This window comes from Streptomyces sp. Root1304 (assembly GCF_001426405.1).
Lineage (GTDB): Bacteria > Actinomycetota > Actinomycetes > Streptomycetales > Streptomycetaceae > Streptomyces.
This window is the reverse complement of sequence record NZ_LMEP01000024.1, coordinates 1-227,323: the sequence shown is the minus strand read 5'-3', so window position 1 is coordinate 227,323 and position 227,323 is coordinate 1. Positions and strand designations below refer to the sequence as shown.

The following is a 227,323-nucleotide window of genomic DNA, read 5'->3' as shown; positions in this document are numbered from 1 at the left end:
AAGGTGGCCGCCGCGGGCAGCGAACTGATCGGCGGCCCCTACGGGCGCCGGGCGGCGTTCGGCACCGGGCAGCTGACCCCGGTGCGGGTGATCGCCCTCGTGGCCATCGGCATGTTCGCCCTCGGGATGGTGCAGAAGCTGCCCTGCTACAACTGGGCGTGGTTCGAGGGCATCACCTCCCAGTACACCCACGCCTGTTACTCGGACATCCCGCACCTCTACGAGGGGCGCGGCTTCGCGGCGGGCCTCGTCCCGTACTTCGACCGGCTGGGCGGCGACATACCGTTCCTGGAGTACCCCGTCCTCACCGGCCTCTTCATGGAGGTCGCGGCCTGGCTGACGCCGGGCGGCGGGGCCATGCGGGAGCAGGAGCAGGCGTTCTGGCTGGCCAACGCGGGCATGCTGATGGTCTGCGCGGCCGTTCTCGCGGTCTGTGTGGCCCGTACGCACCGCCTGCGCCCCTGGGACGGTCTGCTCGTCGCCCTGGCGCCCTCGATCGCGCTCACGGCCACGATCAACTGGGACCTGCTGGCCGTCGCGCTGACCGCCGCCGCCGTCCTGATGTGGTCGAGGGAACGGCCGCTGGCCTTCGGTGTCCTGCTCGGCCTTGCCACCGCCGCCAAGTTCTACCCGATACTGCTCCTCTGTCCGCTGCTGATGCTCTGCTGGCGGGCCGGGAAGTGGCGGGAGTTCGGGACCGCGGTGCTCGGCGCGGCCGGTGCGTGGCTGGTGGTCAACCTGCCCGTGATGCTGATGGCCCCCGAGGGCTGGAAGCAGTTCTACCTCTTCAGCCGGGACCGGAACGTCGACTTCGGCTCGGTCTGGCTGCTGATCAGCCAGCGGACGGGCGACGCGATCCCGCCGGACCGGGCCAACCTGTACGCGCTGCTGCTGATGCTGGTGGCCGTGGCGGGCCTCGCCTACCTGACGTTCACGGCGCCCCGCCGGCCCCGCTTCGTCCAGCTGGCCTTCCTGATCGTCGCCGCGTTCGTGCTGACCAACAAGGTCTACTCACCGCAGTACGTCCTGTGGCTGGTGCCGCTGGCGGTGCTCGCCCGGCCGCGCTGGCGCGACTTCCTGGTCTGGCAGACCTGCGAGGTCATGTACTTCGTGGGCGTCTGGATGTACCTGGCGTTCACGAACAGCGGCGCCACCAAGCAGGGCCTGCCGGTGGACGGCTACCAGTTCGCGATCGTCCTGCACCTGCTCGGCACGCTGTACCTGTGCGTGATGGTCGTACGCGACATCCTGACGCCCGAGACGGACCCGGTCCGGCAGGACGGCGCCGACGACCCCTCCGGGGGCGTCCTGGACGGCGCGGAGGACGTGTTCGTCGCGGGCAGGGCCGCCCATCCGGCCCGGCACGCGGCGCCCGGCGCGGACGAGGGCCTGCTGGTGGAATGGGGAACCCCCGGGGAACAGCGCCCCCGGGGGTGAGCGGAACCGGCCGGCTCAGCGCTCGACGAGCCGGTCGAACTGCGTCGTGGTGTGGCGCAGATGCGCCACGAGCTCGTCGCCGACCCGCGGCTCCTGGGCGTCGGCCGGCACGAACAGGATCGACACCTGCATGTGCGGCGGCTCGGCGAACCAGCGCTGCTTCCCGGCCCAGACGAACGGCGACAGGTTCCGGTTGACGGTGGCGAGCCCCGCCCGTGCGACGCCCTTGGCGCGCGGCATGACGCCGTGCATCGCCTTGGGGGCCTCCAGGCCCACGCCGTGCGAGGTGCCGCCGGCGACGACGACCAGCCAGCCGTCCGAGGCCGCCTTCTGCTGGCGGTAGCCGAAGCGGTCGCCCTTGGCGACCCGGGTCACGTCGAGGACCGCGCCCCGGTACTCGGTCGCCTCGTGGTCGCCCAGCCACAGCCGGGTGCCGATCCGGGCGCGGAAGCGGGTCTGCGGGAACTGCTGCTGCAGCCGGGCCTGCTCCTGGGCCCGCAGGTGGCTCACGAACATGGTGTGGAGCGGCAGCCGGGCGGCCCGCAGCCGGTCCATCCAGGCGATGACCTCCTCGACGGCGTCCGTGCCGTCCGGGCGGTCCAGCGGGAGGTGCAGGGCGAAGCCCTCCAGGCGGACGTCCTCGATGGCGGCGTGGAGCTGCTGGAGCTCCTCCTCGCGGACGCCGTGCCGCTTCATCGAGCTCATGCACTCGATGACGACCCGGGCGCCCACCAGGGCGTGGACGCCGTCCACCGACGACACGGAGCGGATGACCCGGTCGGGCAGCGGAACCGGTTCCTCACCCCGTCGGAAGGGGGTGAGGACCAGCAGGTCGCCGCCGAACCAGTCCTTGATCCGCGCGGCCTCGTACGTGGTGCCCACGGCGAGCATGTCGGCGCCGAACCGCGCCGCCTCGTCCGCGAGGCGTTCGTGGCCGAAGCCGTAACCGTTGCCCTTGCAGACCGGGATCACACCGGGGAACTGGTCGATGACGGTCTTCTGGTGCGCGCGCCAGCGAGCGGTGTCGACGTAGAGGGAGAGCGCCATGGCCGGCCCGGAACCTTTCTGATGGCAGCGGTATGTCAAAGGTATGTACGAGACTACGGAAACGTCAGCGGTACGCCACGAATCGGCGGCGCGACGTCGGGGATCAGCGGCGCGACATGTAGATGTCGAGCGCCTTGTGCAGCAACTTGTTCAGCGGGAAGTCCCACTCGCCGACGTACTCGACGGCCTCGCCGCCCGTGCCCACCTTGAACTGGATGAGTCCGAAGAGGTGGTCGGTCTCGTCGAGCGAGTCGGAGATGCCGCGCAGGTCGTAGACGGTCGCGCCCATCGCGTACGCGTCGCGCAGCATCCGCCACTGCATCGCGTTCGAGGGCCGGACCTCACGGCCGATGTTGTCGGAGGCGCCGTAGGAGTACCAGACGTGCCCGCCGACGACGAGCATCGTCGCCGCGGAGAGGTTCACCCCGTTGTGGCGGGCGAAGTACAGCCGCATGCGGTTGGGGTCCTCGGAGTTGAGGACGGTCCACATGCGCTGGAAGTACGAGAGCGGGCGGGGCCGGAAGTGGTCGCGGACGGCCGTGATCTCGTACAGCCGCTGCCACTCCGCCAGGTCCTCGTAGCCGCCCTGGACGACCTCGACACCGGCCTTCTCGGCCTTCTTGATGTTGCGGCGCCACAGCTGGTTGAAGCCCTTGAGGACATCGTCGAGCGAACGGTTCGCCAGCGGCACCTGGAAGACGTAGCGGGGCTGGACGTCACCGAAGCCGGCGCCGCCGTCCTCGGCCTGCTGCCAGCCCATCTTCCGCAGCCGGTCGGCCACTTCGAAGGCACGCGGCTCGATGTGGGTGGCCTCGACGTCCTTGAGGCGCTTGACGTCCGGGTCCTGGATGCCCGACTTGATGGCGGCCGAGTCCCAGCGGCGGATGACGACCGGCGGGCCCATCTTCACGGAGAAGGCGCCCTGCTGCTTGAGGTGCGCCAGCATCGGCTGCAGCCAGTCGTCGAGGTTGGGCGCGTGCCAGTTGATGACCGGGCCCTCGGGCAGGTAGGCCAGGTAGCGCTTGATCTTCGGGAGCTGGCGGTAGAGCACCAGACCGACACCGACGAGCTCGCCGGTCTTGTCGAACCAGCCGAGGTTCTCCGAGCGCCACTCCGTCTTCACATCAGCCCACGCCGGGACCTGGCAGTGGCTCGCTGCGGGCTGGCTCTGGATGAAACCCAGATGCTGCTCGCGGCTGATGGTCCTCAGGGTCAGGCTCATGCGGGGCGCTCCTCGGCAGGTGTGTCCCCATCGGTCAGGGGCTCCGGCTCTCGCGCCGAAGCCTACTGTGACCGGGGAGCGCCCCGAATGGGCACGTACGCCCTGACGTGCCGCCCGGCTCAGCTGATGACGCCGCCGAAGAGCCCGCCGTGCGCCATGCCGAGGTAGAAGCCGAACGCGGAGGCGCCGAGTCCGAGGATCAGCAGGAAGCGCTCGCGTGTCGTCACGGAGATGAACTGTCCGTAGGCGCCGGTCAGGATGCCGATGAGACCCGTCCAGGAACTCAGCAGGTGCAGGTTGTGGAACTGCGCGGTGACGAAGGCGATCACACCGAGGAGCAGTGTCACTCCGACCAGGGCGTCCTGGAGGGGGTGCGGTTTGCCGTCGGTGGCGAAGAGGGAGTGGCCGGGGTCGGGTCGCATTGCCTGTGCCATGGGGCACCTCCTGGCGTAGCTGCCGGAAGGCGGCGCATCCTGGCGCCGCCGACATCCGTTGTGTACAGATTGCGTCCCCTCACCGGTGAATTTCAACCGCAGGGCGATGTGCAGGTACTCTGTACGGTCTGCACCGGTGTCTGCCCTGGTCCGTACTGGATCCCGGCGGTGACCCTCGTTCTCCGAGGGGGACTGTCCGCGACGGCGGATACCGTTGCTCACGCATCACGACCCTCCTGCCACGGAACGACCGTGGCCGCTGAGTCCAAAGGAGGTGGGTTCCACATGCGTCACTACGAAGTGATGGTCATCCTCGACCCCGATCTCGAGGAGCGCGCTGTCTCCCCGCTGATCGAGAACTTCCTCTCCGTCGTCCGTGAGGGCAACGGAAAGGTCGAGAAGGTCGACACCTGGGGCCGTCGTCGTCTGGCCTACGAGATCAAGAAGAAGCCCGAGGGCATCTACTCGGTCATCGACCTGCAGGCCGAGCCTGCGGTCGTCAAGGAGCTCGACCGACAGCTCAACCTGAACGAGTCGGTCCTCCGGACCAAGGTCCTCCGTCCCGAGACCCACTGAGCTTCTAGCTCAGTGGTCATCGGGTCCGAGTAGCAGCAAAGCAGCCAGAAGCAATCCCGCCGAGAGGTACCCCCATGGCAGGCGAGACCGTCATCACGGTCGTCGGCAATCTTGTCGACGACCCCGAGCTGCGCTTCACCCCGTCCGGTGCGGCGGTCGCGAAGTTCCGTATCGCGTCCACCCCCCGCACCTTCGACCGTCAGACCAATGAGTGGAAGGACGGCGAAAGCCTCTTCCTCACCTGCTCGGTCTGGCGTCAGGCGGCGGAGAACGTCGCCGAGTCGCTTCAGCGAGGCATGCGCGTCGTCGTGCAGGGCCGGCTGAAGCAGCGGTCCTACGAGGACCGTGAGGGCGTCAAGCGCACGGTCTACGAGCTGGACGTCGAGGAAGTCGGCCCCAGCCTCAAGAACGCCACGGCCAAGGTCACCAAGACCACCGGTCGAGGCGGCCAGGGCGGTTACGGCGGCGGTGGCGGCGGCGGCCAGCAGGCCGGCGGCGGCGGTGGCAGCTGGGGTGGAAACTCCGGCGGTGGCCAGCAGGGTGGTGGCGGTGCTCCCGCCGACGACCCGTGGGCGACCGGCGGTTCCTCCTCCTCCGGCGGCGGCCAGCAGCAGGGCGGCGGAGGCGGCTGGGGTGGAAACTCCGGCGGCGGCTACTCGGACGAGCCCCCCTTCTAGGGCGTAAGCCCTCGAAGCAGCTCGTTTCCCACTTCTTGATCACACAGGAGAAACACCATGGCGAAGCCGCCTGTGCGCAAGCCTAAGAAGAAGGTCTGCGCGTTCTGCAAGGACAAGACCGTCTACGTGGACTACAAGGACACGAACATGCTGCGGAAGTTCATTTCCGACCGCGGCAAGATCCGTGCCCGCCGCGTGACCGGCAACTGCACGCAGCACCAGCGTGACGTCGCCACGGCCGTCAAGAACAGCCGTGAGATGGCGCTGCTGCCCTACACGTCCACCGCGCGATAAGGAAAGGGTGACCGACGAATGAAGATCATCCTGACCCACGAGGTTTCTGGCCTCGGTGCCGCTGGCGACGTCGTCGACGTCAAGGACGGCTACGCTCGCAACTACCTGGTCCCGCGTGGTTTCGCGATCCGCTGGACCAAGGGTGGCGAGAAGGACGTGGCGCAGATCCGCCGCGCCCGCAAGATCCACGAGATCGCGACCATCGAGCAGGCCAACGAGATCAAGGCCCAGCTCGAGGGCACGAAGGTCCGCCTGGCCGTTCGCTCCGGCGACGCCGGCCGTCTCTTCGGCTCCGTGACCCCGGCCGACATCGCCTCGGCGATCAAGTCCGCGGGTGGCCCCGACGTCGACAAGCGTCGCGTCGAGCTCGGTTCGCCGATCAAGACCCTGGGCTCGCACCAGGTCTCCGTGCGTCTGCACGCCGACGTGGCCGCGAAGCTCGGCGTCGAGATCGTCGCCGCGTAACGCTGCCCCTGGCAGTCTGCGCTCAGCAGTGAGGAAGGGCCGCACCCCTCGGGGTGCGGCCCTTCCGCTGTTTCACGGGTCTTCGTTTCACGTGAAACGGGCGTTTCACGTGAAACATTCAGCGGCTGGCGCCCGTGACGATCCAGCGGCCCGAGCGGGAGCGCAGCCAGAGAGTGGCCATCCGGACCGTCATCATCAGCGTCATCGCCCACCAGAGCGCGGTCAGCCCGCCGCCGAGCACCGGGACCAGGAGGGCGACCGGGGCGAAGACGGCCAGGGTCAGCAGCATCGCCCAGGCCAGGTACGGGCCGTCGCCCGCGCCCATCAGAACGCCGTCGAGGACGAAGACGACCCCGGAGATCGGCTGCGAGACCGCGACCACGAGCAGGGCCGGGAGCAGGGTGTCCTGGACGGTGGTGTCGCCGGTGAAGAGCGGGACGAACAGGGGACGGGCGAGGATGAGCAGAGCGCCGAGCACCACTCCCGAGACCACGCCCCACTGGACCATGCGGCGGCAGACCTGGCGTGCGCCGTCGGCGTCGTCCGCGCCGAGGTAGCGGCCGATGATGGCCTGGCCCGCGATGGCGATGGCGTCGAGGGCGAAGGCCATCAGGCTCCACAGGGACAGGATGATCTGGTGGGCGGCGACCTCCGCGTCGCCCATCCGGGCCGCGACCGCCGTGGCGATCATCAGGACCGCGCGGAGCGAGAGCGTACGGACGAGGAGCGGGACACCGGCCTGCGCGGAGGCCCGGATGCCGGCGATGTCGGGGCGGAGCGAGGCGCCGTGGCGCCGGGCGCCGCGGACGACCACGACGAGGTAGACGACGGCCATGCCGTACTGGGCGATGACCGTGCCCCAGGCGGATCCGGCGATGCCGAGCCCCGCTCCGTAGACGAGTCCGATGTTGAGGGCGCCGTTGGCCGCGAAGCCGGCGATGGCCACGTAGAGCGGTGTACGGGTGTTCTGGAGGCCGCGCAGGACACCGGTGGCGGCCAGGACCACCAGCATCGCGGGGATGCCGAGGCTGGAGATCCGGAGGTAGGTGACCGCATACGGCGAAGCCGTGTCGGAGGCTCCGAAGAGGTCGACCAGCCAGGGCGAGCTGGGCAGGGTCAGGGCGACGACGGCGGCACCGAGGAGGAGCGCGAGCCAGATGCCGTCCATGCCCTGGCGGATGGCCGCGGGGAGATCGCCCGCGCCGACGCGCCGGGAGACGGCTGCGGTGGTGGCGTAGGCGAGGAAGACGAAGACGCTGACGGCGGTGGAGAGCAGCGCGGCGGCGATGGCCAGACCCGCGAGTTGCGGTGTGCCGAGGTGGCCGACGATGGCACTGTCGACCATGAGGAAGAGCGGCTCGGCGACGAGAGCCCCGAACGCCGGCAGGGCGAGGGAGACGATCTCTCGGTCGTGCTGTCGGCGAGTGGCCTTGGAGGTCGCGGGGGCCTGGGTCATGGGGTCAATCTAATCTTCCACAGGTAAGAGATGCAATGCGCAAGGAGTCCTTACTTTTGAGGGCTGGGGGGCTTCGGGTGTGGGCCGTTTGTTCTGATCTTGATCCGGGGGGAAAAGTTTTTCTCCCCCACAGCCCGTGTATGGGAAAAGTGCAGGTCAGGCCGGTGGGGGCGAGGGGCTTATGAGTTTGTCCACATGCGTGTCCCCCGCTCCGTGCACAGGTTCCGGCGAGTTCTCCACAGCATTGGGGCCTTCACCCACAGGGCCTGTGGATAACCAGATTGGCTGACGCCCCTCGCGGGCCTACCGTGGACCGGCGCCCGACGCGCCAGAAGCGGTCGCGAAGCCACTCGTCGATCAAGGCGTGGCGTAAGAAAGAGTGGCACGGCGAGGTCCGCTGAGCGGACGGGAAGAGGTGCTTGGTGAGCGTTCCCGAGCCGATGGACGACCCCTGGGCGGACGGCGGACCCAGCGACCGGCTGCCCACTCGTACCCGAGGTGAAGGGCGCGGCCGGGGCCGCGGGCGCGACGACCAGCACGAGCGGGGCGGCGACGGCCCCTGGGACGGGGGGCTCTCCGGCTTCGAACGGGTCCCTCCGCAGGACCTGGACGCCGAGCAGTCCGTCCTCGGCGGCATGCTGCTCTCCAAGGACGCCATCGCCGACGTCGTGGAGATCATCAAGGGCAACGACTTCTACAAGCCCGCGCACGAGACCGTCTACGCCGCGATCCTCGACCTCTACGCCAAGGGCGAGCCGGCCGACCCGATCACGGTCGGCGCCGAACTCACCAAGCGCGGCGAGATCACCCGTGTCGGCGGTGCCTCGTACCTCCACACCCTGGTCCAGTCGGTGCCGACCGCGGCCAACGCCTCGTACTACGCGGAGATCGTCCACGAGCGGGCCGTCCTGCGGCGGCTCGTGGAGGCCGGCACCAAGATCACGCAGATGGGATACGCGGCCGACGGAGACGTCGACGAGATCGTGAACTCGGCGCAGGCCGAGATCTACGCGGTCACCGAGCAGCGCACCACCGAGGACTATCTGCCGCTCGGCGACATCATGGAGGGGGCGCTCGACGAGATCGAGGCGATCGGCTCCCGCAGCGGCGAGATGACCGGTGTGCCCACGGGCTTCACCGACCTCGACTCCCTGACCAACGGCCTCCACCCCGGTCAGATGATCATCATCGCGGCCCGACCCGCCATGGGTAAGTCGACGCTGGCCCTGGACTTCGCCCGGGCTGCGTCCATCAAGCACAACCTGCCCAGCGTCATCTTCTCCCTCGAAATGGGCCGCAACGAGATCGCGATGCGTCTGCTCTCGGCCGAGGCGAGGGTCGCGCTGCACCACATGCGCTCCGGCACGATGACGGACGAGGACTGGACCCGCCTCGCCCGCCGGATGCCGGACGTCTCCCAGGCCCCGCTGTACATCGACGACTCCCCGAACCTGTCGATGATGGAGATCCGCGCGAAGTGCCGCCGGCTCAAGCAGCGCAACGGCCTCAAGCTCGTGATCATCGACTATCTGCAGCTGATGCAGTCGGGCGGCTCGAAGCGGCAGGAGAGCCGCCAGCAAGAGGTCTCCGACATGTCGCGAAACCTGAAGCTCCTCGCCAAGGAGCTGGAACTGCCGGTCATCGCGCTCTCCCAGCTGAACCGTGGCCCCGAACAGCGCACCGACAAGAAGCCGATGGTCTCCGACCTGCGTGAGTCCGGCTCGATCGAGCAGGACGCCGACATGGTCATCCTGCTGCACCGCGAGGACGCCTACGAGAAGGAGTCACCCCGCGCGGGCGAGGCCGACATCATCGTGGGCAAGCACCGAAACGGCCCGACGGCCACGATCACGGTGGCCTTCCAGGGCCACTACTCCCGCTTCGTGGACATGGCCCAGACCTGACGGATCGCATTTTCCTGCTCCGGCGAGCGCGGTTCCTCAGTCCTGGGCGGGGACATCCAGGGCGGTCCCGTACAGGCGCGAGACCTGGAGCAGGATGGTCACGCGCCGGTCAGGCAGCGGCTGCTCGCCAGGGGCCGCCTCGTCGGCCGGATCCGCGATCTTCGCCTCTCCCTCCGCCACGGCGAACGACCAGATGTCCGGGCCGGTGACATGCAGTGAGGCGTGCGGGTCGCGGCGCAACTGGCGGACCTTGAGGCGGTCGGCGGTGGAGGAGACCCTCAGCACGCGCTCCTCGGCGTTCCAGTCGTAGAGGACGGTCGACAGGTGCGGGTGGCCGGTGCTCCTGACGCTCGCGAGCACGCCGAACTGCTGCTGGCTCAACAGCTGGGAGAGCTCCTGGTCGGTGAGCACTCGGGGGGCCGGGCCGTCGTTCCGGGTGGTGCCGGCGGTGGTCTCAGCGGCGGTGTGCTCGCTCATGTCGGTCAGCCTCTCAGTGGATGGGGGCAGGTGAGACAGCTGCGGCGTTGATGTCGAGCTGACTCAGCGGATGCGGGCGAGGCGCGCGATGGCACGGAGCCGAATGCGGCAAACGTGCGGTTTCTCCTGCCAGTTGCCGCAACAAGGGAGACCGTAACAGATAGTTTTGTTGCAGACGATCTGATTCGGCTTCATTCAAGGGCAGGAGGCCTGGGCCTCGCGCGGCGAGGCTGCCCTACAGTGCGAGAGGCCGCCGGAAGGCGCTCAGCGCCTTGTCTCGTACCTGGTCAGGACCACGCCGCCGGCGAGCTGCCGCGTCTCCAGCAGGTTCAGGTTCACCCAGTTGTCCAGGGCGGTGAAGAACGGCGTGCCGCCGCCCACCAGGACCGGATGGGTGGCGATCACGTATTCGTCGATCAGCCCGGCGCGCATGGCCGCTCCGGCGAGCGTGGCGCCGCCGATGGTCATGGGGCCGCCGTCCTCGGCCTTGAGCCGGGTGATCTCGGTGATCGCGTCGCCGGTGAACAGGCGGGCGTTCCAGTCGACCTCGTCGATCGTGGAGGAGAACACCACCTTCGGCGTGTCCCGCCAGTTCCGCGCGAACTCGATCTCCGCCGGGGTGGCGGTGGGCTGCTGGTCGCCCGTCGGCCAGTAGGAGCTCATCGTCTCCCAGAGCTTGCGCCCGTACAGGGACAGACCACTCGCCTGCTCGTGGCCGAGCCACCACAGGAACAGTTCGTCGCTCGGCGGTCCGCTCCAGTCGATGTCGTCACCGGCGGCGGCGATGTAGCCGTCCAGGGTCAGGTTCATGCCGTAGATCAGTTTCCGCATGGGCCGGCCTTCCGTCCGTGGGGGTCCGGAGTGAAGACCAGCGCGGCGCGGGAATCTCATCGGTGCGCGATCCGGGCTCGCCCGTGGTCCTCGGGTTCAGCGTGGTGCACCCGGCCGACACGGGCAAGCCGCCTGATCTCGCCCTCGCCGGGTTCTGCGGGAAGTTTCGGGTGGGGGATCGCGTTGGATGTGGTTCATGACTGCATCTTTTGAAGCGCTGTTGCCGGGTACCGAGCGGGCGTTGGCCCATCGGGTCGCCGTTGCTCAGGCCGAGGGCCGGGCGCCTTCCTTCGTGGGGGCGGTGGTTCGCGACGGGGCGCTGGTGTGGAGCGGGTCGCGCAGTTGTGTGGACGGGCACGCGCCCGATGCCGACACGCAGTTCAGGATCGGGTCCATCACCAAGGTGTTCACCGCCGTGCTGGTGATGCGGCTGCGGGACGAGGGACTGGTCGGGCTGGACGATCCGCTGGAGCGGCACCTCAAGGACACGGGCGTCGGTGAGGTGACGATCGCCCAACTCCTCGGCCACAGCGGTGGTCTCCCGGCGGAGACGCCCGGTGCGTGGTGGGAGCGGTCCTCCGCCGAGCTGCGGCCGGAGCTCTCCGACGTGCTGGGGGAGCGTCCCTTCCAGCGGACGCCGGGACGGCGCCATCACTACTCCAACCCCGGTTACACGCTGCTCGGTTCGTTGATCGAGGCCGTGCGCGGGGTGTCCTGGGAGGAGGCGCTGCGGAGCGAGATCCTGGAGCCGCTGGGGATGGGCCGGACGACGGCGCAGCCGGTCGCCCCGCACGCCGGCGGCTGGGCGGTGCACCCCTGGGCCGATGTGATGCTTCCCGAGCCCTCGGAGGACCTGGGGCTGATGGCCCCGGCGGGGCAGCTCTGGTCGACGGCGGCGGATCTCGGGCGCTTCGCCGCCTTCCTCGCGGCGGGTGACGAGCGGGTGCTCGCCCCGGCTTCCGTCGAGGAGATGCGGGCTCCGGCGGCCCCGGCCGGCGAAGGCGACTGGGAGGGGAGCTACGGCCTCGGCCTCCAGCTGGTGCGCAGGGACGGCCGGACCCTGATCGGTCACACCGGCTCGCTCCCGGGCTTCGTCGCCGCCCTGTGGGTGAGCGTGGAGGACGGCCTGTCCGCCGTCGCCCTCTCCAATGCCACCTCGGGGCCGCTGACGGGGACGGTGGCCGCCGATCTCCTGGGGATCGTGGCGGAGGCCGAGCCGAGGTTCCCGGAGCCCTGGCGGCCGCTTCCCGAGGCCGAGGTCGACGAAGAGCTGTTGTCCCTGGCGGGGCCCTGGTACTGGGGCACGTACGCCTACGGGCTCAAGATCGGTCCCGAGCGGAGCGTGGTGCTGGAACCCCTGCGGGGCGCCGGGCGACGGGCGCGCTTCCGGGCGCTGCCCGAGGGCGGCTGGGTCGGGCTGAACGGCTACTACGAGGGGGAGACGCTCCGGGCCGTACGGCGTGCCGACGGCGGCGTGAGCCATCTCGACCTGGGCTCGTTCGTCTTCACGCGGGAACCGTACGCACCGGCGGACGCCGTTCCGGGTGGGGTGGACGAGGCCGGCTGGCGCGGGCTCTGACCTGCCGGGTGGGTGTTTCACGTGAAACACCCACCCCCCCAGGGTGGTGTCTCAGAGGCTCTTCTTGAAGCCCACGTGGGAGGCCTCGAAGCCGAGGCGCTCGTAGAAGCGGTGGGCGTCCGTGCGGCTGGCGTCCGAGGTCAGCTGGACGAGCCGGCATCCCTGGCGTCCGGATTCCTCGACGGCCCACTCGATCAGCTGGGTTCCGAGGCCGCTGCCGCGCTCGTCGGCGTGAATGCGGACGCCCTCGATGATCGAGCGGGTGGCGCCCCGGCGGGAGAGGCCCGGGATCACGGTCAGCTGGAGGGTGCCGACGACCCGGCTCGCGCGGACGGCCACGACGAGGTGCTGGTGCGGGTCGTTCGCGAGGCGCTCGAAGGCCGTGAGGTAGGGCGCGAGGTCGTCCGGGGACTCGCGCTGCGCGCCCAGGGGGTCGTCGGCGAGCATCGCGACGATGGGGGCGAGGTCCTCCGCGGTGGCGGGGCGTATCTCGAGATCGCTCATGTCCCGCAGCGTACGCGCAGGTGGCGGTGGTGCGGCGGGCTCGCGCGTGGCGCTTCAACCCTTGTGCGGGCGTCACACGGTGAGGGTCTCGCCCTCCAGGACCTGGACCAGCGGTGCCAGCTCGGGGTTCCGCGCGGCCTCGTTCAGGGCTTCGCGCAGCGCGCCGTCGTTGGTCGGGCGGGCCTCGGCCAGGAGCTTCATGCCGGCCTCGGTGACATCGGTGTAGATGCCGCGCCGGTCGGTGGCGCAGAGGTACCGGGTGAGCAGGCCCCGGTCTTCGAGCCGGGTGACGAGCCGGGTGGTGGCGCTCTGGCTGAGCACGACCGCGTCCGCGACCTGCTTCATCTGGAGGTGGCCGCCCGGTCCGCTGTGCTGGCGGCTGAGGACGTCGAGGAGCGAGTACTCCCGCACGCTCAGACCGTGCCCGGTCTCCAGGGCGCGTTCGAGGTGCGACTCGATCCTGCCGTGTAGCAGGCTGAGGGCGCACCAGCGCTGGGAGAGCGCGGTGAGTGCGGGGTCCGTCGCGGTCATGGTCTCTCCTCGGTCTCCCGTCGGCGCCGGAGTGGCTTCCTGGCCCAGGATAGACGATCCGACGCAATAATGCGCGTCTGCAAGTAACTGGGTCAGCCGGCCGCGACCGTCAGCGGTGCGAAGCGGCGGGTCCAGTCGCCCGGGAGATCGGGGAGGGAGCGGACCATCACGGCGTTGAAGAAGATCGAGTCGACCCCGTTCTCCTTCAGCCAGCGCAGCAGCTCCGTGTGGCGCACGTCGATGTCCGTACGGAGCGGCCGGTCGGTCGCGGCCGCCAGTGAGGCGACCAGGGCCTGGGCGGTGGCCGGGTCGCGGGCGATCAGGGGCCCGATGACATGGGTGTCCATGTTCGGCCAGGCCGCTGCGAAGCCGGTGATCTCGCCGTTCTCCTCCGCGACCCGCAGGTGGTCGGCGAACGCGGGAAGCCGGGTGATGACATGCGTGCGGTCGCGGCCGAAGACCTCGTGGTCCAGGCGCAGGATCGCCTGGAGGTCCTCCGCCGTCGCCGCGCGGACCGGAATCGCAGGGGCGGGCGTGGCGAAGGTGAAACGGCCCCGCACCATCTCGGCCTGGCCGACCTGGGTGAAACCGAGCTGCTCGTAGAGCGGCTGCCCGTTCGGTGTGGCGTGCAGGGTGAGGGGGGTGTCACCGGTTTCCGCGAGGACGTGCTGCATGAGCCGACGTCCCACCCCCTGGCGTGCGTAGCGTTCGGCGACGAGCACCATGCCGATCGCCGCGAGGCCGGGGCCGTACGAGGTGACGACGCAGGCGGCGGCCAGTCCGGGACCGTCCGGGTCGTCGATGCCGTACCCGGTGCCCGCGGTGAGCAACAGTCCCCATTTGTGCTCCTCGCGCAGCCAGCCCCGGTTCTCGGAGAGGTCGGAGCAGGCGAGGAGGTCGTCCCCGGTGAGGTGTCGGATGGGGAGGTGCACGAGCGCGGAGGGGGAAGTCGGCATGGCTGCAGGCTGTCCGATGCGGTGATCGTCCGTCCACCTCTTTTACCGGATCTGGCCGATACCCGAGGGGGCGTTGATTCCACCCCGTGGCATGGGGACGATGTTTCACGTGAAACGGCGAACGCGGCGACTCCATCTCTTCGACCTCGACGGCACCCTGATCCGAGGGTCGGCGGCCGCCGTGGAGATCTCCCGGCAGCTGGGCCTGGTCGATGAGATCGCCGCGCTGGAGGAGGGTTTCCTCCGTGGGCTCACCCCGGACGAGTTCGCCGTCCGGGCACGCGCGCTCTGGGTGGAGCTCACCGTGGAGCAGGTCGCGGCGGCCTTCGACGGGGCGCCCTGGCTGACCGGCATCCGTGAGGTCTGGGCCGACATCCGGGAGCGGGGCGACCGCTGTGCGGTCATCTCCCTCTCGCCCGACTTCTTCGTCGAGCGGCTGCTGGCCTGGGGTGCGGACGCGGCGCACGGCTCGGCTTGGCCGGCCGTCCCCTTCACCGAGGAGATCCACCGCCCCTCCATCCTCGACGCGAAGGCGAAGGTGCGGATCGCGCGTCGGCTCTGCGCGGAGTACGGGGTCGCCCCGGCCGACTGTGTCGCGTACGGGGACTCGATGTCCGACGCGGAGCTCTTCGCGATCGTGCCGGAGACCGTGGCCGTGAACGCGGACCACCATCTCGCCGGGCTGTCCCTCCACAGCTACACCGGAGGAGATCTGCGCGAGGCCTACGCCCTGGTCCAAAACCGCGCAGCTTAACCAGAATCCCCGCCCTTTGGCCCGAGAACGCCGCTTTCCGTCCGAAGCGGGGAATCGAGGCCGCATGCTGCGACCACGGAAGCCGGCCAGCGCGAGGGCGAGGCACATGATGGATGCTCCGACCACCACGAGGGCAGCGGAGCCCGCCGACGGACGCGAGCCCGGGGCGACGGACAGGTACGAGGCAGGGGTGCCGGGCGGGCGGACGGCCCCGGCGGACGGGCCGCGCTCACCCGAGGACACCAACGAGCCCCGGATACCCGGGGCAGCACCCGCCGTCGCCGGGGGAGCAACCGCCACGGTCGGCGCGGCCCCCGCCGTCTCCGGCACCGCGCCCGCCGCCAACGGCGCCGCCCCCGCCCCCATCGCCGTGTCCGCCACCACTGCCGGACCGTCCGCCGATGCCGTGCTCGTCCTGCGGACCCTGGAGGAGATCGCGCCGGTCGCCGACCGGGTGACCTCGTACTTCTACGCCCTGCTCTTCCTCCGGAACCCCGAGCTGCGCGACATGTTCCCGGCCGCCATGGACACCCAGCGGGACCGGCTCCTGAAGGCCCTCCTGACGGCGGCGGAGCATCTGGACGACACCCCGGTGCTCACCGCGTACCTGGAGAACCTCGGCCGGGGGCACCGTAAGTACGGCACGCGGTCCGCCCATTACCCGGCCGTCGGCGAGGCCCTCATCGGGGCGCTCGTCCGGTACGCGACGACGAGCTGGGACCAGGAGACGGAGGCGGCCTGGGTCCGGACGTACACGACGATCTCGCAGATCATGATCGACGCGGCGGCGGAGGACGAGCGCTCGGCGCCCGCCTGGTGGCACGCCGAGGTCGTCTCCCACGACCTGCGCACCCCCGACGTCGCTGTCGTCACGCTCCGACCCGACCAGCCGTACCCCTTCCTCGCGGGGCAGTACACGACGCTGGAGACCCCGTGGTGGCCGCGGATCTGGCGGCACTACTCCTTCGCCTCGGCGCCCCGGCCCGACGGGCTGCTCTCCCTCCACGTGAAGGCGGTGCCGGCCGGCTGGGTGTCCAACGCGCTGGTCCACCGGGCCCGCCCCGGGGACGTGCTGCGGCTCGGCCCGCCGGCCGGTTCCATGACGGTCGACCACGCCACGGACACCGGACTGCTCTGCGTGGGCGGCGGGACCGGGATAGCGCCGATCAAGGCCCTGGTGGAGGACGTCGCCGAGCACGGGGACCGGCGCCCCGTCGATGTGTTCTACGGGGCGCGCAGCGGCCACGACCTCTACGACATGGACACGATGCTGCGGCTGCAGAAGACCTTCCCGTGGCTCTCGGTCCACCCGGTCACCGAGGAGCAGGGGCGGCTTCCGGAGGCCGTCTGCAGCCTGGGCCCCTGGGACGAACGCGACGCCTATCTGTCGGGGCCGCTCGGTATGGTCCGCCGCGGAGTGGACGCGCTGCGGGGAGCGGGGGTCCCCGCGGAGCGCATCCGGCACGACTTCCTCGCGGAGCTCACGCCCGCCGATCAGCCCAGGTCGGGGGCGTGCATCGCCCGGACGCCCTCGATGTTGCCGTCGAGGTAGTGGCGCAGCGAGAGGGGGACGAGGTGCACGGCCGCGATGCCGACCCGGCTGAACGGGACCCGGACGATCTCGTACTCGCCGACCGGTTCCTCCATCTCGGGGCCGTGGCGCAGCGAGGTGTCCATGGAGTCGAGCCGGCACACGAAGAAGTGCTGGACCTTCACTCCGGAGACCCCGCCGTCGACGATGTGCTCGACGGTGTCGACGAAGCAGGGGACCACATCGGTGATCTTGGCGCCGAGTTCCTCGTGCACCTCGCGGTGCAGGGCCTCGACGACGGTGGTGTCGGAGGGTTCCACGCCGCCGCCGGGCGTGAGCCAGTAGGGATCCATCCCCGGCTTGGTGCGTTTGATGAGGACGAGGTCGTCGCCGTCGAGGAGGATGGCGCGTGCGGTGCGCTTGATCACGGGCCGTTCGTTCATGGGAAGAAAATGGCCCGTTCGGGGTGTCCTGAAACTCACCAGTCCCCGGCGGCCCGCAGCAGGCGCTCATGAGCGCTCGCGAGGAGCGAGAGGGCGAGCGTCCCGGTCCGTACGACCAGGAAGTAGGTCCGCAGCGGGGGGACCGGGGGATCGAGCAGCGCCACGAGCCGCCCCTGTGCCAGGGCTTCCTCGCAGAGGTAGCGGGGCAGTACGGCGAGCCCGGCGCCCGAGGCGGCGGAGTCGCGTACGGCGCGCAGGTCGGGGGCGATGACGGTGGCGGACACCGCCGGTTTCGTCTCGAAGACGCTCGCCCAGTAGCGGGCGACGAACGGCAGCGACTCGTGCACCTCGACCACCGGAAGCTGTTCGAGGACCACGGCGCCCCGGTGGAGGAGCACGTCGGGGGTGAGCCGGGCCGCCCAGCGGGGGGCGGCGACCAGGACGTACTCCTCGTCGCAGAGCGGGGTGGCTACGAGCAGGCCGCCGCGCGGGCGGGCGGTGGCGACGGCCAGGTCGTGGTGGCCGGCGGCGAGACCGTCGAGGATCTCCTCCGTGTTCCTGAGGAAGGACGTCCGTACGGCGAGACCCTGGTCGACGAGCGGGGTCAGGGCGGGCAGCACGCGGAGCGCGGTGAACTCCGGGGGCCCGGCGACATGGAGGGTGCGGACACCGCTCTCCCCGTCGAGGCCGGTGTCGGCGATCTCGACGAGGGCGTCCAGGTGGGGAGCGGCGCGATGGGCCAGCTCGTCGCCGACGGTGGTCGGCGTGACCCCACGGGCCTGTCTGAGGAAGAGCGGGCGCCCGAGCTGCCGTTCCAGGGTCCTGATCTGGCTGGTGACGGCCGGCTGGGAGAGCCCGAGGAGCGCGGCGGCTCGGGTGAAGGAGCCGGCCCGGTGCACCGTGACGAACGTGCGCAGCAGGGCCAGATCCATGTCCGCCCCCTCCCGGCCGTGCGGCCGTTCGACTCAGGCGGTCGGCTGACTGCGCCTCAGGACCGTCCAACTATAAATAAGTCGATAGGTCTCTGTCGCTACCGTGATTGGACACTGACGCACAGTCAACTAGCCTTGGCCAGGCGGTCTCCGCGCGTGGAAACGAGGGCGTTCCGAGCCACGAGGGGGGAGGCTCGGAGCGCCCCGCTCCGCGCGCCCGACCGGCGGCGGGGCGCCGTCTCAGACGACTCCCCCGGCCTCGTCGAGCGCCCGCAGCACATCGCTGATCAGGTCCTCCGGGTCCTCGGCGCCGACCGAGAAGCGGATGAAGCCCTCCGCGACCGCGTCCCCGCCCCAGCGCCCGCGCCGCTCCGCCGTGGAGCGCACACCGCCGAAACTGGTGGCGTCGTCCACGAGCCGCAGCGCGTCCAGGAACCGCTCCGCCCGCTCACGGCCGGCCAGTTCGAAGGAGACCACCGGGCCGAAGCGCCGCATCTGCCGGACGGCCACCGCGTGCGAGGGGTCGTCGGGCAGCCCCGGGTAGCGCAGCCCGGTCACGTCCGCGCGCGCGGCGAGCGTCCGCGCGAGCGCGAGCGCCGTGGAGCACTGCCGGTCGATCCGCAGCTGGAGCGTGGCGAGCGAGCGGTGGGCGAGCCAGGCCTCCATGGGCCCGGGGATGGCGCCGACGACCTTGCGCCACCGCCGTACCTCCGCCGCGCGCTCGGGATCGCGGCAGCTGACGTGACCGAGCAGGACGTCCCCGTGCCCGGTCATGCCCTTGGTGTCGCTGGCGACGGAGAAGTCCGCGCCCAGCTCCAGCGGCCGCTGCCCGAGCGGGGTGGCGAGGGTGTTGTCGACGGCCACGAGCGCCCCCGCGGCACGGGTTTCGGCCACCATCCTGCGGATGTCGCAGACGTCGAGTCCGGGATTGGACGGGGTCTCGATCCAGAGCAGCTTGGCCCCGGCGAGCACGGCGAGCTGCCCGTCGCCGCCGGTCGGCGCGGTGCGGACCTCGATGCCGTACGCCCGCAGCTGCTCGTGGAGCAGCGGCAGGGCCTGGTAGCCGTCGGTGGGCAGCACCACCGCGTCGCCCGCCTTCAGCTGGGAGAAGAGGACGGCGGAGATCGCGGCCATGCCGGAGGCGAAGACCAGCGTCTCGACGCCCTGCTCCCCCGGCGCCTCCAGCTCGCCGATCGCCCGCTCCAGGTGGGTCCAGGTGGGGTTCTCGTCGCGGCCGTAGGTGTACGGCCCGGTCGGCTCGCCCGGCAGGTGGAAGTGGGCGGCGAAGACCGGCCCCGGCAGGGTCGGCTCGTACTTCACCGGCTCGGGAAGCCCTGCCCGCACGGCGCGGGTGCCGTCGCCGATGTCCATGTCGCTCACGGTGTCCGATCCTCCAGTTCCAGGCGTACGGCCGCGAGCAGTCCTCCGCTCGACGCCTCCACCATCTCAAGACACTCCTCGTACTCCTCACGGCCCCCGGAGTACGGGTCGGGGACGTCGAGCGCGTCCCCGGCGGCCGGGTCGTAGGAGCGCAGCAGCCGTACCCGGGCCGCCTCCTCGGGCGTGCGGGCGAGCCGGTGGAGCTCCCGCAGGTGCCCTTCGTCCAGCGCGATCACCAAGTCGATGGCCGGGAACCAGGAGGCCCGGAACCGACGGGCGGTGTGTGCGGAGGCGTAGCCGTTCTCCTCGAGTACGGAGACCGTGCGCGGGTTGGCGTCTTCGCCCTCGCACCGGACTCCGGTGCCGGCGCTCTCGACCACCACCAGCCCGCCGAGGCCGGCCTCTTCCACATGTCTGCGGAAGACGTGCTCGGCCATCGGCGAGCGGCAGGTGTTGCCGGTGCAGACGAAGCAGACGCGGTAGGTCATGGGCCGCACTCAGTCACCGTCGGGGAGCACGACGTTCAGCGCCCACGAGACGACGGAGATGATCAGGCCGCCGAGGACGGCGGTCCAGAAGCCCTCCACGTGGAAGCTGAGGTCGAACTGCTCGGCCAGCCACGAGGTGAGCAGCAGCATCAGGGCGTTGACCACCAGGGTGATCAGGCCGAGGGTCAGAATGAAGAGAGGAAGCGTCAGGAGCTTGACGACCGGCTTGACCAGGAAGTTCACGAGCCCGAAGACCAGGGCGACGAGAATGAGGGTCAGGGCCTTCTTGCCGGTGCTCTCACCGGTCAGGGTGATGTCCTCGAGCAGCCAGATGGCGACTCCGAGGGCGCCCGCGTTGGCGAGCGTCTTGACTACGAAATTCATCATGTGTCTGATCGTGGCAGACATGATCGGGCCGAGGGCAGGGGCTGACAGGCGATGAAGGCATTCCGACTGGACGAACTGGAGGCGGAGCGTGCCGCGAACCAGGGCGCGTATCTCCAGTTCCTGCGGGAGCGGAACATGTCGGTGGGCCTGTACGCGCTGGACGCCGGGGAGCTCGACCCGCAGCAGCCGCACGGCCAGGACGAGGTGTACTTCGTGGTGAGCGGCCGGGCGGCGATCACGGTGGGGACGGAGACGACCCAGGTGGCGCGGGGCAGCGTGGTCTATGTGCCGGCCGGGGTGGAGCACCGGTTCCACCACATCAGCGAGGACCTGCGGGTGATGGTGGTCTTCTCGCCGGCGGAGGCGTGAGGCTCCGGAGAGGTCTCCGGAACCCGATGCCCTGAGGGGGCCCCTGAGGTCCGGTGCCCGGGGAGTCCCGGACCCCTTAGGGGTCGGATCAGGGGAGAGCGGGGGCCGCAGGGCCCCCGTGGGTCACGTACGGACCCTAGCCTTGGAGGTGTTCGGCGCGGAGTGCGTGGAACAGATCTTCGAGAGCGAGGTAGGACGATGGCCGTGCAGCAGATTCTCGCGGGGATGCCCTGGTGGGTGAAGTGGGTCGCCATACCGGCCCTCGCCCTGCTCGTCTTCGGTGGACTGATCACCAGTGTCCTGACCGTCGTGGTCGGGCTGCTCTTCAAGGTGCTGCTGTTCGTGGCCCTCGTCGCCGGACTGGTGTACGTCGTACGGAAGTTCAGCTCCTCCGGTCGCTCGCGAGAGGACTGGTAGCACAAGCTACTGATCGGTATGAAGCCGACGGAGGGTATTAGCCCGGCCGGGGGAACGCGCAGGTCGAATCAGAGCATGGGCCCAGGGGCTGCCACTAGAGTGGAATCTCTCCGCCGTGTTGGGGACTACAGGCGTAGACCTCCCTACTGACCAGCGGTTTCCCAGGCCCGGCGGGCGCGCGGGGGCGGCCCCCGCGGGCGGGTGCGATGCACCCGTCGTCACGCCTGGGGGTGACCTTTGGCCACGGCTACGCAGACAGCTGCGCCTACCCTGATCGGCTCGGTGCAGCGTGCGCTGAGACTTCTGGAGGCCGTGTCCTCCCATCCGGAAGGCGCCCCGGCCAAACAGCTCGCCCGTGAGACGGGCCTTCCGCTGCCCACCACGTACCACCTGCTCCGCACCCTGACGCACGAGGGCTATCTGCGCCGTGAGAAGGGCGTGTTCGTGCTGGGTGAGGCCGCCGTCCGACTGGCCGGCGGCGAGGCTGTGCAGAATCGTCGCATCAAGATCGAAGACTCCCTTGCCCGCTGGCGGGACGAGATCGGTGTGCCGGTGTACTTCGCCCTCTACCGCGAGGGCGAGATCGAACTCGTCGCCGTCGCGGACACCCCTTCCGCCCCCGCAGTGGAGGAATGGGCCGACTTCCGCGAGACCGGGCACGCCCACGCGATCGGGCAATGTCTGTTGAGTCAACTCGATCTGAAATCTCGTCAAGACCACCTCGACCGTCATCCGGTCGAAGCCATCACCCCGTATACGGTGCGTAACCGCCGCGTCCTTTTGGATCGTTTGGCCGGTTTGGGGCGAATGGAGCCTTTGGTGGAGCGCCAGGAATATGCGCTCGGCACGGTCTGTGCCGCCATCCCCATCACCGCGGGCTCCGCGGCGGCCGCAATGGCGATTTCCCTCCCTCTCCACCAGGAAGAACGGTTGCTCCCAGCAGTCGAGCGGCTACGTACGGAGATCGGAAGGCTCTTCAGCTCGCTCGCGTTCTCTATCAGTATCTGAAAAATCACTCCTTGTGATCTGCTAGCGCTTACAGCACGATTGCGTCAAGAGGGCCACGGGGGATCATTCCTGGCCGTTTCGGTCACAGCTTTCAGCAGCTGTGTTTACACAACTGCTTCATCTACTGCGGGGTACATGATGCGAGAGTCGGTTCAGGCCGAGGTCCTGATGAGCTTCCTCGTCTCCGAGGAGCTCTCCTTCAAGATTCCGGTCGAGCTGCGCTACGAGACCGGTGATCCCTACGCGGTGCGGATGACCTTCCACCTCCCCGGAGACGCGCCTGTGACCTGGGCGTTCGGTAGGGAACTGCTGCTCGACGGGATCAACGGGCCCAGCGGGGACGGCGATGTGCACATCGCCCCGACGGAGCCCGAGGGGCTCTCGGACGTCTCCATCAGGCTCCAGGTCGGTGGCGACCGCGCCCTGTTCCGGGCCAGCGCGCCGCCGCTCGTCGCGTTCCTCGACCGAACGGACAAGCTCGTTCCGCTCGGTCAGGAACGGACACTCGGCGACTTCGAGGACAACCTGGAGGCCGCGCTGGGCCGGATTCTGGCCGAGGAGAACGCCGGGCCGGCCGCCTGATCCGGCGGCCCCTCCCGGCCGTCCGCCCCGGCCCGGACCGTCACTTGGCGCGACGTCGCCGTCCACCCCGTACCCCGGCAGGCTTACGGACCTCCGGCCGACCGCCCGTTCCCCCACGGCCGCCCTCTCCCGGACCGGCCCCGGGAGCCGTCCGGTCGGCGGAGACGACCAGGGCCGCGAGCGCCGTGGTGACCGGTACGGACGCGACCAGACCGATCGACCCGACGAGCGTCCGGACGATCTCCTCGGCGACCAGCTCGCTGTTGGCCACCGTCCCCGTACTGCTCTGCGCGATCGAGAACAGCAGCAGCAGCGGGAGGGCGGCACCCGCGTACGCCAGCACGAGCGTGTTCACGACCGAGGCGATGTGGTCGCGGCCGATCCGGATCCCGGCCCGGTACAGCGCGCGCGGCCCCATGGCCGGATCGGCCTGGTGCAGTTCCCAGACCGCCGAGGTCTGGGTGACCGTCACGTCGTCGAGCACGCCGAGCGAACCGATGATGATGCCGGCCAGCAGCAGACCGGACATGTCGATGTCCGGGTACAGCCCGTGGATCAGACCGGTGTAGTCGTCGGTGTTGCCGGTGAGCGAGGCCCAGCCGATGAAGAGCGAGCCGAGCAGACCGATGAGCAGCAGGGAGATCAGCGTCCCGAGCACCGCGACCGAGGTGCGGGCCGACAGGCCGTGGCACATGTAGAGCGCGATCAGCATGATCGCGCTCGACCCGACCACCGCCACGACCAGCGGATTCGATCCCTCCAGGATCGCCGGCAGGATGAAGAACGTCAGGATCAGGAAGCTCACGACGAGCGCGACGAGCGCCATCACGCCCCGCATCCGGCCGACGAGCACCACCGCGAGGGCGAAGATGCCGGCGAGGATCGCCATCGGGACCTTGCGGTTCACGTCCGTGACCGAGTACTGCAGGTCGCGGGGGGCGTCGGGGGCGTACGCCACGACCACGCCCTGTCCCTCGTGCAGTTGGCGCGTCGCGTCGGGCTGGATGATCTCGGTGAACTGCCGCCCCTTCTCCGGGCCGGTGGTGACCTCGATCGTCGCCTTCTTGCACTGACCCTGCTGGGCGTTGACCGCCTCGCGCCCCTCCGGGGTCGAGGTGTCCCCGGTGGGCGGGACCTGCCCGGCGTTCACGGCCGCGCAGTCGACCTGCTGCACGGAGACGACCTCGCCCTGCTGCGTCTGCCGGTCGAAGCCGACCCCGGTGCGTTCGTGCGCCGGGGCGCCGCCGGGCCACAGGACGACGAGGCCGACCACGACGGCCGTCGCGAACGGGATCAGGATCGCGGCGATGACCCTGCGCAGATGACGGGAGACGGGGGCGGCGGGGCCGTGGCTGTGGCTGTGGCCGTGCCCGTGGGAGGAGCCGCCGCCGTGCCCGCCACCAGCGCCGGGACCATGGCCCCCGCCGTGGCCGGGACCGGGGTCCTGACCGTGGTGGTGGCCGTGGGGCTCGGGAGTCTGTCGGGGGAGAGTCACCGGCCGATCATCGCAAGAACGTCGGGGGCCCACTGTTCAGCACGCCAGGGATGCCGCTAGCGTGGTGGCACCTTTGCACACGCGGGAGCTCGGAGCACCGGGCTGAGAGGGCGCTGATCACCGTACGCGCGTACTGGACGTACGTACGGGAGGAGGCTGCGCCGACCGCCGAACCTGTTACCGGGTAATGCCGGCGTAGGGAGATCGGTCTCATGACCATTCAGGATGCACGCACGCCTGCCTCCGACCAGAACCGGGCCGACGAGCGGGAGCGCACGCCGGGCTGGCACAAGGGGTACGTCCAGGGCTCGCGCCCGGACCTCCGGGTGCCGGTCCGTCAGGTGCACCTCACCAACGGCAAGGACGTCACGCTGTACGACACGTCCGGCCCGTACACCGACCCCACGGTCGACACCGACGTCCGTCGGGGCCTTCCGCCGCTGCGCGAGAACTGGATCATCGCGCGCGGCGACACCGAGGAGTACGCGGGCCGCCCGGCCCGCCCCGAGGACGACGGCATCAAGCACACCTCGCCGCGCGGCGGCGGGCTGAAGAACCTCGACGCGGTCTTCCCCGGGCGCCCGCGCCTGCCGCGCCGGGGCCGCGACGGACAGGCCGTGACGCAGCTCGCGTACGCCCGCCGGGGCGAGATCACCCCGGAGATGGAGTACGTGGCGATCCGGGAGAACGTCTCCCCCGAGGTCGTACGGGAGGAGATCGCGGCCGGCCGTGCCGTGCTCCCGGCGAACGTCAACCACCCGGAGATCGAGCCGATGATCATCGGCAAGCGGTTCCTGGTGAAGGTCAACGCCAACATCGGCAACTCCGCCGTCACCTCCTCCATCGAGGAGGAGGTGGAGAAGATGACCTGGGCGACCAAGTGGGGCGCCGACACGGTCATGGACCTGTCCACCGGCCGCAACATCCACACCACCCGCGAGTGGGTCCTGCGCAACTCCCCCGTCCCGATCGGCACCGTGCCGCTCTACCAGGCCCTGGAGAAGGTCGACGGCCGCGCCGAGGACCTGACCTGGGAGATCTACAAGGACACGGTCATCGAGCAGGCCGAGCAGGGCGTGGACTACATGACCGTGCACGCCGGCGTACTCCTGCCGTACGTGCCGCTCACCGCGCGCCGCAAGACCGGCATCGTCTCGCGCGGCGGCTCGATCATGGCCGCCTGGTGCCTCGCGCACCACAAGGAGAACTTCCTCTACACGAACTTCGAGGAGCTCTGCGAGATCCTGGCGGCGTACGACGTCACGTACTCGCTCGGCGACGGCCTGCGGCCCGGCTCGATCGCGGACGCCAACGACGAGGCGCAGTTCGCGGAGCTGCGCACGCTCGGCGAGCTCAACACGATCGCCAAGCGCCACAACGTCCAGACGATGATCGAGGGCCCCGGGCACGTCCCGATGCACAAGATCAAGGAGAACATCGACCTCCAGCAGGAGATCTGCGAGGAGGCGCCGTTCTACACGCTCGGCCCGCTGACGACCGACGTGGCGCCCGCGTACGACCACATCACCTCGGGCATCGGTGCGGCGATGATCGCCTGGTGGGGCACGGCGATGCTCTGCTACGTCACGCCCAAGGAGCACCTGGGCCTGCCGAACAAGGACGACGTGAAGACCGGCGTCATCACGTACAAGATCGCGGCGCACGCGGCGGACCTCGCGAAGGGGCACCCGGGCGCGCAGGAGTGGGACGACGCGCTGTCGGACGCGCGGTTCGAGTTCCGCTGGGAGGACCAGTTCAACCTGGCCCTCGACCCGGACACGGCCCGCGAGTTCCACGACGAGACGCTGCCGGCGGAGCCCGCGAAGACCGCGCACTTCTGTTCCATGTGCGGGCCGAAGTTCTGCTCGATGAAGATCAGCCGGAGCATCACCGAGCAGTTCGGCGGCGACGACCCGCTGGCCGGCGAGGACGAGGCCCGGGCGGGGATGCTGGCCAAGTCGGCCGAGTTCGCCGCGCAGGGGAACCGGCTCTACCTGCCGCTGGCGGACTGATCCCCTGACGTCCCGGGTCCCCCGGAACACGCTCCGGGGGACCCGGGACGAGTGATCGAGGTCGCGGTCTGACAGAACGTGAAGAGTCCCCCGCGGAAGCTGTACGTGACAGTAGCCTTCTGATCGATGCTCGATCGTTCCTTGCGCATCTGTCATCGGGGGTCCCTTTGTCCACGTCACCGCGTCCGCAGGGTGTTCCACCCACCGAGGCCACGCCTGGTCTCCTCCTGGCCAACGGCCGTTACGAGCTCATCGAGCCGTTGGGCGCCGGCGGGTTCGGCCGGGTCTGGAGAGCCCGCGACCAGGGGCTGAACGTCGACGTCGCCATCAAGGAGGTGTACGTCCCCTCGGGCAGTACGTCCGAGGAGACCGTCGAGCGCGTGGAGCGCGCCGCATGGGAGGCCCGCCACGCCGCACAGCTGCGTGATCACCCGAACATCGTCACCGTGCACGACGTCGTGGTGGAACGCGGTGTGCCGTGGACGGTGATGCAGTACGTTGTGGGCCGCTCGCTGGCCGACGAGATCCGCCTGAACGGCGCGGTGTCACGGGAGCTGGGCGAGAAGGTGGCGCTGGCGATGCTGGCGGCGCTCGAGGCCTGCCGCGACGCCGACATCGTCCATCGTGATGTGAAGCCCGCCAACATCCTGCTCGCCGAGGACGGCACGGTGATGCTGACCGACTTCGGCATCGCCAAGCAGTTCGGCCAGTCGCCCATGACGGCCCAGGACATGGTCATCGGCTCGCTGGAGTACATGGCGCCGGAGCGGGCACGCGGCCACGCCGCGACACCGGCCTCGGATCTCTTCTCGCTCGGGGTGACGCTGTACCACGCGGTCGAGGGGGTCTCACCGTTCGACCGCGGCTCCGGCATGGCGAGCCTGTCGGCGGTGCTGCTCGACACACTGCCCAAGCCGTCGAAGGCCGACGGGCGGCTCGCAGCAGTCATCGAGAGCTTCACCGAGAAGGCCCCGGGCGACCGGATGAGCGCGTATCGCGCGGCGGCCGTATTGCGGGGGCAGGGGGAGGCGGAGAAGCCGACACCGCCGATGCCTAAGCCGACGCCGACGCCACCGAAGCCGGTGGTGAAGGCACCGAGGCCCGCTACGGCCAGGGTGCCCTCCAAGCCCGAGGCGAAGACCGGGAGCGACGGCTGGGAACTCTTCAAGGGGCTTGCCGGGCTGGCGGTGGTGGTGGGTCTCATCTTCAACCAGCCGATCTGGAACTACGTCCACGACCACTTCCTCGACACTGCCCCTTACTCCATCGAGAACATCAGGCAGGGGCAGTGCTTCTGGGACACGAAGGCACCAAATCCTATGGAGTGTGACGGGGAGCTGCCGGCCGACGCGACGCTGTGGCAGGTCCTACGGCGGTTCGACGACCCTGCTGCCACCTGCTCTCCCTCCACTGTCCCCGGCTGGCCGGCCTCCACCGGATGGGACGGGTATCACTGGCAGGTCAGACCCGCCGATTCCTCCTTCACCCTGTGTGCCGAAAAGAAGGGCGTCTAGCCGATCGCGTCCGGGGGTGCCGCGGCGGCGAGGGCGTCGCGGAGGAAGGGGAGGATGCCGCGTTCCAGGAGGGCGTGGCGCCAGGCCTCGCGTGCGCGGGTGAGTTCGACGTCGAGGGGCAGGGCCTCGGCGGGTGCGTTGCGCAGGGCGGTCACGAGGAGGCCGGCTCCCGCGGAGAGCAGGCCGGCGGCGGCGAGGGCGGCGAAGACGAGGCCGGCCGTCAGCAGGGTCTCGCCGAACCTCACGGTGGGGGTGAGGGCGTGCAGGACCGCGCCGGCGAGGAGGAGCACCACGGCCGTCGTGCCCGCGAGGACGGGCACCATGACGGTGACGATCGCGACGACCCCGGCACCGGCGGTGGTGGCCGTGCCCGTGGGTATTCGGGGTGCGGCGGGGGCTCGCCGCTGCTCGCGGACCTTCACGAAGTGGTCGTACTCGCTTGCCGCGGCGGCCGTGACCAGCGCTGTCGCGTTGAGCGTCATGGCGCGCAGTTGGGCGACGGTGAGCCGGGTTCCGACTCCGTCGAGATCCGGACGTGCGTGGGCGGTGCTCAGTGCGTCGTCGAGGACGCGCTCGTATTCGGCGCGGTCCTCGGTCAGCAGGTGCGGAGCCACGTTCATGTGCATCCCCCGATGCTCCGTAGGCGCGGATCAGCCGTGGCGAAACGGTCGGTCGAGCGGAAACGGAGGAGAGCCTGCTACGGATGGACCCGATGGTATTGCGGCGATGCCACAGGCTGACAGAGTGTTTCCGGAATTCGACTTCCCCGGATGCGCAGGGTGATGCGTCAGCCGTCCAGGGGGAGTTGGACGACCAGTAGCTTTCCGGCCATGGTCACGCCGCCGTCCATGGCGATGGCGAGCCCGTCGGCGTACACGTGCGGGCCGTCGACGACCGGTCCCGAGCTGTCCTCGCCGTCCTCCGTGCCGACCTGGCCGAGGAGGTACGGGATCGGGCTGTGGCCGTGCACGATCCGATGGCCGCCGTAGGTGGAGAGCAGCTCCTGAACGGCCTGCGGGCCGCCCTCGTCGCGGAAGGCGAAGCGCTTGGTGAACTTCCGGAAGACGTCCCAGACCTCGTCGGCGTCGTTCCGGTTGAGGATCTCGTGGACCGTGTCGTTGACGTCCTCGATGGTCTGGCCGTATTCGAGGTACGCGGTGGTGTCGGAGTGGAGGAGGAGGTGGTCGTCCTCGCTCACCACGGCGTCGAGCCGGGACATCCACTGGAGGTGGACGTCCTGGAGCCGGTCCATGTCGTGCTTCTGGCCGCCGTTGAGCAGCCAGGCGGCCTGGAAGGTGGCGGTGCCCGCGCCGGAGTTCACCGGGGTGTCGCCGAAGCGCTTGGCGCCGATGAGCAGGAGCTCGTGGTTGCCCATGAGGGCCTTGCAGTAGCCGCCGGCGGCGGCCGCCTCGGCGGAGAGGCGCATGACCAGGTCGATGACGCCGATGCCGTCGGGGCCGCGGTCGGTGAAGTCGCCGAGGAACCAGAGGCGGGCGTTCCCGGCGGACCAGTTGCCGTTCTCGTCGATGAGGCCCTGGGCGTGCAGGGCGGCGACGAGTTCGTCGAGGTAGCCGTGGACGTCGCCGACGACGAAGAGCGGGCCGGGTCCCTCGCCGTTCCCGGGGGCGGGCTCGGCGGCGGGGGCGGGCTCGGGGGTGACCGGGACCTGCACGGTGTCGCCGCGGTTGATGATCGGGAGGTCGCGCTCCGTGGGGGTGTACCCCTCCGGGAGGCCGCCGTCCGGGAAGGCGTTGCCGGGGTGACCGGTGGCGACGGAGACGATGGAGGAACCGGACGCGGGCGTGGTGCGGCGCCCGAGGAGCAGGGTCGGCTCGGCGGGCAGGGGCGCGGTGGGCGCGGGCGCGGCTGCGGGAGCCGGTGCGGGCGTGGCCGCGGAGACCGGAGCCGGTGCGGTCGCGGGGGCCGGAACCGGTGCGGGCGCGGTCGCCGGCGCGGGTTCGGCTGCGGGAGCGGGCGCCGGGGGGCTCGCCGGTGCCGGTGAGGCCGCCGGGGGGCTCGCCATCGCGTACGCCGCGGCGGGGTGCGACCGCGTCGGCCGCGGGGCGTGCTCGGGCTGCGGCGGGTGTTCGGTGGGTGGGGTCTCGGCCGGTGGCGGGACCGGCAGGGGTTCCGTACTCGTCGGATCGGTGGCGTGGCCCTGTACGGGCACACGGGCGTACGGCGGTACACGGAAGTCACGCAATGTCGCCGTGCGCGCCACGGGCTCCTGCCCGGCCCCCTGAGTCATGGACCCCTCCACCACCGTCGCGATGCCCTGCACATCGCGGACCGGCCTGGTGGGGGTGGTCCGCGATGTCGTGCGCCCATCATAGGAATGAGGGTCGTCCTGTGTGACGCACCAGGGGTGGTGAATCCGGGTCCACTCCGGGTTCACCGGTTGTTTCGCCCGAATTGAGAAGGTCCAGTCCAGGGTTGGGGCCGGTGTGCCGGCCGGTTTCGCCGTCCCGGCCCACGGGCAGGGGCGGGACGGCGGTGGGGTGACGACCCGTCGGAGAGTTCAGTCCTTCGAGGGTTGGCGCGGCGGACTGACCGTCGTTCGGGGTGAACGGCGCTGCGAGGAGGTGCGGACGATGAGTTCGGTCGGTATCACCTGCTCGACCGGTCCGTCGGTGTCGATCCCCTCGATGGCGTCGATGAGGAGCTGGACGACGGCCGTGCCGATCCGGCGCGGTTTGAGCGAGAGCGTCGTGATGGGCGGTTCGGTGGTGGCGTAGACGGTCGACTCGCTGCAGCACACCAGCAGCAGGTCGTCCGGGACGCGGAGTCCGTAGCGGCGCGCGGCCGCGAGGAGGTCGGTTCCGTTGGGGTCGAAGAGGCCGTACACGGCGTCGGGCCGGTCCGGTCGGGCGAGCAGCCGGTCGGCCGCGACGGCGCCCGCGCACGGGTCGTGCGCCGGGTAGGCCTCGTAGACGGGGTCCTGGCCCACCCGTGCGCACCAGTTCAGGTACGCGGTGGTGGACAGGCGGGTGTACGTGTCGGTGGTGGTTCCGGTGAGGAGGCCGATGCGGCGGGCGCCGGCGTCGGCGAGGTGGTCGAGCAGATCGAGGACGGCGGCTTCGTGGTCGTTGTCGACCCAGGCGGTGACCGGGAGGGTGCCGGCGGGGCGTCCGTCGGAGACGACGGGCAGGCCCTGGCGGACCAGTTCGGTGACGACCGGGTCGTGGTCGGAGGGGTCGATGACGACGGTGCCGTCGAGGGCGACGTTCGACCAGACGTCATGTCGGGAGGTGGCGGGGAGGATGACCAGGGCGTAGCCCCGGGCGAGTGCGGCCGATGTGGCGGCTCTGGCCATCTCCGCGAAGTACGCGAATTCGGTGAAGGTGAAAGGTTCATCCCCGTACGTGGTCACGGTCAGGCCGATGAGCCCCGACTTGCCTGTGCGGAGCGTGCGGGCCGCCGCGGAGGGGCGATAGCCCAGCCGGTCGGCGACTTCGCGGACGTGACGCCGGGTGGCGTCGGGGAGTCGGCCCTTGCCGTTGAGCGCGTCGGAGACAGTCGTGATGGAGACCCCGGCGGCGGCGGCCACGTCCCGGATGCCTGCCCGGCCCTGCCGGCTTCCCCGGGTCTGTGCCCGGCTCACCTGGTGCTTCCCTGCTGCTGTCATGGCGAGCCGATAGTAGGGCGATGAGGGGCGGTTGGGCCGGTCGCATATGCAGGCATTGACAGGCACGTTTCTGCATGATCGAAAACTAGTAAGAGGCGCTAAATCCAAGGTAGTTAGGGTCATTACCGTGGGTTCCGTGGTCGTCGAACGGCATAGGCCTGGCGAGGGGGCGAGGTCTCGAAGAGGTCTCAACTCACCTCTACGGGGGATGCGCGCCACGGCGCCCGCCACCGGCGCGTGCCACCCAACCGCGCGCCCCCCTGCTCCGGAGGATGAGCGGCGCCGTGTCCACAGCGTGTCCCTCCTGTTGTCCACAGCCCATTCGCAGCAGAGGCGAATCCTCTTAAGGTGAGGAGCATTGGCGGTACGGACGGTCGAGGAGGCCACACTGTGAGCGAGACCAGCGGGACGAGCACGGGCAGCCCGAAGCTGCGCGCCGAGCTGGACGGCGTCCCCACCTACAAGCCGGGCAGGCCGGCGGCCTCGGGCGGCCCGGTGGCCTTCAAGCTGTCCTCCAACGAGAACCCCTACCCGCCGCTGCCGGGGGTCATGGAGAGCACGCTGGCCGCCGCCGCGAACTTCAACCGGTACCCGGACATGGCCTGCACGGGGCTCACCGAGGAGCTGGCCGACCGCTTCGGCGTGCCCGTCTCGCACATCGCGACCGGCACCGGTTCCGTCGGCGTCGCCCAGTCGCTCCTCCAGGCGACCTCGGGCCCGGGTGACGAGGTCATCTACGCCTGGCGCTCCTTCGAGGCGTACCCGATCATCACGCAGATCAGCGGTGCCACCTCGGTGCAGGTGCCGCTGACCGACGGCGAGGTGCACGACCTCGACGCGATGGCCGCGGCGATCACCGACCGGACCCGGCTGATCTTCGTCTGCAACCCCAACAACCCCACGGGCACCGCGGTGCGTCGGGCCGAGCTGGAGCGCTTCCTCGACCGCGTGCCCTCCGATGTTCTGGTGGTCATCGACGAGGCGTACCGCGAGTTCGTCCGCGATACCGAGATCCCGGACGGCATCGAGCTCTACCGCGACCGGCCGAACGTCGCCGTGCTGCGCACCTTCTCCAAGGCGTACGGCCTGGCCGGCCTGCGGGTCGGCTTCGCGGTCGCCCACGAGCCGGTGGCGGCGGCGCTGCGCAAGACGGCGGTGCCGTTCGGCGTGAGCCAGCTGGCGCAGGACGCGGCGGTGGCCTCGCTGCGTTCCGAGGACGAGCTGCTCGGGCGGGTCGGCTCCCTGGTGGCCGAGCGCGAGCGGGTCCACGCGGGGCTGGTGGCCCAGGGCTGGACCGTGCCGGACACCCAGGCCAACTTCGTCTGGCTGCGGCTGGGCGAGCGGACCATGGACTTCGCGGCGGAGTGCGAGCGCCATGGCGTGGTGGTGCGGCCGTTCGCGGGCGAGGGCGTGCGCGTCACGATCGGCGAGACCGAGGCGAACGACCTGTTCCTGAAGGCGGCGGAAGGCTTCCGCGAGGAGGGCTGACCGCCCCGGCGGGCGGCCGACGGCCCGCCCCGACAGAATCCCGACCCCCGCGAGCGTCCCGCTCGTGGGGGTCGCTGTGTGTGCGGGTCCAAGGGGGAGGGGACCCTTCTAGGGGGAGGGGACCCCCCCTAGAAGATACGGATTTCGTATGAGCCATAATGCTTGTGAATGTGAACGCGTTCACAAGCGTGTCCTGGTTGCTCCCTTAATGTGTGGGATCAGCAGGGCAAACTGCCGATGTGACCACGGCGATGTAAGGAGAAAACGACGTGGACCTCGCTCTGGCGCCAGAGACCCTGGCGCGCTGGCAGTTCGGCATCACCACCGTCTACCACTTCCTCTTCGTCCCCCTGACGATCTCCCTCGCCGCGCTCACCGCCGGACTGCAGACCGCCTGGGTGCGGACGGAGAAGGAGAAGTACCTCAGGGCGACGAAGTTCTGGGGCAAGCTCTTCCTGATCAACATCGCCATGGGTGTCGTCACCGGCATCGTCCAGGAGTTCCAGTTCGGCATGAACTGGTCCGACTACTCCCGGTTCGTGGGTGACATCTTCGGGGCGCCGCTCGCCTTCGAGGCGCTCATCGCCTTCTTCTTCGAGTCGACCTTCATCGGTCTGTGGATCTTCGGCTGGGACAAGCTCCCGAAGCGGATCCACCTCGCCTGCATCTGGATGGTGTCGATCGGCACCGTCCTCTCCGCGTACTTCATCCTCGCGGCCAACTCCTGGATGCAGCACCCGGTCGGCTACCGGATCAACGAGGAGCGCGGCCGGGCCGAGCTCACCGACTTCTGGCACGTGCTCACCCAGAACACCGCCCTCACCCAGTTCTTCCACACCATGACGGCGGCCTTCCTGGTCGGCGGCGCGTTCATGGTCGGCATCTCCGCCTTCCACCTGGCACGCAAGAAGCACATCCCGGTGATGCGGACCTCGCTGCGGCTCGGCCTCATCACCCTGATCATCGCGGGACTCGGCACCGCCATCAGCGGTGACCTGCTCGGCAAGGTCATGTTCAAGCAGCAGCCCATGAAGATGGCCGCCGCCGAGGCGCTCTGGGACGGCGAGGCGCCCGCACCCTTCTCGGTGTTCGCGTACGGCGACGTCGAGAAGGGCCACAACACGGTCGCCATCGAGATCCCCGGCCTGCTCTCCTTCCTCGCCAACGACGACTTCACCTCGTACGTCCCGGGCATCAACGACGTCAACAAGGCCGAGCAGGAGAAGTTCGGGCCCGGCGACTACCGGCCCAACATCCCCGTCGCGTACTGGGGATTCCGCTGGATGATCGGCTTCGGCATGGCCTCGCTGGGCATCGGTGTGCTCGGCCTCTGGCTGACCCGCAAGAAGTTCATGCTGGCCCCCGGGATGCGGACCGGTGAGGACGAGGTGCCGAACCTGGTCCTGTTCAAGCGGAAGGCACTCAGCCCCCGCCTGGGCAAGTGGTACTGGATCGTCGCCCTCTGGACCATGGCGTTCCCGCTCATCGCCAACTCCTGGGGCTGGATCTTCACCGAGATGGGCCGTCAGCCCTGGGTCGTCTACGGCGTGCTGCGCACCCGGGACGCGGTCTCCCCCGGTGTCTCCCAGGGCGAGGTGCTCACCTCGATGATCGTCTTCACCTCGCTCTACGCGATCCTCGCCGTGATCGAGGTCAAGCTCCTCGTGAAGTACGTCAAGGCGGGCCCGCCGGAGCTCACCGAGGACGACCTCAACCCGCCCACCAAGATCGGCGGGGACTCTCGTGACCCCGACCGCCCCATGGCCTTCTCGTACTGAGGCTCAGGAGATCGAGGCATGGAACTCCACGACGTCTGGTTCGTACTCATCGCCGTCCTCTGGATCGGCTACTTCTTCCTGGAGGGATTCGACTTCGGGGTCGGCATCCTGACCAAGCTGCTCGCCCGCGACCGGGCCGAGAAGCGGGTCCTCATCAACACCATCGGGCCCGTCTGGGACGGCAACGAGGTCTGGCTGCTCACCGCCGGCGGCGCGACCTTCGCCGCCTTCCCCGAGTGGTACGCGACGCTCTTCTCCGGCTTCTACCTGCCGCTGCTGATCATCCTGGTCTGCCTGATCGTCCGGGGCGTCGCCTTCGAGTACCGGGCGAAGCGGCCCGAGGAGAACTGGCAGCGCAACTGGGAACAGGCCATCTTCTGGACCTCGCTGATCCCCGCGCTCCTCTGGGGCGTGGCCTTCGGCAACATCGTCCGGGGCGTGAAGATCGACGGGGACATGGAGTACGTCGGCAACTTCTGGGACCTGCTCAACCCGTACGCGATCCTCGGCGGCCTGGTCACGCTCACCCTCTTCACCTTCCACGGCGCGGTCTTCGCCTCGCTCAAGACGGTCGGTGACATCCGGGTGCGGGCACGGGCGCTCGCGCTCAAGCTCGGCCTGGTCACGGCGGTGCTCGCGCTCGTCTTCCTGATCTGGACCCAGGTCGACACGGGTGACAGCTGGAGCCTCGCGGCGATGCTGGTCGCCGTGGTGGCGCTCGTCGGCGCCATCGTCGCGATCAGGGCCGGGCGCGAGGGCTGGTCGTTCGCGCTCTCGGGCGTCACCATCGCCGCCGCCGTGGCGATGCTCTTCCTCGCGCTGTTCCCGGACGTCATGCCCTCTTCGCTCAACCCCGAGTGGAGTCTTACCGTGACGAACGCGTCGTCGAGCCCGTACACGCTCAAGATCATGACCTGGTGCGCGGCGATCGCGACCCCGTTGGTGCTGCTCTACCAGAGCTGGACGTACTGGGTGTTCCGCAAGCGGATCGGTACGCAGCACATCGCCGAGACCCACTAGCCGGCCCTTCTCAGGGGAGCATGTTTCACGTGAAACCGATCGATCCGCGCCTGCTCCGGTACGCCAGGGCCACCCGTGTCTTTCTGATCGCGGTGGTCGTACTCGGCCTCGTCGGGGCGGCGCTGGTCATCGCCCAGGCGATGCTCATCGCCGAGATCGTGGTGGGGTCCTTCCAGAAGGGCCAGTCGGTTTCCGCCCTGACCACCCCCCTGCTGCTGCTCGCCGGAGTGGCGGCGGCCCGGGGGCTGGTCTCCTGGCTGACCGAGCTCGCCGCCCACCGGGCGAGCGCGGCGGTCAAGTCCGAACTGCGCGGCCGGCTGCTCGACCGGGCGGCCGCGCTCGGGCCGGGCTGGCTGAGCGGCCAGAAGGCCGGCTCGCTCATCGCCCTCGCGACGAGGGGGGTGGACGCCCTCGACGACTACTTCGCCCGCTATCTGCCGCAACTGGGCCTCGCGGTGGTCGTGCCGGTCGCGGTGCTGGCCCGGATCGTCACCGAGGACTGGGTCTCGGCGGTGATCATCGTCGTCACCCTGCCGCTCATCCCGGTCTTCATGATCCTGATCGGCTGGTACACCCAGGCCCGGATGGACCGTCAGTGGAAGCTGCTCTCCCGGCTCTCCGGGCACTTCCTGGACGTGGTGGCCGGGCTTCCCACCCTGAAGATCTTCGGCCGGGCGAAGGCCCAGGCCGAGTCGATCCGCACGATCACCTCCGAGTACCGGCAGGCGACGATGCGCACCTTGCGGATCGCCTTCCTCTCCTCCTTCGCCCTGGAACTCCTCGCGACCCTGTCGGTCGCGCTCGTCGCCGTGACCATCGGCATGCGGCTCGTCCACGGTGAGCTCGACCTGTACACCGGGCTCGTCATCCTGATCCTGGCCCCGGAGGCCTATCTGCCGCTGCGGCAGGTGGGAGCGCAGTTCCACGCGGCGGCGGAAGGGCTCGCGGCGGCGGAGGAGATCTTCGACGTCCTGGAGCAGCCGGTGCGGGAGAGCGGAACGCGTGCCGTCCCCGCCTCCGTGCGCCTGGAGCTGGAAGGGGTGACGGTACGCCACGCCGGGCGCGCCGAGCCCTCGCTCGACGCGACGACGCTGACGGTCGAACCGGGCGAGACGGTGGCCCTGGTGGGACCGAGCGGGGCCGGGAAGTCGACGCTGCTCGATGTCGTCCTCGGGTTCGCGGTGCCGGAGGAGGGCGGTTCCGTCCGCGTCGGCGGAGAGGACCTCGCCACGCTCGACCTGGAGGCCTGGCGGTCGCGGATCGCCTGGGTGCCGCAGCGGCCGTACCTCTTCGCGGGCACGATCGCCGAGAACGTCCGTCTCGCCCGCCCGGACGCCTCGGACGAGGCGGTACGGCAGGCGCTGCGGGACGCCGGGGCGGACGGCTTCGTCGCCGGGCTCCCGCAGGGGCTCGACACCCCGCTCGGTGAGGACGGCGTGGGGCTCTCGGCCGGACAGCGGCAGCGCCTCGCGCTCGCCCGGGCCTTCCTCGCGGACCGCCCGCTGCTGCTGCTCGACGAGCCGACGGCCGCGCTCGACGGCGAGACGGAGGCGGGCGTGGTCGACGCGGTCCGCCGCCTCGCCGCCGGCCGGACCGTGCTCCTCGTCGTCCACCGCCCGGCGCTGCTCGCGGTGGCGGACCGGGTGGTGCGGGTGGTTCCGGCGGCGGAGGGGGGAGAGGCTGATTCTGAGGCGGGCGCCCATGAAGCTGTCGTCTCCGAGGCCGCCGCTCTTGAGGTCGCGATCACCGAGGCCGCGGCCACCGAGGCCGCCGCGCCTGGGACCGACAGCCCCGACGCCCCCGACGCCCCCGACGCCGTCGGCGTCGTGAGCACCCCCCAGCGCACCCCTCGCTCCGTCCTCGGCCGGGTCCGGGGCACGGCCGAGGAGCTCAAGGGGCGGATGGCGCTCGCCCTGCTGCTCGGCAGCCTCGCCCTCGGCTCCGCCGTCGGCCTCATGGCCGTGTCCGGCTGGCTCATCTCCCGCGCCTCCGAACAGCCGCCCGTGCTCTATCTGATGGTGGCCGTCACCGCCACCCGCGCCTTCGGCATCGGGCGGGCGGTCTTCCGCTACGCGGAGCGGATCGTCTCGCACGACGCCGTCCTGCGGATGCTGGCCGAACTCCGGGTCTCCGTCTACCGGCGCCTGGAGCGGATCGCCCCGGCCGGACTGCGCCGCACCCGGCGGGGCGACCTGCTCGCCCGGCTCGTCCAGGACGTCGACGCCCTCCAGGACTACTGGCTGCGCTGGCTGCTCCCGGCGGGCGCCGCGCTCGTCGTGGGCGTCGCCTCCGCCGGGTTCACCGCCTGGCTGCTGCCCGAGGCCGGTGCCGTCCTCGCCGTCGGCCTGCTGGTCGCCGGCGTCCTCGTACCGGCGGCTTCGGGAGCACTCGCCCGGCGTGCCGAACGACGGCTCGCCCCCGCGCGCGGCGCCCTCGCGACCGCCGTGGCCGACCTGCTCCGCGGCTGCGCCGAACTGACCGTGGCCGGTGCGCTGCGCGGCCGGATCGAGCGGGCGCGGACCGCCGACCGGACGCTCACCGGCATCGCCTCCCGGCAGGCCGCCGCCACCGCGCTCGGCGCCGGACTCTCCGCCCTGGTCTGCGGCCTGACCGTGGTGGCCGCCGCGCTCGTCGGCGTGCGGGCCGTGGCGGACGGCAGGCTCGACGGCGTCGCCCTCGCCGTGGTCGTCCTCACCCCGCTCGCCGCCTTCGAGGCCGTCACCGGACTTCCGCTCGCCGTCCAGTACCGCCAGCGCGTCAGGCACAGCGCCGAGCGGGTCTTCGAAGTGCTCGACGCGCCCGTGCCCGTACGGGAGCCGGTCCGGCCCGCGACTCCCCCGGCGAGCCCGTTCCCGCTGGTGCTCGACGGGCTCTCCGCCCGGCACTCCGGCCAGGAACGAGCCGCGCTCACCGACTTCCGGCTCACCCTGGAGGCCGGGCGCCGGGTCGCCGTCGTCGGCGCCTCCGGCTCCGGCAAGACCACGCTCGCCCAGGTGCTGCTGCGGTTCCTGGACGTGGAGCACGGCATGTACCGGATCGGCGGCGTGCCCGCCTGGGAGCTCGACGGCGACGCGGTCCGCCGCCTCGTCGGGCTCTGCGCTCAGGACGCGCACCTCTTCGACAGCTCCGTACGGGAGAACCTGCGGCTCGCCCGTACCGGCGCGAGCGACGAGGAACTGCGCGAGGCGCTCCGCCGGGCCCGGCTGCTCGACTGGGTGGACGCTCTGCCCGCCGGGCTCGACACCCTCGTGGGCGAGCACGGCTCCCAGCTCTCCGGCGGCCAGCGCCAGCGGCTCGCGCTCGCCCGCGCCCTCCTCGCCGACTTCCCGGTACTCGTCCTCGACGAGCCGGCCGAGCACCTCGACCTGGCCACCGCCGACGCGCTCACCGACGATCTGCTCCGGGCCACGGAAGGCCGTACGACCCTCCTCATCACCCACCGCCTGCACGGACTCGACGCGGTCGACGAGGTCCTCGTCCTGGACGGGGGACGGACCGTGCAGCACGGGCCGTACGCGGAACTGGCCGCGGAGGAGGGCCCGCTGCGCCGGATGCTCGACCAGGAACGGGCGACCGACCTGCTCGTCGTCGGCCCCGAGGCCGCCCTGCCCGCCCCCGGCGGCGACCAGCCGACTTTTCTCGCCAAATAGGACTTACTAGGCTCAGGCCATGACCGCCGAAGCGTCCGACGCCCCGGACCCCCTGGAAGCCGCCACACAGGCCACCCGCAGCCTCCAGGGGCTGTCCACGGAACTGACCGCCCGCGTACCGCAGCTCCTGGAGGCCATGCGTTCGGTCGGTACCGGGCTCGAACTCCACTCCACCCTGGACCGCATCTGCGAGACCGCCGCCGAACTCGCGGACGCCCGCTACGCCGCGATCGGGGTCGTCGACGACGAGGGCAAGGGCCTGTCCGACTTCGTCACCTTCGGCGTCGACGAGGAGGTGGCCCGCCGCATCGGCCACCGGCCCGACGGCCACGCCGGGCTGCTGGGCGCGCTGATCCAGGACCCGCAGACGATCCGCCTCGCCGACCTCTCCACCGACCCGCGCTCGGCCGGCTTCCCGCCGGGACACCCCCCGATGCGGACCTTCCTCGGCGTCCCCATCCGCGTCCAGGGCGAGATCTTCGGCAATCTGTACCTCGCGGAGAAGCACGGCGGCGGCGAGTTCAACGACTACGACGTGCACATGGTTCGGGTGCTCGCCACCGAGGCGGGCATCGCCATCGGCAACGCCCGGCTGTACGAGGCCGCCCGGCAGCGCGAGCGGTGGATCGACGGCTCGGTCGCCGTCACCACCGCGCTGCTCTCCGGCGGAGACGCCGACGACGCCCTCGCCGTCGTCGCCGAACAGGCCCGCCGTCTCGCCGACGCGGACGCCGGCATCGTGCTGCTGCCCGCCGAGGACGGCGGCCTGGAGATCGTCGCCGTCTCCTCGCCCCGGCCCACGAAGTCGCTGGGCGTGGTGATCCCGCCCGAGAGCGCAGTGGTGGAACAGCTCCTGGACGGCGAGGCGGTCTTCATCGACGACGCGTCGAAGGACCCGCGCATGATCAGCCGGCTGACCTCCCCGTACGGCCCGAGCATGATGCTGCCGCTGCAGAGCGGCGGGCGGGTGCTCGGCGCGCTCGCCACCCCCCCGGGTGCGGGGCGCGCGGCAGTTCACGGAGGCGGAGCGGACGCTCGCGACCCAGTTCGCCTCGCAGGCGGCGCTCGCCCTGATGATGGCCGACGCCCAACGGGACCGGGAGCGCCTCGCCGTCTACGAGGACCGCGACCGGATCGCCCGTGACCTGCACGATCTCGTCATCCAGCGGCTCTTCGCCACCGGCATGATGCTGGAGGGCGCCCAGCGCAGGTCGATCGTTCCGGCCGTGCGCGAGGGCGTCGGCAAGGCCGTGGACGAACTGGACGTGACGATCCAGGAGATCCGTACGGCGATCTTCGCGCTCCAGCAGGGCCCCGCCGAAGCCCCCTCGGGGCTGCGCACCCGCGTCCTGCGGGAGATCAACATGGCGGCCGTGCCGCTCGGCTTCAAGCCCGCGCACCGCTTCCTCGGCGCGATCGACGCGACGGTCGGCGAACTCACCGGCAAGAACCTCATCGCCGCGCTGCGCGAGGCGCTCTCCAACGCCTTCCGGCACGCGGAGGCGAGCCGCATCGAGGTGGTCGTCGACGCGGGCGTCACCCTGCCGGACGGCTCCGCCGGAGTACGGCTCGAAGTCGCCGACGACGGCATCGGCCTTCCGGCGGGCGGGCGGCGCAGCGGCCTGCGCAACCTCGCGCGGCGGGCCGAGTCGCTCGGCGGCGCGAGCTGGTGCGGACCGGGCATCGGCGAGGACGGGGGCGGTACGACGGTGGTGTGGGAGGCGCCGCTCTAGGGCCTGTCGTCACACTCTCGTCTGCCGTTTGCGGAGGCGGTGCCCGGCCGGCGAGCTAGTGGCCCTTCGCGGCCGTCGCCTCGGCCACCAGCTGTTCGATGACGACGGCCACGCCGTCCTCGTTGTTGCCGACCGTACGGCCGGAGGCGGCGGCGATCACGTCCGGGTGGGCGTTGCCCATCGCGTACGAGCGGCCCGCCCAGCTCAGCATCTCGATGTCGTTGGGCATGTCGCCGAAGGCGACGACCTCCTCGGCCGTGATGCCGCGCTCGGCGCAGCACCGGGCCAGGGTCGAGGCCTTGGAGACGCCGTGGGCGCTGATCTCGATCAGGGCGGTGGGGCTCGACCGCGTGATGGCGGCGCGGTCCCCGGCCGTCTCCCGCGCGACCGCGAGGAACGCGTCGGGGTCGAGCTCCGGGTGCTGGGCGAGCAGCTTGAGCACGGGGGCGGCGGCCCCCGGGGCCTCCTCGAAGAGGAGCTTCTCGGCGGTGGCGACGGTCGCGCCGGGGTCGAGGAAGAACGGCGGGTACAGGGGCTCGTAGTGGATGCCGGTGGTCAGCTCGACCGCGAACGAGGTGCCGGGCGCGGCGGCGCGCAGGGCCCGTACGACGTCGAGGGCGACGGACCGCTCCAGCGGGCGCACTTCGAGGAAGGCGCCGCCCGCGTGCAGGTCGACGACGGCGGCGCCGTTGGCGCAGATCGCCAGACCGTGGCCGTGGACGTGCTCGCTGACGACGTCCATCCAGCGGGCCGGGCGGCCGGTGACGAAGAAGACCTCGATGCCGGCCTGCTCGGCCGCGGCGAGTGCGGCGACCGTGCGCGCGGAGACGGACTTGTCGTCGCGCAGCAGCGTGCCGTCGAGGTCGGTGGCGATCAGCCGGGCAGCCGGGGCGGACGGGTGCGGGCAACGAGGAGAGGTCACCGCCCCATTCTTCCGCACCGGACGCACGTGCGTGCGGGGAGCCGCACATATGAGTGACTGGATTCCGGCCTTCCGTTCCTCCGGGCGCGGTTCGAGGTGCGGGGGAGGCCGGGGTGGTCTCAGTACGCGACCTCCAGGACGGCCCGGTGAGTGCGGGGGTCCTCGACCCGGGCCAGGAGGCAGTGCGCGAGATCGGCGCGGGAGAGGGACTTCGGCCGGTCCAGATGACCGTTCGCGGCGGTCCGGTAGTGGCCGGTCAGCGGGCCGTCGGTGAGCATCGGCGGCCGTACCACCGTCCAGGCCGTGTCCCCGGCCGCCGCCGAGGCCATGAAGTTCTCCATCCGGGCCATGTCGGCGTAGCCGTGCCGGTAGAGGCGCTGGATCACGTACCGGGTGACCAGCCGTTGCGGCAGCGGCACGTCGGGGGTGATCTCCAGGCCGGCGGAGGAGAGGCAGAGCAGCCGGTCGACGCCGGACGCGTGCATGGCTTCGACGATGTTCCGGGTGCCCTGCGAGTAGACGGTCGTCGGGTGCTTGCGGTCGGTGCTGCCGAGGCAGGAGAGGACGGCGTCGTGCCCGGGGACGGCCCGGCGCCAGGTGTCCGGGGCGAGGGCGTCACCGCGCAGGACCGTCAGGCGGGATGCCTGGGCCTGGGCCTGGGATGGGTCCTGGTCCGGGTCCTCGGCCGAGTTCGTCGTCCGCACCCGGGCCGGGTCGCGGGCGACGGCGGTGACCTGGTGACCCGCGGCGAGGGCCTGGGTGAGGAGCTGCGCGCCGGTGCCACCGGTGACGCCGAACAGGAGGAGCCTCATGAAGCCGTCGCCTCCGCCGTGACCGCCGTCCCCGCTGCCCCTGCCGTCCCCGTCGTCTCCGTCGCCTTCGGGGTCAACGCCTCGACGAGGGCGACGGTGACGGCCCGCTGGCCTTCGAGCGTGAGGTGGATCCCGTCGTCGAGGTGCAGGCCCACGGTGGCCGGCCGGGTGTCGACGGTGAGTTCGGGACGGCCGAGGAGGAAGTCGGCGACACCGTCGACGTCCTCGGCGCTCCAGCCGGTCCCGGCGTGGCGGAAGTGGGGATACGCGTCGGCCCGTTCCTGGTCGACGGAGCTGGGGGTGAGCCAGATCCAGCGGTCCGCCCCGTGGAGAGCGGTCTCGGGAGAGGTCTCGGGAGAGGGGGAGGGAGAGGGAGAGGCGGCAGGAACGGGAGCGGCGAGTTCGCGGAGGGCGAGGAGATTGCGTTCGGTCTCGGGACCGCTGACGAGCCGGGTGCCGGGCGCGTCCGCGCCGCGGCCGATCCGCCGGGTGTCGTTCGCGCCGAGCATGCAGAGGACCCAGTCGGGGCGCAGATGGGGCGGTGGAGGGAGCTGGGCGAGGGCCTGGGTGGTGGTGAGCCCGGAGACCGCGAGGTCGACGAACACGACGCCGTCCGGGAGGAGGTGGCGCAGGATCGCGCACCAGGAGAGCCGGTCGGCGGTGGTGCTCTCGCCGAGGGCCACGATCCGCTGGCCGGGCCGGAAGGGCAGGGCGTCGACGCGCTCGGCGAAGGCGGGGTCCTCGAGGAGTTCGGCGGCGGTGTTCCGGGCCTGGTCGTCCATGTCCCGGAGCACGGCGCGGTAGGTGTCGAGCTCGAGGCCGAAGAGGTCGGCGAGGCGGCTGTCGGAGAGTTCGCCCAGGTAGCGCAGGGTCTTCTCGGGCTGCTGGAAGCGGAGGAGTTTGGCGGTCAGGGCGTGGTCGGGGGCGGTGGTGCGCTCCGCGCCGTCGCGGCTCTTGTCGTGGGTACGGCTCTCGGTCATGTCAGGACTCCTCGCGGGTGCGGGTGAGGGGGCCGGTCCCGGTGCGCGTACGGGCGCCGGCCGTGGCCCGGGCGCGGTGCCGGGGCAGCAGGAACCCGGCGGCGATCAGCCAGCCGAGGCAGGTGAAGCGGGCCAGCGGCAGCAGCAGGGCGGCGCCGTCGAAGAGCAGGGTGAGGGTGGCCAGTTCCGCGACGGTCGCCAGCACCAGACCGGTCACCGCCAGGGCGCGGGGCAGCAGCCCGGCGAGCAGGCCGGGGACGGCGATCCCGGCCACGAGCAGTCCGAGCGTCACCACGTGCCCGGGGCCGCCGGTGGCGAACGCCAGGTACTGGAGGGCCCGTACGAGCGACGGGAGTTCGAGGACCTCCGTACGGGACAGGGTCCAGCTCACCAGGCCGCAGCAGGCCAGGAATCCGGCGGCGAGCAGGCCGCCGGCCAGGGCGATCGTGGCGCCGGGGGCCCGGACGCCGAGCCGGTGCAGCCGGGCCGAGACGGTGGCGGCGTACACGGCCAGCGGGATCGAGGCGGCGAACTGGAGGGCGCCGGAGATCCGGACGGCGTCGGAGTGGGTGCGGAAGTAGGCCACGATCTCGCTCGTCTCCCCAAAGGGGGAGGGGAACGGGTCGCCGCCGGCGAGCACGGTGCTGAGGACGAGCCCGGCGAGGAACAGGGCGGTGAACACCACGGCGAGCACGCCCGGCGGCGGTCCTCCCTGGGCTTCCCTGCGCTCGCGCTCAGGTTCTCGCTCTCGGGGGACATCGGTCGGCCGGGGGTCGGTCCAGCTCTCTGCAGACACGGCAACGGTCCGTTCTCTCAGAAGAATAGTTCACAGTGGAGAATCATTCTTTTCGCGTACCCTAACTCCGTGAGCAGCGACCGGCAACCAGTGGAAGACCCGCAGGACCCGAGAGGCGGGGACGGCCCGGACGACGCGGGGACGCCCCCGTTCGCGCCCCCGCGCGGCGGCGCGTTTCTGCTTGCCCAGCTCGGGGCGCACGCGGCCGGCCGCTTCGGCGAACGGGTCGGGGCCCTCGGACTCGCACCGCCGGACGTCGGTCTGCTGCGGATGATCGCCATGGAGCCGGGCCGGAGTCAGCGCTCCCTCGCCGCCGACCTCGGCGTGGTGCCGAGCCGGGTCGTCGCGCTCATCGACAACCTGGAGCAGAAGGGCTTCGTCGAACGGCGGCGCAGCGTCGAGGACCGCCGCCACCACGAGCTGTACGTGTCCGAGGGGGGCCGCCGGGCCCTCGAAGGGGTACGCGAGGTGGCCGCCGCGCACGAGGACGAGCTGTTCGCGGCGCTGGACGAGGAGGACCGGGTACGGCTGACGGCGCTCCTCGGGCGGATCGCGGAGCAGCAGGGCCTCACCCCGGGCGTCCACCCCGGCTACCGGAACCTGCCGAAGCGGGCGGGCGGCCGGCCGAACTGAGCGGTGCCTCCCCCGGAGGTGGACGGGGGCCCGCCGCGAGGTGGGGAGGGGCTCTCCCCGGCGCGGCGTGGGGCGGTCTGTCCCCGGCGTGGCGCGGGGCGGCCTGTCCCGACGTGGCCGTAAACGTCCGTTCGTTTTCCGTTCGACGGGGAAGATCCCTGGGAGCGGAAGGCGTCTCAAAGGGGGCGGGGGCATGGGCTCGGGCCGGAGAAGCGACAGGTGCGACTCCTGCGGGGTGCCGTACGCGACGTGGGTCGCGAGCCTCGGCATGGCGCTCTGCGCGGAGTGCGAGGGGACGGGGGCGAGCCCGCCCGCGCGGGATCCGGTGCTGGTGGGCGATGTCCTGGCGGGCCTGGTCGATGCCGTGGCCTCCGGGCGACGGCCTCAGCCGTCCACCGCGACCTGCCGTCGGTGCGGGGCGTCCGCCGCGTGGCACCGCACGGTGCGCGGACGCTGGATCATGATCGAACCCGGGGAGCTGGCGGCCGGTGTCGTCCCGGCGGGCAGCCGCTGGCGGGTCGCGGGCGACGGAACGGCCGTGAACCTCGGGTCCGCCGTGCCCTCCGACACCTGCCGGGTGAGCCACTTCGACGTCTGCCCGGCCGGCCCCGAGCCGGCCGGCTCCCCCGTCATGCGGGCCCTGTGGCAGGACCACGCCCGACGGACCGCGTGACCGGCCGACGGACCGCCTGACCGGCCGACGGACGGCGTGACCGGCCGGGGTCCTGCCCTGACCGGGCCGGGTCCCCCGCCTGACCGGCCGGGGTCCCGCCGGTGGTCCACCCCGCGGTCCCCCGTTCCCGTGCCGGGCGCCCCGTCGTCAGCCCAGCTGGGCGAGGGCCTCGGTGGCGATCCGTTCGAAGACGGCCTGGTCGGCGGCGAACTCGGAGTCGGCGATCGGCCAGTGGATCACGATCTCGGTGAAGCCGATCTCGCGGTGGCGCCCGGCGAAGTCGACGAACGCGTCCACGGACTCCAGCGGCCGGTTCCGGTCCGGCGTGAAGCCGGTCAGCAGCACCTTGTCCAGCTCGGCGACCTCCCGGCCGGTGTCGGCGCACGCCTTGCCGAGCTTCTCGACCTGGCCGCGCAGCGCCGCCAGCGACTGCTCCGGGGTGCCCTCGTCGAAGATCTTCGGGTCACCGGTCGTCACCCACGCCTGCCCGTACCGCGCGGCAAGCTTCAGACCGCGCGGCCCGGTCGCCGCCACCGCGAACGGCAGCCGCGGGCGCTGGACGCAGCCGGGGATGTTCCGTGCCTCGTCGGCCGAGTAGAACGTGCCGCTCTCCGTCACCGCGTCCTCGGTGAGCAGCCGGTCGAGCAGCCCCACGAACTCGCCGAAACGGTCCGCCCGCTCCTTCGGAGTCCACGGCTCCTGGCCCAGTGCGGTCGCGTCGAAGCCGTTGCCGCCCGCGCCGATGCCGAGCGTGATCCGCCCGTCGGAGATGTCGTCGAGCGTCATCAGCTCCTTGGCGAGCGTCACCGGATGCCGGAAGTTCGGCGAGGTCACGAGCGTCCCGAGCCGCATCCGCTCGGTGGCCGTCGCCGCCGCGGTGAGCGTGGGCAGCGCGCCGAACCACGGGCCGTCCCGGAAGGTCCGCCAGGACAGGTGGTCGTAGGTGTACGCGGCATGGAACCCGAGGTCCTCGGCCCGCCGCCAGGTCTTCTGCCCCTCGCTCCATCGGTGGATGGGGAGGATCACCGTACTCAAGCGCATGACGCCACCCTACGCGCGCGCGTGGACCGGGATCCGGACCTCCGAATACGCGGGCGGGCCCCACCCCGTATGGGGAAACTGTGCTCATTGCACGCGACGGAGGGAGCGGGATCGATGAGCGAGACCAACGGTACGAGCCGGGCCAGCGGGGCCGGCGGGGCCGCCGAGGGCAGCGATGCGGGTGGTACGGGCGAGGCAGGCGTTACGGGCGAGGCCTCCGCAGCCCCCGGCCCCCGTTCCCGTGCCGTGCGCCGGGGCGACACCGCGCACCGTCTGGAGCACGACGTCGACGTCTGGGTCGCCAGTGCCTCGGCGGACGGCGTGCCGTATCTGGTGCCGTTGTCCTTCGACTGGGACGGGACCGCCCTGGTCGTGGCGACCCCGGCGGACAGTCCGACCGGCCGGAACCTGGCGGCCACCCGGACCGCCCGGCTCGCGCTCGGACCCACCCGCGACGTGACCATGATCGACGGTGATGTCGAGGTGCTGGAGATGGCCGCGCTGCCGGAGGAGCGCAGGAAGCGCTTCGCCGCGCGCACCGGCTTCGACCCGGGCGCGCTGACCACGGCGTACCACTGGTTCCGCATCACCCCGCGCCGTGTCCAGGCCTGGCGCGAGGCGGACGAACTGCGCGGTCGTGAACTGATGCGGGACGGCGACTGGCTGGCCTGAGCCGCACCGCCGCGGTCGCACCGCCGTGATCGGCGGGTGCGGTCAGCGGGTGTGGCGGCTCATCCACGGGGTGAGGGAGACGCCGGGGACGAGTTCCTTGTAGGTCTCGTCGCCGGGCAGCGGGACGACCAGCCGCCAGCCGGGCGGGAAGAAACGACCCTGCACATGGGCCAGGCCACTGTGGAGGGAGCGGACGAAGGCGGGGACCGCGTCGCGGGGCACGTCCTCGAACGTGACGCCCTCCACGATGATCCTGGCGTCGTCCTCGGGGAAGATCTGGACCGTGACCGAGGGGGAGCCCCCCAGTTCCACGTACGCCTCGTGCGGCAGCGAACCGTCCGCGTCGAGGACGGCGAAGGCGCCGGACGAGATGCGCCGGGACGTCCGGTCCGCGCCGATGTCGTCGGTCACCGTCATCTCCAGGTTGAACTCCTGGGCGATCTCACGGATCGCGACGACGGCCGCTTCGGTGGTGGGCAGGTGCGGGTGTGCCATGGGGGCGATCATGCCTCAGCCGGGAAAACGCAGGAACTCCGGCGGTACGAGATCGGCCAGCCAGACGCCGTTGGCGCTGACGCGGAACACATGGCCGGCCCGGTGCATCGCTCCGGCGTCGACGCTGAGCACCACCGGCCGGCCCCGGCGGGCGCCGACCCGGGTCGCGGTCTCGCGGTCGGGGGAGAGGTGCACGTGGTGGCGGGCCATGGGGCGCAGCCCCTCCGCCCGGATCGCGGGGAGCAGGGCCGCGACCGTACCGTGGTAGAGGTACGCGGGCGGTTCCGCGGGCGGCAGGTCCAGGTCCACCGCGACGGTGTGGCCCTGGCTGGCCCGGATGCGGGTGCCCTCGATCGCGAAGCGCTTCTTGTCGTTGGTCGCGACGACGTGGTCGAGTTCCTCGCGGGTGATCACGAAGCCGTTGCGCGCGGTGGCTCGGAGCAGTGCCTCGATCTCGGTCCAGCCGTGGGCGTCGAGGACGAGTCCGATGCGTTCGGGCTGGTGGCGCAGGTGCTTGGAGAGGTACTTCGAGACCTTCACCGTGCGGCGCTCGTCCGGCGACTGTCCTCGTGCCGGCCCGTTCGTTCTGTTCGTTCTGTCGCTTCCGTCGGTTCCGTTCATGCCGTCAGGATGCCGGAGCGAGGATTTCCGGAGCCATCGATTTCCCGGCCGACGATTTCAGCGGGCGATGTTTGATCCACAGCCAAAGTGGCTTATCCACAGGCGAGTTGAGGATTCTGTGGACAACTGCACTGCCTTATCAGGGGTATTGGGTAACTTCACCCTCAATTGTATGAGTTGCGGTGAGTGCGTCCAATGTCCTTTTGTGGACCTCTCGTTCCGTGGCCGCCGCGACGAAGGCCGCGACGCCCTCGGGACCCACCAGACCCTGAACGGCCCTGACGGTTCCTGCCGGTAGAGCCACCGGGCGCGGCTCGTCGTCCTTCACGGCGGCCGCCTCCGGCGACAGATGCAGCTGGAGGTGCCGGGTCGCCAGCAGGCGCATGGCCCGAGCGAGTTCGGCGTCCACCGTCTGCTGGGCGAGCGGCCGCAGCCGCCGTACCATCGTCGCCGCCTCGGCCGCGTCCGCGTCCGTCGGCGGGCGGTGCTCCAGATAGCGCGCGAAGACGTACTCGGTGGTGAACTCCAGGAAACGGGCCGCTATGTGCTCGACCTGGTCCCGAAGTTCCCTCAGGTGCCCGGTGATTGCCGCGAGCGGCACCCCGGCCGCGTACAACTCGGCCGCCACCGCGAGTTCCTGGGGGCTCGGTACGAGGTACTCCTCGGTCTCCCGGTCCGGGAGCCGCTCCAGTACGCCGAGCTCGACGGCCTCCAGAATCGCCGCCTCGTCCGGTGTGCCGCCGAATCGGGCGTCCAGTTCCGCGCGGGAGATCCGGTCCGCCTCCTCGTCCGTCCACGGGCCGTGCACCTCCGCGACGAGTCCGAGCACCCCGCCGAGGCCCCGGCCGGTGTCCCAGGCCTCCAGGAGTTCCTTGATCGAGGCCAGGGTGTAGCCCCGGTCGAGGAGGTCGGCGATCTGCCGGAGCCGCGCCAGATGGGCGTCCCCATATACGTTCGACCTGCCCCGTCGCTCCGGGCGGGGCAACAGCCCGCGGTCCTGGTAGGCGCGGATCGTCCGGACCGTGGCCCCGCTGTGATGGGCGAGATCCTCGATCCGGTACTCCGGCTGTGCTGACTGCTCGGACAAAACCGCTCCCACCGACCGCTCGCTCCACCCCGCCGCCGCGAGGCCCCTTCCGCAAGGGATCGTACGACCGCCGCCGCGCCCCCGGCCCCGCGCGGGCTGCCCGACCCACACCGGCCACCCGCCCCGGCCTTCGCCGCCGCCCCCGTCGCTACGCCGGCGGCTGCCACCGTGCGAACGCCCGCAGCACTCCCGGGCTCAGCCGGGAGATGAAGTGCGCCCCTCGGGCCTCGGGGGTCACCGGGACCACCGCGCGGTCGTGCAGCACCGCGCCCAGGATCGCGTCCGCGACCTTCTCCGGCGGGTAGTTCCGCAGGCCGTACAGCCGGGACGCCTTCCGCTGCCGCCGCTTCTCCTCCGCCTCGTCCGTGACTCCCGCGAACCGCGCGGTCGCCGTGATGTTGGTGTTGACGATGCCGGGGCAGATCGCGGACACCCCGATGCCCTGGTCGGCCAGTTCGGCGCGCAGGCACTCGCTGAGCATCAGCACCGCCGCCTTCGACGTGCTGTACGCCGGCAGGGCGCGGGACGGCTGGAACGCGGCGGCGGACGCGGTGTTCACGATGTGACCGCCCTGGCCGCGCGCGGTCATCTGGGCGCCGAAGACCCGGCACCCGTGGATCACGCCCCACAGATTGACGTCGAGGACCCGTTTCCACTCCTCGCTCGTCGTGTCGAAGAAGGAGCCGGTGAGCCCGATGCCCGCGTTGTTGACGAGGACGTCGACGATCCCGTACTCGCTCGCCACCTTGGCGGCCAGCTTCTCCATCGCCTGCTCGTCGGCGACGTCGACGGTCTCGCCCCAGGCCTCGGGGGCCCCGATCAGCCGTGCCATCTCGGCCGTGCGGACCGCGCCCTCGGAGTCCCGGTCGACGGCCACCACCCGGGCACCCGCCTCCGCGAACGCGAAGGCCGTGGCCCGCCCGATGCCGCTGGCCGCCCCGGTCACCAGCACCAGCCGGCCGCCGAACCGCTCCGCGTACTCCGGCCTCACCCCGCTCTTCGCAGCCGTCCCCGCGACCGGCTTCGGTGCCCCGGCCGCCGGTCCCTCGTGGGCCCGGACGAAGTCGCCGATCCATGCGGCGAGCTGGTCGGGACGGGTGCGGGGCACCCAGTGCTTGGCGGGGATCGTGCGCCGGGTCAGGTCCGGCACCCAGCTGCCCAGGTCGTCGTAGAGCCGCTCGGAGAGGAACGCGTCCCCGGTCGGCGTGATCAGCTGCACGGGCGCGTGCGCGTACGCGTCGGGCCGCGGCCTGCCCAGGCGGGCGCGGACGTTGTCCCGGTAGAGCCAGGCGCCGTTCGCCGCGTCGTTCGGCAGCGACGGGGTCGGGTAGTCACCGGCGGGGACCTTCTCGACGCGCTCCAGGATCTTCGGCCAGCGCCTGCCGAGCGGCCCGCGCCAGGCGAGCTCCGGCAGGACGGGCGTGTGCAGCATGTACACGTACCAGGACTTGGCGCCCTGGCCGAGGAGCTGGCCCACCCGGCGCGGGGTCGGCCGGGTCATCCGCCGCTTGATCCAGTGACCGAAGTGGTCGAGGGAAGGGCCGGACATCGAGGTGAAGGAGGCGATCCGGCCCTCGGTGCGCGCGACCGTGACGAACTCCCAGGACTGCACGGAGCCCCAGTCGTGGCCGACGAGGTGGACCGGCCGGTCCGGGCTGACGGCGTCCGCGACCGCCAGGAAGTCGTCCGTCAGCTTCTCCAGGGTGAAGCCGCCGCGCAGCGGAGCCGGCGCCGTGGACCGACCGTGGCCCCGGACGTCGTACAGCACCACGTGGAAGTCCTCCGCGAGGCGGCCCGCGACCTCCGACCACACCTCCTTGGAGTCCGGGTAGCCGTGGACGAGGAGGACGGTGGGCCGGTCCGCGTCGCCGAGCTCGGCGACGCACAGCTCGATCCCGCCCGTCCGCACCCAGCGCTCCCGCGCCCCTTCGAGCCCCGCCGTCGGACCGTTGTGCCCCGCCATCAGACCGTCCCCTCGTTCCAGCGCCGCACGTGCGGCAGATCGTCGTCCAGCCAGAACGCGCTCTGCTCGGGGTCCCGGGAGTCGGTGACGACCAGGATCTCCTCGAACTTCGCGCCCGTACCCCGGAATCCGAGGTGCGGCTCGACCGCCCACAGGCCCGGCTGCGGCTCGTGGTCGGAGAACGTGTACGGCGACCAGAGCGGCGACCAGCCGTCCCGGTGCCCGTGCAGGGCGTCGCTCGCGAGGCCCTTGAGCGCCTGGGTGCCGAAGCCGAACACCGTCGGCGACCAGCGGCGCTCCTTCACCCGGTCGATCTTGTGGGCTATGACGCCGAAGGGGTAGGCCCGGTGCCGGTTGGCGTACCCCTGGCGGACCATGAGCCGGTCGACGTCCTGGTAGATCTCGCGGAGCGTGCGGCGCTCGCGCACCTCGCGCAGGATCAGTTCGCGGTGGTCCCGGAGGTCGGCGAGCAGCTTGTCGTGCAGGGGGTTGAGGCCCAGGCAGCCGCTGTAGCCGATGTCGGCCGTGTGTCCCTTGTGGACCGGGGCCATGTCGAGGATGAACGGCATCCCCGCTTCCAGGCGCTTGTTGGTCGGGAAGAACTGCAGCGGGATCTTGAAGTCGACGAAGGCCGTGCGGTCGCCGAACCAGGCGAAGGGCCGGTGGAACCAGTCCCGCACCCCTCGCTCGTACAGCCACTCCCGCTGCATCCGGGCGGCCTCGCGCTCGGTCACCCCCGGTTTGAGCTGCGCCGCGACGGCCTCGGCGCACTCGTAGGCGAGCCGCTGCGTCTCCTTGAACCCCCGCAGCTCCGCGGAGAGTTCCCCTGTCACTGCTGAGGCCATGCCACCCGCCGTCCCGTGTGAGCGCCCGACTGCGCTACGCGTCCGTAACTTGACACCGATGAATGTGACAATGCTCGGCGGCTGCGTCAAGGGGCCCGACCGAGCCCTGTGGAAAACCGCCCGCTCGCCATCCCGGAAGCCGCCAGCCCGCCATCCCGGAAGTCGGCCGCCGCCGTCCCGTGCGCCGCCCCGCCCGCCGTCCCGCGGCCCGGGCCCCGCCCTGCCGGAAGCCCGGGGAAAAAGACTTTCGTCGCGACCTCCCCTACTGGCTTGTACTCCTCTGGTCGGAGAAGGATCGAGCCGTTGGGCTGACGACCGCTGTGGCGCACACCACTACCTTCGAGGGGTGACTGTGATCGCGACCGAAAGCCTCAGCAAGCGGTTCCCCCGGGTGACCGCGCTTGACCGGCTCTCCCTGGACATCGGGCCCGGTGTGACCGGACTCGTGGGTGCCAACGGAGCCGGCAAGTCCACCATGATCAAGATCCTGCTCGGACTCTCCCCCGCCACGGAGGGCCGCGCCGAGGTCCTGGGCCTGGACGTGCGGACGTCCGGCGCAGAGATCCGTGAGCGCGTGGGATACATGCCCGAGCACGACTGCCTCCCGCCGGACGTCTCGGCCACCGAGTTCGTCGTCCACATGGCGCGGATGTCCGGCCTGCCCGCGACCGCCGCCCGCGAGCGGACCGCCGACACCCTGCGCCACGTCGGTCTGTACGAGGAGCGGTACCGCCCCATGGGCGGCTACTCGACGGGCATGAAACAGCGGGTGAAGCTCGCCCAGGCCCTGGTCCACGACCCGAAGCTGGTCCTCCTCGACGAGCCGACGAACGGCCTGGACCCGGTCGGCCGCGACGAGATGCTGGGACTGATCCGCCGGGTCTGGACCGACTTCGGCATCTCCGTCCTCGTCACCTCCCACCTCCTCGGCGAGCTGGAGCGGACCTGCGACCACGTCGTCGTCATCGACGGCGGCCGGCTCCTCCGCTCCAGTTCCACCAGCGACTTCACCCGCCGCACCACGACGCTCGCGGTCGAGGTCACCGACTCCGACACCCACCCCGACGGCACGGCGGCGCTCCGCGCGGCCCTCACCACCGCGGGTGTCGTCCTCCACGCGGGCGTGGAGGACGGTCTGCCCGGCGCCGGGCACATCCTGCTCCTGGAAGCGCCCGGCGAGGAGACGTACGACCTCGTGCGGGACACCGTCTCGGACCTCGGTCTCGGTCTCGTCCGCATGGAGCAGCGCCGCCACCACATCGCCGAGGTCTTCCAGCCGGAAGCCGCCGAGGCGTCCCCGCAGCACGAGGAGGTGCCGGCCCGATGAGCACACAGACCCCGCAGCCCTCCCAGGCCGCTCCCGACACGACCCGGATCCACAACATCGGCTACCGGACGTACGACGGGCCGCGCCTCGGCCGGTCGTACGCGCGCAGGTCGCTGTTCTCGCAGTCCCTGCGCGGCGCGTACGGCCTGGGCCGCAGTGCCAAGTCCAAGGTGCTGCCGATGCTGCTCTTCGGCGTGATGTGCGTCCCGGCGCTGATCATCGTCGCCATCGCGGTCTTCACCAAGCAGTCCAAGCTGTCGATCGAGTACACGCAGTACGCGATCTTCCTCCAGGTCGTCATCGGCATCTACCTGGCCTCGCAGGCCCCGCAGTCGGTCTCCCGCGACCTCCGGTTCAGGACCGTGCCGCTGTACTTCTCCCGCCCGATCGAGCGCGCGGACTACGTCCTCGCCAAGTACGGCGCGATGGCCTCGGCGCTCTTCATCCTCACGGCCGTGCCGCTGCTGATCATGTGGATCGGCTCGATGCTCGCCAAGATGGACTTCGCCGAGCAGACCAGAATGTTCGGCCAGGGGCTCGTCTCCGTGGCGCTGCTCTCGCTGCTCTTCGGCGGCATCGGGCTGGTCATGGCGGCGCTGACCCCGCGCCGCGGCTTCGGCGTCGCCGCCGTGATCGGCGTCCTGACGATCTCCTACGGGGCGGTCTCGACGCTCATGGGCATCGCGTACGCCACGGAGAACAAGGGCGCCATCGAGTGGCTCGGCCTGTTCTCGCCGATCACCCTCATCGACGGCGTGCAGACCGCCTTCCTGGGCGCACCCCCCATGTTCCCCGAGCTCGGAGGCCCGGGGGCCGGTGTCGGCGTGGTCTATCTGCTGGTCGTCCTCGCGCTCATCGCCGCCTCGTACGGCATCCTGATGCGCCGCTACCGAAAGGTCGGGCTGTGACAACGCTCCACATCGACCACGTCTCCCGCTGGTTCGGGAACGTCGTGGCCGTGAACGACATCACGATGACGGTGGGGCCGGGCGTCACCGGCCTCCTCGGCCCGAACGGCGCCGGGAAGTCCACCCTCATCAACATGATGGGCGGCTTCCTCGACCCCTCCACCGGCACCGTCACCCTGGACGGGAAGACGATCTGGGGGAACGAGTCGGTCTACCGCGAGATCGGTGTCGTGCCCGAGCGGGAGGCGATGTACGACTTCCTGACCGGCCGTGAGTTCGTCCTGGCCAACGCGGAGCTGCAGGGCCTCGGCGCCAAGGAGGCCCAGCAGGCCCTGGCCACGGTCGAGATGGAGTACGCCCAGGACCGCAAGATCTCCACGTACAGCAAGGGCATGCGGCAGCGCGTGAAGATGGCCTCGGCCCTCGTCCACGAGCCGTCGGTGCTGCTGCTCGACGAGCCGTTCAACGGCATGGACCCGCGCCAGCGCATGCAGCTGATGGACCTGCTGCGGCGGATGGGCGCGGACGGCCGCACGGTCCTGTTCTCCTCGCACATCCTGGAGGAGGTCGAGCAGCTGGCCTCCCACATCGAGGTGATCGTGGCCGGACGGCACGCGGCCTCCGGTGACTTCCGCAAGATCCGCCGGCTGATGACGGACCGGCCGCACCGCTACCTGGTCCGCTCCAGCGACGACCGGGCGCTCGCCGCCGCACTGATCGCCGACCCGTCCACGGCCGGGATCGAGGTCGACCACGCGGAGGGCGGTCTGCGCGTGCAGGCGGTCGACTTCGGGCGGTTCACGGAACTGCTGCCGAAGGTCGCGCGCGAGCGGGGGATCCGTCTCCTGACGGTCTCGCCCTCGGACGAGTCCCTCGAATCGGTCTTCTCGTACCTCGTCGCGGCCTGAAAGGAGCCTGACCGATGTACAACCCCACAGTCGCCCGGCTCACCTACCGGGCTCTCCTCGGCCGCCGCAGGGCGCTGATCCTCTTCCTGCTGCCCGGCATGCTGCTGCTCATCGCGGCGGCGGTCCGCGGCTTCAACGGCCCGGACGACCAGACCGCGGCCGATGTCCTCGGCGGCTTCGCGCTCGCCACGATGGTGCCGCTGATCGGTGTGATCGCCGGTACGGGCGCGATCGGCCCCGAGATCGACGACGGCTCGATCGTCTATCTGCTGTCGAAGCCGGTGAAGCGGCCCACGATCATCTTCACGAAGCTGATCGTGGCCGTCGCGGTGACGATGGTCTTCTCGGCGGTGCCGACGTTCATCGCCGGATTCATCCTCAACGGCAACGGCCAGCAGGTGGCCGTGGCGTACACGGTGGCGGCGCTGGTGGCCTCCATCGCGTACAGCGCGCTGTTCCTGCTGCTCGGCACGATCAGCAGGCACGCGGTGGTCATCGGCCTGGTCTACGCCCTGGTGTGGGAGGCCCTGTTCGGCTCCCTGATCGCCGGCGCAAAGACCCTGAGCGTGCAGCAGTGGGCGCTCGCCCTGGCGCAGAAGGTCACCGGCGACGGACTGGTCACCTCCGAGGTCGGCCTGACGACGGCGGTGGTCCTCCTCGCGGCGGTCACGGTCGTGGCGACCTGGTTCGCCGGCTACAAGCTCAGCAAGCTGAGACTGGCGGGCGAGGAGTAGGAACCCGGGAAGCGGCGGTACGGGACCGGGGAAGCGGCGGTACGGCTCCGGGGGCGGGCGCCCTGTCCCGGGAGCCCGCCCCCGGAGACGTACCGCGGCTGCCGTTCCTCAGACCGTCCGGTTCCGCGCGGCGAGCAGTCCCACGCCGGTGGCGGTGGCGCAGACGGCGAGGACCAGGCTGATCGGCAGGGTCCAGGAGCCGGTGGCCTGGTGGAGGGCGCCGGCGGCGATCGGACCGACCGCGGCCATCAGATAGCCGACCGTCTGGGCCATCCCGGAGAGCCGGGCCGCGGTCGTCGCGTCCCCGGAGCGCAGCACGATCAGGGTCAGGGCGAGGCCGAGCGCACCGCCCTGGCCGACGCCGAGGAGCGCCGACCACAGCCAGGCGCCTTCCGCGGGAGCCACCATCAGACCGGCGTAACCGGCCGCGACCAGGGCGGTGACCAGCACGATCAGCGGCCGCTGGCTCCGCATCCGGCCGGCGAGCACGGGCACCACGAAGGCGCCCGCGATCTGGACCAGGTTGTTGAAGGCGAAGACGACACCGGCCGTGGAGCGGCTCAGCCCGTGGTCGGTGAGGATCGTCGGCATCCAGGCGATCAGCACGTACGACCAGAGCGACTGCAGGCCCATGAACAGCGTGACCTGCCAGGCGAGGGCCGAGCGCCAGAGGTTCACCGGGCGGGCGGCGCCGGCGGCCGGGACGGCCCGTACCTCGTGGCCGGTACGGCCCCGGGCGATCAGCACCATGGGCAGCCAGGCGAGGGCGGCCACCGCGGCGAGCAGCGACCAGACGCCGAGCGAGGCCTCCCAGCCGCCGCCGAGCGCCTTCTCCAGCGGCACCGCGGCCGCCGCCGCCATCGTGGCCCCGGCGACCATCGCGCCCGTGTAGACCGAGGTCATCGTCGCGGCCCGGTCGGGGAAGTCCCGCTTGACCAGGCCCGGCATGAGCACGTTGAGCAGGGCGATGGCGGTGCCGACGAGGACGCCGCCGCCGTACAGCGCGTACGCGGAGGGCAGCAGGCGCGCGAGGATGCCGACGGCGAGCAGCAGCAGGGCCGCGAAGAGGACCCGCTCGGCGCCGAAGCGGCGGCCCAGCCACGGCGCCACCAGCGCGCCCAGGCCGAGGAAGAGCACCGGCACCGAGGTCACCAGGGAGCTGGCCGTCGAGGAGAGCCCGTAGTCGGCGGATATCTCGCCGACCAGGGGCGCCACGCTCGCGAGCGCGGCCCGCATGTTCAGCGAGGCCAGCACGATCCCGACGAGCAGCAGCGCCGGATGCGCGAGCAGTGCCCGCCGGGCCGCCCTCCCCGCCGCCGTCGGCTCGACCCCGGCCTCGGCGTCGACGAGCAGGGGCGCCGGGGCGTTCGCCGGCTCCGTCGTACGGGTTCCGTCGCTCATCAGGAGCCCTCCGTCAGCGCCGCGACCGTCTCCATGGGCGCCCGCAGCAGCTCGCGGGCATGCCGCTCCGCCGCTTCGGGGTCGCCCGTCTCGATCGCGGCGACCAGGGCCTCGTGGGCGTCGATGTCGACCGGGGGCATCTCCCGGTCGCCGAGGGCCGTCACCAGGACGTCGTGGACCTGCGCGGAGAAGAACCGGTACACCTCGACGAAGGCCGCGTTGTGCGTGGCGCCGACGACCGCGAGGTGGAAGGCGAGGTCCGCGTCCGCGTCCCGGTCGCCCTCCTCGCGCAGACCGGTCAGGGCCGCCCGCAGCCGCAGCAGGTCGTGGGTGTCCCGCCGGGCCGCCGCGAGCCGGGCCGCCTCGGCCTCCAGGGCGACGCGCAGTTCGAGGACGTCGGCGGCGCCCGCGTGCCGGACCTCGCGCAGGACGGCGGCCGGGTCGGCGGTCGACCTGACGAAGGTGCCGTTGCCCTGCCGGGACTCCAGGAGACCCGCGTGGACCAGGACCCGGACGGCCTCGCGGACGGTGTTGCGGCCGACGCCGAGCTGCTGGGCGAGCTCGTGCTCGGTCGGGATGCGGTCGCCGACCGCCCACTCGCCGTCCGCGAGCTGCGTACGCAGCTGGTCCACCACGGAATCCACCAGCGAGGTACGCCCCGCAGCTCTGAGTGCCATGTCGTTCCGACCCCTCCATTTGCCCGGTTGCCCAGTCATCCTACAACTGACCGCCCGGGGGACTCCCGACTACTGTGGGGCCGTACGCGGACCGAACACCCTCACCACCTTCGGGAGTCAGCCATGTCAGACCGCTTCGACGTCGTCGTACTCGGAGCTGGCCCCGGCGGCTACGTCGCCGCCATCCGCGCCGCCCAGCTGGGCAAGCGGGTCGCGGTCGTCGAGGAGAAGTACTGGGGCGGTGTCTGCCTGAACGTCGGCTGCATCCCCACCAAGGCACTGCTGCGCAACGCCGAACTCGCCCACATCTTCAACCACGAGGCGAAGACCTTCGGCATCAAGGTCGACGGCACGGTCTCCTTCGACTACAGCGAGGCGTTCCGCCGCAGCCGCTCGGTCGCGGACGGCCGCGTCAAGGGTGTCCACTTCCTGATGAAGAAGAACGGGATCACGGAGTTCGACGGCCGGGGCACCTTCCTCGACGCGAACACCCTCCAGGTGGCCAAGTCCGACGGCACCTCGGAGACGATCACCTTCGACAACTGCATCATCGCCACCGGCGCCACCCCGCGCCTGCTCCCCGGCACCGCCCGCAGCGAGCGCGTCGTGTCGTACGAGGAGCAGATCCTCGCCGAGGACGCCCCCCAGTCGATCGTCATCGCCGGCGCCGGCGCGATCGGCATCGAGTTCGCGTACGTCCTCAACAACTACGGCACCAAGGTCACGATCGTCGAGTTCCTCGACCGCATCGCGCCGCTGGAGGACGAAGAGGTCTCCAAGGAGCTGGCGAAGCAGTACCGCAAGCTCGGCATCGACGTCCTCACCTCGACCCGCGTCGAGGCCATCGACGAGTCCGGCCCGCAGGTCCGCGTCACCGTCACCGGCAAGGACGGCGTCCAGAAGGTCCTGGAGGCCGACAAGGTCCTGCAGGCCATCGGCTTCGCCCCGAACGTCACCGGCTACGGCCTGGAGGCGACCGGCGTCGCCCTCACCGAGCGCGGTGCGATCGACGTCGACGGCCGCTGCCGCACCTCCGTGCCGCACATCTACGCCATCGGTGACGTCACCGCGAAGCTGATGCTCGCGCACACCGCCGAGGCCATGGGCGTCATCGCCGCCGAGACCATCGGCGACGCGGAGACCATGGAGCTCGACTACCCGATGATCCCGCGCGCGACCTACTGCCAGCCGCAGATCGCCAGCTTCGGCTGGACCGAGGCGCAGGCCCGCGAGAAGGGCTTCGACGTCAAGGTCGCCAAGTTCCCCTTCGTCGCGAACGGCAAGGCGCACGGTCTCGGCGACGCCACCGGCTTCGTCAAGATCATCGCCGACGGCACCCACGGCGAGATCATCGGCGCCCACCTGATCGGCCCCGACGTCACCGAGCTGCTGCCCGAGCTGACGCTGGCCCAGCAGTGGGACCTCACCGTCCACGAGGTCGCGCGGAACGTCCACGCGCACCCGACGCTGGGCGAGGCCGTGAAGGAAGCGATCCACGGCATTGCCGGACACATGATCAATTTCTGAGGTTTCTCCCAGCTTCGGGTGATAGGCACTGAAAGGTGCCGACCGAAGCCAGTGGAAACAGCGGACCGCCGCCGGGTGGCGAACCGTCCCGACCGATCAGGTCGTGGGTGCGTTCGTCACCCGGTACGCATCTCTGGCTCCTCGTCATCGCGATCACCAGCCTCGTCATCGCGCTGTCCCCCGAGGGCCTGGACACCTATCTGCTCCACCGCAACAGCAGCAACCTCCACCAGCTCGCGCACCACCCGCTCCGGGCCCTGCTCGGCAGCGCGTTCTGGATCGAGGACCCGGCGGACCTCCTGCTGTACGCGGTCCTCTTCGAGCTGCTCCACGCCCCCGTGGAACGCTGGCTCGGCACCGTGAAATGGCTCTTCACCGTCGCCACGGCGCACATCGCGGCGACCCTCGTCAGCCAGCAGGTCGTCCTGGTGGCGATCCGCCTCCACGACGTGCCGCGCAGCATGGCGCACGTCGTCGACATCGGGGTGAGTTACGGGCTCGCCGCCTCCGCGGGCATCCTCACCTACCGGCTGGCCCGCCCCTGGCGCTGGCTCTACCTCGCGGCGGTCCTGGCCTTCTTCCTCGTACCGTTCGCCGCCGACCGCACGTACACCGACCTCGGGCACCTGATCTCGCTCGCGATCGGCCTGGCCTGCTACCCGCTCACCCGCGGAAAACCGTTCGACCGCGAACGGGGGCCCGCCGCACACTAGTTGTACGGGGGGCACGGGGGATCCCCCGGAAGGAGGGGCGGCCACTTCGAGCGCGCGGACGTGTCCGCGCGGGCCGCCCCTTCTCCTTTACCGATCCCTTCCCGAAGGCGGGTCGGGTCATCTCCCGACGGCGGGTCAGACCGTCAGCAGGCGCTCCAGGACGACGGCGATGCCGTCCTCCTCGTTGGAGGCGGTCACCTCGTCCGCCACCGCCCGCAGCTCGGCGTGCGCGTTGCCCATGGCCACGCCGTGGGCCGCCCAGCCGAACATCGGGATGTCGTTCGGCATGTCGCCGAACGCGATCGTCTCCGCGGCCTTCACGCCCAGCCGGCGCGCCGCGAGCGACAGGCCCGTCGCCTTGCTCAGACCGAGCGGAAGGATCTCCACGACGCCGGGACCGGCCATGACGATGTCCACCAGGCCGCCGACGGTCTCCCGGGCGGCCCGGGCCAGCTCGTCGTCGCTGAGCGTCGGGTGCTGGATGTAGAGCTTGGTCAGCGGTGCCGACCACACCTCCGCCGGGTCCTCGTACGGCACGTACGGCAGCGGGCCCTCCTGGGCCTGGTAGCCGGGGCCGATCAGGACCTCGCCCTCCAGACCGTCACGGCTCGCGGCGAGCGCCAGCGGGCCCACCTCCGCCTCGATCTTGGAGAGGGCGAGCCCGGCCAGCTGCCGGTCCAGGGTCAGCGAGGTGAGCAGCCGGTGCTCGCCCGCGTGGTAGACCTGCGCGCCCTGCCCGCACACCGCGATGCCCTCGTAGCCGAGGTCGTCCAGGATGTGCCGGGTCCAGGGCACCGCCCGGCCGGTGACGACGATGTGCGCGGCGCCCGCCGCCGTGACGGCGGCGAGCGCGTCCCGCGTACGGTCCGAGACGGACTCGTCGGCGCGCAGCAGCGTGCCGTCGAGATCCGTCGCGACCAGGCGGTAGGGGAAGGGACTCACTTGGCGATCGGCTCCAGGACCTCACGGCCGCCGAGGTAGGGGCGCAGCATCTCGGGCACCCGCACCGAACCGTCGGGCAGCTGGTGGTTCTCCAGGATCGCCACGATCGTGCGCGGTACGGCGCACAGCGTGCCGTTCAGGGTGGCCAGCGGCTGCACGGTCTTCTTGCCGCCCTGCTCGTCGCGCATGCGGACGGAGAGGCGACGGGCCTGGAAGCTGTCGCAGTTCGAGGCCGAGGTCAGCTCGCGGTACTTGCCCTGGGTCGGGATCCACGCCTCGCAGTCGAACTTGCGGGAGGCGGAGGCACCGAGGTCGCCGGTGGCGACGTCGATCACCTGGAAGGGCAGCTCAAGACCGGTCAGCCACTGCTTCTCCCAGTCCAGGAGGCGCTTGTGCTCGGCCTCGGCGTCCTCCGGCGCGACGTACGAGAACATCTCGACCTTGTCGAACTGGTGGACGCGGAAGATGCCGCGGGTGTCCTTGCCGTACGTTCCGGCCTCGCGGCGGAAGCAGGGCGAGAAGCCCGCGTACCGCAGCGGCAGCTTGTCCGCGTCGATGATCTCGTCCATGTGGTACGCCGCGAGGGGCACCTCGGACGTGCCGACGAGGTAGTAGTCGTCCTTCTCCAGGTGGTACACGTTCTCCGCGGCCTGGCCGAGGAATCCGGTGCCCTCCATGGCGCGCGGACGGACCAGCGCCGGGGTCAGCATGGGGATGAAGCCGGCCTCGGTGGCCTGCGCGATGGCGGCGTTGACCAGGGCGAGTTCCAGCAGGGCGCCGACGCCGGTCAGGTAGTAGAAGCGCGAGCCGGAGACCTTGGCGCCCCGCTCCACGTCGATGGCGCCGAGCGCCTCGCCCAGCTCCAGGTGGTCCTTGGGCTCGAAGCCCTCGGCCGCGAAGTCGCGGATGGTGCCGTGCGTCTCCAGGACGACGAAGTCCTCCTCGCCGCCCACGGGCACGTCCGTGTGGACGATGTTCCCGAGCTGGAGGAGCAGCTGCTTGGCCGTCTCGTCGGCCTCGTTCTGCTCGGCCTCGGCGGCCTTGACGTCGGTCTTGAGCTGCTCGGCCTTCTGGAGGAGCTCGGCGCGCTCCTCGGGGGTGGCCCTGGGGATCAGCTTGCCGAGCGCCTTCTGCTCGGATCGGAGCTCGTCGAAGCGGACGCCGGACGACCTGCGCCTTTCATCGGCGGAGAGCAGGGCGTCGACGAGCGCGACGTCCTCTCCACGGGCGCGCTGGGAGGCGCGAACACGGTCGGGGTCCTCACGGAGCAGGCGAAGGTCAATCACCCCACCAGGCTACCGGTGCGCGTTCGCCCGCCCCCACCGGATAACGTCACGCGTGTTGTCACGCGTGACGTTTCGCCCGAATTGATACCCGTGGAAATGCCGGGAGCGGGGCGACCGATTCAGTTATCCACAGGCTGTGCGGAAGATCTGTGGATTACGGAGAAGATCGCGGGGATTTCTCTCCCCGGGCCTGGGAATTCCGTGATCAAACACCATTGAGGCACTCATTTGGGTGGGAATTGCTTGCTCCGGTCGCTCCAACGAGTTGGTCGGGCGAACCGTGCTGACGAGGGGCGTCGCTCCGGCGCTGTGGACAGGTGGGATACCCGAAGGTGTGGCTAGGGCGATTTGTCGACCTTGTCGGGGTGGGCTGTCGACTTGTCCCCAGGTCGAGCCCCGAGCCTGTGGATAACTGCTGTGGGTAACTGAAAAGTATGCAGGTAGGACTAGTGGTTCGTACCTGTGGACGAACGCTCCCGCCTTCGGGAGCGTTCGGTCATCCTCTGATCAGGCCCGACCGTCCTGGGCCCTCGCCAGCCAGTCGGAGGCCGCCATGAACTCACTGTCCGAGGTACCGCGCCGCAGCGCCCGTACGTCCTCGACCTCCACGCCCGCCCTCGGGTACGAGCCCAGGAAGCGGACCTGGGGGCACATCCGCTTGAGCCCCATCAGCGCCTCGCCCACCCGGCGGTCCGAGATATGGCCCTCGGCGTCCACGGCGAAGCAGTAGTTCCCGATCCCCGCCCCCGTGGGCCGGGACTGGATCAGCATCAGGTTCACCCCGCGCACCGCGAATTCCTGGAGCAGTTCGAGGAGGGCACCCGGATGATCGTCACCCAGCCACAGCACCACCGAGGTCTTGTCCGCACCCGTCGGAGCCGCCGGCCGGGCCGGCCGGCCCACCAGCACGAAGCGCGTCTCGGCGTTCTCCGCGTCGTGGATCTCGGTGACCAGCGCTTCGAGCCCGTACGTCGCCGCCGCGAACTCCCCCGCGAAGGCGGCGTCGAAGCGGCCCTCCTGCACGAGCCGGGCGCCGTCCGCGTTGGAGGCGGCCGACTCCCACACGGCCTCGGGCAGATGCGCCCGCAGCCAGTTCCGCACCTGCGGCTGGGCCACCGGGTGACCGGTCACCGTCTTGATCTCGGAGAGCTTGGTGCCGGGCCGGACGAGCAGGGCGAAGGCGATCGGCAGCAGCACCTCGCGGTAGATCATCAGCGGCTTGCCGGAGGCCAGCTCGTCGAGGGTGGCCGTCACCCCGCCCTCGACCGAGTTCTCGATCGGCACGAGCGCGGCGGCGGCGTCCCCGTTCCGTACGGCGTCGAGCGCGGCCGGGACCGAGACCATGGGGACGAGTTCCCTCGTCGCGGCCTCGGGCAGCGTGCGCAGCGCGGCCTCCGTGAAGGTGCCCTCGGGCCCGAGATAGGTGTACCGGTTGGCGGACATACCGTCACCCTAATGGGCCCGGCAGCCCCGGGCGGCCCGTCCGGCGGGAGGCAGGCGCCGGTGGGTCGGCGGCCCGGCGGGGCGTGCTCGCCGGTGGGCCGCCGGCCGGACGGGGCGTACCTGCCGGTGGGCAGGCCGGGCCGGAGGTCAGGACTCCAGGAGGCGCTGGCCCACGTACTCGCCCTCGGCCGGGCCGCCCGGGACCGCGAAGAGGCCGCTCGCCTCGTGGCGGATGAAGGCGGACAGCGCGTCGCCCCGGTCCAGCTTGCGCTGGACCGGCACGAAGCCCCTGAGCGGATCGGCCTGCCAGCAGACGAAGAGGAGACCGGCGTCCGGCGTCCCGTCGGTACCGATGCCGTCGTGGAAGGAGAACGGCCTGCGCAGCATCGCCGCTCCGCCGTTCTGTTCGGGGGCGGAGATCCGGGCGTGGGCGTTGTCCGGGATGACCAGCTTCCCGTCCGGCCCGAACTTGTTCAGGTCGAGCGCGGTGGTCTCCGTACCGCCGGTGAGCGGGGCCCCGTCGGACTTCCGGCGCCCGATGACCTGCTCCTGCTCGCCCAGCGGCAGCTTCTCCCAGTCGTCGAGCAGCATCCGGATCCGGCGCACCACCGCGTACGAACCGCCGGCCATCCACTCCGCCGCACCGGTGGCTCCGGCCGGCACGAAGATCCGCCGGTCGAAGTCGGGTTCGCTGGGCTGCGGGTTCCCCGTACCGTCGACCTGGCCCATCAGATTGCGCGCGGTCATCGGCTTCGCGGTGGCCCCGGCCGAGCGGTTGAAGCCGTTCATCTGCCAGCGCACCCGGGCCGCGTCCCCCGCGTCCTTCTGGACCGCGCGCAGGGCGTGGAAGGCGACGAGCGCGTCGTCGGCGCCGATCTGCACCCACAGGTCGCCCTCCGAACGCCGGGGGTCCAGCGCGTCGGAGGAGAAGGCGGGGAGCGGGTCGAGCGCGGAGGGACGGCGGGTGGGGAGCCCGGTCCGGTCGAAGAAGGTACGGCCGAAGCCGAAGGTGACCGTGAGGGAGGACGGGCCCGCGTCGAGCGCGACACCCGTGTCCCCGGTCGGGGCCTTCCCCGACATCAGCGTCTTCGCCGTCACCGACCAGCGGCGCAGCAGGGCGATGGCCTCCTTGCGCCCGGCACCCGGGGCGAGGTCGAAGGCGACCAGATGCCCCCGGGACTGGAGGGGCGTGGTGATGCCGGCCTGATGTTTCCCGTGAAACATCACCTCGGTCGCGCCGACGGAGGTGAGCGCCGGGGCGCCCCCGGCGCCGGTCCCGGCCGTGCTGTCGTCGCCCGACACGGCGGCGGAGACGCCGACGCCACTGGCCGCGCCGATGACGAGCCCGGCCGCGCCCGCCGCGCCGACGGTGCCGAGCAGGCGCCGCCGGGAGATCTCAAGGTTGTCGTTCTCGGTCACGGGTCAGCCGATCTTCACGTTCTTCTCGATGGTGGTCTGGTCGATCTCGGAGGTACGGACGGTCACCTGGATCCGCCACTCCCCGGGCATCGGGATCTGGACGCCGCTCGCGCTCCAGTGTCCGGTCTGGATCCGGTCGGGGGCGACCGGCAGCGGGCCGATGTCCTTCGCCTCAAGGGTGAGGGCGACCTTGATCTCCGGGACGTCCAGCGGCTTGCCGTTCGGGCGCTCGACGAAGAGGTGGAGCGCGTTGGCGCCGGTACGACCGGGGTCGAGGCTGAGCCGGACGACGCCCTTGCCGTCGACGCCGCCGGTGTCGAAGGGCAGCCGGATGTCGACGGGCCGGTCGGGCACGGCGGCCGGGCCGGAGGCGGAGGTGCCCCGGCCCGCCTCCTCTTCGGTGCGGCCGGGTTCGGTCGAGGTGAGCACGGTGGTCACGGCGAGGAGGACGACGGCGACGGCCGCCTCGGTCAGCACCGAGCGGCGCAGACCGGCCCGCTCGGGGTCGGCGTCCCGCTCGCGCTTGCGCCGCGCGGTGGCGACGGCGGCCCGCTGCCGGGCGAGCTGGGCGGCCCGCGCGGGATCGGCGGCCTCGGCCTCCTCCCGGGCTCCCTCCAAGGCCTCTTCCTGCGCCCGTTCCTCAGCCTCTTCCTCGGCTTCTCCCTGCTCCTCTTCCCGGGTCTCTTCCCCGGGTGTCGCCGGGGCGGCCAGGCGCTGGGTCCAGCGGCGGGAGATCCAGGCGATGCCGATCAGGACGGCCATCAGGCCGATCTTGACGAGCAGCAGCTGCCCGTAGCGGGTGCCGGTGAGCGCCGACCAGGAACCGACCTGGCGCCAGGACTGGTAGAGCCCGGTGGCCGCGAGGACGGCCACGGAGCAGAAGGCCACCCGGGAGAAGCGTTCGACCGCCGAGCGCGGGACGTCCGGGGCCCGGTAGAGGGCGACGAGCAGCACCGTGAGCCCGCCGAGCCAGGCGGCGACGGCCAGCAGGTGCAGGATGTCGACCGGCATGGCGATGCCGGGCTGGATACCGGTCGAGGCGTGCTCGGCCAGGGCCCAGGTGCCGGCGATCCCGGCGGCGACGACGGTGCCGCCGATGCCCAGACCGAAGGCGAGGTCCTTCTTCTCCTTCGGGCCGGTGCGCCGGGCGTAGGCACCGAAGAGGACGGCGACGAAGAGCGCCGCCGCGCCGAGCAGCAGCAGCCGGGAGGTGAGCGCGGCCCCGGTCTTCGTCTCCAGGACGGCCTTCAGACCGGCGAGGTCGAAGGCGTCGGAGAGTTCGCCGGAGCCCGTGTACGGACTGCGCAGGAGCAGCATGACGAGGGTGGCGCCGGTGAGGGTCAGCCAGCCCCGGACCACGGTCTGCTGGACGGGCCGGACGCTCGCGCCGCGCGGCCAGCAGACCAGGACGAAGGCGCCGCCGCCGACGAGGACGGCGAAGCCGGCGTACGAGAGGTAGCGCGCGATGCCGTAGAGGGCGCCGACGAGTCCGCCGCCGGCGGTCCGGTCGGGCAGTGCGACGGCCGTCGTGGACGGGGCGCCGATGGAGAAGGTGAAGGCGCCCGAGATCGGGTGGCTGTCGGCCGACACGGTCTGCCAGGCCACGGTGTAGGTGCCGTCGGGCAGTCCGGCGCGCAGGGCGACGCCGTAACGGACGACGGAGTCGCTGCACAGGTTGATTATCTCGCCGGTGTCGGCCCGGCGGCCCGCCGGGTCGAGGACCCGGATCGAGTCGGGGCTCATGGCGACCTGCTCGGAGAAGGTGAGGTTGACCTCCTTGGGAGCGGTGGCGACCACCGCCCCGTCCTTCGGATCGCTTCCGGTCAGCGCCGCGTGCGCGGACGCGGGGGCGGCACCGGCGAGCAGCGTGCCGAGCAGCGCGGCCGCGAGGATCAGCAGCCGGGCCAGGGCGGTACCGAGGCGCGGGGCGGTGGTTGTCATCTCTGGGTCACTCCGTCAGTTCTGTATGAACTCCGTCAACGCGCTGGGTGCTACCGCGGGTTGTGGTTGGCGGCTTCGACGGGAAGCTCGACCTTGATGGGGTCGGACTTCTCGAAGTGGAGCTCGATGCTGACCTTCTCGCCCTGCTTCGGCTTCTGCTTCAGCTCCATGAACATGATGTGGCTGCCGCCGCGTGCGAGCTTCAGCTCCCCGTTCGCGGGGATGTCGAAGGACTTCACCTCCTGCATCTTCTGGTTCTTCGTCTCGTGGATCGTGATGTCGTCCGAGAGGGAGCTGGTGACCGAGGTGAGCTTGTCCGCGGTGCCGCTGTCGTTCTTGATGGTGAGGAAGCCCCCGGCCATGTCCATCACCGGCTGGGGCATGTACGCCCCGCTGACCTGGAGCTGGGGCTTGTCCCCGTCGGACGAGGACGAACACCCGGTCAGCGCGAGGGCCGCGGCGAGAGCCACGGTGGCGGACAGGGTGGTGGTGCGGCGGATCACGGGTTCTCCCCCTTGATGAGCTTCGGCAGGTCCTTGGCGTAGTCGTCGACGCTCGCGTCCTCGCCGTACAGGACGTAGCCCTGGTCGGTCGTCGGCGAGAAGGCGATCACCTGGGCGCCGTGCATGGAGACGACCTTGCCGTCCTTGTCCTTCGTGGCCGGGTCGATGCCGATGCCGATCTGCCGGGCGCCCGCCTGGATGGCGGAGAAGTCTCCGGTGAGACCGGTGAAGGAGGGGTCGCCCGCGGCGGGCAGCCACTTGGCCAGCTCGGCCGTGGTGTCCCGCTCGGGGTCGGTGGTGACGAAGACGACCTGGAGCTTGTCCTGGTCGGCCTTGGGGAGCTGCTTCTTGGCGATGGCGATGTTGCTCATCGTCAGGGGGCAGACGTCGGGGCAGTGGGTGTAGCCGAAGTAGATGAGCGTCGGCTTGCCCTTGGTCCGCTCCCGCAGGTCGTACTTCTGGCCCTTGGTGTCGGTGAGGACGAGCGCGGGCTTGGTGAACGGCCGGTCGAGGACGGTGGCGGCCTTGGTGGAGTCGTCCCCGCCGGAGACCACGGCGACCGAGCCGGAGCCCGCGCCGTTGGTCTTGTCGTCGTCGCCGAGGCCGACGGCCGCCGTGATGCCGAGCGCGGCGACGATCGCGACCGCGGCGACGATCAGCGGGGTGCGACGCCCGGGGCGGGCGGCGCCGTCGTCCCCGGGCTTCGGGGTGGATGTCTTCTCTGCGGACATGCTGATTCTTTCCGCTTCTTTCCGGGTTCTCAGGATGAGGTGGGGCCGTCAGGCCGAGCGGCGGCGGCCGGAGAGGAGGCCGAAGGCCACACCGGCGACACCGACGAGGATGCCGATGACACCGAGGATCCGGGCGGTGGTGTCGGAGGAGTCGGCGGCGGCCGTCTCCTTCTTCGCGTCCGCCTCGTCGTGGCCCGCCTTGTCGTCGGCCTTGGCGGACGGGGCGGCGCCGCCGTGGTGGTCCTCGGAGGCGGCGGAGAGCTTCAGGACGGGGGCGGGGTTCTGCGGCTCCTCCGCGCCCTCCTTCTGCTCCTCGATCCAGCGCACGACCTCCTTGTTGTCGTACGTCTGGATCGCCTTGAGGACGAGCTGGTCGGCGTCCTCGGGCAGCTGGCCGAGGGAGAGCGGGAACTGCTGGAACTGGCCGGGGCCGATCTTCGAGCCGTCGGCGGTCCAGGTCACCTTGGAGACGGCCTCGTTGATGGTCTTGCCGTGCAGCTCCAGCGGCTTGCTGAGCTTGCTCTTGGTCACCTCGGCCTTCCAGCCGGGGATGGGCTGCGGCATGACGGAGGCGAGCGGGTGGTCGAGCGGGAAGTTGACCTCCAGCTTCACGGTGGAGGCGTCGTCGCGCTCGTTCGGGACCTTGATGTTGACGGTGGCGTAGCCGCCCTTGGCGGCCTCGCCCTGCGGCTGCACGCTCACATGCGCGAAGGCCGTGCCCGACAGCAGCACGACGGAGGAGAGGGCGATGCCACCGGCGAGGGCGACCCGGGTGGCGGAGACACGGGAAACGGTCATGGCAGAAGACACTCCAGCTCGGAGAGGAAGTCGGTGGGTCCGGCACACCGGGAAGGGGAACCCGGGAGACCCCGGGAGAGACCCGGGAGACCACGAGGAATCCAGGAGGAATCCAGGAGGAATCCGGGTCCGGGGTTCGGGACCGGCGGCGTGCGGACGAGGGCGGACCCGCTCACGTCGAGCGGTCCGCGGCGAGCTGCGCCGGGCTGCGTCAGGCAGCGAGGACGCAGTCGGCGGCCGGCGGGCCGCGCCTGATCACCGTGTGCTGGAGTGCCTCGGCCACCGGCGGCGGCGAGGAGTCGAAGGCGGTACGGACGGCTCGCGCCGGGCCCGTGCGCGGGGCGGCGCTGAGGCCGGTCAGCAGCGCCCGTACGAGACGGAGCGCGGCCCGCAGCGAGCGGACGAGCGCGCACTCGGCGAGCTCCGTCGCGCCCTGCTCGGAGAGTTCGACGAGCCGGACGAGGGCCCGGTCGCCGCGCCGCAGCAGCCAGCCCGCGGCGAGGGCGGCGAGCAGGTGCCCGAGGAGCATGGGCAGCCCGGGCAGCAGCTCACCGGCAGGGACGGCGGCGGCCGGGTGTCCCATGTGGGCGTGGGCGCCGGCGGCGGCCGGGTCGAGTCCCGCTTCGCGGATGATGCGGGTGGCGTCGGCCGCGTCGAGGGACGAGGTCCCTGCTCCGCAGACGAGCCGGGCGGCCATCCGGACGAGGGCGTCGTCGGCCTGGGGACTCAGTTCGAGCCGGGTCTGTCCGAGACCGAAGAGGACGTGCAGGGCGAGCTGGCCGCCGGTGAGGGCGCCGACCACGAAACCGAGGGAGCGTTCGCGTCCCGCGAGGAGCACGGTGACACCGAAGACCCCGAGGAATCCGGCGAGGAGCGTCCACAGGGCGATCCCCGCGCAGGCGGCCAGGGCGTGCCCGAGCGCGGACAGCACGACGCAGACCGCGGTGAACACCGCGGCCCTCAGCAGCCGTGGAGCGAGCGCGGGGGCAGTCATGGCGGGCCCATCATCGCACCACGGGCCGCACCGGCAGGAGGCAGGTCCGTAAGGTCGTTCTTGGGGCTCTTGGGGGTCTTCGCGGTGACATACACCGGCGTCCCGGCGTGGTGCATCCGCCGAACGAGCGCTCTTGACGCCCTTCGGCGCTTACGAGGGGTTCCGTCCGGCAATAGGTATCGGTATGTCGAGCCGCTGCCGGGAGGCTGGAGCATGAGCATCTGGTGGTCACTCCATCTGCGGCGGGAGGCGGCGAGCGTGCCGCTGGCCCGGAGGCTGCTGCTGGGCACGATGGAGACGGCGGGCGTCGATCCCGATGTGTCCTACGAGCTGTCGGTGGCGCTGACCGAGGCGTGTGCCAACGCGGTCGAGCACGGCGGCGGAGGTGGCTCCCGCGCGCCGGGCGGGGCGTACCGGGTGACGGCGTACCTGGACGGCGAGACCTGTCGCATCGAGGTGGCCGACTCCGGTCCGGGCTTCCCCCGCACCGACGCGCCGTCGGCCCCGTCGGACGACGCCGAGCACGGCCGGGGGCTGCGTCTGATCGAGGAGCTGGCCGATCACGTCCAGTTCGGCAACCGCTCGGGCCGGGGCGGCGCCGTGGTCAGCTTCGACAAGATCCTGAAGTGGCGGGACAGCCCTTCCCTGCTGCTGGCGTGATCCGCGAGGCCGGCGGCCCGATCCGCGCAGGCGACCGCCGTACGGGAGACCGCCGTACGGGAGACCGGGCACGGGGAAGGGCCCCCGCCGGTCGGTCGGCGGGGGCCCTTCGGTTCCAACGTACGCGGGGATCAGCCCTTCAGCGCGGCCATCCACGCCTCGACCTCGTCCGAACGGCGCGGCAGCGCGTCCGAGAGGTTCCGGTTGCCGTCCTCGGTGACGAGGATGTCGTCCTCGATCCGGACGCCGATGCCGCGGTACTCCTCCGGCACCGTCAGGTCGTCGGCCTGGAAGTACAGACCCGGCTCGACGGTCAGGCACATGCCCGGCTCCAGGGTGGTGTTCACGTACATCTCGGTGCGCGCGGCGGCGCAGTCGTGGACGTCCATGCCGAGCATGTGGCCGGTGCCGTGCAGGGTCCAGCGGCGCTGGAGGCCGAGCTCCAGGACGCGCTCGACCGGGCCCTCGACGAGGCCCCACTCGACGAGCTTCTCGGTGAGGACGCGCTGGGCGGCGTCGTGGAAGTCGCGGTAGGCGGCGCCGGGCTTCACCGCGGCGATGCCGGCCTCCTGCGCCTCGTACACGGCGTCGTAGATCTTGCGCTGGAGCTCGGTGTACCGGCCGTTGATCGGCAGGGTGCGGGTGATGTCCGCGGTGTAGAGCTCGTTGGTCTCCACGCCGGCGTCGAGCAGCAGCAGGTCGCCGGAGCGCACGTCGCCGTCGTTGCGGACCCAGTGCAGGGTGGTGGCGTGGGGGCCGGCGGCGCAGATGGAGCCGTAGCCGATGTCGTTGCCCTCGACGCGGGCGCGGAGGAAGAAGGTTCCCTCGATGTAGCGCTCGCTGGTGGCCTCGGCCTTGTCGAGGACCTTGACGACGTCCTCGAAGCCGCGGGCGGTGGCGGCGCAGGCCTTCTCCAGCTCGGCGACCTCGAAGGAGTCCTTGACGAGGCGGGCCTCGGAGAGGAAGACCCGCAGCTCCTCGTCGCGCTCGGCGGTGACCTTGTCGGTCAGCGCGGCCTCGATGCCGGCGTCGTGGCCGCGGACGTTGCGGACGGGGCCGGTGGCCTCGCGCAGCGCCTCGGCCAGCTCGCGGACGTCCTTCGCGGGGACGCCGAGGAGCTGCTCGGCCTCGGTGAGGGAGTGGCGGCGGCCGACCCACAGCTCGCCCTGGCCGTCGAGCCAGAACTCGCCGTTCTCGCGGTCGGAGCGCGGCAGCAGGTAGAGGGTGGCCTCGTGGCCGTCCTTCGCCGGCTCCAGGACGAGGACGCCGTCCTGCGTCTGGTCACCGGTGAGGTACGCGTACTCGGTGGACGCGCGGAAGGCGTACTCGGTGTCGTTCGACCGGGTCCTCAGGTTGCCGGCCGGGATCACCAGGCGCTCGCCCGGGAAGCGGGCGGAGAGCGCGGCGCGGCGCGCGGCGGTCTTGTCGGCCTGGGCGATCGGCGTCAGGCCGCGCAGCTCGGTGTCGGCCCAGCCGGACTTCATGTTCTCGGCCAGCTCGTCGGAGACGCCCGGGTACAGGCCGTTCTTCCGCTGCTTGATCGCCTGTTCCTCAGTCTCTTCCGGGGTCTCCGGCGTGAGCTCCTCGGCCACGGGTCTGCCTCCTCTTGGTACGACACTGAACCCCCACCATCGTACGGTCGTACGGAAGGGGGCCCAGGGCCGGAAGACCCATTACCGGAATGTCACGTTCCGGTTATTGGCGGCTACGGTCCGCCGCCTGTCGCGCCCATGGTCCGCCGCCTCTCGCCGCCCGCGGCCTCACGCCGGGCCGCTCACTCGAAGCGGGCGGCGAGCAGGACGACGTCCTCCTCGTCCCCGTCCGCGTCCAGGCCCTCCGGCAGCAGGGTCCGCAGGACGTGGTCCGCGATGGCGCCCGGGTCGCCCCGGTCCGCCTTCGGCACGCTCGCGGCCGCCGCGTGGAGCCGGGCGAAGGCACGGTCCATGGCGTCGCCGGTACGGCGCAGCAGCCCGTCCGTGTAGAGAAGCACCGTTTCTCCAGGTGCCGGGGACAGCTCCACGCTGGGCGCCTCCCAGCAGGAGAGCATCCCGAGCGGGGCCGAGAGCGAGGTCTCGACGAACTCGGTGCGCCGCTCGCCGATGACCAGCGGCGGCGCGTGCCCGGCGCCGGCCAGCACGATCCGGCGCCGCGCCGGTTCGGCGTACGCGAAGAGCGCGGTCGCCGAGCGGGCCGGCTCGGTGAGCCGGAGCAGCAGTTCCAGGTCGGAGAGGACCGCGACGGGGTCCTCGCCCTCCATCACCGCGTACGCCCGGAGGGAGGCGCGAAGCCGTCCCATGGCGGCGAGCGCGCTGGGGCCGGTCCCGGTGACGGATCCGACGGAGAGCCCGAGGGCGCCCTCGGGCAGCGGCAGCGCGTCGTACCAGTCGCCGCCGCCCCGGGGGCCGGTGCGGTGGCGGGCGGCGAGCTGGACGCCGGGGACGCGGGGGAGACGGCTGGGGAGCAGTTCCTCGGCGACGGTGGAGACCCGGAGGGTGGCGCGCTCGACCTGGAGGAGACGGGCGAGGTGCTCGGTGGCGAAGCGGCCGTAGAGCCCGATGAGGTGGCGCTGGCGGTCGGTGGGTTCGGCGGGCTCGTCGTAGAGCCAGACGGCCGCACCGAGCCGGCCGGCCTCCTCGGTGGCGAGGGGCAGGGCGTAGCTGGCGGCGTAGCCGAGGCGGGCGGCGACCTCGCGGTGGCGCGGGTCGAGGCCTTCCTCGGTACGGACGTCGCGGATGGCGATCGGGTCCGGCACCCGCTCGGGGCGGGCCGGATCGGGGAGGCCGTCCAGGAGACGCCCGTAGCTGCTGGTGCCGCGCGGGACGGTCTCGATGGTCCCGAGTTCGGAGTGGGCGAGGCCGAGTCCGATGGTGGACGCGGGGCCGAGCCCGTCGGCCGGTTCGAGGACCGCCATGCCGCGGCGGGCCCCGACCAGGGCGGCGCCCGCGCCGAGCACCTCGCGGAGGGCCTCGTCGAGGGAGGCCGTCCTGATGAGGCGCTCGGTGAGTTCGTGGAGGGTGGTGAGGTCGGAGACCCAGGCCGCCAGACGGTCCTGGATCAGCGCCCCGGGCGGGGGGACCGGGTCGGAGGGTGTCGCCGCCGCGGGGACCCCGGGGAGGGGCGCCGTAGTGTGCGGGGGCCCGGGAACCGTGGAATCGATTCCGGCCACTTTCGGCATGTGTGGGGCGCTCATGTCAGTCGGCTTTCCGACCGGTGCGTTTGACGCCATAGCATCGCAAACCCCCATGTCATCCTGAGCCGCTCGATGCATCCACATGTACACGCACAAGAGGAACGATGTCCAGCATTGTCCCCACGGGACTTGTGGTGTCCGTGAGGTCGTGCGCAAGGGTTGAAGTCGGCGGGAAGTTGGCCGAAAATTGCCCCCGGTGTGCACCTTTTGCGGTCGACTGGCGTCGTTTGAAAGCGCGTCATTCCGAGCGTGCTGGGTACGTAATCGGTGACAGGCAGGGGCAGTTGGAGCTGTCCCGGAACGCGACGCGGAACCCCGGCGTCTTTCATGCCGCAGGCCGCAGCCCGTCACCGAGTGGCGGGGAACGTGTTCTGACCCGCCTCTGGTGCTGACCCGGCTCCACCTCGTTCTGACCTGGCTCCACGTGGTTCCACCTGGTGACGGCCCGGACGGCCCCGCTGCGACGGGGCCGGGACCCCGCCGACCCGGTACGCGCTGATACGCACGGTGAAATGTCCTGCACATGGTGTGATGTGGATGGATTCGGCGTTCAACGGAAAGGAACGAGCGCTCATGCGCGAGATCCTCGGAAGGCGACGCAGGCTCCGGTTCCGGCGCAAGGCGAGGACCGCCCGTCTCGACGCGGCGGTCGCCTTCGCCGTCGAGTGGGACTGGCCCGTCCTGCCGGGAGCGGGTCTGAGAACGAAACCCCGTACGTCGGCGGGCCTGGGCGCGACGGCCCGGACCGCCATGGGCCTGGGGTCGACGGCCCGCGCGGTCGCGGCGGGCTCCGCTCCGAAGGGGCCGGCCTGCGCCTGCCCCGACCCCGACTGCGTGGTGCCGGGTGCCCACCCGTACGACCCCGGTCTGCTCGCGGCCACCACGGACGAGCGCATGATCCGCTGGTGGTGGACCCGGCGCCCGGAGGCCCCGGTGCTCCTCGCCACGGGCGGCCGCGCGCCCTGCGCGGTCAGCCTGCCCGCGGTGGCCGGGGCACGGGCGCTCGCCGCGCTCGACGCGATGGGCATGCGGCTCGGCCCGGTCGTCGCGACCCCGACCCGGTGGTCGATCCTGGTCGCCCCGTACGGCCTCGAACGGCTCGGCGAGCTGCTGTACGCGAAGGACAGCGTGCCGAGCTCCCTCCGGTTCCATGGAGAGGGCGGCTATCTACTCCTGCCGCCTTCGGTCTCCGGCACCGGGCAGGTCCGGTGGGAGCGGGCCCCGCTCACGGGTTCGGCCCGGCCGTGGCTGCCGGATGTCGAGGCTGTCGTGGACGCCCTGGTGGAGGCGAGCACGAGCACACCGGGCGGCGGGAGCCGGCTGGCGTACTGACGGGCCCGGGCGTTCACCCGAACGGGTGCGTCCTGGTCCGACTTCCCCGGGAAACGGGCGGCGGCCGACCGGGCGCCCGTCGGCCGCCGCTATGTTCAGCCCACCGTTCGAGATCTCCTGCCCGAGGTCTCCGGCCGAGCAGGAGCAGGTGGGACGCATGGGTCCGGTGAACCTTCGTGTGATCGGACTCGGGGCCGTCGTCACGGCCGCCGTCCTGCTGCCGCTCGTCGCGATGGCGGGACCGACGGGGGAACCCGTACGGCCGGTGGACGCGGCGCACGGGGGAGATGCGGCCGGCGAGGACGCGAAGGCGGGCGGCGGTGCCGCGGATCTGCTGGAGGGGCTCGGCCTCGGATCCTCTACACCCGTGTCCCCTGACCCGTCCACCCCCGCCGCCGCTCCGGCCGCCCCGGGGCTCCCGGAGCGGGTCACGAACTGTGGGCCGGAACTCGCCTCCCCCGACGGGGTCGAGGCGCAGACCTGTGTGCTCGCCGAGGGTCGGGACACCTGGGCGCGGACGTACTACCGGAACGCGAGCGGCCAGGGGCTCGACGCGTTTCTGACCCTGATGGCTCCCGGCGGGCGGACCGTGCAAGTCCGCTGTGTCGTCACGGCACAGGACGAACCGGGGACCTGCGAAACCCCCAGGGAGCGGGCGCGCGGCGCGGCCACGGCCTATACGGCGGTCGCGGAATTCGCGGGTGCCGGCGAGGGGGACAGCACCCCGCTGCTGTTGCGTGCGGGCAGCAACACCGCGGACAGCGAAGGAAGTTGAGCGTCGACGCTCCGGCCCTGCCGGAAGCGGACATGGAAAGGCCCGGTCGCTGGCGACGGGGGATGCACCAGCGACCGGGCTTCCAGAACGGTAACAAGAGATCTGCTGTTCGCAAATTCGATCTCGGTTATTCGGACAGGGAATTACCTGTCCGCAGACCGGGTTGTGGCGGAAGTCACCGACTGGTCGGTCTGTCAGTCACCGATACCACCTGGGGTATCAGCTGAGAGTGACCTGACGGTTCGTGAGGCCGCCCCGCGCGCGCCGCTCCTCGGCCGTCAGCGGAGCGTCCGAGGCGAGCGCCCCGGCGAGCCGCTCGGCGAACTCGGCGGCCGGCTTCTCGCACTCCTCCGCCGTCATCGAGGTCGGCAGGTCCCAGACCGGGACCATCAGGCCGTGGGCGCGGAACGAACCGACGAGCCGGGTGTCGGCGCCGAGGGAGGTGCCTTCGCCGGCCTGGAGGCGGGCGAGGGCGTCGAGCAGCTTCTCCTCCGGGTACGGCATGACCCAGCGCAGGTGGTTCTTGTCCGGGGTCTCGCACCAGTACGCCGAGTCGACACCGGCCAGCTTCACGGTCGGGATCGCGGCGGCGTTGGCGCGCTCCAGGGAGGCGGCGACCTCCGGGTCGGTACCGTCCGCGGACTGCGGGATCCAGAACTCGAATCCGGAGTGGACCTCCGGGGCGAACGCGGCGTCGGCGTCCAGCAGGTCCTGCAGGCGCGGGCCCTCGGCGGGGACGCGGCGGGCGGGGACCGGGGTGCCGGGCTCGACCTCGAGGGCGCGCTGGAGCGTGTCGGCGAGGTCGCGGGCGAGGTCGCCGGAGGTGGAGTCGTTCTGCAGGGCGAGCAGCACGGAGCCGTCGTCGCGGCGCAGCGCCGGCCACGCCATCGGCAGCACGGTCGCGAGCGTCACGGACGGTACGCCCTCCGGGAGGCCGCCCTTCAGGGTGAGCGGCACGGTGGCGGCCGGCACCAGTTCGCGCAGCGCGACCCAGTCGCACTCGCCGGCCAGGCCCTCGAAGGGGCGCTGGACGAGCTCGGTCACGGCGTGCGCGGCGGCGCGGCCGTGACACGCCTTGTAGCGGCGGCCCGAACCGCACGGGCACGGCTCGCGCGCGCCGACGACCGGGATCTCCCCGCTGGTGACCTGTGCCTGGCCGGCCTTGCCGGGCTTCGTCTGGGGGCGCTTCTTGGCCATGGTGTGGCTTTCTCCCGATCGCGGCGTGCGGTGTCTGTTCCGGCCGCGAGCCTAGTCGCACGGGACACCACCACTCCTCAGGCGGGCCGCGGCGGCCGGTCGGGGCCGGCCGCGCGGGCGGTCGCGCGGTCCGTCAGTCCAGGTCGTCGTACGCGTCCAGGAAGTCGAAGCCCGAGCCGCCCCCGACGCGGGTCGCGAAGTCCTCGCGGCGGTGTCCTTCGGTGACCACCACCCAGACCGTGACCTCGCCGGTCGCGCTGTCCCGTACGCCCCAGTCCTGGGCCAGCGCGCTGATGATGTTCAGCCCGCGCCCGCCCCGTGCGGTGACCGAGGGCGTCGACGGGACGGGCCGCGTCGGACCCCCGCCGTCGGTGACCTCGACCCTGAGTCCGCCCGCCGGGTCCACCCGCCAGGCAGCCCGTACGTCCCCGTCGCCCCGATCCGCGCGTCCCAGCGGCCTGCCGTACCGACAGGCATTGCTGAGCAGTTCGGAAAGGATCAGCACCGCGTCGTCGACGACCGAATCGGACACCCCGCTGCGGTACAGCTCGTCCCGCATCCGGTGTCGCGCCTCACCCACGCCCGCAGGGCCATGGGGTACGGCCATGCTCGACGACGTGGGCACCTCCTGTGCCACCACCAACGCCACCCCCGAGACCTCCTTTGCCCCACGCCACCGTGTGGATGCCCCAATGGACTGGACCGGAAACCGGCCAATCCGCGTTCGATGAGGCACTCGTGACGATCGCGTACACACGGAATGCGCCGGGGCACACCCCGTAAGCCTTGTGGGCCCTTGTGGCACAAGGGAAAAGAGGGGTACAGGGGGATTTGGAGAGGGGCAGGAATCAGTCGCGGCCGAGCTGGGCGAGAACCTGCTTGGGACGGTTGGTGATGATCGCGTCCACGCCGAGTCGCTCGCAGAGCTCCACGTCCTCCGCCTCGTCCACGGTCCAGACGTGCACCTGGTGCCCGGCCTTCTGGAGCCGCAGGATCACGGCGGGATGGTGCCGCACGATCCGGATCGAAGGCCCCGCGATGCGCGCGCCCGCGGGGAGCCGTCCGTCGCGCAGCCGCGGCGAGACGAACTGGGCGAGCGAGACGGTGGGCAGCGTCGGCGCGGCGGTGGCGATCCGGGCCAGGGAGCGGGCCGAGAAGCTCATGACGCGGACCGGGGAGTCGGCGGGGGACGCGGGCGCGTCGAGGCCGAAACGCTTGAGGAGGTGGAGGAGCCGCTCCTCGACCTGCCCCGCCCAGCGGGTGGGGTGCTTGGTCTCGATGGCCAGCTCGACCCGGCGCCCGGCGTCGGAGACCAGCTCCAGGAGGCGCTCCAGGGTGAGGACGGAGGTGGACCCGGGGTCCCGCCGGTCGGGGCTCTCGCCGGAGTCCTCGCGGCCCTTCCAGGTGCCGAAGTCGAGCGCGGCGAGGTCGGCGAGTTCGAGGGCGGAGACGGCGCCGCGGCCGTTCGACGTGCGGTCGACGCGGCGGTCGTGGACGCAGACGAGATGGCCGTCGGCGGTGAGCCGGACGTCGCACTCCAGGGCGTCGGCGCCGTCCTCGATGGCCTTCACATAGGCGGCCAGGGTGTGTTCCGGTGCGTCCTCGGATGCTCCACGGTGGGCGACGACCTGGAGGGGGACGCGGTGCGGGTGCTGCCGTGCGTGAGTCACGGCGTCATGGTGCCATTGGCGAGGCGCGGCGGGCACACCGGAACGAGTCCGTTCTGTCCCTATATAAAGGTGGGGGCGCCCACGCACAGCTCCGCCTTACGGCGGCCTGACGTCCTGTGGGAAAAGCTGGTGCAGCACCCTGGAGCCAGGTGGGACCACAGAGGGACCACGTGGGACCACAGAAGGACCACGTACGAACCCACCCCCGCGCAGTCAACGAGGAGAGCGAGCTGTGAGCACCGAGAACGAGGGCACGGCGGTTCCGGCGGACCAGTCCGACTCGTCCGCACCGCAGACGCCTCCGACGCCCCCTTCGCCGACCGAGCCCCCGGCGCAGACCCAGCCCCTGCCGACGACGGCTCCCGCCCCGACGGCCCCGCCTGCCGCGGCTCCGGCTCCCGCCCCGGCCCCGGCGTACACCCAGCCTCAGCCCCAGCACCCGGCCCAGGCGCCCGGTCACGCCCCCGCCGCCCCCGAACCGGTCGCGGCCGGTGCGGCGGGCGGCTGGCCGCCGCCCCCGCCGTCCGTACCGGCCTGGGGTGCCCCGCAGCACCCCGCGCCCGCCGCTCCCGGCGCGCCGCGCAGACGGACCGGCGGCGTCGTGGCGGCGGTCCTGGTCGCGGCGCTCGTGGCGGGCGGTGTCGGCGGCGGCATCGGCTACTGGGCGGCGCAGCGCGGCGACGACGGCGTGAGTTCGACGACGGTCTCCTCGGGCGAGGCTCCGGCGTCCTTCAAGCGGGATCCCGGGACGGTCGCGGCGGTCGCGGCGCAGGCGCTGCCGAGCGTGGTCACGATCCAGGCGAAGTCCGGCGGGTCGCAGGGCGAGGGCGGTACGGGCACGGGCTTCGTGTACGACCAGGAGGGCCACATCGTCACCAACAACCACGTGGTGGCGTCGGCGGCGGACGGCGGCACGCTCTCCGTGACCTTCTCGGACGGCAAGTCGTACGACGCGGAGGTCGTGGGCCGCGCCGAGGGCTACGACGTGGCCGTGCTGAAGCTCACGAACGCGCCGAAGAAGCTGAAGCCGCTGCCGCTGGGCGACTCGGAGAAGGTGGCGGTCGGCGACTCGACGATCGCGATCGGCGCGCCGTTCGGCCTGTCGAACACGGTGACCACGGGCATCATCAGCGCGAAGAACCGGCCGGTGGCCTCGGGCGACGGCTCCGGCGGGAGCAGCTCGTACATGAGCGCGCTGCAGACGGACGCGTCGATCAACCCGGGCAACTCGGGCGGCCCGCTGCTCGACGCGAACGGCGCGGTGATCGGCATCAACTCGGCGATCCAGTCCACCGGCAGCGGCTTCGGCCAGTCCCAGGCGGGCTCGATCGGCCTCGGCTTCGCGATCCCGGTCAACCAGGCGAAGAACGTGGCGCAGCAGCTGATCAAGACGGGCAAGCCGGTGTACCCGGTGATCGGCGCGACGGTGAACATGAACGAGAAGGGCGACGGCGCCACGATCGCCTCGCAGGGCACCGGCGGCACGCCCCCGGTCACCCCGAACGGCCCGGCGGCGAAGGCCGGTCTGAAGGCGGGCGACGTGATCACGGGCTTCGGCGACCACCAGATCGACAGCGGCCCGACGCTGATCAGCGAGATCTGGACCCACAAGCCGGGCGACCAGGTCAAGATCACGTACGAGCGGGACGGCAAGACGGAGACGGCCACGGTGACGCTGGGCGAGCGCACGGGCGACAGCTGACGGACCGCGGGGCCGGTCGTGGGGGCCGGCCCGCACACGAGGGAGGGGAGTACCGGTGATCCGGTACTCCCCTCCCTCGTCACGTCCTGCGACGGCGTCACATGGACGCGCGTGCCGTACGGGGCCGCCGGTGACCGGGGCGGCGGGGCTCGTCGTCGCCCATGATCAGCAGCGGGTCGAACATCACGACGGCCGCGGCGAGGACGAGGAAGATCAGCGGCCCGACCAGCATCGGGAGCACGGTGAGCAGCGAGGAACCCTCGGCGGCGTGCGAGGCCTCGTCCACGTGGACGCTGACCGCGGCCATGCCGGTGTAGTGCATGCCGGTCACGGCGACGCCCATGATCACACTGGCGCCGAGGCTGGCCAGGAAGCCGCGGACGGAGACCGCTGCCCAGAGGGCGGCGGTCGCGGCCACCACGGCGATGACGATGGACAGGGCGACGACGAGGGGGTCGTAGCCGAGCTGTCCGTTCATGCGCATCGCGGCCATGCCCAGGTAGTGCATGCCGGCGACGCCGAGTCCGGTGAGGGTGCCCGCGAGGAGCAGCGGGGCCGGGCGGACGCCGTGGTAGCCCACGATGAAGACGCCGATGCCGACCACGGCCACGGCGACGACGAGGCTGAGGAACGTCAGGGACGCGTCGTACGAGAGGGGGGTCTCGGCCACGCGGAAGCCGAGCATGGCGATGAAGTGCATCGTCCAGATGCCGCACCCGATGGACGCCGCGCCGAGCGCCAGCCATCCGGGCTTCCGCGCACGGTCGGTGCTGAGGGACCGGACTGTGCAGCGCAGCCCCAGGGCGCTGCCCAGGCAGGCCATCACGTACCCCACCAGAGGGGTGACCATGCCATAGCTGAAGCCGTCGATCGTGCCGTGCACCGTGTTGCCCTCTGAACCTTCGGAATTACGCACACGCCGAGAAAAGGCGCGTGTGTGGAGATCTTGTGAACAAAGGACTTTAACCCGGCTCTCCCCCTGTTCCACCCCAAGTCGGCCCATCGCACCCCGGCCTCCCGAGCCGGTACGCTGTAGCCGCTCCGGCCCAGGTGGCCCGGGGCGAGGGTGGGTTGCCCGAGCGGCCTAAGGGAACGGTCTTGAAAACCGTCGTGGCAGCGATGTCACCGTGGGTTCAAATCCCACACCCACCGCAGCGGAACGGCCCCCGGCCTGCAGTCAGGTCGGGGGCCGTTCGCGTGTCCGCTCGTGCGGCGTGGGTGGGCCCCTAGTGGCTGAAGTGTTCCGCGAGGTCCAGGAACACGGTCACGCCGAAGACGGCCAGGGCTACCGCGCCGAGGAGCAGCAATGACACGACCAGCGCAATGGCCATCGTGATGTGGGTGCGTCTCACGGCCGACTCGTAGGCCGTGTCGTCGTCCCCGTCCTGCTTCCGCATGGTGAACCCCCTTGGTGCGCACCGTACAAGAGCCGCCGCCGGTGGCCCGTCCCGGAGAGGCGCCGGACTGCCGGGTCGGGGGTCCTGGCCCGAGGGCTTGCGTTCTGCGGATGCGGTGCGGGGGTGGTGCCGCGATGCTGGAGGGGCCGGATCAGCCGCTAGGAGGGCCAGGATGTCTGTGTTCGACAAGCTCAAAGGGATGCTGAAGGGCCACGAGGATCAGGCCTCCAAGGGCATCGACAAGGCCGGAGACTTCGTCGACGGGAAGACGCAGGGCAAGTACAGCGGCCAGGTCGACACCGCCCAGGACAAGCTCAAGGAACAGCTGGGCGGTACGGGGCAGGCACCCGACACCCCGCCTCCGCCGCCGCAGCAGTAGCGCGACGGCACGCACCGCACATCGGGGGCGCCCCGGACTCCTGTCCGGGGCGCCCCCGGCGTATTTCCCGTGCCCGGGGCGCCTCCTTCGCCTTCAATGGACCCGGCCGAAGGGTGTCGCCGGAGGCCGTCGGTGGCCCCGTCCGGCCGTCGGTGGCCGCTTCCGGCCGCGGTCGTCGTGGGGCGTCGGAGAAGGAGGGTTCTGTCGTGGTGCGGATCGTGCTGGTGCAGGGGGACATCACCGCCGAGGCGGTGGACGCGATCGTCAACGCCGCGAACTCCTCGCTGCTCGGCGGCGGGGGAGTCGACGGCGCCATCCACCGCAAGGGCGGGCCCGAGATCCTCGCCGCCTGCCGGCAGCTGCGGCGCTCGCACTACGGCAAGGGCCTCGCGACCGGGCAGGCCGTGGCCACCACCGCGGGGCGGCTGCCCGCCCGGTACGTCATCCACACGGTCGGCCCCGTCTGGTCGGCGGAGGTCGACCGCTCGGACCTGCTGGCCTCCTGCTACCGCGAGTCCCTCCGCATCGCGGACGAGTCGGGGGCCCGTACCGTCGCCTTCCCCGCCATCTCCACCGGGATCTACGGCTGGCCCATGGAGGACGGCGCCCGCATCGCCGTGGAGACCGTCCGGGAGGCGTCCACCGAGGTGGAGGAGGTGCGCTTCGTGCTCTTCGACGCGCGCGCGTACGCCGCCTTCGAGGCGGCCGCGGGCCGGCGGGACGTTCCGTAGACCTCCTGCCGCATCGGAATTCCTTTCCTGTCAAGGATGTTCGTTCGACTCCCCGGGGCGGGGGACTCGCCGTCGCGTTCCCGCCCGAGGGCGATTGGCGGGAAATCTGCCGGAACGCTTCCTCCCTTGCGGCGCCCCGCCCGTGGCTGTCCCGAATGCGTTCCACCCCGGTGAGCTGGGCTTTTCTCATGCTGCCGGGGTTTATCTGCTTGTCCTCACGCTTGCGGGGGAATAGGGCGCTCCGAGGTGGTTCGCCGGGGATTCGGTGGGCAATTCTGGATTCGCGACGTCGAGCACGAAACGACCGGGGCGGTCGGCCAACCGCCTTGGACATGGCCGTACTTCGAAGATTCAGAGCAGTGACCGAGCAGTACAGAGAACGTCAGAGCAGTTCCGTGCACCAGCACCAGTTTTCAGTTCCCGGAGGAACAGACATGGCAAGCATCCGTACCGCCCGCATCCTCGCCGCTGCCGCCGCCCTGCCCCTCGCCGCCGCGCTCTTCACCGGGGTGGCCCAGGCCGACAACGGAGGATTCGCGGACGACGGATCGAACACGAGCGTCGCCACGATCATCGGCAGCGGCGTGGGTGGGGACAACTTCGGCAACTCGACGACGACGCAGCAGGTCGCGACCGGTTCCGGTGCCTCCAACCAGAACAACACGGCCAGCGTGAACGGCTCCGCCTTCACCCACATCGCGCAGAACAACGCGGTGGTCAACTTCGACAACCCGTGGTGGTGACCAGAAGTACGGTGCCGGCCCGACGGGGGGCGTGACCGCGGTGTGAACGACGGCCTGTGCGCCGGTGCTTCGGTACCTGCGCACGGGTCGTCGTGCTGTGTGCGTCCGCGTCCGCGCGGGTACCCGGCCGGTCGTCGACCTTGACAGGGATATGGAATCTGACGGACAGTCAGAAACCTCGTCGTCCCCACGGAAGGCCGTCTCCGTGCACCTCGCCCCGACCGAGCGGCAGCTGCGGCTGCGCGCCGAACTCCGCGCGTACTTCCGGGACCTGATGCCCGAAGGGCCGCCGTCCGCCACCGACACCGCCGCCCAGCGCGGGCTGCTCCGCCGGATCGGCGCCGACGGGTACCTCGGCCTCGGCTGGCCCGAGGAGTACGGAGGGCAGGGCCGCGGCCCCGACGAGCAGTTCGTCTTCTTCGACGAGGCGTACCGCGCGGGCGCCCCCGTCTCGATGGTCACCCTGAACACCGTCGGACCCACCCTGATGACCTACGGGACCGAGGAGCAGAAGTCCTTCTTCCTGCCCCGGATCCTGCGCGGCGAGACGGTCTTCGCCATCGGGTACAGCGAGCCCGAGGCCGGGACGGACCTCGCCTCGCTCCGGACCCGGGCGGTCCGGGACGGGGACTCCTGGCGGATCGACGGCCAGAAGATCTTCACCTCCAACGCCCAGAACGCGGACTGGATCTGGCTGGCCTGCCGCACCGATCCCGACGCGCCCCCGCACAAGGGCATCTCGATCGTCCTCGTCCCCACGGACGCCCCCGGCTTCTCCTGGACCCCGATCACGACCGTGGGCGGGCTGACGACGACCGCCACCTACTACGACGGGATACGGGTCCCCGCAGGCAATCTCGTCGGGCCCGAGCACGGCGGCTGGGGGCTCATCACCAACCAGCTCAACCACGAGCGGGTCGCGCTCGCCGCGATCGGCATGCAGGCCGAGGACTTCTTCGCGGCCTCGCTCGACCGGGCACGCACCCCCGATCCGGTGACGGGACGGCGTCGCGTGGACGAGCCGTGGATCCGGATCCGCGCCGCCGAGGCGCACGCCCGGCTGGCCGCGACCCGCCTGCTGAACTGGCGGCTCGTGGGCGACGTGGGGGCGGGCCGGCTGGCCCCGGGGGACGCGAGCGGAGTGAAGTTCGCGGGAACCGAGTCGGCGGTGGAGGTGTACCGCATCTGCCAGGAGATCGCGGGTGGGGCGGGAACGGTGCGAGCGGGGTCGCCGGGGGAGTTCGGCGGCGGCGAGCTGGAGCGCATGAACAGGGCCGCGCAGATCAACACCTTCGGGGGCGGGGTGAGCGAGGTGCAGCGCGAGATCGTCGCGAGGATGCGGCTCGGCATGAAGGGGAGGGGGCGGCGATGAGCGAGGTGACAGGCGGGGGAGAGCGGCCTGCGGCGAGTGGTGCGCGGGCCGGGGCAGGTGGCGCGGAAGCCCCTAAGGAAGCCCCTGAGCAAGCCCCTGAGCAAGCCCCTGCGGCGAGCGGTGCCGCGCAGCCCGACGCGCTGTACGAGCGGCTCGTGGGGTTCGAGGGGCGGCCCGCCGCCACCGCCGGCACCGGCAAGGACCCCGTCAACCTGCCCATGATCAGGCACTGGTGCGAGGCGATGGGCGACGCCCACCCCGCCTACCGGGGACCGGACGCCGTCGCGCCCCCGACCATGCTCCAGGCCTGGACGATGGGCGGCCTCTCCGGGCACACGGACCGCTCGTCGGCGTACGAGGAGCTGTTCGGCCTCCTCGACGGTGCCGGATACACCTCGGTCGTCGCGACCGACTGCGAGCAGGAGTACCTGCGGCCGCTGCGGCCCGGCGACGCGATCACCTTCGACACCGTCATCGAGTCCGTGTCGGAGCGCAAGACCACCAAGCTCGGATCGGGGCACTTCGTCACCACCCGCACGGACGTCCGCGCGGACGGCGAACTCGCGGGCACCCACCGCTTCCGCATCCTCAAGTACGCGCCGACCGCCCGGCTCCCCCGGAAGGCGGAGCCCCCGGCCGAGCGCCTTTCCGGGCCCAAGGCCGAGCCCAAGGCCGATCCCAAGGCCGATCCCAAGGCCGAGCCGAAGCCCGAGCCGAAGCCCGAGCCGAAGCCCGAGCCGAAGCCCGAGCCGAAGCCCGAGCCGAAGCCCGAGCCCAAGCCCGCCCCCCGCCGCCCCCGCCCCGTCGTCAACCGGGACAACGCAGGCTTCTGGGAGGGCGTGGCCGATCACCGGCTCCTCGTCCAGCGCTGCGGCGGCTGCGCCGCCCTGCGTCTCCCCTGGCTCCCCGGCTGCGCCGACTGCGGCTCGCCGGAGTGGGACACCGTCGAGGCGAGCGGCACCGGGACGGTCTTCTCGTACGTGGTGATGCACCATCCGCCGTTCCCCGCCTTCGACCCGCCGTACGCGGTCGGGCTGATCGAACTCGCCGAGGGCGTACGGATGATCAGCAACGTGGTGGGGGTGCCCTACGACAAGGTCCGGATCGGGATGCCGGTCCGGCTGGAGTTCCTGCGGGTCGACGAGGACCTCGTGCTTCCCGTCTTCCGCGCCGAAGGCGAGGCCTGACATGGATTTCACCCCCACCGAGGAGCAGACGGCCGTCCGCGAGCTGGCCGCCCGGATCTTCACCGACCTCAGCACCCACGAGCGGCTCGGCGCGGCCGGCGGCGGCACGGACGCCGAGCTGTGGAAGGCGCTCTGCGCCGCCGGACTCCCCGGCGCCGTCGAGGAGACCGGGCTGCTCGGCCTGGTCCTGCTCCTGGAGGAACAGGGGCGGGTGACGGCGCAGGTGCCGCTCGCCGCCGGCTGCGCGTACGGGATCCTCGCCGTCTCCCGGCACGGTACGGACGAGCAGCGCGGCCGTCTGCTGCCCGGCCTCCGCGACGGGACGACGGTGGTGACGGGGGCGTTCCCGGCCACCGGCACCGGCACCGGCACCGGCACCGTCACCTCGCGCGACGGGCGGCTCAGCGGGGCCGTGGAGTGGGTGCCCTGGCTCAGGGACGCCACCCATGTGCTCGTACCGGACGAGGAGCGGACCCTGTGGCTGGTCCGTACCGAGGACGCGGCCCGGATCGACCCCGTGGAGCTCACCGCCCCCTGGTCCGCCGGCCGGCTCGTCCTCGACGGGACGCCGGGGGAACGGCTCGGTGGGCCCGGCGGGGACCCGAACCCGGACACGTACCCGCACACGAAACCGCGCCCGGACACGAACCCGCGCTCGAACCCTGACCCGCACCCGCACCCGCACCCGGACCCCTACGCCGACGTGCTCGCCGCCGCCCGCATCGCCTTCGCCGGGCTCCAGGCGGGGGTCTGCGCGGGTTCGCTCGCCAGGGCCGTGGAGTACACCTCCGTACGGGAGCAGTTCGGCCGCCCGCTCTCCACCCACCAGGCCGTTCAACTGCGCGCGGCCGACGCGTACATGGACACGGAGGCCATCCGCGTCACCGCCTACGAGGCGGCCTGGCGCTTCGACGAGGGCCTGGACGTCGGCGAGGCGGCCCTGACCACCGCCTGGTGGGCCTCCGAGGCGGGGAAGCGGGTCGTGCACGCCGGGCAGCATCTGCACGGCGGCATGGGCGCGGACCTCGACCACCCCGTCCACCGGCACTTCCTGTGGGGCCGGCAGCTCGACGCCTATCTGGGCTGCGGCACCGAACTCCTCGCCGAACTCGGCGACCTGCTCGCGGAAGGAGACGCGTCATGAAGGCCGGGGACGAACTGCCGCCGCTGGCGATCCCGATCACCCGCACGCTGATCGTCGCCGGGGCCGTCGCCTCCCGCGACTACCAGGACGTGCACCACGACGCCGAACTGGCCCGCGAGAAGGGCTCCCCGGACATCTTCATGAACATCCTCACGACCAACGGGCTCGTCGGCCGGTACGTCACCGACCACTTCGGCCCCCGCGCGGTCCTCCGCAAGGTCACCATCCGGCTCGGGGCCCCCAACCACCCCGGCGACACCATGGTCCTCAGCGGCACGGTCACCGCGGTCGACGGGAACACCGCGCAGGTCAGGGTGGTCGGGGCCAACGGGCTCGGCCACCACGTCACCGGCACGGTCGCCGTCGAGGTGGCGCCATGAGCGTCCGCCACCGGGACGGGCTCGGCGGGCGGGCCGCCGTCGTCGGGATCGGGTCGACGGAGTTCTCCAAGGACTCCGGGCGCAGCGAACTCTCCCTCGCCGCCGAGGCGGTGCGGGCGGCCCTCGACGACGCCGGGCTGACCCCCGCCGACGTCGACGGACTCGTCACCTTCACCATGGACACCAACCCCGAGATCACCGTCGCCCAGGCGTCCGGCATCGGGGAACTGTCCTTCTTCTCCCGCGTGCACTACGGCGGCGGGGCCGCCTGCGCCACCGTGCAGCAGGCCGCGCTCGCCGTCGCCACCGGGATCGCCGAGGTCGTCGTCTGCTACCGGGCGTTCAACGAGCGCTCCGGGCGCCGCTTCGGCTCCGGGGTCCAGCAGCGCGAGCCCTCCGCCGAGGGCGCGGCGCTCGGCTGGCAGCTGCCGTTCGGGCTGCTCACCCCGGCCTCCTGGGTCGCCATGATCGCCCAGCGCTATCTGCACGCGTACGGGCTGACGCCGGAGGCCTTCGGCCATGTCGCGGTCACCGACCGGCGCCACGCCGCCCGGAACCCGGCCGCGTACTTCCACGGGAAGCCGATCACCCTCGCCGACCACGCCGCCTCGCGCTGGATCGCCGAACCGCTGCGGCTCCTCGACTGCTGCCAGGAGACCGACGGCGGGCAGGCGATCGTCGTCACCTCCGTCGAGCGCGCCCGCGACCTGCCGAACCCGCCCGCCGTGATCCTGGCGGCGGCGCAGGGCGCCGGGCGGAAGCAGGAGGCGATGACCAGCTTCTACCGGGACGATCTGACCGGGCTTCCGGAGATGGGTGTGGTGGCCCGTCAGCTGTGGCGGACCTCCGGGCTCGCCCCGAGCGACATCGACGTGGGCATCCTGTACGACCACTTCACGCCGTTCGTGCTGATGCAGCTGGAGGAGTTCGGCTTCTGCGGGCCCGGGGAGGCGGCCGGCTTCGTCGCGGCGGACGCGCTGCCGCTGAACACCCACGGGGGCCAGCTCGGGGAGGCGTACCTGCACGGCATGAACGGCATCGCCGAGGCGGTACGGCAGCTGCGCGGCACCTCGGTGAACCAGGTGCCCGGGGCGGCGCGGAGTCTGGTCACGGCGGGCACCGGGGTTCCCACGTCCGGGTTGATCCTGGGCACGGACGGCTGAGGAGACGGCCCCTGCGGTGGCCGTGCGGGGCGGGCGGTTCTTCACTCGCCGCATGAACACACACGCAGGGGCCGCCGAGGATCCGTCCTCGCCGCCGCCTATCTCTCCTCCGCTGTCGTCCCCGGCCTCGCCTTCCTCGCCTTCCTCGTCCTCCTCGTCCTCCCTGTCCTCCTCGTCCTCGTCGCGGGTGACGGCCAGGGTGGTTCTCGCCGCCGTGGTGACCGTCCTGACGGGGGCGACCCTCGCCCTCGCCGCCACACCCCTCGCACCCACCCACACCACCCGCACCACCCACCCCACCCCCGCTCTCGGCCCCCAGGCCCTCGACCCTCCCCTGCGGTTCACCGGGCGGGCCTTCGACACCTGTGAGGCCCCGGGGCTCGCGCAGATGAAGGCCTGGCGCGGCTCGTCGTACGGCGCCGTCGGGATCTACTTCGGGGGCCGGGGGCGCGGCTGCCCCGCGCAGCGCGAGCTGAACCGCGCCTGGGTCAGCGCCGTCCACACCATGGGCTGGCGACTGCTGCCCCTGTACGTCGGTTCCCAGGCGCCCTGTGTCGTCTCGCCCGCCAAGCGGCCCTTCGCCCTCGGCAGCCAGCCCTGGACCCAGGGCACCGGGGAGGCGGGCGACGCGGTCCGGGCCGCGCGGGCGCTGGGGCTGGGCGCGGGCAGCCCGCTGTACCTCGACATCGAGGCGTACCGGGACGGCGACGCCCGCTGCGCCGCCACGACCCTCTCCTTCGTGCGCGGGTGGAGCCGGGAGGTGCGGCGGCTGGGGTATCTGCCGGGGTTCTACAGCAGCGCCGACACGGGGGTACGGGACATCGAGGCGCAGCGACGGGCGGGGACGAAGGACCTGCCGGAGGTGATGTGGTTCGCGCGGTGGCGTGGCCGGCCCTCGCTGTACTCGGAGAGCGTGCTGCAGCCGGAGGCGTGGATGCCGCACGCGCGGATCCACCAGTACGCGGGCAACGTCGCGGAGTCGCACGGCGGGCACCGCATCCTCATCGACCGGAACGCGGTGGACGCCCCCGTGGCCCGCGTCACCCCCGCCACCACCCGGACCACGCCCTCCGCCCCCGAGACCCCCGAAGTCCCCGAGGCCCTCGAAGTCCCCGAGGCCCTCGAAGTCCCCGAGACCCCCACCGCCCCCGAAGTCCGCACCGCCCCCGAAGTCCCCACCGGCCCCGACTCCGAAGGCCTCCGGCCCTCACCCCTCCCCGACTCCGGGGGTCCCCGACCCTGAGGTGCCCCCGAGGGGTCTCCACCCAGAGGAGGTGGAGGTGTCTCCACCCCTACAACCTGAGGCGGACGGCGGGTCGGGACCTGGGGCCGATCCGCCGGGCACCCCTCCCCTCCTAGCGTGGAGTCATGACTCCGCCACCCTCTGGCCCCGTCTGCGCCGGTGCCTCGCAGTACGCGTCGTACCCGACCTTCTCCTCGTACGTACGGGCGCGTGGGCCCGTGCTCCTGCGCACCGCGCGCTCCCTGACCGCCAACCCCTGCGACGCCGAGGACCTGCTCCAGACCGCGCTCGCCAAGACGTTCATGGCCTGGGAGCGCATCGAGGACCACCGTGCCCTGGACGGCTACGTCCGCCGGGCGCTGCTGAACACCCGTACCTCCCAGTGGCGCAAGCGCAAGGTCGACGAGTTCGTCTGCGAGGACCTGCCCGAGCCCACGGGGCTGCCGGAGCCGGACCCGGCCGAGCGCCAGGTGCTGCACGACGCGATGTGGCGTGCGGTGCTGAAGCTGCCGGAGCGGCAGCGGCAGATGGTGGTCCTCAGGTACTACGAGGACCTCAGCGAGGCCCAGACGGCCGAGGTGCTCGGGGTGTCGGTCGGGACGGTCAAGAGCGCCGTCTCGCGGGCCCTCGGCAAACTCCGCGAGGACCCGGAGCTGACCCCCGTACGGTGACCCGTACGGGGCCCGATCCCCCGGGCCCCCGCGTCGCCGCCCGACTCCCGCCAGTAATCACTGGCAATTTCCCTACTCCCGGGTAGTGACATACCGAGCGGTACGGGCGCAGAATCTCCACACCCCCTTACTGCCACGTAGCGCCCACCGGGAGGACGCCCCGTGTACAGCACCATGCAGGACGTACAGCTGACCGTGAGCCGCATCCTCAAGCACGGGATGACGATCCACGGGAAGTCCACCATCACCACCTGGACGGGCGAGCCCGAGCCGCAGCGCCGCACGTTCGCGGAGGCGGGAGCACGCGCGCACCAGCTGGCCAACGCCCTGCGCGACGAACTCGGCGTCACCGGCGACCAGCGGGTCGCCACCCTGATGTGGAACAACTCGGAGCACGTCGAGGCCTACTTCGCGATCCCCTCCATGGGCGCGGTCCTCCACACGCTCAACCTCCGCCTTCCCCCCGAGCAGCTGGTGTGGATCGTCAACCACGCCGCCGACCGGGTCGTGATCGTCAACGGCTCGCTGCTCCCCCTCCTCGCCCCGCTGCTCCCGCACCTGCCGACGGTCGAGCACGTCGTCGTCGCGGGACCCGGGGACCGTTCGGTCCTGGACGGCGTCGCCCCGCGCGTGCACGACTACGACGAGCTGATCGCGGGCCGCCCGACCACGTACGACTGGCCGGATCTGGACGAGCGCACCGCCGCCGCCATGTGCTACACCTCCGGCACCACGGGCGACCCCAAGGGCGTGGTCTACTCCCACCGTTCGATCTACCTGCACTCGATGCAGGTGAACATGGCCGAGTCGATGGCGCTGACCGACCAGGACACGACCCTCGTGGTGGTCCCCCAGTTCCACGTCAACGCCTGGGGCCTGCCGCACGCCACCTTCATGACCGGCATCAACATGCTCATGCCGGATCGTTTCCTCCAGCCGGCCCCGCTCGCCGACATGATCGAGCGCGAGAAGCCGACGCACGCGGCCGCCGTCCCCACCATCTGGCAGGGACTGCTCGCCGAGGTCACCGCGAACCCGCGCGACCTCTCCTCCATGAAGCAGGTCACCATCGGCGGCGCGGCCTGTCCGCCCTCGCTCATGGAGGCGTACGACCGGCTCGGCGTCCGCCTCTGCCACGCCTGGGGCATGACGGAGACCTCCCCGCTGGGCACGATGGCGCACCCGCCGGCCGGTCTGAGCGCCGAGGAGGAGTGGCCGTACCGGGTCACGCAGGGCCGCTTCCCGGCCGGCGTCGAGGCGCGGCTCGTGGGCCCCGGCGGCGACCACCTGCCCTGGGACGGCGAGTCGGCCGGTGAGCTGGAGGTGCGCGGCACCTGGATCGCGGGCGCGTACTTCGGCGGCGTCGACGCGGAGGCCGTCCGTCCGGACGACAAGTTCAGCGAGGACGGCTGGCTGAAGACCGGCGACGTCGGCGTGATCAGCCCCGACGGCTACCTCACCCTCACCGACCGCGCCAAGGACGTCATCAAGTCGGGCGGCGAGTGGATCTCCAGCGTCGACCTGGAGAACGCGATCATGGCGCACCCGGCGGTCGCCGAGGCCGCCGTCGTCGCCGTGCCGGACGAGAAGTGGGGCGAGCGCCCGCTGGCGACCGTCGTCCTCAAGGAGGGGGCGACGGCGGACTACGAGTCGCTGAAGACCTTCCTCGCCGACCAGGTCGGCATCGCCAAGTGGCAGCTGCCGGAGCGCTGGGCGATCGTCCCGGCGGTGCCGAAGACGAGCGTGGGCAAGTTCGACAAGAAGGTCATCCGCAAGCAGTACGCGGAGGGCGAGCTGGACGTCACGCAGCTGTAGCAGGCCGGCGGAGGCGGGACCGGCACGGATTCGGGAAGCGGTACGGGGAGGGCAGACGCCCTCCCCGTACCGCTTCCCTGCTTCTCCGCGCGCTAGTTGGTACCGATCTTCGCGAGCAGGTCGACGATCCGGGCCTGGACCTCGGCGCTGTTCGCGCGCTCGGCGAGGAAGAGGACCGTCTCGCCGGAGGACAGCTTCGGCAGCTCCTCGTCGACGAGGTCGGCCGAGGTGTAGACGACGAGCGGGGTGCGGTTGAGCTGCCCGTTCGCCCGCAGCCAGTCGATGATCCCGGCCCGGCGGCGGCGTACCTGCATCAGGTCCATCACCACGAGGTTCGGCTGCGTCCGGGTGGCCAGCGTGACCGCCTCGGTGTCCGTGGCGGCCCGCGCCACCTGCATCCCGCGCCGCTCCAGGGTGGCCGCGAGCGCCTCCGCGATGTCCTCGTTCTCCTCGATCAGCAGGACCCGCGACGGGTGCTGCTCGCTGTCGCGCGGCGCGAGCGCCTTGAGGAGTACGGCCGGGTCGGCGCCGTACGCCGCCTCCCGGGTCGCCTGCCCGAGCCCGGCCGCGAGCAGCACGGGCACCTCGGCGGCGACGGCGGCCCGGCGCAGCGACTGCAGCGCGGTACGGGTGATGGGGCCGGTCAGCGGGTCGACGAAGAGCGCGGCGGGGAACGCGGCGATCTGGGCGTCGACCTCCTCGCGGGAGTGCACGATCACCGGCCGGTAGCCACGGTCGCTCAGCGCCTGCTGGGTGGAGACGTCGGGCGCGGGCCAGACGAGCAGCCGGCGCGGGTTGTCGAGGGGCTCCGGGGGCAGCTCGTCGTCGACGGGACGCGGCGCGGGCCGGTTGGCGACCTCGACGGCACCGCCGGGCCCGTCGAGCGGCTCGGGGCCCTCGGCGGAACCCTCGGCGGGCGCCCCTATGGCGTAGGCGCGGCCTTCGGGCGCGGCGGGGGCGAGCCCGAGGGCGGCCTCCGCCGCCGGCCCCTGCGGGTGGGGCCGGGCGTCGCCCGCGGCCGGTACGGGGAGGGCCGCCGGGACCGGGGGGTCGACCTCCGGCGGGGTGGCGAGCCTGCGGCGCCGCCCCGAACCGTTGGAGGGCGCGCCTGGGGCGGGAGGTACGGCGGGGGCTGCCGGGGCCGGTGCGACGACAGGCGCGGCTGCCGGGGCCGGCGGGACGAAGGGCACGCCCTGCCCGAGGGTCCGGACGCTGAACGCCCGCCCCTGGGTGGAGTCCTGCGACTGCGGCACGGGCTGCGGCTGCGGCCTCGACATGGGCAGCTCGGGGGGCAGCGGTACGGAGCCGGTGCCGGTCGCGGTGGCCGTTGCCGTCCCGGTGGTGGTCCCGCCGGCGCCCGGCGTCTCCGGCGGCGGCGGAGGCGTGACGGCCCTGCGGCGCCCGGTCGGCTCGGCGGCCGGGACGGGGCCCTGCGGCTGGGCGTGCGGGAGGGGATGCGGCTGCGGGGGCGTGTGGTCGGCGCCCGGGACACCCCGTACGGCCTCGTGCTGCCCCTCGTCGGAGACCGGCAGCGGCCCGGCGGCCGGCCCGGCGATCGGCTCTTCGTCGCGGTCGGCGTCGGCGGGCGGGAGCGCGAACGGCGTCCGGGGCCCGGCCTCGGCCGCAGCGGCCCGCTCCTGCGCGGCGGCGAGGGCACGGCGACGGCGCCCGCTCGGCTGCGCCTCGGGAGCGGCCTCGGCGGAGGCGACGGCGGGCAGGGCCCGCGCCAGGGCGGGCATGCCCGAAGGCTCGACGGCGACACCCTGCGGCGGTACGGCCGCGCCGAGCGCGGCCCGCCCCTGCGCGCCCTCTGCGGCGGTGACCACGGCCCCTTCGGCGGGCCGGCCGCGCCGCCGCCCGGTGGGCTCGACGACGGAGGCGTCGGAGGCACCGGGGACGGACGGGGTGGACGAGACGGGCGCGCCGGTTGGGGCGGACGGGGCGGGAAGACCGGCGACCGCGACCGCCGATTCGACCGCGGAGTTCTGCTGGGCCGGAATCAGCTCGGCGACACCGGAGGCCCCTGCGGCCCCCGGAGCACCGGCGGTGTCTCCCGTACGGCCGCGGCGGCGGCCACGGGGCTCCGCGACGGCCTCGGGCGCGACCGGGCTCTCCAGGAACGCGTCCGTGGAGGCGCGCCGGGCCCGCCGCCGCCCTCCGCCGGAGGTCTCCTCGCCCTCACCGGCGAACGCGCCGGCAGCGGGGACGAGTCCCGCGCCCGACCCCGTACCGGAAACCGTCTCAGGAGCGACCGCGGGCGCGGAGCCCGCCGGAAGGGCCTGCGCGGCGGAACCGTGCGGAGCGGCCCCCGGGGACACCGGGGAAGCTGCCTGCGGGGACGCCGGGGAAGCCATCTGCGGGGACGCCTGCGCGGGCAGCGCGAGCGCCTCGCGCCCGCCGCGGCCCGAGGCACCGCCGGCCCCCGTACCCGGCGGGGTCTCCGAGGGCGGGACCGTGCCCCGTCCGGCGCCGAGCGGGACTTCGAGGACGTACGCGCCGCCGCTCGTCCCCGGCACCTCGTGGGTCTGCACGACGCCGCCGTGCGCCGCGACGACCCCGCGGACGACCGGCCCGTGGACCGGGTCGCCGCCCGCGTACGGACCGCGGACCTCGATGCGGACGACGTCACCGCGCTGGGCCGCGGCGACGACGATGGTGGAGTCGGCCGGTACGGAGCCCTGTGCGGTGGCCCGGTTCCGGCCGGTGGCGTCGACGCCGGCGACATCGGCGACGAGGTGCGCGAGCGCGGTCGCGAGCCGGGCGGCGTCGACCTCGGCCTCGATGGGCGGCGCGTGCACGGCGAACTGGGCGCGGCCCGGCCCGATCAGCTCGACGGCCCCGTCGATGCCGGCGGACACGACCGAGTCGAGCAGCACGACGCCCTTGTCCAGCGCCTCCGTACCGGCGTCGAGACGCTGGTAGCCGAGGACGTTGTCGACGAGCGCGGTCATCCGGGCGTACCCGGCGGCCAGGTGGTGGAGGACCTGGTTGGCCTCGGGCCAGAGCTGTCCGGCGTCGTCGGCGGCGAGGGTGCCCAGCTGGGTGCGCAGCTCCTCCAGGGGGCCGCGCAGCGACTCGGCGAGGACGGCGGTGAGCTGTTCGTGCCGGGCGGCGAGGGAGGCGTACCGCTCCTGCTGCACCTCGCGCTCGGCGGCGTTCCGCTCGGCGCGGTCGGCGAGTTCGGCGGCGTTCCGCTCGGTGAGGTCCGCGATCTCGGCGGCGTGCTCCTCGACGAGCTCCTCGTACGGCCTGCGGTCGGTGAAGGTCATGACGGCGCCGACGAGCTGGTCGCCGTCGCGGACCGGGGCGGTCGTGAGGTCGACCGGGACGCGCTCGCCCTTCTTGGACCAGAGCACCTGCCCCCGTACCCGGTGCTTGCGGCCGGACTTGAGGGTGTCGGCGAGCGGCGACTCCTCGTACGGGAAGGGCTCGCCGTCGGCCCGCTTGGCGAGGATCAGCGGGTGGAGTTCCTGGCCGCCGAGCTCGCCGGCGCGGTAGCCGAGGATCTGCGCGGCGGCGGGGTTGACGAGGACGACGCGGCCGTCGGTGTCGGTGCCGACGACGCCCTCGGCCGCGGCGCGCAGGATCATCTCGGTCTGGCGCTGCGAGCGGGCGAGTTCGGCCTCGGTGTCGAGGGTGCCGGTGAGGTCGCGGACGACCAGCATGAGCAGTTCGTCGCCGGTGTAGCCGCCGTAGGAGTCGTAGGCCTCGCGGCCGTCCTCCAGGCTGGCGCTGGTCACCTCGACGGGGAACTCGCTGCCGTCCGTGCGGCGGGCGATCATCCGGGTCGGCTTGGTGCGGCCCCGCTCGTCGGTGCCCTCGGGGCGGCGCATGGAGCCGGGGATGAGACGCGAGTCGAACTCGGGCAGGAGATCGAGCAGACCGCGCCCGACGAGCGCGGTGCCCGGCGTCTCGAACATGCCGAGGGCGATGGTGTTGGCGTTGACGACCGTGCCGTTGCAGTTGACGAGCACGAGGCCGTCGGGGAGGGCGTCGAGTATGGCTGCGAGGCGAGCAGCGCCTCGGGATGGCCTGCTGCTCACGACGACGCTTCCTCCCTGACGCACTGCACGTGCTTGCCGATCGGCGGGCCCATCTTGCCCCTCGGGCCGCAGCCTGTCACTGAGGGGAGTCTAAGGGAGCCGCGGGGCGGGACTCCTGCCTCGTCCCCTCGTCACCCGCTTCTCACCCTCTCCTCACTCCCTCCTCATCCCCTGACGAGCGGAAGGACGGGCTCCAGGTTCTCCCAGCGGTCGATCTCGCAGCCGTTGGCGCGGGAGAACCGGGCGTCGACCCGCCGGCCCTGCCAGGTGCCGGTGATGTGGGCGAGGGCGGGGCCGCCGTACATCTGGGTGCAGAGCTGGTCGGCGGGCACGGGTGCGAACGGGTTCCCGCCCTCGGCGGCGAGCTGTTCGAGGCGCTTGCAGGCGTCCTGGGCGGCGGGGTGGTTCCCGCCGGCGCGGTCGTCGCACGTCAGGTCGAAGGTGCCGTCGGCCTCGGGGTGGCCGCTCTCGGAGATCGCCACGGTCAGCGAGTCGGCCGGTGAGCCCGCCGGCGAGAGCAGCGGGAGCGGAGGCAGCGGGCCGAGCCCGGCGGCCCCGGCGGCGGCGGTGGCGAGGGTGGCGATGGCGAGGCTGCGCAGCATGCGGGTCTCCAGGGACGGGGGTACGAGGGGCGCGGGTGCACGGCGTGCCCGCCCCTTCTAACGCTCCGGGGGCCGGGGCGTTGCGCAAGCGGGGTGCGCCGGGTGGGCGCCACGACGTGGCCGTGGGGCTTTGCCCTCGACCCCGGAGGGCTAGTACGGTGAGAATCGATTGGTGACGGGCGGTTCGCCTGTGTCATCATCTGCACGCACCACCCGCGTATGCGCGAGGTGCATGGAGGCGTCGCCTAGTCCGGTCTATGGCGCCGCACTGCTAATGCGGTTTGGGTCTTAAAGCCCATCGAGGGTTCAAATCCCTCCGCCTCCGCCCCACCCGAAGCCCCGGCCCCCAAGGCCGGGGCTTCGCTCGTTCCCGGCCCCTGCCCCCGCCGGACCCGAACATGTGACCCCGGTCTCTTTACCCGGCTCCCGCTGGTGACGCGCTGCTCCGACGCCCCTGGGCCCCCGACGCCTCGACTCGACGTTTTCGCAGGTCACAAGGGGTGTGGCCAATGGATTTCACATGGCGGCGGCAGTCATGTAATGTTCTTCCTGTCGCCGCGAGCGGGTCGAAAGACCGGGGAGCGAAGACAAAACAAAAGAACAAGCACTCGTAGCTTAACGGATAGAGCATCTGACTACGGATCAGAAGGTTGCAGGTTCGAATCCTGCCGAGTGCACAGCAAGGCAGAGGCCCTCAGGAGAAATCCTGGGGGCCTCTGTCGTGTGTCGTGGGGGACGGGAGGGTTAGGGTCGGATGATCCTTTTTTCTCTTCTGTGTGGGGGTGGGGCATGGCGCTCTTCGGGAACGCGCACGCGATCGATCCGGCTCAGGCTCAGCAGGACTTCGCCCGGCTGCTCGGGCCGGGGGAGCAGGTGCACGCCGCGTACCTGCTGATCCGCGACACGATCTTCTTCACCGACCGGCGGCTCGTGCTGGTCGACAAGCAGGGCATCACCGGCAAGAAGGTCGAGTACCACTCGATCCCCTACCGGAGCATCACGCACTTCGCCGTCGAGACCGCCGGCACCTTCGACCTCGACGCCGAGCTGAAGATCTGGATCTCGGGCAGCCAGATGCCCGTCCAGAAGACCTTCACCAAGGGTGTCGACATCTACGAGGTGCAGGCGATCCTCACGCAGTTCGTCGCCAAGTAGCGCACGCCGGAGGGGAGGCTTGCCGGGGGGAGAATCCCCGGCAAGCCTCCCCTTTTGGGTGAACCTGTCTGATTTGCATGTCAGTTGAATATGCCCTCGGCCTAGCTTGCGTGGCGGAGGTGATGATCGATGGACGCGATCGACATCGATGACTTGGCGTACGTCGCCACCGGCGGACCCCTGCGGCGGCTGACCGCGCCCGACGGAGCCCACTGGTTTCCCGTGGTGGACGTGGCGAAACAGCTCGGGTACTCCGGGACCCGCGAGGCGCTGCGCACGGTGGCCCTGCCCGCAGAGTGCCTGGCGTCCGCCCGGGAGCTGGTCGACGGCGAGGAGTTCCTCCGCCGCTGCGGCATCCGGGCCTCGACCCGGATGGTGAGCCTCCAGGGACTCGTCCAGCTCGTCGCGGTCTGCGGAAGACCGGAAGCCGCGCCCTTCCGCGCGTGGACCGCCGAGGTCGTGGCCGCCGTCCAGCGGGACGGCCGCTACGACCTCGAACCCTCGCCCGTCCACGCCGGGTTCGTCCTGCCCCCGGAACTGCTCGACGTCCTCGTCCGCCTGGAGGGCCGGTTCGACGAGCGGGACGCGTCCTACGTCGAGCACACCGCGTACGCCGAACTGCTCCGCGAGACGCGCCGCAGCCTCTCAAGGGTCGCCGACTCCCTTGAGCGGCTCGCCGTGCCCCGCCAGCGCACCGGCGCCGCCGTCGCCCTCACCCCGCAGGAACTCGTCGACTCCTGGGCCATCACCGGCGACGTACGGACCGTCGCCAGCTGTCTCGCCCCCGCCCTCGTCCGGGGCGGCGTCCGCTACCGGCCCCAGGACGTCACCCGCCGCACCGGGCTCTCCGGCGACCGCGTCCGGGACTGCGTACGGCTCCTCCTCGAACGCGGCTGCATGCGCGAGGTCGGCAGCCCCGACGCGGACGGCGCCCGCATCTACGTCCTGCCCTGAGCCCGTGAGGAGAGCAGGGCCCCGCCGGACCTTCGGGAGGGGGTCCCGGGCCCGTCGGGCTTGGCGGAGACTGGACCTCCGGTCAGCACAGGGAGGCGTACGGGCGTGGAGTGGATGTGCCGGGGGATCACCTGGGCAGGCGGTGCCCCCGGGCTGCGCTGGCGGGGCGGCCGGGTCAGCCCGCTCACCTACGGGCAGGACCTCGCCTTCCGTGCCGTCGGCGTCCGGCGCTGCCCCGGCGCCCGGGGGAACCCCTGTCCCGTGGACGCCGCCGTCCCCGGGCGGGCCACCGGCGGCCGCTGCCCCGAGTGCGCGCGGCTCGACCGGGCCCACTCCGTCGCCGCCGACACCTTCCTCGACGACCCGCAGCCCTACCGCGTGTACCTGGCCTGGTTCGGGCCCGGCATGACCAAGGTCGGCATCACCGCCGAGGCGCGGGGCGCCGCCCGCCTCCTCGAACAGGGCGCCGTCACCTTCAGCTGGCTCGGGCGGGGGCCGCTGATGGCCGCCCGCCGTACCGAGGAGGTCCTGCGGCACGCGCTCGGCGTCCCCGACCGGGTGGCGTACGAGCGGAAGCGGGCGGCCCGGCACGCCCTGCCGCCCGTCGCCGACCGAGCCGGGGAGGTCGAGGCGCTGTACCGCCGCGCCCGCGCGGTCGGCGGCTGGACCGAGACCCTGGAACCGCTGGACTTCGCACCGCACGACCATGCCGGGGTCTTCGGGATCGGTGGGGCGTCCGCGGGGGTGGGCGGTGGCTTGTCGGCGGCGGGTGACCGTGACCGCGCCTCGGCCTCCGGGCTGCCGCCGCTCGCCGGGACCGTCGCCGAGCTCGTCGACGGCGGGGTCGTCACCGGGCGGCTGCTCGCCGCCGCCGGGCCCGACCTGCATCTGCTCGCCCCCGACGGGCGCTGCCTCGCGCTCGACACGCGGCTGATGGGCGGATGGGTGCTCCGGAGCGCGGGGGAGGGCGCCGCCTTCTCCGTCCCCGTGACGGACGCGGCGCCCGCCGCCGACCCGAGCGCTCAGGGGGAGCTGTTCTGACGGCCGCCGCCCCGGCCGCCGCGTAGAGATGTGGGCCGCCGCCCCGGTCGCCGCGTAAGACGTGGATCCCGCCCGCGTCACCGCGTAAAGACTTGGATCCCTTTGCCCGGGCGCCGTGGACATCCCCGTCCCCGGCCCGCGAGGGTGATCGCATGACTCCCCAGCTGGTGGCGGGCCTCGAACCGCCCTACTACACCGCCGTGTTCACCTCCGTCCGGCCCGACGCCCCCGAGGGCTACGCCGAGACGGCCGCCGAACTGCGAGACGTCGTCGGCTCCGTGCCCGGGTTCCTCGGATACGAGTCCGCCCGGACTCCCGGCGGCATCGGTATCACCGTCGCCTACTTCCGCGACGTGGAGGCGCTCGACGTCTGGCGGCTCGACGCCCGGCACCAGGCGGCCAAGGCGCACGGGCGGGAACACTGGTACGACAGCTACAGCGTCCACATCGGCAAGGTCGAGCGGAGTTACAGCTTTGAGCGCGAGTGACGGCGGCCGGAGCGGCCACGGCAGCGACAACAGTCAGAGCAGTCAGAACAGCCTCGGCAGCGAGGCCGGCGACATCGCGGCTCTTGTCCGCCGGCTCGGGATTCCCGGGCTCGTCGACGTGCACACCCACTTCATGCCGCAGAACGTCCTCGACAAGGTCTGGGCCTACTTCGACGCCGTCGGTCCCCTGACCGGTCTGGAGTGGCCCATCACCTACCGCGAGGAGGAGGACCGCCGGCTCGCCCTCCTGCGCGGGTTCGGCGCGGTCGCCTTCACCTCGATGCTCTACCCGCACAAGCCCGGCATGGCGGCCTGGCTGAACTCCTGGGCCGCCGACTTCGCCGCGCGCACCCCCGACTGTCTGCACACCGCGACCTTCTTCCCCGAACCGGGCGTCGACGGATACGTCCGGGACGCACTGGACGCCGGTGCCCGGGTGTTCAAGGTGCACCTCCAGGTCGGCGGCTTCGACCCGGCCGATCCTCTGCTGGACTCCGTCTGGGGCACCCTCGCCGACAGCGGGACCCTGGTCGTCGTGCACTGCGGCTCCGGACCCACTCCGGGCGCCTTCACCGGCCCCGGGCCGATGGGCCGGGTGCTCGCCCGCCACCCCCGGCTGCGCGTGATCGTCGCCCACATGGGGATGCCGGAGTACGGGGAATTCCTCGATCTCGCCCAGCGGTACGAGGGTGTCCACCTCGACACCACGATGGCCTTCACCGACTTCAGCGAGCGGCTCGCGCCCTTCCCTGAGGCGGAACTGAAGCGGCTCGTGGAGCTCGGGGACCGGATCCTCCTCGGCTCCGACTTCCCGAACATCCCGTATCCGTACGTGCACCAGCTCCACGCCCTGGAACGCCTCGGGCTCGGGGACGACTGGCTGCGGGGGGTCCTGTACGAGAACGGGGCCGCGTTGTTTCACGTGAAACGCTGAGCGCCTGAGCCCTTGAGCCCTTGAGCGCCTGAGCCCCTGAGGCCCCGGCCCCGCCGCGACCCCCGGCCCCGGCCTTTCTCAGGGAATTCACAGGAAAGGGCAAGAGGCCTCTCAGCGGCGCCCGGCAGCGTGGGGACCATGACCGTCACCACACACCGCACGAGCACGAGCGCCGGCACCCGCACCGGCGCCCGTACCCGCACCGGAAGCGGCGCCCGCACCGGCGCCCGCGCCGAGCTGCTCCGCGCCGACGGAACCGCCGTCCGGGTCCTCGTCGTCGACGACGAGGACTCGCTCGCCGAGCTGCTCTCGATGGCCCTGCGGTACGAGGGCTGGCAGGTGCGCAGTGCGGGCGACGGGGCCGGGGCCCTGCGCACCGCGCGCGAGTTCCGGCCCGACGCCGTGATCCTCGACATCATGCTCCCGGACGTCGACGGGCTGAGCCTGCTCGGGCGCATCCGGCGCGAGCTGCCCGACGTGCCGGTGCTGTTCCTGACCGCGAAGGACGCCGTCGAGGACCGGATCGCCGGGCTCACGGCGGGCGGCGACGACTACGTCACCAAGCCCTTCAGCCTGGAGGAGGTCGTGGCCCGGCTGCGCGGTCTCATCCGCAGGTCGGGGGCCGCGCTCGCGCGCGGCGAGTCGCTGCTCGTCGTCGGGGACCTCACCCTCGACGAGGACAGCCACGAGGTCACCCGGGACGGGGTCTCCATCCATCTGACCGCGACCGAGTTCGAGCTGCTGCGGTATCTCATGCGCAATCCGCGGCGGGTGCTCAGCAAGGCGCAGATCCTCGACCGCGTCTGGTCGTACGACTTCGGCGGCCAGGCCAACGTCGTCGAGCTCTACATCTCGTACCTGCGGCGGAAGATCGACGCGGGGCGCGCCCCGATGATCCACACCCGGCGCGGGGCCGGATACCTGATCAAGCCGGGGGAGTAGCGGCCGGTGTTCCGGGGTGCAGGGCGGCGGCCGTGGTCGCTGCGGACCCGTCTCGTCGTCTCGGCGGTCGCGCTGATCGCGGTCGTCGCGGCCGTCATCGGCACGGTCACGACGATCGCGTTCCGCTCGTACCTGTACGACCAGGCCGACGAGCAGATCGACGGCCTGTCCCAGCGGGCCGCCGGGCCGCCGGTCGTCCTTCCCGTGCCCGATCCGGTGCGGGACCGGGAGCCGCTCGCCTTCCTCGGCGGCCCCGGCGTCCCGATCGGCACCCTCGGCGCCGTCGTCACCGACACGGGCGTCTCCTTCGCCGGGTACTCCACCGAGGAGCGCGGGGGCGGCGGGACGGAGGGGCCCCGCTTCCCCACCAAGGCGCTCGACGAGGCCCAGCGGGCCGCGCTCGCGGCCGTCCCGCGCGACGGCGGACCGCACACCGTCGAGCTGCCCGGCGGCCTCGGTTCCTATCGGGTCGCGTACGCGGAGGGCAGCCACGGCGCCTTCCTCACCGGCATCCCGCTCACCGAGGTCGAGGACGCCCTCTCCACCCTCGTCCTGGTCGAGCTGAGCGTCACCGGCGCCGGGCTCTTCGCGGCCTCGCTCGCCGGGACCGTGCTCGTCCGGGTGGCCCTGCGGCCGCTGCGGCGGGTCGCCGCCACCGCCGGCCAGGTCGCCCAGCTGCCGCTGCACAGCGGCGAGGTGGCGCTCCATCAGCGGGTCCCGGAGGCGGAGGCCGATCCGCGGACCGAGGTCGGGCAGGTCGGCGCGGCCATCAACCGGATGCTCGACCACGTCCACTCGGCCCTCGACGCCCGTCAGCAGAGCGAGACCCGCGTCCGGCAGTTCGTGGCGGACGCCAGCCACGAACTGCGCACCCCGCTCGCCTCGATCCGGGGGTACGCGGAGCTGACCCGGCGCGGCCGGGAGGAGTGCGGGCCCGACACCCGGCACGCGCTCGGCCGGATCGAGTCGGAGGCGACCCGGATGACGGGCCTGGTGGAGGACCTGCTGCTGCTCGCCCGGCTCGACACCGGCCGCCCGCTCTCGTACGGGACCACCGATCTCGTCCCGCTCGTCGTGGACGCGGTGAGCGACGCCCGCGCCGCCGGGCCCGAGCACCACTGGAGCCTCGAACTGCCCGAGGACGGCGGGACCCCGGTACGGGCGGACGGCGCCCGGATCCACCAGGTTCTCGTGAACCTGCTCGCCAACGCCCGTACGCACACCCCGCCCGGGACGAAGGTCACCGCCAGGGTCCGTACGGGGGCGGTGACGGAGGCGGTGACGGGGACGGGAGCGGTGACGGAGGCGGTGACGGGGACGGAGGCGGTGACGGTCGAGGTCGAGGACGACGGGCCCGGCATCCCGCCCGGCCTCCTGCCCACCGTCTTCGAGCGGTTCGCGCGCGGCGACGCCTCCCGCTCCCGCAACGCCGGATCCACCGGCCTGGGCCTGGCCATCGTCCGGGCGGTCGTGCTCGCGCACGGCGGGGAGGTGAGCGTGGAGAGCGCCCCGGGCAGGACGGTGTTCACGGTCCTGCTCCCCGCCGACCGGACTCCCGTCGCCCACCCCCGCTGACGCCGCAGCCCCCGTCGCGAGCCCCCGCGCTCCTGACGCGATGCGACCCGCCCCGGACCCGCTCCTGACGCGACCCGCCCCCGCCCCGGACCCGCTCCTGACGCGATGCAACGCACCCCGCCCCGCCCCCGAACCCACCCCTGACGCACACTCACAGCCGGCCCACAGCCTCATCACACAGCCGTGACAGCGGCCCTGGCGAGGGTCGTTCCATGCGAACCCCAACGATCGCGGGGCCCACGTCCGGCACCCTCCCCGCACGGGAACACCTGCCGGTGAGCGCCGCCGGGCGGCCCGTCCTCGACGTGGTGATCCCCGTCTACAACGAGGAGAAGGACCTGGAGCCGTGCGTCCGCCGGCTCCACGAACACCTCTCCCGGACCTTCCCGTACGGCTTCCGCGTCACCGTCGCCGACAACGCCTCCACCGACAGCACGCCCGCCGTCGCCGCCGGGCTCGCCGACGAGCTGCCCGAGGTGCGCTCCGTGCGCCTCGAACAGAAGGGGCGCGGGCGGGCGCTGCGGACGGTGTGGTCGGGCTCGGACGCGCCCGTCCTCGCCTATATGGACGTCGACCTGTCCACCGACCTCAACGCCCTGCTGCCGCTGGTCGCCCCGCTCATCTCGGGCCACTCCGACCTGGCGATCGGCTCCCGTCTCGCCCGCTCCTCGCGGGTGGTGCGGGGGCCGAAGCGGGAGTTCATCTCCCGCGCGTACAACCTGATCCTGCGCGGTTCGCTCGCCGCCCGGTTCTCGGACGCGCAGTGCGGGTTCAAGGCGATACGGCGGGATGTCGCCGAGAGGCTGCTGCCGATGGTGGAGGACACCGGCTGGTTCTTCGACACCGAGCTGCTCGTCCTCGCCGAGCGGGCCGGGCTCCGCATCCACGAGGTGCCGGTCGACTGGGTCGACGACCCCGACTCGACCGTGCACATCGTGAGCACGGCCACCGACGACCTGAAGGGCGTCTGGCGGGTGGGGAGGGCGCTCGCGACGGGTTCGCTGCCCCTCGACCGGCTGGCCAGGCCCTTCGGGGACGACCCCAGGGACCGTGAACTCAGCGGGGTGCCGGGCGGGCTCGCCCGGCAGCTGGTGGGTTTCTGCGTGGTCGGGGCGCTGTCCACGCTGTTCTACCTCGCCCTGTACTCGGCCTTCCGGCTCGGTGTCGGCCCGCAGTTCGCCAACGCCGGCGCCCTCCTCGTCTCCGCGCTCGCCAACACGGCGGCCAACCGGCGGCTCACCTTCGGCGTGCGCGGCCGGGACCGGGCCGTCCGGCACCAGGCGCAGGGGCTCGTGGTCTTCGCCATCGGCCTGGCCCTGACCAGCGGTTCGCTGGCCGCGCTCGGCGCCGCGACGGGCGACCCCGCGCACTCGACCGAACTCGCCGTCCTCGTCGTCGCCAACCTCGCCGCGACCGTCCTGCGCTTCCTCCTCTTCCGGCTCTGGGTCTTCCCCGAGCGGCCCACCACAAGGGACGACCGATGACCACCGTGTCCAATCCCGCCCCGGCCCCGGTCCCGGCGCACGCCCCGCAGGGAAGCGGCCGGCTCGCCCGGCTGCTGCGCGGCCGCGCCGACGACGCGCCCTGGGTCCGGCCCGCCTTCCTCGGGCTGCTCGCCCTGACCGCCGTGCTCTACCTCTGGAACCTGAGCGCCTCCGGTTACGCCAACTCCTTCTACTCCGCCGCCGTCCAGGCGGGCGGCGAGAGCTGGAAGGCCTTCTTCTTCGGCTCGCTCGACGCGGCCAACGCCATCACCGTCGACAAGCCGCCGGCCGCCCTCTGGCCGATGGCGCTCTCCGTCCGCCTCTTCGGCCTCGGCTCCTGGCAGATCCTGGTGCCCGAGGTGCTGATGGGCGTGGGCACGGTCGCCGTGCTCTACGCGGCCGTCCGGCGCCGGTTCGGCGCGGGCGCGGGTCTGATCGCGGGCGCGGTGCTCGCGCTGACGCCCGTCGCCGCGCTGATGTTCCGCTTCAACAACCCGGACGCGCTGCTCGCGCTCCTCATGACGGTGGCCGTGTACTGCGTGCTGCGCGCCCTGGAGCGGGACCGGGGCGCGGCGAGGTGGCTGGTGTGGGCGGGGGTGGCCTTCGGTTTCGCGTTCCTCGCGAAGACGCTCCAGGCGTTCCTGATCCTGCCGCCGCTGGCCCTCGTGTACGTGGCGTGCGCGCCCGGCGGGTTCGGGCGGCGGCTCGGCGGGCTCGCCCTGGGCGGGCTCGCGATGCTGGTGTCGGCGGGCTGGTGGGTGGCCCTGGTCGAGCTGTGGCCCGCGTCCTCCCGGCCGTACGTCGGCGGCTCGCAGGACAACAGCTTCCTGGAGCTGACCTTCGGCTACAACGGCCTCGGCCGGATCAACGGCAACGAGACCGGCAGCGTCGGCGGTGGTGGCCGCGGCGGCGGTCAGGGCGGCGGCTGGGGCGAGACCGGCATCGGCCGGATGTTCAACGACTCGGTCGGCGGCCAGATCTCCTGGCTGCTGCCGGCCGCGCTGCTCCTGCTCGTCGCGGGGCTCGTCGTGACCTGGCGGGCGCCCCGTACGGACACCGCCCGCTCGGCGTTCCTTGTGTGGGGCGGTTCGCTGCTGATCACGCTCGCCGTGTTCAGCTTCATGGCCGGGATCTTCCACGAGTACTACACCGTCGCCCTGGCCCCGTACCTCGCGGCGCTCGTCGGCATGGGCGCGGCCGTGCTCTGGGAGGAACGCACCCGGCTGCTCGCCTCGGTGACCCTCGCGGGGACGGTGGCGGTGACCGCGTACTGGGGCTGGTCGCTCCTCGGGCGCACGCCGGAGTGGCAGCCGTGGCTGCGGTGGGCGGTCCTGGTGGCGGGCGCGGTGGCCGCGCTCGGCCTGCTGTTCGCGGGCCGGGTGGACCGGCGGCTCGGGCTCGGGGCCGCGGGCCTCGGCCTGGCGGCGGGGCTCGCGGGGCCGTTCGCGTACACCCTGGCGACGGTGGACGCCGGGCACCAGGGCTCGATCGTGACGGCGGGCCCGGCCGGGGCCGGTTTCGGCGGCATGCGCGGCGGTCCGGGTGGCGGCCGGGACGGCGGGATGCGGATGCTGTACGGCTTCCCGGGCGGCGGCCAGGGCCAGATGCAGCCTCCGGGGCAGACGGGACAGGCAGGCCAGGGCCGGATGCCGGGTGGTGGCACTCCGCCGCAAGGCATGTCTCCGGCGGCGCCTCCCGGAGTGCCCGCGGGCGCCCCTCAGGGGGGAATGACGCGCGGCGAAGGCGGCGGCATGGGGGCCGGCGGCATGGGCGGTCTCCTCAACGGTGCGAACGTCGGTGCGCAGGCGAAGGCCGCGCTCCTCGCGGACGCCGGCGACTACACGTGGGTCGCGGCCACCGTCGGCGCCCAGAACGCGGCCAGCTACCAGCTCGCCACCGAGAAGCCGGTCATGGCGATCGGCGGCTTCAACGGCAGCGACCCCTCCCCGACGCTCGCGCAGTTCAAGCGGTACGTCTCCGAGGGCCGGATCCACTACTTCATCGGAAGCGGTGAGGGCGGCGGCGGTGAGACCGGCGCCCGCATGGGCGGCGGCGGTCCCGGCGGCGGCAACTCGGAGATCTCCGCCTGGGTCGCCGAGACCTTCCGGAAGATCTCGATCGGCGGCGCCACCTTCTACGACCTGACCCAGGAGAAGTAGTCCGGGGTCCTCCGGCCGGCCGGGAAACAGCCCGGAAAACAAATCCCTATACAGCGTACGAGAGTCCTTGTACGGTGTACGAGCCTTGGCCTCGTACACCGTATAAGGAGTCCTCTCCCATGGCAGCTTCCACGACGGCTTCCACCCCGACCACCGGCGGCCATCCACAGCGCTGGCTGATCCTCGGCGTCATCTGTCTGGCCCAGCTCACCGTCCTTCTCGACAACACCGTCCTCAGCGTCGCCATCCCCTCGCTGACCTCCGAACTCCACGCGACCACCACCGACATCCAGTGGATGATCAACGCGTACTCGCTCGTCCAGTCCGGCCTGCTGCTCTCCGCGGGCAACGCCGCCGACCGCTACGGCCGCAAGAAGCTGCTCGCCACCGGTCTGGCGCTGTTCGGCCTCGGCTCGCTCGCCGCCGGCCTCGCCGACTCCACCGGCCAGCTGATCGCCGCGCGCGCGGGCATGGGCGTCGGCGGGGCCCTCCTGATGACCACCACCCTCGCCGTCGTCATGCAGATCTTCGACGACTCGGAGCGGGTCAAGGCCATCGCGCTGTGGTCCACGGTCGCCTCGCTCGGCTTCGCCGGAGGGCCGCTCATCGGCGGCGTGATCCTGAACCACTTCTGGTGGGGAATGATCTTCCTGATCAACATCCCGGTCGCGCTGGTGGCCCTGGTCGCCGTCCTCAAGCTCGTACCGGAGTCCAAGAACCCCCAGGGCGAGCGCCCCGACCTGCTCGGCGCGCTGCTCTCCACCATCGGCATGACCGCCGTCGTGTACGCGATCATCAGCGGCCCCGAGCACGGCTGGATCTCCGCGCAGGTGCTGGTCCCGGCCGTGGTCGGCGTGCTCGGCCTCGGCGCGTTCGCGCTGTGGGAGCTGCACACCCCGTACCCGATGCTCGACATGCACTTCTTCCGGAACCAGAAGTTCATCGGCGCCATCGGCGGCTCGATCCTGGTCGTCTTCGGCATGGGCGGCTCGCTCTTCCTGCTCACCCAGCACCTGCAGTTCGTGCTCGGCTACGAGCCCCTCGAAGCCGGTCTGCGGATGGCGCCGCTCGCGCTGACCATCGTCGGCCTCAACCTCACCGGCATCGGCCCGAGGATCGTCATGAAGCTGGGCACCCCGCCCACCGTCGTCCTCGGCATGACCCTGGTGGCCGCGGGTCTCACCTCGATCGCGCTGCTCGGCGGCGGTACGGACGGCAGCTACGCGGGCATGCTGCTCGGCCTGGTCCTGATGGGCGGCGGCATCGCCGTCTCCTCCCCGGCCATGGCCAACGCGATCATGAGCGCGATCCCGCCGGAGAAGGCGGGCGTGGGCGCCGGGATCAACGGCACCCTCGCCGAGTTCGGCAACGGCCTGGGCGTCGCCGTCCTCGGCGCCGTCCTCAACGCCCGCTTCGCCGCGCTGGTCGCCGTCACCGCGACCTCGCTCCCGGCCGCCCTGGCCGCCGCCGGCGGCGAGGCCGAGCGGCAGCAGATCTCCGACGCCTTCGCCTCCGGCCTCCAGACCAGCCAGCTGGTCGGCGCCACCGCCGTCTTCGCGGGCGGTCTGGTCGCGGCGGCCCTGCTCAGGCGGGCCGAGCGGGCGGAGAAGGCCGTGGCCCCCGAGCAGCCCGTCGCTGCCTAGCATGGTGTCGGAACGCTGACAGACGGAGGAACGCGATGGTCAAGGCAGCCGAACGGGCCAAGAACCCGGCGCGTTCCAGCGTCTGGCTGGAGCAGAGGGCCACGCGCAGCGGTGGCGGTCCCGCCGGGCTCGACCGGGACCGGATCGTCACCGCCTCGATCCGGATGCTCGACGAGGAGGGACTGGCCAAGTTCTCGATGCGCAGGCTCGCCACCGAGCTGGGCGTCACGGCCATGTCCCTCTACTGGTACGTGGACACCAAGGACGACATCATCGAGTTCGCCATGGACAGCGTCTACGGGGAGATCGACCTCGTCGCCATCGACGCCGCGGGGGACTGGCGGGAGCGGATCCGCGTCCTCGCCCTGGAGTACCGGCGGATGCTGGTCCGGCACGCGTGGATGTCGCCGTGCGCGGGCCAGTACCTGAACATCGGCCCGAACGCGGTGGCCGTCGGACAGAAGATCCACGAGGCGATCCGGGACACCGGCCTCTCGCTGGACCGCCAGCCGAGCGCGATGTCGGCGGTCTTCCAGTTCGTGTACGGCTACGGGACGATCGAGGCCCAGTTCGGCCGGCGCGCGGCGGAGGCCGGGATGTCGCAGGACGAGTTCTACGTGGACGCGATCAAGGCCTTCCGGGACGACCCGGAGTTCGTGGAGCAGACCCGCGGCATGAGGGAGATCCTCGACGAGCGGGCCTCGCACGGCAGCGTCAGCGCCGTCTGGGACCGGGACTTCGCCTACGCCCTGGACGTCCTGGTCGCCGGCATCGAGACGATGGTCGCGCGCGAGGCCGAGGGACGACGGGCGTGACGGCGGAGTGACCGGACGCCCGGGTGACCCGACGGTGGGCGTGACGGCGGAGACGGCCGGACGCCCGGGGTGACCCGACGGCGGACATGACGGAGCGGCGGGCCGTCCCCTGCCCGCCGCTCCGTACCGGACCCGGCCGCGCCTCCGCTCGAAGCGCGGCCGGGAGCTTTTCCTAGGCCTTCGCGTCGGCCTTCACGCCGGCCGTGGCGTCGGTCTTCTCGTCCGCCGTCACCGAGTTGCTCTTCAGCGCGACCTCCTTGATGAACAGCGTCACCACGAAGGCCAGCAGCGCGAAGGGCGCCGAGTAGAGGAAGACGTCGCCGACGCCGTGCCCGTACGCGTCCTCCATGACCGTCCGGATCGGGGCCGGCAGCTTGTCCATGTCGGGGATGCCGCCACCGCCGCCCTTGCCCATCGCGCCGGCCGCCTTCGGACCCAGCTCGGCCAGGCCCTCCTTGACGTAGCTCGTGACCCGGTGGGCCATGACCGCGCCGAGCGCCGAGACACCGATCGCACCGCCCAGGGAGCGGAAGAAGGTGACGACGGAGGAGGCGGCGCCGAGGTCGGCGGGGGCCACCTGGTTCTGGGTGCAGAGCACCAGGTTCTGCATCATCATGCCGATGCCGAGACCCAGCACCGCCATGAACAGCGCGATGTGCCAGTACGCCGTGTCGTAGCGGATCGTGCCCAGCATGCCGAGGCCGCCGGCGGCGAGGGCGCCACCGCTGACCAGCCAGGCCTTCCAGCGGCCGGTCTTGGTGATGATCAGGCCGGAGACGGTCGAGGAGACGAACAGGCCCGCGATCATCGGGATGGTGAGGACGCCGGACATCGTCGGCGACTCGTTCCGCGCCAGCTGGAAGTACTGGCTGAAGAAGACCGTGCCGGCGAACATCGCGACACCCACGAAGAGCGAGGCGAGCGAGGCCAGGGTGATCGTGCGGTTGCGGAAGAGGCGGAGCGGGATGATCGGCTCGCTCGCCTTCGACTCGACGAACACGAAGATCCCGCCGAGCGCGATCGAACCGAGCACCATGGCGGCCGTCTGCCAGGAGATCCAGTCGTACTTGTCGCCCGCGAAGGTGACCCAGACGAGCAGCAGGGAGACGGCGGCGCTGATGAAGAAGGCACCGGCCCAGTCGACCTTGACCTGACGCTTCACGACGGGGAGCTTCAGGGTCTTCTGCAGGACGAGCAGCGCGATGATCGCGAACGGCACGCCGACGTAGAAGCACCAGCGCCAGCCGAGCCACTCGGTGTCGGTGATGACGCCGCCGAGCAGCGGGCCGCCGACGGTGGCGACGGCGAAGGTCGCGCCGAGGTAGCCGCTGTACCGGCCGCGCTCACGCGGGGCGATCATCGCGGCCAGGATGATCTGGGAGAGGGCGGTCAGACCGCCGACGCCGATGCCCTGGACGACCCGGCAGGCGATCAGCATGCCGGTGCTCTGCGAGAGACCGGCGACGATCGAGCCCGCCACGTAGATGACCAGGGCTATCTGGACCAGCAGCTTCTTGGAGAAGAGGTCCGCGAGCTTGCCCCAGAGCGGGGTGGTCGCGGTCATCGCCAGGAGGGAGGCGGTGACCACCCAGGTGTACGCGGACTGGCCGCCGCCCAGGTCGGAGATGATCTGGGGGAGGGCGTTGGAGACGATCGTCGAGGACAGGATGGCGACGAACATGCCGAGCAGCAGCCCGGACAGCGCCTCCATGATCTGCTTGTGCGTCATCGGGGCGCCGCCGGAGACGGTGTCCCCCTGCTTGGCGTTCCCGCCGCGCACACCCGTGCCCGGTGTGGTGGTAGCCATCAACTTCCTTCGTTCTCAAGCGTGGTGGGCCCGGCAGTCCCCGAAGGAATCGCGGAGGCGGGCGAGCAGGGTGGTGAGCGATTCGACGTCTTCGTCGGACCACTCCGCGAGGGTGCGGGCGAGCATGTCGGTCAGCCGTCGGTCGAGGACGGCGAGCATGTCTTCGCCCGCCCCGGTCAGGTGGAGGATGCGGGAGCGCCTGTCGGCGGGGTCGGGCAGGCGCTCGACCCAGCCGCGGTCCACGGTGTGGGCCACGTGACGGCTGCTGACCGACATGTCGACGGCCATCAGCTCGGACACCCGGCCCATCCGCATGTCGCCGTGGTGGTTCAGCAGGGCGAGGACGATCGCGGATCCGCCGGGGCATTCGGCGGGCAGGGTCCGCGCGAGTCCGCGCTTCACGGCTCCGATGGCGCTCACTTGGCGGGCGAGGTTCTCGTAGAGACGGCCTCGTTCCAGTGATCCCATCGGACACCCCATCGATGTTGTTGCTTAGGGCAACCATAGAGATGGATGGTTGCTCCAGGCAAACTAAATCGGTCAAACAGCGCTAAAGAATCGGTAAAGGCGGGCGGGTCGGGCGGGCGTCGGCCTCTCGTCCCGGGGTGGGGGTACGGGGCTTGGGCCCGCCACCCGTACTTCGCTAGGGTCCTGACCCATGGCACACAACCCCCAAGCACCGTACGGCCAGGGCCAGGGCCCCGAGGGCTCCTACGACCCCGCCGGCAACACCCAGATGTTCCGCGCCTTCGTCGACGAGGGGGCTCCGCAGCGGCAGCAGCCGCAGGCCGTGGCCGCCTCGGGCGGCCCGAAGGTCGGCCTGATCGTGGGCGTGGTCGCGGTCATCGTCGTCCTGGCGGCCGTCGCCTGGCTGGCCCTGGGCTGAGACCGCCCGCCCGCTCCCGAACCCGGGGTGGGCCGGATCCGCGTGGAGCGGACCCGGCCCACCCTTCTTCTTTTCCGGGTCGTGGCTCCGGGGCTGCCGGAGCGCCATGCCCGGGGGGCTGTCGTGGCCCTGCGCCTACGAGGCCGCCCGGTCCAGTGCCGGTGCGAGGACCGCGAAGGCCTCCGCGATCAGCGCGCCCGGGTCCTCCGTGCTTGCTGCGCTCTCTGTGAGCCCTGTGTGTTCGCCGTCGCTCCACCGGTGCAGTACGGCGTCGAAGGCGGCCAGTGCCATGCCCGCCGCCAGCCGGGGGTGGAGGTCGGTCCGGGGGTCGAGCCCGAGGCGTTCCCCCAGTTCCGCCGTCAGTTCCTCGCGCCAGCGCGCCTGGTGCTCCAGGAAGCGGGCGAGCAGCGCGGGCGTCCGCAGGATCAGCCGGACCACCGGGAGGGCGCGCTCGGCGTGGTCCCCGCAGGCGGTGAGGGGGACGGAGACCGCGTGCAGGAGGGCCTCGGAGGGGCGTTCCCCGGCGGGCCGGGCGGCGAGAGCGGCGCGCATGTCGGCGCCCATGTCGGCCAGGAACTGGACGACCACGTCCTCCTTGGACGCGAAGTACCGGAAGAAGGTCCGCTTGGAGACCCCGGCGGTGGTCGCGATCTCGTCGACGGTGACCGCGTCGAACCCCTTGAGGGCGAGCAGCTGGAGGGCGGCCTCGGTCAGCTCGGTCGCGACCAGCTGCCGCTTGCGCTGAGCCAGGCTCGCGGAGGCGGAGGCGGAGGGGCCGGTGCCGGGGACGGGACCGGCTGTCAGGCCGGAGGCAGGGGTGGCGACAGGACCGGTTTCGGGGCGGGTGCTCACGCAGGAATGGTACGCGGTGTCCCGCACGGCATCCAGTAGCGCGCTTGACACTCGGTGACACGAGCGGCAACGTGTGCCGCATGACCAAGAAGCAGCGCTGGACCGCCGACCGGATCCCGGACCAGACCGGGCGGCTCTTCCTCGTCACCGGGGCCAACAGCGGCCTCGGCCTCGCCACCACCCGGGAGCTCGCCCTCCGGGGCGGGCGCGTGATCCTCGCCGTACGGGACGAGGACAAGGGCCGCGCTGCCGTCGAGCGGCTCACGGCGGCCGGAGTCGCGCCGGACCTCCTCGCCGTACGCCCGCTGGACCTCGCGGACCTCGACTCCGTACGCGCCTTCGCCGGCCGGGTGCGCGAGGAGCACCCCCGCCTCGACGTCCTCGTCAACAACGCGGGCGTGATGGCCCCGCCCCGCACCCTGAGCCCCCAGGGCCACGAGCTCCAGTTCGCCACCAACCACCTCGGCCACTTCGCGCTCACCGGCCTGCTGCTCGGCCCGCTCGCCGCCGGACGGGACCCCCGGGTGGTCACGGTCAGCTCGATCAACCACCGGCAGGGAAGCCTCCGCTTCGACGACCCGACCGGCGAGCACGGCTACGGACCCATGGCCTTCTACAACCAGTCGAAGTTCGCCAACGCCGTCTTCGGCCGGGAGCTGCACCGCCGCCTGACCGCGACCGCGAGCCCCGTCCGCAGCGTGCTCGCCCACCCCGGGTACACCGCCACCAGCCTCCAGATGAAGGACACCTCCGGTCTGGCGAAGCTGTTCTTCGGCCGCATCGGCAACCCGCTGCTCGCCCAGCGCCCGGAGCGGGGCGCGCTGCCGCAGCTGTACGCGGCGACGGAACCGGGCCTCACGGGCGGCGAGTTCATCGGCCCGGACGGCCCGGGGGAGCTGCGCGGCGCCCCGACCCGCGTCCGCCTCTCGGACGAGGCGGCCGACCCCGACACGGGCCGCCGGCTGTGGGAGCTCTCGGAGGACCTGACCGGGGTGCGCTTTCCCGGCCACTGAGGCCCGCCCGTCCACTGAGCCCCGCCCGTCCACTGAGCCCCGCCCGTCCGCGGGGCCCCGCCCATCCACCGGGCCGCCCGGCCGCCGAGGCCCCCGGGCCGCGGCCTCCGAAAATCCCTGCGCACCCGAAACTAGGACTGTTAGCTTTCTGCCTAGGTGCTCTAGGAAGTTCCGGGAACGCCGGGATCAGGAAGAGGGGGAAACCTCGTGGTGCGTGCGGGAATCACCGTCGACGGGCTGGTGCGGGCCGCCGCCGAGATGGCGGACGAGAGCGGCCTGGACCGGGTCACCGTCTCGGCGCTGGCCCGCCGCTTCGGGGTCAAGGACGCGAGCCTCTACTCGCACATCAGGAACCTGCGGGACCTGCGGGTGCGGCTCGCCCTCCTCGCCTCCGGCGAGATGAACGACGCCATCGGGGCCGCCGTCGCCGGCCGGTCCGGCAAGGCGGCGCTCATCGCCTTCGCCGACGCCTACCGCGACTACGCCCTCGCGCACCCCGGGCGCTACGCGGCCACCCAGCAGCGGATCGACCCGGCGGAGGTCACCGACACCGCCGTCTTCCTGCGGGCCGTCGAGCTCACCCACGGCATGCTGCGCGGCTACGGCCTCGAAGAGCCCGACCTCACCGACGCCGGACGCCTGCTCCGGAGCGCCTTCCACGGCTACATCCACATCGAACTGAGTGGGGGTTTCGCGCACTCCAGGCCCGTCGCCGCTTCCTGGGCGCGGTCGCTCGACGCCCTCCACGACGTTCTGGACACCTGGGGGAACCCCTCATGAACCACGGAACGTTGCCCGTCCCCGGCGCCACCCTGCGGTACGAGACACGGGGCAGCGGCCCCGTCCTGCTGTTGATCCCCGGCGGGGCCGGGGACGCGGGGCTCTTCGAGGGGATGGCGGACCTGCTCGCCTCGGCGGGCCACACCGTCGTCTCGTACGACCCGCGCGGGCTCTCCCGCAGCCCGCTCGACGGGCCGGCCGCCGACCAGTCGGTCGAGGAGTGGAGCGAGGACGCCGCCCGCCTCCTCGATCTGCTCGCGCCGGACCGGGAGGCGTACGTCTTCGGCAGCAGCTCCGGCGCGATCGTGGCGCTCGACCTGCTCGCCCGCCACCCGGAGCGGCTGCGGCGGGTCGTCGCCCACGAGCCGCCGCTCCTCGGGCTGCTGGCCGAACCGGCCCCGCACCGGGCGCTCTTCGCCGAGGTGCGGGAGCTGGCCCGGACGGCGGGGGTCGGCCCCGCGACGGCCCGGTTCACCGAAGGCCTCGGCGGCGGGAGGAGCGACGGGAGCGGCAGCGAGGAAGAGCGGAACGGGGAACCGAAGCCGACCGAACTCCCGCCTGGAATCCAGGAGATGGCGGGCAGGATGACGGCGAACATGCCGTTCTTCCTGGAGCACATGCTGTGCCCCTTCTCCTCCTCCACCCCGGAGGTCGAGGGGCTGCGGGCCGCCGCCGGCAAGCTGGTCCTGGGCGTCGGCGCGACGTCCGCCGGTCAGGAGCCGCTGGTCGGACCGGCCGCGCGGCTCGCCGAGCTGACCGGCGTCGGCACGACGGAGTTCCCCGGCGGGCACCTGGGCTGCACGGAGCGCCCGGCGGAGTTCGCGGAGGTGCTGCTCACCGCCCTGCGGCGGTGACGGCCCGGGTGTCGATCCGCATCCCCAGCGGCACCCGCCAGGAGTCCACGCACACGGTGTACGTCTCCGTCCGCGCCGCCCCGGCGGCGAGCGGCGCGGAGAGCGGCTGCGTGGAGGTGAGCGTGGCCCAGTCGATGCCGAGGGCGCCGATGACATGGGTGGCGAAGGTGACCGTGCCCGAACGGGCCGCCGTGCCCCCGCTGTTCCGGATGGTGACGGTGACCCGCTCGCACCAGCGCTGATCCCCGTCGGCGAGGACGGGCACGGAGACGCTGAGCAGCGCGGGCCCGGGCGACGGCGTGGGGCCGGTCGGTGCGGGCGTACCGGTGCCGGGTGAGGGCGGGGACGGGGAGGACGGCGCCGAGGGCGTACGGGGAGGGGTGCTCGCGCCGGGGCGCGGGGAGGTACTCCCGGTGCCAGTGCCGGTGCCAGTACCCGGAGCCGTACCTGAGCCGGACCCGGACCCCGACCCGGACCCCGAGCCCGACCCCGTACCGGATCCCCCGGCCGTGGACGCGTCACCCGAGCCCGCACCGGACCCCGAACCCGCACCGGACCCCGAGCCCGGCCCTGAACCCGACCCCGGACCTTCCCCTGACGCCCCCGCTCCTGCCTCCGCCTCCGGCGAGGGCGACGACGTGCTGGACGTGTCCCCGCTCGTCGTGGGTCCGTCCAGGGGGATCAGCGTGACCGCGCCCGAGGGGGCGGCCGCGCCGCCGGGGGAGGAGCCGGCGCCGACCGCCGCGTACCCCTCGCCGTCTCCTCCGCCACAGGCGGTCAGCGCCCCGCCGAGGCAGAGCGCCACCGCCACGAGTACCGGCTTCCTTCGCCTCATACTCCCCAGTCTGGCTGACGGGCCGTCAACTAGGCAGGTTTTTGCGGAAGTCAGTCGCCGATGAGGCCCTCGCGCAGCTGGGCGAGGGTGCGGGTGAGCAGCCGGGAGACGTGCATCTGGGAGATGCCGACCTCCTCACCGATCTGCGACTGGGTCATGTTGGCGAAGAAGCGCAGCATGATGATCTGCCGCTCGCGGGGCGGTAGTTTGGCGAGCAGCGGCTTGAGCGACTCGCGGTACTCGACGCCTTCGAGGGCGGTGTCCTCGTAGCCGAGGCGGTCCGCGAGCGAGCCCTCGCCGCCGTCGTCCTCGGCCGAGGGGGAGTCGAGGGAGGAGGCGGTGTAGGCGTTGCCCACGGCGAGGCCGTCGACGACGTCCTCCTCCGACACCCCGAGCACGGCGGCGAGTTCGGGGACGGTGGGGGAGCGGTCGAGCTTCTGGGCGAGCTCGTCGCTGGCCTTGGTGAGGGCGAGGCGCAGCTCCTGGAGGCGGCGCGGGACGCGCACCGACCACGAGGTGTCGCGGAAGAAGCGCTTGATCTCGCCGACGACGGTCGGCATGGCGAAGGTCGGGAACTCCACGCCGCGTTCGCAGTCGAAGCGGTCGATCGCCTTGATCAGGCCGATGGTGCCGACCTGGACGATGTCCTCCATCGGCTCGTTGCGCGAGCGGAAGCGGGCCGCCGCGTACCGCACGAGCGGCAGGTTGAGCTCGATGAGGGTGTCGCGGACGTAGGTCCGCTCCGGGCTGTCCGCGGCGGCGCCCTCGGTGTCGAGGGCGCGCAGCCTCAGGAAGAGGGAGCGGGAGAGGGTGCGGGTGTCGAGGGCGCCGGACGTGACGACCATCGGCGGAGGCGCGGCCGGAGCCGTCTCCGTGCTGTCGGTCGCGGCCGGCGCCGTCGTCTGCGTGGGCACGGGAACGGGCGTGAGCGTGAGCACCTTCGAGCTGCCCAGTTCTGTGGACATGCCACCCCCTTGAGGTCGCGGACGGTCGCGGTGGCCGCGACCATCTGAGGAACGCAGCTTCCACCTGAATACCGGCGGCGGGGCTGCGGCAAACTCGGTTCGAGCAGAATGTCACATGTCGGCAACACGCTGTAGTGACTTGTCGACAAGGCAACGGTGCATTTCCGCAGGAAACAAGGGGTGTACGGCATTTGGGGTGCCGCAGAACTGCTCCGAACCGGTCTACCCGTTCCGGTTACGCCTCGATTCTGTTTGCGGATCTCAAACGCGCGAAGCTCCGGGCGAGGAGCCTTGACACGTGCATCTGGGAGACGCCGAGTTCCTGGCTGATCTGAGACTGGGTCAGGTTGCTGTAGTAGCGCAGCATCAGGATCCGCTGCTCCCGCTCGGGCAGCTGGACGAGCAGGTGCCGGACGAGGTCCCGGTGCTCCACGCCGGCCAGGGCGGGGTCCTCGTAGCCGAGCCGGTCGAGCAGCCCGGGCAGCCCGTCGCCCTCCTGCGCGGCCTCCAGGGAGGTGGCGTGGTACGAGCGCCCGGCCTCGATGCAGGCGAGCACCTCGTCCTCGCCGATCCGCAGCCGCTCGGCGATCTCGGCGGTCGTGGGGGAGCGCCCGTGAGCGGTCGTCAGGTCCTCGGTGGCGCCGTTCACCTGCACCCACAGCTCGTGCAGCCGGCGCGGCACGTGCACGGTGCGGACGTTGTCGCGGAAGTACCGCTTGATCTCGCCGACGACCGTCGGCATGGCGAAGGTGGGGAACTGGACGCCCCGGTCGGGGTCGAAGCGGTCGATGGCGTTGATCAGGCCGATGGTGCCGACCTGGACGACGTCCTCCATCGGCTCGTTGCGGGAGCGGAAGCGGGCCGCCGCGTACCGCACGAGCGGCAGGTTGGCCTCGATGAGAGCCCCGCGCACCCGGTGGTGCTCGGGAGTGCCCGGTTCCAGGTTCTTGAGCTGCCCGAAGAGCACCTGGGTGAGGGCGCGGGTGTCGGCGCCACGGGTGCTCTGGGGGCGGGGGCGAGGAGTCTCCGCGCCGCCTGCCTCGTGCTGGGGCGGGACTTGAGGCGCTGTACTGGCCGGCACGTTCACGCCACCCCTTTGGCTGGTCTTGCTGGTCGATTGGGTCAACTACGGTCAACTCATCCGTCAAAAGCGGTCATAGCATCACAAGACATGTCCACTGTGTGCAAGCACCGCATAGCGACGTGTTGAGGGCATGTTGACGGAAAAAGGGGAGGTCACGCACGGAAAAGCCCCCCGCCGCGACGGCAGGGGGCCCGGTCGGCGTCCTGGGGACGCCCGAGAGCTAGAACGCGTAGTCCGCGATCACCCAGGTGGCGAACTCGCGCCACTGGGCGACACCCGCCTGGTGCGCGGGGTGGTCCAGGTAGCGCTGGAGCGCGTCGGTGTCCTCGACGGCCGAGTTGATGGCGAAGTCGTACGCGATCGGCCGGTCGGTGATGTTCCAGTCGCACTCCCAGAAGCGCAGCTCCGGGATCTGGCCGCCGAGCGCGCGGAACGCCTCGACGCCGGCGACGACACGGGGCTCGTCGCGGGAGACGCCGTCGTTGAGCTTGAACAGGACCAGATGGCGGATCACGGAGGGCTCCTAGTTGATGAGTTCGGTCATGAACTCGCCGACACCCTGGGCGGCGCTGGAAATGCCCTCGAACCCTACCTGCACGAGGTCGGCGGCCCGCGAGGGGGACGTGACGATCGTGTACAGCACAAAGACCACGACCGCGTACAGCGCGACCTTCTTCGCTTGCGCCATCTGCCCGCTCCCCTGTTCCCCCGCCTGTGTCCCCGCCCGTACGACCGCGCCAGCCTAACCGAGGCTTTATGGACCAAGGACCCTGAGACCGAGGCCTTTTGCCGCCCCCCGGAAGGGTGACGGCAGAGCAGTATGGATGTCGAGCCCGGAGGATCTGGCAGGAATCCGAAGGGCTCCTGGAACCGGCCCGCACTGCGGGGTCCGCGCCGCGAGCTTCCCCCCTGACTGCGGCGCAGGACTTGTCGGGCCCGGTTCTCATCGGGGGGAGCGGCTTGTCCCCCCGATGCCGCTCCCCCCGGCCAAGCTTCCGTCCCCACGGAGACGGCCCCGGTACGCGCCCTGAGCGCCGCCGGGGCCTTTCGCGTACGCGCACCGGCCGGAGGCTCCGGAGATACGCCGAAGGGCCCGGTGCTGATGCACCAGGCCCTTCGATCGAAGCGGTAGCGGAGGGATTTGAACCCTCGGTGAGTTTCCCCACACTCGCTTTCGAGGCGAGCTCCTTCGGCCGCTCGGACACGCTACCGAGAGAGAGCTTAGCCGAAACTCGGGCTGCGATGAAATCCGTGTCCCGCGACGGGTCAGCGGTCGCGGAAGAAGGCCGTGAGCTGCGCGGCGCACTCCTCGCCGAGGACGCCCTGGATCACCTCGGGGCGGTGGTTGAGCCGCCGGTCCCGTACGAGGTCCCAGAGCGAGCCGGCCGCCCCCGCCTTCTCGTCCACGGCGCCGAACACCACCCGCTCGACCCGCGACTGGACGAGGGCGCCCGCGCACATCACGCACGGCTCCAGGGTCACGACGAGCGTGCACCCCGTCAGGCGCCACTCCCCGGTCGCCGCGGCCGCCCGCCGGAGCGCGAGCACCTCGGCGTGCGCGGTGGGGTCACCGGCCGCCTCGCGCTCGTTGTGGCCGCGGGCGATCACGGTGCCGTCGGGGCCGAGCACGACGGCACCGACCGGTACGTCACCGGCCGGCGCGGCCGCGTCGGCCTCGGCGAGGGCGAGCCGCATGGAGTCCCGCCAGGGGTCCCGTACGGGATCGGGGACGGGTGCGGCGGGTACGGCGGAGGCCACTAGCGGACGGCCTCCAGGACCTCGGCGGCCCCCAGCGCGTCCGCGATCTCCGCGAGCGCGTCGCTGTCGAGCGCCAGCAGGTCGGCGGCCGACATGCCGAGGTCCGCGAGGATCAGCCGGTCGCCGACCGGAGCGGCCGGCACCGCCTCGGCGGCGACCCCCGTCCCCTCGTCGTCGTCGTCGTCCGCGTCGCCGTCGAGCGGCTCCCCGTCCTCCGTGCCGTCCAGGTCCAGCGACTCCAGTTCGTCGACGAGGGCGTCGACGTCGTCGCCGAGGATCTCCCGGGTGAGGATCTCCCCGTACGAGGAACGGGCGGCGGCGGCGCCGTCCGAGACGTAGATACGAGGGTCTTCCTCACCCTCGATCCGCACGATCCCGAACCACGCGTCCTCCTGCTCGATGAAGACGATCACCGTGTCGTCGTCCGAGGCCTCGCGGGCGAGCTCGGTCAGATCCGACAGGGTCTCCACGTCGTCGAGCTCCGTGTCGCTCGCTTCCCACCCGTCTTCGGTGCGCGCGAGCAGTGCGGCGAAGTACACCTGACTCTCTCCCACTGATCAGAGGTGTGACGATCCGGCGGTGCGCTCCTGATGCCCCGCCCAATCGGCATCGTGACAGAAACGACGCTCTCAGGAGAGGTCTTCGGCTCTTGCGTCGTGCATCAGTCTGAACGACCCCGCGATCGGGTGGGCGTGCGACCCCGGCGCACACGGGGGGCGCACGGCCGAGTCCCGCCGTGGTCCGCCAGCGTGTCGCCGCGGGGCCCTCACCAGCGGAAGGTCCGCATGCGCATGGCCTGGCGCATCCGCGCGGCCCGTGCGCGTCTCGGCTGCACGCGCTCGCGCAGCGCCTTCGCCTCGTTGAGTTCGCGGAGGAACTGGGCGCGGCGCCTGCGGCGCTCCGCGTCCGTCTCCGGCGCCGGCCTCCGGGCCGCCCGCTCGGCGGCGTCCTCGGCCGGTTCTTCCAGGTCGGGCATCGGCCACTCCACCCCATCGCTGGGTCCCCGTGCTCCCACCTTCCCCCAGTGGCGTGGGTCGACGCCAGTGCGCGGCGGGCTACTGTTGAGTCATGCGTCTCCACGTCGTCGACCACCCCCTGGTCGCCCACAAGCTCACCACCCTGCGCGACAAGCGCACGGACTCCGCGACCTTCCGCCGTCTGGCCGACGAGCTGGTCACCCTGCTCGCCTACGAGGCCACCAGGGACGTCCGGACCGAGCAGGTCGACATCGAGACCCCCGTCACCCCGACGACCGGCGTGAAGCTGTCGTACCCGCGTCCGCTGGTGGTCCCGATCCTGCGCGCCGGGCTCGGCATGCTCGACGGCATGGTGCGGCTGCTGCCGACCGCCGAGGTCGGTTTCCTCGGCATGATCCGCAACGAGGAGACGCTGGAGGCGTCGACCTACGCGACGCGGATGCCGGAGGACCTCTCGGGCCGTCAGGTGTACGTCCTGGACCCGATGCTGGCGACCGGCGGCACGCTCGTCGCGGCGATCCAGGAGCTGATCCGGCGCGGCGCCGACGACGTGACCGCCGTGGTGCTCCTCGCCGCCCCGGAGGGCGTCGAGGTCATGGAGCGCGAGCTCGCGGGCACCCCCGTCACCGTCGTGACGGCCTCGGTCGACGAGCGCCTCAACGAGAACGGCTACATCGTCCCGGGCCTGGGCGACGCGGGCGACCGCATGTACGGCTCCGCCGAGTAGGGAACCGCCGGCTCCGCCGAGTAGGGAACCGCCGGCTCCGCCGAATAGAGAACCGCCGGCTCCGCCGAGTAGGTCTCAGCACTTCCCGGTCGGTACGGGCGCGGGCTTGGTCAGGGCGACCAGGGCCGCGTCCGCCGTCGTTTTCGGGGCCAGGTTCTTGAAGGCGGTCCCGATGATCAGGTCGACGTCCGCCGTGGCCCGGGTGTCCGTCTTGGTCGTGGCGCCCTTGAGCTGGGTGCCGAGGACCGGGAAGGCGCCCTTGGTGGCGGTCGTGGCGCCGAGCAGCAGACCGGCGCCGGTGACCTTCTTGTCGTACGCGGTGGGCGCGTTGCCCACCTTGCCGATCTTGAAGCCGCGCTTCTTGAGCTCGTCCGCGGTCGTCTTGGCGAGACCGCTGCGCGGGGTCGCGTTGTAGACGTTCACCGTGATCTGGGCGGGCTTGGGGAGCAGCGCGGCGGGCGCGGTGGTGGCCTTGGCGGCGGGTTTGCAGTCGGTCTGTTTCCCGGCCGTCGTCTTCTTGCCCTCGTCGCCCGAGAAGACGTCGACGAGCTGGAGCGTGCCCCAGCCGGCCGCGCCGAGCACGACCACGGCGGCCGCGGCCGCGAGGATGATCCTGCGCCGGCGGTGGGGGCGGCGCATCCGGGGATAGACATCCCCCGTGATGCGGTACTTTCCGCCCATTCCGGGGGGAGTGAGCATGCTCATGGACGCAGCGTAGTGCCGCCCGTCGGCGATGCCTACTTGATGATCATGTGATCGCGTCCGGATGGGGGCGAACTGACCCCGAAAGGGTCAGCGGGAGCGGGGCCGCGAGGCGCCGGCTCAGTCCATTTCCAGGACGCGGGCGTGCAGCACCTGGCGCTGCTGGAGCGCCGCGCGGACCGCGCGGTGCAGTCCGTCCTCGAGGTAGAGATCGCCCTGCCACTTCACGACGTGCGCGAAGAGGTCGCCGTAGAAGGTGGAGTCCTCGGCGAGCAGCGTCTCGAGGTCCAGCTGGCCCTTGGTGGTGACCAGCTGGTCGAGGCGGACCGGGCGCGGCGCGACGTCCGCCCACTGCCGGGTGCTTTCCCGGCCGTGGTCGGGATACGGCTTTCCGTTTCCGATGCGCTTGAAGATCACACGGAAAGCCTACCGGGCGAGCGGCTCCCGGCGCAGCCACGCGAGGGCAGTGGGATGCTGGTGCACATCGTGACAAATCCGAAATCGGGGTCCTCTCATGAGCGTGAGTGAGCAGCCGTCGGCCACCGGAACGGCCACCGGAACGGCCGCGGAGATCGCCGCGGGATACGCCTTCGACGGCGCGGCACTCGATCTGGGAGCCCTGCTCTGGGACGGCGTCTGTCACCCGGACGCGCGGATCCGCATCCCGCTGCCCGTCCTCAACCGGCACGGTCTGGTCGCCGGCGCGACCGGCACCGGCAAGACGAAGACGCTCCAGCTGATCGCCGAGCAGCTCTCGGCGCACGGCGTGCCCGTCTTCCTCGCCGACATCAAGGGCGACGTCTCCGGCATCTCGGCCCCCGGCGCCGACGGCGAGAAGGTCAGGGAGCGGGCCGGGCAGGTCGGGCAGGAGTGGCGGGCGACCGGCTTCCCCTGCGAGTTCTACGGTCTCGGCGGCACCGGCCCCGGCATCCCCGTGCGCGCCACGGTGACCAGCTTCGGCCCGCTCCTGCTCTCCAAGGTGCTCCGGCTCAACCAGACGCAGGAGCAGTCGCTCGGCCTGATCTTCCACTACGCGGACGCCAAGGGCCTGGAGCTGGTGGACCTCAAGGACCTGCGGGCGGTGGTGGCCTTCCTGGTGTCGGACCTCGGGAAGCCCGAACTGAAGGGGATCGGCGGGCTCTCGACGGCGACGGCGGGCGTGATCCTGCGGGCGCTCACGGCCTTCGAGCAGGAGGGCGCGGGCGGCTTCTTCGGGGAGCCGGAGTTCGACACGGGCGAGCTCCTGCGGACGGCGGAGGACGGGCGCGGCATCGTCTCGGTCCTGGAGCTGCCGGCCGTGCAGGACAAGCCGCAGCTGTTCTCGACCTTCCTGATGTGGATGCTGGCGGACCTCTACAACGACCTGCCGGAGGTCGGCGACCTGGACAAGCCGAAGCTGGTCTTCTTCTTCGACGAGGCGCACCTGCTGTTCAGCGGGGCCTCGAAGGCGTTCCTGGAGTCGATCACCCAGACGGTCCGGCTGATCCGCTCCAAGGGCGTCGGGATCTTCTTCGTGACGCAGACTCCGCGAGACGTACCCGGGGAGGTGCTCGCCCAGCTCGGCAACCGGGTGCAGCACGCGCTGCGGGCCTTCACCCCGGACGACGCGAAGGCGCTGAAGGCGACCGTACGGACCTTCCCGAACTCGCCGTACGACCTGGAGGAGGTGCTGACCGGGCTCGGTACGGGCGAGGCGGTGGTCACCGTACTGAGCGAGCGGGGTGCGCCGACCCCGGTGGCGGCGACCCGGCTGCGGGCGCCGGAGTCGCTGATGGGTCCGGTCGACGCGGCGGTCCTGGACGCGGCGGTGAAGGCCTCGCCGCTCCACGGGCGGTACGCGGAGGCGGTGGACCGGGAGTCGGCGTACGAGAAGCTGACGGCCGAGCAGCACGCGGCGGAGTCGGCGGCGCTGGAGGCCGCAGCCGCCGCGGAGGCGGAGAAGGCGGCGAAGGCGGCCGAGAAGGAGTCCGCGAAGACGGGAGCGAGGGCTCCGAAACCGGAGCCCTCGCTGGCCGAACAAGTGGTGGGCAGTGGGATGTTCACATCCCTCGCGCGGTCGATCGGCACCCAGCTCGGCCGGGAGATCAGCCGCTCGATCTTCGGTACCGCCCGCCGGAGGAGGTAGCCGTGAGGCCTACTCGGTGACCTGGTCGTGGTCGGCGTGCAGGCCGCCTCCGGCGCTCGCGTCGCCGGAGGTCGGGACGGAGACGACCGGCTTGCGCAGCGAGGAGATGTCGTGGGCGTAGGTGCCCACGGCGTTGGCGATGACCTTGATGTTCGCGTCGAAGGCCGTCATGTTGATGTTCTTCAGGTCGTCGCCCTTGGCGTGGTAGTTCACGTCGTACGCGACACCCGCCGTGCCCCCGAACAGGGCGGCCTGCGCGGCGGTCTTGATGCCCTCGGCGCCGGTGAAGGTGCCGCCGGAGGGGATGCCGACCTCGATGAACGGGCCGTAGTCGGAGCGGCCGTCGAAGTCGGTGCCCGCGTGCGGGAGTCCGCGCTTGTCCATGAAGTCGGTGATGTCCCGCTCCAGCTGGGCCGAGCCCTCCGGGCCCGCGCCCTCGCCGGCGTTGTCGGAGTTGTCGCCGTCGTAGACGAACAGCCCGTAGTTCGGCGAGGCGATCATGTCGAAGTTGAGGTAGAGCTTGATCTCGCCCTTGTCGAGCGCGGTCAGGTTGTTGACGTAGTGCTCGGAGCCGAGGAGGCCGTTCTCCTCCGCCGACCACCAGGCGAAGCGGACCTTGTTGCGGACCTTGTCCTTCGACTTGGCCAGCTCGAGGGCGGTCTGGAGGAGACCGGCGGAGCCCGAGCCGTTGTCGTTGATGCCGGGGCCCGCGGTGACGGAGTCCAGGTGCGAGCCGAGCATCACGGTGTTGGCGGCGTTGCCGCCCTTGGTCTCCGCGAGGACGTTGTTGGTGCTGCGCTTCTCCTGGAGCTCGCGGATCTCCAGCGACAGCGAGACCGGTCCCGCGGCGGCGTCGGCGGCGAGCTGGGTGCCCTGCGCCAGGCTGAGGCCGGCGGTCGGGATCCTGCCCGAGGCCACGTCGCCGAGGGTGCCGGAGAGCGTGCCGTCGACGTTGTTGTAGACGAGGGCGGCGGCGGCACCGGCGGCGCCGGCGTTCTGCTGCTTGATCGCGAAGGAGCAGCCACCGCGCTTGACCAGCGCGATCTTGCCCGTGTAGGCGCCGGCGGCGAAGTCGGAGGGCTCGCAGCCGGTCGTGCCGTCGGCGTCGACGGGCACGACCGTGACGGCCGCGGTGATGCCGCCGACCGGGGTGGACTTGGTGTACGTCATGGCCTTGATGTCGAGCGCCCGCGGGGCGGGGGAGACGACGGCGGCCTTCTCGGCGAGCGTCTCCGTGTACCAGAATTCGAACTTCTGGTACCGGACGTCGTAGCCGGCCTTCTTGAGCTGCGTGTACACGTACGCGGCCGAGGCGTCGTGGCCGAGCGAGCCGGCCGCGCGGTTGCCGCCGGCCGAGTCGGCTATCGCCTGGAACTTCTGCAGATGCGCGAAGGCGTCCTTGGCGGTCGTCTCGCGGACCAGCTTCTTCGCCAGCTTGGCGGCGTCGCGGGCGGGCGCGGCCGTGGGGTCCTGCCCCGCGGTGGCGGGGGAGGCGAGGACCAGCGGAGTGGCGAGTGCGGCGGCGGCGAGAACGGCCGCGGCCCGGCGCTGGGTTGCGTTCACAGAAGTCCTTCCCGTTACGGACGAGGTTGAGGGGAAGTTAGCGATCTGTAGGGCGTTCTGTGAACACCTTCTCCACAATTCCTGTCACATCGAGCAGGATTGACATGTGGAGTTGATGATTCCCTGACTATGTGGGGGACTTGGCGGCCTTCGCGGCCTTCGCCGCCGCCTTCATCTCCTGCTTGTGGGCCCTGACCTTCGCGAGCGACTCCGGGCCCGTGATGTCGGCGGCCGAGCGGTGGGACCCCTGCTCGCCGTACGGGCCCGCCGCCTCCCGCCAGCCCTTCGGCCGGACCCCGTACTGCTTGCCCAGCAGGGCGAGGAAGATCTGCGCCTTCTGCTTGCCGAAGCCGGGCAGCGCCTCCAGGCGGGCGAGCAGTTCCTTCCCGGTCGCCGCGTCCGACCAGACGGCCTCGGCGTCGCCCCCGTACTCCTCGACGAGGAACCGGCACAGCTGCTGCACGCGCTGGGCCATCGAGCCCGGGTAGCGGTGCACGGCCGGCTTCTCGGAGAGCAGCGCGGCGAACTCCTCCGGGTCCCGGGAGGCGATCTCGTGTGCGTCGAGGTCGTCCGCGCCGAGCCGCGAGGCGATCGTGTACGGCCCCGAGAACGCCCACTCCATCGGGACCTGCTGGTCGAGCAGCATGCCGACGAGCGCGGCGAGCGGGGACCGGCCGAGCAGCGCGTCGGCCTCGGGCTGCTGGGCGAGGTGGATCTCGGGGGGCTGGGGACTCATGCACCGATCATCACGCGCGCGCGTGACGGCCGCCCGGTGGATTCACCCCTTCGCGAACGGGTCGGGTACGCCCCCGCGCGAACGGGCCTGCCCCCTCCCTCGCGCACCGGCCGGGTTCATTCCTTCGCGAACCGGTCCAGGGCGGTCAGGACCAGCTTCCGGGTCTCCTCGCCGCCCAGGTGTCCCGCGCCCTCGACCACGTGCAGCTCCGCGTCCGGCCACGCGCGCGCCAGCTCCCAGGCGGTGGAGAGCGGCCCGCCCATGTCGATCCGGCCGTGCACGAGGACGCCGGGGATGCCGGCCAGCCGGTGGGCGTCACGGATCAGCGCACCCTCCTCCAGGAAGGCGCCGTGCGCGAAGTAGTGCGAGCAGATCCGGACGAAGCCCAGCCGGGCGTCGTCGACGCGGTCGGTGTACGGGGTGCCCATGCCCTCCATCGAGAGCACCGCGTCCTCCCAGGCGCACCAGTCGGCCGCCGCCTTCTCCCGTACGGCGAGATCGGGGTGGTTCATCAGCTCGGCGTACGAGCCGACGAGGTCGGCGGAGCCCTCGACCCCGGCCCGGAAGCGCTCGTGGGCCTCCGGGAAGAAGCGCCCGACCCCCTCGTACAGCCAGGCCGTCTCGGAACGGCGGGTGGTCGTCACGGCCGCGATCACGATCGCCGAGACGCGCTCGGGATGCGCCTCCGCGTACGCCAGGATCAGCGTGGACCCCCAGGAGCCGCCGTACAGCAGCCACTTCTCGATCCCGAGGTGCTCGCGCAGCCGCTCCATGTCCGCGACCAGGTGCGCGGTGGTGTTCATGGACATGTCGGCGGCCGGGTCGCTCGCGTGCGGGGTGGAGCGGCCGCAGCCGCGCTGGTCGAAGAGGACCACCCGGTACGCCGCGGGGTCGAAGAGCCGTCGGCTGCGCGGGGAGGAACCGGAGCCGGGCCCGCCGTGGACGACGAGCGCGGCCCGGCCCTCCGGGTTGCCGGAGACCTCCCAGTGGACGCGGTTGCCGTCGCCCACGTCGAGCAGGCCCTGGTCGTACGGTGCGGATTCCGGGTGCATCCGGCCGACCCTACCGGCCCCCGATCCGCACGGCGGGGTCCTCGCACCAGGCCAGGAGCGAGGCCCATTCCCCGTACCCCGAATCGGGGTTGAGGTGCTTCCCGCCCGGTACGTGGTCCACGTCGAGCCCGAGCGGCAGGCCGTAGTGCAGGTCGGCGCCCTCGGGGCAGTACGGGTCCCCGTCCCCGTACACCAGGCGCGCCGCGTCGAGGCCACGCTCGGCGAGGTCGAGCCCGTCCGCGAAGGCGGCGATCGGCGGGATCGAGGCGGTCACCGGCGGCGAGGGCGGGGCGACGAGCAGCACCCGGTCGGCCTCCGGGCGGCGCTCCCCGGCGCGCAGCCAGAGCAGTACGGACAGGCTGTGCGCGAGGACCACGAACTCCCCCTCGGCGGGCCGCTTCCCGTGCTCCTCCAGGGCGGCGAGCCAGTCGGCGAGCACGGGCGCGTCGGGCTCGGGGAGCTGCGGGTAGCGCACCTCGTGGCCGCGCGCCCGGAGCTCCCCGGCGAGCCAGTGCTGCCAGTGGCCGGGCGGACGGTGGTTCTCGTAGCCGTGCAGGATCAGATACGTGGTCATGGCACGATCCTGCGACCGGCGGGCGTTCCGGGTCCACCGTCGTCCGTCAGGCGGTCACCCGGACGCGCGCGGCCGTGGCGCTCCGGCTCAGGCGCGGAGCCGGAGGAGTTCGCGCAGGCCCGCCTTCAGGTGGTCCGCCGACAGCTCCCGTTCGACCGTCAGGTGGTGCATGACGTCGGGCGAGAACGGCGCGAGCAGCAGGTGCGCGAGGAGCGCGCTGTCGGCCCCGGGCCTGAGCCGGCCGATGAGCAGGGCGACATGGGTGTGCATCAGGCCGTACGCGCCGCCGTGGTAGCGGGCGCGGGGCGCGGCGGAGTGGGCGGCGAGCAGGATCTCGCGCTGCTCGCCGACCCGGTCGACGAGGGCGTCGAGGAAGGCGTCGAGCCGTTCCTCGGCGGGGGCGCCGGGACCGAGCGGCGGCGGGCCGCTCATGTACGCCTGCTGGAACTGCCGCTCGCGGTCGTCGAGCAGGGCCCACAGGAGCTGGGTGACGTCGCCGAAGCGGCGGTAGACGGTGCCGACGCCGATGCCGCTGGCGTGGGCGACCTGGTTCATGGTGACGGCCTCGGGGCCGTCCTCGGCGACGATCCGGGCGGCGGCGTCGAGGATCTTGCGGCGGTTGCGGGCGGCGTCGGCGCGCTCGGGAGTGGGGGTCCCGACGGTGGGGAGCAGGGCGGGCGTCACCGCCGCAGGCGTGCCTCCGGCCCGCTGGTTCTCGGTGCTCATCTGTCGGCTCCTCTGCCGGTCGTGCGCGTCCCGTCTCCCCCTGTCCCGGCCGCTTCCTGTCGCTCGTGCTCCCGAGCATACCTGCCGCCGGAATGAAGCGGATAGGCATCCGCTTAGGCGTCCGCCCAGTCGGGAAGCAGGGCCCTCCCGGATACCCCCGGGGGTACATCTGTTAAGGTCGATTCCGTTACCACGTATACCCCCGGGGGTAATGTCGGCCCTCCTCCGGTCTCCGAAAGGGGCAACCGTGCCGCTCATCGAACCGCCTCGGCCCGCCCGATGGTGATCGCCCTCGCGGCCGGCGCCGTCGTCGGGCTCGCGCTCGGGGCGCTCGGCGGCGGAGGCAGCGTCCTCGCCGTCCCGGTCCTGATCTACCTGCTCGGCTTCACCCCGCCCGCCGCCGCCACCGCGAGCCTCCTGATCGTCCTCGCGACCTCCGCGACCGCGCTCTACGGCCACGCCAAGGACGGGAACGTCCGCTGGGGCACCGGCGCGCTCTTCGCGGCGGCGGGAATCGTCCCGGCGGCGCTCGGCGGTCTCCTCGCGACCCGGCTCCCGGAGGCGCTGCTCACCGCCGGGTTCGCGGCGGTGGCGGGGATCGCGGCGGTACGGATGCTCAGGCCCGCGTCCGGCGCCGAGGGCGTCCGCAGGCCGGCCCCGGCCGTCGCGGGCGCGGGTGCCGGGCTCGGTGCGGTCACCGGGATCCTCGGGGTGGGCGGCGGATTCCTCACCGTGCCGGCGCTCGTGCAGGTCGTGGGCCTGCGGATGCGCACGGCGGTGGGGACGAGCCTGCTGGTCGTCGCGGCGAACGCGCTTGCGGCGCTGCTGGCCAGGGCGGGCACGGCCGACGCCCTGGACTGGGCGGTGATCGCCCCCTTCGCGGGGGCGGCGATCCTGGGCGCCTGGGACGGCCGGCGCCTCGCGTCGAAGGTCTCGGGCGACACTCTGCGCCGGATCTTCGGGGCGGCACTGCTCGGGGTGGCGGGGCTGATGCTGCTGGACGCGGTGGTGTTCTGAGTGGCGACGCCGATGGCCGTACCCCGGCCGACGCCGACGCCGGGGGGGGGCGTACCTCGGCTGATGCCGACGCCCACGGCCGTACCGCTGCCCGGTCCCGTACCCCTGCCCGGTCCCGTACCCCTCCCGCTTACGCCAGCGACAGGAAGAGCTTCTCCAGCCGGGCGCGCATCGCGTTCGGGTCCTCGCCGTCCTTGCGGCCGCCCTCGATGTCGGTCAGGCACTGCTGGAGCCCGGTCGCGATGATCGCGAACCCGGCCCGGTCGAGGGCGCGGGAGGCGGCGGCCAGCTGGGTCACGACCTCCTCGCAGTCCCGGCCCTCCTCGATCATCCGGATCACTCCGGAGATCTGGCCCTGAGCGCGGCGGAGCCGGTTCAGGACTGCCTTCAGCTCCGCACCAGCGAGATCCAGTTCCACAGCCACTCCTCCACAGATACCCCAGGGGGTAATTTACTCCCCCGCACGGGGTCCCGTCGAAGACCAAGGATGACACCTGCCATGAACGCACCCCTCCTGCTCGATCCCGACCAGGCCCGCACCCGGCTGGCCGGCCTGACCGTCGTCGACGTGCGCACGCCCGGCGAGTACGCCTCCGGCCATGTGCCCGGCGCCGTGAACGTCCCGCTCGACCGGCTCGCCCGCGCCGTCCCCGCCCTCCGGGAGGCGGCGGCGCGCGGCGGAGTGCTGGTCGTCTGCCAGTCGGGCAACCGCTCGGCCAGGGCCTGCGCGCAGCTCGCGGCGGAAGGCGTGAGCGCGTACGACCTCGACGGCGGTACGAGCGGCTGGGCGGCGCGCGGCCACGGCCTGGACCGCCCGGCGGGCGCTCCGGCGAAGCCGGTGTGGGCGATGGACCGCCAGGTGCGGCTGGTCGCGGGCTCGCTGGTGCTGCTCGGCCTGCTGCTCGGCGTGCTGGTCCACCCGGCGTTCCAGCTGCTCTCGGCGGGCGTCGCGGGCGGCCTCGTCTTCTCGGCGCTCACCAACACCTGCGGCATGGCGCTGATGCTCGGCAAGCTCCCGTACAACCGGGCGAGCGCGTGCGCGGTCGACATGGACGCGACGCTGGCCCGGCTGCGTCAGGGGGCGGGGGAGTAGCGCCGGAGGAACATCTCCACCCCGTCGACGAGCAGCCGCTCGCCCAGTCCGTCGGCGAGCTCGGTCCCGTACTGCTCGAACACCATCTGCGGGAAGACGAGCAGCGAGTAGAGCTGGAGGACGGCGACCTCCAGGTCGGGGATGTCGAGCAGGTTCCGCTCGGCGAGGGTGCGCAGGGCGTCCGCGACGGCGGGGTGGTGCCCGGCGGGGCCGTGGGCGCGCCAGGCGCGGCCCAGCTCGGGGAAGCGGTGGAGTTCGGTGGCGACGAGGGTGCGCAGGGCGCGGCCCTCGTCGTCGGCGCGTACGGCGCGGCTCCAGGCGCGGCCGGCCTCGGTGAGGGCGGCGCGCAGTTCGTCGGGGCCTTCGGCGGCGACGAGCCGGGCGAGGTCGGGGGCGCCGGTGAGCCCCTGTCCGTCAGTGCGTCCTTCGCCGGTGTGTCCGTCGGGGGTGCGCCCCTCGCCTCCGTGGCCGGACAGGGGTTCGTCGAGGGCGCCGGCGACGACGGCGGTGAAGAGGGCTTCCTTGCTGCCGAAGTGGTTGTAGACGGTCACCTTGGAGACGCCGGCCTCGGCGGCGATGGCGTCCATGCCGACGCCGAAGCCCTCGCGGAGGAAGAGGTCGCGGGCGGCCCGCAGGACGGCCTGGCGCTTGCGGGCGGCGCGGGGGCCGGAGGGGCCTTCGGCGGCGGGCTTGGCGGAGGGAGCGTCCATGGGTGAACCCTACCAACGGAACTGTACTCTTGAGTTCAACTGTACTGTGCCGTACAGTTCAGTTATGCCCACCGACTCCGCCGTACCCACCCCTGCCCTGGCACACCCCGAACCCGACCCCGACCCGCGCCGCTGGACGGCCCTGGCGCTGATCTGCGCGGCGCAGTTCATGCTGATCCTCGACGTGACCGTGGTGAACGTGGCCCTGCCGGCCGTCGCGACCGATCTGGGCCTCGGGCGTACGGCCCTGACCTGGGTCGTCACCACGTACACCCTCTGCTTCGGCGGCCTGATGCTGCTCGGCGGCCGGCTCGCGGACGCCCTCGGCGCCCGCCGGGTGCTCCTCGCCGGACTGGCCCTGTTCACGGCCGCGTCCCTGACCTGCGGCCTGGCGCCGGACGCCGGGGTCCTGCTCGCGGGGCGCGCGGCCCAGGGCGTCGGCGCCGCACTCCTCTCCCCGGCGGCGCTGGCACTGGTCACCACGATGTTCCGGGGCGCGGAACGCCCGAAGGCGCTGGGCGTCTGGGCGGCCGTCGGCGGTACGGGATCGGCGGTCGGCGTCCTGCTGGGCGGCGCGCTGACCGCGGGCCCGGGATGGCCCTGGATCTTCCACGTGAACGTCCCGGTGGGCCTGGCACTGCTGCTCGCGCTCCCGAAGGCCGTACGCCCGACGGCACGGCCCCTGCCCACGGGGCCCACCGGGAAGCGCACCGGGACCGGCGGCCTGGACGTCCCCGGCGCCCTGCTCGTCACCACGGCGACCGGCGCACTCGTCTACGGCCTGGTCCGGGCGGGCGACTCCGGCTGGACGGCGGCGGCGACCCTGCTCCCGCTGCTCGGCGCGCTCGTGCTCTACGGCGCCTTCGCGGCGGCGGAACGCCGGACCCGCACCCCGCTGATGGACCTGCGGATGCTGACCCGGCGGCCGGTGGTGGCGGGCTCGCTCCTGATGCTGGTCGCGACGGCGCTGCTGATCTCCTTCTTCTTCCTGGGCTCGCTGCGGCTCCAGTACGTCCACGGCCTCGACGCGCTCCGCACCGGCCTGCTGTTCCTCCCGGTCGCCCTGGCGACAGCGGTCGGCGCGCACCTGGGCTCCCGCCTGGTGATGACGGCGGGCCCGCGCGCCTGCGCGGCCGGCGGCATGACGGTCGCGGCCCTGGGCTGCCTGCCGCTGGCCGTACTGGACCCCGCGTCGGGCCCGTGGACCACGGTCCTGCCGTCCCTGGCGACGGCGGCGTTCGGCCTGGGCGCGGTCTTCGTGACGGCGACGACGACGGCCCTCGGCCTGATCACCCCACCCGAGGCGGGCCTCGCCTCGGGCATCGTGAACACCTTCCACGAACTGGGCGGCTCCCTGGGCGTGGCCCTCGCCTCCACCCTGGCCCTGACCACCACACCCCCCACCCCGCCAGGCTTCACGACCGCCTTCACGGCCTGCACCCTGACAGCCGCGACCACAGCCCTGACGTCCCTGCTTCTGATCCCCCGATCCCACCCCCACACCCGAACGAACCCCCACGGACACGGGCTGCACTGAGGGCGGTCGCCCACACGCGGACCGGCCGCCACCAGGTGGCGGCCGGTCCGCGACCGGATCATCCGGCGGCGGTTCCTTCGCCGCCGGCGGCGGACCGCTGCCGAGGGCTCCGGCGCTGCTCGCCGAACTGGCCCAGGTGCGCGACGACCGAGCTGTAGAAGCGGTCGACGGCGTCGTCGATGCTGCGGATGAACCCCGACTCCGTACCGCCCCGGCTGTTGCCCATGCCCTTGAAGAGCGAGAGCCGGAACCCGGTGATCTCCGCGCCGTCCTTGGGCAGCAGGTCCCCGGGCTCGGGACGGAGGCGCTCCAGGGTTCCGCGCGGCCCCTTCCCGTCCTCCAGCAGGGTCTCCACGTGCAGGTCGGCGGGGGCCTCGTCCAGAACGCGCAGGAGCCGCTTCGCGACCGACAGCGGGTACGAACCGTCCGGCGCGGGCACGTCGATGGACGTCCGGATCTTGCCCGTTCGGAGATCCGCGGTGATGGACAGGATGCTCCGCGCCCCGTCGACCCGCAGTTCGGCGGAGAGCTTCCCCTCCTCGCACAGCAGGTCGGCCAGCTCCGCACGCCGGGACTTCGGGTCGGAGCCGCGCTTGGCACGCTGCACCGGCAGGGCCTTCTGGCCGAGCTCGCCGCCCAGCCGCAGACAGACCTGACGGATCAGGCGCTCCCAGCTCTCCACGACCTCCACCGCGCGGGGATCGCCCTGGCACAGGGTCTCGCTGTCGATGCCGTTGCGCACGGGCACCCACGACGGGCCCATGTTCTGGAAGCCGTGGCAGCCGGAGTTCTCGTGCTGGAGGTAGTGGAGCAGCTCCTGGAGCAGCCAGGCGTGGGCGGCGTTGCCCACGCCCTCGTGCCGGATCAGCATCTGCGCCTGGTGGGCCACCTCCGCCCACGACAGGTGCCAGAGCGAGACCTTGTGCTTGCGCCGCCCGTCCGTCTTGACCTCGACCAGCGGACTGCCTTCGAGCGCCACGTCGTTGGAGAGCGTGATGACGGCCTCGTACCCGCGCCGTGCCGCGATGTCCATGTAGTTCTGGACCTGCTCGGACTTCAGGGGATTGCCGTTGGTCTTCGTCTCCACGAGCGCCGTCCACAGCTTTCCGGCCCGCTCGGTCCGGATGACGCCGTCCGGCCGCTTCGGAGTGTCGCCGTGCGGGAGCGACACCTCGGTGAAGGTCTGCATCCGGCCGGCGGGAGCGCCGAACCCCGCGGTGAGGCGGCGGCCGAACTCCGGCACCTCCGCCATGACCGACAGCAGCACGGACGTGGCACGCACCTCGCGCTCCCGGTCGCTCTTGTAGGAGGGAACGGGGAAGAGCCGGGCCGGCTTCCAGGAGTCGTTCTCGGCCAGGGACTTCTTCACGGCCTTCGGGAGCGTGACCTTCTTCTTGGCCGTCCGGGCGCCTCGACGCCGGGCGGGCGGCGGCGTCCCGTCGGGGACGGCGGGGGCGGCGGCCGGGTGGTCGGCGGGCGCGGCGGCCGGGTGGTCCGCCGGGCCGGTGGCCTGAGCGGGAATCAGGGCGGCACTGTCGGCGCGGGGAGCGCCCGGGGCCGAAGACGCGTCGGCGGGGGAGCCCTGAGCCGTGTCGGTGACGGGCGCGGAGGGACCGGCCGGCGCGGCTTCCGCACCGGCCTCGCTCAGCTCCTCGCCCTGACCCTCACCCTCGGCCTCGCCCTCGTCGACGGAGATGCCGAAGTCGGTGGCGAGCCCGGCGAGCCCGGTCTCGTACCCCTGCCCCACGGCGCGGAACTTCCACTCGTCGTTCCGCCGGTACAGCTCGCCGAAGATGAAGGCCGTCTCGATCGTGGCGTCCGGGATGGAGAAGCCGAGCAGCACCTCGCCCGAACGGTCGCTGACCGACATGCGCAGGTCGTCCAGATCGCCGAAACAGGCGCCGCCGTACTGGCTGGCGGCGACCACCACGGTCGCGACGTCCGCCGGGAGCGCCGTCAGGTCCAGGCTGATGCGGTCCTCGCTGCCGTTCTCGGTCGGCACCTTCCCCAGCAGCTGCACGCTGCCGTCCTCGGCGGCGGGGTGGTTGTAGAAGTAGAAGTCGGAGTCCCCGCGCACCTTGCCGTCGGCGTCGACCAGCAACACCGAGACGTCCGCGTCGCCGTCGCCGGTCGCGCTGCTCCAGCTCAGACCGACGACGACTGAGCCGACGTCCTCACTGAGGGCCGCCAGCCCGATGTTGGCTCCCTTGGACATCTCGTGCATGCGTCCCCCCGGACCCTTCGCGATGTGCGTGCGCCGTGCGCCTCGGGGGTGATGGGCGCCCCCGTGGGAACCGTAGCGTCCGCAACCGGAGATTGGGGAGGCAATGTGAAACTTGGACGAACGGGGTGGGGTGACGGCCCGAACCGGCCCCTCGGCGAGCGCGTCGCGCGCCTACCGGGAGACCGGGAGACCGGATGCCCGTCGCCCGTGCTCAGTCCTGGCTCGGGCCGGTTTCGTCGATCGGGCGGATGACCACCGGGTACTCCGGGGCGCCGGCGGGCTGCGGGCAGCGGGCCACTCGGGCGGCGATCTCCGTCACGCGCTCCAGGGACGCGCAGTCGAGGATCCAGAAGCCGACGATGACCTCCTTGGTCTCCGCGTACGGGCCGTCCGTGACGACCGGCTTGCCGTCGCCGTCCACCGACACGAAGCGGGTCGTGGCCGGGGCGGTCAGGCCCTGTGCGTCGAGCATCTCGCCGGACGCCGCCAGCTCCTCGTTGATCCCGTTCATGTGGTCGAACATCGCCTTGAGGTCCGACTTGGTCCAGGCGGGACTGTTCGCGGTGGGGCGGCCCATCATCGCCTCGTAGTCGGCATCCGAGCCCTGCACCATCACCAGGTACTTCATGACGTCCTCCTCGATTCCTGCTTCTCGCTCCCGGCCTCCTTGCCGGTCACTGCCATTCGCAGGACAGTCGGAGCCGCCCGCCCGTTCTCGACACCGCGCGGGCACGGGCCAGAAAAACCGGAGAAATCACCCGGCCGCACCATGATTCCGGTGTGAACGCCTTCACCTTCTCCGCCGCCTTCATCGCCTTCTTCTCCGTCGTAGGCCCCCCGAAGGTCCTCCTCTCCTTCGCCGGCCTCGCCCAGGTCCACCCCGTCGGGCAGCTCCGCACCATCGCCCTGATCTCCTCCGGCGCCGCCGTCCTCGTCGGGCTCCTCACCGGCATCACCGCCCCCTGGCTCCTCGACGTCTTCCACATCAGCACCCCCGCCCTCCAGCTCGCGGGCGGCGTCATCTTCTTCATCTACGCCGTCGGTCTCGTCCTCGGCCTCCACCTCGGCTCCACCACCACCCACCAGGACTCCCCGGACCTGCTCAGCGGCGTACGCGAACTGCTCATGCCGTACGTCGTCAGCCCGCTCGCCATGACCGCCCTGCTCGTCGAGGCGGCCGCCCGCGACTCCTTCACCTGGCGTTCCACGGTCGTCGGCGCGTACGTGTCCGTCATCGCCCTCGACCTGATCTGCGTCCTGCTGCTGAGCCGCGTGCTGCGCCGCACCCACCACGCCACGATCGAACTCCTCGGCCGCCTCCTGGGACTCCTGCTCGCCGCCGTCGGCGTGGACCTGTTCCTGGACGGGCTCTCGGACCTGGGGGTTCCGGGGCTGTACGTGCGGCATTGAGGCGGGGGGTGGGGGAGGGGTCCGCGCTCGATCCGCTGCTCGGCCGCTCCGCTGCTCGGCTGCTCCCTACTCCGCGCTCAGCTCGCGCTCCAGCGGCGTACGGAAGCGTGGTGTCACCCGTACGTCCCCCACCCAGCCCGCCAGACGCTCCGCCTCCGCGCCGATCGCCCGTTCCGCCTCCCCGCCCGCGTCCGCCAGGAGCCGGTGGACGATCGTGCCGTCCCGGCGCTGCGCCCAGCCGCCCACGATCCGGCCGTTCCACCACACCGTCGGCCCGATGTTCCCGCTGCGGTCGTACAGCGCGGGCCGCAGCTCCGGGTCCAGGAACCAGTCACGGGCCTGCCAGCCCATCGGCGTCGGGTCGAGCGCGGGCAGGAGCGCCGCCCACGGCTCCGTCTCCGGTACGGGTTCCAGGTCGTCCGGCAGGACGAAGCCGGCCGCCCGCCCGGCCCCCGCCCCTTCCCCCTCCTCGAGCGTCACCGGCACCGCCCCGACGGCCGCCAGCGCCGCCCGTACGTCCGTCACCTTCCACCCCGTCCACCACTTCAGATCCGCCTCGGTCGCTGGCCCGCACGCCCGCAGCCAGCGCCCGATCAGCTCCGCCCGCGCCTCCGCCGGACCGGGTTCCGCGCGGGCCTCGGCGAGCGTCCAGCGGAAGCGGCTCGACGTCCACGCCCCCTGCGGCCGGCCCCGTACGATCCGCCCGTCCATGCCGAGCACCCGTAGCACCCGGCTCGCGACCGACTGCACACCCTCCTGGCGGGTTCCCTTCCCGTACACGTACGTCGATCTCAACTCCGGTACGGCGTCACCGAGTTCAGCGCCCGTGACCTCCCCGCGCACGCCCAGCTCGGCAAGGACCCGGGCCTCGGTCGCCGCCAGCCAGTCCGCGTCGAAGGGGCTTCCTGCCGCCAAGTGCTTGAGGAGGGAGGCCCGTTCGCGGACCGCCGCGGGGCGGGTCGTCGACACCTGTACGGCGGGTGCGAGGTCGGCGGGGAAGACGAAGACCGTGTGCCGCATGCCGTGCATCCGCACCAGGGACCGGTCCTCGTACAGCGCCCGCTCCACCCCGGGGACGGGCCCGGCGGCCTCCGGATGCGGCTCGGTGGGCGAGTGCTGCGGTTCGGCGGGCGGCTGCGGCCCGGCCCCCGCCCCGGACCGCGTTCTCGCCCCCACCGCGAGGAACACGCTCGCCGGGTCCGTCCCGTGCAGCGCCACGAGCGCGCCCGCGACCTCCTCCGCCGAATCGGCCCGCGCGCTCCCGGCCAGCCGGTGCCGCACCCCGAGCCGCGCCCTGCGTTCCGCCGCGCCGATCGTCCTCTTCTCGCTCATGCGGCCAAGCATGGCCTCGGGCGGCCGCCGAACCGAGGAGATCCGACACCACCCGCACGAACGCGTCCTCGTACGCGAAGAACACGAGGAGCGGCCGGGCCGGCCCGGCCCGACTACTCGGCCGCCCGCTCCTCCAACGGCCGTCGCCGCCGGGCGGGTTCGGTGAGGGCGGGAGAGCGCCAGGCGCCGTCGGGCTGGTAGAGGTTGGTCCCGGGCGGAACGATCGCGTCGATGCGGTCGAGGACCTCGTCGGTGAGCAGGACGGGAGCGCCCTTCAGCAGCCCGTCCAGCTGCTCCATGGTGCGCGGCCCGATGATCACGGAGGTCACGGCCGGGTGGGCGGCGGCGAAGGCGATGGCGAGCTCGGGCAGGGTGCAGCCGATCTCGTCGGCGAGGGCGACGAACTCCTCGACGGCGTCGAGCTTGGCGGCGTTGCCGGGGAGCGTCGGGTCGAAGCGGTGCGGGGTGAGGGCGGCGCGCCCGCTGCCGAGGTCGATGGGCCGGTCCTTGCGGTACTTGCCGGTGAGGAAGCCGGAGGCGAGCGGGGACCAGGTCAGGACGCCCATGCCGTACCGCTGGGCGACCGGCAGGACGGAGGCTTCGACGCCGCGGGCGAGGAGCGAGTACGGCGGCTGCTCGGAGCGGAAGCGGCGCAGGCCGCGGCGTTCGGCGACGGCGTGGGCCTCGACGATGTCCTCGGCGGGGAAGGTGGAGCAGCCGAACGCCCGGATCTTGCCCTGGGTGACGAGGTCGCCGAGCGCGTCGAGGGTCTCCTCGATGTCCGTGCGGTGGTCGGGCCGGTGGACCTGGTAGAGGTCGATCCGGTCGGTCCCCAGCCGCCGGAGGCTGTTCTCGACGGCCTGGACGATCCAACGACGGGAGCTGCCGCCCCGGTTGGGGCCCTCGCCGCCGACGGGGAAGTAGACCTTGGTGGCGAGGACGGTGTCGTCGCGGCGGTGCGGTTCGCGCAGTGCCTTGCCGACGATCTCCTCGGACTCGCCGGCGGAGTACATGTCGGCGGTGTCGACGAAGTTGATGCCCCGGTCGAGGGCGGCATGGATGATCCGTACGGAATCCTGATGGTCAGGATTGCCGACGGCACCGAACATCATGGTGCCGAGGCAGTACGTGCTGACGTCGATCCCGGTCCCGCCGAGTACCCGATAGCGCATGGCGGCACTGTAGGAACTGGAGTGCACTCGAAGGCAAGGGGCGGGGTGTGCGCTGCCCGGCGTCTACGGCGCGAGGGTCGCGAGGAAGTCGACGATCAGCCGGTGCAGGGCGGCGGGCTGTTCGAGGTGCACGTCGTGCCCGGCGGTGGGCAGGCTCGCGCCGTGGAGGCCGGGCCGGAGCCGGACCATCTCCGCGTACTCGTCGCCGCCGATGATCCCGCCCTGCTCGCCCTGTCCGAGGACGGCGAGGGTGGGGCAGGTGAGGGCCGCCCACTCGTCCCAGAACGAGCGGGTGGCGATCTCGTCGAGGGACCGCACCATGACGTCGGGGTCGAACCGGGGCCAGAACCCGTCGGCGCGTTCTTCGAGCCCGCGGGCCCAGCCGTCCCCTACGGGTTCCTTCCCGCCGCCGAGGTAGGCGGCGGCGACGTCCAGGGAGGGGAACGGCACCGGCCAGGCGGCCAGCCAGCCGCCGATCTGTTCCTGCACGCCGGGGTTCCCGCCGCCGGGCCCGGCCTCGACGAGGACGAGGGCGCGCGGGACTCGGGGACGGGCGGCGGCGGTGAGGAGGGCGGTGCTGCCGCCGAGCGACTGACCGACCAACAGGGGCCGGTCGAGGCCGAGTTCCTCGATGACGGCGATGGCGTCGGCGACGTAGGCGGCGCGCGTGACATCGCCGGGGCTCCGCTCGCTGGCGCCGTGGCCGCGCTGGTCGAGGGCGACGACGCGGTGCCCGGAATCGCGCAGCAGCCGGGCGGTGGCGTCCCATTCGCCGGCGTGCCCGGCGAGCCCGTGGAGCAGCAGGACGTCGGTCCCGGAGCCGCCCCAGTCACGCACGGACAGCCGGACCCCTCCCCGTATGACGAACCGCTCTGACCAGGAGGAAGGGGTGGAGGAAGGAGTCATCCCTCCATGATCCCTTACGGGTCGAGGAGCGGGCCGGCACGGACGGGGTGGGGGTTACCTGCTCTCGGCGAGGGTGTGGGCGACGAGCGCGTTGGCGTGTCCGTGGCCGAGCCCGTGCTCGGACTTGAGCCAGGAGACCAGCTCCATGTGCTTGGTGAGCGGCGAGGAACGAATGAGGTCCTGCCACTCGGAGACCGGGCGTCCGTACTTCTTCTCGATGGAGGGGAAGTAGCTGGCGGGTCCCTTGACGACGTTCTCGGCCATGGTCATCTCCTCAGTGATCAACAACTGCGAACCGAGGACATGACCGTGGCCGACCGGAGAACTCATCGGCGGAGAGGGGATCAATCCCGCCGGATCTGCTCGGGATCGACGTGCCGCCGCACCATGGGCAGCGAGGCGAGACCGGCGGCGAGCAGCACGCCCAGGGCGCAGAGGAAGAGCAGGGGCAGCCCGTCCCAGTCCCAGTGCACGGCGCCGCCACCGGTGATGAGGTAACTGGACTCGGCGAGCCACCCGGCGACGATGGCGGCCCCGAGCCCCACGACGAGCGGCAACAACACCTGCACGACCTGCACGCCCCGCAAGGTCCCGGCCCGAGCCCCCAACAGCACGAGCGCGGCAACCTGCCCACGCCGCTCCATGGCCCGATCGGCCACGGACACGACGAACGCGGCGACGCCGATGACGAGCCCGAGCACCATACCGACGGCGAGAAGGCTGCGGATTACGGCGAGCTGGGCGAGGGCGTCGATGACGATCCCGACGGGCTCGACGGAGGCGGTGGGGGCGATGGCCCCGATGCCGTCGAGAACGGAACGGATGGTGGCGGGGTCGGCGTCGCTGACGAGGGTGAGGGTGCCGGCGGAGTCGGCGAGGTTGGTGGGGAGGAGGGAGGGAGGGATGAGGATGGCGCCCGAATCGAATACGGACAGATCCCAGGGGCGTACATCGATCCGCTCGCGAGGGACCGTGATCGCGACCTTCCGGCCGTCCTTCAATGCGAAGGGATAGCGTTCTCCTGCTTGGGGGTCATAGACAAAATTGGAGCGGTCGTCGCGCAGTTGCATGATCTTATCGTCGGCACAATCCGTCGCCCGTTCTGCTGAGGCGTTGAGCTGTGCGCAGGTGGCGACCACGACGTAGGCGTGCGGTACTTCGCTTCCATCCAACGGATCCCAGGACCTGTACGAAAGCACCTGCGTCCGCACTCCCGGTACCTTCGCCATTGCCTTCCGCTGAGTTGAGTCGAGGGTGTCAAGAGGGACGTTGTACTCCTGCAGAGGAGCGGTCCGCCGACTTACTTGGTCGAGCTCGATGAGAACGCCCTGTGTCAAGGCGGCACCGAACACCAGCAGCACGAGCCCGGTGGCCACCCGGAGAGATGAGCCCGGGTCGACCTCCGTCCGCCGCATCGCCAGCGACACGGGCAGGGACTTCGCCACGCCCGCCACCCGTCGCGCGAGCCACGCGGTGATGGGCGCCAGCCCGAATACGAGTCCGGCGCCGGTCAGCAGGACAGCACCGGGTACCAACAATGAGCTCGCTGATCCACCAGACGGGTCCCGTCCCATCACGCTGAGCGTGCAGTAGCCACCGATGATTCCGAGGCCGGGAATGAGAAGCAGAGTTCCGAACTTCCTTGGTGGTCTGCGTTCCCCGGTCCTCCTTGCACTAATGGGGGAGAGGGCGGCCCGTCGTGCACTGAATTGCCCCACTACCCATGCGAGCGCTGGGCATCCCAGAAGGCACAGTGCCAGAGTCGATCCCGACGGGATCCCATCTGCCGCATACCAGTGAATCCCTGGCAAGCCGATGCGTGCCATGACCTCGTTGACCCCGAGGTACCCCGCGATTCCGATCACGGACCCAGCAAGGGCAGCTGCGACGCCTTCTCCCGCATTGACGCGGAGCGTGTCCTTCACGCTGAGTCCCACGAGTCGAAGGGCGGCGAGTCGCCGCGCCCGGGATTCGCCTGAGAGTCGTGCACAGACAGAGAGGAAGATGACGAGGGGCAGCAACACGATGCAGCCGAGAGTGAATCGCAGAATGTTGAGGGTGGAGGGATCGATGAGTTCATCCCGCACGCTCGTGGCACCGAATTCGCCAAGCTCTCTGCCTTCCGGCAGATTGGCGGGATCCGTACCGATGTAGGCGTACAGCTCGTCCGGTCCCCCCAACCCCACCGGCGCGATCGTCCCCGCCACGCGGCCCGGCACAAGTCCCGCAGCATTCGGGTGGGCCGCCAGGATTTCTGCCAGCTTCGGCGAGACGATGGCCTCACCCGTCCGAGGAAGCCGATCGATCCCGGGAGGGACCGGCGCGGGACCGGCACTGACGTGGCCGAAGAAGACCCGGCGCAGCGGTTGTGAGCCGTACGGATCCAGGAACTCCTGGTAGATGACGTTCTTGTTGTAGCCCGGGTTCACCGCGCGGCCCGTCGTACGGGCATCGTGCGCGGCGATGATCGTGGGAATGGTGAGGACGGCGGCAAGACATGCCACCCCGAGGGCCGAGCCGAGCGTCATCAGCAGGAATCGAACGTGCCCCCTGCGGCCACCGCCCCAGAGCAGACGAAGTCCGAGTAGGAACGAGTTCACACCGCCACCCGCTGGGCCAGCACGCCGTCCGACATCGTGTACTGCGTATCCGCCTTCGCGGCGACATCGGCGTCGTGCGTCACGATGATCACGGCCGTCTTCTGGCTCCGTGCCAGCCAGAGGAACTCCTTCAGCACCGCGGCCGCGTTCGCGCTGTCGAGCGCCCCGGTCGGTTCGTCCGCGAACACCACGTCCGGACGGTGGACCAGAGCCCGCGCAACCGCCACGCGCTGACTCTGGCCACCCGACAACTTCGAGGTCCTGCGCCGCAACAGCTCACCCATGCCGAGCCGCCGCAACACATGGGCGGCCATCACATGGGCGTGGTCCTTGCTGATTCCGGCGAGCCGGAGGGGAAGCGCCGTGTTCTCCTCGACGGTCAACTCCGGCAGGAGTTCTCCGTACTGGAAGACGAACCCGAGCCGCGTACGGCGCAGGGCGCTCAACTCCCCGTCGGGGAGCGTGGAGAGCTGGACACCGTCGAAGGTCACGGTCCCGTTCGACGGGGGCAGCACTCCCGCGAGGCAGTACAGCAGCGACGACTTCCCCGACCCGCTGCTGCCCATGATGGCGGCCACTTCGCCGCGCTTGAGCGTGAACTCCGCGTTACTGACGGCCTGCTCGGTGCCGTAGAAGAGATCCACGCCCTCGGCGCGGAGAATGACGTCCATGGTGGTGTGCTCCCTGCGGGTGGGGGGCCGCCGCCCAAGCCGGCGACCCCCGGATCGTCGACTGCTGCTAATGGCGCGAGTACAGCCGTTCCTCCGAGCAGGTGTCGGGCCGCAGGGACCCACGGTCGAGGCACACGTGCATCCGCACCTCCTTGGTCTTCAGGACCGCACCGTCGTAGAAGACTTTGTCGACCCTGATGGTCTTCCGCTGGACGCCCTTGACCCTCCCCCACGGGTAGCCCTCGACCTTGACGCGGATGTAGATGTTGTGGCCGTCACCCGTGTTGTCGTCGCGCAGCTTGCCCTTCACGTGAAGCCCGCTGGGCACCTTGGTCGTGGGCTGCCACTGATACGTACCTTCGAACGTGGCGCCTGGCGTCCACATGACCAACTTGTGTGTCGAGTCCGCCACCGCCACCCCCATCCCCCCGAAGAACAGCCCCGCGGCCACCACCGCCGTAGCCAACTTCCTCATCGATAACCCCTGTTTGGTCGTGCCGACTGGTCATCACAGAAAGTATCGGCATCACTACACACCGGATACCGCAGTAACGTCCCTCCCTCCCAGGACCCCCCGATCCGGTGAAAGTCCCCTCCTGGCGTGCGCTCGGGTTGCCTCTGCGCCTCGTAGGAGTGATCACCGGTGCGCCTGCGCGAAGGGGTGCGGTGGCGTCGACAAGGTGGCGCGCATGCGTTCTTCCTCTTCCCGACTGAGGCGTGCCCTCGTCCCCCTCGTGGCCGCCGTCGCCCTCCTCGGTACCGGTGGGGCCTCCCTCGCCGATGCCGTCGAGGCGTGCGGTTCGGTCATCACCGCCCCGCTCGCCCCGCCCGTCGCGGCCGACGACCCCTGCCCCAGCACCGACCCCGTCGTCTGCCGCATCCGCGTCCTGCCGATGGACGAGAAGGTCGAGGCCCAGCGGACCCGGATGCGCTACCACGGGCTCCTGGAGGACATGCGCCGGACGGAGGTGGCCATGCGCGAGGCCGGCGCCTCGGACGAGGAGATCGCCCGCGAGCTCGTCGACATGCGGAACCAGGCGAAGGAGATCACCCGCGCCGGCATGAGCCCCGAGGAGGTGCGCATCCTGGAGGAGCGGAACATCGCCAAGTACGGCAACCCGCTCGGTCCCACCGCCGACCAGCTCTACCGCAAGTACGGGTCCTGGCAGCAGGTGATCGACGCGTCGATGCGGACCAGCTACGCCGTCGACCGCGCCCTCAGCCTCGAGTACCGCCCCTGTCCCGTGTAACCGACACCTCGGTGCCGGAGAACGTCGAAGGGCCCCACCGCGAACGGTGGGGCCCTTCAACGAATTGCCCGGTGAGAGCAATGGCGGAGGATACGAGATTCGAACTCGTGAGGGGTTGCCCCCAACACGCTTTCCAAGCGTGCGCCCTAGGCCTCTAGGCGAATCCTCCGCCGCGAACATTACATGACCTCGGGGGGTGCTCGCGAACCCGATCGGAGACGGGGTCCGCGAGGTGTCCCAGGTGGGGGAGCGGGCCTGGCCGCGTCCGGGATCGGGTACGCTGAGCGGAGCCCCTCACGCGGTGCTATCTGACTGAACTCCCCCAGGGCCGGAAGGCAGCAAGGGTAGGTCGGCTCTGGCAGGTGCGTGGGGGGCGCTTGCGTTCCCGGGTACGGGCCTGGATCGCGGACCTGGATCGCGGGCCCGGGCATCGACCCGGACCGCGTACACCGGTCCCGGATCTCGTACCCGACGCCTGCGCGGGCCGCCTCGTACCCGACGCCTGCGCGGGCCGCCTCGTGCCCTCCGCCCCCACCCCGCCCCGGTGCTTTTTCCCGGGTTGTCGGTGCGCGCCTATAACCTCGTACATGTGTCGTCTCTCGCGCTCTACCGCCGCTATCGTCCCGAGTCCTTCGCCGAGGTCATCGGGCAGGAGCATGTCACCGACCCGTTGCAGCAGGCCCTGCGGAACAACCGGGTCAATCACGCGTACCTGTTCAGCGGGCCCCGTGGGTGCGGCAAGACGACCAGTGCGCGCATTCTCGCGCGGTGTCTGAACTGTGAGCAGGGGCCCACGCCCACGCCGTGCGGGGAGTGCCAGTCCTGCCGGGACCTCGCGCGCAACGGGCCGGGGTCGATCGACGTCATCGAGATCGACGCCGCTTCCCACGGTGGTGTGGACGATGCCCGTGACCTGCGCGAGAAGGCCTTCTTCGGGCCCGCGTCCAGCCGCTACAAGATCTACATCATCGACGAGGCCCACATGGTCACCTCGGCGGGCTTCAACGCCCTGCTGAAGGTCGTCGAGGAGCCGCCGGAGCATCTGAAGTTCATCTTCGCCACGACCGAGCCCGAGAAGGTCATCGGCACCATCCGGTCCCGGACCCACCACTACCCCTTCCGGCTCGTGCCCCCCGGCACCCTGCGGGAGTACCTGGGCGAGGTCTGCGGCCGCGAGGGCATCCCCGTCGCGGACGGCGTGCTGCCGCTCGTCGTGCGGGCCGGCGCCGGGTCCGTGCGTGACTCGATGTCCGTCATGGACCAGCTCCTCGCCGGGGCCACCGACGACGGCGTGACGTACGCCATGGCCACCTCGCTGCTCGGCTACACGGACGGGACGCTGCTCGACGCGGTCGTGGACGCGTTCGCGGCCGGTGACGGCGCCGCCGCGTTCGAGGTCGTCGACACCGTCATCGAGGGCGGCAACGACCCCCGCCGGTTCGTCGCCGACCTCCTGGAGCGGCTGCGCGACCTGGTGATCCTGGCCGCCGTGCCGGACGCCGCCGAGAAGGGCCTCATCGACGCCCCGGTCGACGTGATCGAGCGGATGCAGGCCCAGGCGTCCGTGTTCGGGGCCGCCGAGCTGAGCCGTGCCGCCGATCTCGTCAACACCGGGCTGACCGAGATGCGGGGCGCCACCTCGCCCCGGCTCCAGCTGGAGCTGATCTGCGCGCGCGTGCTGCTGCCCGCCGCCTTCGACGACGAGCGTTCGGTCCAGGCACGCCTGGACCGTCTCGAGCGCGGGGCCGCCGCCGCTCCGGCCGTCGCCCAGGCGCCGGTGTTCACCGCCGGACCGCCCGCGACCGCGCCCGGGCCCGCGATGGGGTACGTCCCCGGGCCCGACGCCCACACTCCGATGGCCCCGCCCCCGCTCCCGCCGTCCCACGCCCATGCCCCGGCGCCGTCGCAGGCCGCACCCGCCCACGCCCCGGCAGCGGTCGACCACCCCTCGGCGCCGACCCCCGCCCAGGCCCCGCCGGAGCCGGCACCCCCCGCCCAGGCGCAGCCCGCCGCCCCGCGTCCCGGCGCCTGGCCCGGTGCCGCCACCCCCGGTGGTGGCGCGCCCGGCGCCTGGCCCGGTGCTTCCGCGCCGGCCGCCCCCGCCTCCGTAGCGGCTCCGCAGCACGCCGCGCCGCAGGCCCCGGCCCCCGCACCCGCACCCGCGTCCACCGGAGGCGGAGGCGGCGACACCGCCCAGGTGCGCAATCTCTGGCCGCAGATCCTCGACGCCGTGAAGAACCGGCGCCGCTTCACCTGGATCCTGCTCAGCCAGAACGCGCAGGTGGCGGGCTTCGACGGGACCACCCTCCAGCTCGGCTTCCTCAACGCCGGCGCCCGCGACAACTTCGCGAGCAGCGGCAGCGAGGACGTCCTGAAGCAGGCCCTCGCCGAACAGTTCAACGTGAACTGGAAGGTCGAGGCGATCATCGACCCCTCCGGCGGCGCCGCGCCCCCGCCGGCGGCCACCGGCTTCGGCGGCTCGGGCGGCACCGGTGGCTTCGGCCGCCCGCAGGCCCCCGCCCCGGCGTTCCAGCAGGCCCCGCCGTCCGCCCCCGTACAGCCGCCGCAGGCGCAGGCCGCTCCCGCGCCCTCGTTCTCCCAGGCGCCCCCGCCGGCGCAGGCCCCCGCGCCCTCGTACGCGCCGCCCGCACCGCAGCCCGTGGCGCCCGAGGACGACGTGCCGGAGGAGGACGACCCGGACCTCGTCGACTCGGCGCTCTCCGGGCACGACCTGATCGTGCGCGAGCTCGGAGCCACGGTTGTGGAGGAATACACGAACGAGTAGGGGCGTCTCGCTCGGTGGCCCGCACAAGGGGCATCCCGGCCGGCGGGCTACCCTGACAGGCGTGAAGGTCCTCGTCATCGGCGGCGGCGCCCGCGAACACGCCCTGTGCCGCTCTCTCTCCCTCGATCCCGACGTCACCGCTCTGCACTGCGCGCCCGGCAACGCCGGAATCGCGGAGGTCGCCGAGCTGCACCCCGTCGACCAGCTGGACGGCGACGCCGTCGCGCGCCTCGCCACTGGGCTCGGCGCCGACCTGGTCGTCGTCGGCCCGGAGGCCCCGCTCGTCGCCGGTGTCGCCGACGCCGTCCGCGCGGCCGGCATCCCCGTCTTCGGCCCGTCGCGCGAAGCGGCGCAGCTGGAGGGCTCCAAGGCGTTCGCCAAGGACGTCATGGCCGGCGCCGGGGTGCCCACCGCCCGCAGCTACGTCTGCACGACCCCCGAGGAGATCGACGAGGCGCTCGACGCCTTCGGCGCTCCGTACGTGGTGAAGGACGACGGCCTCGCCGCCGGCAAGGGCGTCGTCGTCACCGACGACCTCGGCCAGGCGCGGGCCCACGCGCTCGCGTGCGACCGGGTGGTCATCGAGGAGTACCTCGACGGCCCCGAGGTCTCGCTCTTCGCGATCACCGACGGCACCACCGTCCTCCCGCTCCGGCCAGCGCAGGACTTCAAGCGCGCGCTCGACGGCGACGAGGGCCCGAACACCGGGGGCATGGGCGCCTACTCGCCGCTGCCCTGGGCCGACCCGAAGCTGGTCGACGAGGTCCTGGAGACCGTCCTCCAGCCGACCGTGGACGAGCTGCGCCGCCGTGGCACGCCGTTCTCGGGCCTGCTGTACGCGGGTCTGGCGATCACGGGCCGCGGTGTGCGGGTCATCGAGTTCAACGCCCGCTTCGGCGACCCCGAGACCCAGGTCGTCCTGGCCCGGCTGCGTACCCCGCTCGCGGGCGTCCTGCTGAACTCCGCCAACGGCACCCTGGACGACCAGGCCCCGCTGAGCTGGAGCGACGAGGCCGCGGTGACCGTGGTCGTCGCCTCCCACAACTACCCGGACACCCCGCGCACCGGGGACCCGATCGAGGGTCTGGGCGAGATCGCCGAGCAGGACGCGCCGCACGCGTACGTGCTCCACGCCGGTACCAAGCGGGACGGCGACGCGATCGTGAGCGCCGGCGGCCGGGTCCTCTCGGTCACCGCCACCGGTACGGACCTGGCGGAGGCCCGCGAGCGCGCCTACGCGGCGGTCGGCCGCATCCGCCTTGACGGTTCGCAGCACCGCACGGACATCGCGCGGAAGGCCGCCGAGGCCTGATTCCACCCGGAATCACCCGGTACCTCCGGATTCCTCTTGTGGCCGTGCGGTGGAGAAGCAGTGCACCGTACGACCGCCCGAGCGCCATCACCTTTACCCAAAGCCATTCCATCGAGTGACGGCTCGGCCATACGGATGACGCCCGCCACAGCCCCAACTAGGGTGCGGCGAAGGCGTTCCGGCACTTGGCCCACCGGCATTGCGATGTCAGTGGCGGGTGCCACAGTGGGGGAGTGAGCAACACCGCCACAGGCAGTCCCGACGTGGGCAGGAGGGGGTGATGTACGGCGTGTCCGGTACCGGTTCCGTTGTCGGCGAGGAGTGGGGTGCGCGCGCCGCGCACTCCCGGGCCCTCGCGGTCCTCAGGGTCCGCGGCAGGGCGCTGGGCCTCGCGGTCCTCCCCGCCGCCGTCGCCGTCGTGCTCTACGCGGGCGGTGTCACCGGCCACTTCACGGGGGCCGGCTGGGACACGGCCCGCTGGGTGGTGACCGTCCTCGCGGTCCTCGTCCTGGTCGCCGCCACGGCCGTCGCCCTCGTCGTCGTACGGGCCCGCCCGGCCGCGACGCCGACGGTGGAGCTCTCCGAATCCGCCGCGCCCGACCTCTACCGGCTCGTCCGGGACCTCGCCGACCGGCTCGACGTCCCCGCCCCCGCGGCGATAGCCCTGACCCCGGACTGCGACAGCTGGCTGGAGGACCGCACCCACCGGGCGCACCGGGCGCTGCGCACACCGTCCGGCGGGGGAAGCGGCTCCGAGGGCGCTCCCGTCCTCGTCATAGGTTCGCCCTTCCTGTGGTGGATGCGGGTGGGCGAGCTGCGAGCCGTGCTCGCGCCCGTCGTCGCCGGTACGGGCCCCGCCGCGCATCCCGACATAGCCGCCGCCCGCCGCTTCGTCCGAGGTCTGGACGCCGCCGTGGCCGTGCCCGGCGACGCCGGCCTCGACCCCGTCCGCCGGCTCGGCGCGCGGGGTGTCGGGCAGGTCGCCCGGGTCCTGCTCCGTGCCTGCCGCGGGCACGCCGCCGAGATGGAGCGCGGGGTGGCGGCCGCCGGGTCGGAGCGCGCCCAGGCCGTGGACTACGGCGTACGGATCGTCGCCCAGGAGCAGGTCGGCCTCGCGTACGCGGGCTGGGACCGGCTCCTGACCCGGGTCGCGCTGCCCGCCTGGCGGATGGGCCGCTGGCCCGCCAAGCTCGACGCGGGCGTGGTCTCCGCCCTGACCGAGCTCTCCCGCCGGGACCGGCTCGCGGACGGCTTCTCGTCCCGGCTCGGCGAGCGCCCCGCCTGCGATCTCCTGGAGGAGCCGGGCGCGGTCGACGAGGCCACCTCCCTGCTCGCCGCCCGCCTCTTCCACGGCGGCCCCGCCGAACCCGGCCCCGACTGGTCGCCGGTGGAGTGGAGCCAGTACCCGGAGGAGGTCGTCGACCGTAAGTGGCGTACCGACGCGGCCCGGCTCCACCAGGTCCTCGACGGCCTCGGCGTGGCCGACGCCCCGGCCGGGGCGTCGCCGGCCGCCGACGGGCCGACGCTGACCAGGGTGATCGCCTACCTGTCCACGAACCCGGAGAAGCCGGCGGACGAGGTGACGACGGAGACGCGGACGCAGACGGAGACCGAGGCGGAGGTGCCGGAGGCGGGCAGCTCGGATGCCCGCGGCCCGGCCGGCGACCGCCCGGACGGCGCCGGCCTCGGCTCCGGCGACGGCCTCGGCTCCGACGACGGCATCCCCGACCAGGAACTCCTCGACGCCATCGAGGACGGCATCGAAGACGGCATCGAGGACGGCGGCGAGGACGCCATCGAGGATGAGCCCGTCAATCCCGCCGCCGAAGCCCTCGCCGCCGCGCTGAGCGCCCTCCTCGCCCGCGAGGACGCCGCACGGGAGGCCCGCGTCGCCGCCGCGACCCCGGCCCCGGACAGCGCGTCCGCCCCCACTGCTTCCTCCGAAGCGGCTCCCCGGGGCGCCGGGAGCGACGACCGGGCCGGCCCCCCGCCTCCCGTGGTCAGCGGTCCCGACGGGCCCCTGCCGCTGTTCCCGCTCCAGCCGCCCCGCAGCGGCCGCGATCTGCTCGCCGACCACGTGACCGCGATGGTCTGTTGCGCGGCCGTGGACACCGCCGAGGCCGTCGCGGGCCTCGACTGGCTCGACGGGCCCGCCCTGCTGGTCGGCGGCGAGCGGGCGGCCGATCTCGGCCCCCGGGTCCTCGCCCTCGTCGAGGACGGCGACCCGGAGCCACTGCGCCTCTGGCTGGCGCGGACGGGCGTCCGCCCGGAGAAGCCCGTACGCCTGATCTGAGCGCGGGCCCGGCCCACGCCGATCGCGCCCCCCGAAGCGCCACGCCGAGCGCGCCCCGAAGCCCCGCACCGATCGCGCCCCCTGCAAGCCCCCAAAGAGCGCGTCCCCGAGCCCTCCCCCGCATACCCCCGCCCCACCCCTCCCGGAGTCCGGAGTTCCACTCTCGTCAATTCACGACGAACGGTGACGGAGTGCGTGCGTTATGTGATGTGCTGGAGACCGTCACTGACAGAGGCACGGACCAGCGGCATCGACCGGCCGCGAGCCGATCACCGACCGGGGGAGTCGAGGGAGGGGCGCAGCATGGGGGCGGACCAGATCAGGCGGTGGGAATCGGGCGCGCTGGCGCACGCCGTCACCGATCCCTTCGGCCAGGGCCCGCTGCCCTGGCTGCGCGGTTCCGAGAACTACTTCGACGACACCGGCCAGATGGTCCCCTGGTACGCGGACGAGGTCCTGGCCCGGGGCGGCAGCGGAGGCCCGCGCACGGCCGACGACGTCCGGCGCCAGATCAAGGGCTTCGCGTCCGACGGCGCCGTCGCGCCGGGCGAGTCGATCGACTTCCACGTCACGGTGGACCCGCCGCAGCAGTTCTCGGTCGACATCTACCGGATCGGTCACTACGGCGGCCACGGCGCCGCGAAGATCATCACGAGCCCGCGGCTCTCCGGGATCGTCCAGCCCGCCCCGCTCACCGCCGACCGCACGGTCTCCTGCCACCACTGGTGGCAGTCCTGGCGGCTGCAGGTCCCGTCCTACTGGTCGATCGGGGCGTACGTCGCCGTGCTGACCACCGCCGACGGCCACCGCTCGCACATCCCCTTCACGGTCCGCGACGACCATCCGGCGGATCTGCTCCTGGTCCTCCCCGACGTGACCTGGCAGGCGTACAACCTCTATCCGGAGGACGGCCACACCGGCGCCAGCCTCTACCACGCGTGGGACGAGGAGGGCCGGCTGCTCGGCGAGGAGGAGGCGGCCGTCACCGTCTCCTTCGACCGCCCGTACGCGGGCGCGGGGCTGCCCCTGCACGTGGGGCACGCGTACGACTTCATCCGCTGGGCCGAGCGCTACGGCTACGACCTGGCGTACGCCGAGACGCGCGACCTGCACGCCGGCCGGGTCGACCCGAGCCGCTACCGGGGCCTGGTCTTCCCCGGGCACGACGAGTACTGGTCGGCGCCGATGCGGCGGACCGCCGAGCGCGCCCGCGACCAGGGGACCTCGCTCGTCTTCCTCTCCGCCAACACCATGTACTGGCAGGTGGAGCTGGGCCCCTCGCCGTCCGGCGTGCCGGACCGGCTGCTCACCTGCCGCAAGCGGCGCGGCCCCGGCCGCCCCGCGCTCTGGCGCGAGGTCGACCGGCCCGAGCAGCAACTCCTCGGCATCCAGTACGCGGGCCGGGTGCCCGAACCGCACCCGCTGATCGTGCGGAACGCCGACCACTGGCTCTGGGAGGCCACCGGCGCCGGCGACGGCGACGAGCTGCCGGGCCTGGTGGCGGGCGAGGCCGACCGCTACTACCCGCGTACGGCGCTCCCCGAGCACCAGGGCCGCATCCTGCTCGCGCACTCGCCGTACCCGGACAGCGAGGGGACGCTGCGCCACCAGGAGACCTCGCTCTACCGGGCCCCGTCCGGGGCGTGGGTGTTCGCGTCCGGCACCTTCGCCTGGTCGCCGGCGCTGGACCGGCCGGGCCATGTCGACGCACGGGTCCAGCGGGCCACCGCGAATCTCCTCGACCGCATCTGCAAGAGGGACTGAGCGGGGGGTCACAGGGCCGGGAGGCCGGAGCCGCCCGGATGTGCGAGAGAATCGGACACGCTCCTGGATCAACCTACGCGGAGGAACCGTGTCCGGATTCGTAGAAAAGCCCGAGCCCGTCCAGGTCCCGGGCCTCACCCATCTCCACACGGGCAAGGTGCGCGACCTGTACCGCGACGAGGCCGGTGACCTCGTGATGGTGGCGAGCGACCGCATGTCCGCGTTCGACTGGGTGCTGCCCACCGAGATCCCCGACAAGGGCCGGGTCCTCACCCAGCTGTCCCTGTGGTGGTTCGAGCAGCTCTCCGACCTGGTCCCGCACCACGTCCTGTCGACCGAGCTGCCGGCCGGCGCCCCCACCGACTGGGCGGGCCGCACCACGGTCTGCAAGTCGCTGAACATGGTCCCCGTCGAGTGCGTGGCCCGCGGTTACCTCACCGGCTCCGGCCTCCTGGAGTACGACGAGTCCCGCACGGTGTGCGGCCTCGCGCTCCCCGAGGGGCTCAGCGACGGCTCCGAGCTGCCCGCGCCGATCTTCACCCCGGCGACGAAGGCCGCCGTCGGCGACCACGACGAGAACGTCTCCTACGAGGAGGTCGCCCGCCAGGTCGGCGCCGAGACCGCCGCGCTGCTGCGCCAGACGACCCTCGCCGTGTACGGCAGGGCCCGGGACATCGCCCGCGAGCGCGGGATCATCCTCGCGGACACCAAGTTCGAGTTCGGCTTCGACGGGGAGACGCTGATCCTCGCCGACGAGGTCCTCACCCCGGACTCCTCGCGCTTCTGGCCGGCCGACCAGTGGCAGCCGGGCCGCGCCCAGCCCTCGTACGACAAGCAGTTCGTCCGGAACTGGCTGACCTCCCCGGCCTCCGGCTGGGACCGCAAGAGCGAGCAGCCCCCGCCGCCGCTCCCGCAGGACATCGTGGACGCGACGCGCGCCAAGTACCTGGAGGCGTACGAGCTGCTGACCGGCAAGGGCTGGTCCGACAGCTTCTGAGGCCCTGAGGCCTTGGCCTCCTGGCCCCCGGCCCTGGCCCCCGGCCCTGGCTCCCAGCGTCCGGGGGCCAGGGCCGGGGGCTGGGGGGCCACCCGGCGTGACACCTTCCGCGGACACGAGAAAGCCCCCGGTCGATTCGACCGGGGGCTTCTTCGTGGAGCGGACGACGAGATTCGAACTCGCGACCCTCACCTTGGCAAGGTGATGCTCTACCAACTGAGCCACGTCCGCATGCGCCGTAGCGCGGAGCCAACTATACCCAACCTTTCGCCTGTGCGAGACGCACCGCCGTGTGCCGGTTCTCCGCACCGAGTTTCGCGGCGGCCGACGAGAGGTAGTTCCGGACGGTTCCGGGGGAGAGGGAGGCGCGCCGGGCGATCTCCGCGACGGGTGCGCCGTCGGCGGAGAGTTCGAGCACCTCGGCCTCCCTGGCGGTCAGCGGGGAGTCCCCCGCGGCGATGGCGTCGGCCGCCAACTCCGGGTCCACGTAACGGTTTCCGGCGTGTACGGCACGGATGATCTCGGCGAGCCGCTGGGCACTGACGGTCTTCGGCACGAAGCCGCGGACCCCGGCGGTGAGGGCCCGCTTGAGGTGCCCGGGACGGCCGTGGCCGGTCACGATCATGGTGCGGCAGCCGGGCAGTTCGTCCCGCAGCGCTGTGGCGACCCTCACACCGTCCGCGCCCGGCATCTGCAGATCGAGCACGGCGACGTCGGGGCGGTGCGCGAGTGCCATGGCGAGCGCTTCGGGCCCGGTCGCGGCCTCGGCGACGACCACGAGATCGTCCTCGAGGCCGAGCAGCGCGGCGAGCGCGCCCCGGATCAGATGCTCGTCGTCGGCGAGCAGTACACGGACGCGGACGGGGACGGGTGCGTCGGTGTCCGCACGTACGGGAGCGGTCATCGGTCCACCTCCACGGGGGACGTACGAGGGGTACGGGACAGGGGGATCCGGGCGGTCACCAGGAACGTCCCGGCCTCGCCGGGCCCGGCCTCCAGCGTCCCGCCGACGGCCGTGAGCCGCTCCCGCAGCCCCGCGAGCCCCGAACCGGGCGCGCCACCGGCTCCGGGCGTTCCACCGGCTCCGGACACGAGGCCGGGCCCGGACGGACGGGGAAGCCCGTCGTTCTCCACCGTCAGCAGCACCGTGTCCTCCTCCTCGCTCAGGACGATCGCGCAGCGCCGCGCGTCCCCGTGTCGCAGGACGTTCGTCGTGGTCTCCCGGACCACCCACCCGAGCGCCGACCTGACCTCGCCGGGCAGGTCGAGCCCCGGGCCGGGCGACTCGACGGCGCAGTCGATCCCGGCCGCGCCCAGCACCCCCCGCGCGCCCTCCAGCTCCACCCGCAGGTCGGCCTCGCGGTAGCCGCGTACGACGTCCCGCACCTCCCGCTGGGACTCCCGGGCGATCCGCTGGACCTCGGTCATCTGGTCCACGGCCTCGGGGCGTTCGCGCCGGGCGAGCTGGACGGCGAGCTCGCTCTTGAGGGCGATCACGGACAGGTTCCGGCCGAGGATGTCGTGCAGGTCCCGCCCGAAGCGCAGCCGTTCCTCGGCGACCGCGAGCCTGGCCTGGACGTCGCGGGCCTCGCGCAACTCGAAGACGACGCCGAGCACCCAGAGCGAGACGCGGACGGTGACGGCCAGCCAGCCGGTGACGAAGGCGACGGTGGCCACGCCGACGACGCTCGCGGCGAGGTCCCGGCCGGTGAGCGGCACCAGGGCCAGGAGGACTCCGACGATCAGCGCCTGATGGAGGGCGACGGTCCGGGGGCGGAGGGTCAGGCAGTGGCCGGCGAGGAAGGGGACGAGCGCCGCACCGAGCATCCCCGGCAGCAGCTCGGGCACGTCGGCGGTGGCGGCTTCGAGGAGGACGGCCCCGGCGGTCGCGGCCCCTGCCGCCGCCGCGGGCAGCACCGTGCGGGCCGGGAGCACGGTCCCTGGCCGCAGGTAGGCGTCCATGGCGCGGCGCAGGAAGCGGTGGCAGAGGACGCCGTTGGCGAGGTTGAGCAGCGGTGCGGTGACGACGAGGAACAGCGGGGCCTCGTGCCGGATCGGCCGGACCAGGAGCAGCAGTCCGAGGACGAACACGGCGGACCACAGCAGCATGTACGCCGTCACACGGGTGTAGAGGTCCACCTTGGCGAGGCCGCTCCGGCCGCTCCAGCTCTTCACGGGCGAGGCCCCTCTCGACGGGTCGTTCGGCGGGTGGTTCAGCGCCGGGGTTCCCACCGGAACCACCGCTGGACAGCAAACACCGAGACCATGATCCAGGCCACCGTGGTCAGCGCGGCGCCGGTCAGCTCTCCGGCTCCCGGTCCGCCCGCCCACCCGGCCCGTACGAGGGTCATGGCGCCGGTCAGCGGCAGCAGTTCGCAGAGCGAGGCGACCCGCTCGGGGAACACGGAGAGGGGGACGAAGAGCCCGGAGCCGAGGGCCGAGACCAGGAGCAGCGGGAGCGCGGTGAGCTGGGCGCTCTCGACGGTGCGGGTGACGGCCGAGGTGACGCAGGCGAGGACGGTGAGCAGGACGGCGCCGAGGAGGGCTCCGGCGAGGAGCAGGTCGGGCCTCTCGGGTGCCGGCAGGTCGAGGACGGCGATGCCGCCGGCCGTGAGCAGGGCGCACTGCGCGAGGGCGAGGGCGACGGCCGGCAGGGCGATCCCGGTCAGGATCTCGGTGTCGGTGGGCTCTCCCGTACGCAGCCGCTTGAGGACGAGGGATTCGCGGCGGGCGACGAAGGCGGCGACCAGGTTGCTGTACACGCCGACGAGGAGGGCCATGCCGAGGGCGCCGGTCACCGCGACCTCGGCGATGCTCGTGCCGGCCGCGCCGAGGTCGACGCTCCGGAGGGAGCTGCGCACGGCTTCGACCATGAGGAGGGGGACGAGGAGGGCACCGACGAGCGCGGTGCGGTTGCGGCCGAGCAGGGTCAGCTCGGCCCGCCCGAGCGCGCCGAGCCGGGTACGGGAGGGGAGGCGGCGGGTGGGCAGGTGACGGGCGGGGCTGCTCATCGACGGGCCTCCGACCGGAGCGCGCCTGATTCGATTCCGTCCGACGCGATTTCGTCCGATGCGAGTCCGCCCGATGCGAGTCCGCCCGATCCGAGTCCGTCCGACGCGATTCCGCCCGATCCGGGTCCCTCCGATCCGAGTCCGTCCGATGCGAGCGCGCCCGACACCTCCTTCGCCCTCTCCTCCGCACTCCGTCCCGCGATGTCGAGGAACGCCTCCTCCAGCGAGGCCGCGCGCGCGTCGAGCCCGTCGAGCCGTACGCCGTTGTCCCGGGACCAGTCGAGGAGTGCGGTCAGGTCCTCCTGGAGGGAGCCGGTACGGATCTCGACCCTTCCCCCGTCCTCGGCGGCCCGCAGGTGCAGCGGGAGCCGGGCGGCGGGCACTCCGGCGGGCAGGGCGAAGCGGATGCGGGCCGGCCGGGCGGCGGTGACCTGGGCGGGTGTTCCGGAGAGCACGATCCGCCCCTGGTGCATGATCGCGAGCCGGTCGGCCAGGTTCTCGGCCTCCTCCAGGTAGTGGGTGGTGAGGATCACCGTCGTCCCCTCGTCGCGCAGCGACCGCACCAGCTCCCAGGTGTCGCGCCGCCCTTCGGCGTCCAGCCCGGTGGTCGGCTCGTCGAGGAAGAGGACCTCGGGGCGGCCGAGGAGGGCGAGGGCCAGGTCGAGGCGGCGCCGTTCGCCGCCGGAGAGCTGCTTGATCCGGAGCCGGTGGCGGGTGCCGAGGCCGACGGCCTCCAGCGCCTCGCCGGTGGGGCGGGCGCCGCTGGTGCAGCCCGCCCACATCCGTACGGTTTCGGCCACCGTCAGATCGCTGGGGAAGCCGCCCTCCTGGAGCATCACGCCGATGCGGGGGCGGACGGCGGCACGCTCGCGGTAGGGGTCGTGGCCGAGGACGCGGGCGGTGCCGGAGCTCGGGGCGGCGAGGCCTTCGAGGAGTTCGACGGTGGAGGTCTTGCCGGCGCCGTTGGTGCCGAGCAGGGCGAAGATCTCGCCGCGCGGGACGGTGAAGGAGAGGCCGCGGACGGCCTCGAAGCCGCCGGAGTAGGCGCGGCGGAGGTCTTCCGCTTCGATCGCGTGGGTCATGTGACCAGGCTTCCGGCGGCGGGGGCCGTCCGGCAGTGCGCGCCGTCATCACCCGCTTCTGACAAATGTCATGGGGCGGGGGCGGGGGGCGTGGGGATACGACGAAGGCCCCGGTTCCTGAGAACCGGGGCCTTCGTACTCCTGAGCGGACGACGAGATTCGAACTCGCGACCCTCACCTTGGCAAGGTGATGCTCTACCAACTGAGCCACGTCCGCATTGCTGCCGCTCGGCTTTCACCGGGCGGTGCGAGCACCACTCTACCTGACGCACCGGAGTGCTTCGGACTTGCGATGCAGAGCGGGTGACAGGAATTGCACACTGCGCCTTCCCCCTGGAAGGGGGATGTTCTGCTACTGAACTACACCCGCACGCTGCGTGAGGTGGGGCTTTGCGGCCTCGCCCCTCGGCGTGTTCCAGACTTTAGCCGATCATGGGGGGTGCAATGCAAATCCGCCCCCCGGCCCGGTGTCGTCCTGCCGGGTCCGGCCGACCCTCCGGTCGTCCCGCCCGGCCGTCCGGCCGCCTCAACTCGCCGCGCGGAACGCCTCGTAGACCCGCTTCGGGATGCGGCCGCGCGCCGGCACGTCCATCTTGTTGGACTGGGCCCAGGCGCGGACCGCCGCCGGGTCGGGTGCCAGCGAGGTGTGGGTGTACGTCTCCACGGAGGCGCCCCGGCCGGCCGTCGCCCTGGCCGGCAGCTTGCGCCCGGCGGCGAGGTACGGCGCGAGCGCCTTGCGGAGTTTCTTTGCATTGGCAGCATTCAGGTCGATCTCGTACGTCTTCCCGTCGAGGCCGAACGCGACCGTTTCAGCCGCTTCTCCGCCGTCCATGTCGTCGGAGAGAGTGACCACCACACGCTGAGCCACGGATATCGGTCCTTTCCTGCGGCCGATGCCGCAGAGGAGGCGCTTGTGGCGCCTCTGACGTGCGGCGATGTCGACGGTACGGCTGTGCCGGGACAATGCTGCTTTCTTCTGGATTCCTTTGTACAGCGGTGGGCATCGCATTGTGAAGCCCTGGCAATTGTTTCAGCGTGTCCCGGTGCATTGAGGTTCGCAATATTTCACTCGAATTTTGCGTGGAGGTGCCCGCGCGGGGGCGCGGGAGGTGTTCGTCGGTCGAGCGGCCCGTCGGCCTGGCTTTTGGAGGATCCTTCAGATCTCTACCCGCGTAGAATTTGGAGACAGGTACGCTGAGGGAACCGCCCACGCAACACACCACCGGGAGTGCCAGTGGCACGCGTCGTAGTCGACGTCATGCTCAAGCCGGAGATCCTCGACCCTCAGGGGCAGGCGGTGCAGCGTGCACTGCCCCGCCTGGGATTCGCCGGAATCGCCGACGTCCGTCAGGGGAAGCGTTTCGAGCTGGAGGTGGAGGGACCGGTCGACGACGCCGCCCTCGCCCGCATCCATGAGATGGCCGAAACCTTCCTTGCCAACACCGTGATCGAAGACTTCGTCGTGAAGGTGGAGTCGTGACCGCACGCATCGGCGTCGTCACGTTCCCCGGAACGCTCGACGACCAGGACGCGCTGCGTGCCGCCCGCCTGGCGGGCGCCGAGCCCGTCTCGCTCTGGCACCGCGACAAGGACCTCAAGCAGGTCGACGCCGTGGTCCTGGCCGGCGGCTTCTCCTACGGCGACTACCTGCGGGCCGGAGCCATCTCCCGCTTCTCGCCGGTGATGGAGACGATCATCGAGCAGGCGAAGGCGGGCATGCCCGTCCTCGGCATCTGCAACGGCTTCCAGATCCTCACCGAGGCCCATCTGCTGCCGGGCGCGATGCTGCGCAACAACCACCTCCACTTCATCTGCCGCGACCAGAAGCTGCGGGTGGAGAACGCGGAGACCGCCTGGACCTCGGACTACGTCCAGGGCCAGGAGATCGAGGTCCCGCTCAAGAACATGGACGGCCGGTACGTCGCCGACGAGCGTGTCCTCGACGAGCTGGAGGCCGAGGGCCGGGTCGCGTTCCGCTACCTGGACGTGAACCCCAACGGCTCGCTGCGTGACATCGCCGGCGTCACCAACGCCGCGGGCAACGTGGTCGGCCTCATGCCGCACCCCGAGCACGCCGTCGAGCCGCTGATCGGCACCGGCAAGACGGACGGCCTCGGTTTCTTCACCTCGATCCTCAAGAAGCTGGTCAACGCCTGATGAGCCTCGACACCGTCAAGCACGCGAGCGAGACGCCGGACAGCGAGCAGCCCTGGAAGGAGCTCGGCCTCAAGGAGGACGAGTACGCGCGCATCCGCGAGATCCTGGGCCGCCGTCCCACCGGCGCCGAGCTCGCCATGTACTCCGTCATGTGGTCCGAGCACTGCTCCTACAAGAGCAGCAAGGTCCACCTGAAGCAGTTCGGCGAGAAGGTCCCGGAGAACGACGCCATGCTCGTCGGCATCGGCGAGAACGCCGGCGTCGTCGACGTGGGCCAGGGTTACGCGGTCACCTTCAAGGTCGAGTCGCACAACCACCCCTCGTACATCGAGCCCTACCAGGGCGCGGCCACCGGCGTCGGCGGCATCGTCCGCGACATCCTCGCCATGGGTGCCCGCCCGGTCGCGGTCGTCGACCCGCTGCGCTTCGGCGCGGCCGACCACCCCGACACCAAGCGCGTGCTGCCCGGTGTCGTCGCCGGCATCGGCGGCTACGGCAACTGCCTCGGCCTGCCCAACATCGGTGGCGAGGTCGTCTTCGACTCCTGCTACCAGGGCAACCCGCTCGTCAACGCCGGCTGCATCGGCGTGATGAAGCACGAGGACATCCACCTCGCCAAGGCCTCCGGCCCCGGCAACAAGGTCATCCTGTACGGCGCCCGCACGGGCGGCGACGGCATCGGCGGCGTCTCGGTCCTCGCGTCCGAGACCTTCGACGACACCAAGCCGACCAAGCGCCCCGCCGTCCAGGTCGGCGACCCCTTCCAGGAGAAGCTCCTCATCGAGTGCACCCTGGAGATCTTCCAGGAGAAGCTGGTCGCGGGCATCCAGGACCTCGGCGGCGCCGGGCTCTCCTGCGCCACCTCCGAGCTGGCCTCCGCGGGCTCCGGCGGCATGCACGTCGACCTGGAGAAGGTCCACCTGCGCGACGCGACGCTCTCGCCCGAGGAAATCCTCATGAGCGAGTCGCAGGAGCGCATGTGCGCGATCGTCGAGCCGCAGCACGTCGACCGCTTCCTGGAGATCTGCGAGAAGTGGGACGTCATCGCCACCGTCATCGGTGAGGTGACCGAGGGCGAGCGTCTGGAGATCTTCTGGCACGGCGAGCAGATCGTCGACGTCCCGCCGCGTTCCGTCGCCCACGAGGGCCCGACCTACCACCGGCCGTTCGCGCGCCCGGACTGGCAGGACGCGCTCCAGGCCGACGACGCCGGCAAGCTGCCCCGGCCGCAGGACGGCGCCGAGCTGAAGGACCAGGTCCTGAAGCTGGTCTCGTCGCCGAACCAGGCCTCCAAGTCCTGGATCACGGACCAGTACGACCGGTTCGTGCAGGGCAACACGGTCCTGGCGCAGCCCGAGGACGCGGGCATGGTCCGCATCGACGAGGAGACCAACCTCGGCGTGGCCATGGCGACCGACGGCAACGGCCGGTACGCCAAGCTCGACCCGTACACGGGTGCGCAGCTCGCGCTGGCGGAGGCGTACCGCAACGTCGCCGCCTCCGGTGCCAAGCCGCTCGCCATCTCGGACTGCCTGAACTTCGGTTCGCCCGAGGACCCGGCCGTGATGTGGCAGTTCGCCGAGGCCACCCGCGGTCTCGCGGACGGCTGCCTGCAGCTGGGCACCCCGGTCACCGGCGGCAACGTCTCGCTCTACAACCAGACCGGTGAGACGGCGATCCACCCGACGCCGGTCGTGGCCGTCCTCGGTGTGATCGACGACGTGAACCGCCGTACGCCGATCGCCTTCGCGGAAGAGGGCCAGCTCCTCTACCTGCTCGGCGACACGCGTGAGGAGTTCGGCGGCTCGGCCTGGTCCGAGGTGATCCACCAGCACCTCGGCGGCATGCCGCCGGCCGTGGACCTCGACCGGGAGAAGCTGCTCGGCGAGATCCTGATCTCGGCCTCCCGCGACGGCATGATCGACGCGGCGCACGACCTGTCCGACGGCGGTCTCGTCCAGGCGGTCGTCGAGTCCTGCCTGCGCGGCGGGAACGGCGCGCGTCTGGTCGTCCCGGAGGGCCTGGACGCGTTCACGTTCCTCTTCAGCGAGTCGGCGGGCCGTGCGGTCGTCGCCGTCCCGCGCAGCGAGGAACTCCGCTTCACCGACATGTGCGGTGCGCGGGGTCTGCCGGCGACCCGGATCGGTGTCGTCGACGGTGACGCCGTGGACGTGCAGGGCGAGTTCGCGCTCTCCCTCACGGAGCTGCGCGAGGCGCACGAGGCGACGATCCCGGCCCTGCTGGCCTGATCCTCGGATCGAACGTACGGAATCGGAGCCCCCGCCCGGGAAGGGCGGGGGCTCCGTGCTGTCAGCCGGTTCCCCAGAAGGAGTCCGACTCCACGATGTCGGCGACGCATTCGTCGATGTCGGAGATCTTGCCGCCGACGAGCGTGAAGAACAGTCCGCCGTCCATCTCGATGCCGCGGTCGCCGCGGTCGGCGTGGAAGCGGTGGGTGGTGATGGCGTGGCCGCGGCCGTCCACGAACACGCCCTTCAGCTCGACGCGGAAGGTGCCTTCGGTGAGTTCGGCGAGCGAGCGGTAGTAGCCGCCGAGGACGTTGTCCCGGCCCTTGTAGTGCCCGGATATCCGGCTCTCGCCGGGAACGTGGTGGGTGCAGTCGCTGGTCATCAGGGATTCCAACGTCGCCATGTCGCCGTTGCTGAAGGCTTCGTAGCCCCGGCGTATCAGGGCGGCATCGGGGTGCTCGTGATGGGTCATGGTCCCGTCGCCTGCTTTCGCTGCGAGTGGCTCCGTCCTTCCAGTCTCGGCGTTAGCCTCGGCCCATGCCACCGGCCAAGAAGCGCACCCGCGCATACGACTCCGCCAGGACCAGGTCCGCCGTGCTCGCCCAGTTCGGGCACGTACGGAAGGCCGTCGACGCCCTCACTCCGGAGCAGCTCGACGGGCCGACCCGGCTCGGTGGGTGGACGGTACGGGACCTGGCGGCGCACCTCGCGTGGATGGTCGAGACCGTGCCGCAGCTCCTGGCCTCGCCGGAAGGAGGGAAGGACCGGCTCGCCCTGCTCGACTGGCCGGCGACGACCGCCGGAGCGTCCGAGCGGATCGACACGCACACCCGTGGCATCGACGCCTCCGATCTGCCGGGGCTGTACGCGCGGGTGGCGGACGCCTACGAGCAGGCACTCGCGGGTGCGGCCGACGAGCGGCTGCTGCCCCTGAGCTTCGGCGCCATGACCCTCGCCGACTTCCTCGTCACCCGGACCGTCGAACTGGTCGTCCACACCGACGACCTGAACGCCGCGACGGGCGCCGGCATCCCGTACGACCGCCAGGCCCTCGCCGCCTGCACCCGGCTGCTCGCCGACGTGCTCGCGTCGAAGGCGCCGGGCGGGGCCGTCGAGGTGCGGATCCCGCCGTACGCGGTGGTGCAGTGCGTGGAGGGCCCCCGGCACACCCGGGGCACCCCGCCCAACGTGGTGGAGACGGACCCGCTGACCTGGATCAGGCTGGCGACGGGCCGGACGGAGTGGGCGGCGGAGCTGGACGCGGCCCACGTGAGCGCGAGCGGCGAGCGCGCGGACCTGGAGGACCTGCTGCCCCTGATGGGGTGACCGGAGGAACCGGACGGCGGGCCGGTCCGTCCCACCTCCATGCCGAAGCCACGCGCCCTCGCCGCCCTGGTCCCGCTCCTGCTCCTCGCCACCGCCTGCGGTACGGAGGGAGGCGCCGGCGCCGGCTCCGGCGCGGGCACGCTCTCCCCGGACCTGCCCCTCGCCGGTACGCACTGGACGATCGGCGCGGTGACCGCCGACGGCAGCAGGTCCGCCGCCCCGGACGGCGCCCGCCTCGACTTCGGGGAGAAGGGCCGGGCCCGGGGGAACAGCGGTTGCAATCAGTTCGGCGCCACGGTCGCCGCGCAGGGCGACACCCTGACGATCACTCCGCAGGAGATCACCGAGATCGGCTGCCCCGGTGACCGGGAACGCTTCGAGAAGGCGCTGCTCAAGGCCTTCGACGGCCCGCTCAAGGGCACGATCGCGGGCGACCGGTTCACCCTCGCCTCGGCCGACGGCCGCGACGGCCTCCAACTGACCGCCGAGCCCGGCGCTCCGCTGCGCGGCACCACCTGGAAGATCGACGGACTCCTCGCCGGGGACACCGCGGCCTCGCTGCCCGCCGGGAGCGGGGCCAAGGCGCGCCTGGTCATCGGCGCGGACGGCCGGGTCACCGGAAACCTGGGCTGCAACAACTTCTCCGCCGCCGCCCGGATCGAGGGGAAGACCCTCACCGTCGAGGGCCCGGCGGCGACCACCCGGATGCTGTGCACGAGCCCGCAGATGCGGCTGGAGACGAAGCTGTACGAACTCCTCGACGGCCCGCTCACCTACCGGCTCGACCACCGCACCCTGACCCTCACCGACAGCACGGGCGAGGGCCTGACGGCGACGGCGGAGAAGAACGTGGACCGGTAGGGGCGGCGGACATCCCCCGTACACACGCCCGTCACGAGGGCACCGGACGCACCCGGACGATAGGGAGGAACCTCCCAGGGGTGGCGGGTCCCGGGGGCCGGGCGTCGGGGCTCCGGGGTGGCCGGGGAAGGTGCACTCCGTCACATCGCCGGGCAGCTTCCCGGCTGGTACGAGCGTCCGCTCGGCGGGCTCTCGGGGCCCGGATCCCTTCCGGCGCCTGCCTCGTAGGGGGCTCCAAGCCGGAGTTGATCATTTCGTGCGAACATACGAGCGGGGTCGACCCCGTAATTCCTCAATTCGGACCAGTGGTCGAGCCCGTCTACACTCGGAGACGTGCCACGTGGTGACGGTCGACTCAATCACGACTTGCTCCCCGGTGAGAAAGGCCCCCAGGACGCTTGTGGCGTCTTCGGTGTCTGGGCTCCGGGTGAAGAGGTCGCAAAGCTCACGTACTTCGGGCTCTACGCCCTCCAGCATCGGGGCCAGGAATCCGCGGGTATCGCGGTCAGCAACGGCTCCCAGATCCTCGTCTTCAAGGACATGGGCCTCGTGTCCCAGGTCTTCGACGAGACCTCTCTCGGTTCCCTCCAAGGTCATATCGCGGTCGGTCACGCCCGCTACTCGACCACCGGGGCGTCCGTGTGGGAGAACGCGCAGCCGACGTTCAGGGCAACCGCCCACGGCTCGATCGCGCTCGGCCACAACGGCAACCTGGTGAACACGGCGCAGCTCGCCGAGATGGTCGCGGACCTGCCCAAGAAGGAAGGCCGCACCACCCGTGTGGCGGCCACCAACGACACGGACCTCCTGACGGCGCTCCTCGCCGCCCAGGTGGACGAGGACGGCACGCCGCTCACCATCGAGCAGGCCGCCGCGAAGGTCCTCCCCGACGTCCGGGGCGCCTTCTCCCTCGTCTTCATGGACGAGCACACGCTCTACGCGGCCCGTGACCCGCAGGGCATCCGCCCGCTGGTCCTCGGCCGTCTGGAGCGCGGCTGGGTGGTCGCCTCCGAGTCCGCCGCCCTCGACATCTGCGGCGCCAGCTACGTCCGCGAGGTCGAGCCGGGCGAGATGATCGCGATCGACGAGAACGGCATCCGCACCTCGCGGTTCGCGGAAGCGAAGCCCAAGGGCTGTGTCTTCGAGTACGTGTACCTGGCCCGCCCGGACACCGACATCGCCGGCCGGAACGTGTACCTCTCCCGCGTGGAGATGGGCCGCCGCCTCGCGAAGGAGGCGCCCGTCGAGGCCGACCTGGTGATAGCGACTCCGGAGTCGGGCACCCCGGCCGCCATCGGCTACGCCGAGGCCTCGGGCATCCCCTTCGGCGCGGGCCTGGTGAAGAACGCCTATGTCGGGCGCACCTTCATCCAGCCCTCCCAGACCATCCGCCAGCTCGGCATCCGGCTGAAGCTGAACCCCCTCAAGGACGTCATCAAGGGCAAGCGCCTGGTGGTCGTCGACGACTCGATCGTCCGCGGCAACACCCAGCGCGCCCTGGTGAAGATGCTCCGCGAGGCCGGCGCGGCCGAGATCCACATCCGGATCTCCTCGCCGCCGGTGAAGTGGCCCTGCTTCTTCGGCATCGACTTCGCCACCCGCGCGGAGCTGATCGCCAACGGCATGTCGATCGAGGAGATCGGCACGTCGCTGGGCGCGGACTCGCTCTCGTACATCTCGCTCGACGGGATGATCGAGGCGACCACGATCCAGAAGCCGAACCTCTGCCGTGCCTGCTTCGACGGCGAGTACCCGATGGAGCTGCCGGACCCCGAGCTGCTCGGCAAGCAGCTGCTGGAGACCGAGCTGGCCGCCGGCCCGGCCGCCACCGCGGCCTCCGACGCGCTCCGTCGCCCGTAAGACCCCCGCAGCAACGCAGTACACGACACGAAAGCTCTGAAATGTCTCAGACCACTGGTGCCTCCTATGCGTCCGCGGGCGTCGACATCGAAGCGGGTGACCGCGCCGTCGAGCTCATGAAGGAGTGGGTGAAGAAGACGCAGCGCCCCGAGGTCCTCGGTGGCCTGGGCGGCTTCGCCGGCCTCTTCGACGCCTCCGCCCTCAAGAAGTACGAGCGTCCGCTCCTGGCCTCCGCCACGGACGGCGTCGGGACGAAGGTCGACATCGCCCGCCAGATGGGCGTCTACGACACGATCGGCCACGACCTGGTCGCGATGGTCATGGACGACATCGTCGTCTGCGGCGCCGAGCCGCTCTTCATGACCGACTACATCTGCGTCGGCAAGGTCCACCCCGAGCGGGTCGCCGCCATCGTCAAGGGCATCGCCGAGGGCTGCGTCCTGGCCGGCTGCGCCCTGGTCGGCGGCGAGACGGCGGAGCACCCGGGCCTCCTCGGCCCGGACGACTTCGACGTGGCCGGCGCGGGCACGGGTGTCGTGGAGCACGACCGGCTGCTCGGCGCCGATCGCATCCGTACGGGGGACGCGGTCATCGCCATGGCCTCCTCGGGTCTTCACTCCAACGGGTACTCGCTGGTCCGGCACGTGCTCTTCGACCGCGCCGGCATGGCCCTGGACCAGCAGGTCGAGGAGCTGGGCCGGACGCTCGGCGAGGAGCTCCTGGAGCCCACCAAGATCTACTCGCTGGACTGCCTGGCCCTCACCAGGACCGCTGAGGTCCACGCCTACAGCCACATCACGGGCGGCGGTCTCGCGGCCAACCTGGCCCGGGTGATCCCGGACGGCCTGCACGCCACGGTCGACCGTTCGACCTGGGTGCCGGGCGCGGTGTTCGACCTGGTCGGCAAGGCCGGTCAGGTGGAGCGCCTGGAGCTGGAGAAGACGCTGAACATGGGCGTCGGCATGATGGCCGTCGTACCGGCCGAGTCCGTGGACGTGGCCCTGACAGTGCTGGCGGACCGGGGCGTCGAGTCCTGGGTCGCGGGCGAGATCACCGAGCGCGGGGCGCACACCACCGGCGCCGAGCTGGTCGGGGACTACGCGAAGTAGTCAGAGGACGAGCGGTGAACGACGGGGCGCTCCCGAGGGGCGCCCCGTTCGCGTTGTACGGGCTGCCGGCCGGGGACGGCACCGCCGCTCCCGGCCGCGCAGGGCACAGCCGCTCCCGGTCGCGGACAGCACAGGAACCCGGCCGGGTGTTCCCCGGCCGGGTTCCTGTGCTGCGATTCAGAAGGTCAAGCGCGACGCGGGGACGCACTGGGACCGGACTGGTCGTCCTCGTCCTCGTCGTCCTCGTTGTAGAGATCCGCGTACTGGGCGTACGGGTCGTCTTCCTCGTCGTCGTCCTCGAACGGCTCGCCATTCGGCGGCTGGTTCGAAGTCGAAGCGCCCAGCTCATTGGCCAGACGCGTCAGGTCTGTCCCGCCGCTGCTGTACTTCAGCTGGCGGGCGACCTTGGTCTGCTTGGCCTTTGCCCGGCCGCGCCCCATGGCTCGACCCCCTCGGTGACGGGGCTCGATGGCCCCAGAGTCTTGACACGCGTTCATGATTCGGAACGGACTCTCGACAGAGAGACCGGTCCGTAGGGCTTCAACGGTACCTGTTTCCGCGGGTCTACGGTACGCCGCGCGCATCACATACCCCGGTACAGAACCATCGAGGAGCCCGTTCCTCGCTGGTCAATCGCGATTTTAACCTCTTCTGGGGGTCCGACCCGCCGAGGGGCGTGAGCGAAGTCTCTCCGCGCGGGCCCCGCGGGCTTCCCGCGGGGCCCCTCGGCGGGCCGGCCTCCGTGCGCCGCTCAGGCGCGGCGGGCGTCCGCCATCCGCTGCTCGGCGATCCGGTCGGCCGCCGCGGCCGGCGGAATTCCATCGACCTTCGCACGTGCGAAGATTTCGAGAGTGGTGTCGAAGATCTTCGTCGCCTTCGCCTTGCAGCGGTCGAAGTCGAAACCGTGCAGCTCGTCGGCGACCTGGATCACGCCACCGGCGTTCACCACGTAGTCGGGCGCGTAGAGGATCCCGCGGTCCGCGAGGTCCTTCTCGACGCCGGCGTGGGCGAGCTGGTTGTTGGCCGCGCCGCAGACGATGGCCGCGGTGAGGACCGGCACGGTCCCGTCGTTCAGGGCGCCGCCGAGCGCGCAGGGCGCGTAGATGTCGAGACCCTCGACGCGGATCAGCGCCTCGGTGTCGGCGACCACGGTCACCTGCGGGTGCTTGTCGGTGATCCGGCGCACCGACTCCTCGCGCACATCGGTGATCACGACCTCGGCGCCGTCCGACAGGAGGTGCTCGACGAGATAGTGGCCGACCTTGCCGACGCCCGCGACGCCGACCTTGCGGCCGCGCAGCGTCGGGTCGCCCCAGAGGGTCTGCGCGGAGGCGCGCATGCCCTGGAAGACGCCGAAGGCGGTGAGGACGGAGGAGTCGCCGGCGCCGCCGTTCTCCGGGGAGCGGCCGGTGGTCCACTTGTTCTCGCGGGCCACGACGTCCATGTCGGCGACGTAGGTGCCGACGTCGCAGGCCGTGACGTACCGGCCGCCGAGCGAGGCGACGAAGCGCCCGTAGGCGAGGAGGAGCTCCTCGGTCTTGATCTGCTCCGGGTCGCCGATGATGACGGCCTTGCCGCCGCCGTGGTCGAGACCGGCCATGGCGTTCTTGTACGACATCCCGCGGGCCAGGTTGAGCGCGTCGGCGACGGCCTCGGCCTCGGTGGCGTACGGGTAGAAACGGGTGCCGCCGAGGGCGGGGCCCAGGGCGGTGGAGTGGAGGGCGATGACGGCCTTGAGGCCGGTGGCGCGGTCCTGGCAGAGCACGACTTGCTCGTGGCCACCCTGCTCCGAGTGGAACAGGGTGTGCAGTACGTCAGCAGGAACGCCGGTCACATCGGTCACGGTGGTGACTCCCAAGTACGAAGCGGCGGTTTGCGGCCTCCCTACGGGTGGGGGAGGACCAGTTCGGCATGAGAGTAAGTCCTACCTGGGCGTAGATCAGCGGCAGTGCTCAGGATCACCCCCTCGGGGGGTACCTCCGTGGAAGGATTCGCGACATGTCGGTCGCCTCCTCGGTCCTCATCCCCTACGCGTCCTATCTGCGGGTGTACGAGCCGCTGGCCGCGTTCCCCGAGCCGGAGCGGACCCACTGGGCCCGGTACGCCCGCCGGCCGCGCACGCCGGGGGCGCAGGAGGAGCTGCGGCGGTCGCTGGCCGACCTGCTGCCGACCCCGCCGGTCCCGGTGCCGGTCCACGAGAGCGCGGAGGCCTTCGTCGCCCATCTGGACGGGGTGGTGGTGGTCTGTCCGTGGCGGACCCGGCTGCGGGGCTGGCTGGCGCTCCAGGAGCTGGACGGCCAGTTCCCCGGGCCGGTGCTGGACGCGATGCTGCCGCCGGTGGTGCGCGTCCAGGTGGCGAGCGACTACGAGCGCTGGCTGGAGCGGAACCCGGACGCGCGCCCGTGGATCCGGACGGCGGTCTGGCAGGTGCCGCTGCGCTGGTTCGCGCTCTTCGGGGACGAGGACCGGCAGTACGAGCCGGGGGACCCCAAGGGGACGGCGCAGGGCCGGGCGCCGGTCCTGCGCTACCGGACGACGATGGCGCAGGCGCGCCGGCGTCTGGCGCGGGCGCTGCGGGCCCTTCGGGAGTCGATCGACGACGGCCCGATGACGGAGGGTCTGATCGAGGTGGGGCGCTGGCTGGAGGAGTTCCATCCGCGGGCGCTGGTGGAGCTGGACTTCGGGGTCTCGTGCACGTGGTCCCGGAGGGGTGGCTGGCGGAGGACCGGTCGGCGGCGCAGCTGGCGGAGGGGATCGCCGCGCTGCGGGCGGGCGACGGCGAGGCGGCGAGCGAGGTGTACGGGCGGCTCGCGGAGCGCTGGCGGGTCGTCAGGGACCTGCGGTTCGCGAACTGACCCCAGCCGGGTTCGCGAACTGACATCAGTCGGGCATCTTCGTCAGGTCGGTATCGACAAGACATGTCCGGCGGGTGTAAATGATCTTCAGGGTTGTCCGAATACCGCATGACCGGTTTGCTGTGTCGGGGTCGTGCGGGCCTTTCGGCACCCCTGGGGCGGGGACGTTGGTCCTGATCCGGGCCTTTGGCTCAAGCGTGACGGACAGCACTTAACGCACCCTTGCGCCCATCACCCACCCTCGTGCCAAAATAGGACAAGGAGTCCGGGGAGGGTTCCTTCCGCCCATCTTTGGGCGGAACGCTCAGCATTGCACTCTATGGGGGGTCTGAGGACTCCTGATCACCCTGTGACTGATCGTCACAGTGGTGTGACTGTCCGTTATGGCATGGTCCATCGACTTCCGCCGCTGATGAACACCTGCGAGGGCAATTCCATCGGTTTGGCCGACGCGGCTGGACGGATGGTGTAGTTGTAGTGCCGAGGACAAGCCGTTCGTCCTATAACCGACTCGGCCCGCTTCTGCCATTTCGGGCAACGCGGGTCAAGGTGCAGAATTTAGAGGAAAGAACCGAGATGGTTCGGTTCTCCCGAGGAGGCCGCTCATGACCGCTCGCACCCCTGATGCCGAGCCGCTGCTGACCCCTGCCGAGGTTGCCACGATGTTCCGCGTGGACCCGAAGACGGTGACCCGTTGGGCGAAGGCCGGGAAGCTCACGTCCATCCGCACCCTGGGTGGGCACCGCCGCTACCGCGAGGCCGAGGTTCGCGCGCTGCTGGCGGGTATTCCGCAGCAGCGCAGCGAGGCCTGAGGTCGCGCACACACCCCGCAGTACCCCGTAACACCGGGCTCGTCCGGACCCCCCAGTCCGGTCGCCCACCCCTAGCTCTGCCGACGGATTCCTGCCCCAACAGGCCTTCGTCATCGATCGCGCTGGACTCCGCCGGGTCTGGCGCGATCTTCTTTTGTGTCCGGCGCCACTCCTCGGGAGTCGGTGCAATTGCACATATTAAATCGGGCCGGTGTAGGGAGGGTGTAAGTGAAGCGGTTTCTGAAACTGCCTCAGTGACACCCGTCACACTGGCGAAGTCTTGCCAAAGAACAGCCTCCCACTGCCGGGAAGCCTCCCAACCCGCCGTTGGTCATGGGTCGGTGGGACTTTCGTCCTCAGTGCCCGGCGGCTCCTGCGGCGACCGGCCCTCCGGCTCCCCGGCGCCCGCCCCCGGCTCTCCCGGCTCCCCGGGCTCCCTGTGGCCTTCTGCCGGCTCCCCGGCCGCTTCCGCCCGCCGCGGGGGCTCGGGAAGCTCCATGGCGAGCCGCAGGAGGCGATGGCAGACCGCGCAGTGACGCGTGAGGTGCCCGTAGCGGGAAGCGGCCGCCAGATGGGCTCGCAGCAGTGCTCCCGTGTCGTGCCGTGCAGCGGACGCCGCGGCCATGCGCGACCACCTCCGGTGGTGGGCCCCCGATTCCCTGATGTCCGGGGTACCGGCGGGCCCGTGGCCCCGTCAAGACACCGGAACACAACGAAGGCCCGCATCTCGCGATGCGGGCCTTCGTGAAAAGCGACTCTGACGGGACTTGAACCCGCGACCTCCACCTTGACAGGGTGGCGAGCTAACCAACTGCTCCACAGAGCCTTGCTTGTAGCCCCTCGTGAGTGGCTGCGTCACAGACTGTACAGCAGGTCAGGGGGTCCGGTCGAACTCACCGACGGCCGGGCCCCGGCTAGGGCGCCGCCGCGTCGATCGCCTTCACGATCCGCTTGTCCGACACCGGGTGCGCCGTGCCGAGCGCGTGCGCGAAGTAGCTCACCCGCAGCTCCTCGATCATCCAGCGGATGTCGGTCACCTCGGTCGGCACCGGGCGGCCCTTCGGGAGCTGTTCGAGCAGCCAGGCGTACTCGTCCTGCATCTCCTGGACCTTCTCCATCCGGGTGGTGTCCCGCTGGACCCCGGTCGGCATCTGCTGGAGCCGCCGGTCCACCGCCACCAGATAGCGCATCAGGTCCGGCAGCCGCTTCAGCCCCGTACGGGTGACGAACCCGGCCGGCATCAGCCAGGCCAGCTGGGCGCGCACGTCGGTCAGGTTGTTGATCAGGGCCAGGCTGTTCGTCGACTTCAGCCGGCGCTCGCAGGCCTGCCAGGCCGCCAGGATCTGCTGGACCTGGCCCACCGTCCGTACCGTCGTGTCCACCAGGTCCGCGCGGACCTTGTCGTACAGCTTCCGGAAGGACTCCTCGTCCCAGGCCGGGCCGCCGTGCTCCGTGATCAGCCGGTCGGCGGCGGCGGTCGCGCAGTCGTCGAAGAGGGCCTGGATCGAGCCGTGCGGGTTCGAGGACAGGGCCAGCTTCTGCTGGTTGGTCAGCTTGTCCGAGGCGAACTTCGCCGGGTTCACCGGGATGTTCAGCATGATCAGCTTCCGGGTGCCCCGCCACATCGCCCGCTCCTGCTCGGCCTCCGAGTCGAAGAGACGTACGGCCACGGTCGCGCCCTCGTCCACCAGCGCCGGGTACGCCTTGACCGGCTGCCCGCCCCGCTTGGTCTCGAAGACCTTCGTGAGCGTGTCGATCGTCCAGTCCGTGAGCCCCGTGCGCTCCAGGGACGGCCCGGAGCCGTCGGGGCCCCCGGTGGCCGCCGCGGCGGCCTGCGAGAGGGCCTTGCGGGCCTTCGGCCGCAGCTGCAGCCGCAGCGTCTCCAGGTCCTTGTCCTCGGCGAGCTTCCGGCGCCGCTCGTCGACGATCCGGAAGGTCACCTTGAGGTGCTCGGGCACCTTCGCCCAGTCGAAGTCCTCGGCCGTGACCGGGACGCCGACCATCCGCTGGAGCTCGCGGGCGAGCGCCCCCGCCAGCGGCTCCTGGACGGGCACGACCGCGTCCAGGAAGCGGGTCGCGAAGTTCGGCGCGGGCACGTAGTGGCGGCGGATCGGCTTCGGCAGGGAGCGGATCAGCTCCGTGACGACCTCCGCGCGCAGACCCGGGATCTGCCACTCGAAGCCGTCGTCCGTCACCTGGTTCAGCACCTGGAGCGGGATGTGGACGGTCACGCCGTCCGCGTCCGCGCCCGGCTCGAACTGGTACGTCACCCGGAACTTCAGCGCGCCCTGCCGCCACGAGTCCGGGTAGTCGTCCTTGGTGACCGCCCCCGCCTTCTCGTTGATGAGCATCTCGCGCTCGAAGTCGAGGAACTCCGGCTCGTCATGGCGCTTGTGCTTCCACCAGGAGTCGAAGTGGGCGCCGGACACGACGTGTTCCGGGACGCGCTTGTCGTAGAAGTCGAACAGCGTCTCGTCGTCGACGAGGATGTCCCGGCGGCGGGCCCGGTGCTCCAGCTCCTCGACCTCGGTCAGGAGCTTGCGGTTGTCCGCGAAGAACTTGTGGTGGGTGCGCCAGTCGCCCTCGACCAGCGCGTTCCTGATGAACAGGTCCCGGGAGACCTCCGGGTCGATCCGGCCGTAGTTCACCTTGCGGTCGGCGACGATCGGGACGCCGTACAGCGTCACCTTCTCGAAGGCCATCACGGCCGCCTGGTCCTTCTCCCAGTGCGGCTCGCTGTACGTCTTCTTCACCAGGTGCTGGGCGAGCGGCTCGATCCACTCCGGCTCCACGCGCGCGTTGACCCGGGCCCAGAGGCGCGAGGTCTCCACCAGCTCGGCGGACATCACGAAACGCGGGGGCTTCTTGAAGAGCGCGGAACCGGGGAAGATCGCGAACTTGGCGTTGCGGGCGCCCAGGTACTCGCCCCGGCCGCCCTCGCGGCGGGAGCCGTCCTTCGCGCCGTCCTTGGACTCCTTCACGTCCTTCATGCCGATGTGCGAGAGCAGACCCGCGAGCAGCGACACGTGGACGGACTGCTCGGGAGCGTCCTCCTCGTTGACCTGGATGCCCAGCTGCTTCGCGACCGTCCGCAGCTGGGTGTAGATGTCCTGCCACTCCCGGATGCGCAGGAAGTTCAGGTACTCCTGCTTGCACATCCGGCGGAAGGAGCTGGAACCCCGCTCCTTCTGCTGCTCGCGGACGTACCGCCAGAGGTTCAGGAAGGCGAGGAAGTCGCTCGTCTCGTCCTTGAACCGGGCGTGCTGCTGGTCGGCCTGCGCCTGCTTCTCGGACGGCCGCTCGCGCGGGTCCTGGATGGAGAGCGCCGCCGCGATCACCATGACCTCGCGGACGCAGCCGTTCCTGTCGGCCTCCAGGACCATGCGCGCGAGGCGCGGGTCGACGGGCAGCTGGGCGAGCTTCCGGCCCTGCTGCGTCAGCCGCTTCTTCGGATCCTTCTCCATGGGGTCGATCGCGCCCAGCTCCTGCAGGAGCTGCACGCCGTCCCGGATGTTCCGGTGGTCCGGCGGGTCGATGAAGGGGAACTTCTCGATGTCGCCGAGGCCGGCCGCGGTCATCTGGAGGATGACGGAGGCCAGGTTCGTACGGAGGATCTCCGCGTCCGTGAACTCCGGCCGGGTCAGGAAGTCGTCCTCGGAGTACAGCCGGATGCAGATGCCGTCGGACGTACGGCCGCAGCGGCCCTTGCGCTGGTTGGCGCTGGCCTGGCTGACCGGCTCGATCGGCAGCCGCTGCACCTTGGTCCGGTGCGAGTAGCGGGAGATGCGGGCGGTGCCCGGGTCGATCACGTACTTGATGCCGGGGACCGTCAGGGAGGTCTCGGCGACGTTCGTCGCGAGGACGATCCGGCGGCCGGAGTGCGCCTGGAAGACCCGGTGCTGCTCGGCGTGCGAGAGACGGGCGTAGAGAGGGAGGACCTCGGTGTTGCGGAGGTTCCGCTTGAGCAGCGCGTCCGCGGTGTCCCGGATCTCGCGCTCGCCGGAGAGGAAGACCAGGACGTCGCCGGGGCCCTCGGACTGGAGCTCGTCGACGGCTTCGCAGATCGCGGTGATCTGGTCCCGGTCCGCGTCGTCCGAGTCCTCTTCGAGGAGGGGCCGGTAACGGACCTCCACCGGGTACGTACGGCCGCTGACCTCGACGATCGGGGCCTCGCCGAAGTGGCGGGAGAAACGCTCCGGGTCGATCGTCGCGGAGGTGATCACGACCTTGAGGTCGGGGCGCTTCGGGAGCAGCTGGGCCAGATAGCCGAGCAGGAAGTCGATGTTGAGGGACCGCTCGTGGGCCTCGTCGATGATGATCGTGTCGTACGCGCGCAGCTCGCGGTCCGTCTGGATCTCGGCGAGCAGGATGCCGTCCGTCATCAGCTTCACGAAGGTCGCGTCGGGGTTCACCTGGTCGGTGAAGCGGACCTTCCAGCCGACGGCCTCCCCGAGGGGGGTCCTCAGCTCCTCCGCCACGCGCTCGGCGACCGTGCGGGCGGCGATCCGGCGGGGCTGGGTGTGCCCGATCATGCCCCGGACGCCCCGGCCCAGCTCCAGACAGATCTTCGGGATCTGGGTGGTCTTCCCGGAGCCCGTCTCACCGGCGACGATCACGACCTGGTGGTCACGTATCGCCTCCAGGATCTCGTCCTTCTTCTGGGAGACCGGAAGCTGCTCGGGGTACGTGACCGCGGGCACGCGGGAGGCACGCCCGTCGACGCGCTCCTTGGCCTTGGCCGCCTCGGCGGCGATCTCGTCCAGGACGGCCGCGCGGGCCTCGGGCTTGCGGATGCGGCGGGCGCCTTCGAGACGGCGGCCGAGCCGGTGGGAGTCCCGCAGCGAGACCTCGGCCAGGACGGACTGGAGGGCGGCGAAGGAAGTAGACATACGGATCCCAGGATCGCACCTGCGGCCGAGAAGCGGCGAACCGATTTACGGGCGGCTTCCCGGGGGACGAGAGCCGGGGAGCGCGAGCCGGGGGTGCGTACTATTTCGGACACGTCGACCAGGACCGGAGAGGCTTCGCATGTTCCGCACCACCCGCGTGCCGGCGGCGCTCGCCGTGGTGCTGGTGGCGCTGGTGCTCGGACTCCTGGTCTGCGGGGCGGCGGGGGCGTCGGCCCCGGCCCCGATGACGGCGGGCGCCGAGCCCGCCGCCGGTGCCGCGACTCCCGTCGACGCCCCGTCCGTGGTCCGCGCGGGTCCGTCCGGTCCGCTGTCCGGTGTGCCCGGCTGCGATCCCGGTCATGCCGCCGGCGAGGGGGCCGCCGGGCCCGTCGTACCGCCGCGCGCGCACGGCTTCGCGGAGCTGCTGCCCGCGCTCGCCGCCGACCGGACGCCCTGCGGGGTCCGGCAGCCCGGTCCGGGCGACCCGGCCGCGTCGCCCGGACGGGAGCCACCCGCGCGCGCCCCCCTGTCTCCCGTGGAACTGTCGGTCCTGAGGGTGTAGACGGACGGCCTCCTCCGCCGTAGCCCGTCCCTCTTCCTTCCCCTGTCTCCAGGAGCGCTTCCGCATGTCCACGCCCAAGCCCACCCCCAAGCCCAAGCCCGCCTCTGCGTCCAAGCCCGCGTCCAAGGCCAAGCCGATCGTGATCGTCTCCGGGGTGGCCGTCGCCGCCGTGCTGCTCGGTGTCGTCTCCTACACCGCCACCCGGCCCGCGTCCCCGGGCGCCGCCGGTTCCTCCGCCGTCGCCGACGTCTCCGCCGACCCGTCCGCCGGCGTCTACGCCGAGCTGGAGGCCTACGCCCGCCGCGACGCCTCCGACAAGCTCGCCCTCGGCCGTGCCGACGCGCCCGTCGTCCTCATCGAGTACGCCGACTTCAAGTGCGGCTACTGCGGCAAGTTCGCCCGGGACACCGAGCCGGCCCTGGTGAAGAAGTACGTCGACAACGGCACCCTGCGCATCGAGTGGCGGAACTTCCCGATCTTCGGCGAGGAGTCGGAGGCGGTGGCCCGCGCCTCCTGGGCGGCCGGGCAGCAGGGCCGGTTCTGGGAGTTCCACAAGGCGGCCTACGCGGAGGGCGCCAAGGAGAAGGGCTTCGGCAAGGACCGGCTGGCCGCCCTCGCGAAGGAGGCGGGCGTCCCCGACGCGGCCCGGTTCGCCAAGGACACCGACGGCGCTGCGGCCCGCGAGGCCGTCCGCGCGGACCAGGAGCAGGGCTACTCCCTCGGCGCCACCTCCACCCCGTCCTTCCTGGTCAACGGCCGTCCGATCGCCGGGGCCCAGCCCCTGGAGACCTTCACGGAGGCCATCGAGGCGGCGGCGAAGGCCGCTCCGAAGAAAACCGCCCCCAGCAAGAAGGCCGGCCAGTGACCTCGGGCATCGGCTACTTCGCCGCCTTCCTCGGCGGACTGCTCGCCCTCCTCAGCCCGTGCAGCGCCCTCCTGCTGCCGGCCTTCTTCGCGTATTCCATCGACACGCGCGCGAAGCTGGTGGCCAGGACGGGCATCCTCTACGCGGGCCTGGCGACCACCCTCGTCCCGCTCGGCGCGGCCGGCTCCTTCGCGGGCCGCCTCTTCTACGGCCACCGGGACCTGCTGGTCACCGTCGGCGGCTGGCTGATCATCGGGCTCGGGGTGCTCCAGATCCTCGGTCTGGGCTTCGCCTCCCGCCGGGTCGCGGAGGCGAGCGGCCGCATCCGGCCCACGTCGGCGCTCTCCGTCTACGCCCTCGGCCTGGTCTACGGCCTCGCCGGCTTCTGCGCGGGCCCGATCCTGGGCAGCGTCCTGACGGTGGCGGCGCTGAGCGGCAGTCCGGCGTACGGGGGCCTGCTCCTCGCCGTGTACGCGCTCGGCATGGCGGTGCCGCTGTTCGTGCTCGCGCTGCTCTGGGAGCGGTACGACCTGGGCCGGCGGTCCTGGCTGCGCGGCAGGCCGCTGCGGGTGGGCCGTCTCACGCTCCACTCGACCTCGGTGCTCTCGGGCCTGTTCTTCGTGGCCCTCGGCACGCTGTTCCTGGTCTTCGACGGGACGACCGCGCTGCCGGGCCTGCTGTCGGTGGACGAGTCGTTCGCGGTGGAGGAGCAGGTGTCCGCCCTCGGCCGGGCGGTCCCGGACTGGGCGCTGCTCGTGGCGGTGGTCGCGGTGGTGGCCCTGGTGCTGGTGCTACGGGGCAGGCGGGGGAGCCGTACGCGGGAGCGCGAGGAGGCGTGAGGGGTACGGGGGAGGGGCGCGGGCCCCTTCCCCGTACGGCCACGGCGTCCTGCGCTGTCCGCGATCCGCTTTCCACGCACGCGCACGAAGAAGGCCCCGTTCTTTCGAACGGGGCCTTCTGTTTGTGGCTGGGGCCGGGGTCGAACCGGCGACCTATCGCTTTTCAGGCGATCGCTCGTACCAACTGAGCTACCCAGCCACGAGGCCATTGCTGACCTCAGCGACTCTGACGGGACTTGAACCCGCGACCTCCACCTTGACAGGGTGGCGAGCTAACCAACTGCTCCACAGAGCCAAGTTTGTGCGCGATCCGTAGTCTCGCACACGGTAATGCGTACCCCCAACGGGATTCGAACCCGTGCTACCGCCTTGAAAGGGCGGCGTCCTGGGCCACTAGACGATGAGGGCTAACGGACCCACCTGCGCGCTTCTCAGCGCGTCGGGGACGTGAGAAGCATATGGGATGGCGGGCGCTATCGCCAAAACGGTTCCCCGGAGGAGGAGAATGGGCCCGTGCTGGAGATGACGCGCGAGGAGTTCGAGGAGCTTGTCGCCGAGGCCCTGGACCGGATCCCGCCGGAGCTGACGCGGCTGATGGACAACGTCGCCGTGTTCGTGGAGGACGAGCCCGCCCCCGACGATCCCGAGCTGCTCGGGCTCTATGAGGGGACACCGCTGACCGAGCGGGGCGAGTGGTACGCCGGCGTGCTGCCGGACCGGATCACGATCTACCGGGGGCCGACGCTGCGGATGTGCGAGTCGCGTGAGGACGTGGTCGCGGAGACCGAGATCACCGTCGTGCACGAGATCGCCCACCACTTCGGCATCGACGACGAGCGGCTGCACGCGCTGGGCTACGGCTGAGCCGGTGACGCAGGGCCTGTCTTCTGGATCGTGCCGGGCTCGCGGGGCCTGAGGCCGGCGGCCGGTCCACGCCAGGGCCTTTTCGGGCGTGTCCCTTGTGGCGCCCGGGGAGTTGGGCAGTGCAACGCGTTCCGTTCCTGCCTGTTGTGTCCTGGAGGTGCCCCCGTGCGTCATTTGCCCACCCCGGCGAGATGGGCCGCCGCCGCGCTGGCCGTCGCGGCCTGTGCCGGTCTGAGCGGCTGTATGAGTGTGAGCGACGAGGGGGCGAAGCCGGCGCCCGGTGCCTCCGACGGGAAGCGGGGCGTCACGGCCGAGTCCGAGAGCGGCGGCGACCGGGGCGGCGACGGCGGGTCGGGGGACGGTCGGCGCGGCCAGGGCGGACCCCATGTCACCGGCGCCGGTACGGAGTCCCCGGTGCCCAGCGGATCGCCCTCGGGCACCGCGCAGCCCTCCGTGGGCGCGGTGCTGCCGGTGGAGGGTCCCGGCGGGACGCCGAAGCCGGGGCCCTCGGGCGGCGGTCACGAGAACCCGGGCGGCGCCGCGGGCGGCTCCGCGGGGAACGGGAGCGGCGGGAACGGCAGCGGTGGAGGCGACGGCGGCGGTTCCGGCGGCCCCGGGGGCGGCGGGGTCACGCCGTCCCCGGAGCCGCCGGAGCCGACCGTGGAGCCGACGCCGGAGCCCACCGAACACCCGACCCCCGAGCCGACTCCGGAGCCGACCTCCAACCCCAGTGATCCACCGCCCCCCGGGGCCGACACCCAGATGGGTGCCCTGCGGGCGGCGGACGGGCCGGGAGCGCCCCCCGAGCCGGCCGCTTCCCCGCAGGTCGGACCGGTGTGACGCAGTCCGATTTGCCACAGGTGGGGGAGAGTGCGTATGGTGGTAGATCGTTTGATCCCATTGCCCGGCGCCGACACAGAAGAGCGCCGTGTGGCGCGTACTCTCCCTAGCCGTGGCTGACCGCATTGAGGCGGTCGTTTGCGAAATCACGGAGTTGACGGGCGCGTGCCGAGACTCCGGAAGGTTTCGCATTTCGCATGTCCATTTTCAGTTCTGACCACGCCGTCATGCCCGAGAACGACGAGATCGTCGAGGCCGTAGAGGCCACCGAGATCGTCGAGGCCGCGACGGCCGTCATCGAGGCCGAGGCCGACGACCTCACCGACACCGACACCGACGCCGACATCGAGGCCGGCTTCGACGCGGACGACTCCGCCGAGGAGCCCGCCGAGCCCACCGTCACCTTCGCGGACCTCGGTCTGCCGGAGGGCGTCGTGCGCAAGCTCGCGCAGAACGGTGTCACCACCCCCTTCCCGATCCAGGCGGCGACCATCCCGGACGCCCTGGCCGGCAAGGACATCCTCGGCCGCGGCCGTACCGGCTCCGGCAAGACCCTCTCCTTCGGTCTCCCGACCCTGGCCCAGCTGGCCGGCGGTCACACCGAGAAGAAGAAGCCCCGCGCGGTCATCCTCACCCCGACCCGTGAGCTCGCGATGCAGGTCGCGGACGCCCTCCAGCCGTACGGCGACGTGCTCGGCCTGAAGATCAAGGTCGTCTGCGGCGGTACGTCCATGGGCAACCAGATCTACGCCCTCGAGCGCGGCGTCGACATCCTCGTCGCCACCCCGGGCCGTCTGCGCGACATCATCAACCGCGGCGCCTGCTCCCTGGAGAACGTCCAGGTCGCGGTCCTCGACGAGGCCGACCAGATGTCCGACCTGGGCTTCCTGCCCGAGGTCACCGAGCTGCTCGACCAGGTCCCGGCCGGCGGTCAGCGCATGCTCTTCTCCGCCACCATGGAGAACGAGATCGGCACGCTGGTCAAGCGCTACCTGAACAACCCGATCAGCCACGAGGTCGACAGCGCCCAGGGCAACGTCTCGACCATGTCGCACCACGTCCTCGTCGTGAAGCCGAAGGACAAGGCGCCGGTCACGGCCGCCATCGCCGCCCGCAAGGGCCGCACGATCATCTTCGTCCGCACCCAGCTGGGCGCCGACCGCATCGCCGAGCAGCTCGTCGAGGCCGGCGTGAAGGCCGACGCGCTGCACGGCGGCATGACACAGGGTGCCCGTACCCGCGTGCTCGCCGACTTCAAGGACGGCTACGTCAACGCGCTGGTCGCCACCGACGTCGCCGCCCGAGGCATCCACGTCGACGGCATCGACCTGGTCCTGAACGTGGACCCGGCCGGTGACCACAAGGACTACCTGCACCGCTCCGGCCGTACGGCCCGCGCCGGCAAGTCCGGTGTCGTCGTCTCGCTGTCGCTGCCGCACCAGCGCCGCCAGATCTTCCGGCTGATGGAGGACGCGGGCGTCGACGCCTCGCGCCACATCATCCAGAGCGCCGGCGCCTTCGACCCCGAGGTCGCCGAGATCACCGGCGCGCGTTCGCTCACCGAGGTCCAGTCGGACTCCGCGAACAACGCCGCCAAGCAGGCCGAGCGCGAGGTCGTCGACCTGACCAAGCAGCTGGAGCGCCTGCAGCGCCGTGCCGTCGAGCTCCGCGAGGAGGCCGACCGCCTGGTGGCCCGCGCCGCCCGTGAGCGCGGCGAGGACCCCGAGGCCGCCGTGGCCGAGGTGGCCGAGGCCGCCGAGGCCGAGATCGCCGCCGCCGCCGCCGAGGCCGAGCGTGCCGCGCGTGCCGAGGAGCAGCGCCGCGAGGAGCGCCCGGCCCGCGACGAGCGCGGCAACTACGAGCGCCGTGACCGCGGTGGCTTCAACCGTGACGACCGCGGTGACCGCGGTGGCTTCCGCGGCGGCGACCGCGGTGGTGACCGTGGCGGCTTCCGTCGTGACAACGACCGTCCGTCCGGTGGTTTCCGTCGTGACGACCGTCCSTCGGGCGGCTTCAACCGCGACGACCGTGGTGGCCGTTCGTTCGAGCGTCGTGACAACGACCGTCCGTCCGGTGGTTTCCGTCGTGACGACCGTCCSTCGGGYGGCTTCAACCGCGACGACCGCGGTGGCGACCGCGGCGGCCGTTCCTTCGAGCGCCGTGACGACCGTCCGGCCGGCGGCCACCGGGGCAGCGACCGTCCGTTCAACCGCGACCGTCGCGACGACCGCCCCGCCGGCGGCTTCCGCTCCGGTGGCACCGACCGCCCGTACGGCCGTCGTGACGACCACCGCGGCACCGGCTCGACCGGCTCGACCGGTGGCTCCTTCGGCCGCCGCGACGACAAGCCGCGCTGGAAGCGCAACGGCTGAGCGTCACTGACCTGACGGACCAGGGCCCGTACGACACTTCGGTGGCGTACGGGCCCTGGTCCGTTTCGCGGATTCGTACGCGGGCGCCACCGTCGTACGCGGGTGCGGCGGGATACGCTCAGCCGGTCGACGTGGGTGGAGGTGCCGGCCAGGGGGCCCGGCGTAGACCCCGCCCCGCATCCCGCATGTCAGGTTTCCCTGGGGAGGGACCTCTCTTTGACTCGTCACGCCCGCGCGCGGCTGCCCCGCGCGCGTACCGCCGTCCTCGCCGCAGCGCTGCTGGTCTCGGGGGTCGGCCTCTCGCCGTCCGCGACGGCCTCGCCGGTCGTCGGCGTCGACCAGCTGGACATCACGCCGAACTGGCGGACCGTGCCCCGGCAGGAGACCGTCCTCGCGGTGGGGCCCACCGGCTACGCGCACCGCACCGAGGACTCCGACGAGCACTCCGGGGAGGAGCCGCAGTGGACCGACTTCGCCACCGGAACCGACGTCCCGCTGGGATACGGCACCGGCAACGAAGCCTTCGGTGAGCGGGGGACCGGCGGCCGGTACGTCTACCTCCAGCACGGGATCGGCACCCACTACGTCCGTGACGTGCTGACCGGTACGGAACAGCCGCTGACCATCCCCGAGGACACGAGCTACCGGGGGATCCTCGGCGAGACGCTGTTCTTCCAGCAGTACGAGCCCGGCTCCTCGCTCGCCACCACCACCGGGTACTTCCTCCGGCGCGTGGGCGACCCGGACGGCACGACGACGCCCGTCACCGGCTGGCCCGCGGGCGCCGACCTGCACATGGCGCGGCTCGTGGCCGGCGACGCCGACGCGGCGGTCGTCCGCTTCGCCACCTCCCCGTCGTACGGCTACACCGACCTCGGCGTCATCGACCTGCGGACCGGGCGCATGCGGGTGATCGCCTCCGCCACCGCGTCCTCCGACGCGCTCGTCGGGCCGGTCACCGTGACCCCCGAGCGGATCGCCTGGGTCGACAGCGCCCGTACCGTGCACATCCGGCAGCGGGCCGACCTGGACGGCCCCGAGACCACCTACCCGCTGCCCGCCGGGATCTCGGTCCGCGGCATCGGGCTCGTCGGCGACTGGGTCCTCGCCGTCGACGACGTGACGGGCACCGACGCGGCGCTCCGCCGCCGCCTCGTCGCGTTCTCCCCGACGGGCGAGCCGCACACCCTCCTGGACCGGGCGGAGGCGGGGATCAGCCAGATCGGGGACGGTTCCGGCGCCGCCGTGGTCGGCGGCGCCTCCGCCACCGACTGGTCCCTCCTCAAGGTCGTCCCGGGCAAGAACGGCGGCGCCCCCGGCGTGGAGAAGCTGCGCCGCCTGCAGCCGCTCCCGGCGAAGGTCGACGCGCTCGCGCTGGGCTCCGGCCGGCTCACCACCCTGGAGTGGGACGGCCCCGGGGGCCGCGGCTTCTACGGCCGTACGCTGCCCGTCGGCCCCGTCCACACCGGGCAGTCCGCACCGGTCTGGCAGGGCGTCGAGGCCGGGGCCGAGTGGAACGCGCCGCCGCTCTTCGACAGCGGTGACGGCCGTACGGTCTCCTACCCCCGCATCCCGTACACGGACCGGGCGGTCGTCGCCCGCGACGCCGCGGGCCGGACGACCCGGGTCGCCGTCGGCCACCAGGACGGGCGGATCGCCGACGCCGCCGGCCGCTGGGCGGTCTTCCAGAGCGGGACGCCCACCTTCCCCGGCGAGCTCGACACCGACGGCGAGACGGTCGTCGTGAACCTGGACGCCTCGACGGTCGTGTCCCGGCAGCCGCAGACCGCGGCCGCCCTGTGGGACGACACGCTGTACACCGGGACGGCGACGGCCGGCGAGGTCGCCCGCAAGGACCTGGTGACCGGCAAGGCCCTCGCCGCGGTCGCGACCGGCTCCGGCTGCCCCCTGACGGAACTCCAGGCGGTCGGCGGACGCTGGCTGTACTGGACCTGCGGGCAGTTCTCCCAGCAGGGCGTCGTCGACCTGAGGAGCGGCGCCAGGATCGCGCTGCCCCGCTCGTACGGGGACGGCGGTCTCCTCGGCGACGGCTACTACGTGGACCAGTACAGCTCGTACCTCCGCATCACCGACTTCCACACCGGCCGGGCGGCCACGCCCCGCACCCTCGTGGACGCCACGCCGGTCCACGGCGCCCGCCGCCAGGCGTGGACCGTGGACCGCTTCGGCGGGGCCGTCGCGTACCAGGACCCCGACAACCGCGTCCACGTGGTGTGGACGGGCGTCCCGACCTCCGACCTGACGACCTCCGTGACGGGCGCGCCGGCCGCCGTCCGGGCCGCGGACGGCTGGAAGGCCTCGCTCCCGCTGTCCAAGCCGTCGTCGATCTGGCAGCTGACGCTGCGCCACAAGGCCACCGGCGCCGTCGTCCGCACCTACGGCGGCGACGAGGCCCGGGGCAGGATCACGGCCGTCTGGGACGGCAAGGACGCCACCGGCCGGCTCGCCGTGAACGGCGCCTACACCTGGTCGCTCTGGGCGAAGCCCGCCGACGGCCAGGGCCGTGACCTGAGCGCCTCGGGCACCGTCTCCGTCAGCGGCGGCACCGCCGCGTGGCGCGACCTCGCGGGCGACGACGGCTTTGGCGACCTGCTGGCGATGGACACGGTCGGCGTCGTCTCCATGTACCGGGGTACGGGCACGGGCGGCCTCTCCGGCCGGTACGCGGGCTCCACCGCCCGCTTCGGCACCTCGTCCGTCCTCGTGCCCTTCGGCGACGTCAACGGCGACCGGTGCCCGGACGTGCTGGTGAAGCTGGGCGACCAGCTGCGGGTCTACCGGCCGGGCTGCGGCAAGGTGCTGACGGTGGCGTCGCCGTACACCGTGATCAGCGCGACGGGCTGGAACCAGTACGACCAGCTGACGTCCCCGGGCGACATGAACGGTGACGGGTACGCCGATCTGGTGGCACGTCAGGCGTCGACCGGCGACATGTACGTCTTCGGCGGGACGGCCGACCACCGGTTCAAGCCCCGGACGCGGGTCGGCACGAACTGGAAGACGTACAAGCGGATCCTGGGCGCGGGCGACCTGAACGGCGACCGCCGGGGCGACCTGCTGGGTGTGGACGCGGCCGGCGTCCTGTGGAAGTACCACGCGACCGCGACCGGCGGCCTGACCGCCCGGACAAAGGTCGGCACCGGCTGGGGCGTCTACACCGCGGTGGTCGGCGCCGGCGACCTGACGGGCGACGCCCGCCCCGACCTGGTGGCCCGCGACACGTCCGGCCGCCTCTGGCGCCACGACGGCCCGTCCCTGACGGCCCGCACGCTCATCGGCGCGAGCGGCTGGAACGGCTTCAAGTCCCTGTCCTGACACTGCCGCCCGGAGTACGCGCCCCCACCGGGGACCGCGTACTCCGGCCGCGGCACGCGCCCCGCCCCGTGTCGGATACCCGATCGGTTCCGGGGAGCTCTCGGGCTATGCTGCACGGGTGTGCTTGTCACGGGCCGTTAGCTCAATTGGCAGAGCAGTGGACTTTTAATCCATTGGTTGTGGGTTCGAGTCCCACACGGCCTACGCGAGGCGGGCGAGGGGAGACCCTCTGACCTGCTACGGAGCGCCCCTCCCGGTTTCGACCGGGCGGGGCGCTTCGTCGTTCGGGGGCTCGTGCGTGAGCGGTGCGTGAGCGGACGGTCCGAGCAGGAGGCGGATCACGGCAGGCTGAGGGGCAGACGACGGCCTCTCCGGCTACAGGCGAGAGGCGGCATCGGCCCACAGCGCCATGTCGAACTCCTCGTCGACCATGTCCTCCTCGTACCAGCCGGAGCCGGCCAGCCACGTCTCCAGCCACTCGGCCAGGCTGCCCGCGTCGACGAACCAGGCACCGGTGAGGTCCTGGTCGGTGATCGCGTTCGGGTCGAAGACCAGTACCGTCCCGTCCTCGCTCAGGCAGTCGACGGCGGCGATCATGGCGCAGCCCCAGTCGAGGATCGGCACGACTCCCTTGGGCCAGGACCACCAGGTGTCCGCGTCGGCGAGCGGTACGCGGTCGAGGTAGCCGTCGACCACGGTGTCCTCTTCGGCAGCCGTCGTCCGGGCGAGAGGGAAGAGCGTGTAGTCAGGGCCGAAGCCCCCGTCCCCCGCACGCCGGTAGAGCGCGGCGAGGAGGGGATGCAGGGGGAATCCAAGGCGTTCCTGGGCCGTGGCGAGGGCGTCGGCGGTGACAGGAGGTCGGTGTCGTCCGCTTGCCGCGGCCCTGGTCGAGACGCGTTCGAGCAGATCGTCGTACTCGTTCATGCCGGGCATCTTCGCCGACACCTCTGACAGCCGGGGCCATGCGGCAGACTGCCAGCCGGTCGACGCGTGGCCGACAGCTCACGGACGGTTCACCCGCTGCGCCTCCAGCGACACCTTCGACCACTCGCTGGCCTTAGACCTGTGCGCGACCGCAGCCGCAACGCGCTGGGAGCGGGGGGAGACCGAGATAGGCGCGCAGGGCCTGCTGGGTGTCGGGGAGCCCATGGGGATTGAGTCGCTGACCGAAGTCGGCGACGTTCCAGTGGCCTTCCTCCAGGTCGGCGATGACATGAAGGAGCTGTTGCTGCGGGCGGCCGAGATCGGTGTAGGGAGGCAAGGGGTCGGGCAGCGGCGTGGGGAAGAGCCCGGACAAGAGCCTCCGCGCGACATACCTCCGGCTGTGGGGCGCGATGTGAGGGAGAGAGGCGACCACAGCGGCGCTCGGGACGGGAGCGGGCAGGGCGAGCAGTACCGTTCACCGTCGTCACCCCGGGCGGGCTCGCAGTAGGGGCCGTCTACCGTCGGGAGAGGAACAGCCTGTGCCGTGGGAGCTCGATGGCCGTGACGACGAACGTTGCCTTGTCGCCCGGCCGGAAGGTTTCCGCCGGCCCTGATGCGGGCCTGCCATGGACCTCTCTGAAAGGGACCAGCCCTTCGATTCCGTCCCCGACGTCGATGAAGGCGCCGAAGGGGAGGACCTTGGTGACCGTTCCGCGTAGTTCGTGTCCCACCGTGGTGCGGTCGGCGAATGCTTGGAAGGGAGCGGGCTGCGTACTGCGCAAAGACAGCCGAGCCTTGGCGCTGTACGTGTCGAACTGGAGGAACTCGCACAAGACGCGCTGCCCGACTTCGACTACATCGGTGGGCGCGTTGATGTGCCGCCAGGACAGTTCGGGGATCGCGATGAGCCCGACGCCGGGAAACATGGGATGGCCGGGGCCGTTGTCCAAGGCCACGAACACACCGAACCGCTCGATCGCCGAGATCGTGCCGGACATGATCTCGCCTTGGCGCAGCGACCCCAGGAAGGCCCAAAGCTCCGGGCTCTCAGACTGCCAGTCCATGACGGCCACCCTTCCATACGGCATCGCAGGCGCGTGGGCCCTCAACTGGGCTCTGACGGTGCCTGGGCCCTGTTCATCCGGGGGACAAGCGCGGCGGCTGCCTCGGCCACCGCGCGACCGACCTCCGGGAGGAGGCTTGTGTAGGTGTCCAAGGTCAGGGTGATCGTGGAGTGGCGGAGGGTCTCCTTGATCGTGTGGATGTCGCCGCCGGCGCCGTGCGTGAGCGTCGCCGAGACGTGGCGGAGGTCCCGCGGGGTGATGGGCGGGAGGTCGGTGGTGGCGAGGATGCGGCGGAAGGTCTCCGAGACCGTCTCCGGGTGGAGCCAGGAGCCGTCCTCCTTGGTGAAGACCTTGCCCGTGTTCTGCCAGGCGGCGCCGGCCTCCTTCCGCTCCTTCGCCTGGCGGGCCTTCTGGGCGCGGGCAGGACCTGGATGTTCACGCTGTCGAGGGCGATCGTGCCCGCGCTGCCGTCGGTCTTCGGCTCGGACTCGTACGGGTCCCAGCCGTCGACGACGATCTCCTTGGCAGGGGTGATGAGGCCGGCGTGGAGGTCGGTCTCGTGCCAGTCCTGGCCGACCGCCTCGCCGCGCCGGAGGCCGAGTTCCGCTGCAAGGAGGAGGGTGGTTGGCCCGGTGTCTTGTTCCGCCAGCTCGCATGCCGTGCGAAGCGTCACCGGCTGCTCTCCGGGACCCGTGGACCGACTCCGGGGCAAAGCCCGGCTGTCCGCTGAGGCCCCTAAGCCGCTGGTACGCGCGGCTGATCGTCATATCAGGCACAAGTCCCGGTTCTTGGTACCGATGGATGAGCGAACTCACCGACACGCCCTACGTCTGAGAGAGGCCGGCCAACTGCGCACGATCCGCCCGCCGCGACAGCGTAGGAAGAACCGAATCGCCACCTCTCTCACCATCCTCGGACAAAACGCCGTTTGAGGCCACCAGTGCCGAATATCTATGCAAAATAGAAGAATTCTTCCGCATGGGCGCCCGGGGCACTCCATCCCGCCGCGCGGGGAGGGGGATGTGACTGTTTCGTAGAGGCGTTTGCTAAGCACGAGAAGTGGAATCAAAGATACCGCTAATTCGCGACCCTGGGTCGGGTTCTGTGTTTGACCTGTCAAGCATGCGACGCTCTTCGCGTCAAGAAGACTATGTCAGGTTCGAGTTATTGGCGGCCAATCTCAGATGTACCTCAATTCGCTTTATTGCTCGCGGTGCTACTGATTGACTCAGCGTGAAGCACTCGACCAACGGGGGGTGAATGCAAACGGGAGGGAATCACCATGCGTAGGTCCACGCGCGGGGGAGCGTTCATCGGCTCACTGCTGCTCGGTGCCGGTCTGCTGCTGGCGCCGACGGCATCGGCCGACGTGCAGGCACCGGACTCGTGCCCGCCGGACATCTGGTACAAAGTCGTCGCCTATCCGGCCAAGTACGAAGCAATCGGCAGCACTGCCGGTAAGTTCAACTCCGGTTCGGCATCGGCGATTCTGCGCTACGACATGACGACCACAGCGGTGAAGCAATCTGAATGGACCGCCGAGCTGGGCGGGACCATGAAGTTCGCGGTCGCCGAGGTCCAGGGCAAGACCAGCAACACGATCACGGACCACACCGCGAAGGGCGTGGTGTTCTCCAACACGATAAACGTCCCGGGCCACAGGTACGGGTACACCACCCCTAAGATCGAGCGCACGACGTTCATCGTGGAGAAGTGGCAGGACACGTCGACCTGTGGAGCCAGGAAGCTGGGCAACGCGGGGAAGCTGTGGGGCATCACTGCGTACCCGTTCTACTCCGAATGCATCGCGACAGGACCCTGCGCACCGAAGCCCTGAAAAACTGTGGTGGGGGCGGCACGACCAACCGCCCCCACCGCGCAGTTACGACCTCTACCAACTCTCTGGGGGATACGGGATGGCCGCAACACAGGGCTCCGTACGAGACGCCCATCGCCGCCGCCTCGTGGCGGTTTATGCCGCCACAGTCCTGGCTATTGCCGGGGTCGCAGGCTGCTCACAGGACGACACCGGCGAACAGTCTGCCCAAGGCGTCGTCGTGAACCTCGGCGGCGAGATCGCTGTTCTCAAGCGCATAGACGCCAAGCCCGAGATCGTGGGACCACGGCCGGACGGCACAGAGAAGTTGGACACTTATCGCCTCACCGCCCCGCGCCAATTGAGTTCCGGAGACATCGTGGGCATCCGCGATGGCGGGATTGTGGCTATCTCGCCCGACGATCCCAGCAAGGCAACTCTGCTCGGGCAGGCGACCGCATGGTTCCCCGGCGTTGATAACGGGAAAGTGTGGGCAGTTACAGAGCAGTCCGTCGCGGCTTGTGAGGGCCAGGAACTGCCCACAACGGTGCGCGCGAAGTACTCCGCCGCCGAGCACGAGACCTCTGGCCACCCTGCGCGCCGGGTCATCTCCATGCCCTGCGGCATCGAGCCCGTGGGCCAGACACGCCAGGGGATCGTCGCCCACCAGACCACGGGCGATGTCACGGGCTCGGGAAACGCGGCTCGGGCCCGGACGTCGGTTGTCCTGCTCGACCAGAACGGTGCTGTCAGCGCGGTTGTCGCGGAGGGGGCCACCGTGCTTGCCGCAGACGCGGATCAGATCGTGTGGCGAGCCGACGAGTGCGCCACAGGCGCTTGCATCAAGATCTACGACGTACAGGCCAGGAAGTCGAGGAACGCACCCACCTGCGAAGCCGGAGACCCGGTCGGATCGGGCACTATCGCCCCCGGCGGACGCTGGTACGCCTCAGCCGTTCGTACCGACCACGGAACCCACCTGGGCGTGCTGGACCTCGACGAAGACTCATGTCAAGACCTCGGCGCCTTCACTGCCCTGGACAAGACCGCAGACCTGGACGAGAGCCTCGCAGCAGCATGGTCCCAAGCCAATCTCCTCATGATTGACCAGGCAACGGGTGAGCTCATCGAGTACAACGCCATCACTGGGCACGTGGAGCGTAGGCGTGAGGCCCTGTCCGTAACCAACGGAGCGCAAGTGTGGGGCGCTCACAACGCGTAGCGGCTGTGAACATCGGGCGCCTTGCTTCTCGCCGAGACAGCTTCATTGGTGAGGTTCCTGCAACCACCCGCCCGAGCATCGATCGGCTCGATGCGTGAGCGATGCGTGAGCGGACGTTCCGGCACAGCCTGGTTCCGTCTGGATCGCGCGGTACCGTTCGGCCTGTCTGGTCCACCGACCCCGTGTCCGCCGCTCGCGAGCTTCGCAGGCGCTGGGGGCTCGGCGACGGTCCGGTCACGCATTTGGTGAGGCGGATGGAGTCCCACGGGATCGTGGTGGTCATGCCGCCTGCCAGTGATCCCTCCGCTGCGAGCGTGGACGCCTTTTCAACCCGGGCTGCGCGGCCGCTCGTCGTTCTGACGGCCAACCGGGCCGACGACATCTACCGGCACCGGTTCACGGCTGCCCATGAGCTGGGCCACCTTGTGCTTCACGGTGAAGGAGGCTGACGCCTTCGCCGCCGAGTTCCTGACTCCCCAGGCCAGCATCCTGCCGTTCCTGCCGCGGCGAATGGATTTTGCACGCTTGGCCGAGCTCAGAGGAGTCTGGGGAGTCTCTCTCCATTCGCTCGTCTACCGCTGCCGCGAGCTGGGGTTGATCTCCGACGCCACTGCCAGCAGGACGTACCAGCGCCTACGCGCTCTCGACGGCCAACCGGGTTTCACTGCGGAGTCGGTCTCGAACTTCCCTGGTGAGCAGCCTTCGATGCTCGGACAAGCCTTCAACCTGGCGGCAGAGGAAGCAGGCCTCTCGGTTTCCAAACTGGCTCATGAACTGGCCTGGACAAGCAAGAGAGTGCAAGACCTGCTGGGTGTCCAGGAACACAGGCACGTGGCGAAGCCATCAGGGCCGACTCATTTCAGAGTCAGCCCTGATGGCGTGTCGACGTACTCGACGGGCTCAGAACGATCCCTCGCCCGCGAGGCTTCCGGTGCCGATGGCTCCCCTCAGCACGTGGGCGATCTCCTCGGGCCTGAGGTCGATGCCGTCGAGCCCCTCCAGGGTCAGCGGGATCTCCTCCAGCGCGTACTCGCCGCGGCCTTCGGCGCTGAACTCGGGGCCGGTGCGGTCGTCGAAGGACCAGGTGGCGATGCGGGCGAGGTAGAAGAGCTGGCGCTCGTCGTCGGTCTCCGTCGTGTGGAGGAGGCGGATGATGTCGGCCTTCCCCGCGATCTCCTCGTGGATCTCCCGGTGGAGGGCGGCCTCCCGGGACGCGTCACCGGGTTCGACGCCGCCGCCGGGCAGGACCCAGTACTCGGGGATGCCGGGCCTGGTGCGGCGGATGACCAGCATCGTGTCGTCTGCGGTGACGAGGACGGCGCGGACTCGTTCGATCATTTCGGTTCGTCTCCTGAACGCCCCGACCGTTCAACCGGTCGGGGCGTTTTCGCGTTCAGGTGGGTGAAGGGTACGGGCTCGTGCGGGGGGCGGTTCTTGGCGACCGGGTACCCCCGGAGCGCGGTGTGGGGCACCGTGGGGGAATCTGGGACGTGGACGCCTGACGTGGAGGTGGAGTCGGTGGCGGTGAGCGGATCCGTCGATCCGGTGGGGGAGGCCAGACGGCTCGCCAGGTGCGCGCTGGCATCGGCGGGCGCCGCCGTCGTCCTCCTGCTCGCCGGGGTCGGGGCGGGCGGGGTCGTCATTCTGTTCAGCGGGCTCGTGGGGCTCGCCTGTTCGGCCGTCGGGATCTGGTGGTTCCTCGCCCACCGCGGGGCCAGGCGGGTGCTCGGCGCGCTCCTCGCCGTCGGTGCTCCCCTCGCGGTCCTCTGTCTGTACGTCGTCGGCGGCCTCTGGCTCACCGCCCTCGTGGCCCTCGGCCTGTGGGGCGGCGCCCTGCTCTGCGCGCGGGCCGCACTGCGCATCCCCCACACCCCCGGCGCGCGGGACCGGAACACGCGGACCGATCTCGCCCGGGGGCAGCGGCTGCCCCGGCCCCGGCGGGCCGTGCTCATCATGAACCCGAAGTCCGGCGGCGGGAAGGTCGCCCGCTTCGGGCTCGTCGAGCGCGCCGAGCGGCTCGGCGCCCGGGTGATCCTGCTCGACCCCGCCGTCGAAACCGACGTCGCCGCGCTCGCCCGGGAGGCCGTCGCCGACGGCGCCGACCTGCTCGGAGTGGCCGGCGGCGACGGCACACAGGCGCTCGTCGCCGCCGTGGCCGCCGAGCACGACCTGCCCTTCCTCGTCGTCTCCGCCGGAACCCGCAACCACTTCGCCCTCGACCTGGGCCTCGACCGCGACGATCCGGCGACCTGTCTCGACGCCCTCGTCGACGGCGAGGAACTCCGGGTCGACCTGGGCTCCGTCTCCGGCCGGCCCTTCGTCAACACCGTCTCCTTCGGCGTGTACGCGGACGTCGTCCAGCACCCCGAGTACCGCGACGCCAAGGCCGGGACCGCGCTCACCGTCCTGCCCGACCTCCTCCAGGGCGGCGAGGGCGACCGCCTCGACGCCACCGCCGACGGCACCCCGCTGCCCGCCCAGCAGGCCCTGCTCGTCAGCAACAACCCGTACGCCACCCCCGATCCCCTCGGCGCGGCCACCGCCCGCCGGCCCCGCCTGGACGGGGGCGCGCTCGGAGTGATCGGCATCCGCGTCGACGGCGCCGCGGACGCCGCCGAGATGGCCGTACGGGGTACCCAGGCGGCCGGCCTGAACGTCCTCACGGCCGCCCGGGTCGAGGTGCTGGGGAAGGCGCCGGGGCCGGGGGCGGGCTCCGGGTCGGGAGCGGGCTCCGGGTCGGGGTCGGGCTCCGGCTACGACTCAGGGGCGGACTCAGGGTCGGGGCTTGACTCCGGCTCCGGGGCCCGTGCCGGTGGGTCCATCGCCGTCGCCGTCGACGGCGAGGCCCTGATCCTGCCCACCCCCGTCGTCTGCACCCTCCGCCCCCGCGCCCTCCGGGTGCTCGTGCCCCGGCACCGGCCCGGCGCCCTCGATCCCCCGCCGCGCATGGACTGGCTGCGCGTCGTCCAGCTCGCCTTCCCCTCCCCCCACCACCAACCCGCACCGAGGAGCGGCACATGACCGGGACCACCGGGACGACCACGACCAGCCCGCTCCGGGCCGTCATGAAGGACCTCCGCGCGGTCGACGGCGCCGTGTACGCCGCCGTCGCCGCCACGCCCACGCCCACGCTCGACACCGGGCTCCGCAGGCTCTCCACCGCCGCGAACCACTCCAAGATCTCGTTCGCGGTGGCCGCCTCGCTCGCCCTCTTCCCCGGCCGGCCGCGCCGCGCCGCGCTCACCGGGCTCGGGGCCATCGCGGTGGCCTCGGCCTCCGCCAACCTGCTGGGCAAGCGGCTGGTGCGCAGGCCGAGGCCGGACCGGGAGGCGGCCCGGGTGGTGGTGGGCCGGCACGTGCCGATGCCGGACTCCGCCTCCTTCCCCTCCGGGCACACCGCGTCGGCGGTCGCCTTCGCCACCGCCGTGGGGGTCGTGCTGCCCCCCGCGGCCGTACCCCTCCAGGTCCTGGCGATGGGCGTCGGCTACTCCCGGGTCCACACCGGGGTGCACTACCCGGGCGATGTCGCCGCCGGTGCCGTCCTCGGCATCGCGAGCGCCGTGGTCTCGCTGGTCGCCGGGGCCTCCCTGACGGCCGCCAAGGGGAAGTGAGCGGGCGTCAGGGGGTTCCCGTGCGTTCGTGACGGGCCGGTTCGGGCCGGGCCGGGCCGGGCCGGCGCGGCCGGATCGCGCCCGGCTCGTGTCAGTACGTCGCGCGCGCGAGTTCCTCCTCCGTCAGGTCCAGCGCGGCCAGCCGCTCCGGGTCCGCCAGGATGTGCAGCTCGACGATCCGGTCCCCGGCGATCGTGAACGCCATGAGCGCGCTCGGCCGCCCGTTCGTGACCGACAGGACCGCGGGTGCGCCGTTGACGACCACCGACAGTGCTCCCGTACGGAACTTGGCGTACGTGAGGGCCTGCGAGATGACCGCCTCGGCGCCCCGGACGACCTTGGACACCGCCGCGAGCGTCCGGCCGCCGTCGGCGCGCAGCACCACGTCCGGGTCCAGCACGGTGAGCAGTCCCTCGAAGTCGCCGCCGTGCGCGGCGGCGAGGAACGCGTCCGCGATCTCCCGCTGCCGCCGGGCGTCCGGCCCCGGGGCCGGGGTGGTGTCCTGGACGCGGCGGCGCGCGCGGCTGGCGAGCTGGCGGGTGGCGGCCGGGGTGCGGTCCACGATCGGCGCGATCTCGTCGAAGGAGACCGCGAACATGTCGTGCAGGACGAACGCGAGCCGTTCGGCCGGGGACAGCGTCTCCAGGACGACGAGCAGCGCGAGGCCGACGGACTCGGTGACCTCGGCCGCGTGTTCCGGGTCGGTGGTGTCGGCGACCCGGACGACCGGGTCGGGGACGTAGTACTCCAGCGGGTCCTCGCGGCGCGAACCGCGTGAGCGCAGCATGTCGAGGCAGACCCGGCCGACGACGGTGGTCAGCCAGCCGCTGAGGTTCTCCACCGTGCTGACATCGCTGCGGCTGAGCTTGAACCAGGCCTCCTGGACGGCGTCCTCGGCCTCGCTGAGCGAGCCCAGCATCCGGTAGGCGACCGCCCTCAGATGGCGGCGGTCGGCCTCGAAGCGGCGGGCGAGGGCATCCGCGTCGCCCCGGGACCGCTCCCGGAGGGCCCGGCTGCCGTCGCCGGCCCGGTCGCTTCCGGCCCAGCCCTCGTCGCCCGGACCGCTTCCGGTCCGGTCCCCGTGCTCCCGGTCGTTCTCGTTCTGCTCCACTCGTGCGTCTCCCCGTTCGCGTACGTCGCGTCCCGTCATGTCCTCATGACGGATTCCACCCCGACGATGTGACACGCACGCTGCCGGTGGCCGAAAAGCGAGGGCAGCGGCCCGTGCCGTCCTGAGCTGTGAGATCCACGCCGTCCCGACTCGAACGCCCGGGATTCCCCGGTCGAGGCTCCAGGCCGCCGTGGATCCCTTCTTCAGTACGGTGATCATCGTCCGTAGATTGATCACCATGACGACGACAACGACGCAGGTCAACCCCGTACTCCGCACCCCGCCGGCCACGCCCGCCGCCGCTGCCGCGTACTTCTCCGCGAGCCTCGCCTTCCACGCCGACGTCTCCGACGTGGCCTCCGTGCTCGCCGCCTCCGCCGCCGACGGCACCGACCCGGGCTTCGTGGTGATCGACTCGCGCTCGACCGCCTCCTGGGACCAGGGGCACGTCCCCGGCGCGATCCACCTGCCGACCGCGCTCGTCCCCGAGCAGGCCGAGCGGCTGCTCGACCGGTCCGTGCCGGTCGTCACGTACTGCTGGGGCCCCGGCTGCAACGGCGCCACCCGCGCCGCGCTGGCCCTCGCGGAGCTGGGCTTCCAGGTGAAGGAGATGCTCGGCGGCTTCGAGTACTGGGTGCGCGAGGGCTTCGCGTACGAGACCTGGGAAGGGCCCGCGGAGAAGGCCGCGGACCCCCTCACGGCGCCGGTCGGATCCGACGACTGCGGCTGCTGACGCCAACCGATTTCGTGATCGCCCCGGTCAGCTCGGTAGCTCGCTGGGCTCATAACCCAGAGGTCGCAGGTTCAAATCCTGTCCCCGCTACTCAGTAGCAACGAAGGCCCGGATCCAGTCACTGGATYCGGGCCTTCGTCGTATGCCCGGGACCGCGACTGTCCGGGATCGCGACGGGACCGGCCTTCCTCCGCTTGACCTTTACGCAACGTCAAGATTTAGCGTTCTCGGTATGGAGTGGTCGATCCAAGAGATCGCCAAGAAGGCCGGCACCACCAGCCGCACCCTCCGCCACTACGGCGAGCGCGGACTGCTGGAACCGAGCCGGATCGGCGCGAACGGTTACCGGTACTACGACCAGGCGGCGCTCGTGCGGCTGCAGCGCATCCTGCTGCTGCGCGAGCTGGGGCTCTCGCTGCCCGCCATCGCCGAGGTCCTCGCGGGGCAGCGCGACACGTCCGCGGCCCTGCGGACCCATCTCGCGCTCCTGGAACAGGAGCGGGACCGCCTCGGGCGCCGGATCGCGTCCGTGCGGACCACTCTCCACAAGACCGAGAACGGAGAAGAACTCATGGCCGATGAAGTGTTCGACGGCTTCGACCACACGGCGTACGAGGAGGAGGTCACCGAACGCTGGGGCCGCGACGCGTACGCGAAGGGCGACCGCTGGTGGCGCTCGCTCGACGCCGAGCGGAAGAAGGCGTTCATGGGCGAGCAGGCCGGCATCGCCCGCGACTTCGGGCAGGCACTCAAGGACGGCCTGCCCGCCGACGGCGACGAGGTGCAGGCCATCGCGCGGCGGCAGGTCGCGTGGCTCTCGACGACGACGAGCCCGAGCAAGGAGTACGTGATCGGTCTCGGCCGCATGTACGTCGACGACCCGCGCTTCACCGCCACCTACGACAAGCACGGCGAGGGCGCCGCCGTCCTCGTCCGGGACGCGCTGGAGATCTACGCGGAGCGGAACCTCTAGGGACTCACGCGCCCATAGGGCCTCCAGGGCCTGCCTCGGGGGGACCCCTGGGCGGAACCCGGAGACGCAGGCGGAACCCGGAGGCCCGGAGCCCCGGAGGCGCAGGCGGAATCCGGAGATGTAAACGGTGGCCAAAACCGTGCCCGCCTCTTTGCGGCCGCGCGGTACCCCACCGTAGTGTCACGCGCACCATGAGTGACGACAGCGTGACGGACGTACGACGGCGGGCGCCCGCCGTCCTCGTCCTGCTCGCTCTCCTCGCCCTCCTCGTGAGCGTCTGCCACGGCTCGCACGGGCACGCGCTGCCGCCCTCGGGCGCGACGGCCCTCGCCTCCGCCCCCGCCCTGCCGCACGGCTGCGAGCAGCCCGGGGACGCCTGGTCCTTCGACGCCCACCTCCCCGCGCAGGCCGCCGCCGCGCCCCTCGCCGCGCCGGACGCCGGCGGGGCCGTCCTCCTCCCGTACGCCGCCGACCTCCGCGACGACCCCCGCGCGCGCTGTGTCCGGGGCAGGGCGGGACCCGGCCCCGAGCCGGGCCGGCTGCTGATCGCCCTCGGAGTCGACCGGAACTGAGCCGGGTCATGCCCCCGCGTGACCAGGTTCCCTTCCGCATGCCACCCCGAGGACGTACCCGCGATGAACACCCTGCTGCCCGGCACGACGCTGCCCGGCGCGACTCCGCCCGGCAAGACCCTCCCCGCAGGACTGCTGCCGCTCGCCGACCAGACCGTCGGCAACACGCCCGTCCTGCGGACCGACGACGGCTACTGGGCCAAGCTCGAAGGCTTCAACTTCGGCGGCATCAAGGACCGCGCCGCCCTCTACATGGTCGAACAGGCCCGCCGGCGCGGTGAACTGCGGCCCGGCGCCCCGATCGTCGAGTCGACCTCCGGGACCCTCGGTCTCGGACTCGCCCTCGCCGGGGTCCTCCACGGCCACCCGGTGCACGTCGTCACCGACCCCGGTCTGGAGCCGATCGTCGAGCGGATGCTCGTCGCCCACGGCGCCCAGGTCCACGTCGTACGCGAGCCCAGCCCGCACGGCGGCTGGCAGCAGGCCCGGATGGACCGGGTCGCCGAACTCCTGGTGGGGCTCGACGGGGCCTGGTGGCCCAACCAGTACGGGAACCCCGACAACCCCGACGCCTACACCGGGCTCGCCGCCGAACTCTCCGGGCAGCTCGACCGGATCGACGTCCTCGTCTGCGCGGTCGGCACCGGCGGCCACTCGGCCGGGATCTCCCGGGCGCTGCGCGCCACCAGCAGCCCCGCGCTCGAACTGGTCGGCGTGGACTCCGTCGGCTCCACCGTCTTCGGACTGCCCGCCGGGGAGCGGCTGATGCGCGGCCTCGGCTCCTCCATCCACCCGGAGAACGTGGACCACGGGGCCTTCGACGAGGTCCACTGGGTGGGTCCGGCCGAGGCGGTACGGGCGGCCCGCCGCCTGGCCTCGCGTCAGTTCGCGACCGGTGGCTGGAGCGTGGGCGCGGTCGCGCTGGTGGCCGGCTGGCTGGCCCGCACCCGGCCGCGCGGGACGCGGATCGCGGCCGTCTTCCCGGACGGGCCGCAGCGGTACTTCGACACCGTCTTCAACGACGAGTTCTGCGCGGCGCACGGTCTCCTCGACGGGCCCGTACGGGAGGACCCGGCGGGGTACGAGGCCGGTGCGCCGGTCGACGGCTGGACCCGCAAGGCCATGGAGCGTGTCCGGTGACGACGGCGACCGCGCCCGCGAAGGCCAGGGGCGGCGTCTGGAAGCAGAGCCGCACCTTCGAGCCGGCCGTCCGGCTGCTCTTCCTCAATCAGCTCACCATCAACCTCGGCTTCTACATGCTGATGCCGTATCTGGCCGCGCACCTCGCGGACGGGCTCGGCATGGCGGCCTGGGCGGTCGGGCTCGTGCTCGGCGCCCGGAACCTGTCGCAGCAGGGCATGTTCCTCGTCGGCGGGGCGCTCGCCGACCGGCTCGGTTTCAAGCCGCTCATCGTGGCGGGCTGCGCGCTGCGGACGATCGGCTTCGGGGCGCTGGCGTTCGCGCAGTCGCTGCCGATGCTGATCGCCGCCTCGCTGGCGACCGGCCTCGCCGGGGCGCTGTTCAACCCGGCCGTCCGGGCCTGTCTGGCGGCGGAGGCGGGGGAGGAGCGCCGGGTGGAGGCCTTCGCGCTGTTCAACGTCTACTACCAGGCGGGCATCCTGCTCGGGCCGCTCGTCGGGGTGGCCCTGACAGGGGTGTCGTTCCGGCTGACGTGCGTGGTGGCGGCGGTCCTCTTCGCCGGGCTGACCCTGGTGCAGCTCAGGTACATGCCCGTACGGGGAGGGAAGGCGGCACGGGCCGGGGAGGCACGGGGGCAGTTCCGCACGGTCCTCGCCCACCGCACCTTCTGGCTGTTCTCGCTCGCGATGACCGGCTCGTACGTGCTGTCCTTCCAGGTCTATCTGGCGCTGCCGCTCGCGGCCGGCGGGACCGGCCCCACGACGGCGCTCTTCGTCGTCTCGGCGCTGGTCGCCCTCGCCGGGCAACTGCGGATCACCGCCTGGTGCAAGCGGCGGCTGAGCCGGGAGCGGTGCCTGGTCCTCGGGCTCGCCCTGATGGGCGGCGCGTTCCTGCTCCCGGCCGCGCTCGGCCGGGGGCTGGTGGGGCTGCTGCTGTGCGCGGCGGTCCTGGCGGTGGCGAACGCGGTGCTCTACCCCTACGAGATGGACACCGTCGTCGCGCTGTCCCGGGGGCGCTGGGTGGCCACCCACTACGGGCTCTACAACACGGTGTGCGGGATCGGGATCACCCTCGGGAACCTGGGCACGGGCGCGCTGCTCGACGTGACCGGCTGGTCGGCGCTGCCGTGGCTCGCGCTGTGCGCGGTGGGTCTGGGGTGCGCGGCGGCGATGGCGCTGCTGGCCCGGGGCGGACGCCTGGCGGCGGAGCCCGTACCGGCGGAGCCCGTACCGAAGGAGCCCGCGTCGGCGGAGCCCGTACCGAAGGAGCCCGCGTCGGCGGAGCCCGTACCGAAGGAGCCCGCGTCGGCGGAGCCCGCACGGAAGGAGCCCGCGTCGGACTGAGCGGCGGGTCCGAGCCCCGAGCGGCCGTCCCGGCCGCGCCGTTCCCCCGTCCGTACGCCAGTCGGCCCCGTGGGAGTCGCCGCCTTCCGGGGCGGCGGCCACCCTGGGAGGGCGCGGTACGGTCCGCGGCCGGTACGGACCGGGCAGGAGAGCACAGGTGGGGCACCCCCTAGGAGCGGCGGGCGGCAGGCGGCGGGGCGGCCGGGACGGTCCCGCGTACGGCGGTGCCAGGCGGTTCATCCGCGCGCTGCCGCCGCTGGTCATCGTGGGCGGTGTCGTCTTCGACGTGGCGACCCCGGCCCCGTACACCGCCTCGCCGATGCTCGCCGCCGCCCCGCTGATCGCCGCGCCCTTCTTCTCGATGCTCACGACGCTCCTCACCGGGATCGCCGCCGTCCTCGCCTCCGTCGGGCTGCACTTCTCCGACGGCACCGTGGACGACGTCCCGGCCCTGACCGAGACCCTGACCGTCGTCACCGTCTCCGCGCTCGCCCTGCTCATCAACCGGGTGGTGCGCCGCAGCGGCGAACGGCTCGCCTCGGCGCGGGTCATCGCGGAGACCGCGCAGAAGGCCCTGCTGCCGACGCCCGCCGAGCGGATCGGCGGGCTGCAGTGCGCGGCGCACTACGAGGCGGCGCAGGCGGACGCGTTCATCGGAGGCGACCTGTTCGCCGTCCAGGACACCCCCTACGGGGTGCGGCTCGTCCTCGGGGACGTCCGGGGCAAGGGCATGGAGGCCGTCGAGGCCGTCGCGGTCGTCATCGGGGCCTTCCGGGAGGCGGCCGAGCAGGAACGGACCCTGGAGGGCGTGGCGCATCGCCTCGAACGGGCGCTGGCCCGGGAGGGCACCCGCAGGGACGGGCTCGACGCCTTCGAGGGGTTCACCACCGCCGTCCTCGCCGAGATCCCGCGCGGTGACGGCGGCGGCACCTTCGACGGTTTCGTACGGGTGGTCAACCGCGGCCACCCGCCGCCGCTGATGCTGTACGGCGACGGGCGCCTGGACCCACTGGAGCCCGCCGAGCCGGCGCTGCCGCTCGGCATGGGCGATCTGGCGGGATGGCCGGACCGGGCCGAGGCGCGGCCGTTCCCGCCGGGCGCGACGCTCCTCTTCTACACCGACGGCCTCTCCGAGGCGCGGGACGCCGCGGGCGTCTTCTACGACCCGGTGGACCGGCTCGCCGGACGGATCTTCCCGGGGCCCGAGGAACTGCTCGACGCGCTCGTGGACGACGTACGGCTGCACACCGGCGGGCGGTCGACGGACGACATGGCACTGCTCGCGGTGAGCCGGCCGGCGGCGGGGCAGCAGGGGCGGCGGCGGACGATGCCGGTGGTGCCGCCGGGCGGGCCCGGTCACCGGCCGTAGTCACGAGGTGCCGCTGCGATAACAATTGACATAACGTCAGATCGAGCGGAGTTCGCGGCTCCTTTCTGAAGCGGGGTCAACTCGGACCATTCCCTCCCATTTCAATGAATGATCAAGAGGAACGGCTTGGAATCGGGAGGCCCTGTCTATTAACGTTCGATAACGCAGCGCGGTCGTTTCAGCCGTCGCAAGAGGCGGCACCGTGCGCACGCGCCGAATCCTGAAGAGGAACCGGGGAACCACCACTTGGGGTGAATCGGGCCTTTCGCACCTGTGCGACCGTGCCCGTAGGAGACCTTCCTGCTCCGAACCCGTCAGCTAACCCGGTAGGCGAGAAGGAAGGAAAGGAGCGCGCCTCCGTGGCGTCCAACACTCCCGTACCCGAAGCCCCCTTCGATGCCTTCGGTGGTGGTGCGGGTCCCGCCGCCCCGGACACCGAGTGGAACCCCACCGAGGGATCCCTCCGCGCCGAGAGCCGCGCCGGCGGTCGTCACCGGGTCGTCAAGCAGCGCTCCAACTTCGCCCGTTCCTCCACCGTCCTCGGTGTCGGTGTCATCGCGGCCGTCGGTGCCGGCGGTCTCGCCACCGCGCAGGAGAAGCCCCCGGTCGCGATCTCGCTCCCGGACCTTCCCGACCTCCCGGACCTCGGACTCCCGGACGCCCACGACCTCCCGGGCGTCGGCGACCTCCTGCCCGACGAGCCCGAGGAGACGGTCAGCGCGGCCCGCGCCAACCCGAACCCGCTGACCGCCGCGACCTACACGACCCTCGACCAGGAGCAGGACGCCGGGGCCGAGCAGCTCGCCAGGACCGCCACCGGCGCCGGCGACGCGGGCGAGGCCCTGCGCGCCCGCATCCTCCAGCAGGCCGAGCAGCAGCAGGCCTCCGCCGACGCCGCCGACATGGCCGCGGCGGAGAAGGCGGCGGCCGATAAGGCCGCGGCCGAGGCGGTGGCCAAGGCCGACGCGGCGGAGAAGGCGGCCGCCGAGGCCAAGGCGAAGGCCGAGGCGGAAGCGAAGGCCAAGGCGGAGGCGGAAGCCAAGGCGAAGGCCGAAGCCGCGGCCGAGGCCGAGCGCCTCGCCAAGCTCGCCGCGAGCTACTCGCTGCCCGTCTCCTCGTACACCCTCACCGCCACGTACATGCAGTCCGGCTCGATGTGGTCCTCCGGCTACCACACCGGCCTCGACTTCGCCGCTCCCACCGGCACCCCGCTGAAGGCCGTGCACGGCGCGACCGTCAAGTCCGCCGGCTGGTCCGGCTCGTACGGCTACCGGATCGTGCTCGAGCTGTCGGACGGCACCGAGGTCTGGTACTGCCACCTCTCGTCCATGACGGTCAGCGCGGGCCAGACCGTGGGCACCGGCGAGACCATCGGCCGCGTCGGCGCCACCGGCAACGTCACCGGCGCCCACCTCCACATGGAGGTCCACACGCCCGGCGGCACCGGCATCGACCCGGCGGACTGGCTCCGCTCCAAGGGCCTCACCCTCTGAGAGCCGCTGGTACGGAATACGCCCGGCGGCGCGGAAGGTTGAGTGGTCATGACCTCTCTCCGCCCGCTGGGCAGCTCCGACCTGCACGTCTTCCCGCTCGCCCTGGGCGGCAACGTCTTCGGCTGGACCGCCGACGAGGAACAGTCCTTCGCCGTCCTCGACGCCTACGCCGCCGCGGGCGGAAACTTCGTCGACTCCGCCGATGTCTACTCCGCCTGGGCCGAGGGCAACGAGGGCGGCGAGTCCGAGACGGTCATCGGCCGGTGGCTCGCCTCCCGCGGCAACCGCGACGACATCGTCGTCGCCACCAAGGTCGGCGCCCACCCCCACTTCAAGGGGCTCTCCGCCACCACCATCAAGGCCGGCGCGGAGGAGTCGCTGCGCCGCCTCGGCACCGACCGCATCGACCTCTACTACACGCACTTCGACGACGAGTCGGTGCCCGTGGAGGAGATCGTCACCGCGCTCGACCAGCTGGTGAAGGACGGCAAGGTGCGTGCCGTCGCCGCCTCCAACATCTCCCCGGAGCGGCTGCGGGCCTCCCTCGACTTCGCCGAGTCGGAGGGCCTCGCCCGTTACGTGGCCCTCCAGCCGCACTACAACCTGGTCTCCCGTGACACCTACGAGGGCCCCCTCCTGGAGACCGTCGAGCGGGCCGGGCTCTCCGCCGTCCCGTACTACGGCCTCGCCGCCGGCTTCCTCACCGGCAAGTACCGTCCCGGCGCCACCGTCGACAGCGTCCGCGCCGCCGGGGCCGGCGGGCACCTCGACACCGAGCGGGGCCGGGCCGTGCTCTCCGCGCTCGACACGGTCGCCGAGGCGCACGGCGCGGAACTCGCCACCGTCGCCCTCGCCTGGCTCGCCGCCCGCCCGACGGTCGCCGCGCCGATCGCCTCGGCGCGTACGGTCGAGCAGGTGCCGGCGCTCGTCGCCGCCGCCGGCCTGACCCTCACGGAGGCCGAGCTGACCCTCCTCACGCAGGCCTCGGCCTGACGACACGACCTAGCTGCGGTACGGGTTGTAGCCGCCGTAGTCCAGGTACTGCGGCGGCGCCCACACCCGGCCCGTCGCCCGCGCCGCGTACGTGAGCGCGGGGGACGCGACCTCCCGGCGCTGCCACAGATGGTGCAGCAGCTCCTGCTCGCGGGCCGGGAAGTCGGGGCCCGCCGTGCCGCGCCGGGCCCGGTTCCGCAGGAACGCCAGGGTCGTCGCGAAGGACTCGTACTCGCCGACCGCCCGCGAGGCCGGCGGCCCGTACGCGCGCGCGGCGAAGGACCGGGCCAGCCGGCGGGCGCGCATCGAGGAGAGCGCGAGCGGCTCGGCGGGGGCGATCCAGCCGGCCGCCGCGTACGCCGGGAGCTCCCCGGATATCGTGCGCAGCTCGCGCTGCCTGCTCCACACCGCGAGCCAGGTCAGCAGGCCGAAGGCGGGGACCATGAGCGCCCCGTACACCGCGTAGAAGGTCAGCGGGCCGCCGAAGGTGGCCGAGCCGTTCCACGCGGCGTGCAGCCCCATGGCGAGCAGCAGTCCGGCGATCGGCAGCAGCACCTTGCGGAGCCGCTTGCCGCGCGGGGCGAGCGCGGCGAGACCGAAGCCGATGCCGGTGAGCACGGTGAAGAGCGGGTGCGCGAACGGCGACATCACGACCCGTACGAAGAAGGTCGCGGCGGTCACCGAGCCGAGGCCCGAGGCGCCGAACTCCTGGTCCTCGCCGAAGGCGTTGCCCAGGTACAGGATGTTCTCGGTGAACGCGAAGCCGGTCGCGGTGAACCCGGCGATCACGACCCCGTCGACGAGCCCGCCGAAGTGCCGCCGCCGGAAGAGGAAGAGCAGCAGGACCGCCGCCGCCTTCGCGCTCTCCTCCACCACGGGCGCGACGACCGTGGCCCCCAGGGTGTCGGCCGATGCCGGGTCGGCGGTGGCCGTCGCGATCCATCGGACGGCGAAGGAGTTCGCCAGGATCGCGACGAGCGCGGCGGCGAAGGCCCCCCACGCGAACGCGAAGAGCAGGTTCTTCCAGGGCCCCGGCTCGACCCGGTCGAGCCAGCGGAACGCGGCCATCAGGAGGGGCACGGGGAACACCGCGAGGCCCAGGCCGACGAGGAAGCCCTCGGTGCCGGTCTGCTCGCGGACCAGGGCCAGGATGACCAGGGCGCAGATCGCGAGCACGGTGATCAGGGTGACGGCCCGGAAGACCCGGCTGCGCCAGAAGTCCCTGCGGGGCCGGTAGCGCCACTGGGACCGGTCGGCGACGGCAGGGAAGGCCGGCTCCTCGGTGTCCCGGTGGGGGACGGGAGCGGCCTCGGGGCCGGCTGTGGTTTCGCCGGGGACGGGGTTCGACACGTGAGCGACCCTAACGACCCGCACCGACAGTGGGCGAGGCGGTTACGGGACCCGGTCACGTCCGTGACCGGGTCGCCGCCCGGTCCCTCGCCCCGGTGAACCCCCCTCCGGTCACTTCCTCCGGAACAGCAGGTCGTGCACGACGTGGCCCTTGTCCAGGCCCTGTCCCTCGAAGCGGGTGACCGGGCGGAAGTCGGGCCGGGGCGCGTAGCCGCCGTCCTCCCGGGTGTTCTCGAAGTCCGGGTGCGCGGAGAGCACCTCCAGCATCTGCTCCGCGTACTCCTCCCAGTCCGTGGCGCAGTGCAGCACGCCGCCGGGCTTCAGCCGGGTCGCGAGGAGGCTGAGGAACTCGGGCTGGATCAGCCGCCGCTTGTGGTGGCGGGCCTTGGGCCACGGGTCGGGGAAGTAGACCCGGCAGCCGTCGAGGGAGTCCTTGTCGAGCATCTCGCGGAGCAGGATGATCGCGTCGCCGTTGGCGACCCGGACGTTCGTCAGGCCGTTGCGGTCGGCGAGGCCGAGCAGATTGCCCTGGCCGGGAGTGTGGACGTCGACGGCGAGGATGCCGGTGCCGGGGTCGGCGGCGGCCATCTGCGCGGTCGCCTCGCCCATGCCGAAGCCGATCTCCAGGACGACGGGAAGGCCGTCGAACATCTCGCCGAGATCGAGGATCCGCTTGCCGTCGATGTCGAGGCCCCAGTCGGGCCACCGCTTGAGCATCGCCTCGGCCTGGCCGTAGGTGACGCGGCTGCGGCGCGGCTGGAAGCTCCGGATGCGGCGCTCGTGGTGCGCACCGGCGGGATCGGGCAGGGGACCCTCGCCGGGGGCGAACATCCGACTGCCCCGCCGCGCGACGGGCTGTACGGCTTCGGCGGGCGCGGCGGCGGGCTGCGGGGTGTTCTCTGGCTGCTCAGACACAATGCCCTGATTCTACGACCGCAGGCGGACCGGGCGCGCGGCCGAGGAGACGGCCGCCGGGGCGGCGGCGGAGGCGGCTACAGGAGCGCCAGCGCCCGCCCGGCGACCTCGCGCCCGATCGGCAGGGACGCCGTCGCCGCCGGCGAGGGCGCGTTCAGCACGTGGACCGTGCGGGCCGCCTCGCGGATCAGGAAGTCGTCGACGAGCGTCCCGTCCCGCAGGACCGCCTGCGCCCGTACGCCGGGTGCCGCGCGGCGCAGGTCCGACTCCTCGACCACCGGGAGGAGCCGCCGTACCGCCTCGGTGAAGGCGCGCTTCGACACCGACCGGCGCAGCTCCCCCGCCCCGTACCGCCAGTGCGCCCGGGCGATGGCCCAGGAGCCGGGCCAGGCCAGGGTGCCGGCCAGCTCGCGCGGGCGGACGACCGACCAGCCGTATCCCTCGCGGGCGAGCGCCGGGACAGCGTTCGGCCCGATGTGGACGCCGCCGTCGATGCCCCGGGTCAGGTGCACGCCGAGGAAGGGGAACGCCGGGTCCGGGACCGGATAGACCAGTCCCCGCACGAGGGAGGGGTCCGCCAGCTCGTAGTACTCGCCCCGGAAGGGGACGATCCGCATGCCCGGGTCGTCGCCCGCGAGCCGGGCGATCCGGTCGCAGTGCAGCCCCGCGCAGTTCACCAGGACCCGTGCCCGCACCACCCGGCCGTCCGCCGTGCGCACGGCGACGCCCCATGGCCGGCGGTCGACCTGGACCACCTCCGCGCCGTACAGGATGCGGGCGCCGGAGGATTCCGCGAGCCGGGCGGACACCGCTCCGTAGTCGCAGATGCCGGTCGTGCCGACGTGGATCGCGGCCAGGCCGCGGACCCGGGGCTCGTACTCGCTGATCTGCGCCGGGCCCAGCTCGCGCACCGGGATGCCGTTCTCCCTGCCGCGCTGCACGAGCGCGTGCAGCCGGGGCAGCTCCTCGCGCGCGGTGGCGACGACGAGCTTCCCCGTCACCTCGTACGGAATGCCCCATTCCGCGCAGAACTTGACCATTTCGGCCGCGCCCTCGACCGCGAACCGGGCCTTGAGCGAGCCCGGCCGGTAGTAGATCCCGCTGTGGATCACCCCGCTGTTGCGCCCGGTCTGGTGGCGCGCGAGGGCGTGCTCCTTCTCCAGGACCGTGACCCGGGTGCCGGGAGCGGCGCGCGTCAGCGCGTACGCCGTCGACAGACCGACGATCCCGCCGCCGATCACCAGCACGTCACAGTCAAACACCAGCGCCACCTCCCACCCCCGATAGTGCACTGGCCCACTGACAACGCCGCTAAACGCCCCCGCCGTGGGACGCGTGTCACGCCGGGGCGACGAGCAGCGGTCTGGCCCGCTCCCGCAGCTCCCTCACGCGCGGCTCGTCCCCGTACGGTTCGAGCCGGTGCAGCAGGTCCCGTACGTACTCCGTCGTCCGCGCCGACGAGATCCGCCCGGCCACCTCCACCGCGCGCGTGCCGGCCGCGCAGGCCGCGTCCAGGTTGCCCGACTCCAGCTCGGCGACGGCGGACACCACGAGCCGCAGCCCGTGCGAGCGGACGAACTCCTCGGTCGGCTGCGAGAGCGCCTGCTCGGTGAAGCGGCGCACCTCCCGGGGCGCCTTCAGGTCGCGGTAGCACTCGGCGGCGTCGGCGCAGAACCGGTCGTACGAGTAGAAGCCCAGCCAGGTCGGGTCGCCGTCGCCCTCCCGGGAGCGCTCCAGCCAGCCCTCGGCGGACTTGAGCGCCGCCGCCGCGGCCGGCCCGTCGCCGGCCTTCGCGTGCGCGCGTGCCTCGACGAGCCGGAAGAAGGACATGGTGCGGGCGGTGGCGAGCCCCCGGTTCCGTTCCAGCGCGGCCTGGGCGAGGTCGACTCCCTCGTCCGCGAAGCCGCGGTAGGTGGCCTGGAGGGACATGGACGCCAGGACGTAGCCGCCGAGGGGCACGTCGGCGGCGGCACGGGCGAGCCGCAGCGCCTGGATGTAGTAGCGCTGGGCGGCCTCCTGCTGCCCGGTGTCGAAGGCCATCCAGCCGGCGAGCCGGGTCAGCTCGGCGGTCGCGCCGAAGAGGGCCCTGCCGACCTCGTCCGAGTAGGAGCCGAGGAGCAGCGGGGCCGCGTCCACGCGTAAGCACTCGGGGACCATGGACGAACGCCAGTCCCCGCCGCCGTACTTGGAGTCCCAGCGGCGCGCGTCCTCGGCGGCCTCGCGGAGTTTGGCGACGTCGCTGTGCCCCACGCGCGCGTGCTCCGGGGCGGCGGCCGTACCGCCACCCGTGCCTCCCGCTCCGGCCGCACCCGTCCCGCCCGCCGTCCCGAGGAGGCCCCCGTGCTGCGGCGCCTCGCGCTCGACCGAGGGGTCGGCGGGGGTTATCAGCCAGCGGGACGCGGGCGTCGCGTAGGCGCTCACCGCGAACGACCCGGCGAGCGACTGCCAGATGCCGCCGCCCCCGGCCCGTCGGCCGGCGAGATCCAGCCGGTACAGGTCGGTCGCCGAGCGCACCGCCTCACCCACGTCACGCGGGAAGGCGAGACCCACCTCGGGCGCCGGATCGGCGTCCGCGAGCCCGATCTCGTGCAGCGGCACGGGCCGGCCGAGCTTCTGGCCGATCGCGGCTGCGATCAGATGCGGTGCGGCGCCCTGCGGCACCATGCCCTTGGCCACCCACCGGGCGACCGAGGTCTTGTCGTAACGAAGCGTCAGACCCCGCTGCGCACCGAGGTCGTTGACGCGCCGGGCCAGCCCGGCGTTGCTGATTCCCGCGAGGGCGAGAACCGTGCCGAGCTTTTCGTTCGGCCCGCGTTGCTCCCTGGACATGACGCCACCCCTCGACAACCCCAGACGGCCGCCACGACGCCGGGCATAGGCGTGCGGCATTCGTAAACACAGCGTAGTTCGCCGCATCCCTACCGTTAAGGGGCGGTGTTCCGTATGGCGAGATTGTTGTGTGAACGACCGACGATCGGGTCCGGCCGCCCGGCCCGTGCTCCCGCCGTGTGGCCGTGCGCCCGGCCGTGCGCTCTCGCCCGGGCCGCCGGGGGAGCGCTTCCATGAGTGACGCGTGGGTCGGCCCGATCGGCCGGGAGGGTGTCCGGACCAGTGGGCCGGGGGACACCGCCGCCCCATTCCCCGCGGGCGGCGGACGGCTCCGGGGGGCGCGAGCGCCTCCCGGACAGCCGAGGACGGGCGAGCCGCGGTACGCGCGCGGGCGGCTGCCCGGACGCCGTACACCCCCCTGGGGCAGGGGTGATATTTGGCCGAATGACGCCTGTGGCCAACTGGCCCATGCCAGGGGCGCATTCGGCTTTCACGCGCGTGCACCCGGACTCCGCCCCGTGCGCCGTTGTCGTGGCAGCATGTCTCCCACCGAAACGGACGTGGAGGCGCCGATGCGATGGCTGGTGGGCTGGAGCAGTGTCGCCGCGAACGTCGCCACGAGGGCCGGGGCCCGGGCGGGCTCGGTGAGCGGCACCCACGGCTCGCCGGGCGGCGGTTACGGAAGCACCGGCTACGGAGGTGACTTCGGCGGCGGCTACGGCGCGGACGACCGCTACGGCACCGCGCGGGCCAACGGCTCCGGCCGCGCGGCCGCCACCGAGGGGCGCACGGTGCAACCGGTGGGCGCACAACTCCTGTGGGGCGACCCCGATCCGCTGTGGGCGGTCGGCGACTGGCGGCCCGACGAGGTGCGCGTGGTGGCCGTCGACGACGACACCCGCCTCGCCGTCCTCGGCTGCTGCGCCGCCAGCGACGAGGAACTGCGGATCGGCCTGCTCACCGCGCGCGGGGGCGCGTTGCGGCACCTCACCGCCTGGCCCGGCAGCTACACGGCGGTCGTCAAGGCGGGCCGCCGGGTCACCGTCACCGGTGATCTCGCGGGCGCCCGGCCGGTGTTCCACACCCCGTGGGCCGGCGGCACCGCGTACGCCACCGCCGCCCTGCCGCTCGCCGACCTCGTCGAGGCCCAGCTCGACATCGGCCACCTCGCCGCCCTCCTCGCCTGCCCGGAGACCCCCGAGGCGCTGCGCGACTCCACCCCCTACGAAGGGGTCCGGCGCGTTCCGCCGGGACACGCCCTGATCCTGCGGGAGGGCTCGCGCGAGATCACCGGCTACGAACAGGTCGCCTCGCTCGCGGTCGCGGCGGCCCAGACGGACCCCCGGCAGGCCGTCGAAGGTGTCAGGGACGCCCTGGTGGAAGCCGTACGCGCCCGGCTCACCGCACCCCGGCACGCTCCCGAGGCCCCGCCGGCCGACCCCGGCCCCGTCCCCGGCATGGGGCCCGCCGACCGGCGCGCGGCCCGGGGCGCGGGCCCGGCGCCCGGCATCGGCGCCGACCTGTCCGGTGGCAGCGCCTCCGGCACGCTCGCCCTGCTCGCCGCGGGACTCCCCGGGGTGCCGGGCACGATCATCGGGCACGGCGCGGGCGCGGGGGAGCGGCTGCTCGCCGTCACCTTCAACGACCTGGCCACGCGCACGGGGTCGGGCCGCGAGGAGGAACTGAAGCGGGCCGGGGAACTCGCGGCCGACCCGCGCCTGCACCACGTGGTCGTCGCGGCGGGCGAGGAGGCGCTTCCGTACGCCGCCCTGGACGGGCCGCTCACCGACGAGCCGGGGCCCGCGCTCGTCACGGCCGAGCGGCACCGGCGGCGGCTCGCGGGCGGCAGCGCCGACCACTTCACCGGCATGGGCGCCAAGCAGGTCCTCGACGCGCACCCGGCGCGCCTCGCGGACCTCCTGATGGACCGCAGGCGCCGCTCCCTGGTGCGTCCCGTGACGGCCCTCGCGAAGGCCGCCGGGCCGTCGGCGGGCTCGCTCCTGGTGCCGCTGACCGTGTACCGGGCGGCCCGGAAGCTGGCCCGTACCCCGTACCGGACGGGCCTGGAGGCCGCGGCCCGGCGGGTCCTGGAGGCGAACCGGACGGCACCGGACGGCTTCGGCCCCCTGGAGGCGTCCCTCTCCGCGCTCGCCTGGTCGAGGCCGGGGCCCGCGGCGCGCTGGCTGACCGGGGAGGCGCTGGCCGAAGTATCGGTTCGCCTGAACCGGGCGGCGACCCTGCCGACCTCCGTCCAGCGTCCGGGCGAGGCACGCGCGCGTGCCGCCCTCGCCCGCGCCGCCGCCGACCTCCGGGTCCTGGAGCAGGCCGCCGAGATCCGCGGCCAGCGCCTGCACGCGCCCTTCCTCGACAACCAGGTCGTACGGGCCTGCCGCGAGCTCCCCGAATCGCTCCGGGTCCAGCCGGACGCACGCGCGGGCGTGCTCCGCACGGTCCTCGCCGGCGCGGGCGTCCACGACCTGCCGCCGGGCTGGGGCGCCCCCCACCCGGCGGTCCCGGCCGCCGCCACGCGCGCGGGTCTGCGCGCGGCGCTCCCCGACCTGATCTCCCTCTTCGACGCGCCCCTCCTCGCCGACGCGGGCCTGATCGAGGCCCGGGTCGTCCGCGAGGCCCTCCGCACGGCGGCCGACGGCGCACCCGTCCCCCTCGACGGCCTGGCCGACCTCGTCTCCACCGAACTCTGGCTCCGCCGCCTCCTCGCCCGCCGCGGCTCCTGCTGGACCAACACGACGGAACCCCGCGCCCACCGCGCGGTCCAGGGCCCGCTGATCCCGGCGTCGCGCTCCTTGCCGGCCTGAGGCCCGAGGCCCCGACCGAGGCCGAGGAGACCGACGGGGACGGCGGGACCAGTGGGGACGGCGGGACCAGTGGGGACAGCGGGACCGGCCGGGACGGCGGGACCGGCGGGGACGGCGGGACCCCCGGACATGGGGGATTCACCGGGGTAAACCCCGAGGCGTACGAACCGCCCGCCCGACACAATGGACCGGTGCGGTATCTCATCCTCGGCACCACCGAGGCCCTTCGTCCCGACGGCTCCCCGCTCCCCCTGGGCGGCGCCCGGCTGCGTGCGCTGCTCGCCGCGCTGGCGCTGCGCGGCGGCCGGGCCGTCTCCGTCGGCGAGCTCGCCGACGACGTGTACGGGGACGACCCGCCGCAGGACGCCCCCGCCGCCCTCCAGGCTCTCGTCGGCCGGCTCCGCCGGGTCCTCGGCAGGGAGGCCGTCGCCTCCACCCCCGGTCCCGGCTACCGGCTCGCCGCCGGTCCCGACGACATCGACCTGTACGTGTTCCGGCGCAAGGCCGCGGACGGCGCCGCCCGCCTCGAATCCGGCGACCCCGACACCGCCGCCGCCCTCCTCCGCGAGGCCCTCGGCCTCTTCCGGGGCCCCGCGCTCGCCGACCTGCCCGACCCGGCGGGCGTCCGGCCCGAGGCGCAGCGGCTCGCCGCGCTCCGGCAGCGCGTCGAGGCCGATCTGCGCCGGGGCGCCACCGACGGACTCGTACCGGAACTGACCGAACTCACCACCACGTACCCGTACGACGAGGCCTTCCGCGCCCATCTCATCCGGGCCCTGCGGGCCGAGGGCCGCCACGCCGACGCCCTCACCGCGTACGGCTCGGCCCGCCGTACCCTCGCGGACGCCCTCGGCGCCGACCCGGGCCCCGAACTCACCGCCCTCCACCAGGAACTCCTCACGGGCACGGCCCCGCCCCCGCCCGCCCGCGCGTCCGGAGCGGCCCGACCACCCGCACCGCAGGCCCCCGCCCCCGAGCCCGCCGCCCCGGCCGGACCGCCCGTCCCCACCCCCGAGTCCGTCCCGGAGCCGGCCTCCGAGCCCGGCAACATCCGCCCCCGCCTCACCTCCTTCGTCGGCCGTGAGCCCGAGCTCGCCGCCCTCCACACGGACCTGAGCCGCTCCCGGCTGGTCACGCTCACCGGCCCCGGCGGCTCCGGCAAGACGCGGCTCGCCGAGGAGGCCGCGCTCCGTGCCGTCGGCCCCGCCGCCTGGATCGCCGAACTCGCCCCGCTCGACGACCCCGCCGCCCTCCCCGGCGCGGTCCTCTCCGCGCTCCGCCTCCGCGAGATCACCCTGATCACCCGCGAAGGGACCCCGCTCAACGACGACCCCACCGCCCATCTCGTCGAGCACCTCGCCCGCCGCCCGCTCCTCCTCGTCCTCGACAACTGCGAGCACGTCATCGACGCGGCCGCCGCCCTCGCCGAGACCCTCCTCACCCACTGCCCGCAGCTCCGCGTCCTCGCCACCAGCCGCGAACCCCTCGGCGTCCCCGGCGAGTCGGTCCGCCCGGTCGAACCCCTGCCGCCCGACCCCGCGCACCGCCTGTTCGTCGAGCGCGCCCGCGCCGTACGCCCCTCCTTCGACCTCGCCCGGGACGGCGCGGACGCCGTCGACGAGATCTGCCGCCGCCTCGACGGCCTGCCGCTCGCGATCGAACTGGCCGCGGCCCGGCTGCGGCTGCTCACCCCGCGCCAGATCGCCGACCGCCTCGACGACCGCTTCCGCCTCCTGACCTCCGGCTCCCGCACGGTCCTGCCCCGCCAGCAGACCCTGCGCGCGGTCGTCGACTGGTCCTGGGAGCTGCTCGACCCCGACGAGCGCACCCTGCTCCGCCAGGTCTCGGTCTTCGCCGGGGGCTGGGACCTCGCCGCGGCCGAGGCGCTCTCCCCGCGCGCCGCCGAATCGCTCGGCGCCCTGGTCGACAAGTCCCTCGTCGTCGCCACCCCCGTCGAGGGCGGGGAGATGCGCTACCGGCTCCTGGAGACGATCCACGAGTACGCGGTCGAGCGCGCCGCCGAGACCCCGGCGCTGCTCGCCGCCGCGGAGGCCACCCACACCGACCACTTCACGGCCCTCGCGGAGGCCGCGGAGCCCCGCCTCCGTTCCGCGGAGCAGCTGCCGTGGATCGAGCGGATCGAGCGCGACCTCGACAACATCCGCGCCGCCCTGCACCGCACCCTCGGCACGGCCCCCGACGAGGCCGGTGCCCTCCGCCTGGTCTTCGCCATGGGCTGGTTCTGGTGGCTGCGCAACTACCGCCCCGAGGGCCTGGCCTGGGTCGAGCGCGCGGTGGCGCTCGGCGAGGACGCGGAGGACCCCGGGGACCCCCGGTACTGGCCGCGCATGCGCCTGCGCATGCTGCAGTTCTTCCTCGCCGTCGAGAGCCACACGATGAGCGACTACCAGCAGCCGGAGAAGCTCACGCTCGTCCGGCGCGTACGGGAGGCGTTCGGCACGGATCCGGGTCCCGAGGCCGCCCGCTTCCCCGGCCTGCTCTGGCCGTTCACCTCGTACCTCACCGAGGAACCTGCCGTGGTCCGGGACCTCCTCGACATCGCCGTCGCGAACTGCCGCCGGTACGGAGGCGACTGGGAGATCGGCGTCAGCCTGATGTTCCGTACGCACATGGTCGTCGACATGCCCGGCGGTCTGCCCGGCATCGACGAGGACCTGCTCGAACTCCAGCTCCTCGCCCGGCGGGTGGGCGACCGCTGGATGGGCGCCCAGATCGCGAGCGCGGCGGCCGAGGCCCACATGATGCGCGGCCGGGGGGACGAGGCCGGAGCGGCGTACGCGGAGGCCCTCGCCCTGGCCCGCGAGGTCGGCGCGCACGCGGAGGCCCCGTTCCTCGTCGCCCGCCTGGCCGAGCTCGCCTTCCGCACGGGCGACCTGGAGGCAGCCGAGAAGGGGATCGACGAGGCCGCACGCGAGGCGGAGCGGTACCACGTGCGCGACAGCAGCGTGTACGTCTGCTTCCTGCGGGCCGGCCTGGCCCTGTACCGGGGCGAGACGGCGGAGGCCCGCGCCCAGTTGGAGACGGCGGGCACCACGGTCGCCACCGGCGCGCCCCCGCCGCACTTCGCCGCGGTGATGGTCGGGCTCACCGCGCGCGTGGAGTCGCAGGAGGGCCGGGGCGCCGAGGCCGTCGCGACGGCCGTGTCCGCGCTGCGCGCCGCGCGGGACGCGCAGTGCGCGGACTTCGTCACGGTGAGCCTGACGGAGGGCCTCGCGGTCGTCCTGTCGGAGGCGGGCGAACAGGCCCTCGCGGTACGCGTCATGGCGGCGGCCGAATCCTGGCCGGGGCGGGCGCCGCGCTCGGTGCCGGGCATCCGGGACGCCGACGAGGTGGCGTCCCGGGCGCTGGCGGAACTCGGCGAGCGGGGCGTGGCCGTCGAGCAGGAGGCGGGGAAGGGCCTCGGGGTCGACGAGCTCCTGACCTTGGTGGAGACGACCCTACGCACGGGGGCGGGGAGGCTTTCGGGGCGAACCCCGTGAAAGCCCGGGCCCGTGCTCGCTGACAGCCCCGGCCCGGACCCCGTGAAGGCCCCGGCCCCCGGCGGGGTCTCCCTCAGGAGCAGCTGATCCGGGACTCCGCCCAGTCGGCGACCGCGGCCCGCCCGAACGGCGTGTGTTCCTCGACGACGAGCCGGATCGTGCTGCGGCCGGAGATGTCGACGTGCACGGGGAGCGGCGGGTCGCCGGCCCGGACCACGTCGGAGCGCCAGAGCCGCTCGTCGTCCCCGTAGACGGAGAAGCGGACGCCGCCGACGCCGAGCAGGGCGCTCAGGTCGTCGACGCCGACGATCGCGTCGTAGCTCGTGCACTGCCGGTTGAGGTCGATGAGCAGGGACGACGGCGCGTTGACGCTCACCCCGTGCGCGTACGGGGTGCCGCCGATGGACAGGTTCTGGCGCTGCCACATCCAGCTGCTGTCGGCGAGGGCGACCTCCGGCTTGGTGCCGTCGCCGAAGGCGCCGTACTCCAGCTCGTTGATCTGGTAGACGCTCGGCGGCGCGGGCGGCGGCGTCGGCTTCGGCGAGGGCTTCTCGGGCGTCGGGGTCGGCGTCGGAGTCGGTGTGGGCGTGGGCGTGGGCGTGGGGCTGGGCGGGGGCGTCGGCTTCGGCGGGGGAGGCGTCGGCTTCGGGGACGGCTTCTCCGGGGTCGGCGTCGGCGTGGGCGCCGGCGGCTCCGAGGGTGCGGGCGCGGGCGGCGGTACGGGCTTCGGCGAGGCCTTCGGCGGCGGTGCGGGCTCCGCCGGTGCGACGGGCGTGACGACCGGCTGGACGGGCCGGGGTGCGGCGACGGGCTGCGGGTCGCCGGCCATGGCCCAGACGAGTCCCGCGGCCGCGGCGACCGCTATGGCCGCCGCGATGCCGGCCTTCGCGGGCGCGCCGAGCCCCTCGGCGGCGGCGCCGCCCGACGCGGCGCCCCCGGAGGAGCCGGTGGCGGCGGCCGCGGCGCCCGCACCGGCCGCCTTGAGGGAGTACCCGGCGGCGAACCAGCCGATGACGGCGACCGGCAGCAGCGCGGGGATGCCGGCGTTGACGTGGGCCAGCTCTCCGGCGGCGAGCCGGCACTTGGCGCACTCGTCCAGGTGCTTGCGCAGACCGCGCTCGGCCCGCATCCGCAGGCCGCCGCGGGCGTAGGCGCCGAGCCGGTCCGCGTACCGGGCGCAGTCGCCGCCGGCCGTCAGGGCCTGGCTGACGTGGGCCTGGAGGTAGGCCTGCTTGAGGCCTTCGCGGGCCCGGCTGGCGAGTACGGCGGTGGCGTTGGCGGTGAGGCCGAAGAGCGGGGCGACCTCGCTGGGCGACTCCTCCTCGACGGTGGTGTGCCACAGCACGGCCTGCCAGCGCTCGGGCAGGGAGCGGAAGGCCTGCATGGCGAGCGACTGCTCCGCCTCGTGCATGGCCCGGACGTCGGCGCCGAGGTCGAGGGTGTCCTGGTCGGAGACCTCGGAGGAACGGGCGGCCTCCGCGGCGAACACGGCGAAGTCCTCGACGAGGTGTTCCCGCTTCTGGGTCCTGGCCCAGTTCGCGGCGACCCGCCGGACGGTGGTCATCAGATAGGCGCGGACGGCCTGTTCGGGCCCGGCCCCGCCGCGGACGGCCTGCAGGGTGCGGGCGAAGACCTCGGCGGTGAGGTCGTCGGCGGTGTGCGCGTCCCGGCAGCAGGTCTTGGCGTACCGGCGGACGGCGTCGGAGTGGCGGCGGAACAGCTCCTCGTACGCGGAGTCGTCGCCGTCCCGCATGAGCTGGACGAGCTCGGAGTCGGAGGGCGGCAGCTCGACGGGCGGCGGAAGCACGGTGTCGGGCTCGTCGGGCTCGTCGCCCTCGTCGGCCGGGGAGAAGGCGTCGCCCGCGAACAGGGGCTCGGCCGCGGGTGCGCTCTCGCCCCCGTGGCCCGGTCCCCGCCCGGCGACCGCTCCGCCGGCCTTGCCCTCGCGCTGCTGGGGCACGCTCAGGTCGAGCGCCTCGACCTGCCCCGGCACACCGCCGGAACCGCTCGCGCCGGAACCGCTCGCGCCGGGAGTGCCCCCCGGAGCGCCGGGCGCACCACTCGGACCGCCCTGGCTCGGCACCTGCCGGGAGGGCAGGCCTCCGGTCTCGGCGCCGCCGCCGTTGCCCAGCGGATCGTCCCGACCGTCACCGCTCATCGCGGAAGCCCCCGTACGCACGTCCAGACCCGAACACCGGCCAAGACTGCCACAGAGCGCGGGCACGCCGAAGCGCCGCGTCCACTTACCACTCGTCCGGGGCGACTTCGTGTATCCGGGCGTAACCGCTCACACGTTCGTGTCATGCTCATTGGTCCGCCCGGACCACGGGAGCGCGGCCCCGGGCGGAACCGGCGTCACGAGCCGAAGCCGCAGCCCGGAGCCGCAGCCCGCACCGAAGCCCGAGCCGCAGCCCGCACCGAAGCCACGGCCCCGCTCGAAAGATCGAGCCGAAGCCCCGGCCCCGACCCGAAGCCGGGGCCGAAAAGGCTCCTACCGGGAGCGCAGCCCCTCGAGAAGGATGTCGAGGAGTCGCGTCGAGGCCGCCGCCTGCTGCACCGCGTCCGGCAGCGCCGGAGCGGCCGTGGCGATGACGAGGAGGACGTCCGCCACGGTCACGTCGGCCCGCAGCTCACCCGCCTCGCGCGCCCGGTCGACGAGCCGGCCCACGACCTCCAGGAGCTCCGAGGCCCCCGCGTCGTCCCGCTCCTCGGCCGGCACGGCCCGCGGCACGACCACGCGCGCGTCGGTCTGCTCGGCGACCCCCCGCTGGGACGGGACCCGCGCGGCGTCGTCCGACTCCTCGCCGAAGGGCACCGCGGCGTCGTCCGCGTGCACCCGCAGCACCTGCGGCGGCAGGAGACGACCCGCGCCCGAGGCCACCGAGGTCCGCAGGAACCGGGAGAGCGCCGACCACGGCTCCTCCTCCTGGCCCAGCGCGGCCCGCGCCTGCTCGGTCAGCCGGGAGGTCTCCTCCTCGGCTATCCGGCGCACCAGCACGTCCTTGCTGGGGAAGCGCCGGTAGACGGTGCCGACGCCGACACGGGCGCGGCGCGCCACGTCCTCCATCGGAGCCCCGTAGCCCAGCTCGCCGAACACCTCGCGCGCCGCGCGCAGGACGTGCTCCAGATTGCGCTGGGCGTCCACCCGCAGCGGCGCCGACCGGCTGCCGACCACGGCGCCGTTGCGCGCCTCGGCGCCGCCGGTGCCCGCGTGGAGCCCGTCGTCGACGGTCGCCGTCCCGGCGCCCGACTGCCAGCGTGAATCCTGAATCTGCATAAGCGTTCCCCCGCTCATGATGTCTCCCCCCGGAGACTCCCCGCCCTGAAAACGGGGTTCTTCCGGCCGATGAGCGCTGCGGTCCACGCGCTCCCTCCGACACCCCGACGAAGTACGAACATAGTTGAGTCGGAGTCAATTCAGAAGGGGGAGTTCCGTACGGTGCGCCCCCCGATCGGAGCAAGGACCGGATCACTCCCGATTCCGACCCCCCACCCGGGCCGCCGCACCCACGGTGACCTGCGAGGTTGCGTGCGCACCCGGTGCATGCGCCACCCCACGCCTCCGTACCCCTCCGGTCACACAATTTGCCGAGCCTGTGGACAAACAACGGACGGCGGTGCGTCATGGGACAGTGACCGAACCTGCGCGCATTCTCGTGGTCGGCGGTGGCTACGTCGGCATGTACACCGCGCTGCGCCTCCAGCGGCAGCTCAGGGCCGAGCTCAAGGCCGCCGCCGTCGAGATCGTCGTGGTCACCCCCGAGCCGTACATGACGTACCAGCCGTTCCTGCCCGAGGCGGCGGCCGGCTCGATCTCCCCGCGCCACGTCGTGGTGCCGCTCCGCCGGGTCCTGGACCGCTGCCGGATCGTCATCGGCGAGGTCCGGTCCGTCGACCACGCCAAGCGGACCGCGACCCTCACCACCCTCGCGACCGCCGAGGAGGGCACCGGCACCGTCGACCTCGGCTACGACGAACTGGTCCTCGCGCCCGGCTCGGTCTCCCGCACCCTCCCGGTCCCCGGCCTCCTCGACCACGGCATCGGGTTCAAGACCGTCGAGGAGGCCATCGGGCTGCGCAACCACGTCATCGAGCAGATGGACATCGCCTCCTCGACCCGTGACCCCGCGCTCCGCGACGCCGCCCTCACCTTCGTCTTCGTCGGCGGGGGGTACGCGGGCGTGGAGGCGCTCGCCGAGCTGGAGGACATGGCCCGCTACACGGCGCGGTACTACCACAACGTCAAGCCCGAGGACCTGCGCTGGGTCCTCGTCGAGGCCTCGGACCGGATCCTGCCCGAGGTGGGCGAGGAGATGGGCCGGTACGCCGTCCGAGAGCTGCGCGGCCGCAACATCGACGTCCGCATGGAGACGCGTCTCGAATCCTGCGAGGACCGGGTCGCCGTCCTCAGCGACGGCACCCGCCTGCCCACCCGTACCGTCGTGTGGACCGCCGGCGTCAAGCCCGCCCCCGTCCTCGCCGCGACCGACCTTCCGCTGAACGAGCGCGGCAGGCTCCGCTGCACCGCCCGGCTCTCCGTCGAGGGCGTCGAGCACGCCTGGGCGGCCGGCGACGCCGCCGCCGTCCCCGACGTGACCTCGGACGAACCCGGCAGGGAGTGCGCCCCGAACGCCCAGCACGCCGTACGCCAGGCCGAGGTCCTCGCCGAGAACGTCGCCGCCGCGCTGAGCGGCCGCCCCACCAAGGAGTACGCGCACGCGTACGTCGGCTCCGTAGCCTCCCTCGGCCTACACAAGGGCGTCGCCCACGTCTACGGACGGAAACTCAAGGGATATCCGGCCTGGCTCATGCACCGCGCCTACCACCTGAGCCGGGTGCCCACCTTCAACCGCAAGGCCCGGGTGCTCGCCGAATGGACCCTGTCCGGCCTGTTCAAACGGGAGATCGTCTCCCTCGGCTCGCTGGAACACCCGCGCGCCGAATTCGAACTCGCCGCCGCACCACCACCCGACCCCGGCGACAAGCCGTCGTCCTGACATCACTGTCAGTGCACTCGTCCACACTGGACGTGTGACCATAGGTGGGCTCACACCTGCACAGCGTGACTCTGCACGGCACCGACACCACGAGGCATAGAGATCCGTGAACTTCACCCGTTGGAGCGCCCGGCTCCCCGGCACACAGCGCCGCGCGGCGCGGGCGACCGAAGGCTCCGTGCCCGCCGCCCGCGGTGAGTACGCGCGGCAGCTGGGGCGACTCATCAGCGACGCCGCCGATGCCGCGGGCGCGGCCGGGACCGCCGAACCGGGCGAGGCCGCCGACCCCGCAGGCGTCCCCGCCCTGGAGGACTTCTCCGTACGGGAGCTGCTCGGCCGCCTCCCCGGCCTGGTCGCCCTCGTGTACGGCCCCGAGCACCGCATCGCGTACGTGAACGACGCCTACGCCACCGCCTTCGGCCCGCGCCCCGCGGGCGCCGTCGTCGCCGACACCTGCCCCGAGGCCGAGGAGCTCGGCCTGCTGCCGCTCATGGACCAGGTGCTGCGCAGCGGCAAGCCCCGCACGGTGAAGTCCCGCCGCACCCAGGACGGCGGCTCGTACACGGTGACGTGCCTGCCCGTGGACAGCCCCCACCTCGACGGCGGCGGGGTCCTCGTCCACGCCGCCGACGTCACCGACCACGCCGAGGCCGCCGAGCGGCTGCGGACCAGCGAGCGCCGCCACCGCGAGACCGCCGTCACCCTCCAGCGCTCCCTGCTCCCGCAGGAACTCGAACAGCCCGACGACCTGCGGATCGCCGCCACCTACCAGCCCGGCGGCACCGACGCGGCCGTCGGCGGCGACTGGTACGACGTGATCACCCTCGGCGCCGGCCGCACCGCGCTCGTCATCGGGGACGTGATGGGCCGGGGCGTGCGCGCCGCCGCCGTCATGGGCCAGCTCCGCACCGCCGTCCGGGCCTACGCGCGCCTGGACCTGCCCCCGCACGAGGTGCTCCAGCTCCTCGACGGCCTCGCCGCCGAGATCGACGCCAGCCAGATCGCCACCTGTGTGTACGCGATCCACGACCCCAACGAGGGAAAGCTGGTCTACGCCTCCGCCGGGCACCTCCCGATCCTCGTACGGGACGAGGACGGCAGCGTCCGGTGCGCCGAGGACCCGACCGGCCCGCCGCTCGGCACCGGCGGCTGGCTGCACACCTCGGGTTCGATCGCCCTCCCGCCCGGCTCGACCGCCGTCCTCTACACCGACGGCCTGGTGGAGCGCCGCCGCGAGGACATCGACGAGGGCGTCGCCGCGCTGGCCCGCGCGCTCTCCGGCGCCAGCGGCACCCCGCAGGTGGTCTGCGACCGGCTGCTCCGCTCGCTGGGGGTCACCGCCGAGCACGACGACGACGTCGCCGTCCTGGTGGTCCAGCACCCCTCCCGCGAGGGAGCGGACGCGGAGCTCTTCCACAACGCGGCCCTGGAGCTCCTCGGCGGGGTCGAGGCGGCGCCCCGCGCGCGTGCCTTCGCCTCCGGGGTCCTGTCGTCCTGGCGCTTCCCGGTGGAACTGCGTGACCTGGGCGTCCTCGCCACCAGCGAGCTGGTGGCGAACTCCCTCCAGCACGGCACCCCGCCGATGCGGCTGCGCCTGCGCCGCACCGACCGCCGGCTGATCATCGAGGTGACGGACGGCGACGACCACCTGCCGCGCCGCCGCAGGGCGGAAACGGAGGACGAGGCGGGTCGCGGGATCTCGATCATCGCGACGATCGCCTCGTCCTGGGGGAGCCGCCGCACACCGGGCGGCGGCAAAGCGGTCTGGTGCGAGTTCGCCCTGCCGGGCTAGCCGGCGGGGCGGGCACGGCCGTCAGGCGGCCGCGGTCTCCTTCTCGGGCAGGTGCTGCGCCACGACCAGGGACGGCTTCACGGCCAGTGACGGCTGGTTCTGCTCCGGGGTCAGCTGCTTGCCGAGCCGCACCGCGAGGAACGTGATGCCGAGCGAGAAGAGCACGAAGGTCACGATGTACGGACCGTGCAGCGCGGCCCCCATGGGCCCGCCCACGGCCGGACCGACGGCCAGCGCCAACTGCTTGACCAGCGCGAACGCCGAGTTGTACTGCCCGACCATCGACTCCGGCGCCAGATCGGCCACCAGCGGCGCCACGGTCGGCGACAGCATCGCCTCACCGAGCCCGAAGAGGGCGTACGTGGAGACGAAGGCCGCCGTCGCCATGGCCTGGCTGCCGTGCCCGAGGCCCGCGTACCCGGCGATCAGCCAGGCCACGGTCCAGATCAGACCCACGGCCGCGATCACCCGGCTCCGCTTCCGGCGCTCGACGAACTTCAGCACCAGGAACTGGGCGGCGACGATCACCGCGGTGTTGGCGGCGAGCGCGATCCCGAGCGTCGACGGCTGGATCCCGGCGGCCTCGGTGCCGTACGCGGCGAGACCCGACTCGAACTGTCCGTAGCAGGCGAAGAAGAGGACGAAGCCGAGGACGCACAGCTGCACCATCGCCTTGTGCCCGAGCAGCGCGCGGACACCGCCGCCCTTGCCGCCCTCGGAGGGACGGGCACCCTGGAGCGCGGGGGACCCCGGCATCCGCACGGTCCCGACGACCGCCGCCAGGACCAGGAACATCGCCGCCTCGATCGAGAACAGCAGGATGAAGCTGCCCGGCCGGCTCGTGTCGACCAGCAGACCGCCGATCAGACCACCGACACCGAGACCCAGGTTCTGCAGGAAGAACTGCGTGGCGAACGCCCGGGTGCGCCCCACGGGCGTCGAGCACCAGACGATCATCGTGGCGAGGGCCGGCTGCAGCACGGCCGTACCGGCACCGAGCAGCGCCGCCGCACCCACGGCCGCGGGCACGCTGGACGCGAAGCCCATCGCCACCGCGCCGACGGCCGCGACCACCGAGGCCACGAGCAGCACCGGCACGGGCCCGCGCCGGTCGATGGCCCGCCCGCTGAAGGGCAGCACCACGAGGGCGGCCATGGCGAAGACCGCCAGGACGATGCCCGCCGTCGCGGCGCCCAGATCCCGCACCTGCGCCACGTACACATAGAGGTACGGCACGGTGAAGCCGAGTCCGAACGCGCTCAGCGCGCTGCCTGCCTGGATACGGCGCATCGCTGCGCCCCTCGCCTTGGTCACACTCACCCACTTCGGTCGCAGGTTCAGAGGTGTACCCCTGAACCTTGAAGACTTCAACGCTAAAGTTCGATCCTTAACAGTACACACCGAAGGACTTCAATGCCAACGGGGCCCGTGGGATACTCGCCTGCATGTCCGACAACCCCGAGCGGTCCGGCCCGCAGGCCCTCCAGGAGCCGAGCCTCGACGAGCAGATCGCCGCTTATCAGCGCGAGTTCCGCGACCTCGACCCCCAGGTGGAGAAGGTCGTCTCCGCCCTCGGCCGGCTGAACCGGCGGATGAACGTGGCGTACGGACGCCAGCTCGTCGACCTGGGCATCAGCAACGCGGAGTGGGAGGTCCTCAAGACCCTGGTCCTCTCCGGTGAGCCCTATCGGCTCGGCCCGGGCGAGCTGGCCAAGCGGCTCGGCCTCACTCCGGCCGCGATGACCCACCGCATCGACCGGATGGCGGGCGAAGGCCTGGTCACCCGCGACCGCGACGAGAACAACCGCGTCCGCGTGATCGTCGAGCTGACCGACGAGGGCCGCTCGAAGTGGCTGGAGGCCATGCGGATGGCCACGGACTTCGAGGAGGACCTGCTCCAGGACCTCACGGGAGAGGAGAAGGCCGTTCTCGGCGAGGTCCTCATCCGTCTCCTCCGCCGTGTGGAGCTGACGCAGCCGGACGCCGGCGGCCGTCTGACCGACCTGGACTGAGCCCTCGGGTCCTCACCGGCAGGGGGTTGACACGCCCCTGCCGGATGCGTAGTGTTCTCCGAGTTGTCACAGAGCCGGAACGGTTCTTCGACAGCCACTCCGCCGCTGATAGCGGCACCTCTACTCCGCACGATCTCCCCACCGGGACGAATTTCGGCATGCCGAAATTCATTTCGAATGGCTCGATTATGAGTCGCCGGGGAAATCCGCTAGAGTTTGAGACGTCGGAACGGCCCAACAGCCGGAAAGACAAACCCCGCTGACTGGGAATCAGACACCGAAAGGATCTGATAGAGTCGGAACCGCCGGAAGGGCCCGGAGCGAAAGCAAAAGGGACCGGAAAGCACCGAGGAAATCGGATCGGAAAGATCTGATAGAGTCGGAAACGAAGGAAGC

At 72.0% G+C, this 227,323-nt stretch carries 201 protein-coding genes, 13 tRNA genes, 1 other RNA gene, 3 pseudogenes and 2 riboswitches (1 of these 220 cut by a window edge); of the genes and pseudogenes, 110 read left to right on the top strand and 108 right to left on the bottom strand.

What is annotated here, in order from left to right; translation table 11 throughout:
* Positions 1 to 1,437, top strand: the 3' portion of a protein-coding gene (locus tag ASD33_RS25700) for a glycosyltransferase 87 family protein (protein WP_056565109.1). The gene continues 81 nt to the left of window position 1, outside the view; only the last 1,437 of its 1,518 coding nucleotides appear in the window; its start codon lies off the left edge, out of view; the stop codon is at positions 1,435 to 1,437.
* 15 nt (positions 1,438 to 1,452) lie between these two features.
* Here the strand turns inward: ASD33_RS25700 and ASD33_RS25695 are convergent, their stop codons facing one another.
* The 3 genes from ASD33_RS25695 to ASD33_RS25685 form a co-directional block, all read right to left on the bottom strand.
* A complete protein-coding gene (locus ASD33_RS25695; RefSeq protein WP_056565105.1) occupies positions 1,453 to 2,484 on the bottom strand; it encodes an alanine racemase in 1,032 nt (343 codons plus the stop codon).
* Between the two features lie 103 nt (positions 2,485 to 2,587).
* Positions 2,588 to 3,706, bottom strand: a complete 1,119-nt coding sequence (locus ASD33_RS25690) for a peptidoglycan bridge formation glycyltransferase FemA/FemB family protein (protein WP_056565102.1) — start codon at positions 3,704 to 3,706, stop codon at positions 2,588 to 2,590.
* A 119-nt stretch (positions 3,707 to 3,825) separates the two neighbouring features.
* Positions 3,826 to 4,140: a hypothetical protein gene (locus ASD33_RS25685; RefSeq protein WP_056565098.1), complete on the bottom strand. Its 315-nt coding sequence runs from the start codon at positions 4,138 to 4,140 to the stop codon at positions 3,826 to 3,828.
* A gap of 285 nt (positions 4,141 to 4,425) precedes the next feature.
* On the opposite strand from ASD33_RS25685, the gene rpsF reads away from it, so the two are divergent.
* The 4 genes from rpsF (at position 4,426) to rplI (ending at position 6,152) form a co-directional block, all read left to right on the top strand.
* Positions 4,426 to 4,716, top strand: a complete 291-nt coding sequence (gene rpsF / locus ASD33_RS25680; protein ID WP_015034882.1) for a 30S ribosomal protein S6 — start codon at positions 4,426 to 4,428, stop codon at positions 4,714 to 4,716.
* 74 nt (positions 4,717 to 4,790) lie between these two features.
* On the top strand, positions 4,791 to 5,393 hold the full coding sequence (locus tag ASD33_RS25675; protein WP_056565093.1) for a single-stranded DNA-binding protein: 603 nt from the start codon (positions 4,791 to 4,793) through the stop codon (positions 5,391 to 5,393).
* Positions 5,394 to 5,450: 57 nt separating this feature from the next.
* On the top strand, positions 5,451 to 5,687 hold the full coding sequence (gene rpsR, locus ASD33_RS25670) for a 30S ribosomal protein S18 (protein ID WP_003956534.1): 237 nt from the start codon (positions 5,451 to 5,453) through the stop codon (positions 5,685 to 5,687).
* A gap of 18 nt (positions 5,688 to 5,705) precedes the next feature.
* The gene (rplI, locus tag ASD33_RS25665; RefSeq protein WP_056565090.1) at positions 5,706 to 6,152 is read left to right on the top strand and encodes a 50S ribosomal protein L9; all 447 of its coding nucleotides are present in this window, start codon (positions 5,706 to 5,708) and stop codon (positions 6,150 to 6,152) included.
* A gap of 118 nt (positions 6,153 to 6,270) precedes the next feature.
* Here the strand turns inward: rplI and ASD33_RS25660 are convergent, their stop codons facing one another.
* Complete coding sequence (locus ASD33_RS25660; RefSeq protein ID WP_056565088.1) at positions 6,271 to 7,608, bottom strand: MATE family efflux transporter; 1,338 nt, start codon at positions 7,606 to 7,608, stop codon at positions 6,271 to 6,273.
* A gap of 422 nt (positions 7,609 to 8,030) precedes the next feature.
* Here ASD33_RS25660 and dnaB point away from each other — a divergent pair, with 422 nt between their 5' ends.
* Positions 8,031 to 9,512, top strand: a complete 1,482-nt coding sequence (gene dnaB, locus ASD33_RS25655; RefSeq protein ID WP_079045018.1) for a replicative DNA helicase — start codon at positions 8,031 to 8,033, stop codon at positions 9,510 to 9,512.
* A 36-nt stretch (positions 9,513 to 9,548) separates the two neighbouring features.
* Here dnaB and ASD33_RS25650 read toward each other — a convergent pair whose 3' ends face one another.
* Positions 9,549 to 9,989, bottom strand: coding sequence for a pyridoxamine 5'-phosphate oxidase family protein (locus ASD33_RS25650; RefSeq protein ID WP_056565080.1), 441 nt, complete (start codon positions 9,987 to 9,989; stop codon positions 9,549 to 9,551).
* Between the two features lie 264 nt (positions 9,990 to 10,253).
* The gene (locus ASD33_RS25645) at positions 10,254 to 10,820 is read right to left on the bottom strand and encodes a dihydrofolate reductase family protein (RefSeq protein ID WP_056565078.1); all 567 of its coding nucleotides are present in this window, start codon (positions 10,818 to 10,820) and stop codon (positions 10,254 to 10,256) included.
* Between the two features lie 196 nt (positions 10,821 to 11,016).
* Between ASD33_RS25645 and ASD33_RS25640 the strand changes: the two genes are divergently transcribed.
* Positions 11,017 to 12,399 (top strand): serine hydrolase domain-containing protein, encoded by a 1,383-nt coding sequence (locus ASD33_RS25640; protein ID WP_056565697.1) that lies wholly within the window; start codon positions 11,017 to 11,019, stop codon positions 12,397 to 12,399.
* A 51-nt stretch (positions 12,400 to 12,450) separates the two neighbouring features.
* On the opposite strand, the gene ASD33_RS25635 is transcribed toward ASD33_RS25640, so the two are convergent.
* From ASD33_RS25635 to ASD33_RS25625, 3 genes are all read right to left on the bottom strand, one after another.
* Positions 12,451 to 12,903 carry a GNAT family N-acetyltransferase gene (locus tag ASD33_RS25635; RefSeq protein WP_056565075.1) on the bottom strand — a complete coding sequence of 151 codons (453 nt, stop codon included), beginning with the start codon at positions 12,901 to 12,903 and terminating at the stop codon, positions 12,451 to 12,453.
* Positions 12,904 to 12,975: 72 nt separating this feature from the next.
* On the bottom strand, positions 12,976 to 13,434 hold the full coding sequence (locus ASD33_RS25630; RefSeq protein ID WP_056565072.1) for a MarR family transcriptional regulator: 459 nt from the start codon (positions 13,432 to 13,434) through the stop codon (positions 12,976 to 12,978).
* A gap of 92 nt (positions 13,435 to 13,526) precedes the next feature.
* Positions 13,527 to 14,390 (bottom strand): GNAT family N-acetyltransferase, encoded by an 864-nt coding sequence (locus ASD33_RS25625; RefSeq protein WP_056565070.1) that lies wholly within the window; start codon positions 14,388 to 14,390, stop codon positions 13,527 to 13,529.
* Between the two features lie 100 nt (positions 14,391 to 14,490).
* Here ASD33_RS25625 and ASD33_RS25620 point away from each other — a divergent pair, with 100 nt between their 5' ends.
* Together ASD33_RS25620 and ASD33_RS25615 are read left to right on the top strand one after the other, a co-directional pair.
* Positions 14,491 to 15,144, top strand: a complete 654-nt coding sequence (locus ASD33_RS25620; protein WP_056565067.1) for an HAD-IB family phosphatase — start codon at positions 14,491 to 14,493, stop codon at positions 15,142 to 15,144.
* A gap of 106 nt (positions 15,145 to 15,250) precedes the next feature.
* Complete coding sequence (locus ASD33_RS25615) at positions 15,251 to 16,696, top strand: globin domain-containing protein (protein WP_242427266.1); 1,446 nt, start codon at positions 15,251 to 15,253, stop codon at positions 16,694 to 16,696.
* Here ASD33_RS25615 and ASD33_RS25610 read toward each other — a convergent pair.
* The 5 genes from ASD33_RS25610 to ASD33_RS25590 form a co-directional block, all read right to left on the bottom strand.
* On the bottom strand, positions 16,639 to 17,118 hold the full coding sequence (locus tag ASD33_RS25610) for an NUDIX hydrolase (protein WP_056565062.1): 480 nt from the start codon (positions 17,116 to 17,118) through the stop codon (positions 16,639 to 16,641). The two genes, ASD33_RS25615 and ASD33_RS25610, sit on opposite strands and share 58 nt — an antisense overlap.
* 35 nt (positions 17,119 to 17,153) lie before the next feature.
* Positions 17,154 to 18,050 (bottom strand): LysR family transcriptional regulator, encoded by an 897-nt coding sequence (locus ASD33_RS25605; protein ID WP_056565059.1) that lies wholly within the window; start codon positions 18,048 to 18,050, stop codon positions 17,154 to 17,156.
* A 240-nt stretch (positions 18,051 to 18,290) separates the two neighbouring features.
* Positions 18,291 to 19,421, bottom strand: a complete 1,131-nt coding sequence (locus tag ASD33_RS25600; protein ID WP_079045044.1) for a cystathionine gamma-lyase — start codon at positions 19,419 to 19,421, stop codon at positions 18,291 to 18,293.
* 5 nt (positions 19,422 to 19,426) lie between these two features.
* Complete coding sequence (locus tag ASD33_RS25595; RefSeq protein ID WP_056565053.1) at positions 19,427 to 19,918, bottom strand: low molecular weight protein-tyrosine-phosphatase; 492 nt, start codon at positions 19,916 to 19,918, stop codon at positions 19,427 to 19,429.
* A 9-nt stretch (positions 19,919 to 19,927) separates the two neighbouring features.
* Complete coding sequence (locus ASD33_RS25590) at positions 19,928 to 20,305, bottom strand: phage holin family protein (RefSeq protein ID WP_056565050.1); 378 nt, start codon at positions 20,303 to 20,305, stop codon at positions 19,928 to 19,930.
* A gap of 51 nt (positions 20,306 to 20,356) precedes the next feature.
* On the opposite strand from ASD33_RS25590, the gene ASD33_RS25585 reads away from it, so the two are divergent.
* From ASD33_RS25585 to ASD33_RS25570, 4 genes are all read left to right on the top strand, one after another.
* A complete protein-coding gene (locus ASD33_RS25585) occupies positions 20,357 to 20,674 on the top strand; it encodes a cupin domain-containing protein (protein ID WP_056565047.1) in 318 nt (105 codons plus the stop codon).
* A gap of 198 nt (positions 20,675 to 20,872) precedes the next feature.
* Positions 20,873 to 21,091 carry a DUF5326 family protein gene (locus ASD33_RS25580; RefSeq protein ID WP_056565043.1) on the top strand — a complete coding sequence of 73 codons (219 nt, stop codon included), beginning with the start codon at positions 20,873 to 20,875 and terminating at the stop codon, positions 21,089 to 21,091.
* A gap of 237 nt (positions 21,092 to 21,328) precedes the next feature.
* Positions 21,329 to 22,099, top strand: a complete 771-nt coding sequence (locus tag ASD33_RS25575) for a helix-turn-helix domain-containing protein (RefSeq protein WP_199863590.1) — start codon at positions 21,329 to 21,331, stop codon at positions 22,097 to 22,099.
* Positions 22,100 to 22,237: 138 nt separating this feature from the next.
* A complete protein-coding gene (locus ASD33_RS25570; protein WP_056565036.1) occupies positions 22,238 to 22,681 on the top strand; it encodes an SsgA family sporulation/cell division regulator in 444 nt (147 codons plus the stop codon).
* A 40-nt stretch (positions 22,682 to 22,721) separates the two neighbouring features.
* Here ASD33_RS25570 and ASD33_RS25565 read toward each other — a convergent pair whose 3' ends face one another.
* A complete protein-coding gene (locus ASD33_RS25565) occupies positions 22,722 to 24,209 on the bottom strand; it encodes a YibE/F family protein (RefSeq protein ID WP_056565033.1) in 1,488 nt (495 codons plus the stop codon).
* Between the two features lie 38 nt (positions 24,210 to 24,247).
* Positions 24,248 to 24,395: riboswitch (TPP riboswitch) on the top strand.
* Between ASD33_RS25565 and thiC the strand changes: the two genes are divergently transcribed.
* On the top strand, positions 24,389 to 26,188 hold the full coding sequence (gene thiC, locus ASD33_RS25560) for a phosphomethylpyrimidine synthase ThiC (protein WP_056565030.1): 1,800 nt from the start codon (positions 24,389 to 24,391) through the stop codon (positions 26,186 to 26,188). (Overlaps the previous riboswitch by 7 nt.)
* 167 nt (positions 26,189 to 26,355) lie before the next feature.
* Positions 26,356 to 27,702, top strand: coding sequence for a serine/threonine-protein kinase (locus ASD33_RS25555; RefSeq protein ID WP_157870085.1), 1,347 nt, complete (start codon positions 26,356 to 26,358; stop codon positions 27,700 to 27,702).
* Here the strand turns inward: ASD33_RS25555 and ASD33_RS25550 are convergent.
* The 3 genes from ASD33_RS25550 to ASD33_RS25540 all read right to left on the bottom strand — a co-directional run bounded on the left by ASD33_RS25550 (position 27,699) and on the right by ASD33_RS25540 (position 31,327).
* Positions 27,699 to 28,328: a hypothetical protein gene (locus tag ASD33_RS25550; RefSeq protein WP_056565023.1), complete on the bottom strand. Its 630-nt coding sequence runs from the start codon at positions 28,326 to 28,328 to the stop codon at positions 27,699 to 27,701. The two genes, ASD33_RS25555 and ASD33_RS25550, sit on opposite strands and share 4 nt — an antisense overlap.
* Positions 28,329 to 28,489: 161 nt before the next feature.
* A complete protein-coding gene (locus tag ASD33_RS25545; protein WP_277922101.1) occupies positions 28,490 to 29,725 on the bottom strand; it encodes a metallophosphoesterase in 1,236 nt (411 codons plus the stop codon).
* 495 nt (positions 29,726 to 30,220) lie between these two features.
* Complete coding sequence (locus ASD33_RS25540) at positions 30,221 to 31,327, bottom strand: LacI family DNA-binding transcriptional regulator (RefSeq protein ID WP_056565020.1); 1,107 nt, start codon at positions 31,325 to 31,327, stop codon at positions 30,221 to 30,223.
* Between the two features lie 390 nt (positions 31,328 to 31,717).
* On the opposite strand from ASD33_RS25540, the gene hisC reads away from it, so the two are divergent.
* The 5 genes and pseudogenes from hisC (at position 31,718) to ASD33_RS25515 (ending at position 40,996) form a co-directional block, all read left to right on the top strand.
* Positions 31,718 to 32,815 (top strand): histidinol-phosphate transaminase, encoded by a 1,098-nt coding sequence (gene hisC / locus ASD33_RS25535; RefSeq protein WP_056565017.1) that lies wholly within the window; start codon positions 31,718 to 31,720, stop codon positions 32,813 to 32,815.
* 269 nt (positions 32,816 to 33,084) lie between these two features.
* On the top strand, positions 33,085 to 34,593 hold the full coding sequence (locus ASD33_RS25530; protein WP_056565014.1) for a cytochrome ubiquinol oxidase subunit I: 1,509 nt from the start codon (positions 33,085 to 33,087) through the stop codon (positions 34,591 to 34,593).
* An 18-nt stretch (positions 34,594 to 34,611) separates the two neighbouring features.
* Positions 34,612 to 35,613, top strand: a complete 1,002-nt coding sequence (gene cydB, locus ASD33_RS25525; protein WP_056565011.1) for a cytochrome d ubiquinol oxidase subunit II — start codon at positions 34,612 to 34,614, stop codon at positions 35,611 to 35,613.
* Positions 35,614 to 35,642: 29 nt separating this feature from the next.
* On the top strand, positions 35,643 to 39,263 hold the full coding sequence (gene cydD / locus ASD33_RS25520; RefSeq protein ID WP_056565009.1) for a thiol reductant ABC exporter subunit CydD: 3,621 nt from the start codon (positions 35,643 to 35,645) through the stop codon (positions 39,261 to 39,263).
* Positions 39,264 to 39,282: 19 nt separating this feature from the next.
* Positions 39,283 to 40,996: pseudogene (locus ASD33_RS25515) on the top strand (GAF domain-containing protein).
* 55 nt (positions 40,997 to 41,051) lie between these two features.
* Here the strand turns inward: ASD33_RS25515 and ASD33_RS25510 are convergent.
* The 4 genes from ASD33_RS25510 to ASD33_RS25495 all read right to left on the bottom strand — a co-directional run bounded on the left by ASD33_RS25510 (position 41,052) and on the right by ASD33_RS25495 (position 44,404).
* Positions 41,052 to 41,918 carry a Cof-type HAD-IIB family hydrolase gene (locus ASD33_RS25510; protein WP_056565006.1) on the bottom strand — a complete coding sequence of 289 codons (867 nt, stop codon included), beginning with the start codon at positions 41,916 to 41,918 and terminating at the stop codon, positions 41,052 to 41,054.
* Between the two features lie 119 nt (positions 41,919 to 42,037).
* Positions 42,038 to 42,730, bottom strand: a complete 693-nt coding sequence (locus ASD33_RS25505; protein ID WP_056565003.1) for an NAD(P)H-binding protein — start codon at positions 42,728 to 42,730, stop codon at positions 42,038 to 42,040.
* Complete coding sequence (locus ASD33_RS25500) at positions 42,727 to 43,710, bottom strand: SGNH/GDSL hydrolase family protein (protein ID WP_056565001.1); 984 nt, start codon at positions 43,708 to 43,710, stop codon at positions 42,727 to 42,729. Before ASD33_RS25500 ends, ASD33_RS25505 begins: the two co-directional genes overlap by 4 nt.
* Before the next feature lies 1 nt (position 43,711).
* Positions 43,712 to 44,404, bottom strand: coding sequence for a hypothetical protein (locus ASD33_RS25495; RefSeq protein ID WP_079045016.1), 693 nt, complete (start codon positions 44,402 to 44,404; stop codon positions 43,712 to 43,714).
* A gap of 171 nt (positions 44,405 to 44,575) precedes the next feature.
* On the opposite strand from ASD33_RS25495, the gene ASD33_RS25490 reads away from it, so the two are divergent.
* Both ASD33_RS25490 and ASD33_RS25485 read left to right on the top strand, forming a co-directional pair.
* Entirely contained in the window at positions 44,576 to 45,139 is a 564-nt protein-coding gene (locus ASD33_RS25490) for a MarR family winged helix-turn-helix transcriptional regulator (protein ID WP_242427265.1), read from the top strand.
* A 235-nt stretch (positions 45,140 to 45,374) separates the two neighbouring features.
* Positions 45,375 to 45,812, top strand: a complete 438-nt coding sequence (locus ASD33_RS25485; protein WP_063992034.1) for a DUF6083 domain-containing protein — start codon at positions 45,375 to 45,377, stop codon at positions 45,810 to 45,812.
* Positions 45,813 to 45,959: 147 nt separating this feature from the next.
* On the opposite strand, the gene ASD33_RS25480 is transcribed toward ASD33_RS25485, so the two are convergent.
* A complete protein-coding gene (locus ASD33_RS25480) occupies positions 45,960 to 46,853 on the bottom strand; it encodes an LLM class flavin-dependent oxidoreductase (protein ID WP_056564998.1) in 894 nt (297 codons plus the stop codon).
* Positions 46,854 to 46,967: 114 nt separating this feature from the next.
* Here ASD33_RS25480 and ASD33_RS25475 point away from each other — a divergent pair, with 114 nt between their 5' ends.
* Entirely contained in the window at positions 46,968 to 47,525 is a 558-nt protein-coding gene (locus ASD33_RS25475) for a pyridoxamine 5'-phosphate oxidase family protein (RefSeq protein ID WP_079045014.1), read from the top strand.
* Positions 47,526 to 47,567: 42 nt separating this feature from the next.
* Here the strand turns inward: ASD33_RS25475 and ASD33_RS25470 are convergent, their stop codons facing one another.
* From ASD33_RS25470 to ASD33_RS25450, 5 genes are all read right to left on the bottom strand, one after another.
* Positions 47,568 to 48,020, bottom strand: coding sequence for a hypothetical protein (locus ASD33_RS25470; protein WP_056565676.1), 453 nt, complete (start codon positions 48,018 to 48,020; stop codon positions 47,568 to 47,570).
* Positions 48,021 to 48,035: 15 nt separating this feature from the next.
* Positions 48,036 to 48,641, bottom strand: a complete 606-nt coding sequence (locus ASD33_RS25465) for an RNA 2'-phosphotransferase (RefSeq protein WP_242427264.1) — start codon at positions 48,639 to 48,641, stop codon at positions 48,036 to 48,038.
* Between the two features lie 139 nt (positions 48,642 to 48,780).
* Positions 48,781 to 49,728 carry a MerR family transcriptional regulator gene (locus tag ASD33_RS25460; RefSeq protein ID WP_056565673.1) on the bottom strand — a complete coding sequence of 316 codons (948 nt, stop codon included), beginning with the start codon at positions 49,726 to 49,728 and terminating at the stop codon, positions 48,781 to 48,783.
* A gap of 148 nt (positions 49,729 to 49,876) precedes the next feature.
* A complete protein-coding gene (locus tag ASD33_RS25455; protein ID WP_056564992.1) occupies positions 49,877 to 51,691 on the bottom strand; it encodes an SDR family oxidoreductase in 1,815 nt (604 codons plus the stop codon).
* The gene (locus ASD33_RS25450; protein ID WP_056564990.1) at positions 51,691 to 52,536 is read right to left on the bottom strand and encodes a M24 family metallopeptidase; all 846 of its coding nucleotides are present in this window, start codon (positions 52,534 to 52,536) and stop codon (positions 51,691 to 51,693) included. The genes ASD33_RS25455 and ASD33_RS25450 overlap by 1 nt, the downstream gene beginning before the upstream one ends.
* A gap of 352 nt (positions 52,537 to 52,888) precedes the next feature.
* On the opposite strand from ASD33_RS25450, the gene ASD33_RS25445 reads away from it, so the two are divergent.
* Genes ASD33_RS25445 through ASD33_RS25430 form a run of 4 tightly spaced genes read left to right on the top strand, consistent with a single transcriptional unit; the run spans position 52,889 to position 56,413 of the window.
* Positions 52,889 to 53,863 (top strand): ABC transporter ATP-binding protein, encoded by a 975-nt coding sequence (locus tag ASD33_RS25445; RefSeq protein ID WP_056564988.1) that lies wholly within the window; start codon positions 52,889 to 52,891, stop codon positions 53,861 to 53,863.
* Complete coding sequence (locus tag ASD33_RS25440) at positions 53,860 to 54,771, top strand: ABC transporter permease subunit (RefSeq protein WP_056564987.1); 912 nt, start codon at positions 53,860 to 53,862, stop codon at positions 54,769 to 54,771. The genes ASD33_RS25445 and ASD33_RS25440 overlap by 4 nt, the downstream gene beginning before the upstream one ends.
* Positions 54,768 to 55,679, top strand: coding sequence for an ABC transporter ATP-binding protein (locus ASD33_RS25435; RefSeq protein ID WP_056564985.1), 912 nt, complete (start codon positions 54,768 to 54,770; stop codon positions 55,677 to 55,679). The genes ASD33_RS25440 and ASD33_RS25435 overlap by 4 nt, the downstream gene beginning before the upstream one ends.
* A gap of 14 nt (positions 55,680 to 55,693) precedes the next feature.
* The gene (locus ASD33_RS25430; protein ID WP_056564983.1) at positions 55,694 to 56,413 is read left to right on the top strand and encodes an ABC transporter permease; all 720 of its coding nucleotides are present in this window, start codon (positions 55,694 to 55,696) and stop codon (positions 56,411 to 56,413) included.
* A 108-nt stretch (positions 56,414 to 56,521) separates the two neighbouring features.
* On the opposite strand, the gene ASD33_RS25425 is transcribed toward ASD33_RS25430, so the two are convergent.
* A complete protein-coding gene (locus tag ASD33_RS25425; RefSeq protein WP_056564981.1) occupies positions 56,522 to 57,814 on the bottom strand; it encodes an MFS transporter in 1,293 nt (430 codons plus the stop codon).
* Positions 57,814 to 58,491 (bottom strand): FadR/GntR family transcriptional regulator, encoded by a 678-nt coding sequence (locus tag ASD33_RS25420; protein ID WP_056564979.1) that lies wholly within the window; start codon positions 58,489 to 58,491, stop codon positions 57,814 to 57,816. Before ASD33_RS25420 ends, ASD33_RS25425 begins: the two co-directional genes overlap by 1 nt.
* A gap of 123 nt (positions 58,492 to 58,614) precedes the next feature.
* Here ASD33_RS25420 and lpdA point away from each other — a divergent pair, with 123 nt between their 5' ends.
* Both lpdA and ASD33_RS25410 read left to right on the top strand, forming a co-directional pair.
* Positions 58,615 to 60,018 carry a dihydrolipoyl dehydrogenase gene (gene lpdA / locus ASD33_RS25415; protein ID WP_056564977.1) on the top strand — a complete coding sequence of 468 codons (1,404 nt, stop codon included), beginning with the start codon at positions 58,615 to 58,617 and terminating at the stop codon, positions 60,016 to 60,018.
* Between the two features lie 107 nt (positions 60,019 to 60,125).
* On the top strand, positions 60,126 to 60,731 hold the full coding sequence (locus tag ASD33_RS25410) for a rhomboid-like protein (protein ID WP_347232313.1): 606 nt from the start codon (positions 60,126 to 60,128) through the stop codon (positions 60,729 to 60,731).
* Between the two features lie 135 nt (positions 60,732 to 60,866).
* On the opposite strand, the gene ASD33_RS25405 is transcribed toward ASD33_RS25410, so the two are convergent.
* From ASD33_RS25405 to ASD33_RS25365, 9 genes are all read right to left on the bottom strand, one after another.
* Complete coding sequence (locus ASD33_RS25405) at positions 60,867 to 61,673, bottom strand: HAD family hydrolase (protein ID WP_056564973.1); 807 nt, start codon at positions 61,671 to 61,673, stop codon at positions 60,867 to 60,869.
* Positions 61,670 to 62,959 (bottom strand): serine--tRNA ligase, encoded by a 1,290-nt coding sequence (serS, locus tag ASD33_RS25400; RefSeq protein ID WP_056564971.1) that lies wholly within the window; start codon positions 62,957 to 62,959, stop codon positions 61,670 to 61,672. The genes ASD33_RS25405 and serS overlap by 4 nt, the downstream gene beginning before the upstream one ends.
* 507 nt (positions 62,960 to 63,466) lie before the next feature.
* Positions 63,467 to 64,402: a prephenate dehydratase gene (pheA, locus tag ASD33_RS25395; protein WP_056564969.1), complete on the bottom strand. Its 936-nt coding sequence runs from the start codon at positions 64,400 to 64,402 to the stop codon at positions 63,467 to 63,469.
* A 147-nt stretch (positions 64,403 to 64,549) separates the two neighbouring features.
* On the bottom strand, positions 64,550 to 65,821 hold the full coding sequence (efeB, locus tag ASD33_RS25390; RefSeq protein ID WP_056564967.1) for an iron uptake transporter deferrochelatase/peroxidase subunit: 1,272 nt from the start codon (positions 65,819 to 65,821) through the stop codon (positions 64,550 to 64,552).
* A gap of 3 nt (positions 65,822 to 65,824) precedes the next feature.
* Positions 65,825 to 67,762, bottom strand: coding sequence for a copper resistance protein CopC (locus ASD33_RS25385; protein ID WP_056564965.1), 1,938 nt, complete (start codon positions 67,760 to 67,762; stop codon positions 65,825 to 65,827).
* Between the two features lie 50 nt (positions 67,763 to 67,812).
* Positions 67,813 to 68,265 (bottom strand): copper chaperone PCu(A)C, encoded by a 453-nt coding sequence (locus ASD33_RS25380; RefSeq protein ID WP_056564963.1) that lies wholly within the window; start codon positions 68,263 to 68,265, stop codon positions 67,813 to 67,815.
* Positions 68,262 to 68,996, bottom strand: coding sequence for an SCO family protein (locus ASD33_RS25375; RefSeq protein ID WP_242427261.1), 735 nt, complete (start codon positions 68,994 to 68,996; stop codon positions 68,262 to 68,264). The genes ASD33_RS25380 and ASD33_RS25375 overlap by 4 nt, the downstream gene beginning before the upstream one ends.
* A 48-nt stretch (positions 68,997 to 69,044) precedes the next feature.
* On the bottom strand, positions 69,045 to 69,794 hold the full coding sequence (locus ASD33_RS25370; protein WP_056564961.1) for a YcnI family protein: 750 nt from the start codon (positions 69,792 to 69,794) through the stop codon (positions 69,045 to 69,047).
* Between the two features lie 211 nt (positions 69,795 to 70,005).
* Positions 70,006 to 70,788, bottom strand: coding sequence for a hypothetical protein (locus ASD33_RS25365; protein WP_056564959.1), 783 nt, complete (start codon positions 70,786 to 70,788; stop codon positions 70,006 to 70,008).
* 213 nt (positions 70,789 to 71,001) lie between these two features.
* Here ASD33_RS25365 and ASD33_RS25360 point away from each other — a divergent pair, with 213 nt between their 5' ends.
* Entirely contained in the window at positions 71,002 to 71,448 is a 447-nt protein-coding gene (locus tag ASD33_RS25360; protein WP_056564957.1) for an ATP-binding protein, read from the top strand.
* Positions 71,449 to 71,579: 131 nt separating this feature from the next.
* Here ASD33_RS25360 and ASD33_RS25355 read toward each other — a convergent pair whose 3' ends face one another.
* Together ASD33_RS25355 and ASD33_RS25350 are read right to left on the bottom strand one after the other, a co-directional pair.
* On the bottom strand, positions 71,580 to 73,040 hold the full coding sequence (locus ASD33_RS25355; RefSeq protein WP_056564956.1) for an aminopeptidase P family protein: 1,461 nt from the start codon (positions 73,038 to 73,040) through the stop codon (positions 71,580 to 71,582).
* 182 nt (positions 73,041 to 73,222) lie between these two features.
* Positions 73,223 to 74,614: a PP2C family protein-serine/threonine phosphatase gene (locus ASD33_RS25350; protein WP_056565667.1), complete on the bottom strand. Its 1,392-nt coding sequence runs from the start codon at positions 74,612 to 74,614 to the stop codon at positions 73,223 to 73,225.
* A gap of 597 nt (positions 74,615 to 75,211) precedes the next feature.
* Between ASD33_RS25350 and ASD33_RS25345 the strand changes: the two genes are divergently transcribed.
* Together ASD33_RS25345 and ASD33_RS25340 are read left to right on the top strand one after the other, a co-directional pair.
* A complete protein-coding gene (locus tag ASD33_RS25345; protein WP_056564954.1) occupies positions 75,212 to 75,970 on the top strand; it encodes a bifunctional DNA primase/polymerase in 759 nt (252 codons plus the stop codon).
* A 157-nt stretch (positions 75,971 to 76,127) separates the two neighbouring features.
* Complete coding sequence (locus tag ASD33_RS25340; protein ID WP_056564952.1) at positions 76,128 to 76,745, top strand: hypothetical protein; 618 nt, start codon at positions 76,128 to 76,130, stop codon at positions 76,743 to 76,745.
* Between the two features lie 219 nt (positions 76,746 to 76,964).
* Here ASD33_RS25340 and ASD33_RS25335 read toward each other — a convergent pair whose 3' ends face one another.
* The 3 genes from ASD33_RS25335 to ASD33_RS25325 form a co-directional block, all read right to left on the bottom strand.
* On the bottom strand, positions 76,965 to 77,942 hold the full coding sequence (locus ASD33_RS25335) for a DUF5926 family protein (RefSeq protein WP_056564950.1): 978 nt from the start codon (positions 77,940 to 77,942) through the stop codon (positions 76,965 to 76,967).
* 133 nt (positions 77,943 to 78,075) lie between these two features.
* Positions 78,076 to 78,678, bottom strand: coding sequence for an ATP-binding protein (locus ASD33_RS25330; protein WP_079045012.1), 603 nt, complete (start codon positions 78,676 to 78,678; stop codon positions 78,076 to 78,078).
* Between the two features lie 112 nt (positions 78,679 to 78,790).
* Positions 78,791 to 79,612 (bottom strand): glycerophosphodiester phosphodiesterase, encoded by an 822-nt coding sequence (locus tag ASD33_RS25325; RefSeq protein ID WP_056564946.1) that lies wholly within the window; start codon positions 79,610 to 79,612, stop codon positions 78,791 to 78,793.
* A gap of 232 nt (positions 79,613 to 79,844) precedes the next feature.
* On the opposite strand from ASD33_RS25325, the gene ASD33_RS25320 reads away from it, so the two are divergent.
* Entirely contained in the window at positions 79,845 to 81,314 is a 1,470-nt protein-coding gene (locus ASD33_RS25320; RefSeq protein WP_056564944.1) for a trypsin-like peptidase domain-containing protein, read from the top strand.
* A gap of 97 nt (positions 81,315 to 81,411) precedes the next feature.
* Here the strand turns inward: ASD33_RS25320 and ASD33_RS25315 are convergent, their stop codons facing one another.
* Complete coding sequence (locus ASD33_RS25315; RefSeq protein ID WP_056564942.1) at positions 81,412 to 82,197, bottom strand: MHYT domain-containing protein; 786 nt, start codon at positions 82,195 to 82,197, stop codon at positions 81,412 to 81,414.
* A gap of 182 nt (positions 82,198 to 82,379) precedes the next feature.
* Here ASD33_RS25315 and ASD33_RS25310 point away from each other — a divergent pair.
* Positions 82,380 to 82,466: transfer RNA gene (locus ASD33_RS25310), tRNA-Ser, on the top strand.
* Positions 82,467 to 82,540: 74 nt separating this feature from the next.
* Here ASD33_RS25310 and ASD33_RS35580 read toward each other — a convergent pair.
* On the bottom strand, positions 82,541 to 82,711 hold the full coding sequence (locus ASD33_RS35580; protein WP_157870084.1) for a hypothetical protein: 171 nt from the start codon (positions 82,709 to 82,711) through the stop codon (positions 82,541 to 82,543).
* 172 nt (positions 82,712 to 82,883) lie between these two features.
* Here ASD33_RS35580 and ASD33_RS25305 point away from each other — a divergent pair, with 172 nt between their 5' ends.
* The 11 genes from ASD33_RS25305 (at position 82,884) to ASD33_RS25255 (ending at position 93,539) form a co-directional block, all read left to right on the top strand.
* Entirely contained in the window at positions 82,884 to 83,090 is a 207-nt protein-coding gene (locus ASD33_RS25305) for an antitoxin (RefSeq protein ID WP_056564940.1), read from the top strand.
* 206 nt (positions 83,091 to 83,296) lie between these two features.
* A complete protein-coding gene (locus ASD33_RS25300; RefSeq protein WP_056564938.1) occupies positions 83,297 to 83,821 on the top strand; it encodes an O-acetyl-ADP-ribose deacetylase in 525 nt (174 codons plus the stop codon).
* 434 nt (positions 83,822 to 84,255) lie between these two features.
* On the top strand, positions 84,256 to 84,564 hold the full coding sequence (locus ASD33_RS25295) for a hypothetical protein (RefSeq protein ID WP_056564937.1): 309 nt from the start codon (positions 84,256 to 84,258) through the stop codon (positions 84,562 to 84,564).
* Positions 84,565 to 84,769: 205 nt separating this feature from the next.
* Positions 84,770 to 85,936 carry an acyl-CoA dehydrogenase family protein gene (locus tag ASD33_RS25290; RefSeq protein WP_056564935.1) on the top strand — a complete coding sequence of 389 codons (1,167 nt, stop codon included), beginning with the start codon at positions 84,770 to 84,772 and terminating at the stop codon, positions 85,934 to 85,936.
* A gap of 140 nt (positions 85,937 to 86,076) precedes the next feature.
* Positions 86,077 to 87,123: a bifunctional MaoC family dehydratase N-terminal/OB-fold nucleic acid binding domain-containing protein gene (locus ASD33_RS25285; RefSeq protein ID WP_056565663.1), complete on the top strand. Its 1,047-nt coding sequence runs from the start codon at positions 86,077 to 86,079 to the stop codon at positions 87,121 to 87,123.
* Between the two features lies 1 nt (position 87,124).
* A complete protein-coding gene (locus tag ASD33_RS25280; protein ID WP_056564933.1) occupies positions 87,125 to 88,267 on the top strand; it encodes an acyl-CoA dehydrogenase family protein in 1,143 nt (380 codons plus the stop codon).
* Positions 88,264 to 88,647, top strand: coding sequence for a MaoC family dehydratase (locus ASD33_RS25275; protein ID WP_056564931.1), 384 nt, complete (start codon positions 88,264 to 88,266; stop codon positions 88,645 to 88,647). The genes ASD33_RS25280 and ASD33_RS25275 overlap by 4 nt, the downstream gene beginning before the upstream one ends.
* Complete coding sequence (locus tag ASD33_RS25270; RefSeq protein WP_056564928.1) at positions 88,644 to 89,810, top strand: lipid-transfer protein; 1,167 nt, start codon at positions 88,644 to 88,646, stop codon at positions 89,808 to 89,810. Before ASD33_RS25275 ends, ASD33_RS25270 begins: the two co-directional genes overlap by 4 nt.
* A gap of 199 nt (positions 89,811 to 90,009) precedes the next feature.
* A complete protein-coding gene (locus ASD33_RS25265) occupies positions 90,010 to 91,053 on the top strand; it encodes a glycoside hydrolase domain-containing protein (RefSeq protein WP_063992033.1) in 1,044 nt (347 codons plus the stop codon).
* Positions 91,054 to 91,178: 125 nt separating this feature from the next.
* Positions 91,179 to 91,724 (top strand): SigE family RNA polymerase sigma factor, encoded by a 546-nt coding sequence (locus ASD33_RS25260; RefSeq protein ID WP_056564927.1) that lies wholly within the window; start codon positions 91,179 to 91,181, stop codon positions 91,722 to 91,724.
* 162 nt (positions 91,725 to 91,886) lie between these two features.
* The gene (locus ASD33_RS25255; protein WP_056564924.1) at positions 91,887 to 93,539 is read left to right on the top strand and encodes a long-chain fatty acid--CoA ligase; all 1,653 of its coding nucleotides are present in this window, start codon (positions 91,887 to 91,889) and stop codon (positions 93,537 to 93,539) included.
* Positions 93,540 to 93,631: 92 nt separating this feature from the next.
* Here ASD33_RS25255 and ASD33_RS25250 read toward each other — a convergent pair whose 3' ends face one another.
* Both ASD33_RS25250 and ASD33_RS25245 read right to left on the bottom strand, forming a co-directional pair.
* Positions 93,632 to 97,582, bottom strand: coding sequence for a PAS domain-containing protein (locus ASD33_RS25250; RefSeq protein ID WP_056564921.1), 3,951 nt, complete (start codon positions 97,580 to 97,582; stop codon positions 93,632 to 93,634).
* 164 nt (positions 97,583 to 97,746) lie between these two features.
* Entirely contained in the window at positions 97,747 to 98,184 is a 438-nt protein-coding gene (locus tag ASD33_RS25245) for an SSI family serine proteinase inhibitor (protein WP_056564918.1), read from the bottom strand.
* A 234-nt stretch (positions 98,185 to 98,418) separates the two neighbouring features.
* Here ASD33_RS25245 and ASD33_RS25240 point away from each other — a divergent pair.
* From ASD33_RS25240 to ASD33_RS25180, 13 genes are all read left to right on the top strand, one after another.
* Positions 98,419 to 98,509 (top strand) — tRNA-Ser (locus tag ASD33_RS25240).
* A 279-nt stretch (positions 98,510 to 98,788) separates the two neighbouring features.
* A tRNA-Arg gene (locus ASD33_RS25235) sits at positions 98,789 to 98,861 on the top strand.
* A 112-nt stretch (positions 98,862 to 98,973) separates the two neighbouring features.
* Positions 98,974 to 99,339, top strand: a complete 366-nt coding sequence (locus ASD33_RS25230; protein ID WP_056564916.1) for a PH domain-containing protein — start codon at positions 98,974 to 98,976, stop codon at positions 99,337 to 99,339.
* A gap of 129 nt (positions 99,340 to 99,468) precedes the next feature.
* On the top strand, positions 99,469 to 100,293 hold the full coding sequence (locus ASD33_RS25225; protein ID WP_056564914.1) for a BRO family protein: 825 nt from the start codon (positions 99,469 to 99,471) through the stop codon (positions 100,291 to 100,293).
* A 114-nt stretch (positions 100,294 to 100,407) separates the two neighbouring features.
* Positions 100,408 to 101,334 (top strand): DUF2797 domain-containing protein, encoded by a 927-nt coding sequence (locus tag ASD33_RS25220; protein WP_079045041.1) that lies wholly within the window; start codon positions 100,408 to 100,410, stop codon positions 101,332 to 101,334.
* 152 nt (positions 101,335 to 101,486) lie between these two features.
* A complete protein-coding gene (locus ASD33_RS25215) occupies positions 101,487 to 101,822 on the top strand; it encodes an antibiotic biosynthesis monooxygenase (protein WP_056564909.1) in 336 nt (111 codons plus the stop codon).
* Between the two features lie 73 nt (positions 101,823 to 101,895).
* Positions 101,896 to 102,756, top strand: a complete 861-nt coding sequence (locus ASD33_RS25210) for an amidohydrolase family protein (protein ID WP_056565660.1) — start codon at positions 101,896 to 101,898, stop codon at positions 102,754 to 102,756.
* Positions 102,757 to 102,894: 138 nt separating this feature from the next.
* The gene (locus ASD33_RS25205; RefSeq protein ID WP_277922100.1) at positions 102,895 to 103,698 is read left to right on the top strand and encodes a response regulator transcription factor; all 804 of its coding nucleotides are present in this window, start codon (positions 102,895 to 102,897) and stop codon (positions 103,696 to 103,698) included.
* A 6-nt stretch (positions 103,699 to 103,704) separates the two neighbouring features.
* Entirely contained in the window at positions 103,705 to 105,273 is a 1,569-nt protein-coding gene (locus tag ASD33_RS25200; protein ID WP_056564906.1) for a HAMP domain-containing sensor histidine kinase, read from the top strand.
* Positions 105,274 to 105,485: 212 nt separating this feature from the next.
* Entirely contained in the window at positions 105,486 to 106,757 is a 1,272-nt protein-coding gene (locus ASD33_RS25195) for a bifunctional glycosyltransferase family 2/GtrA family protein (protein WP_056564903.1), read from the top strand.
* Positions 106,754 to 108,916 (top strand): glycosyltransferase family 39 protein, encoded by a 2,163-nt coding sequence (locus tag ASD33_RS25190; RefSeq protein WP_056564899.1) that lies wholly within the window; start codon positions 106,754 to 106,756, stop codon positions 108,914 to 108,916. The genes ASD33_RS25195 and ASD33_RS25190 overlap by 4 nt, the downstream gene beginning before the upstream one ends.
* A gap of 119 nt (positions 108,917 to 109,035) precedes the next feature.
* Entirely contained in the window at positions 109,036 to 110,559 is a 1,524-nt protein-coding gene (locus ASD33_RS25185; RefSeq protein WP_056564895.1) for an MFS transporter, read from the top strand.
* 35 nt (positions 110,560 to 110,594) lie between these two features.
* Entirely contained in the window at positions 110,595 to 111,374 is a 780-nt protein-coding gene (locus ASD33_RS25180) for a TetR/AcrR family transcriptional regulator C-terminal domain-containing protein (RefSeq protein WP_056564892.1), read from the top strand.
* A gap of 172 nt (positions 111,375 to 111,546) precedes the next feature.
* Here the strand turns inward: ASD33_RS25180 and ASD33_RS25175 are convergent, their stop codons facing one another.
* The gene (locus tag ASD33_RS25175) at positions 111,547 to 113,181 is read right to left on the bottom strand and encodes an MDR family MFS transporter (protein ID WP_079045010.1); all 1,635 of its coding nucleotides are present in this window, start codon (positions 113,179 to 113,181) and stop codon (positions 111,547 to 111,549) included.
* A gap of 15 nt (positions 113,182 to 113,196) precedes the next feature.
* A complete protein-coding gene (locus tag ASD33_RS25170) occupies positions 113,197 to 113,649 on the bottom strand; it encodes a MarR family winged helix-turn-helix transcriptional regulator (RefSeq protein WP_056564885.1) in 453 nt (150 codons plus the stop codon).
* A 190-nt stretch (positions 113,650 to 113,839) separates the two neighbouring features.
* On the opposite strand from ASD33_RS25170, the gene ASD33_RS25165 reads away from it, so the two are divergent.
* The gene (locus ASD33_RS25165) at positions 113,840 to 114,067 is read left to right on the top strand and encodes a hypothetical protein (RefSeq protein ID WP_056564882.1); all 228 of its coding nucleotides are present in this window, start codon (positions 113,840 to 113,842) and stop codon (positions 114,065 to 114,067) included.
* Positions 114,068 to 114,202: 135 nt separating this feature from the next.
* Here ASD33_RS25165 and ASD33_RS25160 read toward each other — a convergent pair whose 3' ends face one another.
* Complete coding sequence (locus ASD33_RS25160) at positions 114,203 to 114,871, bottom strand: TetR family transcriptional regulator (protein ID WP_056565654.1); 669 nt, start codon at positions 114,869 to 114,871, stop codon at positions 114,203 to 114,205.
* A 128-nt stretch (positions 114,872 to 114,999) separates the two neighbouring features.
* Between ASD33_RS25160 and ASD33_RS25155 the strand changes: the two genes are divergently transcribed.
* The 3 genes from ASD33_RS25155 (at position 115,000) to ASD33_RS25145 (ending at position 117,566) form a co-directional block, all read left to right on the top strand.
* Positions 115,000 to 115,932, top strand: coding sequence for an oxidoreductase (locus tag ASD33_RS25155; protein ID WP_056564879.1), 933 nt, complete (start codon positions 115,000 to 115,002; stop codon positions 115,930 to 115,932).
* A 207-nt stretch (positions 115,933 to 116,139) separates the two neighbouring features.
* Positions 116,140 to 116,712: a TetR/AcrR family transcriptional regulator gene (locus ASD33_RS25150; protein WP_056564876.1), complete on the top strand. Its 573-nt coding sequence runs from the start codon at positions 116,140 to 116,142 to the stop codon at positions 116,710 to 116,712.
* Entirely contained in the window at positions 116,709 to 117,566 is an 858-nt protein-coding gene (locus ASD33_RS25145; RefSeq protein ID WP_056564872.1) for an alpha/beta hydrolase, read from the top strand. Before ASD33_RS25150 ends, ASD33_RS25145 begins: the two co-directional genes overlap by 4 nt.
* On the opposite strand, the gene ASD33_RS36545 is transcribed toward ASD33_RS25145, so the two are convergent.
* The 9 genes from ASD33_RS36545 to ASD33_RS25105 form a co-directional block, all read right to left on the bottom strand.
* Positions 117,547 to 117,831, bottom strand: a complete 285-nt coding sequence (locus ASD33_RS36545; RefSeq protein WP_242427256.1) for a hypothetical protein — start codon at positions 117,829 to 117,831, stop codon at positions 117,547 to 117,549. The genes ASD33_RS25145 and ASD33_RS36545 overlap by 20 nt on opposite strands.
* 620 nt (positions 117,832 to 118,451) lie before the next feature.
* Complete coding sequence (locus tag ASD33_RS25135; protein WP_056564869.1) at positions 118,452 to 119,366, bottom strand: RNA polymerase sigma factor SigF; 915 nt, start codon at positions 119,364 to 119,366, stop codon at positions 118,452 to 118,454.
* A gap of 235 nt (positions 119,367 to 119,601) precedes the next feature.
* Positions 119,602 to 120,447, bottom strand: a complete 846-nt coding sequence (locus tag ASD33_RS25130) for an RNA polymerase sigma factor SigF (protein ID WP_030318136.1) — start codon at positions 120,445 to 120,447, stop codon at positions 119,602 to 119,604.
* Positions 120,448 to 120,670: 223 nt separating this feature from the next.
* Positions 120,671 to 120,964 (bottom strand): Dabb family protein, encoded by a 294-nt coding sequence (locus ASD33_RS25125; RefSeq protein ID WP_056564863.1) that lies wholly within the window; start codon positions 120,962 to 120,964, stop codon positions 120,671 to 120,673.
* A 9-nt stretch (positions 120,965 to 120,973) separates the two neighbouring features.
* The gene (locus tag ASD33_RS35865) at positions 120,974 to 121,138 is read right to left on the bottom strand and encodes a hypothetical protein (protein ID WP_199863589.1); all 165 of its coding nucleotides are present in this window, start codon (positions 121,136 to 121,138) and stop codon (positions 120,974 to 120,976) included.
* Between the two features lie 438 nt (positions 121,139 to 121,576).
* Positions 121,577 to 121,661: transfer RNA gene (locus ASD33_RS25120), tRNA-Ser, on the bottom strand.
* A gap of 55 nt (positions 121,662 to 121,716) precedes the next feature.
* Positions 121,717 to 122,145 (bottom strand): tRNA adenosine(34) deaminase TadA, encoded by a 429-nt coding sequence (gene tadA / locus ASD33_RS25115; protein WP_079045039.1) that lies wholly within the window; start codon positions 122,143 to 122,145, stop codon positions 121,717 to 121,719.
* 62 nt (positions 122,146 to 122,207) lie between these two features.
* The gene (locus tag ASD33_RS25110) at positions 122,208 to 122,747 is read right to left on the bottom strand and encodes a hypothetical protein (RefSeq protein ID WP_056564857.1); all 540 of its coding nucleotides are present in this window, start codon (positions 122,745 to 122,747) and stop codon (positions 122,208 to 122,210) included.
* A 227-nt stretch (positions 122,748 to 122,974) separates the two neighbouring features.
* Positions 122,975 to 123,184 carry a hypothetical protein gene (locus ASD33_RS25105; protein WP_056564854.1) on the bottom strand — a complete coding sequence of 70 codons (210 nt, stop codon included), beginning with the start codon at positions 123,182 to 123,184 and terminating at the stop codon, positions 122,975 to 122,977.
* 92 nt (positions 123,185 to 123,276) lie between these two features.
* Between ASD33_RS25105 and upp the strand changes: the two genes are divergently transcribed.
* On the top strand, positions 123,277 to 123,912 hold the full coding sequence (gene upp / locus ASD33_RS25100; RefSeq protein WP_056564851.1) for a uracil phosphoribosyltransferase: 636 nt from the start codon (positions 123,277 to 123,279) through the stop codon (positions 123,910 to 123,912).
* 75 nt (positions 123,913 to 123,987) lie between these two features.
* On the opposite strand, the gene ASD33_RS25095 is transcribed toward upp, so the two are convergent.
* Both ASD33_RS25095 and ASD33_RS25090 read right to left on the bottom strand, forming a co-directional pair.
* The gene (locus tag ASD33_RS25095) at positions 123,988 to 124,617 is read right to left on the bottom strand and encodes a LytR C-terminal domain-containing protein (RefSeq protein WP_056564848.1); all 630 of its coding nucleotides are present in this window, start codon (positions 124,615 to 124,617) and stop codon (positions 123,988 to 123,990) included.
* 117 nt (positions 124,618 to 124,734) lie between these two features.
* The gene (locus ASD33_RS25090) at positions 124,735 to 125,031 is read right to left on the bottom strand and encodes a type II toxin-antitoxin system VapB family antitoxin (protein ID WP_015034993.1); all 297 of its coding nucleotides are present in this window, start codon (positions 125,029 to 125,031) and stop codon (positions 124,735 to 124,737) included.
* 97 nt (positions 125,032 to 125,128) lie between these two features.
* On the opposite strand from ASD33_RS25090, the gene ASD33_RS25085 reads away from it, so the two are divergent.
* Entirely contained in the window at positions 125,129 to 126,739 is a 1,611-nt protein-coding gene (locus ASD33_RS25085) for a helicase HerA-like domain-containing protein (protein WP_056564845.1), read from the top strand.
* 9 nt (positions 126,740 to 126,748) lie between these two features.
* On the opposite strand, the gene ASD33_RS25080 is transcribed toward ASD33_RS25085, so the two are convergent.
* The 5 genes from ASD33_RS25080 to ASD33_RS25060 form a co-directional block, all read right to left on the bottom strand.
* A complete protein-coding gene (locus ASD33_RS25080; protein ID WP_056564842.1) occupies positions 126,749 to 128,302 on the bottom strand; it encodes a M28 family metallopeptidase in 1,554 nt (517 codons plus the stop codon).
* Between the two features lie 127 nt (positions 128,303 to 128,429).
* On the bottom strand, positions 128,430 to 129,038 hold the full coding sequence (locus ASD33_RS25075) for an HhH-GPD-type base excision DNA repair protein (protein ID WP_056564839.1): 609 nt from the start codon (positions 129,036 to 129,038) through the stop codon (positions 128,430 to 128,432).
* A gap of 116 nt (positions 129,039 to 129,154) precedes the next feature.
* A complete protein-coding gene (gene pip / locus ASD33_RS25070) occupies positions 129,155 to 130,090 on the bottom strand; it encodes a prolyl aminopeptidase (protein WP_056564837.1) in 936 nt (311 codons plus the stop codon).
* Between the two features lie 10 nt (positions 130,091 to 130,100).
* On the bottom strand, positions 130,101 to 130,664 hold the full coding sequence (locus ASD33_RS25065) for an alpha/beta hydrolase (protein ID WP_056564834.1): 564 nt from the start codon (positions 130,662 to 130,664) through the stop codon (positions 130,101 to 130,103).
* A gap of 87 nt (positions 130,665 to 130,751) precedes the next feature.
* Positions 130,752 to 131,390 (bottom strand): TetR/AcrR family transcriptional regulator, encoded by a 639-nt coding sequence (locus ASD33_RS25060; protein WP_056564832.1) that lies wholly within the window; start codon positions 131,388 to 131,390, stop codon positions 130,752 to 130,754.
* 279 nt (positions 131,391 to 131,669) lie between these two features.
* Here ASD33_RS25060 and ASD33_RS25055 point away from each other — a divergent pair, with 279 nt between their 5' ends.
* Positions 131,670 to 132,407: a sulfite exporter TauE/SafE family protein gene (locus ASD33_RS25055; protein WP_056564830.1), complete on the top strand. Its 738-nt coding sequence runs from the start codon at positions 131,670 to 131,672 to the stop codon at positions 132,405 to 132,407.
* A 130-nt stretch (positions 132,408 to 132,537) separates the two neighbouring features.
* Here ASD33_RS25055 and ASD33_RS25050 read toward each other — a convergent pair whose 3' ends face one another.
* A complete protein-coding gene (locus ASD33_RS25050; RefSeq protein ID WP_056564827.1) occupies positions 132,538 to 132,825 on the bottom strand; it encodes a metal-sensitive transcriptional regulator in 288 nt (95 codons plus the stop codon).
* Between the two features lie 81 nt (positions 132,826 to 132,906).
* Here ASD33_RS25050 and ASD33_RS25045 point away from each other — a divergent pair, with 81 nt between their 5' ends.
* Positions 132,907 to 133,500: a rhodanese-like domain-containing protein gene (locus ASD33_RS25045; RefSeq protein WP_056564824.1), complete on the top strand. Its 594-nt coding sequence runs from the start codon at positions 132,907 to 132,909 to the stop codon at positions 133,498 to 133,500.
* Here the strand turns inward: ASD33_RS25045 and ASD33_RS25040 are convergent.
* Positions 133,482 to 134,210: a TetR/AcrR family transcriptional regulator gene (locus tag ASD33_RS25040; RefSeq protein ID WP_056564820.1), complete on the bottom strand. Its 729-nt coding sequence runs from the start codon at positions 134,208 to 134,210 to the stop codon at positions 133,482 to 133,484. The two genes, ASD33_RS25045 and ASD33_RS25040, sit on opposite strands and share 19 nt — an antisense overlap.
* 64 nt (positions 134,211 to 134,274) lie before the next feature.
* On the opposite strand from ASD33_RS25040, the gene ASD33_RS25035 reads away from it, so the two are divergent.
* Positions 134,275 to 135,747: an MFS transporter gene (locus tag ASD33_RS25035; RefSeq protein WP_056564817.1), complete on the top strand. Its 1,473-nt coding sequence runs from the start codon at positions 134,275 to 134,277 to the stop codon at positions 135,745 to 135,747.
* Between the two features lie 58 nt (positions 135,748 to 135,805).
* Here ASD33_RS25035 and ASD33_RS25030 read toward each other — a convergent pair whose 3' ends face one another.
* Both ASD33_RS25030 and ASD33_RS25025 read right to left on the bottom strand, forming a co-directional pair.
* Positions 135,806 to 137,962: a TerD family protein gene (locus ASD33_RS25030; protein WP_056565648.1), complete on the bottom strand. Its 2,157-nt coding sequence runs from the start codon at positions 137,960 to 137,962 to the stop codon at positions 135,806 to 135,808.
* 220 nt (positions 137,963 to 138,182) lie between these two features.
* On the bottom strand, positions 138,183 to 138,599 hold the full coding sequence (locus ASD33_RS25025; protein WP_056564814.1) for a YciI family protein: 417 nt from the start codon (positions 138,597 to 138,599) through the stop codon (positions 138,183 to 138,185).
* A gap of 152 nt (positions 138,600 to 138,751) precedes the next feature.
* On the opposite strand from ASD33_RS25025, the gene ASD33_RS25020 reads away from it, so the two are divergent.
* Complete coding sequence (locus ASD33_RS25020; RefSeq protein WP_056564811.1) at positions 138,752 to 139,381, top strand: MarC family protein; 630 nt, start codon at positions 138,752 to 138,754, stop codon at positions 139,379 to 139,381.
* 66 nt (positions 139,382 to 139,447) lie between these two features.
* Here ASD33_RS25020 and ASD33_RS25015 read toward each other — a convergent pair whose 3' ends face one another.
* The 7 genes from ASD33_RS25015 to ASD33_RS33705 all read right to left on the bottom strand — a co-directional run bounded on the left by ASD33_RS25015 (position 139,448) and on the right by ASD33_RS33705 (position 146,537).
* Complete coding sequence (locus tag ASD33_RS25015; protein WP_056564807.1) at positions 139,448 to 140,713, bottom strand: winged helix DNA-binding domain-containing protein; 1,266 nt, start codon at positions 140,711 to 140,713, stop codon at positions 139,448 to 139,450.
* Positions 140,714 to 140,826: 113 nt separating this feature from the next.
* The gene (locus tag ASD33_RS25010) at positions 140,827 to 141,885 is read right to left on the bottom strand and encodes an aldo/keto reductase (protein WP_056564804.1); all 1,059 of its coding nucleotides are present in this window, start codon (positions 141,883 to 141,885) and stop codon (positions 140,827 to 140,829) included.
* 63 nt (positions 141,886 to 141,948) lie between these two features.
* Positions 141,949 to 142,791 carry an alpha/beta hydrolase gene (locus tag ASD33_RS25005; protein WP_056564802.1) on the bottom strand — a complete coding sequence of 281 codons (843 nt, stop codon included), beginning with the start codon at positions 142,789 to 142,791 and terminating at the stop codon, positions 141,949 to 141,951.
* Positions 142,792 to 142,845: 54 nt separating this feature from the next.
* Positions 142,846 to 143,055: a DUF4287 domain-containing protein gene (locus ASD33_RS25000; protein ID WP_056565645.1), complete on the bottom strand. Its 210-nt coding sequence runs from the start codon at positions 143,053 to 143,055 to the stop codon at positions 142,846 to 142,848.
* Positions 143,056 to 143,135: 80 nt separating this feature from the next.
* The gene (locus ASD33_RS24995; protein ID WP_056564799.1) at positions 143,136 to 145,391 is read right to left on the bottom strand and encodes an FtsX-like permease family protein; all 2,256 of its coding nucleotides are present in this window, start codon (positions 145,389 to 145,391) and stop codon (positions 143,136 to 143,138) included.
* On the bottom strand, positions 145,388 to 146,062 hold the full coding sequence (locus tag ASD33_RS24990) for an ABC transporter ATP-binding protein (RefSeq protein ID WP_056564797.1): 675 nt from the start codon (positions 146,060 to 146,062) through the stop codon (positions 145,388 to 145,390). The genes ASD33_RS24995 and ASD33_RS24990 overlap by 4 nt, the downstream gene beginning before the upstream one ends.
* A gap of 67 nt (positions 146,063 to 146,129) precedes the next feature.
* On the bottom strand, positions 146,130 to 146,537 hold the full coding sequence (locus ASD33_RS33705) for a hypothetical protein (RefSeq protein ID WP_063992032.1): 408 nt from the start codon (positions 146,535 to 146,537) through the stop codon (positions 146,130 to 146,132).
* 214 nt (positions 146,538 to 146,751) lie between these two features.
* Here ASD33_RS33705 and ASD33_RS24980 point away from each other — a divergent pair, with 214 nt between their 5' ends.
* Entirely contained in the window at positions 146,752 to 147,312 is a 561-nt protein-coding gene (locus ASD33_RS24980) for a hypothetical protein (protein WP_056564794.1), read from the top strand.
* Between the two features lie 81 nt (positions 147,313 to 147,393).
* On the opposite strand, the gene ASD33_RS24975 is transcribed toward ASD33_RS24980, so the two are convergent.
* Positions 147,394 to 147,481 (bottom strand) — tRNA-Ser (locus tag ASD33_RS24975).
* 116 nt (positions 147,482 to 147,597) lie between these two features.
* Between ASD33_RS24975 and ffs the strand changes: the two genes are divergently transcribed.
* The 6 genes from ffs to ASD33_RS24950 all read left to right on the top strand — a co-directional run bounded on the left by ffs (position 147,598) and on the right by ASD33_RS24950 (position 156,463).
* Positions 147,598 to 147,696, top strand: an RNA gene (ffs, locus tag ASD33_RS33700) — signal recognition particle sRNA small type.
* Between the two features lie 205 nt (positions 147,697 to 147,901).
* The gene (locus ASD33_RS24970; protein WP_056564790.1) at positions 147,902 to 150,097 is read left to right on the top strand and encodes a DNA polymerase III subunit gamma and tau; all 2,196 of its coding nucleotides are present in this window, start codon (positions 147,902 to 147,904) and stop codon (positions 150,095 to 150,097) included.
* A 61-nt stretch (positions 150,098 to 150,158) separates the two neighbouring features.
* A complete protein-coding gene (purD, locus tag ASD33_RS24965) occupies positions 150,159 to 151,409 on the top strand; it encodes a phosphoribosylamine--glycine ligase (protein ID WP_056564787.1) in 1,251 nt (416 codons plus the stop codon).
* A gap of 280 nt (positions 151,410 to 151,689) precedes the next feature.
* Complete coding sequence (locus ASD33_RS24960; RefSeq protein WP_056564784.1) at positions 151,690 to 153,702, top strand: hypothetical protein; 2,013 nt, start codon at positions 151,690 to 151,692, stop codon at positions 153,700 to 153,702.
* A gap of 303 nt (positions 153,703 to 154,005) precedes the next feature.
* A complete protein-coding gene (locus ASD33_RS24955; RefSeq protein ID WP_056564781.1) occupies positions 154,006 to 155,466 on the top strand; it encodes a N,N-dimethylformamidase beta subunit family domain-containing protein in 1,461 nt (486 codons plus the stop codon).
* Positions 155,467 to 155,554: 88 nt separating this feature from the next.
* On the top strand, positions 155,555 to 156,463 hold the full coding sequence (locus ASD33_RS24950) for a phosphoribosylaminoimidazolesuccinocarboxamide synthase (RefSeq protein WP_056564779.1): 909 nt from the start codon (positions 155,555 to 155,557) through the stop codon (positions 156,461 to 156,463).
* Positions 156,464 to 156,618: 155 nt separating this feature from the next.
* Here ASD33_RS24950 and ASD33_RS24945 read toward each other — a convergent pair.
* From ASD33_RS24945 to ASD33_RS24910, 8 genes are all read right to left on the bottom strand, one after another.
* Positions 156,619 to 156,694 (bottom strand) — tRNA-Gly (locus ASD33_RS24945).
* Positions 156,695 to 156,716: 22 nt separating this feature from the next.
* Positions 156,717 to 157,367 carry a response regulator transcription factor gene (locus ASD33_RS24940; protein WP_056564776.1) on the bottom strand — a complete coding sequence of 217 codons (651 nt, stop codon included), beginning with the start codon at positions 157,365 to 157,367 and terminating at the stop codon, positions 156,717 to 156,719.
* Positions 157,364 to 158,638, bottom strand: a complete 1,275-nt coding sequence (locus tag ASD33_RS24935; protein ID WP_056565637.1) for a histidine kinase — start codon at positions 158,636 to 158,638, stop codon at positions 157,364 to 157,366. Before ASD33_RS24935 ends, ASD33_RS24940 begins: the two co-directional genes overlap by 4 nt.
* 38 nt (positions 158,639 to 158,676) lie before the next feature.
* Positions 158,677 to 159,474: an ABC transporter permease gene (locus tag ASD33_RS24930; RefSeq protein ID WP_056564772.1), complete on the bottom strand. Its 798-nt coding sequence runs from the start codon at positions 159,472 to 159,474 to the stop codon at positions 158,677 to 158,679.
* A complete protein-coding gene (locus tag ASD33_RS24925; protein WP_079045009.1) occupies positions 159,471 to 160,556 on the bottom strand; it encodes an ABC transporter ATP-binding protein in 1,086 nt (361 codons plus the stop codon). Before ASD33_RS24925 ends, ASD33_RS24930 begins: the two co-directional genes overlap by 4 nt.
* Positions 160,557 to 160,700: 144 nt before the next feature.
* Positions 160,701 to 160,773, bottom strand: a tRNA-Gly gene (locus ASD33_RS24920).
* Between the two features lie 81 nt (positions 160,774 to 160,854).
* A tRNA-Gly gene (locus tag ASD33_RS24915) sits at positions 160,855 to 160,926 on the bottom strand.
* A gap of 156 nt (positions 160,927 to 161,082) precedes the next feature.
* A complete protein-coding gene (locus tag ASD33_RS24910) occupies positions 161,083 to 161,424 on the bottom strand; it encodes an Lsr2 family protein (RefSeq protein WP_199863588.1) in 342 nt (113 codons plus the stop codon).
* A gap of 366 nt (positions 161,425 to 161,790) precedes the next feature.
* On the opposite strand from ASD33_RS24910, the gene purS reads away from it, so the two are divergent.
* The 3 genes from purS to purL are packed head-to-tail and all read left to right on the top strand — an operon-like array spanning position 161,791 to position 164,962.
* The gene (gene purS / locus ASD33_RS24905) at positions 161,791 to 162,036 is read left to right on the top strand and encodes a phosphoribosylformylglycinamidine synthase subunit PurS (RefSeq protein WP_015035032.1); all 246 of its coding nucleotides are present in this window, start codon (positions 161,791 to 161,793) and stop codon (positions 162,034 to 162,036) included.
* Positions 162,033 to 162,713: a phosphoribosylformylglycinamidine synthase subunit PurQ gene (gene purQ, locus ASD33_RS24900; RefSeq protein ID WP_056564768.1), complete on the top strand. Its 681-nt coding sequence runs from the start codon at positions 162,033 to 162,035 to the stop codon at positions 162,711 to 162,713. The genes purS and purQ overlap by 4 nt, the downstream gene beginning before the upstream one ends.
* Positions 162,713 to 164,962, top strand: a complete 2,250-nt coding sequence (gene purL, locus ASD33_RS24895) for a phosphoribosylformylglycinamidine synthase subunit PurL (protein WP_056564765.1) — start codon at positions 162,713 to 162,715, stop codon at positions 164,960 to 164,962. The genes purQ and purL overlap by 1 nt, the downstream gene beginning before the upstream one ends.
* A 61-nt stretch (positions 164,963 to 165,023) precedes the next feature.
* Here the strand turns inward: purL and ASD33_RS24890 are convergent, their stop codons facing one another.
* Positions 165,024 to 165,434: a nuclear transport factor 2 family protein gene (locus ASD33_RS24890; RefSeq protein WP_056564761.1), complete on the bottom strand. Its 411-nt coding sequence runs from the start codon at positions 165,432 to 165,434 to the stop codon at positions 165,024 to 165,026.
* A 65-nt stretch (positions 165,435 to 165,499) separates the two neighbouring features.
* Between ASD33_RS24890 and ASD33_RS24885 the strand changes: the two genes are divergently transcribed.
* From ASD33_RS24885 to purM, 4 genes are all read left to right on the top strand, one after another.
* Positions 165,500 to 166,288, top strand: coding sequence for a maleylpyruvate isomerase family mycothiol-dependent enzyme (locus tag ASD33_RS24885; RefSeq protein WP_056564758.1), 789 nt, complete (start codon positions 165,500 to 165,502; stop codon positions 166,286 to 166,288).
* Between the two features lie 39 nt (positions 166,289 to 166,327).
* The gene (locus ASD33_RS24880; RefSeq protein ID WP_056564756.1) at positions 166,328 to 167,149 is read left to right on the top strand and encodes an META domain-containing protein; all 822 of its coding nucleotides are present in this window, start codon (positions 166,328 to 166,330) and stop codon (positions 167,147 to 167,149) included.
* A 333-nt stretch (positions 167,150 to 167,482) separates the two neighbouring features.
* Complete coding sequence (purF, locus tag ASD33_RS24875; RefSeq protein ID WP_056564753.1) at positions 167,483 to 169,009, top strand: amidophosphoribosyltransferase; 1,527 nt, start codon at positions 167,483 to 167,485, stop codon at positions 169,007 to 169,009.
* A gap of 41 nt (positions 169,010 to 169,050) precedes the next feature.
* Positions 169,051 to 170,118 (top strand): phosphoribosylformylglycinamidine cyclo-ligase, encoded by a 1,068-nt coding sequence (purM, locus tag ASD33_RS24870; RefSeq protein ID WP_056564750.1) that lies wholly within the window; start codon positions 169,051 to 169,053, stop codon positions 170,116 to 170,118.
* A gap of 185 nt (positions 170,119 to 170,303) precedes the next feature.
* Here the strand turns inward: purM and ASD33_RS24865 are convergent, their stop codons facing one another.
* Entirely contained in the window at positions 170,304 to 170,558 is a 255-nt protein-coding gene (locus tag ASD33_RS24865) for a DUF3073 domain-containing protein (protein ID WP_056564747.1), read from the bottom strand.
* Between the two features lie 311 nt (positions 170,559 to 170,869).
* Positions 170,870 to 171,961 carry a Glu/Leu/Phe/Val dehydrogenase dimerization domain-containing protein gene (locus ASD33_RS24860; protein WP_056565629.1) on the bottom strand — a complete coding sequence of 364 codons (1,092 nt, stop codon included), beginning with the start codon at positions 171,959 to 171,961 and terminating at the stop codon, positions 170,870 to 170,872.
* Positions 171,962 to 172,116: 155 nt separating this feature from the next.
* Between ASD33_RS24860 and ASD33_RS24855 the strand changes: the two are divergent.
* Positions 172,117 to 172,973, top strand: a pseudogene (locus ASD33_RS24855) (hypothetical protein).
* Positions 172,974 to 173,578: 605 nt separating this feature from the next.
* Positions 173,579 to 173,785, top strand: coding sequence for a developmental transcriptional regulator BldC (gene bldC / locus ASD33_RS24850; RefSeq protein ID WP_003949541.1), 207 nt, complete (start codon positions 173,579 to 173,581; stop codon positions 173,783 to 173,785).
* Positions 173,786 to 174,116: 331 nt separating this feature from the next.
* Here bldC and ASD33_RS36540 read toward each other — a convergent pair whose 3' ends face one another.
* From ASD33_RS36540 to hrpA, 3 genes are all read right to left on the bottom strand, one after another.
* Positions 174,117 to 174,410: a DUF6274 family protein gene (locus ASD33_RS36540; RefSeq protein WP_079045008.1), complete on the bottom strand. Its 294-nt coding sequence runs from the start codon at positions 174,408 to 174,410 to the stop codon at positions 174,117 to 174,119.
* Positions 174,411 to 174,537: 127 nt separating this feature from the next.
* Positions 174,538 to 174,611: transfer RNA gene (locus tag ASD33_RS24845), tRNA-Asp, on the bottom strand.
* 88 nt (positions 174,612 to 174,699) lie between these two features.
* A complete protein-coding gene (hrpA, locus tag ASD33_RS24840) occupies positions 174,700 to 178,674 on the bottom strand; it encodes an ATP-dependent RNA helicase HrpA (protein WP_056564744.1) in 3,975 nt (1,324 codons plus the stop codon).
* A 139-nt stretch (positions 178,675 to 178,813) separates the two neighbouring features.
* On the opposite strand from hrpA, the gene ASD33_RS24835 reads away from it, so the two are divergent.
* The 3 genes from ASD33_RS24835 to ASD33_RS24825 all read left to right on the top strand — a co-directional run bounded on the left by ASD33_RS24835 (position 178,814) and on the right by ASD33_RS24825 (position 180,940).
* Complete coding sequence (locus ASD33_RS24835; protein ID WP_056564740.1) at positions 178,814 to 179,236, top strand: hypothetical protein; 423 nt, start codon at positions 178,814 to 178,816, stop codon at positions 179,234 to 179,236.
* 64 nt (positions 179,237 to 179,300) lie between these two features.
* On the top strand, positions 179,301 to 180,101 hold the full coding sequence (locus ASD33_RS24830; RefSeq protein WP_056564737.1) for a thioredoxin domain-containing protein: 801 nt from the start codon (positions 179,301 to 179,303) through the stop codon (positions 180,099 to 180,101).
* A complete protein-coding gene (locus ASD33_RS24825; protein WP_056564734.1) occupies positions 180,098 to 180,940 on the top strand; it encodes a cytochrome c biogenesis CcdA family protein in 843 nt (280 codons plus the stop codon). Before ASD33_RS24830 ends, ASD33_RS24825 begins: the two co-directional genes overlap by 4 nt.
* Positions 180,941 to 181,065: 125 nt before the next feature.
* On the opposite strand, the gene ASD33_RS24820 is transcribed toward ASD33_RS24825, so the two are convergent.
* The 3 genes from ASD33_RS24820 to ASD33_RS24810 all read right to left on the bottom strand — a co-directional run bounded on the left by ASD33_RS24820 (position 181,066) and on the right by ASD33_RS24810 (position 181,348).
* Positions 181,066 to 181,139, bottom strand: a tRNA-Phe gene (locus tag ASD33_RS24820).
* Between the two features lie 22 nt (positions 181,140 to 181,161).
* Positions 181,162 to 181,235: transfer RNA gene (locus ASD33_RS24815), tRNA-Asp, on the bottom strand.
* Between the two features lie 40 nt (positions 181,236 to 181,275).
* Positions 181,276 to 181,348 (bottom strand) — tRNA-Glu (locus ASD33_RS24810).
* A 105-nt stretch (positions 181,349 to 181,453) separates the two neighbouring features.
* Between ASD33_RS24810 and ASD33_RS24805 the strand changes: the two genes are divergently transcribed.
* From ASD33_RS24805 to ASD33_RS24785, 5 genes are all read left to right on the top strand, one after another.
* Positions 181,454 to 181,804, top strand: coding sequence for a metallopeptidase family protein (locus ASD33_RS24805; protein ID WP_033208941.1), 351 nt, complete (start codon positions 181,454 to 181,456; stop codon positions 181,802 to 181,804).
* Between the two features lie 165 nt (positions 181,805 to 181,969).
* Positions 181,970 to 182,644, top strand: coding sequence for a hypothetical protein (locus ASD33_RS35575; RefSeq protein ID WP_157870083.1), 675 nt, complete (start codon positions 181,970 to 181,972; stop codon positions 182,642 to 182,644).
* Positions 182,645 to 182,841: 197 nt separating this feature from the next.
* Entirely contained in the window at positions 182,842 to 185,016 is a 2,175-nt protein-coding gene (locus tag ASD33_RS24795; protein WP_056564728.1) for a DEAD/DEAH box helicase, read from the top strand.
* 216 nt (positions 185,017 to 185,232) lie between these two features.
* Positions 185,233 to 188,352 carry an FG-GAP-like repeat-containing protein gene (locus tag ASD33_RS24790; protein ID WP_056564726.1) on the top strand — a complete coding sequence of 1,040 codons (3,120 nt, stop codon included), beginning with the start codon at positions 185,233 to 185,235 and terminating at the stop codon, positions 188,350 to 188,352.
* Positions 188,353 to 188,483: 131 nt separating this feature from the next.
* Positions 188,484 to 188,556, top strand: a tRNA-Lys gene (locus tag ASD33_RS24785).
* Between the two features lie 171 nt (positions 188,557 to 188,727).
* On the opposite strand, the gene ASD33_RS24780 is transcribed toward ASD33_RS24785, so the two are convergent.
* The 3 genes and pseudogenes from ASD33_RS24780 to ASD33_RS34505 all read right to left on the bottom strand — a co-directional run.
* Entirely contained in the window at positions 188,728 to 189,276 is a 549-nt protein-coding gene (locus ASD33_RS24780) for an SMI1/KNR4 family protein (RefSeq protein WP_063992031.1), read from the bottom strand.
* Between the two features lie 515 nt (positions 189,277 to 189,791).
* Positions 189,792 to 190,340: a S1 RNA-binding domain-containing protein gene (locus ASD33_RS24770; protein ID WP_056564717.1), complete on the bottom strand. Its 549-nt coding sequence runs from the start codon at positions 190,338 to 190,340 to the stop codon at positions 189,792 to 189,794.
* A 41-nt stretch (positions 190,341 to 190,381) separates the two neighbouring features.
* Positions 190,382 to 190,938, bottom strand: a pseudogene (locus tag ASD33_RS34505) (tyrosine-type recombinase/integrase); the annotation flags it as partial.
* A gap of 684 nt (positions 190,939 to 191,622) precedes the next feature.
* Here ASD33_RS34505 and ASD33_RS24765 point away from each other — a divergent pair.
* From ASD33_RS24765 to ASD33_RS36975, 3 genes are all read left to right on the top strand, one after another.
* Positions 191,623 to 192,177, top strand: a complete 555-nt coding sequence (locus ASD33_RS24765; protein ID WP_056564715.1) for a hypothetical protein — start codon at positions 191,623 to 191,625, stop codon at positions 192,175 to 192,177.
* 79 nt (positions 192,178 to 192,256) lie between these two features.
* The gene (locus ASD33_RS24760; RefSeq protein ID WP_157870082.1) at positions 192,257 to 193,378 is read left to right on the top strand and encodes a hypothetical protein; all 1,122 of its coding nucleotides are present in this window, start codon (positions 192,257 to 192,259) and stop codon (positions 193,376 to 193,378) included.
* 101 nt (positions 193,379 to 193,479) lie between these two features.
* Entirely contained in the window at positions 193,480 to 193,827 is a 348-nt protein-coding gene (locus tag ASD33_RS36975) for an ImmA/IrrE family metallo-endopeptidase (protein ID WP_347232312.1), read from the top strand.
* Between the two features lie 451 nt (positions 193,828 to 194,278).
* Here ASD33_RS36975 and ASD33_RS24750 read toward each other — a convergent pair whose 3' ends face one another.
* The gene (locus ASD33_RS24750) at positions 194,279 to 194,716 is read right to left on the bottom strand and encodes an NUDIX domain-containing protein (protein WP_056565626.1); all 438 of its coding nucleotides are present in this window, start codon (positions 194,714 to 194,716) and stop codon (positions 194,279 to 194,281) included.
* Positions 194,717 to 194,902: 186 nt separating this feature from the next.
* On the opposite strand from ASD33_RS24750, the gene ASD33_RS24745 reads away from it, so the two are divergent.
* Entirely contained in the window at positions 194,903 to 196,399 is a 1,497-nt protein-coding gene (locus tag ASD33_RS24745; RefSeq protein ID WP_056565624.1) for a diacylglycerol kinase family protein, read from the top strand.
* The gene (locus tag ASD33_RS24740; protein WP_056564708.1) at positions 196,396 to 196,989 is read left to right on the top strand and encodes a phosphatase PAP2 family protein; all 594 of its coding nucleotides are present in this window, start codon (positions 196,396 to 196,398) and stop codon (positions 196,987 to 196,989) included. The genes ASD33_RS24745 and ASD33_RS24740 overlap by 4 nt, the downstream gene beginning before the upstream one ends.
* Before the next feature lie 91 nt (positions 196,990 to 197,080).
* On the opposite strand, the gene sigJ is transcribed toward ASD33_RS24740, so the two are convergent.
* Positions 197,081 to 198,100, bottom strand: a complete 1,020-nt coding sequence (sigJ, locus tag ASD33_RS24735; protein ID WP_079045007.1) for an RNA polymerase sigma factor SigJ — start codon at positions 198,098 to 198,100, stop codon at positions 197,081 to 197,083.
* A gap of 238 nt (positions 198,101 to 198,338) precedes the next feature.
* Between sigJ and ASD33_RS24730 the strand changes: the two genes are divergently transcribed.
* The 8 genes from ASD33_RS24730 (at position 198,339) to ASD33_RS24695 (ending at position 206,716) form a co-directional block, all read left to right on the top strand.
* Positions 198,339 to 198,833 (top strand): rhodanese-like domain-containing protein, encoded by a 495-nt coding sequence (locus ASD33_RS24730; RefSeq protein ID WP_056564706.1) that lies wholly within the window; start codon positions 198,339 to 198,341, stop codon positions 198,831 to 198,833.
* Between the two features lie 232 nt (positions 198,834 to 199,065).
* The gene (locus ASD33_RS24725; protein WP_056564703.1) at positions 199,066 to 199,806 is read left to right on the top strand and encodes a MerR family transcriptional regulator; all 741 of its coding nucleotides are present in this window, start codon (positions 199,066 to 199,068) and stop codon (positions 199,804 to 199,806) included.
* Positions 199,807 to 199,997: 191 nt separating this feature from the next.
* Positions 199,998 to 200,378, top strand: a complete 381-nt coding sequence (locus ASD33_RS24720) for a hypothetical protein (RefSeq protein ID WP_157870081.1) — start codon at positions 199,998 to 200,000, stop codon at positions 200,376 to 200,378.
* Between the two features lie 63 nt (positions 200,379 to 200,441).
* Positions 200,442 to 201,518 (top strand): PLP-dependent cysteine synthase family protein, encoded by a 1,077-nt coding sequence (locus ASD33_RS24715; RefSeq protein ID WP_079045006.1) that lies wholly within the window; start codon positions 200,442 to 200,444, stop codon positions 201,516 to 201,518.
* Positions 201,515 to 202,861 carry an MFS transporter gene (locus ASD33_RS24710; protein WP_079045005.1) on the top strand — a complete coding sequence of 449 codons (1,347 nt, stop codon included), beginning with the start codon at positions 201,515 to 201,517 and terminating at the stop codon, positions 202,859 to 202,861. The genes ASD33_RS24715 and ASD33_RS24710 overlap by 4 nt, the downstream gene beginning before the upstream one ends.
* Before the next feature lie 157 nt (positions 202,862 to 203,018).
* Positions 203,019 to 204,230 (top strand): PP2C family protein-serine/threonine phosphatase, encoded by a 1,212-nt coding sequence (locus tag ASD33_RS24705; RefSeq protein ID WP_056564698.1) that lies wholly within the window; start codon positions 203,019 to 203,021, stop codon positions 204,228 to 204,230.
* 201 nt (positions 204,231 to 204,431) lie between these two features.
* Positions 204,432 to 204,578, top strand: a riboswitch (cyclic di-AMP (ydaO/yuaA leader).
* Positions 204,579 to 204,589: 11 nt separating this feature from the next.
* Positions 204,590 to 205,723 carry a M23 family metallopeptidase gene (locus tag ASD33_RS24700; protein ID WP_056564694.1) on the top strand — a complete coding sequence of 378 codons (1,134 nt, stop codon included), beginning with the start codon at positions 204,590 to 204,592 and terminating at the stop codon, positions 205,721 to 205,723.
* A gap of 48 nt (positions 205,724 to 205,771) precedes the next feature.
* Positions 205,772 to 206,716 carry an aldo/keto reductase gene (locus ASD33_RS24695; protein WP_056565613.1) on the top strand — a complete coding sequence of 315 codons (945 nt, stop codon included), beginning with the start codon at positions 205,772 to 205,774 and terminating at the stop codon, positions 206,714 to 206,716.
* Between the two features lie 9 nt (positions 206,717 to 206,725).
* Here ASD33_RS24695 and ASD33_RS24690 read toward each other — a convergent pair whose 3' ends face one another.
* The 4 genes from ASD33_RS24690 to ASD33_RS24675 all read right to left on the bottom strand — a co-directional run bounded on the left by ASD33_RS24690 (position 206,726) and on the right by ASD33_RS24675 (position 211,810).
* Complete coding sequence (locus ASD33_RS24690) at positions 206,726 to 208,066, bottom strand: PrsW family intramembrane metalloprotease (RefSeq protein ID WP_242427249.1); 1,341 nt, start codon at positions 208,064 to 208,066, stop codon at positions 206,726 to 206,728.
* A gap of 111 nt (positions 208,067 to 208,177) precedes the next feature.
* Positions 208,178 to 208,897 (bottom strand): tRNA (guanosine(46)-N7)-methyltransferase TrmB, encoded by a 720-nt coding sequence (gene trmB, locus ASD33_RS24685; protein ID WP_242427277.1) that lies wholly within the window; start codon positions 208,895 to 208,897, stop codon positions 208,178 to 208,180.
* 161 nt (positions 208,898 to 209,058) lie between these two features.
* Positions 209,059 to 210,243, bottom strand: coding sequence for an L-2-hydroxyglutarate oxidase (lhgO, locus tag ASD33_RS24680; protein WP_056564686.1), 1,185 nt, complete (start codon positions 210,241 to 210,243; stop codon positions 209,059 to 209,061).
* 76 nt (positions 210,244 to 210,319) lie between these two features.
* Positions 210,320 to 211,810 (bottom strand): hypothetical protein, encoded by a 1,491-nt coding sequence (locus ASD33_RS24675; RefSeq protein ID WP_056564684.1) that lies wholly within the window; start codon positions 211,808 to 211,810, stop codon positions 210,320 to 210,322.
* Between the two features lie 572 nt (positions 211,811 to 212,382).
* Here ASD33_RS24675 and ASD33_RS24670 point away from each other — a divergent pair.
* Entirely contained in the window at positions 212,383 to 214,626 is a 2,244-nt protein-coding gene (locus tag ASD33_RS24670) for an asparagine synthase-related protein (protein ID WP_056565610.1), read from the top strand.
* Positions 214,627 to 214,817: 191 nt separating this feature from the next.
* Positions 214,818 to 218,126, top strand: a complete 3,309-nt coding sequence (locus tag ASD33_RS24665; RefSeq protein ID WP_056564681.1) for a BTAD domain-containing putative transcriptional regulator — start codon at positions 214,818 to 214,820, stop codon at positions 218,124 to 218,126.
* A 73-nt stretch (positions 218,127 to 218,199) separates the two neighbouring features.
* Here ASD33_RS24665 and ASD33_RS24660 read toward each other — a convergent pair whose 3' ends face one another.
* Positions 218,200 to 220,284: a sigma-70 family RNA polymerase sigma factor gene (locus ASD33_RS24660; RefSeq protein ID WP_056564678.1), complete on the bottom strand. Its 2,085-nt coding sequence runs from the start codon at positions 220,282 to 220,284 to the stop codon at positions 218,200 to 218,202.
* Positions 220,285 to 220,617: 333 nt separating this feature from the next.
* The gene (locus ASD33_RS24655) at positions 220,618 to 221,403 is read right to left on the bottom strand and encodes a TetR/AcrR family transcriptional regulator (protein ID WP_056564675.1); all 786 of its coding nucleotides are present in this window, start codon (positions 221,401 to 221,403) and stop codon (positions 220,618 to 220,620) included.
* Positions 221,404 to 221,758: 355 nt separating this feature from the next.
* Here ASD33_RS24655 and ASD33_RS24650 point away from each other — a divergent pair, with 355 nt between their 5' ends.
* Positions 221,759 to 223,123 carry an NAD(P)/FAD-dependent oxidoreductase gene (locus tag ASD33_RS24650; protein ID WP_056564671.1) on the top strand — a complete coding sequence of 455 codons (1,365 nt, stop codon included), beginning with the start codon at positions 221,759 to 221,761 and terminating at the stop codon, positions 223,121 to 223,123.
* Positions 223,124 to 223,229: 106 nt separating this feature from the next.
* The gene (locus tag ASD33_RS24645; RefSeq protein ID WP_056564668.1) at positions 223,230 to 224,915 is read left to right on the top strand and encodes a SpoIIE family protein phosphatase; all 1,686 of its coding nucleotides are present in this window, start codon (positions 223,230 to 223,232) and stop codon (positions 224,913 to 224,915) included.
* A 21-nt stretch (positions 224,916 to 224,936) separates the two neighbouring features.
* On the opposite strand, the gene ASD33_RS24640 is transcribed toward ASD33_RS24645, so the two are convergent.
* On the bottom strand, positions 224,937 to 226,205 hold the full coding sequence (locus ASD33_RS24640) for an MFS transporter (protein WP_056564665.1): 1,269 nt from the start codon (positions 226,203 to 226,205) through the stop codon (positions 224,937 to 224,939).
* A 155-nt stretch (positions 226,206 to 226,360) separates the two neighbouring features.
* Between ASD33_RS24640 and ASD33_RS24635 the strand changes: the two genes are divergently transcribed.
* On the top strand, positions 226,361 to 226,927 hold the full coding sequence (locus ASD33_RS24635) for a MarR family transcriptional regulator (RefSeq protein WP_056564663.1): 567 nt from the start codon (positions 226,361 to 226,363) through the stop codon (positions 226,925 to 226,927).
* Positions 226,928 to 227,323: the final 396 nt, after the last annotated feature.

Coding starts and splice junctions, on each gene's coding strand:
- purM (WP_056564750.1), top strand. CDS start 169,051: ATGTCTCAGACCACTGGTGCCTCCTATGCGTCCGCGGGCGTCGACATC.
- ASD33_RS25455 (WP_056564992.1), bottom strand. CDS start 51,691: ATGGCGGGGCACAACGGTCCGACGGCGGGGCTCGAAGGGGCGCGGGAG.
- ASD33_RS25135 (WP_056564869.1), bottom strand. CDS start 119,366: ATGTCCACAGAACTGGGCAGCTCGAAGGTGCTCACGCTCACGCCCGTT.
- ASD33_RS25305 (WP_056564940.1), top strand. CDS start 82,884: ATGTCTGTGTTCGACAAGCTCAAAGGGATGCTGAAGGGCCACGAGGAT.
- hrpA (WP_056564744.1), bottom strand. CDS start 178,674: ATGTCTACTTCCTTCGCCGCCCTCCAGTCCGTCCTGGCCGAGGTCTCG.
- ASD33_RS25030 (WP_056565648.1), bottom strand. CDS start 137,962: ATGTCCAAGGGAGCCAACATCGGGCTGGCGGCCCTCAGTGAGGACGTC.
- ASD33_RS24730 (WP_056564706.1), top strand. CDS start 198,339: ATGACGACGACAACGACGCAGGTCAACCCCGTACTCCGCACCCCGCCG.
- ASD33_RS25190 (WP_056564899.1), top strand. CDS start 106,754: ATGACCACCGTGTCCAATCCCGCCCCGGCCCCGGTCCCGGCGCACGCC.
- pip (WP_056564837.1), bottom strand. CDS start 130,090: ATGCACCCGGAATCCGCACCGTACGACCAGGGCCTGCTCGACGTGGGC.
- ASD33_RS25430 (WP_056564983.1), top strand. CDS start 55,694: ATGTACAACCCCACAGTCGCCCGGCTCACCTACCGGGCTCTCCTCGGC.
- ASD33_RS25095 (WP_056564848.1), bottom strand. CDS start 124,617: ATGAGCATGCTCACTCCCCCCGGAATGGGCGGAAAGTACCGCATCACG.
- ASD33_RS24960 (WP_056564784.1), top strand. CDS start 151,690: ATGTACGGCGTGTCCGGTACCGGTTCCGTTGTCGGCGAGGAGTGGGGT.
- ASD33_RS25075 (WP_056564839.1), bottom strand. CDS start 129,038: ATGAGTCCCCAGCCCCCCGAGATCCACCTCGCCCAGCAGCCCGAGGCC.
- ASD33_RS25045 (WP_056564824.1), top strand. CDS start 132,907: ATGAACGCACCCCTCCTGCTCGATCCCGACCAGGCCCGCACCCGGCTG.
- ASD33_RS25425 (WP_056564981.1), bottom strand. CDS start 57,814: ATGAGCGACGGAACCCGTACGACGGAGCCGGCGAACGCCCCGGCGCCC.
- ASD33_RS24720 (WP_157870081.1), top strand. CDS start 199,998: ATGAGTGACGACAGCGTGACGGACGTACGACGGCGGGCGCCCGCCGTC.
- ASD33_RS25465 (WP_242427264.1), bottom strand. CDS start 48,641: ATGAACGGAACCGACGGAAGCGACAGAACGAACAGAACGAACGGGCCG.
- ASD33_RS25055 (WP_056564830.1), top strand. CDS start 131,670: ATGGTGATCGCCCTCGCGGCCGGCGCCGTCGTCGGGCTCGCGCTCGGG.
- ASD33_RS24925 (WP_079045009.1), bottom strand. CDS start 160,556: ATGACCCACGCGATCGAAGCGGAAGACCTCCGCCGCGCCTACTCCGGC.
- ASD33_RS25440 (WP_056564987.1), top strand. CDS start 53,860: ATGAGCACACAGACCCCGCAGCCCTCCCAGGCCGCTCCCGACACGACC.
- ASD33_RS24880 (WP_056564756.1), top strand. CDS start 166,328: ATGCCGAAGCCACGCGCCCTCGCCGCCCTGGTCCCGCTCCTGCTCCTC.
- cydB (WP_056565011.1), top strand. CDS start 34,612: ATGGAACTCCACGACGTCTGGTTCGTACTCATCGCCGTCCTCTGGATC.
- ASD33_RS25580 (WP_056565043.1), top strand. CDS start 20,873: ATGGCCGTGCAGCAGATTCTCGCGGGGATGCCCTGGTGGGTGAAGTGG.
- ASD33_RS25270 (WP_056564928.1), top strand. CDS start 88,644: ATGAGCGTCCGCCACCGGGACGGGCTCGGCGGGCGGGCCGCCGTCGTC.
- ASD33_RS25145 (WP_056564872.1), top strand. CDS start 116,709: ATGAACCACGGAACGTTGCCCGTCCCCGGCGCCACCCTGCGGTACGAG.
- ASD33_RS25245 (WP_056564918.1), bottom strand. CDS start 98,184: ATGCTGCGCAGCCTCGCCATCGCCACCCTCGCCACCGCCGCCGCCGGG.
- ASD33_RS25280 (WP_056564933.1), top strand. CDS start 87,125: ATGGATTTCACCCCCACCGAGGAGCAGACGGCCGTCCGCGAGCTGGCC.
- ASD33_RS25505 (WP_056565003.1), bottom strand. CDS start 42,730: ATGAGGCTCCTCCTGTTCGGCGTCACCGGTGGCACCGGCGCGCAGCTC.
- ASD33_RS24980 (WP_056564794.1), top strand. CDS start 146,752: ATGCGTTCTTCCTCTTCCCGACTGAGGCGTGCCCTCGTCCCCCTCGTG.
- ASD33_RS25195 (WP_056564903.1), top strand. CDS start 105,486: ATGCGAACCCCAACGATCGCGGGGCCCACGTCCGGCACCCTCCCCGCA.
- ASD33_RS24930 (WP_056564772.1), bottom strand. CDS start 159,474: ATGAGCAGCCCCGCCCGTCACCTGCCCACCCGCCGCCTCCCCTCCCGT.
- ASD33_RS25165 (WP_056564882.1), top strand. CDS start 113,840: ATGGCACACAACCCCCAAGCACCGTACGGCCAGGGCCAGGGCCCCGAG.
- ASD33_RS25695 (WP_056565105.1), bottom strand. CDS start 2,484: ATGGCGCTCTCCCTCTACGTCGACACCGCTCGCTGGCGCGCGCACCAG.
- ASD33_RS25155 (WP_056564879.1), top strand. CDS start 115,000: ATGACCAAGAAGCAGCGCTGGACCGCCGACCGGATCCCGGACCAGACC.
- upp (WP_056564851.1), top strand. CDS start 123,277: ATGCGTCTCCACGTCGTCGACCACCCCCTGGTCGCCCACAAGCTCACC.
- ASD33_RS25345 (WP_056564954.1), top strand. CDS start 75,212: ATGCGCGAGATCCTCGGAAGGCGACGCAGGCTCCGGTTCCGGCGCAAG.
- ASD33_RS25635 (WP_056565075.1), bottom strand. CDS start 12,903: ATGAGCGATCTCGAGATACGCCCCGCCACCGCGGAGGACCTCGCCCCC.
- ASD33_RS25225 (WP_056564914.1), top strand. CDS start 99,469: ATGGACGCGATCGACATCGATGACTTGGCGTACGTCGCCACCGGCGGA.
- ASD33_RS24635 (WP_056564663.1), top strand. CDS start 226,361: ATGTCCGACAACCCCGAGCGGTCCGGCCCGCAGGCCCTCCAGGAGCCG.
- ASD33_RS25035 (WP_056564817.1), top strand. CDS start 134,275: ATGCCCACCGACTCCGCCGTACCCACCCCTGCCCTGGCACACCCCGAA.
- ASD33_RS24890 (WP_056564761.1), bottom strand. CDS start 165,434: ATGACCCATCACGAGCACCCCGATGCCGCCCTGATACGCCGGGGCTAC.
- ASD33_RS24695 (WP_056565613.1), top strand. CDS start 205,772: ATGACCTCTCTCCGCCCGCTGGGCAGCTCCGACCTGCACGTCTTCCCG.
- ASD33_RS25615 (WP_242427266.1), top strand. CDS start 15,251: ATGATGGATGCTCCGACCACCACGAGGGCAGCGGAGCCCGCCGACGGA.
- ASD33_RS36975 (WP_347232312.1), top strand. CDS start 193,480: ATGCGTGAGCGGACGTTCCGGCACAGCCTGGTTCCGTCTGGATCGCGC.
- ASD33_RS24990 (WP_056564797.1), bottom strand. CDS start 146,062: ATGGACGTCATTCTCCGCGCCGAGGGCGTGGATCTCTTCTACGGCACC.
- ASD33_RS25065 (WP_056564834.1), bottom strand. CDS start 130,664: ATGACCACGTATCTGATCCTGCACGGCTACGAGAACCACCGTCCGCCC.
- trmB (WP_242427277.1), bottom strand. CDS start 208,897: ATGTTCGCCCCCGGCGAGGGTCCCCTGCCCGATCCCGCCGGTGCGCAC.
- ASD33_RS25450 (WP_056564990.1), bottom strand. CDS start 52,536: ATGGCCTCAGCAGTGACAGGGGAACTCTCCGCGGAGCTGCGGGGGTTC.
- purL (WP_056564765.1), top strand. CDS start 162,713: ATGAGCCTCGACACCGTCAAGCACGCGAGCGAGACGCCGGACAGCGAG.
- ASD33_RS25015 (WP_056564807.1), bottom strand. CDS start 140,713: ATGAGCGAGAAGAGGACGATCGGCGCGGCGGAACGCAGGGCGCGGCTC.
- ASD33_RS33705 (WP_063992032.1), bottom strand. CDS start 146,537: ATGAGGAAGTTGGCTACGGCGGTGGTGGCCGCGGGGCTGTTCTTCGGG.
- ASD33_RS25010 (WP_056564804.1), bottom strand. CDS start 141,885: ATGCGCTATCGGGTACTCGGCGGGACCGGGATCGACGTCAGCACGTAC.
- ASD33_RS24725 (WP_056564703.1), top strand. CDS start 199,066: ATGGAGTGGTCGATCCAAGAGATCGCCAAGAAGGCCGGCACCACCAGC.
- rpsF (WP_015034882.1), top strand. CDS start 4,426: ATGCGTCACTACGAAGTGATGGTCATCCTCGACCCCGATCTCGAGGAG.
- ASD33_RS25605 (WP_056565059.1), bottom strand. CDS start 18,050: ATGGATCTGGCCCTGCTGCGCACGTTCGTCACGGTGCACCGGGCCGGC.
- ASD33_RS25610 (WP_056565062.1), bottom strand. CDS start 17,118: ATGAACGAACGGCCCGTGATCAAGCGCACCGCACGCGCCATCCTCCTC.
- ASD33_RS25650 (WP_056565080.1), bottom strand. CDS start 9,989: ATGAGCGAGCACACCGCCGCTGAGACCACCGCCGGCACCACCCGGAAC.
- ASD33_RS25005 (WP_056564802.1), bottom strand. CDS start 142,791: ATGACTCCTTCCTCCACCCCTTCCTCCTGGTCAGAGCGGTTCGTCATA.
- ASD33_RS25470 (WP_056565676.1), bottom strand. CDS start 48,020: ATGGCACACCCGCACCTGCCCACCACCGAAGCGGCCGTCGTCGCGATC.
- ASD33_RS25660 (WP_056565088.1), bottom strand. CDS start 7,608: ATGACCCAGGCCCCCGCGACCTCCAAGGCCACTCGCCGACAGCACGAC.
- ASD33_RS24750 (WP_056565626.1), bottom strand. CDS start 194,716: ATGATCGAACGAGTCCGCGCCGTCCTCGTCACCGCAGACGACACGATG.
- ASD33_RS25570 (WP_056565036.1), top strand. CDS start 22,238: ATGCGAGAGTCGGTTCAGGCCGAGGTCCTGATGAGCTTCCTCGTCTCC.
- ASD33_RS25545 (WP_277922101.1), bottom strand. CDS start 29,725: ATGGCGAGCCCCCCGGCGGCCTCACCGGCACCGGCGAGCCCCCCGGCG.
- ASD33_RS25215 (WP_056564909.1), top strand. CDS start 101,487: ATGACTCCCCAGCTGGTGGCGGGCCTCGAACCGCCCTACTACACCGCC.
- ASD33_RS25420 (WP_056564979.1), bottom strand. CDS start 58,491: ATGGCACTCAGAGCTGCGGGGCGTACCTCGCTGGTGGATTCCGTGGTG.
- ASD33_RS25630 (WP_056565072.1), bottom strand. CDS start 13,434: ATGACCGCGACGGACCCCGCACTCACCGCGCTCTCCCAGCGCTGGTGC.
- ASD33_RS25340 (WP_056564952.1), top strand. CDS start 76,128: ATGGGTCCGGTGAACCTTCGTGTGATCGGACTCGGGGCCGTCGTCACG.
- ASD33_RS24780 (WP_063992031.1), bottom strand. CDS start 189,276: ATGAACGAGTACGACGATCTGCTCGAACGCGTCTCGACCAGGGCCGCG.
- ASD33_RS25185 (WP_056564895.1), top strand. CDS start 109,036: ATGGCAGCTTCCACGACGGCTTCCACCCCGACCACCGGCGGCCATCCA.
- lpdA (WP_056564977.1), top strand. CDS start 58,615: ATGTCAGACCGCTTCGACGTCGTCGTACTCGGAGCTGGCCCCGGCGGC.
- rpsR (WP_003956534.1), top strand. CDS start 5,451: ATGGCGAAGCCGCCTGTGCGCAAGCCTAAGAAGAAGGTCTGCGCGTTC.
- ASD33_RS25480 (WP_056564998.1), bottom strand. CDS start 46,853: ATGCGCTTGAGTACGGTGATCCTCCCCATCCACCGATGGAGCGAGGGG.
- ASD33_RS24765 (WP_056564715.1), top strand. CDS start 191,623: ATGCGTAGGTCCACGCGCGGGGGAGCGTTCATCGGCTCACTGCTGCTC.
- ASD33_RS25060 (WP_056564832.1), bottom strand. CDS start 131,390: ATGAGCACCGAGAACCAGCGGGCCGGAGGCACGCCTGCGGCGGTGACG.
- bldC (WP_003949541.1), top strand. CDS start 173,579: ATGACCGCTCGCACCCCTGATGCCGAGCCGCTGCTGACCCCTGCCGAG.
- ASD33_RS25220 (WP_079045041.1), top strand. CDS start 100,408: ATGTGCCGGGGGATCACCTGGGCAGGCGGTGCCCCCGGGCTGCGCTGG.
- ASD33_RS25360 (WP_056564957.1), top strand. CDS start 71,002: ATGAGCATCTGGTGGTCACTCCATCTGCGGCGGGAGGCGGCGAGCGTG.
- ASD33_RS24715 (WP_079045006.1), top strand. CDS start 200,442: ATGAACACCCTGCTGCCCGGCACGACGCTGCCCGGCGCGACTCCGCCC.
- ASD33_RS25275 (WP_056564931.1), top strand. CDS start 88,264: ATGAAGGCCGGGGACGAACTGCCGCCGCTGGCGATCCCGATCACCCGC.
- ASD33_RS25105 (WP_056564854.1), bottom strand. CDS start 123,184: ATGCCCGACCTGGAAGAACCGGCCGAGGACGCCGCCGAGCGGGCGGCC.
- ASD33_RS25180 (WP_056564892.1), top strand. CDS start 110,595: ATGGTCAAGGCAGCCGAACGGGCCAAGAACCCGGCGCGTTCCAGCGTC.
- ASD33_RS25170 (WP_056564885.1), bottom strand. CDS start 113,649: ATGGGATCACTGGAACGAGGCCGTCTCTACGAGAACCTCGCCCGCCAA.
- ASD33_RS24955 (WP_056564781.1), top strand. CDS start 154,006: ATGGGGGCGGACCAGATCAGGCGGTGGGAATCGGGCGCGCTGGCGCAC.
- ASD33_RS25690 (WP_056565102.1), bottom strand. CDS start 3,706: ATGAGCCTGACCCTGAGGACCATCAGCCGCGAGCAGCATCTGGGTTTC.
- ASD33_RS25540 (WP_056565020.1), bottom strand. CDS start 31,327: ATGACAGCAGCAGGGAAGCACCAGGTGAGCCGGGCACAGACCCGGGGA.
- ASD33_RS24740 (WP_056564708.1), top strand. CDS start 196,396: ATGACCGGGACCACCGGGACGACCACGACCAGCCCGCTCCGGGCCGTC.
- ASD33_RS25295 (WP_056564937.1), top strand. CDS start 84,256: ATGGCAAGCATCCGTACCGCCCGCATCCTCGCCGCTGCCGCCGCCCTG.
- ASD33_RS25175 (WP_079045010.1), bottom strand. CDS start 113,181: ATGGCTACCACCACACCGGGCACGGGTGTGCGCGGCGGGAACGCCAAG.
- ASD33_RS25040 (WP_056564820.1), bottom strand. CDS start 134,210: ATGGACGCTCCCTCCGCCAAGCCCGCCGCCGAAGGCCCCTCCGGCCCC.
- ASD33_RS24835 (WP_056564740.1), top strand. CDS start 178,814: ATGTTCCGCACCACCCGCGTGCCGGCGGCGCTCGCCGTGGTGCTGGTG.
- ASD33_RS25230 (WP_056564916.1), top strand. CDS start 98,974: ATGGCGCTCTTCGGGAACGCGCACGCGATCGATCCGGCTCAGGCTCAG.
- ASD33_RS25645 (WP_056565078.1), bottom strand. CDS start 10,820: ATGCGGAAACTGATCTACGGCATGAACCTGACCCTGGACGGCTACATC.
- ASD33_RS24655 (WP_056564675.1), bottom strand. CDS start 221,403: ATGCAGATTCAGGATTCACGCTGGCAGTCGGGCGCCGGGACGGCGACC.
- ASD33_RS25335 (WP_056564950.1), bottom strand. CDS start 77,942: ATGGCCAAGAAGCGCCCCCAGACGAAGCCCGGCAAGGCCGGCCAGGCA.
- ASD33_RS25000 (WP_056565645.1), bottom strand. CDS start 143,055: ATGGCCGAGAACGTCGTCAAGGGACCCGCCAGCTACTTCCCCTCCATC.
- ASD33_RS35865 (WP_199863589.1), bottom strand. CDS start 121,138: ATGGCGCAAGCGAAGAAGGTCGCGCTGTACGCGGTCGTGGTCTTTGTG.
- ASD33_RS25585 (WP_056565047.1), top strand. CDS start 20,357: ATGAAGGCATTCCGACTGGACGAACTGGAGGCGGAGCGTGCCGCGAAC.
- thiC (WP_056565030.1), top strand. CDS start 24,389: ATGACCATTCAGGATGCACGCACGCCTGCCTCCGACCAGAACCGGGCC.
- ASD33_RS25370 (WP_056564961.1), bottom strand. CDS start 69,794: ATGACCGTTTCCCGTGTCTCCGCCACCCGGGTCGCCCTCGCCGGTGGC.
- ASD33_RS25685 (WP_056565098.1), bottom strand. CDS start 4,140: ATGGCACAGGCAATGCGACCCGACCCCGGCCACTCCCTCTTCGCCACC.
- ASD33_RS24660 (WP_056564678.1), bottom strand. CDS start 220,284: ATGAGCGGTGACGGTCGGGACGATCCGCTGGGCAACGGCGGCGGCGCC.
- ASD33_RS25590 (WP_056565050.1), bottom strand. CDS start 20,305: ATGATGAATTTCGTAGTCAAGACGCTCGCCAACGCGGGCGCCCTCGGA.
- ASD33_RS24830 (WP_056564737.1), top strand. CDS start 179,301: ATGTCCACGCCCAAGCCCACCCCCAAGCCCAAGCCCGCCTCTGCGTCC.
- ASD33_RS25205 (WP_277922100.1), top strand. CDS start 102,895: ATGACCGTCACCACACACCGCACGAGCACGAGCGCCGGCACCCGCACC.
- ASD33_RS25550 (WP_056565023.1), bottom strand. CDS start 28,328: ATGCACATGAACGTGGCTCCGCACCTGCTGACCGAGGACCGCGCCGAA.
- ASD33_RS35580 (WP_157870084.1), bottom strand. CDS start 82,711: ATGCGGAAGCAGGACGGGGACGACGACACGGCCTACGAGTCGGCCGTG.
- ASD33_RS24675 (WP_056564684.1), bottom strand. CDS start 211,810: ATGTCCAGGGAGCAACGCGGGCCGAACGAAAAGCTCGGCACGGTTCTC.
- ASD33_RS24770 (WP_056564717.1), bottom strand. CDS start 190,340: ATGGACTGGCAGTCTGAGAGCCCGGAGCTTTGGGCCTTCCTGGGGTCG.
- ASD33_RS25620 (WP_056565067.1), top strand. CDS start 14,491: ATGTTTCACGTGAAACGGCGAACGCGGCGACTCCATCTCTTCGACCTC.
- ASD33_RS25025 (WP_056564814.1), bottom strand. CDS start 138,599: ATGAAGTACCTGGTGATGGTGCAGGGCTCGGATGCCGACTACGAGGCG.
- ASD33_RS25595 (WP_056565053.1), bottom strand. CDS start 19,918: ATGACCTACCGCGTCTGCTTCGTCTGCACCGGCAACACCTGCCGCTCG.
- ASD33_RS25365 (WP_056564959.1), bottom strand. CDS start 70,788: ATGACTGCCCCCGCGCTCGCTCCACGGCTGCTGAGGGCCGCGGTGTTC.
- ASD33_RS24885 (WP_056564758.1), top strand. CDS start 165,500: ATGCCACCGGCCAAGAAGCGCACCCGCGCATACGACTCCGCCAGGACC.
- ASD33_RS25625 (WP_056565070.1), bottom strand. CDS start 14,390: ATGCCGACTTCCCCCTCCGCGCTCGTGCACCTCCCCATCCGACACCTC.
- ASD33_RS25385 (WP_056564965.1), bottom strand. CDS start 67,762: ATGACAACCACCGCCCCGCGCCTCGGTACCGCCCTGGCCCGGCTGCTG.
- ASD33_RS25085 (WP_056564845.1), top strand. CDS start 125,129: ATGAGCGTGAGTGAGCAGCCGTCGGCCACCGGAACGGCCACCGGAACG.
- pheA (WP_056564969.1), bottom strand. CDS start 64,402: ATGTCCGCCAACCGGTACACCTATCTCGGGCCCGAGGGCACCTTCACG.
- rplI (WP_056565090.1), top strand. CDS start 5,706: ATGAAGATCATCCTGACCCACGAGGTTTCTGGCCTCGGTGCCGCTGGC.
- ASD33_RS25640 (WP_056565697.1), top strand. CDS start 11,017: ATGACTGCATCTTTTGAAGCGCTGTTGCCGGGTACCGAGCGGGCGTTG.
- ASD33_RS25475 (WP_079045014.1), top strand. CDS start 46,968: ATGAGCGAGACCAACGGTACGAGCCGGGCCAGCGGGGCCGGCGGGGCC.
- ASD33_RS24670 (WP_056565610.1), top strand. CDS start 212,383: ATGCGATGGCTGGTGGGCTGGAGCAGTGTCGCCGCGAACGTCGCCACG.
- tadA (WP_079045039.1), bottom strand. CDS start 122,145: ATGCGGCTCGCCCTCGCCGAGGCCGACGCGGCCGCGCCGGCCGGTGAC.
- ASD33_RS24940 (WP_056564776.1), bottom strand. CDS start 157,367: ATGACCGCTCCCGTACGTGCGGACACCGACGCACCCGTCCCCGTCCGC.
- ASD33_RS25260 (WP_056564927.1), top strand. CDS start 91,179: ATGACTCCGCCACCCTCTGGCCCCGTCTGCGCCGGTGCCTCGCAGTAC.
- ASD33_RS25675 (WP_056565093.1), top strand. CDS start 4,791: ATGGCAGGCGAGACCGTCATCACGGTCGTCGGCAATCTTGTCGACGAC.
- ASD33_RS25500 (WP_056565001.1), bottom strand. CDS start 43,710: ATGACCGAGAGCCGTACCCACGACAAGAGCCGCGACGGCGCGGAGCGC.
- ASD33_RS24640 (WP_056564665.1), bottom strand. CDS start 226,205: ATGCGCCGTATCCAGGCAGGCAGCGCGCTGAGCGCGTTCGGACTCGGC.
- ASD33_RS24865 (WP_056564747.1), bottom strand. CDS start 170,558: ATGGGGCGCGGCCGGGCAAAGGCCAAGCAGACCAAGGTCGCCCGCCAG.
- ASD33_RS36540 (WP_079045008.1), bottom strand. CDS start 174,410: ATGGCCGCGGCGTCCGCTGCACGGCACGACACGGGAGCACTGCTGCGA.
- ASD33_RS25600 (WP_079045044.1), bottom strand. CDS start 19,421: ATGGACATCGGCGACGGCACCCGCGCCGTGCGGGCAGGGCTTCCCGAG.
- ASD33_RS24760 (WP_157870082.1), top strand. CDS start 192,257: ATGGCCGCAACACAGGGCTCCGTACGAGACGCCCATCGCCGCCGCCTC.
- ASD33_RS25375 (WP_242427261.1), bottom strand. CDS start 68,996: ATGTCCGCAGAGAAGACATCCACCCCGAAGCCCGGGGACGACGGCGCC.